The sequence below is a fragment of the Chitinophaga vietnamensis genome (genome assembly GCF_902167635.1).
GTDB classification, from domain to species: Bacteria; Bacteroidota; Bacteroidia; order Chitinophagales; family Chitinophagaceae; genus Chitinophaga; species Chitinophaga vietnamensis.
Map to the genome: position 1 here is coordinate 690,889 of NZ_CABHMS010000002.1, position 230,686 is coordinate 921,574.

The window sequence follows — 230,686 nt, forward strand, 5'->3', positions numbered from 1 at the left end:
GCCCACACTTGCGGCAACCCCGTACGGCTTGTTGCCGGCGGGGGCCCTGTGCTGGTGGGCAATACCATGATGGAGAAACGTTTGCACTTTTTACGGGAGTACGACTGGATCCGCAAGGGGCTGATGTTTGAGCCGAGAGGTCATGATATGATGAGCGGCAGCATTCTCTATCCGCCCTGCGATCCTGCAAACGATACCGGCGTGCTGTACATCGAAACCAGCGGCTGCCTGCCTATGTGCGGCCATGGTACTATTGGTACGGTTACTATCGCTATCGAACAGGGGCTGGTGATACCGAAAGTGCCCGGCCAGCTGCGGCTGGAAACGCCGGCAGGACTGGTGCTCGTGAGCTATGTACAGGAAGGGCAGAAAGTGAAATCGGTGAAGCTCACCAACGTAAAATCATTCCTCGCTGCCGAAAACCTGGAAGTGGAATGCCCAGGCCTCGGTATCCTGCATGTGGATGTGGCCTATGGGGGCAACTTCTACGCCATCGTAGATCCACAGCCCAATTTCGCAGGACTGGAGCACTTCACCGCCGATCAGCTGATCTCCTTTAGCCGCATATGCCGTCAACGGCTAAACGAAAAATATACATTCGTACATCCCGAAAATGAGCACATCAAGGGATTGAGTCATATGCTGTGGACCGGCGCCACGATTAGTCCGCATGCCACTGCACGCAATGCCGTATTTTATGGCGACAAAGCCATCGACCGCTCGCCTTGCGGTACCGGCACTTCCGCGCGCATGGCGCAATGGCATGCCAAAGGAAAGCTCCGCAAAGGCGACACCTTTATACATGAAAGTATCATCGGATCAGTATTCAACGGCACCATCGAAGAAGAGACCACTATTGCCGGCAAACCCGCCATCATCCCCGGTATTGAAGGATGGGCAAAAGTAACCGGCTATAATACCATCTTCCTGGACGATGACGATCCTTATGTGCATGGCTTCCAGGTGATCTGAGCCCTGCACATCTCACAAAAAAATAACATGAAAGCAATCATCATCGGAGGAGGTATCATAGGATTATGCACTGCCCACTACCTGCGCGACAGCGGGTGGGAGGTAACGGTCATGGATAAACGTGATTTCAGGGATAACTGTTCTTACGGCAATCTGGGCATGATCGTGCCCAGTCACTTTGTGCCGCTGGCGGCGCCGGGCATCGTATCACAGGGCATCCGCTGGATGTTCAGCAGCAAAAGCCCTTTCTATGTAAAACCGGCCCTGAACAAAGACCTGGTGTCCTGGGGCCTGCAATTTATAAAACACGCCAAAGCGAATCATGTGGCGGCATCAGCAATCCCCTTGCGGGATATCAACCTCCTGAGCCGTCAGCTCTATGATGAGCTGGCACAGCAGCCCGGCTTTGATTTCGGTTTGCAACACAAGGGTATCATCATGTACTATAAAACGGCGGCTGTGCAGGAAGAAGAAGCGCACCTGGCGGAACAGGCGCGCGCCATGGGCCTCGATGCCGCTGTGCTGGATAAAGCCGCCATACAAGCGCTGGAACCGCAATTGCAGCTTGATGTGTTAGGTGGCGTGCACTATCGCTGTGATGCCCATCTCTATCCCAATCAACTCATGCAACAACTGTTATCATCCCTCAAAAATAAAGGTGTTCATTTCCTGCCACACACAGAGGTTACGCAAGTGGAAACCACGCAGGGGAAGGTCACTGCTGTTATCAGCGGCGACCAACGCTATGATGCAGATATGTTCGTGATGGCCGGCGGCTCCTGGGCCCCGGCGCTGGCGCGGCTTGCAGGCGAACGCCTGTTGCTGATGCCGGGCAAAGGTTACTCTGTTACTTTGGATGCGCCATCTGTCAATCTCAATATCCCCGCAATCCTTTGCGAAGCCAGGGTGGCGCTTACGCCGATGCGCGATAAACTGCGTTTCGGCGGTACGATGGAAGTAGCCGCAGTGAACGACCAGGTGAACATGAACAGGGTAGCGGGTATCGTGGAATCGGTGCAGCGTTATTTCGGTAACCTGCCTGTTCACATGCCGAAAAAAGAAGACGTATGGTTCGGGTTCCGTCCCTGCTCACCAGATGGATTACCATTCATTGGATTTTCAAAACGATACCGTAATTTGCTGCTCGCCGGCGGCCACTCCATGATGGGCCTCAGCCTGGGACCCGCCACCGGCAAGCTGTTGACGCAACTGGCCAACGGAGAGGAAACAAGTATGGATATTTCGCCTTTCAGTCCGCAACGCAACGGCGCTTAATTGATCAACGCAAAATCACAGCGAATGCTAAAAGCCAACAGCTACCCGGCTACAAACAGTGACAAGGAATGTGAACAGGCGTTTGCCGGTTTCTGGCATGAAATGCAGCAGAACAATGAACAGGGCTTATACAAGATCTATCATGAGATCTATGATAATCTCTATCATTACGGTGTGGCTGTTGTGCTGGACAAGTCGATGGTAAAGGAAGCCATCAACGATATTTTTGTAGAGATATGGCAGAAGCGCCACCAGCTGGATATGCCGGGCAATATCAAAGGTTATCTCTTCATCTGCTTCAAACGCAGGCTGTACAAGATACTCAGCAAAGCGCATAAAGAAGCCCTGCGCGAAGACAGTTTGCTCTTCCGCGAACCAGAGGAAAGCCCATACGAAGAAGTGCTGATCCGCCAGGAAACCGACCATCAGGTAAAAGAAAAGCTCGAACGCATGCTAGGCCTGCTCACTGCCCGCCAGCGGGAATTTATCAAACTACGTTTTTACGACAACCTGAGCATCGAAGAAATCGCCGCCCGCACCGACGCCACGCCGCGCACCATCTACAACACCATCCACAACGCCCTGGTGCGCATCCGCGAAGTGTATACCGATGCTACACTCATCGGATTATTTTTACTCATGATTAAATGATTAGAAGGATTAGCAGGATTTTTTTTACAGGATTTTAAAGGATTCGGGGAGATCAACCCGAAATGATCTTCGCGAATCCTTTAAAATCCTGTAAAAAAAATCCTGCTAATCCTTCTAATCATTTAATCATGAGTAAAAAAATCTCCATAATCCTTGGTAAAAATCCTCCGGCTTCTCCCTCTTTATAGAAAATGCCCGGTATGGACCTACAGCAGTATAAGGCGGAAGACTTTATCCTCAACGATTCTTTTGTGCGTTATTGCCTGCGCAGTAACGATTCTGATGTGCAGTTCTGGGAAAGCTGGCTACAGCGCTACCCGCATAAGCGTGAGGAGGCGGAGAAGGCCCGTGAATGGCTGTTCCGGCTGGGTTTGAAGCTTACGCCTGAAGAGAAAGAAGCGGAATTTGGCAAGTTGCAGCTGGCTATTGCGGCTGCTAATGACACAACCGCGCCGGCGCAGGAGCGGCCATCGCCGGCGGCGCGCCGCTACTGGCGTATAGCGGCGGCTGTGTTGTTGCCGCTGGCGGCAATAGCCTGGTGGATGAAAGCCGGGCAGCATAAGCCGGTAATAGCGGACAATAACGCTAACGCCTATACGGTATATGTAGCGGGCGACAGCGCCCGCCGCCCCCTGGTGCTGGCCGATGGCAGCCGGGTGATCCTCAACCGCCACAGCACCCTCCGCGTACCGGAAAACTATAACAAAGGCAGCCGCCACCTCGAACTGCAAGGAGAAGCCCTCTTTGAAGTGGCCCCCGCTCCTGAACAACCCTTCACTGTAAGTAGTCAGGGCGCGGAAGTACGCGCCCTCGGTACCGCCTTCAAAGTGCGCGCCTATGGCTTCGATACCGCCATGGCCGTATCCCTGCTGGAAGGACGTGTACGCGTAGCCGTTAGATCATCCGCCACCGAACTGCAACCCGGCGAGCAGGTGCTGCTCAAAGCAGATGCCTCCCTGTTTGATAAACATGGTTTTGATATGGCCCGCGAAGCCGCCTGGCGCAAAGGTTTGCTCGCCTTCAACAATGCATCCATCCGGGAAATTACCGAACAACTGCAATACTGGTACGGGATCAAAGTGCAACTGATGCCCGGAAAATATAAACCGATACGCTTCAATGGCGCCTTCCGGAATAAGCCGCTCAACGAGGTACTGGCAGCCATCTGCTTTGTGAACGGACTAACATCCACCATTAAAAATGATACGTTACTGATATCTCCTGCCAGCGCGTCACACTAGCCGGAGCTTACTATACCATTACAACCAAAATACGTTATGACTAAAACTTCCATTCAACGGGCGTGCATAGGCATGCTCCTGTGGCTGATGCTGCTTAGCTGGGTGCAAGCGGCCGAAGGCCTGAAAGACAAGATCGACGTAGGTTTCAGGCAAACAAAGGTATTGCAGGTATTACAATACCTCGAAAAAAATACCCGGCTGAAATTCTCTTATAATCTCGACGATCTCGAAAAATTAAAACCGCTGACGCTCGATAAAAAAGAACGTACAGTGGAAGGCCTGCTCCATGAGATCAGCCATGTTACTGCTTTAGAGTTCAAAGTAACAGATGATATCATCCTCGTGAAAGTAGGGAACAATAACAGCGTAGTAAAGAATGACGCTGCCCCGCAGCAACAGCCGCCGGTAAAAGGAAAGATCACTTCCAATACCGGCGAGGCATTGCCCGGAGTTAGCGTCAGGCTGAAAGGCACGACCAAAGGCGTACTCACAGATGTGAAGGGCGCCTTTGAACTGCGCGATCTGCCCCCAGGCGCCGTGCTGGAAATATCCTTCATCGGTTACGAAAGCGCGGAAGTGCCGGTAAATGGCCAGCAGGAACTGACCATCACCCTCAATACCTCTACGAAAGTGCTCGACCAGGTAGTAGTAGTGGGCTATGGCACCCAAAGCAAACGTAATGTCAGCAGCGCCATCACTTCCGTAAAAGGCAGCGAGATTGCAAACGTTCCCACCAATAACCCCGTTAATGCCCTGCAAGGTAAAGTGGCCGGTTTGACCGTAGTGAATACCGGCGGCGCTCCCGGCAACATGGCCGATATCAAACTGCGCGGCATCAGCACCTATGGCTCACACCAGCCGCTGTTCATCATCGATGGCAGCCCCGGCGATCCCTATTATCTCAACAACAACGATATTGCTTCTATTGAAGTGCTCAAAGATGGCGCAGCCGCTTCTATCTATGGCTCCCTCAGCGCTAACGGCGTGATCCTCGTCACCACCAAGAAAGGAAAGAAAGGCCCGCCAAAACTGGAATTTAACGGCTACTACAGCATCGTGAATCCTACGGGTAAAATGCATCTTCTTGATGCCGACGGCTATCTCAAAGTGCATCGCATGATGTATGATAATGCCGGTATCCCCGACGATCGCAAGCCCGCCTATCTCTCCAAAGGCGTTACCGCCAATACCAACTGGCAGGACGAGATCACACAACAGGCCACTGCACAGAATTATAGCTTGAGCCTCACCGGCGGCGGCGATTACTTCAACTATGGCCTCAGCGGCAACATCACCCGCGAAACCGGTACCTTCATCGGCACCGATTTTAAAAAGAAATCCATCCGCTCCCGCAACGAATACAAGAAAGGACGTTTGACTGCTGAAGTGAACCTCGTGTACGCTGAAACAGATCGCAGTGACCTGAACTACAGCACCAAAGATGCTTACTTCCAGTCGCCATTGCTGCCGGTTTACGACAAGAACGAAAAGTACGGCTATGCTTTACAGATCAACCAGCTGCCGAAATATGAAAATGCACTGGCCATGAATCACTACATGAGCAATTCCAATCGCGCGCAGTACTTCAGCGGAAACGCCCGCCTGTCGCTGGAGTTGATCAAAGGCATGAAATTCGTGACCAACCTTGGGCTGGTAAGCACCAACTTCCTCAACTATGCTTATCACCCGCCATTCCGCGGCAATGCCAACGATCCGCTGATACCTTATGCACAACTCACCGATGGCCGCTCCAACGACCGCCAACGTTTGATGGAGAACCTGTTGTATTACGATCGCAGCTTTGGTAAGCATAGCATCAACCTGCTCGCAGGTTATACGGCACAGGAGATATCCAGTAATAACATCACTACCATTGCAGATGGCAAGACCACCGTATATACTGTGGTAGACGGACAGATATCACCCAATATCCTGCCCGGCGGATTCCTGGATCCCGGCTTCAGCACCATGAATGGCGCAGCCGGCGGCTCTTTCAGCGCTACCGGTACCCGTCCGCAATATGACCGTTTGTCTACATTAGGGCGTATCAACTACGCCTATGACGGTAAATATCTTTTGCAGGTATCCGTGCGCCGCGATGGTTCTTCCAAGTTTGGTGAAAACCGCCGCTATGGCGTGTTTCCGTCCGTATCAGTGGGTTGGAACCTGCAAAGCGAATCTTTCATGCAAAGGTATGCATGGCTGAATCTCCTGAAGCTGCGCGCCAGCTATGGCGAGCTGGGTAATGAAAATGCGCTCGGTGAATATGATCACCAGGCTTTGATGACAATCTCCAACCGCCGCGGTGGTGGCTATGTACAGGGGAGTGGCGCCGCCGCCTGGCCGGGAGCCGCTGCCTGGGAGCTGAAAAATAAAGACCTGCGATGGGAGACCAGCATCTCCAAAAATATCGGCTTCGATTTTGGCGTGCTCAATAAACTCACTGGTTCCTTTAACTTCTTCAACAATGTTACCAGAGACCTGCTGATCCGGAAAGAACTGGCTGCCAGCGCAGGTTTGAATAATCCCGTGATGAACGTAGGCCGCATCGGCAACAAAGGCTGGGAACTGGAACTGACCTGGGCAGATAAAAAGAAAGACTGGAATTATAGTATAACCGGTACCCTTAGTCAGGTGAAAAATAAAGTGCTCGCCCTTGCCAACGAAAACCAGAAACTTGCCGGCACCGGCCTGAAATACGGCACTGGCCCCGTTCCCAACATGACGGTAGTAGGCAGCGAGATCGGCGCCTTCTATCTCTATGAGGCAGATGGCATCTTCCAATCCGATGCTGAAGTAGCCGCCTATAAAAACAAGAAAGGGGACCTCCTGCAACCCGATGCCAAAGCCGGCGATATCCGCTTCCGCGATACCAATGGCGACGGCGTGATCGATGAAAACGACAAAACCTACCAGGGTAGCGGCTTTCCGAAAGTGGAGTATGGCTTCAACTTCACCCTTGGTTACAAAGGTTTCGATCTGCAATTATTCTGGCAGGGCGTAGGCGGCAACAAGATCTTCAACGGCAATAAATACGAGCTGCAAGGCATGGATGCCGGCCGTAACTTCGATGTAAGCACCCTCAACGCCTGGACGCCGCAGAACAGGAACACCGATGTGCCCCGTGCTGTGCTGGGAGATCCGAACAACAACAACCGCGAATCTACGCGCTTCCTCGAAAGAGGCGATTACCTCCGCCTGAAAACCTTACAGCTGGGTTATGCTTTCTCCACCTCGCTGCTGCAACGCGCGAAGATATCACGCTTACGCATATACGTAAGTGCGCAGAACCTGCTCACCTTTACGAAATATACTGGCCCCGACCCGGAGATCGGCCGCGCCGACGTGCTCAACACAGGCCTCGACCGCTGGATGTATCCACAGAACAAAACATTTATGACTGGCCTGCAACTGGAGTTCTAACATTTTAATCATTCGGTTATGAAAAAATATTTGCGCTATACATCTTTGCTGGGAGTGGCTGTTGGCATGCTGATGACTGCCAGCTGTAATAAAGATTTGCTGAACCAGGTGTCGCCCGACAAGCTCACTACCGACAACTACTGGACCTCGAAAGACCGCGCGCTCACCGGCCTGGCATCTGCCTACTCACAACTGGAGAGCTTCACCGGCTGGGATAACTACGTGGAAGCGCGCTCCTGTCGCGAGTTCTACCGGGAAGATTATGTAATACCCGGCAGCGATGCCTATAACTATAGCTGGTGGATGGAGATCTATAACTTCAACTACAACTCCGGCAACTATGCTATCGACTTGCTGTGGCGCGACAATTACCGTGGTATCAATTTCAGCAACCAGGTGCTCACGAATGTAGCGGCGATGACCACTGCACAGATCGACGATTCCAGCCGTAATGTGATCCTGGCGGAAGCCCACTTCCTGCGTGCTTACTACTATTTCAAGCTGCTGAATAATTTTGAGAAGGTGATCATCCGCGACAAAGTACCGGAAGGAGAAGCGGACCTGCCCAAGGCGCCGGCAACGCGCGCTGAAGTATGGGACTTTATCATCGCCGACCTCAAAGCCGCGGAGCCTATGCTGCCGCTGCGCAGCGCACGCCCCGGCGCTGAACTGGGCCGCGTTACCAAAGGCGCTGCACAAGCCTATCTCGGCAAAGTAATGATCTACCGCGCTTCAGAAGACAAGGCCAACGCCACTGCCTTGTACACCGAAGCGGCCAGTTGGCTCGACAAAGTGATCAAATCCAACCAGTACTCGCTGGTGGATAACTACCTCGGCATGTTCAACGGCACGCTCACTAATTCCAATGAATCGATCTTCGAGCTGCAACAAACCAATGATGAAAACAACGGCGCGTTCTACAAATCACAGTTGAGCGATTGGGTAGCAGCGTCTGAACTGGGCGGCTATGGCGAGATCTATGGCACGCCGCGCCTGCTCGCCGAAATGTTGAAAGAAGGCAGGACTGCCAAAGATGGGCTTTACGATCATCGTGTATACAATACCGTATTTTTCCGCGATCCTTATTTTAATGATCCTGCGAATCCGCGTGTATACGGTAACGTATACGACTCTTTGTTCACCGGCAATACCATCGCCTTCCGCAAATGGATACCTTCCAAGCTGGACCTGCTGGGCAATCCGGTAGCCATTAACGCGCCGTTGATGCGCCTCGCTGATGTGATGCTGCTTTATGCGGAAGCAGAAAACGCACTGGGCGCTAACGACCTGGCCATGGCGCAGATCAATGCAGTACGCGCCCGCGCCGCCATGCCGCCATTGAACCTCAGCGCTACCCCCGATGTATTTGCCGAAATTGTACACGAACGTACCATGGAGCTTACACTGGAATGCAGCCGCTTCTATGACCTTCGCCGCTGGGGCCTGCTGGCGCAGAACATGCAGGCGGCCGGCCGCCAGTTTTCAGCAGATAGAGGGTTCTATCCACTGCCATTGAAAGAAACACTGAACAACCCTTTAGCAAAATAAGGCCAGGAGCCCTTGAAGCGCTTCGAGCGCTTCAAGGGCTTTATCCGCTTCAAGGGCTTTATCCGCTTTAATAAAACGTGGGACGATGAAATACATTTACTGGATGATACTGCTGCTGTGCTGCTCGCATACGTTTGCACAGCTCAACGACTGGGAGAACCCGCAGAAACAGGAAGAAAACACATTGCCGCCACACGCGCATTACCGGCCATACCCTGATGCGGCGCAGGCTTTGAAGGGAGCCGCCTCGCCGCTGATGCTATCGCTCGATGGTACCTGGCAATTTCATATCGCGAAAAATCCTGCGGCAAGGCCGGAAGGCTTCTTCAAGCCGGGCTTCGACGACAGTAAATGGAAAACCATCCAGGTGCCCGCCAACTGGCAAACAGCGGGCTATGCGCCTTATATCTTTACGGATGTAGAATATCCGTTTCCACCCAACCCGCCCTTCGTTCCCAAAGATGATAACCCCGTAGGCTCCTACAGGCGCAGCTTTGAGCTGCCCGCTGCCTGGAAAGGCAAGCAGGTATGGCTGCACCTGGAAGCTGTCAACTCTTTCTTTTATGTATGGGTGAATGGAAAGTATACAGGTCTGAGTAAAGACAGTAAAACGCCCGCCGAATTTGATGTTACGCCTTATCTCCATGCCGGCCGAAACGAGATCGCAGTACAGGTGTTCCGTTTCAGCGACGGCTCCTACCTGGAAGGACAGGACATGTGGAAACTCAGCGGCATCGAACGCAGCATGTACCTCGTGGCCAGGCCACCCTTATGCCTATACGATTTTTTTGTCCGCCCGCAACTTACCCATCACTACCGCGATGGCCTGCTGGACCTGGACCTCGCACTGAACAAAATCCCCGCTACTACGGAAACGGCTAAACGTATTGCCGTGAAACTGCTGGATGGTAACCAGGAAGTATTTACGCAAACGATAGCGCTTACCCGCGACAGTATCTATCATCTCGGTAAAGCACTGCCCAACATCAAAGCATGGAGCGCTGAAAAGCCCAACCTCTATACGCTGCTGATCTCATTGCTGGACGCGAAAGGCAATACCATAGAGTGTTTTGCACAGGACATAGGTTTCCGTAATGTTGAGATCAAACACGGACTGCTGCTGGTGAATGGCATAGCTGTGAAGATAAAAGGCGTGAACCGCCACGAGCATGATATGCACACGGCCAAAGTGGTGAGCCCCGAAGGGATGCTGCACGACATCCGCACCATGAAACAATACAATATCAACGCCATGCGCACCAGCCACTATCCCAACCGGGAAGAGTGGTATGCGCTCTGTGATAAATACGGCATCTATGTGGTGGATGAAACCAACCTCGAATGCGACGGCATGAGCATGCATCCGCTGCAAACCTTGTCAGACAAGCCAGAATGGCAAAAGGCTTACCTGCACCGCACCCGCCGCATGGTAGAGCGGGATAAGAACCATTGCAGTATCATTACCTGGTCGCTCGGCAATGAGAGCAAGTTTGGCGACAATTTCATCGCCACTTATCAATTCATCAAAGGCCGCGACCATACCCGCCCGGTGCAGTATGAAGAAGCCCGCAATACGCCTTATACCGATATTATCTGCCCCATGTATAAGCCGGTATCGTACATGATGGATTATGTAAGGGATTATCACGAGCGCCCCCTCATCCAGTGCGAATACGCGCATATGATGGGCAACAGCGGTGGTAACCTGCGCGACGACTGGGCCCTCATGCACCAATATCCGCAATTACAGGGCGGTTTCATCTGGGACTTTTCAGATCAGACTTTTTTACAACACGATTCACTCGGTCGCGCTATCTGGGCCTATGGCGCAGATATGGGCGCGGTAGGCGCCACCAGCGATACCAGCTTCTGTGCGGATGGTATGCTGGCATCCGACCGCACGCCGCATCCGCAGGCATTTGAAGTGAGGAAGGTATACCAGCCCGTAGATATGCTGCCGGTGGATTTCGCCGCAGCGCTGATCCGCGTAGAGAACAGGTATGATTTCAATACATTGGAGAATATACAGATACAATGGGAGATGAAGGGAGATGGCAAGACTGTGGCTGCCGGCCGCTTGCCTGAGATGACCGTATCGCCGCATCAACATACAGACGCCCCTTTATCCCTGCCGCCGCTTCAGCCACAGCCAGGCGTGCATTACTACCTGCAACTCAAAGCCTCGCTGAAAAATGCGGACGGCTTGCTGCCCGCCGGCTTTACCATTGCCACGGCGCAATACGAATGGCCGCTATATATACCCATGGAAAAACAAATCGCTGCCGGCAAACCTTTGCGTAGCACCAAAACAAACGACGGCTGGAAAATAGACAATGGCGTCTTCACTGCGGAGATCAGCAAGGGCTGGTTGTCGCAGTTCGTATATAACGGCAACGGATATATGCAGTCGCCATTACTGCCTCATTTCTGGCGCGCCGCTACCGATAACGATATCGGCAACAGTCAGCAGATCAGGTGCGCCGTATGGGAGCATGCAGGCGACAGCACCCAACTGCTGGAAGCCACGCTCACACAGCCCGACGAGCATACTATCCAGGTACATGCACGGCACTATCTGCCGCTGGTGAAGGCCGACTACCTTACCGACTATACGATTTTTGCCAATGGCGATATCAAAGTGGCGGTGCAATTCATCGCGGGTGATACCTCGCTGCCAGAGCTGCCCCGCATGGGCATGCGCACGGAGTTAACACCTTCACTTTCACAGGTAACCTGGCTGGGCCGCGGCCCCTTTGATAATTACGTGGATCGCAAATATGCCGCTGACGTAGACGTGTACAGCATGCCGGCCGATTCACTCTTTCATCCTTACCCGCGTGCACAGGAAAGCGGCTACCGCTCCGATGTGCGCTGGATGGCCCTGCACGATGCCAATGGCAACGGCTGGATGGCCCGCACCGATTCCCTGCTCAATATGGGCGTACTGCATTTTGATATGCGCCGCCTCAATTTCAACCGCCAGCATAATGTACACGGCGGCTCCATGTACAACCAGCCATTGATCTGGTGGAATATAGATTACCAGCAATCGGGCCTCGGCGGCGACAACAGCTGGGGCGCTAAACCTCATGCGGAGTACCAGTTGCCTTATCATAATTATCAATACAGCTTTATATTGCGGCCCCTGCAAAAAGACAAAGCACCGGCAGCGCAGGCCAGAGAACGATATGAATAAATTAAAATGGACAGCAGGACTGTTGCTGGGCTATCAGCTCGCAACAGCCCAGGAAGCAAGCAGGGAGCGGTTCCCGGATATTTTGGATGCACATTATACCGTAAAGGATACCAACAATGTAACCGGTACCTTCTTCTCGGACCAGGGCGCCTGGCATGCCTATGCCTTGCCGGCCAATGATACCACCACCGGCTTTACCGGACCCTTATTGATGGACATGAAAGGGGAGTGGCTTTCCAATGCCATATCACAGCTAAGGCTATACGAAAATGGCCGGCTGTTGGAGTTGAAGCGCGTATCTTCCCGTTATTATCCCGGCAGGATGATGCAAACATTTGCAGGACCTGGCCTGGAAGTGACGATGGAACTGATCTTCAGCGGTTCGCGCGAAGCCCTGCTGCAAACGGGTGTCAGGAATAAGCTGAACAGGAAAAGGCAATTGGTGTTGTCCTGGCAGGGAGAAATGCTGCTGAAACGCGCAAACGTTACCGCACAAGGCAAAGGATTGCACATTGCCATCGCAGGCAGCACACAAACATTTGATATTAACTATCTCTCTGGAGATCAATGGCAGACGGTCACTAACGGAAATGCCTATACGTCCAGTAAAGCTATTGCACTTGATGCACAGGCCATTTACCAGGACCTCCAATCGCAGCGTTTTACATTGGAGGGAGAGAAGGTAGACGTAACCAGGGCCTTCGCGCCCGCACTGGCGGCCAATCGCCAGCGATGGGATGCTTATCTGAAACGCCTGTTCACACAGGCGCCCGTGAAAGATCATTTCCGCCGGCAGCTGGCGGTAAAGAGCATGGTTACCCTGCTCAGCAACTGGCGCAGCGCCGCCCGTGGCATCAAACACGATGGCGTATTTCCATCCATATCTTATCAGGGCTTCTATGGATGTTGGTCCTGGGACAGCTGGAAACAGGCCGCAGCACTGGCTTATATCGACCCTGCGCTGGCTGCCTCCAATATACAGGCATTGTTCGATTACCAGGAAGGTAGCGGCATGGTGCCCGATTGCATCTACACCGATACCACTGAAAACAATCGCCGCGATACCAAGCCGCCGCTGGCTGCCTGGGCCGTCTGGCAAGTGTTTCAGGCTGGTCATGATACCACTTTCCTGCGCGATATGCTCGCACCACTGATGCTGTACCATACCTGGTGGTACCACGCCAGGGATCATGACCATAACAATATCTGCGAATATGGATCCACCGATGGTACCCGCATCGCGGCCGCCTGGGAAAGCGGCATGGATAACGCCGTCCGCTTCGACAAAGCCGCTATGTTATTCAATCATACTGGCGCCTGGTCGCTCGATCAGGAGTCTGTCGATCTCAATGCTTATCTCTATAAAGAAAAAATCATCCTCGCACAGATCGCGCGGGTATTGCATCAAGGGGAGATAAGCACTATGTTTGACAGCAGCGCCATACAGCTCAAAGCGCGTATAAACGAGTTGTTCTACGATACGGCCAGCGGCTTTTATTACGACCGTATGCTGAAAGGCGACCTGGTACGCATCAAGGGCGCCGAAGGCTGGATACCGCTGTGGGCAGGCGTCGCCAGCAAAACGCAGGCAAAGGCCGTAGCCGCAGTGATGAAAGATACCACCGTTTTTAATACTTTCGTTCCGCTGCCCGTTCTGGATGCTTCAGCAAAAGCGTTCGACCCGCAAAATGGCTACTGGCGCGGCCCTGTATGGATGGATCAGTACTATTTCGGGATCATGGGATTACTGCAATATGGCGACACATCCACCGCCAGCGCGCTGACCAGTAAATTGTGGCAGCACGCAGAAGGGATGCAGGACAACAAACCCCTGTATGAAAATTATCATCCGCTGACAGGCAAGGGCCTGAATGCGCCTAATTTCAGCTGGACAGCCGCACACATCATCCTGCTGCTGGCCGCACAACAATAACATTGAATGTTTGATATATGGAGAAGCTATTTACTGTTGCAGAGATAGAATCGCTGGTAGCGCAGCATTACGGTATGACTGCTACCGCAAAGGAATTGGAAGGCTACGATGAAAGTAACTTCCTGCTGAAAGATGATCAAGGGCATGCTTACATCTGCAAGGTGGCCGGCCCCGGCCACGATCCTTATTTCCTGGATGCACAGGTAAAGATACTCGAACATCTTGCGGCCAGTAAGGTACAACAACAGGTGCAGCGCGTACTGCGTAACAAAGCCGCAGAGGCGCTTACATCCTTGCCCGGCCAGCATTACATGCGTATCCTCACCTGGCTCGAAGGCGAGCCATTGGTAACAGTAACGCATATACGCCCATTGCAGCAAAGCATCGGCGCTTTCCTCGGCAATATGGATCAGGCCCTGCAAACCTTTGCGCATCCGGCTATGCACCGTCACATCAGCTGGGATATCTCGCAGGCGCTCGAAGCCAGGCAACATTTAATGCATATCAAAGACCCGGAGAAGAAACGCCTCGCCGCCTACTTCCTGCTGCAATTTGAAACAGAAGTAGCGCCAGCGCTGCCTTTCCTCCGCAAGGCTTATATCCATAACGACGCCAATGATTACAATATACTCGTGCAGGGACAGCAGATCGCCGGCCTGATCGATTTCGGCGATATGGTGCATACCGCCCTGATTAACAACCTCGCTATCGCCTGCACTTACCTGATGCTCGATGCGGCCGATCCGCTGGAAGCCGCCACCGCCGCGGTAGCGGGCTATCATGCCAGTTATGCGCTGACCCCGCAGGAAACAGACCTGCTGTACTATCTCATCGCAGCACGTTTATGCATCAGCGTTAGTACCTCGGCCAAACATGCGGCCAACAACAGTAACAACGACTTTCACTTCATCACCGAAAAAGCCGCCTGGAAACTGTTGTTCAAGCTCATCACCATTAACCCCATCGCCGCGCAGGACGCATTCCGCCAGGCATGCGGGTTCCCGTCTCTCATCCGCCAGGAAGAAAATTACCAGCACCTGCTCACGGAACGAAAAGCCCATGTAGGCCGCAACCTCAGCATCAGCTACAAGGCGCCGCTGAAGATCGTGAAAGGCGCCCTGCAATATCTCTACGATGATAAAGGCCGTACTTTCATCGACTGTGTGAACAATCCCAGTCATGTAGGCCACTGTCATCCCGATGTGGTAAAAGCCATGCAGCAGCAGATCGCGCGGCTCAATACCAATACCCGCTACCTGCATGATAACCTTGTGGAATACGCAGCCCTGCTCACTTCCACGCTGCCGTCCTCTTTGCAGGTATGCTATTTTACCAATTCCGGCAGCGAGGCCAACGACCTCGCTATCCGCATGAGCCGCCACTATACGCGCCAGCAGGATGTGATCGTACTGGATCATGCCTATCACGGCACTTCCACTGTAGCGATGGAATTAAGTCCTTATAAATTCGATGGTAAAGGCGGCTTCGGCAAGCCGCCGCATACGCATAAAGCGCTCAATCCTGATATGTACCGCGGCCCTTACCGCTATGATGATCCGGCCGCAGGCAGCAAATACGCTGCTGATGTACAGGCCATCATCAAAGGTTTGCAGGCATCCGGCAAAGGCCTTGCTGCTTATATCTGCGAAACTTTGCTGGGCGTAGGCGGACAAATACCCTTACCTCCCGGCTACCTCAAAGAAGTGTATGCCGCCGTGCGCGCGGCCGGTGGCGTATGTATCGCCGATGAAGTGCAGGTAGGTTTCGGAAGGGTAGGCGATGCCTTCTGGGGATTTGAATTGCAGGAAGTAACGCCCGATATCGTGGTGCTCGGCAAACCTATTGGTAACGGGCATCCGCTGGCGGCGGTAGTCACTACCAATGCTATCGCCGATGCTTTCAATAATGGCATGGAATACTTCAATACTTTCGGTGGTAACCCCGTATCTATGGCCACCGGCCTCGCCGTACTGAAAGTGATCCGCGACGAAGGCATGCAGGAACACGCACGCGTTACCGGCAATTACTTCATGGAAGGGCTCGAAAAGCTCAAGGCTAAACATGCCATCATCGGCGATGTTCGCGGTCATGGCCTGTTCATCGGGGCCGAGCTGGTACGCAATCGCGAAACCCTCGAACCTGCCGTGCCTGAAATCGACCAGATCGTAGAAGCCATGAAAGCCCGCGGCTTCCTCCTCAGCACTGACGGCCCGCTGCACAACGTACTGAAAATAAAACCGCCATTGGTATTTAATAAAATCAACACCGATGATCTGCTCTTCCATCTCGATGAGGTGCTAAGCGCGATGTAATGTGGATTTTCAATAAGGCTGATTTTATTTATGCCCCCGGGCATAAATAAAATCAGCCTTATATTTGCGCTATGCAAATCAATCCAGCAAAAAAAGCCGCTGCCGAGAAAGCAGTCACTTTCATTCAGCCAGGCATGACCATCGGCCTGGGAACCGGCAGCACGGCCTATTACGCCATTCTTCGTATAGGCGAACTCGTTAGAGAAGGCATGCCGCTGCGGGCAGTCGCCACTTCTGTGCAATCGGAAGACCTCGCACGTGAACAGGGCATCCCCCTGATAGATTTCGCCGCTGTTGACAAGCTGGATATTGACATTGATGGGGCGGATGAGGCAGATGCACAACTGCAACTGATCAAAGGCGGTGGTGGCGCATTGTTAAGAGAGAAGATCATTGCGGCCGCTTCCAGTCAGATGATCGTGGTGATCGATGAAAGCAAATTGGTAAAGCAGCTGGGGCATTTCCCGTTGCCGGTAGAGATCATCCCCTTTGCCTGGGAACTGACCTTCAAAAAACTGCAAACCCTGAAAGCCGCACCTGTACTGCGTAAGAAGGATGGGCAACTGTTCGTCACCGACAATGGCAACTATATCGCTGATTGTCATTTCGGGCAAATAGCGGATGCAAGTAGTTTGCATGCGCAGCTAAACGATATCCCTGGCGTGGTAGAGAATGGCCTGTTCATCGGCTATGCGAGCCGTATCATCATTGGCTGTGATAATGGAGCGCTGAAGGAGATCAGCCGCTAGTTTCATCTTTATCGAGATAGGAACTATGTTTGGTATCTCTTGAAAAAATATATACCAGCAAAGAGATAAAGATGCACAGCGTCACATACCAGTAATACCAGGGCTCATGGCCTATTTTCTTGCAATATAGCGCGATGGGTTCGGCCGTGCCGCCGAAGAGCGCCACCGTTACTGCATAGGGGAAGCCCACACCCAGCGCCCGCACTTCAGCAGGGAACATTTCCGCTTTTACCACCGCATTGATAGACGTATAGCCGCTGACGATCACCAGCGCTGAGAGGATGAGCCAGAAGGCCGTCCATTCCGAACTTGTTTGACTGATAGCCGTAAGTACAGGCACGGTGAGCAAGGTGCCGAATATGCCGAAGCCGATCAGCAGCGGCTTGCGGCCCCAGGAGTCCGATAGCCAGCCGAACAGGGGTTGCAGGCAGGCATAGATAAGCAGGAGGAAGAAAGTGAGGGTGGTGGCGCGCTCTATGCTGAGGTGCACTGTATTCACCAGGAATTTTTGCATGTAGGTAGTGTAGGTATAAAAGGCCAATGTGCCGCCCATTGTGAGGCCTACAACGGTCATCACCGCGCGTGGGTGCTGTTGGAAGAGCGCTTTGAGCGAGCCGCGTTCGCGGGTTTTTTTCTCTTGTTCAAAGGCTTGCGATTCCTGCATATTGCGGCGCAGGTATAATACGAAGAATGCCAGCAAAGCCCCGATCACAAAGGGGATGCGCCATCCCCAGTCGTGCAGTTGCGCCGGCGTGAGAAATACTTTTTGCAGCAACATTTGTACGCCGAGGGCCACCAGCTGGCCACCGATCAGCGTTACGTACTGGAAGCTGGAATAGAAGCCGCGGAGGCCGGATGTGGCTACTTCGCTGAGGTAGGTGGCGGAGGTGCCGTATTCGCCGCCTACGCTGAGGCCTTGCAGCAGGCGCGCCAGCAGCAGGAGCGCCGGGGCCATCACACCGATGCTGGCATGCGAAGGCGTGAAAGCGATGAGCACCGAGCCGAAAGACATGAGCAGTACCGACAGCGTCATGGCGGCTTTACGCCCGCTGCGGTCCGCGATGCGGCCAAACATCCATCCGCCGATAGGCCGCATCAGGAAGCCCACCGCGAAAATAGCCGCTGTATTGAGCAATTGCGCAGTGTAATTTCCTTTGGGAAAAAATACCGGCGCAAAATATAATGAGAAAGTAGTGTAGATATACCAGTCGTACCATTCTACCAGGTTACCCGCAGAACCCGTAAGGATGGCTTTAATGCGCCAGGACTCAGGATGTTTCATATAAAATTATCTATATATTTTATCGATTGTTAAAGTTAAAGTAAAAAAATTAGGAGAATATAACATTAAAGCCTATCTTCGTCCCGCTTCTTAAGAATATTGTATTTCAATTCTGTTAGTAATTACCTCTTACATTCAGCTTTTTCTTACATTTTTTCTTCTAGTCGCCCAGGTAGCCGCCTGTCTAATAATGGCGAGAACACGTTCACAATTAAATATTAAATAAATGCAAACAGGTGTAGTAAAATTTTTTAATGAAACTAAAGGTTTTGGATTCATTAAAATCGAAGGTACCGGTCAGGAAATTTTTGTTCACGTATCCGGTATTAAAGAAAGCATCGGCGAAAATGACCGCGTTGTATTCGACGTGGAAGAAGGTAGAAAAGGTCCGAATGCTGTTAACGTAAGACTGGCATAACTTATTGGATAATAGTTTTGTTAATGGGTCGATCAAAAATAATATTTTGATCGGCCCTTTTTCTTTTTAGGAAAGAAAGCTATCTTTCCTGTCACAAAGATTTCCAGACATGAAATCACTGAACTGTGTTGTGATCGAAGATTCCAGGATAGACAGGGCTTTATTGGAGGAATATCTGGGTAACTACGACTTCATCAGGATCGCCGGAAGTTTTACCAATCCCTTGGAGAGCTTGCCCTTACTGAAAAATACACAGGTGGACCTCATCATCACAGACGTGGGTATGCCCCTGATCAACGGTGTTGATTTTATCCGCTCGCTGCAAAAAGCCCCTGACTTCATCTTCGTAACAATACACCCCGAATATGCGATCGATGCATTTGAATTGCAGGCGGTCGATTATCTCCTGAAACCTGTACGGCCGGAAAGGCTGGACCGTGCCCTGAAACGCCTGCTGGAACTGCGCGAGATCCGCGAAAAAGCCCTGCAATACGATGTGCAGTTCGAGAAAGATTATATGATGATCAAAGAAGGCAACAGTATCAACCGTGTCAACCTGCAGGATATCGTTTACCTCGAAGCCCTTACCAATTACACCCGCATCATCTCTACACAAAAAAAATATATCACCCTTACGAACCTCAAAAACTTTATGGACTACCTGCCCGGCAACAAGTTCCTGCGTATACACCGGAGCTATGCCGTGTCGCTCGACAAAGTCAAAGGACTGGACGGCAACGAAGTACTGATCAGCGAAGAAAGGTTGCCACTGGGCAAAACATACCGGCAGGAAGTCAAGAAGCGTATCAGGGAAATAGGTTGATCGCATGCTTTTTTATGAAGGCAAATCGCTGCTTGCTGAATATTATACTCCTATGTACCCTCACAGGCATCCTGATGGCGCAGGCGCCTGTGAAAGAGGCCTACATGGCCAAAGTGAACCGCCTGCGTAATGCCGGCGCATTCGATAGCGCCTTGATCGTATTACAGGAATATCTTGATACCTCGCTGGCGCATCACGATTCACTGGGCATAGGCAACGCCTATAATGGAATGGGCATCGTCAAAGACCGCCAGGGCAAACTGGAAGAGGCGCTGAAATACTATTTCAAAGGGCTGGGCATCTATGAAAAAACGCATAACGATGCTAAAACGGGCGGGGCACTGAAGAATATTGGTAATGTTTATCGCTCTCTGCATGATTATTCACAGGCGCTCGCATTTCTCAGTCATGCACTCGAATTACAAAAGCAACGTCACGATTCTGCCAGCATTGGTAACGTGCTGAATGATATCGGACTAGTATACATGGATAAGAACAGCAACGACAGCGCCCTCTGGTATTTTGATCATGTGATACATGAATACAACTCCTATATCAGGGATGAAGTAAAAGCCCTGGCGCTAAACAATGCCGCTACTGCTAATACAGCGCTGAAGCACTATGATCAGGCTATATCGCTTTATCAAGCTAGTCTTGCGCTCATGCAGAAAAGAGAGGACCAATATGGAATTGCACTTGTATATGACAATATGGGCTTGTTGTATTTTAGATCCGATCGCCCACAGGAAGCTGTCAAGCACTATGAGCTGTGTGTAAAAATAGCAAGAGAGATTGCTGCCAACCATTTGTTGCAAGATGCATATGTTAACCTGGGAAATATCTATGCATCACTGCATAACTACGGTAAGGCCTATACGTATATTGACAAGGCCTACGCGATGAAGGATACCATCTACCAGGAGCAGTTGACAAAGAGTTACGCAGAGATGGAAACCCGCTACCAGAACGAAAAGAAGCAACGCGAGATTATCCAGCTGCAACAGGATAACCGGATCAATAGCCTGCGATTGGAATCACAACGGAGAACAAGATATTTTTTACTCGGAGGAATAGCGCTGCTGGCGATTATAGCAGTTACATTGTACCGAAGTTATCGCATCAAGCGTAACGCCAACGATGAACTGAATTTGTTAAACCGTCAGCTGAAAGAAGCCAACGCTTCTAAAACGAAATTGTTCAGTATTATCAGCCATGATCTGAGAAGCCCTGTCAGCAGCCTTTTCAGCTTCCTGGCGCTGAAACGCAGACAGAAAGAACAACTGCTGCCCGCCGATCAGGATACCTTCGACAAAGAGCTGACCCAATCGGCTGAACGTTTGCTGGATGCCATGGAAGATCTGCTCATTTGGTCAAAAAGCCAGATGGATACCTTTAAACCAGCGCCCGTATTGCTGAATGCCGCGGAACTATTAGAGGAGATCGTCACGCTGCACCATCACATGGCCACTGCTCGTCATGTCCGGCTCAGCGCTGCTGCCAGCCCGGGGATGGAAGTAATGACTGATGAAAATTTTCTCAAGATCATACTCCGTAACCTGGTGTCTAATGCAATTAAATTTACGCCGGAAGAAGGCACTGTCCGGCTCAGCGCGAGACAAGAAGCAGGCAAGAATATCTTCATAGTGCAAGATAGCGGACTAGGTATAGCCGAGGAGGAGCTGGCGCATATATTTGACTGGAACAGCATCCGCAGCGACTCTTCCGGGCTTGGACTCAAACTGGCGAAGGAGTTTACAGAAAAACTGGGGGGCGTTATTGTGGTATCATCTGCCTTGCACGCAGGTACTACTTTTACCATCACATTACCGGCGTAGATTTTCTCACTATATAAACCTCAATTTTATGACAACCAGAAAAAAAACTTCGTTTATCCTTGCAGCAGGCCTGATATCCAGCTTTTGCCTTGCGATCGCCTGCCAGCCCCAACAGTCCCAACAGCCCAAAGGCGGCTATGGTGGTTCTGCCCCTGACACCACAACTGCAAGTACCACTGCCACATCCAAGGCTACTACGCATGCCACTACTGTAGTGAAAGATTCTTTGATCAAAGACTCCTTGCGTAAACACTAGGAGCGGATTGTTTCACCCAAATAATAAAGAATATGGAAAAAAGAAAACTGCATCTCGGAAAAAAGATACTTGCCGATCTGGGAAGGTCAGAAAGTGCAGGCCCCGCACGTGGCAGGACTATGCCAGGTATCCTACTGGATATTATGTTGTCAGCAGATGGTCCTGGCAATGGAGCTTCATCACCAGAAACAACGGGACCCAAACCCCGGTCTTAAATTAAGAAGAGCGTCCCCCAAGGACGCTCTTCTTATTATCATCCGAAATGAACACCATGATACTGCACATTTCTCTTTTAGCCGTTTTGCGTATATTCGCAGTTTCAATTTTCAAGCGCAATGCCCCAACCGGACAATACAAATATGATCTTTCACCTGGCGGCAGATTTCATTAACCAGACACACCGCCACATCTTCCTGACCGGTAAGGCAGGGACGGGGAAGACCACATTTCTGAAATATATCAAAGAACACACCCGCAAAAATACCGTGGTAGTAGCGCCTACGGGCGTAGCTGCGATCAATGCGGGCGGCGTTACCATGCACTCATTTTTCCAGCTGCCCTTCGGGCCTTTCATCCCCGGCACCAAGCGGGGCTTCGCAGATGATGGACTGAGCGCGGCCGATAAACACACCCTTTTCCGGAACATCCGTTTTACCAACGATAAAAAAGTGATGCTACAGGAAATGGAGCTGCTGGTGATCGATGAGGTGAGCATGGTGAGATGTGATATGCTGGACGCCATCGACACCATCCTGCGTCACTTCCGCAATAAGCCTTTGCTGCCCTTCGGAGGCGTGCAGGTGCTCTTCATCGGCGATCTGTACCAGCTGCCGCCGGTAGTGCCGGATGCAGAATGGCAACTCTTGCAGGAATACTACGAGAGCTCCTTTTTCTTCCATGCCAAAGCCGTAGAACAGGCGCCACCGCTGTATATCGAGCTGAAAAAGATCTACCGCCAGAATGAACAGGCGTTCATAGATGTACTTAACCGCGTACGCAATAATGAAGTGTTGCCGGAAGATCTTCAACTGCTCAATCAACATTATCGCCCTGATTTCAAGGGCGACGACGAAGAATATATCGTGCTCACCACGCACAACCGCAAGGCGGATGATATCAACGCAGCCCGCCTCGCGGCGATGCCGGGAAAGATACATCGCTTTGAAGGCAAGATAGAAGGGGACTTCAGCGATAAAGCCCTGCCCACCGATCTGGTCATGCAACTGAAAATAGGCGCACAGGTAATGTTCCTCAAAAATGATGTGGCACAACCCCGCCGCTACTATAATGGCAAGATCGCGACCGTGAAGGAGATTGACGAGGAGGAGATCACACTGGTGTTGTCAGGATCGCATGAAGAGATGAAGCTGGGTAAAGAAACCTGGCGCAACATCCGCTATACCTGGAACCAGGAAGAAGGGCATATTGATGAAGAAGAGATCGGCAGCTTCACACAGTTCCCGATACGGCTGGCATGGGCCATCACCATCCACAAGAGCCAGGGGCTTACCTTTGAGCGGGCTATCATCGATGCGGGTTATGCCTTCGCACCCGGACAGGTATACGTAGCGCTCAGTCGCTGTACCTCCCTGGAAGGACTGGTACTCCATTCCCGCATCGGCTATGGCAGCATCAAAACCGATCCGCAGGTGATCGCCTTTGCCGAAAAAGAAAGCGAAGCCAATGAACTGGTAGTGCTGCTGGAAATTGAACGCAAAAAATTCCAGGCCACCTCACTGCTGGCATTATTCGATTGGTACCGCATGCAGGCATTGATGCGCAGTCATGCCGTATGGATCGAAGATAAAAAGATACCCGACTTCGACGCCGCCATCAAGTTGAGCCGCGCGCTCTCCGCCAAGGTGGCCCAGCAGCAAGAAGTGGCCGCCAGGTTCGTGGTACAGCTGCACCAGCTGCTCGACACTGCCGCACAAACCGGCGAAACGGGCACGCTGGAAGAGCGTATCACCAAAGCGGTAGGCTACTTCACCCAAAGCATATACGAAGATCTCATACAGCCCCTACAGGCGCATATCGCCGACGTAAAAAAGGCGAAAGCAAAAAAATACCACTTGCAGCTGCTTGGCGTGGAATCCGACTGCTGGCATAAGCTGCAACAGGTATGGGAAGCCAGCTACGGTGAGCTCCGTTTCAACAAAGGCCTGAAAGATTACCTGGCATTACGCCACGAAGCGGATAAAGCCGCTTTGCCGCCGCCAGCCAAAGGTAAAGTAGAAAAGGGCAGCAGCCGCAGAGGCACGCTGGAACTCTATCTCGGCGGCAAAACCATCGCCGAGATCGCCACCGAAAGGCTGCTGGCCGTAGGCACCATCGAGGGCCATCTCGCACAATGCGTAGAAGCCGGAGAGCTCGACCTCGAACGCTTTGTACCCGAAGCCACCATCAAACTCATCGTATCACATATCAAAGAACTCGGCGCCACCGCCGCAGGCCCCATCAAAGAAAGAGTAGGCGATGCCGCCAGCTTCGCCGAAATCCGCGCCGTACAATGGTTCCTGAAAAAGCAACAGGAAGAACAGATTATGAAGGATTGATAGCGGATGTTGTCTTACTCAGGATTATAATGATTGAAAGGATTACCAGGATTTTTTTTACAGGATTAAAAAAGATTAAAGGAGATTGATAAGGAGATCAACGAGGTTCCAGCCCTTGAAGCGCTCAAAGCGCTTCAAGGGCTACCATCGCGAATATCTCCCCATCAATCTCCTTTAATCTTTTTTAATCCTGATAAAAAAAATCCTGTTAATCCTTTCAATCATCATAATCCTGAGTAAGACAACATCCGCGCCGGGTAAAATCTAACCGCTAATAGGTAAAAAACTGTCAGTATTCTTACTATGCCGACCGTTAAATTTGCAAGTGATCATCTTAAATTACTGACACTTGAAAATAGGTCTATTTATTCCGTGCTATATCGACCAGTTCTACCCGCAGGTAGGTATAGCCACGCTGCAGCTGTTGCAGAAACTGGGCTGCGAGGTCCACTACCCGCAAGGCCAGACCTGCTGCGGCCAACCCATGGCCAACTCCGGCTTTGAGCACCTCACATATGATTGTAATAACCTGTTCATAAAAAATTTCAGCGGATACGATTACATCGTAGCTCCTTCCGGCAGCTGTGTGCTGCATATCAAAGAACATCTTCATGATCCGGCAAAGGAGGCTGCCGCGGCTCAGATACGGGAACGGATATACGAACTCACCGAGTTCCTGACAGACGTATTGCAGGTCGCTTCCCTGCCCGGCCGCTTCCCGCACCGCGTGGGGCTGCACCAGAGCTGCCACGGCCAGCGTGGCCTGCACCTGGCGCAGATGAGCGAGCTGGTAGCCGCACCCTTCTCCAAGCCGCAGCAGCTGCTGCAGATGATGGAAGGGCTGGAATTGATACCGCTCGACCGTACCGATGAATGCTGCGGCTTCGGCGGCACCTTCTGCGTGGCAGAGGAAGCCGTATCCGTGAAGATGGGCGTAGATCGTATAGCCGATCACGTTAAGCACCAGGCGGAAGTGATCACCGGTACTGATGTGAGCTGCCTGATGCACCTGGAAGGCATCATCCGCCGCCGGCAACAGCCGCTGAAAGTGATGCATATTGCTGAAATCCTTAACTATGATGCCCATGAGTAAGCAAACCGGCGACCATGCCGCACTCGCAGCAAAGTTCAACGAAAATGAACCGCGTGTGAACTGGCACGATGAAACCCTGTGGTGGGTGCGCCAGAAGCGCGATCGCATGGCATGGAGCATCCCGGAATGGGAACAGCTCCGAGATACCGCCTCACAGATCAAGCGGCATGTGCTTGGCAACCTGCACGATTACCTCCTGCAATTCGAGCAACAGGCCACGCAAAACGGCGCTATCGTGCATTGGGCCGCGGATGCGGAAGAGCATAATCGCATTGTTACTACAATATTGCAACGCCATAAAGTTCAGCGCATGGTCAAGAGTAAGTCCATGCTCACGGAAGAATGCCATCTCAACCCGCACCTGGCGGCCCATGGCATCGAAGTGATCGATACGGACCTGGGCGAACGCATTGTACAACTTGCCAAAGAACCTCCCAGTCATATTGTATTGCCTTGTATCCACAAAAAGAAAGAGGAGATAGGAGAACTGTTTCACGAGCATCTTGGCACGCCCGCAGGCAATGCTGATCCGCAGTTCCTGACGGCGGCCGCCAGGCAGCATCTGCGTCAGGAATTCTTGCAGTCGCAGGCGGCTATTACCGGCGTTAACTTTGCCGTGGCCGAAACCGGCGAGATGGTAGTATGCACCAATGAAGGCAATGCCGATATGGGCGCGCACCTGGCGAAGGTGCACATCGCTTGTATGGGCATTGAGAAGATCATCCCGCGGCGCGCGCATCTGGGCGTGTTCCTGCGCCTGCTGGCGCGTAGTGCAACAGGGCAGCCGATCACTACTTATTCCAGCCATTTCCGCCAGCCGCGGGAAGGGCAGGAGCTGCACATCGTGTTGGTGGACAATGGCCGCTCACGGCAGCTGGGGCGTGAAGATTTTCTGAATTCACTCAAGTGTATCCGTTGTGGCGCCTGCATGAATACCTGCCCGGTGTATCGCCGCAGCGGCGGCCATAGCTATCATACAGCAGTAGCCGGGCCTATCGGCGCGATACTGGCGCCCAACCTCGATATGAAGGAGTATGCCGATCTGCCTTTTGCCTCCACGCTCTGCGGATCTTGCTCGAATGTCTGTCCGGTGAAGATCGATATACATCAACAATTATATAAATGGCGACAGGTGCTCGTGCAGGACGGACATGCAGGTGCAGGGAAGAAGATAAGTATGAAGATGATGAGCGCTACCTTATCCTCTCCCGGAAACTACCGCCGGGCGGGCAAGATGGGCCGTTGGGTGCTGCGTGCATTTCCAAAGATGGTCAATAACAAACTGAACCCATGGTACAAGCAGCGTGAGATGCCTGCTCCGCCGGCCATGTCGTTCTCGGAATGGTATGCAAAAAATAAACGATCAGATGAACAGCAGGGATAAGATATTGGCCGCATTGAAACAAAATCAGCCGGAGGCAAGCGTATTGCCTTCGCTGGAAGGGCTGCGCGGCGCTATGCCAAACGATGTGGCGGCATACAGGAAGGTGCTGGAAAGTCTTGGTGGCAGCCTGTTTGAGGTGAATAGCGCTGAGGAGATAAGGCCGCTGTTACAACAACAGTATCCCGGATTGAAAAGGGTAGTGGATGCCACCGCGCCTGAACAACGGGAATGGATAAACGAAGATCCGCATGCTTTGGAAGATGTAGATATGGCGATCGTACCCGGTCAATGGGCAGTGGCTGAGAACGGCGCCATCTGGCTTACGGAAGCGGATATGCGGGTGCGTGTATTGCCATTTATCTGCCAGCATCTCGCGATCGCGATCTCTAAAAGCCGTATCCTGTCTACGATGCATGATGCTTATGAAAAAATTGGCGCACCGCAAACGGGCTTTGGCGTATTTATTGCCGGCCCCTCTAAAACAGCAGATATTGAGCAATCATTAGTGCTGGGAGCGCATGGTGCAAAAAGCTTGAGTGTCTTTTTATTGCCATGATTTATTGCCGATCATTTTGCAGTTAATAATTATTTAAAGAGAAAGAGATGAACGTTGACTGTTCATCTCTTTTCTTTTTGATGCGATGGAATGCGCTACAGTATTGGCTTTTGAAAGATAGTTTGCTAAACTAACGAGATCGTTATCATATCATTTTCGTACTTGAAAAATTTTCAATTTTTTTTCGCTTTATTAATTACTTGACTAACTTTGCGCTCAGTTTAATGTAATTTTAATCAGGTTGGTATGGTGTTTGTTCCAGTAACGTCCTTTGAAAATCAATCTGTCCAATAAGTATAATAACCATATCGCAAGAACATCTTAGCTAACCAGAAAAAATTGAAAGACCATGTATTGTATTGAAACTTCGGAAGTACCGGTAGCATGTAAATTCTCAAGAGCGGTACGCTCGCCAAAACGAACTTGTTTTCCGGTTGAAAATTATTGTGTTGTCCTATCTGTGTGTAGTAATCGTTGCTGTTGCTGATTCCTGTACTACTTCGTTTAACCGTCCACGTTATTGTCTGTGAATAAAGCCACAGTGGCTGATCTTTGCTGATAATAACCCTTGACGGGATTGGTCATAGTCGCTCCTTTGAGCCGGCGCGGGAATGCTTTGTTCATAGTCACAAAAAAGTGGATAAATTTTTTCGCAAGTTCATGCTTTCGCAGTAGAACTTTTGAAATTAAATATTTACTTTGCAGTAACTTTGAAAACCGTAAGGATTGCAAACCTATTTCTAATAACCGGAAAATGCACTGGAGCTACTATGAAAACCGATAACAAGCGCAGTAGTCATTAGCCAGATAGAATAGAAACACATTAACCATATCTTATTATTGAACCTATGGTGCGTAAAACATCATGGATCACCCCTTCGTGGCTTATCCTGCTGCTCGATCTTGGGTGCTCTGTTATTGCCATCAATCTGGCCTTCCTGCTCAGACTGAACTTCGATTTTGCGGATATTGCGCCCTACCCCATGGAGCGCATCTCCCTGGCGGTACTGGGAATCAATCTCGTGTTGTCGTTACTGTTACGTACCTATCGCGGTATCGTCAGGTATACCGGCATGGCTGATATCGGCCGTATTGCCTGTATGAACATCTTCAGCAGTGCGTTTTTGCTAACCATGGGCCTCGCACATCTATTAAACGATGCACTCAACGTATTCCCCCTATCCGTTATCCTGATTTATTTTTTTATCAGCTCTTTTTTGTTGTTATCCTATCGTCTGCTGGTAAAATGGACTTTTAAATATTATAACAATTTCCGCGCAGTGAACAAAACGCGTGCAGCCATTTATCACACCGGCCATACCAGCCTGATGTTGCGCAAAGCCATCAGCGACGACCCCGCAGCGGATATCCGCATCGTGGCCTTCCTGGCCAATTCCAGCGCACATGCAGGTAAATCGCTCGAAGGACTGCCCATCTACTCGGGGCGCAAAGACCAGCTCTACAAACTGGTAAAACAGGAACGCGTGGAACTGCTGCTCATCCCCGAAGATCATCTGCATGTATCACAGCTTAACCAGCTCGTGGAAGAATGTATGAACCTCAACATCCGCGTACAAAAGATCATCCCCGTCAATCAATGGGTAGGCGGTTCTTTTAACAACAGTGTACAATTGAAAGATATTAATATTGAAGACCTGCTGGAACGTGCAGAGATAAAGATCCGCAACCAGCAGCTGAACAAAGAACTGAGCGGCAAAAGCGTACTGGTAACCGGCGCCGCCGGCTCCATCGGCAGCGAGATCGTAAGACAGCTTGTAAAGTACGAGCCTTCTGTGATCGTACTCTGCGACACTGCCGAATCGCCGTTGCATGAACTCGAACTCGATATCGCCGAACAAGGTACCACCGTACCCGTGATACCCTACATCGGCAATGTAGGCGACCGTGTGCGCATGCAGCAATTATTTGAAGTATATGCCCCCGCCATTGTTTATCACGCCGCGGCCTACAAGCATGTGCCGATGATGGAGAAAAACCCTTCGATTGCGGTGATGAACAATGTGCTGGGCACCAAGATAGTGGCAGAACTGGCCGCCGAATACCGCGCAGAGAAATTCGTGATGGTATCCACTGATAAAGCAGTGAACCCCACCAATGTGATGGGCGCCTCCAAACGCATCGCAGAAATTTTCTCGCAATCATTCAACAATCATCTCAACGAACAATACCTGCGAATGGGCCCTGTGTATGGCGCGCCGCCTACTCGATTTATCACCACCCGCTTCGGCAATGTGCTCGGCTCCAACGGCTCCGTGATACCGCGCTTCAAGCAGCAGCTGGAAAAAGGCGGTCCGCTTACCGTTACCCATCCCGAAATCACCCGCTATTTCATGACCATCCCCGAAGCCTGCCAGCTCGTGCTGGAAGCCGGCGCCATGGGACAAGGCGGCGAAATATTCGTGTTCGATATGGGCAAGCCGATGAAGATCGCCGAACTCGCCCGCAAGATGATACGCATGAGCGGCAAAGAACCGGGAAAAGATATACAGATCGTATATACCGGCCTTCGCCCCGGAGAAAAACTGTACGAAGAATTGCTTAATAACGCAGAAAATACCCTGCCCACCTATCACGAAAAAATTATGATCGCGAAGGTGAGGTCCTACGATTTTGTTACTGTCAATGATCAGGTAGACCAACTGATTGATTCCGCCCGCAAGCATTACCTGATGCCTACCGTGGCGCTCATGAAAGAACTGGTGCCGGAATTCATCAGCAAGAATTCCTCCTATGAAGAACTCGATAGAGGAAAAATTACGACCTAACCAGGCGGCGCCGGTATAACGGTAAGGCCTATATTAAAATTGACAAGGACAATGACGACGCTTATCAACAGGGAGCACCACACGCCAACAAGAGTTTTCAGCAGCCGGCGATGGCTGGTGAAATGCATGACAGGGATACTACTGATCATGGGATTGTTCTCCTGCTCTACGCAAAAGAACATCACCTATTTCAAAGACATCCCCGACACCCTGCGCAACGCAGCAGTAGCGCAGGCCATCTACAAAACGCCCTCCATCCAGGTGGACGACATTTTGCAGGTGACGATCCAGACGATGGATCCCAACGCCACCGCGCTGTTCAACCAGCAAGGCGTAGCCATCTCCCAGCAACAGCAAAGCATCAGCACCGCTGTGAATGGCTACCTGGTAGATAAAGACGGCAACATCGCACTGCCCATGATCGGCAAGGTGAACGTAAGCGGAAAATCTACCGACGCGGTACGCGACGAGATACAGGCCAAAGCCGCCACGCTCTATAAAGACCCTGTGGTGAACGTGCGCTTTGCCAATTTTAAAATCACCGTACTGGGCGAGGTGGCGCACCCATCCTCCTACATCATGCCCAACGAAAAAGTAACGCTGCTCGACGCACTGGGCATGGCCGGCGATCTCACCATCTACGGCAAACGTGAAAACGTACTGCTCATCAGGGAAAGCGGCGGCAAAAAAGAATTTGTACGATTCAATCTGAATAACAGCAACCTGTTCAGCTCTCCTTACTACTATCTCCGCCAGGGCGATGTAGTGTATGTAGAGCCTAACAAGAACAAGGTCGCCTCTACAGATATGCAGCAGGTGAAACGTATTTCCATTATTGCTTCAGTATTATCATTGCTGGTAGTGATTGCATCCAGAATAAACTTTTAATTTTTAAGCTTATGCAGGAGAATTTATATCAACAGATAAACGGCAAGCATATGGGAAACAATTCCCAGGAAGCTACTTTCGATCTGAGGAAACTGCTGGACCGCCTCATGCGCTCCTGGTACTGGTTCCTGCTCAGCGTAGTGCTCACCTGCACCCTGGGATGGATCTACCTCCGGTATGCCACGCCAAGCTATAAGATCAACGCGAAGATATTGGTGGAAGATAAACAGAAAGGCGTAGATATTCCCGGCGCAGAGATACTGCAACAGATGGAAGCGTTCAACAGCAAAAGCAGCGTAGATAATGAACTCGAGATCGTGAACTCCCGCTCTCTCATGGAGAAAGTAGTGAGAGATCAACAGCTCAATATCCGCTACCTGGTAGATGGCCGCCTCAAAAAAACAGAACTGTATGGCAAAGTGCCTTTCACGATGAAATGGCTCATGCAGGCCGACAGTCTCAAAATGATGAACTATGTGCTCAAGCCCGCAGGCGCCGACAGCTTCCTGCTCAGCAACCAGGACTGGAGCCGCAAAGCCGCCTGGAATGATACGCTGCAATTGCATGAAGGCCTGGTGCAGATGATCCGCAACACAGCTTACCCGATGGAAAGCAACGATTATACGATCGAAGTGAATTCCATTGATAAAACGGTAGTAGACTATCAACGCCAGCTCGATGCCGGTATTCCTAATAAACTGGTGAGCACCATCGATCTTACCTTGTCGGCAGATATTCCCCGCAAAGGTGAAACAGTGCTCAACAAGCTCATTGAAGCCTACCTGCGTGCCAGCGTGGAAGACAAGAACCGTATTGCCGACAGCACCATCGCATTCATCGACAACCGCCTCGTGATCGTGACCAGTGAGCTGTCGGGCGTGGAAAAGAATATTCAGCGCTTCAAGGAAGCCAATGAGCTGGCCGATCTTGGCGAACAGTCGAAACTATTGGTATCCGGTACCGGCGACTTCCGCAAGCAGCTGATAGACCAGCAGGTGAAGCTCAATGTGGTGCAATCGCTGGAGCAATATGTGAAAGATGAGAAGAATAACAAACGGGTGGTGCCTTCCGCTATCGTGGTGCAGGACCCGACCTTTGTGAGCATCGTAGAAAAATACAACACCTTGCAGCTGGAACGTGAGCGCCTGCTCATGTCAAGCACAGAAAACAACCCGGCGGTACGCAATATCGACGGGCAGCTGGCGGGCCTGCGCAATGACCTGATCAGTAACCTGGGCACCTTCAAAAGAGGGATCGAGGTGAGCATCCAGGAGCTGGAACGCAATGCCGGCACGCTTACGCAGAAGATCAGGCAGGTGCCTTCTACGGAACGTGTATTCCTCGATTTCTCCCGCCAGCAGGCCATCAAGCAGGAACTGTATCTCTACCTGCTGAAAAAGCGCGAGGAATCAGCGATCTCCAAATCTTCCAACCTGGCTATCGCCCGGGTAATAGATGCAGCGAAAAGTGATCCCAAACCGTTTAAACCCAAGGGTTTGTTTATCTATCTGATCGCCTTTATCTTTGGCATGGGGATACCGGCAGGTATCTTCTACCTGGGCGATGTGCTCAACAGAAGGATCAACAGGAAGGAAGATATCACCGGTCTTACGCCGGTACCCGTATTGGCAGAGATCGGGCATAAGCAGGACGACGATATCCTGGTGGTGAGAAAGGACGTACGAAGCCCCATAGTAGAGCAGTTCAGGGCCTTGCGCACCAACCTGCAATTCATTATGACCAGTCAACAGGAAAAGGTAATAGTACTTACTTCCAGCATGAGCGGTGAAGGTAAGTCCTTTGTGGCCACCAACCTGGCCGCTGTACTGGCCCTGTCGGGCAAGAAAGTGCTGCTGATGGAAATGGACCTTCGCAAACCGAAAATATCGGAGAAGCTGGGACTGAGCAACCACACGGGTTTCAGCACCTATGCGATCGGCAAATCACCGCTCGAAACAGTGATCAAACCCTCAGGCATACACGAAAACTGCTGGCTGCTCTCGTCCGGGCCTATACCACCCAATCCGGCGGAACTGCTGCTCCTCGAAAATACCGGCCTGCTCTTTGCTGAACTCCGCAAACAATTTGATTACATCATCGTGGATACCGCGCCGGTAGGACTGGTAACAGATGCGCAGTTGCTCGGCAGGTTCGCAGATGCCACCCTCTATCTCATGCGCCAGAACTACACCTTCAAGGAACAGGTGAAACTTACCAGGGAACTGTTCCTCCACAAGAAGATGCCGCGCATGAACCTCGTGATCAACGACGTGAAAATGGGCGCCAATGGCTACGGTTACGGATATGGCGGCTACGGTTACGGCTATACGGAAGATGAAGAAGTAAAAGGGATCAGGAAATTGAAAAAAGTATTCAGTAAATAATTATCTATAAAAGAAAACACTATGAACCAGGATATCAGAATCGGCGTTATCGGTCTGGGTTATGTGGGATTGCCACTGGCAGTGGAATTTGCCAAAAAGTACAAGGTGATCGGCTTTGATATTAATGCAGCAAGGGTACAGGAACTCAATGCCGGCAATGACCATACCCTTGAGGTGGCGCCGGCAGACCTGCAGGCCGTGCTCACGCCCGATTGTACCACTCCCACAGGATTGTTTTGTACCAACGAACTGGAGAAAATCGCATCCTGCACTTATTACATCGTTACAGTGCCTACGCCGGTAGACAAGAACAACCGTCCCGACCTCACGCCGCTGTTCAAGGCCAGCGAAACAGTAGGTAAAGTGCTGAAGAAAGGAGATATCGTGATCTACGAATCCACCGTATATCCCGGTGTAACAGAAGATGAGTGCGTGCCTGTACTGGAGCGCGTTTCAGGCCTGGTGTTCAATAAAGATTTTTTTGCCGGCTATTCTCCCGAACGTATCAATCCGGGCGACAAGGAGCATACGGTAGCCAAAATATTGAAAGTGACTTCCGGTTCCACACCGGCTGTAGCAGAAAAGGTGGACCAGTTGTACCGCGCTGTGATCACTGCCGGCACGCATAAAGCCACCTCTATCAAGGTAGCGGAAGCTGCAAAGGTGATCGAGAATGCACAGCGTGATATCAACATCGCATTTGTAAATGAGCTCGCAAAAATATTCAACCGCCTCGGTATCGACACCGATGAAGTGTTGCAGGCAGCAGGCACCAAATGGAACTTCCTGAAGTTCAGGCCGGGGCTCGTTGGCGGCCACTGCATCGGCGTGGACCCTTACTACCTCGCGCAAAAGGCACAGGAAGCCGGCTATCATCCCGAGATCATTCTGGCAGGAAGAAGGCTGAACGATGGCATGGGCGCTTATATCGCGCAGGAAGTGATCAAGCTGATGGTGAAGAAGGATATCCCCGTGAAAGGCGCGAAAATACTGGTGCTGGGCATCACCTTCAAAGAAAATTGCCCCGATGTGCGCAACACCAAAGTAGTAGATATCCTCAACACGCTCAAAGATTACGACACCAATATCACCGTATACGATCCATGGGCGGCGCCGGAAGAAGTAGCGCACGAATATGGCTGGAAGTCGCAGCAGGAGCTCAACACCGTTTGTGATTTTGATGCGGTGATACTGGCAGTATCCCACCGCGAGTTCGCGGAGTTGAACATCAACAAGCTGTGTAAGAACCGTGCAGTGATATACGACGTGAAAGGCTTGCTGCCCAAGGAACTGGCAGATGCGCGCCTGTAAAATTTTTTCTGATCTATCAAAAGTGTTTATGTACGAAAAACCATATCATATCGAAAACACCCTCAGCCAGTCTGCCTTCCTCATTACGGGAGGCGCTGGCTTTATCGGGTCCAATATCGTGGAGTACCTGCTGAAGTATGGTGCGCGCAAAGTGCGTGTGCTGGACAATTTCAGCACTGGCAGCCAGGAGAACCTGTTGCCTTTCGCCGAGCACCCTGCCTTTGAGCTGATGACCGGCGATATCCGCAACCTGGACGATTGCCGCAAGGCGGTGGAGGGGATGGACTACGTATCACACCAGGCCGCACTCGGCTCGGTGCCGCGCTCCATCAACGATCCTATCACCAGCAACGATGTGAATGTAAGTGGTCATCTGAATATGCTGGTAGCCGCCAGGGATGCGGGCGTGAAACGCTTCGTATATGCGGCCAGCTCCAGCACCTATGGCGATCATCCGGGACTGCCGAAAGTGGAAGACAAGATCGGCAATCCTTTGTCGCCCTACGCTATCACCAAGTTTGTGAACGAACTGTATGGCAGCGTGTTTTCACGCACCTATGGTTTCCATACGATCGGGCTGCGTTATTTCAACGTGTTCGGCCCGCGCCAGAACCCGCGCGGCCCTTATGCAGCGGTGATCCCGCTGTTCATCGAATCTGCATTGAAAGGAGAGGCGCCCTTCATCAATGGCGACGGCGAAACCAGCCGCGATTTCACCTTCGTGGAGAATGCCGTGCAGGCCAATATCCGTGCGATGCTGGCCGCAGGTATCAGCCAACATGAAGTGATCAATATCGCCTTCGGCGAACGTACCACGCTGAACCAGCTGTGGCAGCGCATTTCGGAGCTGGCCGGCATCAGCCTGCCGCCGAATTACCGCGAAGAACGCGCCGGCGATGTGCGGCACAGCCTCGCTGATATCAGCAAGGCCCACGCACTCATCGCATATACACCTGAATTTTCTGTATTGGCAGGACTCAAAGTAACAGTGGCCTGGTACGCGGCCAACCAGCCGCATAGCAAAGCAATATGACCCGGTAGCAGCAGCTATTGAAAAACCTTTTATGAGCATCACCATATCAAAGCTACGACGCAAGTGGATAGACACTGCCGTGAAATACCGGCTGCGCGCCAGAAAAGACATACAGGTCCTTCTCGGCGAAAATATCCGCTTTGTAGACCGCCCCATCATTAAACTGGTGAAGGGCACCCGGCTGCATATCGGCAAAAATGTGGTCATCAACTCCGACCGTATCGGCTACCACCTCAACATGAACGCTCCCTGCAAACTCTTGCTGGACAGGGCCGGCGGCGAAATACATATCGGCGATAATACCCGCATACACGGTTCCTGCCTGCATGCTTTTCAAAAGATCACCATCGGCAGGAACTGCCTCATCGCGGCCAACTCACAGATCATGGACGGCAACGGCCATGACCTTTCCTTCCCGGATGTGAGCCAGCGCATACATACCCGCGGTAGCGTGAAACCCGTTACCATCGCGGATAACGTATGGATCGGCACCAACGTGGTCGTGCTCCCCGGCGTCACCATCGGCGAAGGCAGCGTGATCTCCGCCAACAGTGTAGTACATAAAGACATCCCACCAATGTGCGTTGCCGGCGGCAACCCCGCAAAGGTGATCAAACAATATTGACCGTGAAGCGATTTTCGAAAGAACAAACTACATTGATCAGGAACTTCGGCGCGCTCTCCGTGCTGCAGGGGCTCAACATGGTGCTGCCACTGGTAACGCTGCCCTATGTGCTGCGCGTATTCGGCGCGGAGAAGTATGGCATCATCGTGCTGGCAAACTCCCTGCTGGCTTACTTCCAGAGCTTTACGGATTTCAGCTTCAATATCACCGCCACAAGGGATGTGGCCGTACACCGCCACAGTAACCGCGCGCTGAGCCTCATCTACAGCCGCGTGCTCTCCACCAAAGGAGTGCTGGTACTGGCGTCGCTGTTGCTGTTCCTGCCGGTAGTGATACTGGTGCCGCAGTTTGCAGATAACAAGATCGTGTTCCTGCTCACGTTTCCGGCACTGGCAGGTTATGCGTTGTTCCCGGAATGGTTTTTCCAGGGAATGGAAGAGATGAAATACATCACCATCCTCTCTGCCTGTATCAAGATCTTCTTTACCATTTGCATATTCGTTTTTATCCGCCACCAGCAAGACTTTTACTGGTACCCGCTGTTCAATGCGCTGGGCTATATCGGCGCAGGATTGTTTGCACAATACCTGCTCATCAGCCGTTACGGCCTGCGTTTTTCGTTCATCGGCTTCAAACGTATATGGCGGGTGCTGAAAGCCAATTTCAACATCTTTATCAACCAATTTCTTCCCAATCTGTACAACAACACCACTACTTTCCTGCTGGGCATTCTTACCGGCAATGCGGTAGTAGGGGTGTACGGCGCGGCCAAGAGCCTGATAGAGGCGGCCAACACTTTTATCAGTATCCTTTCCCGCGTCTTCTTTCCCTTTCTCAATAGGAATGGCGGGGCTTTCGACAAGTTCAAGAAACTGATGCTCAGCACCGGCTTCGTGCTGTTTGTGGGCATCTGTGCACTGTCGAAGCCCATCACCATCATCTTCCACCTGAAAGGGGAGCACGCGGTGTGGATGCTCTGCATCATGGCGCTGAGCGTGCCTTTCATGGCGATGTACTATTGCTATGGCACCAATTATTTTATTGTAAAACGGCAAGACAGGCTGGTGATGAAGAACACCATCTATTCGTCCATCGCGGGCTTTGTGATGGCCTTCCCGCTGATCCTGCTGTCGGCCGGCGTAGGCGCCGCGCTTAACCTCGCCACCGCAAGGGGCATGATGGGCGTAGGGCTATGGTGGAAATATAAAACACAGCAACGATGAAACTAGGCATACATCACACTCCCGGCTCTTTCAGCGAACGCTGGATCGCTTATTGCGAGGCCAACGGTGTCGCCTATACGAAAGTAGACTGCTACCGTTCGGATATTTTGCAGCAGCTGACCGACTGTGACGCGCTGCTCTGGCATTGGCATCATGCTGATCCCAAAGCCATCCTGTTTGCCCGCCAGCTCATCTATTCGCTGGAAGCGGCAGGCAAGAAGGTATTCCCCGACAGCCGCACCTGCTGGCATTTCGACGATAAGGTAGGGCAGAAGTATCTCGCCGAAGCGCTCGGCGCACCACTGGTGCCTTCCTTCGTTTTCTACGATCGTCGCGAAGCGCTGCAATGGATCGATACGGCTACTTTCCCTAAAGTATTCAAACTGCGCGGCGGCGCCGGCTCTTCCAATGTGAAGCTGGTACGCTCCGCAGCGGCGGCGCGCAAGCTGGCCAGAAAAGCCTTCGGACGCGGATTTGCGGCCCACGACCGTTTCAACCGTTTCAAAGATGCGGTTTGGCGGCTGAAACGTGATAAAAGTGCGGCCGCCGTCCTCGGCCTCTTCAAAGGCATCGGGCGTATCCTGATGCCCACGGCCTACGAAAAAATGCATGGCCGCGAAAAAGGATACCTCTATTTCCAGGAATTTATGAAGGCCAACGATTACGATACGCGTATCATCGCCATCAACGGCAAAGCCTTTGCCATCCGGCGTTACAACCGGGAAGGCGATTTCCGCGCATCCGGCAGCGGCCTTATAAAATATGAAAAAGAACTGTTCGATGAACGTTGCCTGCGCATCACCTTCGACCTCGCCGCAAAGTTGCAGTCGCAATGCCTCGCGCTCGATTTCATCTACAACGAACAACAGGAACCGCTCATCGTGGAAATGAGCTATGGCTTCGCCATCAAAGTGTATGATGCCTGTCCGGGCTACTGGGATACTGACCTGCACTGGCATGAAGGCCCCTTCGTGCCCCAGCACTTTATGCTGGAAGCCCTGCTGGAAGAAAAATCTGTGAATAAAATGATTGCTGTATGAAACCATTACCGGTAAAGATATTGGTGTCGATGTTCATCCTCAGCCTGCTCTTCCTCAACAAAGAGTGGCTGGTGATCTATGGTTGGGGTATCTCCGTGCTGATGTATTTCGCCTTCTTCCTCGACTTGCATAAACTGAAACATTTTGATTTCAGTGCAGACGTGCATGCTTACCGTCTCTTCTTCCTGGCCATGCTGGCCCTGTTGTCGGTGATATGGTCGCCGGATGGAGAGGCTACCCTGCAGCACACACTCGTGCTTTTCATTACCGTGATCAATAGTTTTGTCCTGTACTATTTCATTGTGCGTTACCAGCTCTTTAAGCTGGTGGTGGCATTGGTGCTGGTGTATTCGTTCATCAACTATTCACTGGCGGTAGGATTGCCTTTCTTCGGCTTCCTGGAAAACCACGACGAAGAGGTGACCCGCTTTATCGGCACGGAATTGAATCCGAACTATCTCGCTATCATGCTCATCTTTTCCATTTTCCTCAGCTTGCTAGAATTTCAGCACAAGCGCCTGAAAAGTGGATGGGCAAAGGGTTTGCACGTAGTCAATATCTTGCTGGCATTATATACCATCTTCCTCACCGCCTCCCGTAAAGGAATTGCTTTTGGTTTGCTGCTGATCGTGTTTTACTTCCTCTTCAATTTCAAACGGCTGATGGGCTCTTTTAAAACGGTGTTGCTGGTAGCGGCAGGCGTGCTGCTGGTATTGTTATTTGTGAAGATCGATTTCATCACCGATAACATAGCGCCGGCCTTTGAGCGCATCGGCAGGATGTTTTCGACGATTGGCGGTAAAGACAGCGAAGGCAGTACGGAAGAACGTGTGAAATTTATCCGTGAAGGATGGGAGCATTTCACCGCCAGCCCTTTGATCGGCTATGGCGCCGCGAGCTTCAAATACTACTATCATTTCTATGCGCATAATAATTATATAGAACTCTTGTTCGGCGTGGGTTTCCTCGGGCCGATCATCTATTACAGCATTCATCTTTCTATCCTCCGGAAATTGTGGAAGTACCGCACAGGTATCTTCCTCAGCGCTTTCCTTTTTATCCTCATGCTCATGGATATGGGGCTGGTGGCCTATTACGACAAACGCATCATGCTCATGCTACTGGTGATCATCATCATGGCAGAGCAGAAGATCAGGGAGAAACAACTGGCAGAAAGTTTTGAGATGTTCCCGGTAAGCATGAACTAAACACCATCAAACATGAAGAAGAAGATCGTTTTTATATTACCCAGTTTAAAAGGGGGAGGAGCGGAGAAGGTGGTGATGAACATCATCAATTCGCTGGATGAGCAGCGCTTTGAGATCATCGTGGTGGTGATCTGCCCGGCGTATGATTACCTTGAGCTGATCACCAACAAGATCAAACTGGTGAAGCTGAACAAGCCCAATACGCGCTCGGGCACGCGTGATATTTACAAAGTGCTCAAAGAGATACAACCTGATATTGTTTTCACCACCCTTAATCATATCAGCATCATTACCATCCTGGTGCGCAAGCTGAGTGGCGGCAAATACACGAGCATCGTGCGTTTGCCGACCCTGCCCAGCAACAATCTCGGAGCCGGTATGAAAGGCAGGATCGAACGTTTCCTGAACAGGCATGTGCTCAAGCATGCGCATCATGTGATCGCACAAACCTCCCGGATGAAATCGGAAGCGGAGCTATACTACAATATCCCCGCGAAGAAAGTGCGACATATCCCGAATGTGATCAACCAGCAGCAGGTGGAAACACTGAGCCGTGAGCTGATCAATGTATTCGATCATGAACATTTCAATATTGTGGCGGCAGGCACGCTGTATTCGATGAAAGGTTTCGACATCCTGATCACCGCAATGGCCCGCGTGGTCAAAGCCATGCCCCTGGCGCGTTTGCATATATTAGGCAAAGAGAATATGGAACAGGGCTATGCGGCTGTATTACGTAACCTGGTTGCGCAGCATCAGCTCGGGGATCATGTATTGTTCCATGGCTTCAAAGCTAATCCATATCCTTATTTCAGGGAGGCGGATCTTTTTGTACTGCCTTCGCGCAAGGAGGGGTTCCCGAATGTAGTGCTGGAAGCGCTGCTGCTGGGCACGCCGGTAGTGGCGACAGATTGCGTGGATTTTAAAGGCGTGATCAACGAAGGGGTGAACGGTCATGTGGTGCCGGTGGAAGATGAACATGCGCTGGCCACCGCCATCCTGAAAGCGCGGCATTTATCGCGCGAGAAATTGGCCGTAGAGAATTTCGATTATTCATCATTTTTTATGTCAGTGTGAGGTATGAACAACCGTAAGATATTATTTGTGATCAACAGTTTGGGATACGGTGGCGCAGAAAGCCAGCTGCTGGGCATCATGCCCGCTTTCCTGGAGCAGGGCTACCAGGTGTCGCTGGTAACGATTACGCGGGAGCTGAGCCTGGCGGGCCGTATCGACCCGCGGGTGAAACATTTCAACCTGGCGGCCGGCGGACTGACCTCCATCGTGAAAGTGTTTCGCCGCTTGTTGAAGATTGTGAGAACGGAAGCGCCGGATATTGTGCATAGCCACCTGTTCCAGGCCAACCTGCTGAGCCGGGTGATCAAGCTGCGCTTCCCGAAAGTGCGGGTGATCAATACCACGCATTGCAATTATAACCTGGCTACCCGCCGTTACAATCCATATCTCATCTATCGCCTCACGCAGCGCTGGGTGGATTTTCATACAGCCGTGTCCGTGCCCGCACTGGAAGCCTTGAACAAACAACACAGTATCGGCGCCGCACGTTCCGCCATTGTATACAATGCGATTGATATCAGCCAGTTTGCGCCGCCGGCCCAAAAGCCCGCCGGTGAAGTGTTCCGCTGGATAGCGGTAGGCCGCCTCATCGAGCTGAAAGACTACAAAAACCTGTTCGATGCCCTGCAATTGCTGTTGCCTCTGAACGTGAATTTTACGGTCGATATCGCCGGCGATGGAGAACTGAAGCATGAATTGAAAGCACAGGTAGAACTGGCCGGCCTGAGCCGCCATGTTAATTTCCTGGGCATCGTGAAAAATATTCCCGGCTTGCTGACTAACTATCACGCCTATGTGATTTCGTCGCGCAGCGAAGGCCTGCCGATGGCCTTGCTGGAAGCCATGTCTGCCGCATTGCCGGTAACCGGCACTGATGTTGGGGAGATCAGGTATATCGTGGAAGATGCCGGCGGCGGCAACATCGTGCCCGCCCGCGACCCGGTGGCGCTGTCTGCCGCCATGCTGCAAATGATGAAAATGGACAAAGGCCAGCTGGCCGCCCTGGGCCAGCGCAACGCGGACTTTGTACGTAATAATTTCGAGAAATCCATGATCGTAAAAACATGGGAAGCTATCTATGAAAATAACATGTCATGAGTAAACAGGAAAACATCTATAAGGCCTTGCCCAATTTCCTGCAAAACGGATTGGTCACCTTATTCGATTACCTCCAATACCGCAAGCGGCATGGTGGTAATTACAAGAAATGGTATGCCTGGTATTTTCATGCGAGGGGCCTGTCGCCCGAAGCGCTGAAAGCCCGCCAGTGGAAGCTCTTGCAGGAAACCGTGCAGGATGCGCGCGAAAAATCTCCCTATTATAAAAAAATATTGCAAGGCATCCCCGAGAAATTTTCTCTTGAAGAATTTAAACAGATACCCATACAATCTAAAGAAGATATCCGGTCAAACATAGATGATATTTATACCATTCCCGCCGCAGGCGCGATCCTTTCCAAAACAGGCGGCACCACGGGAAAGTCGCTACAGGTAAGGTATACGCATGATGATATGCAACATCGCTTCGCCCTGCTCGATTTTTTCCGTGCGGATTATGGCTATGCGCTGGGCGATAAAGTCGCCTGGTTCAGCGGTAAGTCCTTGCTCACCCCGCGCGATGAAGCAAAGCACCGCTACTGGAAATACGACTGGCTCTACAAGATCCGGTATTATTCTACCATGCACATCAGTCATCATACCATCAAGCACTATATCGATGACCTGAATCGTTTCCGGCCTTTGTTTGCCGTAGGCTTTCCTTCGTGTATGTACGAGATCGCCAAATGGGGACTGGCCAATAACTATCCGCTGAAATACCGCATGCGCGCCATTTTCCCGACGGCGGAAACTATCGTGGAAAGTGAAAAGCAAGTGATAGAAGCCTACTTCGGCGCTTTCACGGTGAATCAATATGCATCTTCCGAAGGGGCGCCCTTTATCCTCGAATGCAAAAATGGCAACCTGCACATGGAGCTGCTCAGCGGTTATTTTGAAGTGCTCGATGCCGATGGTAAAGATGCGCAGGAAGGCGAACTGGTAGTCACTTCTTTTACCACGCATGGCACGCCTTTGATACGCTATGCTATCAAAGACCGCATCCGCCTGTCGGATGCCGTATGCGGCTGCGGCAACCACAACCCGCTGGTAGCGCAGATCCAGGGCCGCATCAACGATTTCGTGTATTCGGAAGAGAGAGGAAAGATCAACCTCGGCAATCTCTCCAATTGCGTGAAGAAAGTGCAGGGCGTGGTGAAATTCCAGGTGATACAGGATACCAAAGAGGCCATCCTCGTGAAAGTGGTGAAAGACAAGATATATGCGGAGAAAGATGAACAATATTTCCGGCATGAACTGCGGGAAAGACTGGGAGAGCGGATCAGGATTGATTTTAGTTATGTAGAAGATATACCGCGCGAGAACAGCGGTAAATACAGGATCGTAAAGCAGAATATCGTTTTATAACATTTTAAAATGAATGATATGTACAGGCAATTCTGGATCAGCGCAGTGCTGACATGTGCAGTGTATATCGGCTGCGAAGCGCAGCAGGCATTCAACTACAGGAAAATACCTGCGGGCTATATCAGTAAATCCGGGCTGGACGCTTATCGCAAGGAGGCCGACGGGATCGCAGCTACGGCTTTCGACCTCACCAGCGCCTTGCCGCAAGGCTATGTGAAAGATGGCAGCGTGGACTATACCGATCAGCTGCAAACGGCATTGAGCGCGCATACCAACGTAGTGATGCCCGATTTTCCGGTGATGGTGAACGACAAAGGCCTGCAACTGAAAAGCAATAGCAACGTGGTGTTTCGGCCACACTCAGCCATCATATTACAGCCCACTGATAAAAAGAAATACGCCATCCTCAGCATCCGCGAAGCCGATAATGTGAAGGTTTATTTTCCGGTAATCACCGGCGACCGCGACCAACACAAGGGCAGCGAAGGCGAGTGGGGCATGGGCATCGATATTCGTTCAGCCAACAACGTTACCCTTGTAAACCCGGTGGTATCCAAATGTTGGGGCGATGGTATCTGCATCGGGCAGTCGGTGAAAACAAAGGTACCCAACAATATCAGCATCTATAATGCTGTAGTGGATTACAACCGCCGCAACGGTATCACCGTGGGCTGCGTGAAAGGACTGAAGATCGTGAAACCAGTAGTGGCCAACACTTCCGGCACCTTGCCCATGAGCGGCATCGACATAGAGCCGAATGGCAGTTGGGAGATGATCGATGATGTGCTGATCGATCAGCCGCTCACTTTCAACAATGCCAAATGCGGGATCGTGATTGGCCTGAGCCGCCTGCCCGGCGCGCAACCCAAGGATGTGAACATTACCATCAACAAGCATATGGATGACGGATCCAATGTAGGCTTCTGGATGGGCGGTACGGATGCTTCCTATGCGCAGGGCCTCGTGCCGCTGAAAGGCAGCATACAGGTGATCGATCCTGTCTGGAAAAATAATGCCACTCCATTCAGGGGAGCTAAAACATATGATTTTGCGCCGGTGAGCAAGTTTAAGAACATATCCATCATGAAAGCCGGTAGCAACAACGAAGTAGAAAAACTGAAACGGCAGCAATCGAACAAGAAGAATCTGGAGATCGAATAGCCGGGATAAATTTTAACCATATCTGTATGAAACTGTTTATTGTAGTGAACGTGGACTGGTTCTTCCTGTCGCACCGCCTCCCTGTGGCGTTAGCGGCGAAAGCGGCCGGCTACGATGTGACCATTGTTACCTGTGATACCGGCAGGGCCGATGATATCCGGCGGCATGGCCTGGGCTTTATTCATGTGCCCTTTGAACGCTCTGGTACCAACATGAAACACGAAATGCGCTGTTTGCGTATCTTGTACCGGCTTTACAAGCGCCATCAGCCGGATGTGCTGCATCATGTCACCATCAAGGTGGCTTTATATGGCAGCATCGCTGCGCGGCTCACCCGCATGAAAGGCATTGTGAATGCGATCAGCGGCCTGGGATATAATTTCACCGGCGGCCGGAAAGGCATCACACAGAAAGTGTTGATGTCTATGATGCGCTTCGGGTTCAAGGGAGGCAACCGTCATTTTATTTTTCAGAATGAAGATGATGTGAATGTGTTCAAATCTTTGCGTATTGTTCGGGATGAAGATGTAACGCTGATCAAAGGCTCGGGCGTGGACTTACAGGAATTTACCTTCGACGGCAAACCTGTTCCCAACGGGCGTATCAAGGTAGTGTTGCCGGCGCGTATGCTGCGCGACAAAGGCGTGATGGAATTTATCAATGCCGCCAAGCTGCTGAAGCCGGAGCTGATTGGCAAGGCGGTGTTCATTCTCGCCGGCGATGTTGATCATGAGAACCTGGCAGCGATATCTGCACAGGAGCTGGGAGAGCTTACAGACGGCGACTATATCAAGTGGATCGGCTATCAGAAAAATGTGCAAGCCCTGCTCAAAGAATGCGATCTGGTGGTATTGCCATCCTATCGTGAAGGGCTGCCCAAATCATTGATAGAAGCCGCTGCTGTGGGGCGCCCGATCGTTACCACCGATGTGCCGGGCTGCCGCGAATGCGTAGTGCCGGAATATAATGGCCTGCTGGTGCCGGCCCGCGATGAGCAAGCTCTTGCGGATGCCATGTACCGCCTCATCAGCAATGAAGGGATGCGCGTGGCCATGGGCGCCAATTCCCGCAAATTGGCGGAACGTGAGTTCGGGGTAGACCAGGTGATCGCTAAAACTTTACATATCTATAAATCACTGGCAAAAGTATCATAAATGAAAGTACTCATCAGCGGATATAGCGGCTTCGTAGGAAGCAACCTGCTGCGTTATATGCAGGACAAATGGGAAGTGCATGGCCTTTCCCGTAATGGCAATGGCACAGCGGGCCTGCATGCACAGGTAAGCTGGGAGCGGCTGTTGCCCGATGACCTGCAATCCGTAGATGCCGTAATACATCTCGCGGGCAAAGCGCATGATGTGAAAAACGCCAGCGACCCCGCGGCTTATTTTGAGACCAATACCAAACTCAGTCAGCGCCTCTTCGATCTCTTTCTCGAAAGCCCGGCGAAATGCTTCATTTACTTCAGCAGTGTGAAAGCCGCGGCAGACAGGGTAAGCGGCGAACTCACAGAAGAGGTGAAGCCGGATCCGCAAACGCCATATGGGCAATCAAAGCAACTCGCAGAAGCGTATATGCTTGGCCGTGAGTTGCCTCCCGGGAAAGCGCTGTATATCATCCGGCCCTGTATGATCCATGGGCCGGGTAATAAAGGCAACCTCAACCTGCTGTACCAGTTTGTAAACAAAGGCATCCCGTATCCCTTGGCGGCCTTCGATAACAAACGGTCTTTTCTCTCGGTAGATAACCTCTGCTTCGTGATCGCGCAATTGCTGGAAGCTAATGGCAGCGTGCCTTCCGGCATCTACAATGTTGCCGACGATGACAGCGTGGCCACCAATGAACTGATCAATATCATCGCCGGCACTACGGGGAAGGGCATACGAAAATGGAACATTCCCCGTGGCATGGTAAAAGGCCTCGCTAAAATGGGAGATGTGCTGCGCCTGCCGCTCAATAGCAGCCGCCTGCAAAAGCTTACGGAAGACTATGTGGTTTCTAACCGGAAAATCAAACAAGCGCTGAAGATCGACCGGCTGCCGCTGGCCACTGCCGCGGGGCTGGCGCAAACGATCCGCAGCTTTCAACAGAAATAATTATGCTCTATCTGATCATTACATTGATACTGTTTGCGGGCCTGCAAGTGTATTTCAGGCTGGCCGATCGTTATAACATTATTGACAAACCCAATCAACGCAGCTCGCACACGGAGATCACCATCCGTGGCGGAGGCATCGTATTCCCGCTGTCGGCGCTGCTCTACGGCATCTTCTTTCACCAGGTTTCTATCTACATTATCATCGCTATCCTCCTCATCAGTTTGATCAGTTTGATAGATGATATCCGCAGCTTATCCAACAAAGTGCGTTTGCTGGTGCACCTCAGCGCCGTATTGCTGGTGCTGTACGGCCTCGGCGCCCTGCAACACTGGCCACTGTGGATGATTGCCGCAAGTTGTGTGCTCATCATCGGCGTGATCAATGCCTATAATTTTATGGATGGTATCAATGGCATCACCGGCGTTTATAGCCTGGTAGCACTGCTTAGTTTGTGGTACACTACTGTTTTCGTATATCCGTTCACGGATGTGAATTTCCTGATCTGTCCCGCCATTGCATCGATCATCTTTCTATACTATAATTTCAGGAAGAAGGCCAGGTGTTTCGCCGGAGATGTAGGCAGCGTAAGCCTCGGCTGCTGGATCGCCACTTTGATACTGATGCTGGTATGGCAAAGCGGCGATGTCAAATACCTGTTATTCCTCGCGGTATATGGGGTGGATACGGTGCTTACCATCCTGCACCGCCTCTTGCTGGGCCAGAATATTTTTGAGGCGCACCGCCTGCATTTCTACCAGATACTTGCCAACGAGCGCAAGACGCCGCATCGCTGGATCAGCGTGGGTTACGGCCTCCTGCAACTCTTTATCAACCTGCTGGTGATCTATGCGGGCTGGAATACGGTTGTCACTTTTGTGGTGATCTGCCTGCCGCTGGCTATCATCTATGCAGGTATGAAAAACAGGCTGATGACAAAAACAGTTGCATTATGAAGCAAGTAGTGATATATGGCGCGGGTGGCCACGCCAATGTGTTGGCCACTATGATCAAGGAGCAGGAAGGAGAGGTATGTTGTTTTTTTGATGATCAGGCGGGAGAAGGGGAGACGATGAAACCCTACGACCGGAGCATTTTCCCGCAGGCGGCCATGCTGATCGGGATTGGCAACAATACTGCGCGGCAGCGGCTGGCGGGGCATGTAGGACATGCCTTCGGTACGCTGATCGATAAGGATGCCAGTGTAGCCGTTGACGTGAGTCCGGGCGAAGGCACGGTGATCCTCGCCCGGGCTGTGGTGCAGGCCAATGTGAAACTGGGCCGCCATGTGATCATCAATGCAGGCGCCGTGGTAGACCATGACGTGGTGATAGAAGATTTTGTACACATTTCGCCCAACGCTTACATCGGCGGTGGCGCGCATATAGAAAAGGGAGTTGTTATCGGCGCAGGCGCGGTGGTGTCGCGGTTTGCAAGGGTGAAGGCCAATACGGTGGTGCCGCCGCTGACAGTGGTGTGATGACGGGAATTATTCAGATGTAATCTATTACAATGCATTTAACACATTGGGTGGTGGCATTGGGCTTGAGTTTTACCATGTCTTTCCTGAAAACCTATCCCGCAGCAGCGCAAGATATTCCATTGCAGAATCCTTCTATTGAAGGCTCGCCGAGGGCTGGTAATGTGCCGCCACCGTGGATCAGGGCGTATAAATCGCCCGATACGCAGCCCGGCTACTATGGTGTTACTTTGCCTGCATCCGAGGGCAGAACCTACGCAGGAGCCATCCATGGCCCTACCTGGCAGGAGGGCATCTCCCAGCAATTGTCTGTTCCCCTGAAGGCGGGTGTCAGTTACCAGCTTTCTTTTGATCTTGCTTTTCCCGCCAGGTACGATACACTGGCGATGTGCGCCGGTTCTATGGCCATCTACGGCAGTAACAGCCCTACGGAAAGAGGGGAGTTGCTGTGGCAGTCGGGCGCCTTCACGCATGAGCAATGGCAACGTTATACCGTTACGCTTCGTCCGGCTGCTACCTGGTCGTATATCCACTTCCAGCCTTATCTCGACGGGACTTGCGGTTACAGCCGCTACACGGCTTGTTTGCTGGATCATATTTCTCCTGTGATATCCGTGGCGCCTACCGTACAATTGCAGGTGCAGCTTACCTGTCGGGGCCGCAGCACCGGCAAAGTGCTGGCGGTGGCCAGCGGCGGACAGCCGCCCTATACCTATCAATGGTCGTATAACAAGGCCACCACGGCGGGTATCGACCAGCTTCCGGAAGGAGACTACACCGTTACCGTAACGACTGCTACCGGCGCCAGCGCCACCGTCGCCACTCACGTTAACGGTTACACGCTACAGGTAAGCACTGCTAACAAACCGCCATCCTGCCATGGCGATCAGGACGGCAGCATCACGCTAACGCCGATCAACGGTGTAGCGCCCTATCTGTATAAACAGGAGAAAGACCAGGTGTTTCAGTCCAGCCCCGTATTCAGCGCACTACGGGCAGGCGCCTACGAATTTCAGGTCCGCGATGCAGCGGCCTGTGAGAACCGTACTGGCAGCACCTTACAGGAACCTGATCGGCTATTGATACAACAGGTATTCACAAAAGATATCAGCTGCTCCGAATCCATCGACGGGAAAATTGCGGTGCAATTAACCGGCGGCACGCCGCCATACGCCTATAGCCTGGAACCAGGGCCCTGGCAGCCAGATAGTATATTCCAGCATCTCGAAAGCGGCAACTACCGCTTCCGTGTGAAAGATGTTAACAGCTGCAGTACAACAGGCAGCGCTTCCATTCAGCGCATCGGGCGGCAATGCGCCGTATACGTGCCCACGGCCTTCACACCCAACAATGATGGCCGCAATGACCTCTTCCGCGCAAAAGTAAACGATGATGTTACCGGTTATCGCCTCGCGGTGTATAGCCGCTGGGGACAACTCATATTCCAGACCAACAGCCCCGAACGCGGTTGGGACGGCACTTTCAAAGGAAGTCCCGCCGCCGCCGGCGCCTACGTATGGGTGCTCACCTACACCGACAGCCGGCAGCAGGCGCGCAAGCAAACGGGGAGTGTGGTGTTGTTGCGGTAAGCGAAGGTTGTCTGGCTCAGGATTATAAGGATTGAAAGGATTACCAGGATTTTTTTATCAGGATTAATAAGGATTAACGAAGATTAATGGGAAGATCAACGAGGTTCCAGCCCTTGAAGCGCTCAAAGCGCTTCAAGGGCCTCTTCGCTTGAATCATCTTCGCGTTAAATCAGGAAAATCTTTTTTAATCCTGTAAAAAAATCCTGGTAATCCTTTCAATCCTTATAATCCTGAGCCAAACAATATTCGCTCATAATATACTATTCTTAAAAGGATACCGCTCCAGTGTATTCCTTAACTTTTTATCATTAGCAATACCTGCGATAGCCCGCAGGTGTTTTTCGTGATGGAGGTCGGTGCCGGTGAGATCGATCAGGCCTGCAGCTAGTAGCTTGTCGGCGGCTTGCTGGATATGCTTGCCATAGTAGCCGGTGGGGGATAGCAGGTTCATTTGCAGCAATACGCCGCGGTCTTTGATGGTGCGGTAGGCTTCAAAGTCTTTATGATAGTAGGCATAACGTTCAGGATGGGCCAGCACTGGCTGGTAGCCGGCGGCCTGTAATTCAAACAGCCATTGGAAAAATTGTGGAGGTGGTACCATAAAGGATATTTCCACTAACACATAGTTGCCGCTGATGGTGAGCAGCGGTGATTTCATCACCTGCTCGAAGGCTTCATCCATATAATATTCTGCGGCGTAGTGGAAGGGGAGATGTATGCCGGCAGCCACCAATGCCTGGCTAAGCGCGCGGTAGGGAGCTTCCAGGGTGTCGGTGGAGTTGGGATAGCGATCCATCATGATATGCGGCGTGGTGATGATCTTGCTGATGCCCATGGCTTGCAGTTGTGCAATATAGCCGATGGCGGTGTTGGTGTCGGGCACGCCATCATCCACGCCTGGTACCAGGTGCGAATGAATGTCTGTTGCCATAAAAGCAAGTAATGATGCTGGTATTACTGATTCACTTCTTTTCTTTCTGAAAAAAAACATAGCAGGCTTCTCAATAAAAATGAACAAATAATATCGTCCCGCTTTATATCAGAATTAGTGCCACAATTTCTTCCAGGAACTGTTGATCGGTGTGATCAAAATGATTCAGCAGCTCGCTGTCTACATCCAGTATGGCTTTCACTTCGCCGTTGCGTATCAGGGGTACTACGATTTCGGAGCGAGAGAGGCTGCTGCACGCGATGTGACCGGGAAATGCTTCAACATCCGGTACAATGAGCGTGGCGGCTTGTTGCCAGCTGGCGCCGCATACGCCGCGTCCCTTACGGATACGGGTACACGCTACGGGGCCTTGGAAAGGGCCGAGCACCAGTTCCTCGCCCTTGACGAGGTAGAAGCCTGTCCACAGCCAATTGAATTGTTCTTTCAGCGCTGCGGTGATATTGGCCAGGTTGGCCACCAGATCAGGCTCTCCCTCGATCAGTCCTTTGATCTGCGGGATGAGGGAACGGTATTGCGTTGCTTTGTCGCCTTCGATGATTTGTAAGTCTTCTGCCATTTTACAAAAATCCGAAAATTCCTACATCCGAAAATCAGAAAATGAATAATAATTTCCTGATTTTTCAGTTATTATTGTATATTTATTCAGTGACCATTAAAGCATGGAGTAACCATTCAAACGTACAGCCGGTGTGTTTTTACTAGCCCTTTTCTTTCAACTGAAATGACAAACTGCTGATCGCTAACAGTTTTTAAAAAGTATCTTTGCTTTGCTATGAAACATCCTGAAGTCATCCTGGTGAACGAATACGATGAGGAAGTGGGTACAATGGAAAAGATGGAAGCCCATTATAAGGGCATGCTCCATCGGGCATTTTCTGTTTTTATAATCAACGATGCGGGCGATTGGCTGCTGCAACAGCGTGCGCTCGACAAATACCATTCCGGCGGATTATGGACCAATGCCTGCTGCAGTCATCCGCTTCCGGGTGAAACTACTGTCGCAGGCGCTCACCGGCGCTTACACGAAGAGCTGGGTTTTGATTGTCAACTGGAAGAAATCTTTTCTTTTACTTACAAAACCGTATTCAATAATGGCCTCACCGAACACGAATATGATCACGTGTTCCTTGGTGTTTACAACGGAGCAATATTTCCCGATAAGGGAGAAGTTAATGATTACAGATATCTGTCTGCCAACCAGGTTCTGTCGTTAATAGAGCAGGAGCCGGACAGCTTTACCAGCTGGTTCCATCTGGCATTGCCAATGGTTTTGCAACATCTCAAAAGTTCCATGAGCGAAGCAAAAGTGTAACAGGTATTGTCTAATATCAGTTAGCCAGAAAGCACGCCACCGGCGTCCAGTATTGTTATGCCAACGTACTGCCTGCATAATTTTAGCTATATCGTTTTACTGTTAACCGGCTCACAACGGCCACCTTGAGGCTACAGGTCTTCCTATGCCTGTAGCAAACTATCCTAGCGGCCACGCCCAAGGGCGTGATGGGCATCCTGTGCATTTTCTGAAACCCGAATAGTAAACGTAAAACACTGACACATGAACACTATCCAAATCCCCAGGATCAAGTATCCGTTTCCTTCCCGTCTGAACCTCCATGTAAGCGCCGCACAACAACACATCACCGCATGGGTACAGGAGTATGGCCTTATCACTGATGAAAGGGCGCTCGCCCGTTTCGAGAGGGGCCGCTTCGCCTGGCTGGCTGCCCGCGCATTCCCGGATGCGGCACTCGATGAACTATGCCTGATCGCCGACTTCAACACCTGGCTCTTCATCCTCGATGATCAATGTGATGAAGCCCCCACCGGCAAACAAGCAGCCTATCTGCGCAGTATTATGGCCGGCCTGATGGACATCCTCCATCAGAACAAAATCGTGACCCTTGCCAACGGCGGCCCGTTGCCAGCGGCCCTCAGCAGCATCTGGGAACGTATGCGCGCCATCAGCACACCCGCATGGCGGCTCCGTTTCATCAGAAGCATGCAGGACTATTTCGACTCCTGCCTCTGGGAGGCCGACAACCGCGAAGCCCGCATCATCCCGTCTGTAGCCGATTACGTACGCATGCGCCCCTATACCGGCGCACTCTTCGCTGATGTGGAAGCCATCGACATCATCGAAAAGATCTACCTGCCCGACTCTCTCCTTCAACATGCCCTGCTCAAACGCCTCATGCTCGCCTGTAATAATATCGTATGCTGGGCCAATGATATCTTCTCCTGCCAGAAAGAATCTGCACAAGGCGATGTACATAACCTCGTACTTGTATTGCAACACGAGCAACAGCTGTCGCTGCAGGATGCGCTGTTTGAAGCCGCACGTATGCACAACGAAGAAGTAGCCATTTTCGCTGCGCTCGAAAAATTGCTGCCACTCACCAACACCGAACTGGACTATGAAATGCTGAGATATGTTTCCGTACTTCGTTCATGGATCACCGGTAACTACGACTGGAGCGTGCTCGACACCGGCAGATATGGTATGATGGTTAAACAGCCTGCGGCCGTTTAACGGCGAATTACGAATTACGAATTAAGAATTACGGATTTGTGGAGATCATTTGATCTCCGCACAAATCCGTAATTCTTAATTCGTAATTCGTAATTTTTCAATAAATTTAATGTGATTTGTCCCCCACATGTACCGCGCGAAGTGTGTTCCGTTTCTTGATCTTTATCCTGAAATGGTTGATCACCGTCAACAATGGGATAGAGAAGTAGCTCAGGTACTGATATGTAATGTTGTCGGGAAAAAGAAAATAGACCATTGCTATACAGGTGAAACCCGTAGCCATTGTCATGAAACCATATTTATACTTCTGATACAGTAGTTCTTTTTCTGTATGATGACCCGCAATGGTCAGCGCCGGATTTTTCTGGAAGATATAGTAAGATATCCAGAAAAGCCCTGCCAGACAGCCACCCAGGTCAGACAGATAGATGAACAACGGTAAAATGAAATGCGGCGTAACGTGTATAACGCCCGAAGCCGAAAAAGGAAAGGCAACGATAAAGAACAGAAAGAAGAGGTTGCGGTGTATCAACCCTTCATCATAGTGTTGCAGAAAACGACAAATTTGCAGATGGCGTTTCCAGAAGTTGCCAATAAAAAAGAAGCTGGCCGCAAATGTGAAAAATTCAATCATAGTAGGCCGCAGATACGTCATATAATCTTTAATAGGCGTATTGTCCGGGATGTGGGGCAGCTTGATTTCGATGATCAATAAGGTGATAGCAATAGCAAATACCGCATCACTGAAGAGGATTAACCGCTCCAGCTCAAATTCACGGTGTTCAGGTTTAGGTTCCTTGATAACAGACATTGACATAATAGGCGTAATAGCGTTTTAGCAGATAGCAATATACGAACTAATAGGAAAAGCAGAAAGCTGATCATCCACAGCCATTTACAACTTTTTCCTTGATTTGTTGTTAAGTATCTGTCAATCATCATATACTTTCAAAGTAACAAGTATGCGTTGTATCCATTTGCTGTTAAGTATGCTTTCTCTGTCAGGATTCCAGGCTGTTCACGCGCAGGCAGACACAACGCAGCAGGGGCCTTTTGCTTTCAACCTGAACGATTGTATCCAGTACGGCCTCGCCCATCATCATGATGTGGTAAACGCCCATCTCGATACCAGATTTTCGGAAGAACAAGTGAAAGAGGCCACTGGCAAGCTGTTGCCGCATGCCGTGATCACCGGCGGATTTAACGATAACCTGAAACTCGCCACCTCCCTGATCCCCGACATCGCCAGCGGCAACTATGATAAAAAGATCCCCGTGCAGTTTGGTACCCGTTTCTCTTCCAACGTATTGGGACAAGCCAATCAAACCATCTTCAACAGCGATTATTTCCTCGGCCTCAAAGCCGCCAGGGTATATACCGGCCTCGCCGAAAAATCGTATACCCGTACCGCTATCGATACCCGCGTAGCCATTACCAAGGCCTATTACGCCGTGCTCACCAGCCAGGAAAATATCCGCCTGTCGCAAGCCAATCTTGCCCAGCTCAGAAAAACACTGGAAGATACGAAGTCGCGCTACGATGCCGGCGTAGCCGAACGCGTGGATGTAGACCGCATCACCGTCTCCTATAATAATATCCTTACCCAGACAGAAAACCAGATCCGCCTTCTCGTATATACGGTACAGTTACTCAAGTTCCAGATGGGCATGCCGCAGGAAAGCCAGCTTACGCTCCGCGAAACCGTAAAGGACATCCCCCTGGAATCCTTTGTCACAGACACTTCCAACTACCGCGTGGAAGACCGTGTGGAATATGGTATCCAGTCTACCCAGATTGCGCTCAATGAGCTGAACCTCAAAAGCAAGCGCCTGGGCTTCCTGCCATCGCTGAACGGATTCATTAACTACGGCTATAACTATTTCTCCGACAAATTCGGGGACCTTTATAAAACAGGCTTCGGCGCCTCTACACTGGGACTGTCGCTGTCATGGCCCATCTTCAACGGCACCGAAAGGCTGCACCAGATAAGGGAGAACAGGATCACGCTGGAGAAATCAAAGAACGATCTGGACTACCTGGCCCAACAGATCAAGGTGGAAGTGAAGAACGCCAATGTGAACTATCAGAATAACATGGCCCTGTATGCCACCAACAAAAAGAATATGGACCTCACGCAGGGCATATACGAAAGGATCGTGCTGAAGTTCGACCAGGGCGTGGCTACCAGCCTCGATGTGATCTCCGCCGAAAGCCAGCTGTCGCAGGCGCAGAGCGATTACGTCAACGCCATGCTCAACGCCCTGATCAGCAAAACAGATCTCGACAAGGCCACGGGCCGCATCAGATAAGGTTTCTACCGTCATTCTTCATTCGTCAATCGTAATTGATACTTCATATGTATGTGAAAAATTACAAAGGAAATATTGTTCTGGTAGCAGCAGTGATGCTGAGCGCCTGTGGCGGCGGTAAAAAGGACCAGGGGCAGGCAGCGATGATGGCGCACATGAAAGCCACCGTGGTAGCGGTGCCTGTGCAGCCCGCATCCTATACAGTAGCAGAGAAATTCCCGGCCACCCTGCAAGCCAATAACATCGTACAGCTCCGCTCGGATGTTACCGGCTACCTCGAAGCTATCCGTGCGAAAGATGGCAGCAATGTGAGCAAAGGACAGGTGCTGTACGAGATCGATAAAAGCCGCTACAACGCCGCTTATGGACAGGTGGCCGCCACCCTGCAGCAGGCCGAAGCCGACCTCGCCCTGAAGAAACGCGACTATGACCGCTACAAAACCCTGCTCGATCATGACGCGATCTCCAAACAAACGGTAGACCAGGCCTCCACAGCCGTGCAAACATCGGAAGCCAATGTAGCCGCCGCCAGGGCCGCCGTAGCCCGCGCCGGCACCGATGTGAACCACGCCATGATGCGCGCGCCCGTAAGCGGAAAGATCGGCATCGTCCAGATCAGGGTGGGAGATATCGTGAACGCCGGCCAGACGGTGATCAACACCCTCGTGAATGAAAATCCTATGTATGCCGACTTCGACATCCCGCAGGGACGCTTGCAGGAATTTATGAAAACGCAGTCCGACAAAAAATTCTTTGTCCAGTTCATGACCGGCGAACGTTATCCGCAGCCCGGCAAGGTGCTCACCGTTAACAACGCAGTAGATCCGCAAACCGGCACCGTACGCGTACGCCTCGAATTTCCGAATGCCGAAGGCCTGCTCAAATCAGGCATGAGCGCCGTGGTGGTGATGCAATACGCTACGCCCGCCAACCAGCTTGCCATCCCGGCGAAAGCCATCATACAGAACCTTTCCGAAACCAGTGTATATACGCTTTCTCCCGCTAACGTGATCGTGCCGAAATCTATCGTGCCCGGCGCCGTCACCGATACCATGCTGATCGTTAACAGCGGTCTCAATGCAGGCGACAAGGTAGTGGTAGAAGGATTGCAGAAAGTAAGGCCGGGCGACACCGTGAATATTGCCGGCGCGGCACCAGGTAAACCATAAATCCTAAACAGCCTTCACAGCATGATCTCGAAAACATTTATAGAGCGCAAGAATACTACGATCGTTATTGCTATCATCATCGTGATTGTAGGGTTGATCTGTATGTTTAACCTGCCCATCGCGCAGTTGCCAGATATCGCACCGCCTGTAACAGACGTGAGGGCCAACTATGTGGGCGCTAACTCCACCACCGTGGAAGAAACCGTGACCACGCCGATCGAAAACCAGGTGAACGGTACCCCCGGGGCCATGTACATACAATCCGTGAGCGCCAACGATGGCTCCATGAGCATCACCGTTACCTTCAACCTCGGTACCGATCCGGATATCGCCACGCTGGATGTACAAAACCGCGTGAGCCTCGCATTGCCCAGTACCCCGGATGAGGTACGGCGTGTAGGCGTAACCGTTAAGAAGCGTTCCAATGATATGCTCATGGTGCTCGCGCTGAACTCGCCCAAAGGCACGCATACCCGTGAGTTTCTTGATAACTACGTCAATATCTATCTGAAGCCCGAGCTGGCCCGCTTGCCCGGCGTGGGTGATGTGAACGCCTTTTCGCAGGACTATAGTATGCGTATCTGGCTTAATCCCGACAAGATGGCCTCCCTCGGCCTCACCGCGAAAGATGTAGCCGCCGCCATCACCGAACAAAACCAGCAGGTGCCTGCCGGCATCATCGGCGCACCGCCCATGGGCAATTCACAGGCATTTGAATATACGGTAAGCGTAAAAGGCCGCCTCGCCACCTCAGAAGAATTTGGTAACGTGGTAGTGGCCAAAAGCGCCAGCGGCTCGCTTGTCCGGCTGCGGGATATCGCCCGTATCAACCTGGGCTCCTTCACATATGCGATCGAAGCCAAAGCGGATGGTAAAACCGGTAGCGGGATGGCCATCTATCTTGCCCCCGGCGCCAATGCGCTCGATGTGAACGACCGCGTGATCGCCAAGATGACCGAACTTTCCAAATCATTCCCGGAAGATGTGAAATGGCTGGTGCCTTTTGAAACCACCTCTTTCGTAAAGATATCTATCGATGAAGTGATCCAGACCTTCCTGGAAGCGCTTGCACTGGTGGTGATCGTGGTATTCGTATTCCTCCAGAACTGGCGCGCCACGCTCATCCCCATCCTGGTGATCCCCATATCGCTCATTGGTACTTTCATCTTCTTCAAACTCCTGGGCTTCTCCATCAATACCCTCACACTGTTCGGTTTTGTGCTGGCTATCGGTATTGTGGTGGATGATGCCATCGTGGTGGTGGAGGCCGTGCAGCATCATATTGATGCAGACCTGATGTCGCCGCGGGAAGCTACCTTCAAAGCCATGTCGGAAGTGCAGGCGCCGGTAATTGCCATTGCATTGATATTGGCGGCCGTATTTGTGCCGGTGGCTTTCATCCCCGGTGTGAGCGGGCGGCTATACCAGCAGTTTGCGCTCACGATTGCGTTCTCGGTATTGTTGTCGGCCTTCCTGGCCCTGTCGTTCACACCCGCGCTCACGGCCATTTTGCTGCGGCCTGCACATCTCAGCCAGAAATCGCATGGCCTCAACAAAATATTTTTCAAATTCAATGAATGGTTCGGCAGGGTGACCAACCGTTATGCCAACGGCGTGAAACATGCGATCCATCAAACGCCGATCATGCTGGTGGTGCTGGCGATCATCTTCGTGATCGCAGGATACCTGTTCAAGAAAACACCCACCACCTTTGTGCCGCAGGAAGATATGGGCGCGCTCTTCATCGCCGTGGAACTGCCCGATGCGGCTTCATCCGAGCGCACGAAAGCCGTTGTGGAAGAGATCAACCAGATATTGCTGGCCGACAGCGCCGTGAATCACTTCTTCGGTATCTCGGGTATCAACTTCGTGGCCAATGCTACCAAACCCAACTCCGGTACATTCTTCGTGAGCCTCAAACCCTGGGATGTGCGCTATCCGCATGGCGATAATATGGGCGCGGTATTAGGCCGCATACAAGGAAAAGTAAGCCGCATCATAGGCGCTACGATCATTTGTATTCCGTCGCCCACCCTGCGCGGGATGGGTACTTCCGGCGGTTTCTCTTTTATACTGGAGCAAAAGAGCAATCCCGACCTGGCCCAGTTCACACAGGTGATGGGGCAGTTCCTCATGGCCGCCAACCAGCGGCCGGAGATTGCGCGGGCATATGCTTTCTTCAGTACCAATACGCCACAATTCAATGTGGATGTAGACAGAGATAAATGTAAACAGCTGGGCGTGGCCGTGAGCGATGTGTTCAACGCATTGCAAACCTATCTGGGCGGATTGTATGTGAATGATTTCACGCGGTTCAGCCGCAGCTTCCGCGTGGTGATGCAGGCTGATTCGGCCTACCGTACCAGTATCGACAACCTCGCTACTTACTATGTACGCAATAATACCGGTACGATGGTGCCATTGAGCGCGCTGATCACTTCCAGGAAAGGCGCCGGCGCGCCGGTGATCAACCACTTCAACCTGTACCGCTCCGTGGAAATTGACGGGGACGCGAAAATGGGCTACAGTAGCGGTGATGCGATCGAGGCATTGAAAGAGGTGGCCGCTAAAACATTGCCGGCCAACTTCGGTTACGAATGGGCCAACGTATCCTTGCAGGAAATTGAAGCGGGCAACAAGAGCACCATGATCTTCATCTTGTCGATCCTCTTTGTATTCCTCCTGTTAACCGCCTTGTATGAAAGCTGGTCGGTGCCTTTGTCGGTGCTGCTGGCCGTGCCTATCGCGCTGTTCGGCTCCATTGTGGCGCTGTTCCTCAGCAAGCAGGCGAATAGCGTATATTCACAGATCGGTTTGATCACTTTGATCGGGTTGGCCGCGAAGAACGCCATCCTGATCGTAGAGTTCTGTAAAGAGCGTGTAGACAGAGGCATGCCTTTGATGGAAGCCACGCTGGAGGCGGTGAAGCTGCGTTTCAGGCCGATCCTCATGACTTCCTTCGCATTTATTCTGGGGGTGTTGCCTTTGTGCCTGGCGAAAGGCGCCGGCGCCGCCTCCCGTGTTAATATAGGCTTCACCGTAGTAGGCGGTATGCTGGCAGCCACGCTGCTGGCCATCTTCAGCGTACCGGTGCTGTATGTGCTGATCACGAAGATGTCTTATGGCAAGAAAAAGCTGGCCGAACTGGAAGCCCATGGTAATGAAGAAAAGAAACCCAAAGGGTTGGGAGAATAATTTATGAAGAATACAGAACGCTTCAGCAGCCGCGTCGATAACTATGTCAAGTATCGGCCGCATTATCCGGATGCGCTGATACCTTACCTGGAAAAAGAGGCGGGGCTGCTGAAAACAACGATAGTGGCCGATATTGGCGCAGGCACAGGCATCTCCGCATTGCCTTTCCTCCACAACGGTAACCCCGTGATGGCAGTAGAACCCAACGCAGAAATGCGCGAACGCATGATCTCCCTGCTGCAACGTTACCCGCAGTTTACCGCTATAACGGGAACGGCTGAACGAACTACGCTGCCGGATCATAGCGTAGACCTGATCGTAGCTGGTCAGGCCTTTCACTGGTTCGATGCCGCCGCCGCCAAAGCGGAATTTCGCCGCATCGCCAGGCCCGGCGCACATGTAGCGCTCATCTGGAACAAACGAAGCATGAGCACACCCTTTGAAAAAGATTACGAAAAACTGCTGCAACGCTTCGGTACCGACTACAAAGAAGTGAATCATAAAAACGTAGGGGCGTCGCAGTTAGCCAACTTCTTTGCGCCGCATCCATATATACACCATACTTTCCAGAATGCCCAGCTATTCGACTTCACCGGCCTCAAAGGCCGCCTGCTTTCCTCTTCCTATGCGCCAGACGAGCACCATCCGGCCTATACGCCCATGATCAAGGCATTGGAAGATATCTTCGAACAACACCAGGAAAACCGCATGGTGAAATTCCATTACGATACGCAGCTCTACCTCGGCCCCGTAGGCTGAGCGCCAATTTATCTACCGCTGGCTTTAACAAATTATTTCGATCAGGCGGATTATCTTCCCTGTAATAAATCCTTCGCGCTATGTACCAGAAGTTATTGATGGTATTGTGTACAGCAAGCTGTTTGCAGGCCGCTGCGCAAAATATCCCGGTTGTTACGCCCGCTTCGCTGGACAGTACCCGGCAATTGCCCGGCCATCCTGTAAAGCGGCTCAATGCGGCTTATCTCACCTTATGGTATCGTACTGATGTCAAAGACATCGAATGGCTCTACAATGAGATCGTGGTGCCACCCGGTGAAGATCCGCACCATACCTACTATTCCGCGTATTCGGGCGATGGCTTCTATGGCGGCATACAGGTGAACAGTGGTAAAGAAAGGCGCGTGATCTTTTCTGTCTGGGACGATAAATACGGGCACAACAACCGTAATGAAGCGGCAGAAGGAGATCGTGCAACTTTGCTGAAAAACGGGGAGGGAGTGGTCTATAACCGCTTTGGTGGCGAAGGTTCCGGTATGCATACCCACTGGGTGTACGCCTGGAAAGCCGGCGATACCTGCAAGTTCCTGTATCATGCGGTGCCAGACAGCGCAAAAAATCAAACGGTGATCAGTATGTTTTTTTATGTAGATCATCACTGGAAGATGATCGCGAAGATCAGCCGGCCAGGACTGCAGTACCTGCGGGGAATGGGGTCTTTCCTGGAAGATTTCAGCGGGTCAGACCAACACCGCCGTACCGGTTATTTCAATAATCAATGGCTGCGCAGCGCCGGCGGCAAATGGGAGGAGCTGCTCAAAGTCACTACCGACCTGCCTTTCGGCGATAAGAACCGCAGCGTGAAAGACTACGGTTTTGCCTATTCGCCCGACAAAGGTTTTATGATGAGCAGTGGCGGCGGCCGCAGTGATTACTACCTGCCGCCGAACACTAATATCATCCGCGAGGCTACCGGCACACCGCCGCTTAGCGTGATGCCGGTGGAAGAATAATTATTTCAAACTATTGAACAGTATCTCTACCGGATGCAGGGCCTTTACGCCGGTGCCGTCTTTCACCTGGTGGCGGCAACTGGTGCCGGGCGCCGCAATGATCGTGCCTTCGACCGCATTACGCACCGCCGGGAACAATACCAGCTCGCCGATCTGCATGCTGATATCATAATGTTCTTTTTCATAACCGAAAGAACCCGCCATGCCACAGCAGCCGGAAGGGATCAGCTCCACGGTATAATTTTGCGGGAGCGATAATATCTTCTTGCTGTGCAGGGCCGATGACAGCGCCTTTTGCTGGCAATGCCCATGCAGTTTGATATATTGCTTTTCAGTCGTGAATGCCGCCGCTGTAATAGCGCCTTTATCAATTTCGTTCGCCAGGAACTCGTCGATCAGGAACACATTTTTTGCCAGTTGCCGGGCATCGGTTCTTAATCCTTCTCTCACCAGGTCCGGGTACTCATCCCTGAAACTCAATATGGCAGAAGGTTCTACGCCGAGTAGCGGCGTTTCGTCGTTAATAACGGTGCTGAATATACGAACATTTTCCTCTGCCAATTCGCGCGCCTTGCGCAACAATCCTTTGGACATATATGCCCGCGCGCTTTCCGGATGGTCTATCATCTGCACATCGTAACCGAGGCGGTGCAGTAACTGTACCGCTTTGATACCGATGCTGGTATCATTATAATTGGTAAACTCATCGCAGAAGAGATATACTTTTTTGTTGGCCACGCCTTGTTTTTCCTGCGGCCACTTTTCCTTGAACCATTTCCGTAAGGTTGTCTTGTAAAGCCCTGGCAGTGAGCGTTTCGGCGCAAAGCCGGAAAATTTACGGATCAATCCACCGGTGAAGGAGTTATGAATAAGACCATTGTACAGGCCCGGCAGGATTGCGGCTAAGGCCGATAGTCTGGAGTAATTGCCGATCATCCTTGCGCGCATCGGTACGCCGTTGGCATCGTAATAATGTTGCAGGAACTCCATCTTTAGTTTGGCCATATCCACGTTGGACGGGCATTCCGACTTACACCCCTTGCAGGCCAGGCAAAGGTCCAGTACTTCGTAGATCTCCTGGTGGTCAAATTTATTTTCCTTCGTGGAGTTCGTGAGGAACTCGCGCAGGATATTGGCGCGTGCGCGGGTGGTATCTTTTTCGTTTCGGGTGGCCATGTAGCTGGGGCACATGGTGCCGCCGCTGAGTTGCGTTTTGCGGCAGTCGCCCGAACCATTGCATTGCTCCGCATGTTGCAGGAGGGTCTGGTCCGGGAAATGGAAGATGGTATTGAGTTTCGGCGCTGCCTTACCTGGCTCGTAACGCAGCATGCTGTTCATAGACGGCGTATCTACGATCTTGTTAGGATTGAAGATATTATCCGGGTCCCAGGTGTATTTCACCTGTCGTAGCAGTTCGTAATTGCGTTCGCCCACCATCTGTTTGATGAATTCGCCGCGAAGGCGGCCGTCGCCATGTTCGCCGCTCAGCGAGCCATGATATTTTTTTACGAGGGTCGCAATTTCTTCCGCGATGGTGCGGAAAAGTTGGTTGCCTGCTGTTGTTTTCAGGTTGATGATAGGGCGGAGGTGGATCTCGCCACTGCCCGCATGGGCGTAGTGTACGGCGTAGAGATCGTATTTTTTCAGGATATCGTTGAAGTCGCGGATGAAGGCGGGAAGGTCTTCCACGGCCACGGCGGTATCTTCAATCACCGGAACGGCCTTTTCATCACCGGGGAGGTTGCTGAGCAAGCCCAGACCTGCTTTGCGCAGGGCCCATATTTTTTTGGTGTCGTCGCCGAAGAGGAGCGGGAAATGATATCCGAGTCCGGCCGCACGCAGCGTGGCTTCCACGCGACTGGCAATTTCCGTCACTGCTTCGCGGGTGTCGCGGCAGAACTCCACTACGAGGATTGCGCCGGGATCTCCCTGTACAAAGAAACGGTTCTTGCTTTGTTCAATATTATCTTTCGTGCATTCGAGGATGTAATGGTCGATCAGCTCACTGGCGCTGGGTTTGAAGTCCATTACCAGCACATTCGCGCGCAGGGATTCATCGATGTTATTGAAATGGATGCAGAGCAGTCCTGTTTCTTTCGGCGGCAGCGGATCGATGTGTAGTTTGATCTCGGTGATGAAAGCCAGGGTGCCTTCTGATCCGGCGATGAGTTTACAGAAATTGAAATTTTCGGCGCCGGCGGTGAAAGGCGCTGTTTCTAACAAGAGGTCTACGGCGTAGCCGGTGTTGCGGCGCGGGATGCTCTTCTTCGGAAACTCACGGCGGATCTCTTCCTGGTGGCGGTAGTCGCTGAGCGCCGTCCGTATCTGTTTATAGACGCGGGTTTCGAGGGTATCAGGTCCTTCGCATTTGGCGTGGAACGCTTCGGTATCCAGCTCGCCGAAAGTAACTTCTTCACCATTGCTGAGCAGTGCTTTCACTTCCATCAGATGCTCGCGTGTGCTGCCATATACCACCGAGTTAGAGCCGCAGGAATTATTGCCCACCATCCCGCCGATCATGGCGCGGTTGGCTGTGGACGTTTCCGGGCCGAAGTAGAAGCCATGCGGCTTCAGGTACATATTCAGCTCGTCGCGGATTACGCCGGGCTGTACACGTACCCATCCTTCTTCTTTATTTAACTCCAGGATCTTTGTAAAATGACGGGACACATCGGTGATGATGCCATTGCCTACCACCTGTCCGGCGAGCGAAGTGCCGGCGGTGCGGGGGATCAGCGAAGTATGGTGAGTATTGGCAAAAGTGATCAGTGTTTTCAGGTCTTTGATGCCCGCGGGAATGGCCACCGCCAGTGGCATTTCGCGGTATGCCGATGCGTCGGTGGCATAAAGCGTCCGCATGGTATCGTCTGTATAAAGCGTGCCTTCCAGTTGTTGGGCCAATTGCTCTAGCTTGTCGCGCATGATGAATGTACCGGTTTTGAAAGGGCGAAAATAATATTTCAACCGGTCTTTTTCAACCCGGGGTTTACCCGGGTCTACCGGTCTACCGAGCTATCGCCCCTACGGGGCTGATCATAGCGTAGATCATATTTTGATACCCGGGCTTGATCAATACAATTGCTACCGCCCCTACGGGGCGGCATATTGGTAGATGCAATGCGGTCTACCAACATATCGCCCCGTAGGGGCGAAAGCCCGGTAGATAAAACGTAGGTTACGCTATGATCAGCCCCGTAGGCCCGGGCGTGAGCCCGGGTAATATGGCAATAGCATGCCCGGGTAATATATCAATAGCATATTAACAGCATAGATCAAGCCGGTATGCCGCCTGTTTCAAGCATGGATAAAGCCCTGATTAAAATACTCCAAAAAAAGATAAAATAATATTAGCAGTACCTGCTGTTGCGGGAAGAGTAATAAAGATAAATATTCTACTGCATTATTCCGCTACAAACTGCGGCTTTTTTACCGCCACGCCGCACACCTCTTCCAGCTTGTCAGCCACATAGGCCGCCAGATCGGGCGATAGCGCTTCATCATGCATGTGCATGAAAAAATATAGTTCCTGTAAACCTTTGTCCAGCCAGTATTTGATACGGTTGGCCCAATCGTCGATACGTGTATAATCCGTAGGATGCAGGCTGTTGCCAACGAAGCGGATAAACGCTTTTGGCACCGTGAGGTGCATATGCGCGCAATCCCTTCTGCCGGCGGCATCCGTGATCACGGCGCCGATATTATTTTTTTGCAGCTGATCAAAAAATTCCAGGCGGATGGCCTCATCTTCGAACCATTGCGGGTGTCGCACTTCTACAAAGAATTGCAGGTCTTTGGGCAGGGAGGCGATGTATTGATAAAGATTGTTTCTCCGCGACGGAGAGAATTTATCGCTTAACTGAAGAAAGATAGGGCCGAGATGTTTGCCGAATGCCAGCACGCCTTCCAGGAATTCTGTGGTGCGTTCGCCGGCATTGATCAAGGTGCTGTAATGGCTGATCGATTGCGGTACTTTAGGGCAGAAGCGGAAGTCAAGCCCCTTGGCCTTTTCCGCCCAACGCCGGATGGTGTCAGGGCCGTAGATCTGGTAGTGGGTGGCATTCAGTTCAATGCTGTTGAAATGTTTTACATACTCTTGCAGGAACTGCGTTTCCCTGGTGCCTTTGGGATAGATCTTGCCGATCCATTCCTTGCGGCCCCATTTGGCGCATCCGGAGTATAGCAAAGGTTTCTTTGCGCGCTTGCCTTTCAGCACTTGTTTGTTGAACTGCGGCTCTGCGGCGAGTTTGAAGTCTATTTCCGCTAATTGGGAAGAAGGAACACGACCGAAATCCATGAGCTTAGTTTTTACATGACAACCAATATTTACGCGAGGATACAAGCAATTTAAGAAAATTTTGTTTTGTTGTTTTTACACATTAACTTAATAAGCATTATCTAATTTATCAGCATGGAGATTTTACACGTCAGCGCGGAATGTTACCCGGTAGCCAAAGTAGGCGGACTAGGTGACGTGGTAGGGGCATTGCCCAAATACCAGCACCAGCTGGGCAGCATCGCCAAAGTGGTACTGCCGGCCTACAGAACAAAATTTTACGATACGCACGAATTTGATGTGGTACATCAGGCCGGCATGTGGCTGGGCCATCAATGGTATCATTTCAATGTATTGAAGGAAAGACACAATGTGCTCGACTTCGACCTTTATTTAGTAGATATCCCGGGTTTGCTCGATACGCCCGGCGTATATGGTTATCCCAACGATACCGAACGTTTCCTGGCTTTTCAGATTGCAGTACTGGACTGGATCAACGAGTGGCAGCACCAGCCGGATGTGATCCATTGCCATGATCATCATACAGGATTGATCCCTTTCCTGATGAGCTGGGGCTACAAATATTCCCGTTTGAAAGAAGTACCTTCTGTGCTCACCATCCACAATGCCCAGTACCAGGGCCAGTTTGGATGGGATAAACTCTACCTCATCCCTTCCTTCGATCTCTGGAAATCAGGATTGCTGGACTGGAACGGCGCCATCAATCCATTGGCTGCCGCTATCAAATGTGCCTGGCGTGTTACTACAGTATCGCCGGGATATATGGAAGAGCTGTATACATCGGCCAATGGCCTCGAGAGCCTGATCAGCAGCGAGCGCGCGAAAACGGTGGGCATCATCAACGGCATCGATGCAGTTGTATGGGACCCCAACACCGACCCCATGATCACTGCCAACTACAACACGAACACGATCGATAACGGCAAGCATGCCAACAAACAGGCCCTCTGCGAGCGTTTCGGGCTGGATACCTCACTGCCGCTGATATCCTTCATCGGCAGGCTGGTAGGCGATAAAGGCGCCGACCTGCTCCCCGAGATCATCAGCCGCAGCCTCCACGAATTGCCCGGCGAAGTAAACTTCCTCGTACTGGGCAGCGGAGAACCGCACATCGAATGGATGTTGCAGCAAACACGCGAGGAAACCGGCTATGGCTTTAACCTGCATATCGGGTATAACGAAGCATTGTCGCACCTGATATATGCCGGCAGCGACTTCCTGCTGATGCCCTCCCGTGTGGAACCCTGTGGCCTCAACCAGCTGTATGCGCTGCGTTATGGCACCGTGCCCATCGTGAGGAGCATTGGCGGCCTGAAAGACACCGTTACCGATTTTGGCGACCCCGGTGGATTTGGAATAAGATTTATTCAACCCTCCGTATGGGACGCGTGTTATTCAGTCAAACGGGCACTGGAACTATTCCACGATGAAAGCAAACTCCAGGAAGTCCGGCACATAGCAATGCAGTTAAACCACTCCTGGGGCAGCTCCGCGCAGCGATACCTGGACGTGTATTCCAGTATGAAATAAGCAGTGAATCAATTCTTTCATCTAAACCAATTCCATTATGTCCAACGCCGTTATGTCCATAATACTCGGGGGAGGTGCAGGCACCCGTTTATATCCCTTGACCCGCCGCCGCTCCAAACCGGCCGTACCACTGGCAGGAAAGTACAGGCTCGTGGATATCCCCATTTCCAACTGTCTTAACGCCGGTCTGAACCGCATCTTCGTGCTCACGCAATTTAACTCCGCCTCGCTGAACAAGCATATCAAAAACACTTATCACTTCAGCAATTTCGATAAGGGCTTTGTAGATATCCTCGCAGCAGAACAAACCCCCGATAACCCCACCTGGTACCAAGGCACCGCCGACGCTGTGCGGCAATGCCTGCATCATATGGAGAACTTCGAATTTGAATATGTGCTCATCCTCTCCGGTGATCAGCTTTACCAGATGGACTTCCACCACTTCATCGATCATCATATAGAAACCGGCGCGGAAATATCCATCGCCACCATACCCGTGAGCGCGAAAGAGGCGTCCGACTTCGGCATCCTGAAAACAGATGCCAGCGGCGCCATCGTATCGTTCACCGAAAAACCATCACAAGACGTACTGCCGCCATGGGCCTCAGAAGTAAGTGAAGAGATGCAGCACGAAGGCCGCATCTACCTGGCCTCTATGGGCATCTATGTTTTCAGCCGGCAGGTGCTGTTCGATATGCTCAACAACGAACCCGAGGCAGCCGACTTCGGCAAGCAACTGATCCCGCACGCCATCGAATCGCACCGCCGCGTATTCAGCTACCAGTACGAAGGCTACTGGACCGATATCGGAAACATCCCTTCGTTCTTTGAAGCCAATATCGGCCTCACAGACGATATTCCGCTGTTCAACCTCTTCGACGAATCCCAGACCATCTATTCCCGCGCACGTATGCTGCCGCCGGCAAAAATTTCCGGGGCCATGGAAAAAACAATGATCGCCGATGGTTGTATTATAATGGCAAGCCGCCTCGAACGCTGCGTAGTAGGCATCCGCACCCGCATCGGGAAAGGCAGCGTGATCACCAACGCCTACATCATGGGAAGCGATTATTACCAAACGCTGGATGAGCTCAACAAAGCCCGGGAGAAAGGATTCCCGCCAATGGGCATTGGCGAGGATTGTATCATCAACAATGCCATCATCGACAAAAACTGTAGCATCGGCAACGGCGTACATATCAACGGAGGCAAACATCTCGAAGATGGCGACTTTGAAAAATATACCGTGAAAGACGGCATTGTTGTTGTGAAAAAAGGCATGGTATTACCTGATGGATTCAACATCTGATAAATAGTATGTTTCCTGCGGCGCCGCCGCAGGAAACATACTATATAAAAATGCAACATGCGCTTAGCTATCGAACGGAAAAGCACAAAGATCTATCCTGACCTCAAAAGGGTAGTGGCCCGCTTCTTCTTCAACGGGGAGGCAAGGGCCAAATCGATCATCCAGCTGGTGGCAGCCATGACCGATGAAGAAGTAGAAGAAACCTTTACGCCCATTCTCCGCGAATTTTCCCGCCGGCACCGCAACATTACCCGCATCTTCGAACGCCACGCTGATAAAGTCAGCCATCTCTTCGCCGCTGTACAAGTGGATTACAGCAATCTCGGACTGAAAAGGAAATTGCTGATCGGCTCTTATTTTACCAACGAATACTCCATTGAGTCCGCCGCCTTCTTCAACCCATCGATGATGGAAGATATTGACCAGAGCGGCCTTGAAGAAGGAGAGAAACGTGTGATCCTCAGCTTCCGCGCCGTAGGTGAAGGGCATGTTTCCTGCATCGCCTTCCGCAGCGGCTTGATCAACAAACGCAACGAGATCAAGCTGGAGGAGGCCGGCAACTACATCGATGAAGCAGAACTGATCCGCAATTCCATCTACCATAAACAAAGCTTCTTCCAGAACGCCGTATCCATCAAGCTGCCCGATTCCGTGATGCAGGAGATACAGAACAGTTTGGGAGATCAGTTTGAATACCTCTCCCTGAAAAAAGTGATCCGCGAAATGCAGCAGCGCTACCAGGTGGATCATCTGCTCAAGAAAGAACTCGAAAGAGTGCTCTGGCTGGCCGATTCCTACTATGAGCTGAATTTCTCTCTGGACACGGACCTGTCGGACCGTATCATCTTTCCCTACTCCGACGCGGAAAGCCGCGGCATTGAAGATGCCCGCTTTGTGAAGTACGTTGGCCAGGATGGCGATATCACCTATTACGCTACCTATACGGCTTACGACGGTATCACCATTCAGCCGAAGTTGTTGCAGACAAAAGACTTTTACTATTTCAAGATCATGCCGCTCTATGGCGAAGGCGCGCAGAACAAAAACCTGGCGCTGTTCCCAAGGCAGATCAATGGCAAGTATGTGATGATCTCCCGGATCGACGGGATCAATTCATACATCATGTATTCAGACAGGATCAATATCTGGGAGAGCCCGCAGATATTGCAAACACCGAAGTATCCCTGGGAATTTGTGCAGGTAGGCAATTGCGGCTCGCCCATTGAAACGCCGGAAGGATGGCTCGTGATCACGCACGGCGTAGGCCCTATGCGCACTTATTGTATCGGGGCCAGTTTGCTCGACCTGCAAGATCCGCGCATCGAGATCGGCCGCCTGCGCGAACCGCTGCTGATGCCCAACAAAGACGAACGTGAAGGTTACGTGCCTAATGTATTATATTCCTGTGGTTCCATCATCCACAACAAAGAGCTGATCATTCCTTATGGTCTTTCCGATTACGCTTCCGGTTTCGCCACTGTCGACCTCGAAAAGCTGCTGGCCAATATCAAGGCCGATGGCGTATGATCAGCGTCTCATCTCTCCATAAATCTTTATATAGTCTTTCACCATCCGCTCCGTGCTGAAATTTGCTGCGGCATGATCATGGCATGCCTGTCGCGATAGCAATGGAATATCGGCTACCCGTGCGGCCGCTTCATGTATATCCCGCACGAGGAAGCCGGTGTGGCGGTCTTTGATCAGCTCCGGCATGGCGCCACGGTTATACGCAATTACCGGGGTGCCGCAAAGCATGGCCTCGGCCACGCTCAGGCCGAAGGCCTCGTTCATCGCGATAGGATGCAGCAGGGCAGCGGCTTTGCCGAGCAGCTCGCCGCGTTGCGGCCCGCCTACTGCGCCCAGGTATATGATCTGCTCTTTGTCGATATACGGCGCTACTGCTTCCTTGAAATAGGCCTCATGATGGATAATACCGGCTATCAGCAAGCGGCGGCCAGTCTGTTGGGCAATGCGGATCGCTTCATGTGTGCCCTTTTCCGGATGGATACGGGCATAGTACAGGAGATAATCATCTGCCAGCAATTGCAGCGGAAAATCGGCCGTGTTCACGCCATTGTACACCGTGGCTGTATAAGTGAGCGCCGGGTGACGATCTGCATTACTGATAGAAACATACTTCACATGGGCATTATACCGCTGGTATACCGGGATGATAACGGAAGAAGAAAAGCCGTGGATAGTAGTGATCATCGGCGTTTTCACCAGCTTCGAGTAGGTGAGGGGCAGAAAATCGAAATGATTGTGGATGATGTCATAATCCGCTGCCTGCTCCATGAGGTAACTGATATGCATACACTCATTTACCTTCGGATCGGCGGAGCGGTCTTCTTCCCAGCCATGGCGGCAGATGGCGGCGAGATGGCCACGGGTAAGAGAATCGGCGGTAGCGAAGAGGGTTACGTCAAAGCCTTGCTGCACGAGGCCTTCGGCCAGGTTAGAGGCCATCTGCTCCCAGGGGCCGTAATGCCGGGGCGGCGTACGCCAGGCCACCGGCGAAAGGATAGCGATCTTCATATCATCGGTTTGTTCAAAACTAAGACTAAAACACCCGTTTATCAACAAATGGATCGGGGAAACAAGAAACTGATTAACTTCGTACATTCAAAAATTTCGATGTATTCGATATTGATCATTCGTAATTAGTTAAATAGATGGAATATATTCCGTATGGAAAGACCGGTTACTTCAATCAGCTGGTCACCGATTTCTTGGCCGAAGATCCGCAGCTCAGACCTTTTTACACCTATTCTCCAATACATCCCGATTTTGCCGCCGCCATCAAAGCCAGGCAATCGTTTAACACGCCCAGGGCGGCCCTGGTAGCGGCGCTGGAGCAACAATACAGTTCGCTGTCGCCGGTAAAGGCCGTGCAGGATAATATCCGCCTGCTGGCCAATGATAATACCTTCACCGCCTGTACGGCCCACCAGCCCAATATCTTCACCGGTTATCTCTATTTTGTTTATAAGATATTACAGACCATCAAGCTGTGTACAACACTGAAAGAACAGTATCCGCAACACAACTTCGTGCCGGTATATTACATGGGCAGTGAAGATGCCGACCTCGACGAGCTGGGAAGCATCTACCTCGAAGGTCGCACGCTCACCTGGGAAACCAGCCAGCATGGCGCAGTAGGCCGCATGCAGCCGGAAGGCCTGCAAAAACTGATCGATGAGATACAACAGTCCGTTGGCTACGCGCCGCATGGCGCCGAACTGATCGAGCTGCTCCGCAAAGCCTACCTCGAACATGCCAATATCCAGGAAGCAACGCTCTTCCTCGTCCATGAACTGTTTGGCCGCTATGGCCTGGTAGTAGTGGTGCCGGACAGCCCCGCTTTAAAACGTTTATACATTCCCGTTATAAAGGACGAATTGTTCCACCAGCGTTCGCAACACCTCGTGAACGATACCCTGCAGCAGATATCCGCTCATTATAAGATACAGGCCAATCCCCGTGAGATCAACCTGTTCTACCTGATGGATGGCATGCGGGAACGTATTGTGCAGGAAGGGGAGCAGTGGAAGGTGCTCAATACCCGCATCACGTTTACCGCCAGCGCGCTGGAAGCCGAGCTGGAAGCGCATCCCGAGCGTTTCAGCCCTAATGTGATCCTGCGTGGCATGTTCCAGGAAACCATCCTGCCGGATATCGCTTTCATCGGCGGCGGCGGCGAAATCGCCTACTGGCTTGAATTAAAAAGTCTCTTCGCTTATTATAAAGTACCCTACCCGGTATTGCTCCTGCGCAACTCTTTCCTGCTGATCGACGAAACCGCGCAGCAACGCATGCACAAGCTGGAACTCGCTCCTGAAGCGCTTTTCAAAAGTACGGAAGACCTGGTGAATGATTTTGTACAAAAGCATACCAACGCTTCGCTGGTATTAAAAGAAGAATATAGCGCAATAGAAAAATTGTTCGACGAGCTGGAGGCCAAAGCCCGCAGCATCGATATCACGCTGGTGGCCACCACCGGCTCCGAGCGCAAGAAAGCGATGAAATCTATCAGCAAGCTGGAACACAAATTCCTGCGCGCCGAGAAGAAAAAGTTTGCGTGGCAGACAGACCAGATCCGTACCCTGAAGGCGAAACTGTTTCCCGCAGGGTCTTTGCAGGAGCGTAAAGAAAACTTCATTCCCTGGTATGCGCAGGAGGGGCCGGCCTTTTTCGACCGGCTGCTGGCGGCGCTGACGCCGGTATCAGATCAGTTTACGATTGTGCTGGCGTAGCGGGTTGCAGGGCCTTGCCCATATCTTTCAGCAGTGAGAAGATCGCTTGCAGCTGATCGTGTACCTGTTTCAGTTCCAGCATCTCATCGCGCACGGGGGTAGCGCCTTTACCCTCGTTGATCTCCTGTTGCCTTTCCTGTACCAGGCTTTCCAGCCGGCCATCCAGTTGCTCAAAAGCCTGTACGGGCGCGGGCAGCTGCGCATTGGCCCTGGTGGCGGGGTCCAGCAGTTGCAGGAGCTGGTCCATATAGTGCAGCAGGAACACGGTGATTTCGTTATACTCCGGCCGTGGGAACTGCACACCGTGATGCATGCTGTAAGCCGCCAGGGCAGCGGTATGCGAGGTGAGGGTATGGTTCAGTACCACAAAGTGGTACACGCGGGAGGCATTCTTTTGTTTGCTCTTCGGCTCCGACAACATACGCTGGAAAGCCGCCATCATATTGGCGGTAGCCACATAAGTATCTTTCCTGGCCAGCTTGAAATCCATAACAGTAACCGGCGTGCCGGCATATACGCCCATCACCTGCGCGAAGTAAAGGCGGTTGGCCTTTAACATTTTCTGCATGTAATCCGGTAGGAAATTATGCTCCCAGCTAGGCCACAGCACCATGTTTGCCACGAAGGCAAGGCCTCCGCCAATGAAGGTGTCGAGCACCCGTTGCGCGGCATTGTACAGGTCAGACGGATGCAGGAAATGCAGCAGGAAGATGATGAACGGCGTTACAAAAAATACGCTCAGCGTATAGCGGAAGCTCATAAAGCTGTAGGCGCCGAGGATACAGAGTAACATGGTTATAAAGATGACCGTGGGATTTTTGGTGAGATACAACAATCCTGCGGCAAACAAAGCGCCTGTAACGGTACCGATTAAACGTTGTATGCTGCGTGAGCGCGTAAGCCCGAAGCCTGGCTTCAGGATCACTACTACGGTCAGCAATATCCAGTATACACGATCGAGATGAAAGCTCATGCCCAGGATGTAACCCGCCGTGGTGGCCAGGCTCACGCGGATAGCATGCCGGAATATCTGCGACTTGAACGTGAGGTTGTCTTTGAAGGTCTCGAAATCATATTTCTGCCGCGTTGTAAATTTCGATAGTTCCAGCTTGGGATCGATGGAAGCGTCTTTCAGTCTTTCCAGGCGTGTAAGGCGGTGCAGGTTATAGATACGCTGCGCCATGTCCTGCAGGTTTTGCAGGATGTTGGTGAGCGGTATGGTCAGCGTTCTTTCCTTGAGGGTAGGGTATTGCAGTGTAATATCCGCGATAGCTTTCTTCACTTTCTCCATCTCATATTTGAGATTGGCGCGTGGCAGGGAACGTTGTCCGGCCGCTACCGCCAGACCTATCACCTTCAGCTCTTCTGCAAATTCCAGTATCAGCTGGTGGAATTTCTCCAATATATCTCTCTCCCTGAAATCCTCCTGTAAGGCATGATAATCTGTTTGCGATGCCATAATTTGTTCCTGCAAATCCACCATATCCAGGAAGATGAGCACCATACTTTTGTTGATGCTGGTAGTGCCTTGCTGGTCGGAACGGCGCTTCAGCAGCAGTTCCCGCACGTTCTCCTGTTTCTCGTTCACGATCACCTGCTGTGCCAGCACCGCTTTATAGTTGTCGGTGATATTGATACCAGGTATATAGAAATTGGCGCGCAGTTCCAGGTAGCGCGCTGTTTGCTGGATACAATCACCGAGGGCCTGCTGTACATTGAGGTAAGGCCTGATTTGCCAAAGTAGGAGCGCCAGCATGGCGTACCAGATGCTGCCCAGCAATACCATGAAAGCATGCAGCAGCGTGGTTTGCGGCGTTTGCAGCGATTCTCCCAGCATCGACACCATCACTAACAGGCATCCCGTGCCAATGTTGCCGCCACGGTTACCATATACGAGCATCATCGCAAATACAAAGCAGCAACCGAGTATCCAGCCCGTCATCAGGATGGGGAAGCGCATGAGCAAACCCGTGCCCAGCGCGGTGAGGAAGATGAGGATAGTGCTGATGACAAGGCCGTTCCGTTTATGGATGATAGTGCCCGGCACATCGCTGAGGGCGGTACACAATGCGCCCATCGACATGGCGATGCCCAGCCCTAATTGCCCCATCGCGGCGAATACCAGTGATGGTATCACTACGCTGATAGTGGTACGCAGGCCATTACTGAAATGATAACTATAAAGGAAACGCTTGATATCGTTGATCAACTGTTCTGTACGCAAACTTATCTGGGTTTAGGAGCTGCAAAGGTAGCTATTAGCGCACAGCAAAAAAAGCGAGGTCTTATTTGCATGATAGTATAAATACTTGCGGAGGCTACCGAGCTATCGCCCCTACGGGGCTGATCGTTATGTAGATTGTATTTTAATCGGTACCGCCCCTACGGGGCGGCATATTGGTAGATGCGATGCGGGCTACCAATATATCGCCCCGTAGGGGCGAAAGCCCGGTAGATAAAACGTAGGATACGCTGCATTCAGCTCCGTAGGGGCTGACGCCCGGGCCTACCGGGCGTCAGCCCGGGTATTAACGGGCGTAACCCACGCATTAATACGTGATGTACAACCTGCGTATCAAATTACGATCTACGCCATCATTTATTATCCCGCAATTTGCTAAAACGCCAGCTGAAGCCGATCGAATAAGAGTTACCGCGTATCAGTGCCGTAGCGGTCCGGTGAAAAGAGGCATCCCTCGTATCCGTGACCACGCTGCGGTTGGCCTGGAATGGTTGATTGGCGGACAGCGTCAGCGATGCCTTGTTCTTCAGCAGTTCTTTTCTCACAGAAAACCCGTAGCCGATATAACTACCGCTGGAGCCTTGCAGGTTCACGGTGCCGGAATTATAGTTGGCATTGATATCCGCGCGGAGGCCATGGCCGAAGTTATAATCTGTGCTCAGATAGGCGCTCACTGTAAAGCCGCTGTTGTCAATCGGCTGTGTGCCGTTACTTTTCATTCGGGCATAGGCGCCGCGGATATTGCCGCCCAGGTTCCAATTGCTGTTAAGCGGAATACGGCTGTTGACATTAAGCCCTGCATTCACTACGGCGCCGATGTTATCGTAGGTGGTGTAGGTAATGGTTTTGATGCTGTCGAGGCGTGTGATAGCCTGTATCTGGTCGTTGCTGAAACTACCGTCCAGGCCCAGGCTGAGGAATGTTTTCTTGAGCATGGCGTTGTAGTAGAGCCCGAAAGCATTGGTGAAAGAGGGTTTCAGGTCAGGGTTGCCATAGGTGATGTTACGCGGGTCGTTGTCATTTACGTAGGGGTTGAGGCTCCCGATATCGGGCCGCTCAACGCGACGGCTATACGAAAATGAGAGGGAGTTAAAGCCTTTCATGTTGTAATACATGCTGAGCGTGGGTATCAGGTTGGTGAACCGGGATTGAATGGAGGTTTTATTGGAGATGAAATCGCCTGTGAGGTTAGAGGACTCCATGCGCAAACCGCCTTGCACGCTGCATTTTTCGCCGATCTTGATGCGATAGGTCGTGTAAACTGCAAATACTTCCTGTCGGTATTTGAAGATATTGGCGCGGGCGGGGTTCTCTTCATAGATGCTATCCGGGTTGCGTACCAGCTGGTGGTAATCGTTATCGGCTTCATTGAAATTATACCGGATGCCGGCTTCCAGGCGTTGCCCCTTGCGCAGCGGCAGCGAATAGTCAGCCTGCGCAATGCCGCTTTTGTTGTTATAGTGACTATTATTCAGGTAGAAGCTGTCCCTCCCCGGGGTGTTATGCTGCTGATTATCGGTGCCGCTGAAACTGTTGCCATTATTGGTGCTGATGAAGGCGGACAGTTCATGTCCTTCTTTGTTAAACTTTTTGATATATGATAGCGAAAAGTCATAGCCATCGTTATGACTGTTGGTAATGCTGCTGTAGTGGCCTGTTTGGCTCAAGGCGCCGCTGCTGTCGAACAGCTGGTTGAACTGTGGCGCGATGTTGCGGTTGGCGCTCTTGTTGAAACTGCCGGTAAGCGTGACGGTGCTGGTGCTGTCGATATCATAGCTGAGTTCCAGGCTGCCGAAATAGTTTTTGTCGCGGTTGGAGGTAGAGGTTTCCTGTTGCAGGATATTTTTGTTGCCTGGTATCAGGCTTTCCTGGCTGGAGCTGTTGCCGATGCGGTTATAGGAGAAGTTGCCTGCGCCGAATGCGCCCAGTCCCCATTTGCCGGTTTTGGCATTGAAGGAGCCATTCAGGTTGGTGGAGCCGAGGGTATTGTAGGAGGCGGAGAGGCCGCCATTGTAACCGATGATCCGCTTTTGTGTGATGATATTGATAATGCCGCCAACGCCTTCCGCTTCATATTTAGCGGATGGCTCGGTGATGATCTCGATCCTTTTGATGAGATTGGCGGGAAAGGCTGCCAGGGCTTCTTTCGGGTTGCGCGTGACGATAGAGGTAGGCCGGCCATTGAGCAGCACTTTGTAATTGGTTTGTCCTTTCAGGCGGATGGTGCCGTCCGGACTTACAGTTACCATCGGCACTTTGCGCATGATCTCTGCGGCGGAGGCGTTGTCTTTGTCTACGTCATTCTCCACATTATAAACGAGGGTGCCGTCTTTCATTTCTATCAGGGGGCGCTGGCCGGTAACGGTTACGCCGCCGAGCTGGCGGTAGGCCTGGCTCAGGTAGCTCACGCCCAGGCGCTTTACGAGATGCATGGAATCAATATGGAAGGTGTCGATCAGGCGGGGCGCATAGCCCAGCATGGTGATGCCTACCTGGTAGGAGCCATAGCCGATATCGCTGAAACTGAAGCTGCCGTTATTGTCGGCCAGTACGTGTGCAATGGTTTTGCGGTCTTGTGCCTGCATCAGCACAATGGTGGCGTATTCTACGGGTTTCCGGGTAAGGCTGTCTACCACCTGGCCCACCACCATGGTCCGCTGTTGCGCTCTAGTGGCGAAGGCACTCAGGCAGAAAAGCAGGATAATAATGCTTTTATGCATGATCGATCGTTGGCATTTTTGAGGGACTTAGCTATTTAGCTATTTGTTTATTTGTTTATTTGTTCATTTACATTCGTTGGCAATGTCGCCGGGAGGCGCAATAATAAAATGCATAAATAAAAAAATAACCAAATAAAAAAATAACTAAATGATTAGCAATCTAACACTTGTTACTGCATTAAGGGAGCGGTCATGATAACAGGCGCTGGTTATTTTTAAAGGGTATTAAATTTTAATCATGCTTTTTACTATATTTATAATCAGAGTATTATAATTTCTGAAGATAAAGTCCCGATATTAAATTATTCACAATTGTGTATAAAAAAATAGGGGATATTATAGGTTCTCACTTAATTTACCTTTTCATTCGGGTAAAATTATATCTTTGACGCCTTAAAAAAACCTCGGAGTAAGTCGTGCGCTTAAAAACACTAGAAATTAAAGGCTTTAAAAGTTTTGCAGATAAGACCGTTTTGCAGTTTGACGAAGGCATTACTGGGGTGATTGGGCCAAACGGTTGCGGCAAAAGTAATATCATCGACTCAATCCGCTGGGTAATCGGAGAGCACAAAATCAGCAACCTGCGCTCGGAAAACCAGGCAGGGCTGGTGTTCAACGGCTCCAAAACCCGCTCCGCCAGCGGTATGGCAGAAGTTAGCCTCACGTTCGAAAATACCAAGAACGTACTGCCCACCGAATTTACTACGGTAACGATTACACGTAAATTTTACAAGAACGGCGACAGTGAATACCGGCTGAACGATGTTGCCTGCCGCCTTAAAGACATCCACAACCTGTTCATGGACACCGGTGTGAGCACCGACTCCTACGCCATCATCGAACTAGGCATGGTGGATGATATCATCAAAGATAAAGAGAACAGCCGCCGCCGCATGCTCGAACAAGCCGCCGGCATCTCCATCTACAAAACCCGTAAGAAGGAAGCCAAAGCCAAGCTGGACGCCACCGAAGGTGACCTCAACCGCATTGAAGACCTCCTCTTCGAAATCAATAACAACCTGAAAACCCTCGAAAGCCAGGCCCGCAAAGCCGAACGCTTCTACGAGGTGAAAAAAGAATACCGCGAGATCAGCATCGAACTGGCTAAAGCAGCACTGGAAGGGTTTAACGTTACTTTCAAAGACCTGTCCGACAAACAACAGGAAGAAAGCGACCGCAAATTGCAACTCGAAACAGAGATCACCACCGCGGAAGCCGCCGTGGAAGAGGATAAACTACACTTCGTAGCCAAGGAACGGGAACTGCAAAGCCTGCAGAAATCATTCAACGAACTCGTTGCTACCATCCGCACCAAAGAAAATGACAAGAACCTCGCTACGCAACAGCTTACCTACCTGCGCGAACGCGAGAAAAATATCAGCGACTTCCTCAACAGCGCGGAAGGCCAGCTGCAGGGCCTCAACACCTCCATCGAATTTTCAGAGAAACAGGTAGTGGAAGAAAGCGAGATATTCGAGACCATGGAAGATGAACTCGAAACCCTGCGCGAAATGGTGGATGAAAAGAAAGAGAAATTCCACCTCAAGAAACAGGCCCTCGAAACCCTGCGCAACGACCAGCAACGCTGGCAACGCCAACAGTTCGAAGCCGAAAAGAAAGTAGCCGTAGCCGATACTTCCGTGCAGAACCTGCAACGCAGCATCCAGCAATTACAGGAAGAAAAAGCCAGCCGCCAGCAACAGATCACCCAGCTCGAAACAGAAAAAGCCAATCTCCACCAAACACTGGAAACAGGCAAAAAAGAACTGGATGAAATGGTGCGCTTCCAGGAAGAAACCAAGGGCAAGATCCTCGCTACCCAATCCGATATCGAAGGCCTGCGCGATCAGCTGGTAGATGAAAACCGTAAACTCGATTCCAAAAAGAACGAATACGACCTGCTGAAATCACTGGTAGACAGCCTCGAAGGCTATCCTGAAAGTATCAAGTTCCTCAAGAAGAACGCAGAATGGAACAACGAAGCGCCCATCCTCAGCGATATCTTTTTCTGTAAGGAAGATTACCGCACCTGCGTGGAAAACCTGCTCGAGCCGTATCTCAACTACTACGTGGTAAATAACGCCGCAGAAGCCATACAGGCCATCCAGCTGCTGGACAGCAACAAAAAAGGGAAAGCCAATTTCTTCATCCTCGATCAGTTCCGGGTACAAACTGCCGGCAGCTATACGCCGCCAGGCACCATCCCCGCGCTGGACGTGGTGGAGATCGATGAAAAATACAAAGGCCTGGGCCAGTTCCTGCTCGGCAAAGTGTTCATCAGCGAAGATATCAGCCGCCTGGAATACAGCCAGCTGTCGGACCAGGACATCCTGCTCGTAGAGAAATCAGGCCGCATGCATCGCGGCAAATACAATATCAGCGGCGGTTCCGTGGGATTGTTCGAAGGTAAAAAACTGGGCCGCGCCAAAAACCTGGAAAAGCTCGAAGCCGAGATCAAAGACCTGGAAGCCGTAGTAGCAACGCTCCGCACACAGCTGCAACAGAAACACAACGAAGTGCTCGGCTACAACAGCCAGCTCAATGAAAATAATATCAATGCCGCCCGCGAGCGGATCAACCAGCTGAACAACCAGCTGTTTGGCCTCCAGAACAGGATCGAGAACTTCCACCATCTCATCGAGGCAGGCGATAAACGCCTCGCTGAAATGCAGCAGTCGCTCGACGCCAACCAGGAAAGCATCTCCGGCGTACGCGACGAACTCGAAAACCTGAACGACCGCGTGAATGAGCTGCAAGACAGCATCACCGCGGCCGACCGCGACGCGCAGGAAACAGAACAGCAGTTCAACATGGCCAACGTGCAGTTCAATAACCAGAACCTGCAACATACCCGCCAACACAGCAAGATACAGGCGCTCAAACAGGAACTGGAGTTCAAACGCAAACAACTCTCAGACCTGCACATCCAGATCACCAATAACAAATCACAGCTCGAAGATGCCGTAGCCAATATCGCCGCGGCCACTGAAAAGCTGAGCCATGCCGATGATGGCCTCGTAGAACTGTTCCGCCAGCGTGAAGAAGAAGAGAAAGCCCTGAATGAAAAAGACCAGGAATACTATAACTTCCGCAACCACCTGCAAGAGCTGGAAAGCACGCTGCGTACCAAACAGCGCGCAAAAGAACAGCTCGAACAACAGCTCAATACCATCAAAGACAAGGTGAACGAACTGAAACTGCAACTGGCCTCCATGAAAGAAAGGCTGAGCGTAGAGTTCAAAGTGAACCTGGATGAGATACTGGATGAACAACGCAGCTCCGATATGCCGGTAGATGAGTTACAGGCCAGCGCAGAACGACTGAAAAAACGCCTGGAAAATATGGGAGAGATCAACCCCACTGCCATCGAGGCTTTCCAGGAAATGAAGAAAAGATATGAGTTCATCCTCGAACAGAAAACAGACCTGGTAAACGCGAAAGACTCGCTCCTGGCCACTATCCAGGAAGTGGAATCTACCGCCAACCAGAAGTTCCTGGATACTTTCAATACCGTAAAGGAAAACTTTATCCGCGTGTTCAAAGCGCTGTTTACCGAAGAAGACCAATGTGATATGGTGCTGAGCGATCCGGAAAACCTCGCTGAAACCGGCATCGAGATCATCGCAAAACCCAAAGGCAAGCGGCCTGCGGCCATCACGCAGCTCTCCGGTGGAGAGAAAACGCTCACCGCCACGGCGCTGCTCTTCGCTATCTACCTGATCAAACCAGCGCCATTCTGTATCCTCGATGAGGTAGACGCTCCGCTGGATGACGCCAACGTAGGCAAGTTCACCAACATGATCCGCAAGTTTTCCGACAATTCCCAGTTCATCATCGTAACGCATAACAAACAGACCATGGCCGCTGTGGACGTGATCTACGGCGTTACCATGCAGGAGCCGGGCGTAAGCAAACTGGTACCCGTTGATTTCAGGAGTTTGAACTGACGGGGCCACTCGGTTGTTGTAACAAAAATGAAGTGAATTCTTTATTCAAAAAAAATAAAAAACTCTAAAGACTATGGGCGCATGGGGCACCAGGAATTTCGAAAATGATGGATCACAGGACTGGATTTTTGACATCATTGATAACAAAGATGGTGGTTCGGTGGCAGATGCGCTTGCCCGCATCATCAACAACATCGAAACACTGGAAATTTCAGACTGTGAAGAAGCACTCGCCGCAGCTGAAGTAGTGGCGGCATTGATTGGCCGTGCCAGCGAAGACTTTCCTGAAGTTCCGCTGGAGAAACTGGATATCCTGAACCTGATCGGCACGCGTGCCCTCAGAACGCAGGCAGTCAATGCAGTAAATAAAATTATTGCAGGTTCCGAAATGAAAAACTATTGGAGCGATGCGGGCCAGCTCGAAGCCTGGGAGGCAGTACAGGCGGGCCTCGTGAAGAGACTGGATATATAAAAGTAATGGATCATTCAGCAGGAAGGCCACTCAGGCCTTCCTGCTGAATGATTACATCAGGATACCTGCGATAGTAGCGGAAAGATAAGATGCTAATGTTCCGCATAGAAGGGCTTTCAGCCCCAGTTTCGCCAGATCGCTTCTTCTGTCTGGCGCCAGTTCACCAATACCACCAATCTGCATGCCTACACTGCTGAAGTTGGCGAAACCGGCAATGGCAATGGTAACAATAGCCACGCCCTTAGGCGACATCACCGGTACGGTATGGGTGGTCAGGCTTTTGAACGCCACAAATTCGTTGATGGTCAGCTTCTGACCAAGCAGGGTCGCTACATTATTTACATCGCCGGAAGGCACGCCCATGGCCCAGGCCATCGGGGTAAACAATTTACCGAAGATCCAGTCGAGGCTCAGATTGAAATCAGGATTGAAGAGATGCCCGATGTGAATGAGGCACCAGTCGATCAAGGTGATCAGCGCAATAAAACCGATCAGCATCGCAATCACGTTCATGGCTATCTTGAAACCGTCGCCAGCTCCATGAGAGATGGCATCGATCACATTGGTATAATTACTTTTCACTTCCATCTTCACACGACCCATCGTTACGCTTTCCTCCGTTTCCGGATATACGATCTTGGAGATCACCAGCGCGCCGGGAGCAGCCATCAAACTGGCTGTGATGAGGAAAGGCGCAATATCCATACCTGCCTGAAATCCCATGTTGGCATATACCACCAGGATACCGCCGGCAATACAAGCCAAACTACCGCTCATAGAGGCAATCAGCTCACTCTTGGTCATGGAGGAAAGATAAGGGCGGATCATCACCTGCGCTTCTACCTGGCCTACGAAAGCGCTGGCCACATTGCTCAGCGCTTCTGCGCCACTCACGCGCATGACATAGTTCATGGCGCGCGCGATCACCGCTACCACCCGCTGCATAATGCCGAAGTGATAAAGCACCGCCACCAGCACGCATACCAGTATGATCGTAGCCGTTACGTTAAACGCAAATACAAAACCGCCGGCGGCATAATCCGCAATTGAGCCATTACCCTGCGATACGCCAATACCGCCATACACGAAAGAGGCGCCCTGGCGCGCAAAGGCCTCCAGCTTGCCCATGGCATGACCCACCTGTTGAAAGAACCAGGTCACCGGTTTTACTTTAAATACCAGTATGCCGATCAATACCTGTAAAGCAATCCCGCTGATCACCAGCCGGTAGTTGATCTTTTTTTTGTTATTAGAAAATAAAAAGGCAATGCCCAAGATGAGAACAATGCCAGCTATGCCTTGAAAGCGTTCCATTAGATGCAAATAAATCGTAAAATGTATGCAATGAAGCGACGAAGATAAGTCTTTTTGCGGCTCAGCATCTGCTCCTGTAATTTTTCTTGCAAAAAAGGTATGGAAATGTATTTTTATCTTTTGTTGAATACATAAAGATGCGCAATCAATATCTGGTAATTTCCACGTTAGCAATGGCCCTGATGGCCTGCGGCCAACAAAGCAAGAAAGGCGGCCAACACGAAAAAGATTCCTTAGCCATGCGCGAGAAATTCGCAGCATCGCCAGTCCTTGATGCTAAAACTGCTATACAGCATATGGCGGTCGACAAAGGCCTGGAAGTGCAGCTGGTAGCCGCTGAGCCAATGGTAGTGGCGCCGGTGGCCATGAGCTTCGACGACCGCGGAAGGATGTGGGTGGTAGAGATGACAGGCTTTATGCCCGATACCAGCGGTACCGGCGAAGACAAACCCGATGGCAAGATCGTGATATTGGAAGATACTACCGGCGATGGCATAGCCGACACCCGCAAAGTGTTCCTCGATTCTCTCGTGCTCCCCCGCGCCATCTGCCTGGTAGAAAATGGCGTGCTCGTAGCCACCCCGCCACAGCTCTGGTTCTATGAGATCAAAGACGATAAACCCGGCAAACGTACGCTGGTAGACGATCAATACGCTGCCGGCGGCAACGTGGAGCACCAGCCCAATGGCTTGCTCCGCGCCATGGACAACTGGATATACAATGCAAAATCGGATAGGCGTTACCGTAAGGTGGGAGACAAGTGGCTGAAAGAACCCACTATTTTCCGCGGCCAGTGGGGCATCTCGCAGGACGACCAGGGCAGATTGTTCTACAATAACAATTCTGAAAACCTGCTGGGAGATTATTTCTCTCCCGGCCTTGGCGGCAAGAACCCGCACCAGCAGCGTACTGCTGGCTACGATGAAAAGATCGTTCCTGATAATCACGTATTTCCTGCCCGTGCCACTACCGGTGTGAACAGAGGATATATGAAAGGCGTGCTGGACGACAGTTTGCGCCTCGTGGAGTTTACCGCTGCCTGTGGCCCGCTCATCTACCGGGGCGGCCTGCTCCCCCTGGAATATGCCGGCAACGCTTTCGTGGCGGAGCCTTCAGCGAATCTCATCAAAAGGAATATATTGGAAGATAGCGATATAGTAGTGAGAGGAAAACAAGCCTACCACGGGAGAGAGTTCCTCGCCAGCACCGATGAGCGTTTCAGGCCGGTGAACCTGGTCGCCGGGCCGGAAGGCGCGCTCTATATCGTAGATATGTACCGCGGCATCCTGCAACATAAAACATATATCACCGGCTATCTCAAAAACGAGATCAAAGCCCGCAAGCTCACGCTGCCGCTGAATTGCGGCCGTATCTACCGCATCATTCCCGCTGGCCAGCATCCGGAAAAGATATTGCCGGGCATGAATACCAACAGCCTTGTGAAAACGCTGCACAACGGCAATGGCATGCTGCGCGATAAAGCCCAGCAGCTGATCATCGACCGCCGCCTGGTAGACGCCGCGCCTGCACTCCGTGAGATGTTGCCGGATTCCCTGCAACCCCTCGGGCAGCTGCATGCCCTCTGGACCCTGGAAGGCCTGCACCTCCTGAACTATAATGATCTGAATATCTGCCTCCGGCAAAATAGTGATGCCCTGAAACGTCAGGCGCTGGCAGCCTTGCCCTCGATACTGTCGCCCGCCAACCTGAAACCTGCACTGGCAGCGATCGACAGCCTCCTGCAACGCCCGTCGATGGCGCCTTCCGTAGCTTACCTCTTGCCGGCTATCGGCAAAATAAACAAAGCAGCGGCCGCCCAATTGGAGGCCACCCTGATAAAATCGTATGCGCGTGACCGTTATACTGCCGCCGCCTTGATCAACAATGCAGCAGGCCGCGAGGCAGCCATGCTCAAGCAACTCGAACACGACCAGCCTGATACCACCCTGGCCCTGCGCCGTCAGTTGTTGGCAGTGCTCAGGAATATCGATAGTGAAGCCAACGCCAAAAAGATGGAAGCGCTGCGCGCCAGCTACCCGAGAGGATACCGCATCTTCAACACCGTATGCCAGACCTGTCATGGCAAGAATGGCAATGGCATCACGTCTATGGCACCGCCGCTCAATGAGAGCGAGTGGGTGAATGGTAATAAAAATGCGCTCATCTCCATCGTGCTATACGGCCTCACCGGCCCGGTGCCCGTGCATGGTAAAACCTACCAGGCGCCGGAGATCAATGGCGATATGCCCGGTATCGGCGCCAGTGATGAATTCAGCAATGAAGACATTGCACAGCTGCTCACCTTCCTGCGCAGCGCCTGGAACAACAAAGCCGGAAAGATAACGGCAACGGATATACTGAATGTACGGCATCAATACAACGGCCGCCAAAAACCCTTTACTGTTGGGGAGCTAACAAAGCAGTAAATATTTTTGGATGTATGGATTTACGGATGGGAGAATTGGATGGGTGTTATGTTCTATGATGGAAGATATTAGAATATAGCATTCACCAATTCTCACATCATAAATCCCTAAATCCCTAAATCCCTAAATCCGAAAATATCCCCTATCTTTGTTTCACATGAACAAGGCAACAAATATATTTTCTTACAAAAACTCCTGCGCAAATGCTGGTGCATGCGGGTTTCTGTTGCCTTTCTTATCCTGTCCCAAAGACTTCAACAATTAAACCCGGGCAACTTGTAGCATCATAACAGTTGTACCCGGGAGGACAACTACCCATCCTTATTGGTATGTGTAGCCTGTTCCTGTAGCATTTTCCAAAACAATCTTATAAATCAGTTTTTATGAATCATCGGATAGCACGATGGGCGATTTACTTTTTCTGCCTGTTGCTGGATGTAAGTGTGGCTGCAAGCCTTTATCGCGGTTATTTAAGTGGATGGATATTACTACCTGTAGCGGTGGGCCTTACCCTGCTTACGTTGTACGATCGTTTACAACGCAAGCATGCCTTGCTGCGCAACTACCCGCTGTTGGGCCGTTTGCGCTATCTCCTGGAGCAGATCAGGCCGGAGATGCGCCAGTATTTCTTTGAATCAGATACCGATGGCCGGCCTTTCAACCGCCGTCAGCGCGCCGTGGTATACCAGCGTGCGAAAGATGTAAAACAGACCGTTGCCTTCGGCGCATTGGAAAATATGTATGAGCCGGGCTACGAATGGGCCTCCCATACAGCGTTTCCGGTGAAAGTGAAGCCGGAATCGCTGCGTGTGACCATCGGCAACGAACAATGCGAAAAACCATATGATGCCAGCTTGCTCAACATAAGCGCGATGAGTTATGGCGCCCTGAGTAAAACCGCGGTGCTGTCGCTCAATGGTGGCGCGCAGATGGGCGGCTTTGCGCATAACACCGGGGAGGGCGGTATCAGCCCTTATCACCTGCAACATGGCGGCGCGCTGATCTGGCAGATCGGTACCGGCTATTTCGGTTGCCGCGATGAAGCAGGTAATTTCTCCGCAGGAGAATTTGCTGCTGCGGCCGCGGCGCCTGCGGTTAAGATGATTGAGCTGAAACTGAGCCAGGGCGCGAAGCCCGGCAAGGGCGGCGTATTGCCGGCAGCTAAAAATACGCCTGAAATTGCGGCGATCCGTAAGGTGAAGCCTGGCGTGAGCGTGCTGTCGCCCGCTGCGCACACCGCCTTCCATAATGAGTATGAGATGCTCGCTTTCTTGCAACAGTTGCGAAAACTTTCCGGTGGCAAGCCCGTAGGTTTCAAGCTGTGTGTGGGCCGTGCTGATGAGTTGGAGAAGATCTGCACCGCTATGGTGAATACGGGCATCTATCCCGATTTCATCACCGTAGACGGTGCGGAAGGCGGTACTGGCGCGGCGCCGCTGGAATTTACCGATGCCGTGGGCATGCCTTTATACGATGCGTTGGCGCTGGTGGTGAACCTGCTGAAAAAGTACAACCTGAAAAAACATATCCGCATCATGGCCAGCGGCAAGATCATCACCGGCTTCGATATGATGAAGGTGCTGGCCCTGGGCGCTGATGCCTGCTACAGTGCGCGTGGTATGATGCTCGCCCTGGGATGCATACAGGCCTTGCAATGCGATAGCGGCAGTTGCCCTGTGGGCGTGGCCACACAAAACCCTTCCCTGTACCAGGGAGTGAATGTGGCCGACAAACGCGTGCGGGTGGCCAATTTCCACCGCAATACCATCTATGCCCTCGCCGAATTGATGGGCGCCTGCGGCTTTGCTACCGCAGGCGATATCGACCCTGCCGCTATGTTCCGCAGGGTAACGCGCACGGATATACGTTCTTATGCAGATATCTATGCACCGGGCCGCAGCAGCGCCACTGGCGCGGCATTGTACCCGGGGCCATCTATTCATAACTGATAAACCCGGTTATCATGAAAAAGAAACAGATCATTGTATCCCAACATGATTACGACATCCTGAAAACGCTTTGTCATCAAACAGCTGGCACAGCAAAGTTGAAAGAAGAGCTGGAAAGGGCCACCATCCGCAAAGGCAAGGTACCTGATGATGTGGTGCAGGTAAATTCACTGCTACAGTTCAGAGATGAACGAAGCGGCGCTGTCCGGAAAGTGCAGCTGGTATTGCCAGCTGCCAGTAATATCCAGCAAGGGCGATTGTCGATACTTTCGCCCATAGGCACGGCCTTGCTGGGCTACAGCACGGGTGATACCATTGATTGGGAAGTGCCGGCAGGCAAAACGCAATTGCATATTCTTCATGTGGAGCAATAGCGAAAATGAGAGAGGCGGCCTGCAGGCCGCCTCTCTCATTTTAACTTATATCTTTTTATAACTGATCTTATCGCCGTACCCGATGTGGTATTTATCGCAGAAGCCTCCGTTCACTTCCAGCACGTATTGCGCTTTCTTGAAAGAGGGCAGGCTTTGTTCAGATAAAGGGGTAGCGTATTTCTGGATAGATACGATCTCCATTTTATCATCTATGTAGATAATATCAAGAGAGATGTAAGTATTTTTCATCCAGAAGGAACGTTCTTCCATATCATTGAAGATGAAGAGCATGCCTTGATCGTCTGTCATGCTTTTGCGGTACATCAGCCCATCCTCGCGCTGCTGGTCGGTTTGCGCCAGCTGTACATCGATCTTGCGGATGGTATCGGCGCCTGATTTGGCGATGAATGCCAGGTCCGCTTCCTTCTTGAAGGCGATGCCGTTGGAGGTGCTGGCGCTTGCTTGTGTCTGTTCCGCAGGCGTAGCGCTGCTGGTATCAGTAGCGGTGTTGCTGTTGTTATTATGACAGCCGGCTACGTACAAACTGGCTATCAGCAGGTATTTGAGCGAAAGTTGCATAACAAGGTAGTTATTTGGCAAGCAGTTCCTCGTCGGAGAAAGCTACGTCAGTATAATCTTTGATCTCGTTGTAAACGGTATCTCTTTCCACGGGGCGTCTGCCGGCCTGGCGGATGAGCATCGCCAGTTGTGCGGTGCTCATGGAAGGGCGTTGTTCTTCTGCGCCGGCCATGGAGTATATTTTCGTGGTATCGTCGATCGTGCCGTCGAGGTCATTCACACCAAAGGAAAGCGTGAGCTGTGCTGTGTTTCTGCCCAGCATCGGCCAGTAAGCTTTGAGGTGCGGGAAGTTGTCCATGTACAAACGTGCTACTGCATATAGCTTCAGGTCTTCCACGATGGAAGATTCAGGAATGTCGGACATATCATTGCCTTTGTTGCGGAACTTCAGCGGGATGAAGGTATTGAAGCCATGGGTTTCATCCTGCAGCTGGCGCAGGCGCTCCATGTGATCGATGCGGTGCGCATAGGTTTCGATGTGGCCATACAGCATGGTGGCGTTGGTATGCATGCCACGCAGGTGTGCGGCGCGGTGGATGGCGAGCCAGCCATCAGCATCTACTTTATCATGGCAGATCTTGGCGCGTACATCGGGATGGAATATCTCTGCGCCGCCGCCAGGCATAGATTGCAGACCGGCTTCATTGAGGATGCGCATGCCTTCTTCTATGCTCACTTTGGCTTTGCGGAACATGTAGTCCAGCTCCACGGCGGTGAAGCCTTTGATGTGCAGGTCGGGGCGGTGCGCCTTGATCTGGCGGATCAGCTCCACGAAGAAGTCGAGCTGCATTTTAGGATGCACGCCACCTACGATATGCACTTCGGTAACGGGGTGGTTATCGTAGCCTTTTACGATGTCCATCATCTGATCGATGCTCAGTTCCCAGCCATCTTCGCGGTTTTTGTAGAGGCGCGAGTAGGAACAGAAATGGCAGGTGAACACACAAACGTTGGTGGGCTCGATATGAAAGTTGCGGTTGAAATAAGTTTTGTCGCCGTGCATGCGCTCGCGTACATGGTTAGCCAGCGCGCCGAGAAATCCAATGTCGCCTTTCTCGAATAAGGTCAGCCCATCTTCGGGCGTAATTCTTTCCTGTCGGAGGATTTTTTCTGCTATGCTTTTCAGCGACTGGTCCAGAGAGGCTTGCTGAAGGAGCGTTTGAACAGCCGGATAATCTTGTCTCATCGTCATCTTACTTTCAATAGTTTAATGGTGTTGGCCCTGTTCCTGTAAATTAATTTTACAAAATAAACACCATTTGGCTCATTTACCAAATTAAAGGTCATGCGGTTGCTACGGTTGATACCACCGGGTAACTGGCTGGTGATGAGCTGTCCGGCAGCATTGTAAATGGCGACCCTCAAAAGGTCTGTGGGCATCTCGTAAAAGGTGACCCAGACAATGCCATCTGTCGGGTTTGGATTCACCAATACCCCGGCTTTCTTCAAGTCGGGATTCACATCTTTCGTAACAATATTTATATTATCAATATAAATGTTATTCTCTGAATTTGAGACGTTTCTGAACGCTACCTGGAACTTTGATTTACGTATTGCGGCGGTCAGATCCACAGAATCGCGGCGCCATTCATTGGGTCCCGGCACGAACTCCGTAGTGATGGCAGAAGGGTGTGTGATGAGGTTCGGCCCCCATTTATTGTACACCATCGTACCGGTTTGATGGCAGTCTGTTGTCACCAGGATCTGTAATGAATCCCATACGTTGCCAACGGCACTCGGGTTGGTAGATACAGCGGCGGCTACATCAAAAAAGAGGAACACCGAATCATGACCCTGGGCATCCAGCACGGGCGAGATGAGATCGTCGATCTGGTTGTTGACATTATAACCGAGGTTACGCATGAGCGCAGAGGCATTGCTGTTGTGGCCTACATCGCGGGCGCGTTCCCAGGTGAAGCTCTTGTCGGGGTTATATATTTCCCAGCCGGGCGGCGGGAAGCTGTCGTTCTCAAAGCCTTCGCTGAAGGGCAGGGGCATCTCTGCATCATAATGGAACCGGGTAACAGCCGTATCGTTGGAAGGGTTGCCATCGGGCTGTCCGTTCGGTAACTGCGTATAGGCTTTGAGGTTATACATGCCTGCCTCCACTGTTGATGCCGGGAGTGTAACAACCGTTTCTGAAAGGCTGGCAAGGTTGCCGCTCCACTGGTAGTTGACCAGCGCGCCATTGTTCAGGCGATAGAGGATGGTAGCGGAGGTAAGTGGCTGTGAGCCTTTGTTGCGCAGCACTACCACTGGTGCGATGCGGTTGTCGCATACTTTGCCGGCAGGCGCCTCCACAGCCTTCAATGCAATATCGTTGGGCAGCAGCGTTACCGGTGTGCAGCCATTGGAGTTGAGCAACGAGGTGGTGATATTTTCCAGCACGTAGCGCATGCGGTTTACCTGTCCGTTAGTGAAGAGGTGCATGCAGGCATCGTCTGTATAGTCCATGTAGTCCATGAACAGGATGCCGGGCGGGTTAGGGGAGCAAAGGTCCAGTTTCGGAAAGGTGGGGCAGCCGAAAGTGTAATTGCTTTGTTGTGGCGTATCGGCGATACCATCGTCGCTGGTGCAGGTGCCGTTATTATCGGCCCAGGTGTGCTTGAGGCCAAAGTAGTGGCCTATTTCGTGGGTAGCGGTGCGGCCCAGGTTATAGGTGGCGCCTACGCTGCCGGTGGTGCCAAAAGCGGTGTATTGGATCACTACTCCCTCTTGTTCATGCGGATAGCCGATGCCCGGCGGGGCGGCTACACCGAGATAGCTGCCGCTCAGGCGCGTTACCCAGATGTTGAGATAACGGGAAGCATCCCAGGCGTCGGAGCCGCCGGTGGCGTTATATTTCACGTCGGGCGCCCCGTTATAGATGGGGTAGCTCTGTCCTGGCGCGGTTTTCACACGTACGATGCCGTTGGTTGGTTCGCCATCGGGCGTGCGTTGCGCCATACAGAAGTTGATATGCGTATCGCCAATGAGGGGCTGCCATACAGGCGGCACCTGGCTTACATCGGGATTGGTGGCGGTATAATCTTTATTGAGCACGGCGATCTCTGACAACACCTGCGCGTCGGTCACCAGGTCGGGATTGTCCAGTACGATATGCACGACTACCGGAACGGTCACTGTTTGTGTGGTGGCTTCTATATGTGTGCGTGATTGTCCGGCGAGAAGACGTGTTTCATATCTGTTCACCACAGTGGCCAGGGCAGGGTTTTCTTTGATCTTTTGTGCCAAAGCATCGGCGGTACCGCATTTGCGTTGTGCCAATGACGGAATGTAGAAGAATAAGGTAAGCAGGATAAGAATAGAATTGCGCAAAGGCTGAAATATTTGATGCATGTAAGATACGATGCAGATGCGAGATTTTGATGGAATAAAAAAAGCGGCTGTATCTGATGATACAGCCGCTTTTCATTTCACTCAGTTTATACTATTACAGGTTGGCCTGTATTTTCTTCTCGAGCACTGATCTTGGAACAGCACCTACTTGTTTGTCGACCACCTGGCCGCCTTTTACGAACAAGATTGCCGGGATGCTGGTGATGCCGTAGTTTACAGACAGTTGCGGGTTCTGATCCACGTTCACTTTACCGATGTTCACTTTACCGGCATAGTCTTTTGACAATTCTTCGATCACTGGTCCGATTGCGCGACAAGGACCACACCATTCTGCCCAAAAGTCAATGACAGTCAGTTTATCGGATTTGAGCACTTCTGTTTCGAAGTTGGCATCTGTGAATTCTAAAGCCATATAATATAATTTAAAATGATGTATAATGATTGTTTTGATTATTATTTCTATTTAATCAAATCTTGATCCGGGTGTAAATTACTGCATTTTTGACATCTTACTTATTGATTGTCTCTATGTACACATCGATGTCCGGCTGTTTCGCCAGGAACTGCGCCAACTCGTCATTCATCTCGATATTCCTGTTGAATGTATGCAGTTTTACCTGCAGGTTATCATCGCGGTCAATGAGCTGCATGTGCATGGCGCTATTGCCGGGGAAGCGGTTCACGTTCTCTACGAGGAAGTCCACTACGTTGCGGGTGAGGTGCTTGGGCATGGTGACCAGGAACACCTGTTTGGTATGTGTTTTCTTCACTTCCTGCAGCAGCTGGATGCTGTTTACTTTGAACTCGTATTCGTTATCGTTGAAGCGTTTGGATTTGAAGCCGCCGTTGATGAACAGGCAGAGGCCTGGTTTGAGGTAGGGGGCAAAGCGGATGAAGTCTTCGCTCCAGAGGGCAAATTCAAATTTGCCGGTATAGTCCTCGATGGTCATCACACCAAACTGGCGGTTATTGCGGGAGATCCTTTCCTGTGCATTGGTGATGTACACGGCGAGGCGGAAATTGCGCTCGCGTGCACGGCCGCCGGTGCTGCCGGGCGTAGAGATCTCTGTCTGGTATTCCAGCAGTTCCTGTACGGTATTGATGTTATAGTGTTTGATCTCGAAGCGGTAATCATCCAGCGGGTGGCCGGAGATATAGATGCCGGTGATCTCTCTTTCGTTGTTGAGTTTCATGATGAGCGGCCATGGATCGCAGGGCGGGATCTTGGGCGGTTCCACATCCGGCAGCTCTTCAGCGCCGAAGAGGCTACCCACCGTGGAAGCGCCGGCGCTTACCTGCTGACCGAACTTCACGATTTTGTCGAGGCCGGTCATGGGCTCGTTATCTGGTTTATGGAAGTATTGCGCGCGATGCAGCTCCGGGAAGCAATCGAAGGCGCCCGACATGGCGAGGGCCTCCAGTGATTTCTTGTTTACGGCGCGTTGATTCACACGTTTGATGAAGTCAAAGATATTTTTGAAGTTGCCATCTTTCCTGCGTTCTTCGAGCAAGTTCTCTACGGCGGCTTCGCCTACGCCTTTGAGGCCTCCGAGGCCAAAGCGGATCTGGCCTTGTTTGTTTACCGCAAAGCCTTTGAACGATTCATTCACATCTGGCGGCAATACGTCGATGCCCATGCGTTTACACTCTTCCATGAAGAAGGTGATCTTTTCAATGTTGCTGGCGTTGTTCAGCACTGCTGCCATGTATTCCGCAGGGTAGTGGGCTTTGAGGTAGGCCGTTTGGTAAGCAACGAAGGCGTAGCAGGTGGAGTGCGATTTGTTGAACGCATAGGAGGCAAAGGCTTCCCAGTCGGTCCATACTTTATCGCATACTTTAGCGTCATGGCCATTTTTGGCGCAGCCTTCCATGAACTGTGATTTCATTTTGTCCAGTACGGCCTTCTGTTTCTTACCCATGGCCTTACGCAGGATATCGGCATCTCCTTTGGAGAAGCCGGCCAGCTTCTGACTCAGCAACATTACCTGCTCCTGGTATACGGTGATACCATAGGTGTCGTTGAGGTATTCTTCCATCTCCGGGAGATCGTATTGCGTAGGCTCGATGCCATGTTTACGGCGGATGAAGGAAGGGATATACTCCAGTGGTCCCGGGCGGTACAAGGCGTTCATGGCGATGAGGTCATCGAAACGGTCGGGCTTGAGTTCGCGGAGATATTTCTGCATGCCGGGCGACTCAAACTGGAAGGTGGCGTTGGTTTCGCCTTTCTGATACAGTTCGTATGTTTTGACATCGTCCAGCGGGATATTGTCGATCTCTATTTTTACGCCATGGTTCTGATAGATCAGTTCCAGTGCGCCTTTGATGATGGTGAGGGTTTTGAGGCCCAGGAAGTCCATTTTGATAACGCCGGCAGATTCGATGATGCTACCTTCAAACTGGGTAACGAGCAGGTCAGAATCTTTGGCGGTAGATACGGGGATGAGGTCGTAGAGGTCTTGCGGCGCGATGATGATACCGGCGGCGTGGATACCGGTGTTACGCACGGAACCTTCGAGCACGCAGGCTTCGCGGAGCACTTCACCCTGGAGGTCTTCACCTTTGATGAGTTCACGGAGCTTTTTCACGTTCTCGATATCTTCACCGGCGAGGCCTTCTTTTTCGGCCAGGCTTTTTTCACCTTCGAGCGGTGCGTTGAAGATGCGATCCAGCTGGATGCCCGGCTTTTCCGGCACCAACTTGGCCAGGGCATTGGATTCCTGTAAGGGGAGGTCCATTACGCGGGCCACGTCTTTGATACTCATTTTCGCGGCCATGGTACCATAGGTGATGATCTGCGCCACCTGGTTACGGCCGTATTTCTGTACTACGTAGTCGATTACTTTCTGACGGCCTTCATCGTCGAAGTCCGTATCAATATCGGGCATGCTCTTACGTTCCGGGTTGAGGAAACGCTCAAACAGCAGGTTATACTTGATCGGGTCGATATTGGTGATGCCTACGCAATAGGCTACCGCAGATCCGGCGGCGGAGCCGCGGCCCGGACCGATGAATACGCCGAGATCACGACCGGCCTTGATAAAGTCGGACACGATGAGGAAGTAACCGGCAAAGCCCATGTTCTCGATCACCTGCAATTCAAAGTTGATACGTTCCTCGATCTCGGGCGTCATCTCTGTATAGCGGGTGCGCGCGCCTTCAAAAGTGAGGTGGCGCAGGTATTGGTCCTGCGTGAAAAATTCTTTTGGGATCGGGAAGTTCGGAAGCAGGATATCGCGTTTGAGATCGAGCAGCTGCACTTTATCAACGATCTCGTTGGTGTTGTCGATGGCCTGTGGAAGGTCATGGAACAAGGCACTCATCTCGTCGGTTGTCTTGAAGTAGAACTGGTCGTTATAGAACGCGAAGCGCCTGTTTTTCATGGACACTTCATCATCGGAGAACTCCTTCATGGTAGGCGTGCTTTTCTTTTCGCCGGTATTGATACAAAGGAGGATATCGTGCGCGTTGGCATCGGCCTGATCCACGTAGTGAGAATCGTTGGAGGCGATGATCTTCACGTTGTATTTGGCGGCGAAGCGCAGCAGCACTGCGTTTACCTGTTCCTGTTCAGGGATGCCATGGCGTTGCAGCTCTACATAATAATCTTCTCCGAAGATATCTAACCACCATTTAAATTCTTTCTCGCCTTCTTCTTCGCCTTTGCGGAGAATGGTTTTGGGCACAGAAGCGCCGAGGCAGCAGGTGGTAGCGATCAGTCCTTTGTGGTATTGAAGGATCAGTTCTTTGTCGATGCGCGGGTATTTGCCGTAAAGCCCTTCCATATAGCCGAGGGAGCAGAGCTTGATGAGGTTACGGTAACCTTCATCATCTTTAGCCAGCAGCACCTGGTGGTAGCGGATATCTTTCTCTTCGCGGGTGAAAGCGCGTTTGTGCCTGTTCTCCACGAGATAAAATTCGCAACCTACAATAGGTTTCACTTTCAGTCGTTTATCCTTCGGGTCGGCAGGGTTTAATTTATTATTATATGCTTCGGCCACAAACTGGAATACGCCGAACATATTACCGTGGTCTGTAATCGCGAGTGCTGGCTGGTTTGAAGCCATCGCTTTTTTGTACAGCGATTTGATATCTGCTGCACCATCCAGTAATGAATATTGCGTATGTACGTGTAAGTGGGAAAAAATCATCTGCTATATCTATTTCGTCAAGCAACAAAAATCGCAAATATTTTGGGATTTATGGATTTTGGGATGTGGGAATTTGTCAACTAAATTCTCACATCCCAAAATCCATAAATCGGAAATATTTACGGATTTATGGATTTACGAATGTGAGAATTTGTCAACTAAATTCTCACATTCGTAAATTCATAAATCCGTAAATAATCAATATTTTAGCAAAAAAAATTAACCAGTCATTTAATCATGAAGAGAGTAAAGAGGAATCTTTGGTTGAAATTATCTGTATGTGCCTTGTCGCTGAGTTCCTGTTCAACTCTTAAGAAAAACACTGCCGCCAATAACAAACCGGCGCCCGTGGAAACCCGCCACCCGCAATTCATTGATGGCATCGCTACCAGTCGCCATACGCGGAATACGCCCGCTTACAACCGGGACCTGAGCATCAGCAACAACCTCACCATGGCCAGCGCCAATCTTGAGAATGCGCAAAGCTGGCAATTCAAATATGCGCAGCTGCTGGATGTGCCGGTGGAAACGGTGCTGAACCAGCGATTGTACAGTTTTATCGAAGACTGGTGGGGCACGCCCTATCGCATGGGCGGCAAAACAAAAGATGGCATTGACTGCTCTTCTTTCGTGAATACGCTGATGAATACCGTGTTCCAGCTGAACCTGATCGGCAACTCCATGCAGCTGTTCAGCCAGGTGAAGTGCCTCAGCACGCGGGAATTGCATGAGGGCGACCTCGTGTTCTTCCGGATACATCACAAGCGTATCTCCCATGTAGGCATCTACCTGGATAATGATCATTTCGTACACGCTTCCACCAGCGGCGGCGTGATGATCAGCGACCTCAAAGAGCCTTACTGGAAAAGATATTACGCCGGCGGTGGCAGGTTATAATACCGCCCTCTAACGTAAACGGATATACGCGAACCGCATACGGTTCACTTATTACTGAATATTATAATTTTTGTACATCCGCAGATTATAGGTTTAATTTGCGGTTAATTGTTATATTATGGCTACACTGGCACCGATCATTTTGATGGCTTACAAGCGTCCGCACCTTGTACAACGTACTTTGGAAAGCCTTGCGGCCAACCCCGAGGCGGCCAACAGCGAGCTGTATGTATTTGCAGACGGCCCCAAAGCCGATGCCAACGAGGCGGATCGTGAACAGATCGACGCCACCCGCCAGGTGATCCGCAGCCGCAACTGGTGCGGTAAAGTGCATATCACCGAACGGGTGAACAATATGGGGCTGGCCAATTCCGTGATCAGTGCCGTTACCGAAGTACTGGAAAAGCATGGCCGCGCCATCATTGTAGAGGATGATCTCCTGTTATCTCCCTTCTTCCTGCGCTATATGAACGAGGCGCTGGAATTATATAAAGATGAACCGCAGGTGGCCTCCATCCACGGTTACGTATATCCGGTGAAGGAAACCTTGCCGCCTACCTTCTTCATCCGCGGGGCCGATTGCTGGGGCTGGGCCACCTGGGACCGCGCCTGGAAACAGTTTGAGCCGGATGGCCGCAAATTATATGATGCCCTGCGCCTCAAAGGAGAAGGCCGCGCCTTCAATTTTGATAATAACTACGATTACATGAAGATGCTGCGCAAGCAGGTAGAAGGCAAGAACGACTCCTGGGCCATCCGCTGGAATGCTTCCGCATTCCTCAAGAATATGGTGACCCTTTACCCGGGAAAGTCGCTCGTACAGAACATCGGCACCGATGCTACCGGCACGCACATGACGGAAGACGATGCCGTACACTTCACCGTACAACTGGCCGATGAGCCGGTGCTGCTGCATCCGATACCGGTGGCGCCCAGCGAACTGGCCACTACCGCCTTTATCGAATACTTCCGGTCTATCAAAACCAGCCTGTTCCGGAAAGTGATCAATGCAGTGAAGCGAAAATAGGCCACCACACTATTTTCCCGATTTTACGTATTTTCGGTGCCGCCTTTGACCAGCTGCCCTTATTATAGAAATTATTTGAAATGGGATTTTTCCAGCAACTATTACAAAAAGAGACCTTCAACCCGGGCCCGCTCGGGATGGTGATCAATCCGTTCTATATCGCGCGCCGCGGCCTCTATAAAGAAATGGCCCGCATGGGCCCACAGCTCTCAGGCCGCCTGCTCGATGTGGGCTGCGGCACCAAACCTTACCGGCAGCTCTTTAACGTAGACGCCTATACGGGATTGGAGATAGATACTACGTATAACCGCGAGAAAAAGGATATCGACGTATTTTACGACGGTACCGTTTTCCCGTTCGAAAATCATACTTTTGACTCCCTGCTCTGCAACCAGGTGCTGGAACATGTGTTCAACCCGGACGATTTCCTCCAACAGATCAACCGGGTGCTGAAACCTGGCGGCAAAGCCATCATCACCGTGCCTTTCGCCTGGGATGAGCATGAGCAGCCTTATGACTATGCCCGCTATTCTTCCTTCGGCCTCAAAAGCCTGCTGGAGAAAAAAGGGTTTGAAGTACTGGAACAACGCAAGTCGGTCGCGGATCTCCGCGTACTCACCGTACTGTTCAACGGATACCTGTACAAGAAAACCGTGAAATACCGCTTCCTGCGTATCTTCACCACCATCTGTATTATGTTCCCGAACAATGTGATCGGTTCCCTGATCGGACTGATCACCCCTTCCAACGAAGATCTGTACCTGGATAATATTGTATTGATCCGTAAAGTGAGGGAAGCCTAGCAACCGTGTTTGACATTATGAACGAAAGATATACTACATTATATTATTGCACACTGTTCGACAGTAATTACCTTTCCCGCGGACTGGCCATGTACGAATCGCTGGCGAAGGTGTGCCCCAATTTCCACCTGTACGTATTTGCATTTGATGATAAATGCCTGCAAGTATTGCGTGCTATGCGATTGCAGCATCTTAGCGTTATTTCGCTACAGGAATTTGAAGACCCGCAACTGCTGGCCGTGAAGCCCACCAGGAACCGCGCCGAATACTGCTGGACCTGTTCATCTTCCACTATTCTGTATTGTATCCAACAGTTCAAATTACCGCATTGTACCTATATCGATGCCGATCTCTATTTCTATAACGACCCGAATGTATTGATGCAGGAGATGGGCGATCATTCCGTGATGATCACCGAACACCGCTATACGCCGATGTACGACAAGAGTAAACTGAGCGGCAAATACTGCGTGCAATATATCACCTTCCGCAACGACCAGCACGGCATGGAAGCCCTGCAATGGTGGCGTAATGCTTGCCTGGACTGGTGTTACGACCGTCATGAAGATGGCAAGTTCGGAGATCAGAAATACCTGGACGACTGGACCACCCGCTTTAAAAATGTATGGGTATTGCAACATTTAGGCGGCGGACTGGCACTCTGGAATATCCAGCAATACGAGGTATTCATGGAAGGAGAGAAGATACGTTGCCGCGAGATCAGCACGGGTAAAGTGTTTGAGCCGGTATTCTATCATTTCCATTACCTTAAATATTTTACCGACGGCACGATAGAGCTGGGCAGAAGGCTCATTGCACCTGCGGTAAAAGAGATCTTTTACAAACCTTATATTCTGGCGCTGGAAACTGCGAAGAAGCAGATACAGGCCGTTGATAACAGCTTCGATCCGCATGGCAGCCGGCCAAGGCCGCAGGGCCTCAAAGCCGCGCTGGTGACCATCTGGCGGAAACTGAAGCATGTATATCACATTTATTCATTTCAAGAACTGGGCATTTAAAATAATTTTCCGTGGCGCATATCATCAATCTAACTACCCATAGCGATAAAAGAGGCAATCTTACCGTGATAGAAAAACAGATACCGTTTGATATCAAGCGTATCTTTTATATCTATGGCGTGGATGATTCCGTTCGTGGCGGGCACCGGCATCATCATACCATACAGGCCGCGATCTGCGTGCATGGCAGCTGCATTGTTTCCAACAACAACGGAAAAGAGAAGACTGATTTTGTAATGGACCATCCGAACAAATGCCTGATACTGGAACCGCAGGACTGGCACACCATGCACCATTTCACACCGGATGCGGTGCTGCTGGTGATGGCCTCTACCAGCTTCGATCCGGCGGATTATATTTTTGAACCTTACGATAATTGATATAGTGGCTATGATAGAATACGAAAACCTCGGGCTGCTCAACAAGCCTTTCTTCGATGAGATGAAAGCCGCCTTCAATGCCACCCTGGAAAGCGGTTGGTATATCCTGGGCAATAAGGTCAGGGAATTTGAAACGGCCTATGCTGCCTACCATGGCAGCAAACACTGTCTGGGCCTGGCAAATGGCCTGGATGCGCTTACGCTCAGTTTACGTGCATTCAATTTCGCGCCCGGCGATGAAGTCATCGTGCCTTCCAATACCTACATCGCTACCATTCTCTCCATCGTGCAATGCGGCCTCAAACCTGTGCTGGTGGAGCCTGACATACGTACTTATAATATTGATGCAGATAAGATAGAAGCCGCCATCACGCCGCGTACCCGCGCGATCATGGTGGTGCACTTGTATGGCAAGAGCTGCGAGATGGACAAGATCATGGCCATCAAACAAAAGCATCAGCTTGTGCTGATCGAAGACTGTGCACAGTCGCACGCGGCAGCCTTCAAAGGCCAGCTCACCGGCACTTTCGGAGAGTATGGCGCTTTCAGTTTTTATCCTACCAAGAACCTGGGCGCTCTTGGCGATGCCGGCGCGGTGATCTGTAACGACGATGCACTGGCCACAGCTATCCGCCGCCTTCGCAACTATGGTTCTGATGTGAAATATTACAATGAAGTGGTGGGCATCAACTCTCGCCTCGATGAAGTACAGGCCGCCTTCCTGTTGGTGAAGTTCAAATACCTGGAACAGATCACTACGCACAAACGCGCGCTGGCAGCCATTTACCACGAAGGTATCAAGAATGACTTCATCAAACCGGTGGTAGATCCCGATTATTTTGATGTGTACCACATCTATAATATCCGCCATCCGCGCCGTGATGCGCTGAAGCAATACCTGCTGGAAAAAGGCATCAAAACGGATATCCATTACCCGCTGGCGCCACATCGCCAGAAGGCCATGGAAGGCATCATCGAGCAAAAGCCTTACCCGATATCAGAAGAAATACACGCTACCACTTTGAGCCTGCCCTGTTCGTATTGCCATACACCGGCAGATATCGAAAGAGTGGTGGAAGTGATCAATCAATTCTAAAGTACTCACGGTGACGGCTACACTCTCTATTATTACAGTCTGCTATAATGCGGAAAAGTTTATCGAAAGCACCATACAAAGCGTGCTGTCGCAGACCTATCCGCATATTGAATACATCATTGTGGACGGCGCTTCGAAAGACAATACCATGGCGGTAGTAGCGCCTTACCGTGACCGCATCGCCAAAGTGGTATCAGAAAAAGACAAGGGCCTGTATGATGCCATGAATAAGGGCATGCAGCTCGCCACCGGCGATTACCTGCTGTTCCTCAATGCCGATGATACGCTGGCAGATAAGGATGTCATTTCAAAGATGATGGCTTGCTGTCCCGATGCAGACGTGTATTACGGCGAGGCCATGTTTGTAGATGAGGAGGGCGCCGATCTGGGCCTGCGTTCGCAGCAAACGCCGCACCAGGTGCCGCAGCAGCTCAGCTGGAAAAGCCTGAAATACGGCATGGTAGTGTCGCACCAGGCATTTATTGTGCGCCGCAGTATCAGTCCTTTGTACGATCTGCAATACAAGGTATGTGCGGATATCGACTGGATGATCCGTTGTTTGAAAGGTTCAAAAAGTAATTGCAATACGCACGAGGTGGTGGCGAAATTCAGGGTGGGCGGCACTTCCAAGCAGCGGCAACAGCTGGCCTGGAAGGAGCGGTACAGCATCCTGAGCAGGTATTACGGGCATCTCCCTAATGCTGCGCATCATCTGTTCATCGCGTTGCGATATATCTTCTCTAAAAAATATTGATCATAAAAAAAGCCCCCACGCTACGGCGTGGGGGCTTTTTTTATGATGCGCTTTATGCCGCTTCTTCTTGCTTCCTGCCTTTTACAGCTTCCCAGATGAATCCACCCAGGACGAATAATATGAGAAGGAAAGAAGAGATACCAGCGATCTTTTGTCCGAGATAATATGTTTTCGGTGCAAAGGTCATTTCGATCTTATGCTGTCCTGCCGGGATTTTCAGGCCGCGCAACGCATAGTTGGTGCGGATGATATCCGTTGGTTTGCCATCGATGGTGGCGCCCCATCCGGCGGGATAGTAGATATCGGAGAATACGGCGAAACCTTCCTGGTTATTGGAAGAAGCGTATTCCAGTTTGTTGAGGCCATATTTAGTGAGCTTCACAGCGGCGGCGCTATCGGCGCCTGGCTGGAAGTTGGCGCCCAGGGCAGGCTGGAAGCGTTTATCTACTACAGCGCTGTCTTTCACGTCGAGGTAGTCGAGCGTTTTCATTTCGGTGTTGGCATCCGGCGCCCACACAATACCTTTTACAAACCAGGCATTGCCATAGGCATCAGGGTTGCGTTGTGCTACCAGCTGGTTGTTCTGGCCGGGCACGATCAGGTATTTGGTGTTGAGCATATCGAGGATGCGCATATCCTGTTGGGTAGGACGGCCGGAGGCGATATCCTGGTATACGCGCATCAGCTGATGATCGATCATATCCTGGTAGATAGACAGTTTCGCCGGGCTGTAGCCACCGACATTTTTGTGGAAATAAGAAGGCGAGGCATCATCCAGCGGCGACATCAGGTTCCATACACGGTAGTAAGGATCAGGGTCTTGCTTGATCTGCAGATCGGCCTGTGAAGGCGCGAGGGTAGACATGAACACGTTGTCTTCTACAAAGCTGTCGGCATTGAGATAATTTCTATCTACCTGTAAAAGATCTATGGCAACAGCTACGGTGATGATAAGCGCTGTGGCGGGCCATTTGAGCTTGTCTTTGATGAAGGCCCAGATGGCGCCTGCGGCGATGGCTACAAACACCAGTGAGCGGATGCTATCTTTCAACAGGAGGCTGGCGCGGTCTTTCTCCAGTGCGCGGATCATCAGTTTACCATTCTCTTCGCCACCGAACATCTGTGAGTAGTTGCTGAGCATGGCGGTATCGTGATAGCTGGTGAAGTTGAAGAACATGCTGCCGCCAACGCCCACCACGAGGATCAGGCCGCCGGTGATATAGAGCGCATATTTCAGTTTCTCCATCAGTTCCTGTTTGGTGTGCTTGCCATTGGCTACCTCTTGTAATGCCCAGCAGGCGAGGACTACAAAGGTGAATGAAGGCAATACCAATGCCTGCGCAGGCGCACGGAATTTATTATACAGGGGGAGATGATAGAAGAGGAAATTGTTGATGACGCCGAAGTTCTTGCCCCAGGCGAGTATCAGGCCGATGATGGTAACGGCTACGAGCCACCATTTGTTCCAGTTCTTCACTAACAGTAACGACAGTACGAAAAGGAAGCAGATGATCGCGCCCACGTATACGGGGCCGGAGGTGCCTTTTTGTTGCGCGCCATGGTACAGCGGGAAGCGGGCCCTGTTCATATAGTCTTCTGCGGAAGCCTGTGGTACGCCAAGGCTCAGCATTTGTTCATAGACGTGAGAGCTGGTGCCCAGTTTCTGTCCGCTGGAATTACCGGAGAAGCCAGGAATAAGCATGGTAAAGGATTCCATGGTGCCGTAGCTCCAATCGTAGGCATAGTCGATATCGAGGCCGCCGGATTTTTTTTCTTTGGCGGCAGCGGAAGGCTGCTGGCCGGGGATGGGCAGCGTGAGTTCTGACTTACCGCCACGCATGGTGTATTCTGCATATTCACGGGTAACGAGCAGGTTATCCATGGAGGGCAGCGCGCCCAGCAGGGCGGCTATGGCCAGCAGGGCAGAGGCCTTCATAAAGGCAGGTATCTCTTTGCTTTTGTATGCATGAATGAAAGCGCCGATCACCAGGCAAATGATCATGATCAGCGTGTAGTAGATCATTTGCAGGTGATTGTTATAGATCAGCAGGGCGGTGGCAAGGGCGGTGAGTGCGGCGCCGGCAATGAGGCGGCCGCGGTAGGTGAGGATCACACCGGCCAGCACAGCGGGCATCAGGGCGATGTCGTACATTTTAGTGACGTGGCCTACATCAATGAGGATCACGTTATAGGAGCAGAATGTAAAGGCGATGGCGCCTGCAATACGTATCCAGAATTTGAACTCAAGTACGCAGGCCAGCACATACATGCATATCATGGCCAGGAACAACATATTGATAGGGTCTGGCAGGAAAAGGCATACAGCCCTGTTCACCAGTCCCATCTTGTTGGCGCTGGGGCCGGTATACGTCACATACGTGGGCATACCGCCAAACATGCTGTTAGACCATAAAGGGTTTTCGCCGGTTTGATTGTAAAAGTCCTTTGCCTCTTTAGCCATTCCCTGCACGTTCGCCATGTCGGACTGATTCACCACCTTGCCCTCCAATACGGGAGAACAATAGATGGTGGCCAGCAAGAGGAAAATACCAACTGCTGCCAGATGCGGAAGAATGGCTTTTAGCCAGTTTTGCTTCATCGGATATTTTTGATTTAGTTTTAAAGAAACAAAAATAACTGTAATTTATCCGAAATTTCAATATGCGCTGGATCCCTTTTCTGTTAAAATTTGTGTTTATCTGCAACCTGTGCTTTATTGCCGGCGAAATATTGCGTATCACCGCCTATGATCATTCCTGGGATACCCTCGTGAATCATGTGCTGGTATTGGGTGTGGGCATTGCCTTTCCGGTGAACCTGCTGTTAAGTATAATTGTGGCGGTATTATTATTACTGAAAAAAATAACATGGCGCGCATTGCCGCCATGGGTATATTTGTCGAACCTTGCTATCCTGGTATTTGAATTAATAGTCAGTTTTTAGATGATAAAGAATTTGCTCAACGACAAGCCCACAAAGATGTTTGTGGCTTTCACCGCTTTTTTTGTGGCCAATGCGCTGATCGCGGAATGTATAGGCGGGAAGATATTTTCGCTGGAGAAGTTATTCGGATTGCCCGTACATACGTTCACGTTATTCGGGCAGAGTGGTCTGGCCTTCAATCTCACCGCAGGTGTGCTTTTATGGCCCCTGGAATTTGTGATGACGGATATCGTGAATGAATATTACGGTCCCAAAGCCGTGCGCCGCATCTCCTATACCGCTGTAATATTGATCTCTTACGCTTTCCTGATGTTCCTCGTAGCGATTGGCGTACCGCCGGCGGATTTCTGGGTGAACAGCAGCGCCGCGCAAGGCGTGCCCGATATGCAGGTCGCCTTCAACAACATCTTCGGACAAAGCATGTGGATCATCGTAGCAAGCCTCACCGCCTTCCTCGTGAGCCAGATCGTAGATGTAACGGTGTTTCACCGCATTAAAAAGCGTACCGGTGAAAAACATGTATGGTTGCGGGCTACGGGTTCAACAGTGGTATCGCAGCTGGTAGACAGTTTCATTGTGCTGTTCATCGCCTTCAAAGTGGGCCGTGGATGGAGCTGGCAGCTGGTATTGGCGATCTGCCTTGTGAACTATACGTATAAATTCATTGTAGCGGTAGCGCTCACACCACTCATCTACCTGCTGGAACACCGGATAGAAAAATACCTTGGCCATGAAACGGCCGCCCGCATGAAAGCTGCTGCCATGGGCAAAGAACACCCGCATGTGGCGCCGATCACCACGGATTAATATTTCGCTTTCACCATATCGGCTACCACCTTGTCGATCGGTAAAGTTACTGCTGCGGAAGAGAAATCATCCCAGTCGATCCACCGCGCACGCTCCATTTCATCGGTACCTTCGGGTACAATGAAGTCGAAGGGTTTGGTGATCACCTTGGCGGTAAAGGGCGACAGTGGCGTTACGAGGTAATAGATAGAGATGATCTGTGTTTCGTTGTCGAATGCAGATATCTGGAAGAAGTCGGTGGTATAGATATGCTCCACTACCTTCACGTCTTGGCCCAGCTCTTCCTGCCATTCGCGCACCATGCATTCCAGGGTGCCTTCGCCAAATTCGAGGCCGCCGCCGGGGAACTTGGTATAGTATCCGCCACGGATATATTCATCACTTACCAGTACTTGTTTTTTCTCATTGATCATGATACCGTACACCCGTACGTTGAATCCTGTTGTTGACATACCCGGATCTTTTTAAAATAGGCCGTAAATATACACAAGCTACAGAATAAGTGTAGTAGGGCCCTTCATTAAATGTTCCTTTCCATCAATGCCAATAAAACGCAGCAGGTAGAGGTAGGTGCCCGCATCCTGCAAGATGCCGTTGCAGCGGCCATTCCAGCCTTTACCGTTTTCTTTTGTATAGAATACTTCTTCGCCCCAGCGGTTGAATATCCTGAACTCCAATACCTGCTGCCCGTGAAAGTTAACCGGCCGGAAGATGTCGTTGCGACCGTCTCCATTAGGCGTGAAAGCATTGGGCAGGAATAGTTCTGCTACGCAAGCTGTTGCGGTGGTGCTGGCGGTAGTGGTGCCGCAATCGTTGCTCACTGCTACGGTATAGGTGCCGGGTTTGGTGATGGTGTAAGCCGCGCTGGTGCTGCCGTCTTGCCAGAGATAGGCGCCCAGGCCGATGCCGGGTGTAATGATGGTGCTGCTGCCGTTGAATACGCAGGTATCCGGCGGCAATTTGGCCAGCGGCGGATATTGGACGCTGAGATGCATGATCACGATACTGTCGCAGCCGGTGAAGGATACTAACGTAGACGTATATACGCCAGCCTTGGTAGCGGTATTGCCGTCCGGCAGCTGTTGTACTTTGCCGTCGCAGATGGTAGCGTACAGGTGCGTATCGGTAGGCGGCAACGTGAGTATGGTAGTGATAATGCTGTCGCAGCCATAGCTGCTTTTGAGCTGCGAGGTATAGGCGCCGCCGGTATTGACGATGCGGCCATCGGGCAGCTGGTAACTGCGCGTGCAGGGCGTCTTGTTTTCCGTAATATGATAAGGCGGATGGACGGCGAGCTGCGTGGTGATGATACTGTCGCATCCATAAACCGATACCAGCCGCGAAGTATAGGTTCCGCTGGCATTGGCGGTCCTGCCGTCAGGAAGCGTGTATGCGTTACCGTTACAGATGTCAATATTCTCTGTGCGGTTGTAGCGTGGCGCTTCCGTGAGCTGGGTGATGATGATACTGTCGCAACCCTTCCAGGTTTTGAATGCGGAACTATAAGTGCCGGCGGCGCTTACGCTGCGGCCATCGGGCAGGAGATAGGCGCTGCCCTGGCAGAAGGCGGCATTGATATGCGCATCAGCAGGGGGCAGCATCAGCTGGGTAGTGATGATGCTGTCGCAGCCATAGATACTTTTCAATGACGAGTTATAAGTGCCGCTGGCAGTAACGGTACGGCCATCGGGCAACAGGTAACTATGCGCGCAGGGCGCCTTGCTTTCCGTGATATGATAATCCGGATGGAAGGTAAGCTGTGTAGTGATGATGCTATCGCAGCCATATACAGATAAAAGCCGTGATGTATAGGTACCGCTGGCGCTTACGACGCGTTTGTCCGGTAGCGTGTATGCGTTGCCGTTACAAGCATCCACCACTTCGGTACGGTCATATCTGGGCGCTTCGGCGAGTTGTGTGATGATGGTACTGTCGCAGCCTTTCCAGGAGGTGAACTGCGAGGTGTAGGTACCGGCGGCGCTTACCACGCGGCCATCGGGCAATTGGTAGGCCGCGCCCTGGCAGAAGCTTTTGTTTTCCGTTACTTTGGAGCCGCCGGCTGTAACGGCGTATACGATGGAGCTGTCGCAACCTGTGATGCTCTTGAGTTTCACGGTATAGGTACCGGCGGCGCTCACCACGCGGCCATCGGGCAATGTTCTGGTTTCGCCATTGCAAAGGCCGATCTGTTCCTGGGTGGTGTATACCGGCATGATGTGAATGGTCCTGCTTTGCGACTCCGAACCGCAACTACGTGTAATCGTTAACGTTACCTGGTAGCTGCCGGCATTGGTATACTTGTGTTGTGGCGCGTAATCAGTGGAGCTGCTGCCATCGCCAAAATCCCAGTTCACACTGCGGATGCCATAGGTATTGTTGATGCGGAAGCTGGTATTGCTGCCCTGGCAGGTATCTGCGATGATCAGGTCGAAAGGGTTGTAAAAGATATTGCCCATGAAGGTGGGCAATCCCAGCAAAGTGCCTTTGGGAGAGAGGTTGAAGCCATCGCCCACGAAGTTGCAACCATTGCCCTGAACGTTGGGTTTGTTAATGACGCCGAGGTATTGATAGGGCACATTGAAGCCGTTTTCAGCGGCGGCATATATCTTGCCATCCGGCGCCAGTTGCAGCGAACCGTACATCAGCGTAGGATGACTGGCGATCTGGAATTTCGAGTTATTGATATTGGAAACGGTGCCCAGATCATATTGAAAGATGCCATGGCCTTGCAGGCAGGAGATGTACAGCATGCGACCATCAGGCGAGAACTCGGCGCCATAGGGCATGATGAGGTTATCGAGCGTGGCGGCCAGCCCGCTGATGATGCCGGTCTGGTTATCGAAATACACCAGTTCCGCTACGCTGGGATCAGTGGGCTGGTTGGCGCCGCCGATGGTTTGTACGATGATGCGCCCGTCGGGAGAGGCTTTCAGCGTACCTACCGCTTCCCATCCATTGCTGCTCGTAACGCGGCCTACCGGATAAGCTTTGGCTACGCCGATACCTGCATCCGTAACAGGGAATACGCGATAGTTGTTGTCGTCGCGGGTATGTGTAATGAGCCAGTAATCGTGCCCGTTACAGTTCCTGGTCACCATCATCTTCTCTGAGCTCATGCTGCTGTTGTACAGCTGCGTGTTTTTGGTGGCGGCAACGATATCTCCTTTGCCGCCATTGAGCGACATATCCACTACCGACCAATGCATGCCATTGCCGCCGGATGTGGTCACCACAAAGTATTTGCCCGGCTGCCCGGGATAAGGCATCGCGATGGCCGATTGGGAGCTGGAATTATCTCCCAGCAAGCCATACCCATTGGGCATTACGCCATGTGTGTTATCCCATATCTGGGTACCTTCTGTATAGAATAAAAGCTGACCATTTTTATCGGAGATGGTGGCTACCCCTTCACGGGTGTTGAGTTTCCCGTCCAGCAGCAAGGTGGGCGGAGAAGTGCGGAAATCCAGGCCGGCATTGGCGCCGAAGTACCAGACATTGCCTTCTTTTTGTGCGTGTACGAGCACAGGCAGGCAACACAGTAAGAACAGGGCACAGGCGTATAGGGAATATCTCATGGCGAATCAATCGTCCAAATATAGATATTTTTATAATAAAAGGATATCCTTACTGCTGGCGGGTGTGCAGGTGGATAATTTTACGTTTATGATTTTGTCCCCACTCAGCCAGTGCAGACACAATGTGTTTAAGTGTGTGGGCGTATTCAGTCGGCACATATTCTACCACCACAGGTATGGCATCCTGCTGTACCTGTCTTTTTATCAAGCCATTCAATTCAAGCGCTTTTAGTTCACTGGAAAGTACCGTTGCAGAGATGCCTTTTACGGTGCGCTGTATTTCGTTAAAACGCGTATAACCGCTTACGAGCGCTATCATCACCCTGAGTTTCCATTTGCCTCCCAGCACATATAAAGCATCTTCAACGGCCGATAAGTTTTTAGCGCACTGTACTTCGGTATATAATTTCTTGCCTGCTTTCTGCATCGTTTTTCTTTTTAACTAAGGTAAACCTTACTACTAAGGTAAAGATAACTACTAGTAATTTATTAGTTACGGGCGATAATTTTGTAGTACAAATTTTAGCGATGAAAAAAGTATTGCACATCATGTCAAGTCCCCGCGCAGCGGAGTCTATCAGCAGGAAGCTCGGAAGTGCCATTATAGATAAGATCAGAGAGAAATACCCGGATAGTATCATCAATGAATATGACCTGGCTCGACCTGTCATTCCTCATTTGGAAGAAATGCATATCCACTCATTTTTCACGCCGGTTGAAGACCGGCAAGCGGCGCAGCAATTGGCCATCAGCACTTCTGATGAAGCTATTAACGCGCTACAGGAAGCAGATACGATCGTGATAGAAGCGCCGATGTATAACTTTACGATCACTTCCACTTTGAAGGCTTATTTTGATCAGATAGCGCGGGTGGGTATTACTTTCAGGTATACTGGCAATGGCTTGTTGCCGGTGGGATTATTGAAAAACAAGCAGGCTTACCTTGCTATTACATCCGGCGGCGTTTATTCGGAGGGTGAGTTAAAGCCTTATGATTTTATTGAGCCATATCTGCGTTTTCTGTTAACGCTGATGGGCATAACAGTAGCGGGTGTGTTCAGGGCGGAGGGGCAGGCGGTTGTTGGGGCGGAAAAAGCCTTGGAGAAAGGGGTGGCGGATATTGTGATCTTATGATCTATACTCCATGTATCAGTTATCAGGCTGATACATGGAGGTACGTCTTTTTATATCATCAGCGTTTGATATCTCCTTCAAACACCAGTGTGGCGGGGCCGCAGAGCCAGATGTTGTGGAAGCTGCGTTCACCGGTTTTGGTGAAGCGTACTTCCAGCTGGCCGCCGAGGGTTTGTACGGGTACTACATATTCGGTTTCTTCTTTGCCTGCGAAGGTGAGTGCGGCGGCGGTAACGCCGGTGCCGCAGGAGTAGGTTTCATCTTCCACGCCGCGTTCGTAGGTGCGCACGAAGATGCCGTTTTCGAAGGGCTGGACGAAATTGACGTTAGTGCCTTCCGTTGCAAAGCGGTCGTTGTAGCGGATCTGGCGGCCTTCGTTGAATACGTCGGTGGATTGTACATCGTCGACATATTTAACGAAGTGGGGAGAGCCGGTATTGAGGTAGAAGTAGACGGGGCCATGTTCCACATCATCTACATCCTGCATTTTGAGGTTTACCCAGTTGTCGCCATCGAGGGTAGCTTCGTGAGGGCCATCGATGGCGATGAAGGCTACTTTGCCTTTACCGATGCCCATTTTATTGGCGAAGGCGACAAGGCATCTGCCGCCATTGCCGCACATGCTGCCTTCGCGGCCGTCGGCATTGTAATATTTCATCGCGAAATCATAGTCTTCGCTTTTGTTGAGCAGCATTAATCCATCTGCGCCGATGCCGAAGCGGCGGTCGCAGAGTTCGTGTACCTGTTCGTCTGTCAGCCAGTTGTATTGTCCTTCCCGGTTGTCCAGGATTACGAAGTCGTTGCCGGTTCCCTGGTATTTATAAAAGTGGATCTGGTTCATGTTTCAAAGATAGAAATATCCTGTATTTTTTTGTTGGTTAATCTGTCGCCCCTACGGGGCTGAATGCGGCGTAGATCGCGTTTTGATGCGCGGATGATCAATACAATTGCTACCGCCCCTACGGGGCGGCATATTGGTAGATGCGATACGGGCTACCAATATATCGCCCCGTAGGGGCGAAAGCCCGGTAGACAAAACGCAGGCTACGCCGCATTCAGCTCCGTAGGGGCGAAAGCCCGGTAGGCCCGGGTAGATTTATGCAACGTCTATATTTTTTCTATAATTTCCAGTCCGCGTGTGATGAGTGCAGCAACGGCGGCGGCGCCGTCTTTACTGAATTCCTGGCGGATGCGGTTGGCGACGATGGCGCTGATGGAGAGGCATTGATGGCCGAGTACGCGGCCCATGCCATAGATGCCGGATGTTTCCATTTCGAAGTTGGTGATGCGGTGATGATCGTAGGAGAATCCGGTGAGGTTATCGATCAGGTCTGGATTGGAGAGCTGACCGCGGAGCACGCGTCCTTGCGGGGCGTAGAAGCCGGGGCAGGTAACGGTGATGCCTGTATGAAAACCATCGGTGAAATGTTGAAGCAGGTCGTTGGATGCTGCAAATAAAGTGGGCGATGCGCTGCCGGGGTAGAGGGCTACTTGTCCGCGGAAGGCTTCCAGCAGTTGTTTTTCGGCGGTCGTATTTTCAAATGCATAGAAGGGCAGGAGGTTGTCGAGCCCGAGGCCATGTGATGATACTACGAAGCTATCTACGGGGATGCTGTCCTGTAATGCGCCGGAAGTGCCGAGGCGTATGATCTTGAGGGAGCTGAGCTCGGGTTTCACGAGGCGTGTATTGAAATCTATATTCACCAGTGCATCCAGCTCATTAAAAACGATGTCGATATTATCTGTGCCGATACCGGTAGATACTACGGAGAGGCGTTTGTTGCCGATGTAGCCGGTATGGGTTACAAATTCGCGATGCTGGTATTGGCCTTCAATTTTATCGAAATGTTTGCTTACCGATGCTACACGGTCGGGATCCCCAACGGTGATGATGGTGTGTGCGAGTTCTTCCGGCCTCAGGTCCAGGTGGTATACGGCGCCACGGTTGTTGATGATCAGCTCTGATTCTGCAATACGTTTATCCATGATAATAATTTTTGTTTTGGCGATTTGATGATCCGTTTTTCCAGCTCAATATTCTAACGTTCTGCTTTATTATCAAAATATTTTTCAGATAATTTTTGAATAATATTTGGTAGATAAGAGATTTTTCCTACTTTTGCAATCCCGATGAACGCCGGGACATCCGCTACAGGCAAGCAATGGCGGGTGAATGAAGCAAGATGGTTCCGTGGCCGAGTGGCTAGGCAGAGGTCTGCAAAACCTCGTACAGCGGTTCGAATCCGCTCGGAACCTCTTCAAAGTTAAAAACCGCTGCTTTTTGCAGCGGTTTTTTTATTTATACCTGCTCTAAATGTTGTAAATTGCTCTTCCCGCAAAAGTTTGCGTACAACAGCATTTAAACTATCAGTGGTTATGACAGAGATTATAAAAGTAACCGCAAACGATGCCCGTCACCTGGAGCAGGTGAAAATACTTTTCCGCGAATATGCAAACTGGTTAAATGTTGACCTGAGTTTTCAGCAGTTTGAAGAAGAGATGGCCCAGTTGCCGGGCGCCTATGCAGCGCCTACCGGCGCATTGTTTCTAGCCCTGGCAGATGGCCAGGTGGCAGGTTGCGTAGCAATACGTCCGTTTGATAATACTACCGCCGAAATGAAGCGGCTTTTTGTAAGAGATGCCTTCAAAGGCCATGGTGTGGGAAAAGCGCTGGCCGGCGCTGCAGTCGCCGAAAGCAAAGCATTAGGATATAAACGCATCCTGCTGGATACCCTGGCGCATATGCGGCCCGCCATCGAACTGTACAAATCGCTTGGCTTCCAGCCTATCGCCGCATATTACGATAATCCGCTGACGAGCGCGGTGTACTTGTCGTTGAATATTGAATAGGAGGTTGTCTGGCTCAGGATTATACTGATTAAAAGGATTACCAGGATTTTTTACTGGATTATAAAAAGATTTGCGGAAAATATCTTGAAGATATCTACGAAGACAGCCCTTGAAGCGCTTTGAGTGCTTCAAGGGCTGGAAACTTGTTGATCTTCTCACCAATCTTCTTTAATCTTTATTAATCCTGTAAAAAAATCCTGGTAATCCTTTTAATCAGTATAATCCTGAGCCAGACAACCTTCGCTTATAATTCTCTGATCCAGATATTGCGATAGCTTACGGGATTGCCATGATCCTGGAGGAAGATGGATTTGGCGCCATGCTTTTCGTAGTAGGGCTTGCCGATGTAAAGGGTTTTGCCCTCGAGGGATACGTTGTTTTGTACCAGTACGCCATTTTGTAATACCGTGGCGCGTGCGGGCGATTTCAGGGAGCCGTCGTCATTGAAGCGGGGCGCTGTCCAGATCACATCGTAGGATTGCCATTCGCCGGGTTTTTTGCAGGCATTTACCAATGGTATCTTTTGTTTATAGAAGCTGCCTGCCTGGCCGTTGGAGTAGGTGCGGTTGTTGTAGTTGTCCAGCACTTGCAGTTCATAGAACTCCTGCATGAAGATGCCGCTGTTGCCGCGGCCCTGGCTTTCGCCTTTCACTTCGGCAGGTGTGCGCCATTCGATGTGCAGCTGAAAATCTTCAAAATTCTGTTTTGTTTTGATCATACCCGTGCCTTTCACAACCGTCACGGCGCCATTTTTCACTTCCCATTTTGCGGGGCCACCCTTTTCAGATTCCCACTGGTCCAGGTTTTTACCGTCGAACAAGATGATGGCATCGGAAGGTGCAGTGAGGGTTTCTTTGCCGGGTGTGATCACTTTAGGCACGGGCTCCCACACTTCGGTGTCTTCCGGTTTGCCCTGCTGGCTGTTCTGCGCCATGGCGCTGAATGAAAGCATGGTACATGCTGCTATAAGTAAAGTACGCATTGTGAAGATATATTTTCGTTTAGGCTTTGATGTTAGGTAGATGATAACCGTTGTGATAAGTGGCCGCGAGGTATTTGTTGGCGTCGGCATCGGTGAATTTTTGCTGTTGGGCATCCCAGTAGATCTTTTTGCCGGTGCGGTAGGCGATATTGCCCATCTGCGCGGTGGTGGCAATGAGGGCGCCTGCTTGTACGGGCGCGTGCAGGTCGCTGTAGCGGCGGGATTTCACCACTTCTACAAAATTCTGGGTGTGGAGGTCGAGGCCGTTGTCTACTTTGGGTCTTCTGGCTACGGCTTCCATTTTGCCTTTTTCGGGGATTACTTCCCATCCGCCGCGGTCGAGCACCAGCGTGCCGTTGTTGCCGATGAAGGCAATGCCGTGATCGCGGCCATAGGGGCCGCCATCGATGCCCAGGGCCTGTTCCCATTGTATGTTGAAGCCATCGAACTCATATACGGTGGTAAGTGTATCGGGTGTTTCGGTGGCATCGTTGGGGTAGGCGAACTTGCCGCCTGCGGCCATGATAGCGCGCGGCGATTTGGCCTTCATGCCCAGCAGGGCATAGTCGAGCAGATGCACGCCCCAGTCGGTCATAAGACCGCCGGCATAATCCCAGAACCAGCGGAAGTTAAAGTGGAAGCGGTTTTCATTGAAAGGCCTGGTGAGGGCGGGGCCGAGCCATGCCTTGTAATCTACGCCGGGCGGCGGTGTGGAGTCGGGCTTCACCGGGATGGATTTCATCCAGCCCATATAGGCCCAGGCCTTGACGAGCCTCACCTGTCCTAACTGGCCTGCATATACGAAATCGATGGCGTCCTTGAAATGTTGCTGACTGCGTTGCCACTGGCCTACCTGCACCATGCGGCCGTAGCGCTGCTGTGCAGCTACCATGGCGGCGCATTCCACGATGGAATTGCCGATGGGCTTTTCTACATATACATCTTTGCCGGCCGCGCAGGCGTCGGTCATCATGAGGCAGTGCCAGTGGTCGGGTGTGCCGATGATCACTGCATCGATGCTTTTATCTTCCAGCAGCTTGCGGTAGTCGCTGTAAGCCTTTACGCTGATGCCTTTCTGTGCCAGCTCGGCTACTCGTTTGTCGAGCACATTTTTGTCGGCATCGCAGAGCGCTACGCACTGCACATCAGGGTTTTTAAGCATGGAGGTCAGGTCAGCCCAGCCCATGCCATTGATGCCGATAGCCGCTACACGCAGCCGGTCGCTGGGGGCTACCGCCCGGAGCGGTAACGTGGATAACAGCCCGGCGCCCGCTACCAATGCGGATGCCGAACGGATGAAGTTTCTTCGGGAGTGATTCATGTAATAAAACGTTTTGTGGAATTGTGGAATGGAAACAAAATAGGAAATTAATTACGAATTACGAATTAAGAATTACGGATTTGTGGGGAGATCATGTGATCTCCCCACAAATCCGTAATTCTTAATTCGTAATTCGTAATTAATTCTCTTCTTCTTCCTCTTCGCCGCTCATGTTGAAATTCATCATGGTGCCGAGGAGGTCGCTGAAGCGGGTATCATTTTCGCCGATCTTCTTGCTGATGAGCGAATAGGCGGCGAGGCCGTGCAGTACGAACTCCATGAGCAGGAGGGCTTCGCGGGCATGGGCGCGCGGGAAGCGGTCTTTGACGAGATCGCGCAGGCCATCTACTTTATTGAGAGTGGTTTCGTATTGTTTGTCGCTGATATCTTGCAGCAACTGGATGGTATTGCCTCTGTCGAACCACTGTATCACGCTCCTGTAGGGGTTTTCAGCGGGTACCGACTGTTTCCTTTTTTTGAAGGAATCGGGATTGGGGAAGTAGTTGGCGAAGGTGGTGCGAATGGATTTCTCCAAGAGGTTGTGCGCTACCTGCAGCGGGCCTTCCTGTTCGCCTTCATATACCAGTTCAATTTTACCGGTGATGGCGGGGATGATACCTTGCAGGTCGGCGATGCGCACCTGTGTTTCCTTTTCTTTGTTGATGATGGCGCGGCGTTCGGCTGCGCTTACAGCGTTCTCGTATGCCGCAATGGTGAGGCGGGCGGATACGCCGCTTTTTTTATCAACGTATTCGCTGTTGCGCGCTTCGAAGGCCACTTGTTCAATGAGCCTTTTCACGAGGTCGGCGATATGTACTTTGCCGGCCTGGTCATCGTGTATGTCAGCTTCCTGTTCGGTGATGAGCAGGGAGTTATCGATGTTCTTGGGATAGTGGGTGATGATCTGGCTTTCGATGCGGTCTTTCAGTGGCGTAACGATGGCGCCGCGGTTCGTATAGTCTTCCGGGTTAGCGGTGAATACGAAGAGAATATCCAATGGCATCCTCACTTTGAAGCCGCGTATCTGTATATCGCCTTCCTGCAGGATGTTGAACAGGGCTACCTGTATACGTGCTTGCAGGTCGGGCAGTTCGTTGATGACGAAGATGCTGCGGTTGGAGCGCGGGATGATGCCGAAGTGGATCACGCGTTCGTCTGCATAGCTGAGTTTGAGGTTGGCGGCCTTGATGGGATCGATGTCGCCAACGAGGTCGGCTACGGAAACGTCCGGTGTGGCGAGCTTTTCGCCATAGCGTGCGCTGCGTGGTATCCAGGCGATGGGCGTGTTGTCGCCTTTTTCTTCAATGAGGTCGCGGGCGTAGCGGGAGAGCGGATGAAATGGATCGTCGTTCACTTCGGAGCCTTCCACTATGGGGATGTATTCATCGAGGAGGTCTACCATCTGGCGGGCCATGCGTGTTTTGGCCTGCCCGCGTAAACCGAGGAAGAGGATATTATGCCGGGAGAGTAGCGCCCGCTCGGTATCTGGTATTACGGTATCATCATACCCTACGATACCGGGAAAGGTGATCTCTTTGTTTTGCAGCCTGGTGATGAGGTTCTGTCTGATCTCTTCTTTTACTGTCTTGGGTTTATAGCCGCTTTTCTTCAGCTGTCCCAGTGTTTTGATTTTAGTATCCATGCCGGTTAATTACGAATATGTTTAGAATAATTTTCTTTTTCCGTTCTCAAAGTCATAGAAGAGGAATTGCCCGAGGCGATCGGTGCCGGAGAAGAAAGCCTTGCCGTTATTGGTTTCTGTGAACTCCTGCACAAATTTCTGCAACCAGGGATCGGTGGCCACCATGAAGGTGGTGATAGGTATTTTCAGTTTCTTGCATTGTGCGGCCAGGTTGAGGGTACGGTTGAGTATTTTCCTGTCGAGGCCGAAGCTGTTCTTATAATATTGTTTGCCTTGTTTGAGGCAGGTAGGTTTCCCGTCGGTGATCATGAAGATCTGCTTGTTCGGGTTGCGTCGCCGGCGCAGCAGGTCCATGGCCAGTTCCAGCCCGGCAACGGTATTGGTATGATAAGGGCCTACCTGTAAATAGGGCAGGTCTTTGATCTCTATCTGCCAGGCGTCGTTGCCGAAAACGATGATGTCGAGCGTATCTTTCGGGTAGCGGGTGGTGATCAGTTCACTGAGTGCCATCGCTACTTTTTTGGCGGGTGTGATACGGTCTTCTCCATATAATATCATGGAGTGCGAGATATCGATCATCAGGGCAGTGGATGTTTGTGTTTTGTAATCCGTTTCCTTGATCTCAAGATCATCCTGATCGATGGAGAAACTTTCTATGCCGTGATTGATCTGGGCATTGCGGATAGAGGCTGTTACATCGAGCTGGTCGATGCTGTCGCCAAATTCGAAGGGGCGTGTTTCTGCATTGAGTTCATCGCCCAGCCCTGATTTACGGATATTATGATTGCCGGTAGTTGATTTTTTCAACTTGCCGAAAATCTCTTCCAGCGCGCTTTTGCGGATGGTCTGCTCAGTCTTCGACGTGATCACGATCTCCCCGTTCTCTTCCTTCTCACGGATATATCCTTTATCTTTCAGCTCCTGGATAAAGTCGCCTATGCCGTAGTCGTTGTCGGTAAGACCATATTCTTTATCCAACTGTGTGAGCCACTGAAAGGCTTCGGATACATCGCCGCTGGTGTAGGTGAGGAGTTGGGTAAAAAGGTCCAGCAGTTTCTGGAAGGGTGGTTTGTTGTTTTCGTCCGGATTGAATCTGGAAAATATATAACCTCTCATAGCACTAGTTCTGTACTAAAATTAAGCAAAAAACGACGAGGATCATATAGATTTTAGTGATGAGTGAGATAGAAGTGGAATAAGGTTTGCATTTTATCATGAAACCTATTACTTTCAATCATCAAAAAAATAACTATATGAAAAAACTGAGAAATGCCTGGATGCTGGCAGGCGGATTGGCGATCGCATTATTTTCGCAGTCGGCCTTTGCGCAGAGCAGGGCAGATGCATTAGGCTGGAAGTTAGGCGCACAAGCATGGACCTTTAATCATTTCACGCTGGAACAAGCGCTGGACAAGATGGACAGCTGCGGCATCCAGTATGTGGAAGCCTTCCCCGGCCAAACGATCGGCGGCGGTATCGAAGGGAAAATGGACTATCATATGTCCCCCGAAAAACAGGAGCAGGTGAAGAACCTGATCAAAAAGAAACACAAAGTGCTGATGGCTTTCGGCGTAGTAGTGCCGGAATCTGCCGCTGAGTGGAGAATGCTGTTCGATTTCGCTAACCGCATGGGTATCCAGAGCATCACCACAGAGCCGCAACCCGAGTACCTGGACCTGATCTCCCAGCTCTGTGATCAGTATAATATTAAAGTGGCGATCCACGATCACCCGAAACCAAGCCACTACTGGCATCCCGACAGCGTACTGGCTGCCATCAAAGGCAGGAGCAAGCTAATGGGCGCCTGCGCTGATATCGGCCACTGGGTGCGTTCCGGCCTCGATCCGGTAGAATGCCTGAAAAAACTGGATGGCCATATCATCAGCCTGCACTTCAAAGACCTGAATGAAAAATCACACGATGCCCACGATGTGATCTGGGGTAACGGTGTATGCCAGATCGGCAAAGTGCTGGAAACATTGAAACAACAAAAATTCAAAGGCCTGTTTTCCGCAGAATACGAATACCACTGGGATTACAACGTACCTGAAGTGAAAGCCAGCGCCGCTTATTGGAGGCAGATGGTGAGTAATTTGTAAGCGAAGGTTGTCTTACTCAGGATTATAAAGATTAAAAGGATTGCCAGGATTTTTTTATCGGGATTATTAAGGATTAAAAAAAGATTCGCGAAGATCAATTCGAGATAATCTTCGCGAATCTTTTTTTAATCCTTAATAATCCCGATAAAAAAATCCTGGCAATCCTTTTAATCTTTATAATCCTGAGTAAGACAACCTCCGCTAGAATTTAAATGCGACACTCGCTGAAATGCGCCGTGGTTGCTGTCTTTCGAGGGTGGTCCAGCCGCCGAAGTATTCTTTGTTGGCGAGGTTGTCTGCTTTGAGGGCGAGGCGGTAGGCTTTAACGTTATAGAAGATGCTGGCGTTGAGGATGGCGTAGGAGGGCAGTGTGAATTGGCCTACTGTTGCGTCGTTTGCGATCACATTTTCGCTGGCGTAGTTACCGCCGATACCGAAGCCGAGGCCATGCAGTTTGCCGCTGGAAGCGGTATAGCTGAGCCAGAGGTTGGCCAGGTTGGCAGGGCCTGCGCTGGTGGGCCGGCGGCCTTCTATGCTGGCATCGGCCTTGCGCATTTTGCTGTCGTTATAGCTGTAGCCTGCGATGATATTGAAGCCTGGCAAGGGGTTGGCGGCGATATCCAGTTCCACGCCCTTGCTCTTCTGTGATCCGTCCTGGATCGTATAGTTATATTCTTTTCCGTCTTTTTCAATGGAGGCGCCGCGGGTCATGTTGGTGACGAGGATATCGTAATAGCTGGCAGTGAGGCTCAGCTTATGTTGGAAGGCATCGAGCTTTACGCCGCCTTCCCACTGGTTGGCTTGTTGCGGTTTGAAGTTGCCATTCAGCTCGGGCAGCGGCTGCGTTTGCGGCGCTACGTTCTGAAAGCCGTTCATGTAGTTGGCGAAGAGGCTTACCTGATCTTTCACTACCTGGTATACCAATCCGAATTTCGGAGATACGGCCAGCTGGTTGTAGTTACCGCTGCGGGTGTTGGTACCGTAATCTTTCGTGCCTTTGTTATCGAAGTAGTCAACGCGCAAGCTGGCCATGGCCATGAGCTGATCGGTGATGTTGAGCACATCGGATACGTAAGCGCTGTATGTATAGGACGAGGAAAGATTCTTTACCCGGTCGGAACCCTTTGCCGTGGCCAGTTTGGCGTCGGCGGCCTGACGGGTGAGGTTCAGGTAGCGCGGATCGCTATTGTTGGTAGCGTTCAGCTGATCGAATAGCATATAAGGGAGATTATCGTTAGATGTTTCCTGTGCGAGGAAGTCGAGACCCGCTACCAGCCTGTTGCGCAGCACGCCTATACGAAAATCGCCGATGAAGTTCTGCTGGATATCTGTTGTGATGGAGGTACTGTTCTGATAGCTCACGAAGCGACTGAGCAGCGTATCGTTCGGCGTAGGCTGGCTTCTATCCAGGAACATCATATAGGTGTAATAGCCATTGCTTTTGCGGGTATTACGGGAGATATTGGTTTGTGAAGTCCACTGCCCGGATATTTTGTAGGTGGCCTGCCCGAAGATGTTGGTGGACGGCGCTTTGTACGTAAGATCATTGTTGGTGAAAGAGCGGGTGAAGTCGATGCCCATCTCCGCCGGCGTCTTCGCCACAAAGGGGCGCCTGCGGTTCAGGAAGAAGAAAGTGGCATTGGTGCTTTCACCATTATAAAATTCTGCGTTTACGAGGAAAGAGAGTTTGTCATTCACCTGGTAAGACAAGCTGGGCGCGAGGAAGAAAGATTTCTTGAAGCCTGCATCCTGAAAACTGTTCTCATAGTGATAGGCGGCATTGGTGCGCAGCACTACCGAATGGTCTTTGTTGAGCGGTGTGTTTACATCGGCGGTAACGCGGCTCAGGCCATATTCTCCGCCGGTATAGCTGATCTCTCCGCCAAAATTATCATAAGGTTTTTTGGTAACGATATTGATCAAACCGCCGAAGGAAATGAGGCTGCTGCCAAACAGTGTGCCGGATGGGCCTTTGATGGTTTCGATGCGTTCGATGTTGGCAGGGTCCACGTTGCTGTTGGAGATGGCGGCAACGCCGTTGACCATAGAAGGCTGCACTACGAAGCCACGCATGGAGTAGTAACCTGCGCCATCGCCGGGGCGGCCGGTGGAAGACCAGAGCCTGTTTACGCCGGGGGTATTCTTCAGCGCATCGTCGAAAGAAGTGATCACCTGTTCTTTCATCAGCTCTTTACTCACCACGTTATATACCTGTGGATTTTCGAGATTTTTGATGGGCAGTTTGGCGATGAAATCACTCTCTTTGTTGGTGAGTTTGTTCTGTGAGCCTTTGATGGTGACTTCACTGAGCTGACTGTTGGATACCTGCAGGTGGAAATTGATATGTGTGGTTTGTGCTGCTGTTACCTGCACGGTTTCTTCTTTGGGTTCATAACCGATCAAAGATACGAGCAGCGTGTATGCGCCGGGTTCGAGCTTGCGAAGGGCGAAGTCGCCTTTGGCGTCGGTAACGGTGCCTCTGCCGGTACTTTTAATTTGTATGCTGACGAAAGCGGCGGCTTGTCCGTCGCTGGTGGTGATGGTGCCTTTGATATTACCTGTGTTACTTTGCGCTGCTACTTTACCTGCTATCAATAGCAGTATCATTATTGCCGTGGTTAAATGCTTCATAAGTTTCCGTTAAATGTGGGTGCAAAGTTCCGGCCGTGCGGCTGGCTTTGTGTCTCCAATCAGGAAAAATACTTACGCATTCGGGAAATGTTTAAAATCATAAAGCACCAAAGCCAGGCGGAGCCTGGCTTTGGTGCTTTATGATTTTAAGAAATTATTTAGTAGAGTCCGTGCTTACCTGCAGGCCGCCTTCCTTGTTGGTGTGGGCGCCGGGGCCAAAGTCTACACGCATACGTTCGAGCCATTGGATCATCTGTGCGGCGGTTTGGCCGTCGCGTTTCAGATCTTCTGTGATCTTGCTTTCCGGCAGTGATTTGTAGTAGCTCATCTGCTGGTTGCAATCTTTGATGATCTTGTTGGCGATCTCGTCTCCTTTTTTGGCGTCGCCTGCGATGTAGTAGGCATAAGCTGTTTGGAGGGAGGTGTAGTTATGCATGTTGCCCGGAGAGGTCATGGCATACGGGAAGTTGCTGTCCAGTATGTTTTTGTCCATGTGGTTGAGGGCTTTCAGGGCGCTGTCTTTTTTGCCTTCTTCGCTCATGGCTACGCCCAGTTTCGTATAGGCCTGACGGAGATACTGCAACAGTTTCCTGTTAGGCTCATCGAAATAGGTGCCGGGTGTTTGTGCACCGCCAAATTCAAATTTGGTCATGAGGTTGTTGTACATCGTGTTGATGTTGGCGTTCACGTCCATGCCGATCGGATCGGTGGATGGTTGTTTGGCCAGTGGCACGAGGTGATAGGCCAGACCATCTGCCTGGAGATAATCGTTCAGGCCGAGATCAGTAGGGCTGGTGAAATAGATCGGGCGTTTCCAGTTATTGGTAGCGATGATATCGTACACGGCCAGGTCATTTTTCAGCAGGTAGTTCTTACCGATCTTGAAGGTCACTTGCGGCACGATGCGCGCGCTGTCGGCAGCGCTTACTACGCCGTCTTTCAGCACCTGTGCTTTATCAACCGGGATGAAGAGCTGGCGGGTAGGCAGGAAGTTGATAGCGCCTTCGCCTTCTGCGCTAACTTTGGCGTTGGCTTCATCGCTGCCCATGAAGGCCACGATCTCTTTCAGGTTGAAATATTTATCCGCAGGGATATTTCCCGGATCGAAGAAACGGATGTAGTTGCGGGTTTCGCCGCGGTATTTGTCTGGTGTCCATGACATCGGCACGCCTTCGCTCTTGTTCACCATCTGGCGTTGCTGATCGATGTACCAGTCCACACCCAGGAGGCTCAGGTTGATCACCCTTACATCGGGGCGGATGCCTTCTACTTCCTGTGCGTACCACAGCGGGTAGGTATCGTTATCGCCTACGGTGAAGAGGATGGCGTTGGGCTGACAGGATTCGAGATAGTCTTTGGCTACGTCTCTGGCAACGGTTTTGGTGGAGCGGTCGTGATCGTCCCATTCCTGGAAGGCCATGAGCATGGGCACTGCTACCAAACACAGGGCGGTGGCCAGTATGGGCGATGCGGCGCTCTTTGTTTTCTGTTTCAGGAAATTGTAGATCGGCAGTACGCCCAGCCCGATCCATACGGCAAAAGCATAGAAGGAGCCTACATAAGCGTAGTCACGTTCACGCGGCTGGTTGCCGGCCTGATTGAGGTACAATACGATAGCAAGACCGGTGAAGAAGAACAGCAGGGATACTACCAGCGTATCTTTCCGGTGATGGTTATATTGATAGAAGAAGCCAACGACACCGAGTATCAAGGGGAGGAGGAACAAGGTATTGTGGCCTTTGTTATTCTTCAAACTATCTGGCACCATGCTTTGATCTCCATAAATGAAATTATCGAGGAAGGGAATGCCGGAGATCCAGTTGCCATCGCGTACGTTGCCATAGCCCTGGGTATCGTTTTGTTTACCGGCGAAGTTCCACATGAAGTAGCGGAAGTACATGAAGTTGACCTGGTATTGCAGGAAGAATTTCACGTTATCGCCGAAGCCTGGTTTTTCGCCTTGCTGTAATCCAAGCCAGGAACGGTAAAAGTCGGCATGGCCCTGATCGTTGCTGCCATCCCATACGCGCGGGAAGAGCATCATATCATCGGCGGCGTAAACGGGTTCCATCTTCTTACCGGACACTTCATATTTTTTAGCGCCGCGGGCGTAGATGTTACCGCCTTCTTTATATTCAGTAGGGCGTGCAGTGAACACCTGACCGTAGATCAGGGGGAAGTCGCCATACTGTTCACGACCGAGGTAACCTACCAGGGATATCGGGTTGTCCACGTTGTACATATCTACAGAAGGATTGGCTGTAGAGCGTATCATGGTGGTGATATAGGTAGAGTAGCCGAGCAGCATGAACAGGATGAAAGCGATGGTGAGCTGGCTGAAGTGTGCGATCTTGCCGCTGTTGAGCTTTACGCCGAGCACTTTCAGCAGATAGGGTATTGCGAGGAAAACCGCTGCCAGTAAGAACTTCATGAAGATGGTGCCACCGGAAGTATCGTTGAAAGCAGGAATGATGATGATGGTAGCGATGACGATCAGCGGGGCATACAGGCCGAATTTAGGCTTGCGGTAGCCGATGATCAGTAAGGCGGTGATGAGTATGAAGTAGAAAGTAAAACCGGAGAAGAAGCCCATTCCCAGGGAGTTTACGAAGAATACATCCATATAGCCGGATGCTTTGATCGTGTCCTGGATGAGGTATTTTTGTACGATGCCGGTGATGGCGCAACCTACTATGAAGGCCCAGAAGGTGCCCCAGCCGGTAGCTTTGTATTTTCTGAAATAGTACACCATTACCATTGCGGGGATGGTGAGGAGGTTGAGCAGGTGCACGCCGATGGAGAGGCCGAGCAGGTAGGCGATCAGCACGATCCAGCGGTCGGCATAGGGTTCATCCGCTTCATGTTCCCATTTGAGGATGGCCCAGAATACGATGGCGGTGAAGAAGGAAGACATACCATATACCTCGCCTTCTACCGCGGAGAACCAGAATGAATCAGAAAAGGTGTAGGCCAGTGCGCCAACGGCGCCGGCGCCCATAATGGCGATCATTTTCTCGCGGGAGATCTCTTCACCGGCTTTTACCATCAAGCGACGGGCAAAGTGCGTAATAGTCCAGAAGAGGAACAGGATGGTGAAGCCGCTGGCCAGGGCCGACATGGTGTTAACACCGAGTGCGGCCTGTGAGGGTTTCAGGAACATGCTGAACAATCTTCCGAGTAATACGAACAGTGGTGCTCCGGGAGGGTGAGGGATCTGTACCTTGTACGCACTTGAAATAAACTCGCCGCAGTCCCACAAACTGCCGGTAGCCTCCATAGTCTTGATGTAAACAAAGCAGGCGATCACGCAGATGATCCACCCGACGATGTTGTTGGTCCTTTTAAAATTCATAAGGTTGTTTTAAGGTCCGACAAAAATAGAAAAAGTAGCAAATTATGCTAATCTGCCGAACAGTTTTAACTTTTTGTAAATATCTTTTTAATTGGTATGCTGAAGCTCCGGCAGAAAGGCATTAGAATGGCCTTAAAAACACCGTTGCAGGATGCCTTTTCCGGGCGCGGTTATCAGGAGGCGGATACCGGTGAAACGGTCCATGCTGCTGGTTTTGCGGAGAAAAGGACTTTGGTGGCGGCCCATGTTTCCCGGAACAGTTGGGAATGGCGGTAGGTTTCCAGGGCCGCTTCAGACTCCCATTGGCTGAATGTAAAAAAAGTGTTGCCGGAGGCCTGGTGTTCCCACAGTTCGAGGTGCAGGCATCCGGGGAATTGCCGGATCTGCTGTTGCTGGCGGGCGAACAGTTCCCGGAAGGTGTTGGTTTTTTCCGGATCGAATTCCATTTTAACGAGTCGGTTGATCATTGAAAGATTATTCTGACAGTTTGGTAGTACGACAGTTGTTGGTATCCGGCGGGCTGTGTGAGCTGGTCGCGGCGGAATCCCTGGAGGCCGAAGAGGCCGGCGGCATTTCCTTTATTGATGGCAATTTCAAGATAGCCGGCGGCGTTGAACAGGGCCAGTTTGGTGCCTTCGGGTACGTCGGCGTATGTTTCGCTGATGGTGCTGATCACTTCATCGCGGCGGAAGAAGATGCGGAAGCTGCGGTTGCGGCGTTGTGCATCAAATTCGCGGCGGGTGATGTTGACCACTACGTTCTCGAAGCTGTCGATGTGGATGATCTGTCCTTCGATGAAGTCTTCTCCTACGAGTGGTTGCAGGTTGTTCTTCACTACGATCTGCTGGGTAAGCGGTGCGAGCTGGCCTAGCACGGCGCCGCGGCTCAGTTCCCGTGCGGCCGATGCCAGCAGCTGGATGATGGTGAAGGTATTTTTCGGCGCATCTGGCGGCAATGGCAGCTTGATCACCTTTTCAGGCATGCCGCCTGCGATCATGGTGAGGAGGCCGTTGTCGGCGCAGCCGATGTACTGACCGTTGTGTTCCGCTACCAGCACATGATCGGGCCGGCGGTCGAAAAGATTGATCAATACGAAGTGGAAGGTACCCAGTGGAAAATAGGCAAAAGCGCTTTTGCAGATGTAAGTCGCTTGCGGCAAATTGAATGGGCTGATATGATGCGTGATGTCCGTAACATGACATTCCGGGCAGTATTGCCAGAGCTGCCCTTTGATGGCACCTACCAGGTAATCCTGCAAACCAATGTCTGATGTTAATGTTATAATGGACATGCCAGAAAATCTAAATCCCAATCACTATGCTTGATCCTTCGCCGCTAACACCCGTCATTCACACGTTTGAACGGCATCTTAATTGAGTCGCTTTCCTTTCAAAAAAGATGCCATGGGGGTTATTTCTTCAACCTGACTGCAAAGAAAGATAAAAATAACATGCGATGTTATTTTAACAGGAACTTTTTGCAGTGATATTTATATACTAACGTTAACGGCTAAAGGTAGTTAATTGTTTATCATCGGGAGGCGCTCCATATTAAAAAAGCAGGTTCACCATTTTAGCGGTGAACCTGTTGCAGCATTCGTTTTCTATTTTTGAGTCTTTACTCCAATACTAATTCCACTACTGGTATTTCTACTTCCGGTTTTTTGTCGGGCAATATGATGGCGAGGTCTTTATCATTCGCAGTAGTGATCTTTACTTCTGAATCATCATGCAGCAGTTGCGCATACTTCACTCTACCTTTGTAACCCGGCAAAACCAGTCTGGGCGTATATTCCATAAGATGTACATATAAGCGTTTGGCGGCGGGGTTATAGGTGAGCCTTGTGTTTTCTGGTGTTTTAAAATCATCGGGCGCAAATGTGCAGCCGTAAATGGCTTCGCTGTTTCCTTTCATCCATTCGCCGATATTGGCCAATGCCTTTTGGGCGCGGTAGTCGAAGTTGCCGCGGGCAGTGGGGCCTACATTGAGGATCAGGTTACCGCCGCCGCTAACTGATCCGATGAGCAGTTCGAGCAGTTCATGTGTGCTCTTCCAGGAATTTTCATCGCGGTAGTAGCCCCATGATCCGGAGAAGGTTTGGCAGGTTTCCCATGTTTTGCCGCGGTACTGCGCCAGCTCGGCCACTTTCACCTGTTCGGGGGTGAGGAAATCGGCGCCATCTTCATATTCATCGAGGTTCAAACGATTGTCGACAATAATGCCGGGTTGTAATTTACGGATCATCTTCAGCAGGTTCACGGCATCCCAGTCATCTTTTCCTTTGCCGTATTTACCGGGATAGGAGAAGTCGAGCCAGAGGATATCGATCTTCCCGTACTGCGTCAGCAGCTCTGTGAGCTGGTTGCGCAGGTACTGGCGATATTTGTTCATATCCCTGCCTTTGTTGAGTTGCGCATAGGTATTGCCTTTGTCGGTATCTACGCGTTGCGGATGCACATCGTCGATGGTAAAATCCGGATGGTGCCAATCGATCAGAGAGTAATAGAATCCTACCTTGATGCCTTCTGCGCGGAAGGCGTCTACAAACTCTCTCACGAGATCGCGTTTGGCGGGCGTGTTGGTGGCTTTGTAGTCGGTATACCTGGAATCAAAGAGGCAAAAGCCTTCATGGTGTTTGGTAGTTAGTACGGCGTACTTCATACCGGCGGCTTTCGCCTGCTTTGCCCAGGCTTTAGGATCGAATTGATTGGGGTTAAATAAGTCGAAATAAGTTTGATACTGTTCGTTGGTAAGTCGCTCGTTATGTTTTACCCATTCATGCCGGGCGGGAAGGGCATAGAGCCCCCAATGGATAAACATGCCGAAGCGGTCGTGCGTCCACCAGGCCATGCGTTTCTCTTTCTGTGCGGCTGTTTCCTGGCCGATCTTTTTCTTCTCCTGGCCATGCAGGGATGGAAGGCTGCCAGCTATGAGCAGCGCCACGAGTAAATGTTTCAGGTGCTTTGTCATCATGCTTGTTATTTGTCTCTTATCAGTAATACTTTATTGACGCGGATGGTTTGTTCTGCGGGCGATTGAAACGTTCCGGTGAAGCCCACAGTAACGGTGGTAGCGGCGTTCAGGCTGAATGCTGCCGAGGCATATTTGTTATTGTTGTTCAGCAGTTTTACTGCGCTGAGTGCCGAGCTTACATTGCTGATATCAGGTAGCGCATTGCCTGCAGCTACGAGCAGATAGGTGTTTTCCAGGGTATTGTCGATATTGGAAATATCTGCTTCAAACCTGTAAGAGCCGGCGGGCAGTGTAAAGGTCTGGTATATTTTTCCATTGGTGATGGCGCCATTGTCCCATATCCAGAGGGTGAGGCGGCCTACGCCGCCGATATTGTCGTAAGTGCCGTTCCTGGCGGCTTCGCTGTTATAGCTCCAGCCGCTCAGTTGTCCGAACCTGCCGCCAAAGGGCTGGCTGCTGTCTCTATTGAAAGGGCTGCCGGGATTTAGTATATACGTGCGCGTTATATCCTCTTTTACATTCGTAGTTTGATACGCGGTGTAGAAAGTGTCTACAGCGCTGCGGTCCGGCAGGTAGAGCGTGCGGTAACGGAAGCTGCTCATGGAAAGATAGTTTGCGAGGATGGTAACCTGCTTGAGCGGAATGGCGGGTATTACGGTATCGTGCGCGATATGATCGCTGGTGGTATATTGCAGCTGCATGCCGATGATGCCGCCGGTGGTATCGATATTGACCCATGATATTTCAGCTTGCCCGTTTTTCATTTCGGCATTGCTGAAGGCGCGCGACAGCAAGGCGTCTTCATAGAGGCTGCCATATACGAAACCGGTGGCTTCCGATTTCACGGATATGTTGCCGTCCTTATCAAAGTTATACACTTCAAATGTATAGGCTCTTTCTTCCAGGTTCTTTATAACATACCGGATGGTATCTACGCCGGCGGATCGTTTAATATCCAGTGTGGCAGAGTCTTTCCGGTTGTTCCAATAGATCTTTGAGCGGCTCACTTTCGGATCGGCGATCAGGAGCCAGGAGAGTTGCACACGGTTGCGGCCCGGCTGTATGCGCAGGGAGTCGGCCTTGCCGGTATAGATGATCTCTCCGTTCCTGATATATTTTTTATAGTCGTCCTGTTTGCTGCAAGCGCTGATGATGGCGAGTGATAACAGGATGCCTGTTATGAGACTGGTATTACGCATAAAGATTTTTTTGGTAGATGATGGATCATTTGTCGTTACCCCAGAATTTCATTTCCTGTATGTTGGCAGCATAGCCGCCGTCGGTCCAGGTACGGAGTATTTTTATCCTGATATATCGCACTTTCGGTGCATCGAGCGGCACGTTCATTTGTTCGCCGGCGATGGCGGCATCGATATCGTCCTGGGTCTTTTGTCCTACGGGTAGCCCGGAAGGCTTGATCACCGTATGTTCCAGCAGTTTGGTCCAGCTGCTCCAGCTGCCATCTGATGCGGGATTGGTGGAGCCCCATATTTCAAATTCGCGCACATTATTTTGCAGGTATATCCATTCGTTGGGGCGTTGCCACAAGCCGATGCGGCTTAGCTGGGCTGTTACGCCAAGATCGAAGGTGATCCACATGGGCATGCCATCGAGCTTGTCTGCGGAATGCCACAGGGCGCCGTTCCAGAGATTGGGAATGGGCAGTCCCCAGCCATAGCCAACATCTCCCGGCAGGTCCACCTCTCTGAAAAGATTTTTATCCAGCAGCTTTTCAAAGATGGGTGTAATATCCATGAAGAGGGTATCCGACTGATTGCCCCAGTGGTCGCGCACATAGAAGCCGAACTTCCTTTTTTCGGCAGCGAAGCCTCTCGCGGAATAGTTGCCGGCTTCCAGTTTGGTGTAGTGAATATCGGCAGGGCCGAACACGCCCAACGAATCAGTGGTGAGCGTTACGATGGCTACATCCGCAGCGCCGGGATTTTTGAATTTGATATTGATACCGCCGAAATCCGCTTTTACCTCCAGCGATTGCCGGACAAGGAGCATGGGCGGCGACAAAGGCTTAACGGTTGTTTTTACAGGATCAGATGCCGCTTCATTGCGACTTACCACATATAAGGCAATTTCGTGGGTGGCTGTATCGCCAAAGCCATCCACCACGAGGAAATTATTGTAATAAGATGATCGTATCTCCCGGCGTGCGCCAGACTGTATGGCGTATACGGCTTTCACGTAGAGGATATCTTTGTTGTCCGGCAGGTTATAGGAAATTTTTGCAGCGCCGGCCATATTAGTGACCACCACATTTTTTACTACGTCCGGTTTTTCGCCGGAGGTATTCACGGGTTGGTGGGTTTCCTTTGAACAGGCTGTTATCAGCATGATGGCAAGGAAGAAAAGCAGATGATATGATTTCATGTTATCAGCAATTGAAAGATGGGAAGATGTTTACCAGCCAAAGTTTTGCACCAGTTTAGGATTGTTGAGCAGGTCCCAGTTGTCGAGCGGCCAAAAGTAGTTGCGTACCTGGAAGCTTTGACGGTAGAGGGTTCTGACCCGATAGTAGAAGACGGGATCAGATTGTCCTACATCCCATCCGGCAACTGGTTTGTTGAGTTCGTCCATACATTTTTTCCATCGGCGGAGATCCCAGAAGCGGGCGCCTTCCATGGCCAGTTCTATCTGTCGTTCCTGTTGGATGATCTGCCGTAATCCGTCCTGTGTCTGGCATTTCGCTGGCTGGCGGGAGTAGTTGAGCCAGGATGTTTGCACGCCTGGCAGTCCGGCCCTGGCCCTTACTTTATCGATATACTGAAATGCTTCCGGCCCTGGCCCTGCTACTTCATTCAATGTTTCGGCGTAGAGGAGATAGAGATCAGCGAGGCGCATTTCAGGCCAGGCATAGGATTCAATGTATACGCCTTGTCCTTCCAGTATTTCATTTTTCCAGTTGATCAATTTTTTGGCGAAGTAGCCGGTAACGTTGTTATCATAAATATTTTTTCTTGTTTGCCATTGTCCGGCTTTGGATTCGATGTGAAATGTTTTTTTCTGCATCATCCATACGGCGCCATCAAATGCGAGGTCGGCATAGAAGCGGGGCTCGCGGTTGAAGTGCAGGGATGCGGTGGTATAGCCTTCCTGTATCAGTTCGCCTTCGGCATGTGTAGCGGTTCTGAGTTGCAGGCGGCCGGCGTAGTCCCAGGTTTTATCTTCTGTGATGGGAACGCCTTTATCGGTATAGAACAGTTCCGCCATTTTCATCGTGGGGGCTACGCTGCCTACTACCGATTCGTTGGCTATCCTGGCGGGATCGAGGCGGGGCATGGCTTGCCGCTGCATTTCGCGGGTGTTGGTGTTGGGATTGTTCCAGATGATTTCCGGGTTCCATTGTTCACAGGTGCTGTTGCGGATAGACATCTGCCGGGTCATGGTATCGGAGAGATTAAATCCCAGCTGGTTGAATGAATACAATACCATGCCTACACTTTCACATTGCTGGATAGCGGCTTTGCAGGCGTCGGCCGCTTTCTTCCATTTGCCGGCATCATATACGGGATTGAACATGGCGGAGCCGTCGTAGTTTTTGAACCCGTTATAATCGGTGTTGCCGTTGAAGAGCGGACTGGCGGCGGTGGCAAGCACGCGGGCTTTGATGGCCAGCGCGATGGGCCGGGTGATGCGTCCCAGTTCGGTGGATCTGTCGGCGATGATCTCCGGCAGGCCGGCAGCGGCGGTATCCAGCAGGTTGCTGATATAGTTGAATACCGTATCCACATGTTGCCTTGGTATCTGTGTTTGTGCGGCGGTGCTGGATATGGGCAGATTCTTGTCAATAACGGGAATAGGGCCATACATGCGCAGCAACACAAAATGATAGTAGGCTTTCAGGAATTTCACTTCCGCCACCCAGCGGTTTATTTCCGAGGGGCGCATGTCTACTACCTTATGGATATTATCAAGAAAGATGTTGCAATCGCGGAGCGCCTTGAAGTAATACGACCATTGCGACATATACACGTTATTCGCATTCTGGAATCCCTGCGCGATCTGCCAGGGCACTTCGCTGGTGCTGTAGGGGCGTACCATCCAGAACTCGTCGCCTGCCAGCAGTGCCGGGTTTCCGCTGAGGTCTGCGGAGGAGGGCAGATAAGAATAACAGGTGAAGAGATATTTCTCTGCTTCTGCGCGCATGGTGAATGCATTATCGATCGTGGCAACATTATCCGGCACTACGTCGAGGAATTTTTTGCAGGATGCCAGGCAGAGCACAAGCGTGCATAACAGCCCCCATGGCATGATCCGCCGGAGCGGTGTATATAGATTTTTCATTGTAAGTGGAATTAAGCGGTTTATCAAAGTCCGAGGTTGATGCCCAGGTTAATCACGCGTTGTACCGGATAGCCGAGGCCATCGCCCGCCATTTCAGGGTCCCAGGTTTTGAACTTGCTGATCACAAACAGGTTGGAGGCATTGGCATAGATGCGCGCATTGCTCATGTGGATGCGGTTCAGCAGGCGTTTGGGAAACGTGTATCCCAGCTCTACATTTTTCATGCGGAGGAAGGCGCCGTTGCGCATCCACCAGGTAGAGGTCTGTATATTGTTCCATACAAAGTAATCGCTGAGGCGGGGCCAGAAAGCATAGAGGTTCCTGTTGCTTTCGCTCCAGTGGTCGTTGGCGATGGCCTGAAGTAAACCATGTTGCCCGCCGCCATTGAGCACGAAAGGGGATATCCGGTAGGGGTCTATCCAGAAGGAGGAACGGGCAGATCCCTGGAAGAAGAAACTGAGGTCCACTTGTTTGAAGCCCAGTGAAAAGCCAAAGCCATACGTGATTTCAGGAGTAGTGGGCAAACCGATCGGCACGGCATCGGAGGCATTGATGACGCCATCGCCGTTTACATCGTGGTATTTGATATCTCCGCCCATCACCGCCTGGCCCCAGTTCTGGTAGGCGGAGTTGGCCACCTCCTGTTCATCTACAAATAATCTCTCTGCTATAAATCCGTATACCTGGGAGAGGGAATGCCCTACGTGCGAACGGTATGCTTCGGGATAAGTGGGCTCTTCATTCACCAGCAGTTTGCTGGTGGCATAGGTGAAGTTGCCGCGGAATTGTACGAAGGAATTGTTATTGAAACTTTTCGTATAGTCGATCGCGATATCCACGCCTTTTCCTTCTGCTTCGCCTACATTGGCTTGTATGGGGGCGCTAAGGCCCATCGTGCCGGGGATGGTGCTCCTGGTCATGAGAATGTTGGTACGATGTTCTTTATACACGTCCAGCTGGATATTCAAAGCGTTGAAGAGGCCGAGTTCCATGCCCAGGTTGGTTTTGTAGGACTTCTCCCAGGTGATGTCGCGGTTTTCGTAGCGGTTTACGTTTACCCCTGGCCGTGAGTAGGCGTTTCTCTCTCCGAAGGTGGCGCCTTTGTCGGAGGCATTCATGTTCACGTCCGACAGATAGAAGAAGCGATCATTTTCATTACCGATCTGGTCATTACCTACCAGTCCGTAAGTAGCTCTTAATTTCAATTTATCGATGGTATGCGTAAGTGGTTTGAAGAAATTTTCATTTTGCATATTCCAGGCGATACCTGCGGAGGGGAAGAAGCCGAAGCGGTGGTTGCTGGCAAAACGTTCGGAGCCATTGTATCCGAAGTTCAGTTCAGCGAGGTAGCGGCTGTCGTAATCGTAAGTGAACCTGCCGGAAACGCCCTGATTGCGGTGTGGCAGCGATGTTTGCAGGGAGCCGGCATTAGCGGTGAGATAGCTGCGTATGAGGCCGATCAGCATCCCGGAAACATTGTGCACCTTGTTGAACTGCTGGTTGTAATTCAGGGCAGCTTCCATATAGGTGGTGGTGTTGAGTATCTTATCGCCCGGTGAATAGTTCAGGTATTCGGTACCATTGGTATTGAGCGAGCTTAAGGTAGGCGTTTTCGTGTAGGGGTCGTAGCGCAGGGTATAGAAATAGGGTTGATACCTGCGTGATACATCAAAATAAGAGTAGCGTTCCGTATATCCCATGGTACGCGCGGTGAGGCCTGGCAACAGGAATTTCAGGTCTTGCTTCAATTCTACCTGTACCAACAAAGTAGATGAATTATATTGTTGATAGCCTGATACAGAATTGGCGTAAGGGTTATTATACAAGTTACCGCCATCGCCGGGAATGCTGCTGGAGCCTGGCTTTACCGCATTGCCAAACAAGGGGTGTTTTAATTCCGGCGCATAGCTGGCAGGATATACCGCCGGAAACATAACAGGGTTGGCCCAGATCGTTTGAGAGAAGAGGCCTGCGCCGCCGCCTACGGGGCCGTTGTAATCATCGAACTGCCCGTATGTACGAACGATGGCCTGTGAAGTAGGCGTGAGGTTGATGTTGACATTCGACCGCAGCGAGTAATTTTTTAATTTGATATTACTGTTGAAGTTATTGCGTTTGTCGACATTCAATACGCCGTTATCTACGTTGTAGGTGCCGGCAATGTAGAACTGTGCCACCTTACCGCCGCCTTTCAGGTTGAAGTTGGTGCGCTGGTTGATGGTGTAGTCTTTGATCAGCTGTTTGACCCAGTTGTTATTGGGATATAGCAGTGGATCATCGCCGGCGGCAGTATGGTCTATCTTGGATTGCGAATACTGTACATCTTGCAGCGGGAACCTGGTGAGCACGGCTTCATTCGCCATTTTCATATAGGTAACGTTATCCGCGAATTTGAAGTTGCGGGTATTGCTGGAGATAGAGTTTTCGAATCGCACACCGAAAGCGGTTTTCTGTTCCACGCCGGATTTGGTGCTGACGAGCACCACGCCATTAGCGCCCCTGGCGCCGTAGAGGGAGGAGGCTGTGGCATCTTTCAGGATGGAGAAGCCGGCGATATCATCCGGTTGAAGGCGGGCGAGGTCGTTGGTGCTGGATTCCATGCCGTCGATCAATATGAGCGGATCTACCTTGCCCGTACCAAACGTGGTGATACCTCTGATAAAGAAGCTGGCATTGTCCTTGCCAGGTTCGCCGCTGCGCTGATAGGAAATAACGCCGGAGAGGCGACCGGCCAGCATCGTGGTAAGGTTGCTGGTAGGGCCTTTCAGCTCTTTGGGGTTGATGCTGGTAACGGCGCTCACCATGCTGGTTTTCTTTTGTGTGCCGTATGCTACCACTACTACTTCATTTACATCCGAAACCTTTTGCTGCATCACTATTTTAAGCAGCTTTTCATTTTTCACCTGTACGGTTTGCGACAGCATGCCCACCATGCTGAAGAGAAGGCTGTCGCCGATATTTGCTTCGATGGAGAACATGCCCATGTTGTCTGTCTGCGCGTTGGTATGCAGGTTTTTGTTCACTACCGTTACGCCTATCATGGGGGCGCCATTGCTTTCTGTTACCTGGCCTTTTATTTTGATACGCTCCGGCGACAGGGGCACCGTGGAGGCAATGAGCGGTTTCTTTTTAATAATAATTGTTTTTTTGATGATGGAATAGGTGAGGGGCTGATCTTTGAAAACCTCGTCCAGCACGTATTCCAGCGGGGCTTTGTTGGCCGAGCAGGTTACGGGCTTTGCGCCGTCTATCATCTGTACATCAAATACAAAAACATAGCTGGTTTGTTTTCGTATGGATTTGAATACTTCCGGCAAGGGCGCATCTTTTACGTGCAGGGTTACCTGCTGTGCAAATCCGCTTGCTGTGGCGTGCAGCGCCGCCAGTATCAGTAAGGGTAAAGTTAGTTTCATAAAACGCGTGAATTTTTGATGGGGAGGTACACACTGCTCCCGGTAATCTGGATGTTGAATTGGTTGCATCATTGTTTTTCCGGAGTGTTGATGAAAGTGATTGATACGGGCTGTACGGGCATAGCTACGCCATGGCGCGCCTGTCGCCCTTGTTTTTCTACAGACCCTGATCAGGAAGAAATGTTAAGCTGTTGATTTTGGTTGATGGTCTTCTTATTTCATAACATGAATTTGTAGGTGATTATGGACTTACGGTAACGACATTGTTTTTGATGTTGAAATGAATGCTGCCGGTTAATTCCAGTTGACGAAGAATATCTTCCAGGCGGTCATTCCGTGAAAAGCTGCCGGCATAGTCGTTGTTGGTTATTTTTCCTTCAAACACCACTTGCAGGTCATACCAGCGGGCCAGTTCGCGCATGATGCTGCTGATGTTGCCGTTAAATTCGAAGCGGCCTTCTTTCCATGCGATGGCGGCTTCTACATCGGCATTGCTGATGCGGATGTTATTATGTTCATAGGCTACCAGGGCCTGTTGGCCGGGGGCCATGCGTTTCACGACCGTGCCGCTGATGATATTGATAGCGCCTTCGAGGAGAGAGGTGCAGCTATTGTTTTCATCTTCATAAGACATGACATTGAATCGTGTGCCCAGTACGGCGATTTTCATCCCTTTGGTTTTTACAAAGAAAGGTTGGTTGCTGCGGGCCGCCACTTCAAAATATGCTTCGCCTTGCAGGGTCACTTCCCGGGTACTGTCGTTGAATGCCGTCGGGAAACGCAGCGATGACGCGGCATTCAGCCAAACGGCGGTGCCATCGGGCAGTATCACTCGGTAAGTGCCGCCCTTGTTCGTATATACGGTATTGATAGTAGGCGTGATGGTCTGGCTGTTGTTATAAGCCAGCTCGTTGCCATGATGGCTGGCGGCAAGGCCGGCCTGTATATTCACTGATGATCCTTTGTGTTGTTCCAGGTCAACGACTTCGCCATTGCCCAGTACGAGGCGGGCATGTTCGCTTTTATGGCCGGGAAGCGGCATACTGGCTGCCACAGGGTTGGTCTCTTTTTTATGCGGCATAAACAATTTATAAGCCGCAACGCACAATAGCGATGCTACGCAAGCGGCTATGGCCGCGCGTTTCCATGTATACAGGCGCCGCGGCCCCGGAGCGTTGGTTTGCATGATCCGCTTTAATATATTATCAGCGATATCATCCGGCATAGCGCTACTATCTGCTGCGTTCAGCAGCCGTTCGTCGAGCAGCTCCCGCAGCTCGTCATCACTGGCGGATTGTTCTACCAGCAACATAAACTCCTGTTGTTCTTCCGTTGTACAGCGGCCGTCGTAATAACGTTCAAACAAGTACCTTAACCGGGATACTGCCATGTAAATGAATTTGATGAAAGTGGCTAATAAGGAGACAATAAAAAAAAGCGGATGGGTTAGTGCTGCTCAAAAAAAATTAACTACAGATCCAGAGGAGCAGCAGGAAAGTGTTGAAATCCATTCGCGCCATGCAGAAGGCGCGGATAGAGCGCATGGCATTGGCCAGGTGGACTTTGATGGTTTCCGGGGATAGTTGCAGGCGGGCGGCGATTTCATTTCTTTTCAGTCCTTCTTCTTTGCTGAGCTTATAGATCAGTTCCTGTTGAGGAGGGAGCTGTGCGATGGCCTTTTGTAATATCTGTTCATATTCTTTATACACCAGCAGGCTGTCTTTTACAGGGGGCAAGTCGGCCTTACTCAGTTCGGACTCCATGCGTTGTTGCCGCGCTATTAATTTAAGCGAGGTGAAGATATGGTTGCGGGCAGTAGTAAAGAGATACGCTTTGAAGTGGCTGATCTCATGCAGTTCCTGTCGCTTCAGCCATATTTTCATGAAGATATCCTGTACGGCATCTTCCGCCAGGGAAGCGCTGCCCAGCAGGTGCAGTGCGATAGCGTATATGCGATGACGGTAGTGGTGAAAGAGCGGGACGAAAGCATCATCCTCGTTTTGGGCGAGCTTCAATAAAAGATTTCTTTCATTGTAAACAGTTATTTCCATAAAGTGGTTGCAGTACAACTAAGTTAGGATATTCGGCAAGACAGAGTTGGGCGTAAATTCGCCAGCTATGATATTATTTTATCCTTCCGCTATGCCTGCTCCGGATCTCTTTTTAACGGGAATGGCTATACGTGAGCGTCTTTTGAGGGTTACATTTATTTTCTGCCACGAATATTTGGAAGTTATTTTAGAATGATTACCTTTGCACACCGTAAAATAAAGACGAGAATGATTCCGTAGCTCAGTTGGTAGAGCAATACACTTTTAATGTATGGGCCCTGGGTTCGAGTCCCAGCGGGATCACAGACAACTTACAAACCTCGCGCTGGTCGCGGGGTTTTGTTTTTTAGTTGAGCGTTTAGTCGAGTTCCTATTGTATAACCCCGATTTCTTTCCCGTACTTTATACAGGTTAATCAGCTTTTACTAAGATACGAAATATCCTTATTGGGATTTACGCATTCCACTATGTTTGCTATATTTTTAGTGTTTAAGTAATGAACAGATAAATGGTTTTACATACTGCCCTAATTTTGTAAATTCATTGAAAATTCAATCTTGAAACATGCAGCAAGGAAATTGTAGACTTTGTACCAAATTTGGTCAGTTGACATATGAACATGTCCCGCCTAAAGTAACCTTTAACAAAAATACCCGATATAAAAGTGTTCCTTTTTTGGATTACATGAAGATGCCGAATCCTTTAGAAAGTAAGTTTAAAGGAAAGGTAGAACAAGGAGGTGTTGGTTATTATTCGTTGTGTGGTACTTGTAATAGTTTTTTAGGAAGTAACTATGTAAGATATTATCAGGAGTACTCAAATATGTTCATTCAGTTTGCAAAGAAAAAAGAATTTAACATGTTTGAATTCGCTATCCATAATTTCAATGCATTGAATGTACTGAAACAAATTGTGTCGATGTTCTTTTCTATAAATGATGATACGTTTTCCAAAAATAATAGGGAGCTTGCAGAATTCGTACTTGACCCCAAATCCAATAAATTCCCGAGCCAATTTAGAGTTTTTAACTACTTAAATACCGAGGGACAGCTTAGAAACGTCCCAGTGATGGCATTGGGTAATCTAAGTTCAAAAGGAGTGGTAGTAGGGACTGAATTAGCTTTTCCCCCTTTGGGACATATACTAACAATTGATTTTGACGGACAATTACCTTGCCATCAAGAGATAACTTCATTCAAGGATTATAAATTTGATGAAACTACTTCATTTGACTTCAAAGTTTACCGTCTACCGACATATCTCCCAATTTTACTGGACTATCGTGACAAAGAGACAATTAAGAAGTCAATTGATGGATCATTATAGCTGATAGCCATTGGATCTCTATTCTAAAAACTCAACTGACAATGTATTTATGGTGAAAAGTGATTTGAGAAGTATATCTGCTCCTACCTCACGGTAATTACTCCCCGTGATCTTAAAATATTCTATCGCCTTCTGACAGCTTTTGTTTGCATTGCTGAATCTATGTGCTATCATTCCTGATCGCAGATTTTGCAGGTGTCGTAAGAACTCTAGTATATCAGGATGTACTACTCCTTTACTTCTAAGAAATCTTTCAAGTTTGCTAATACCTTTCTCATTTTCAACTTTTTCTAGCTCTTTAGTCAGCATCCCTTCGTTTAAGCTATCTATAGTAAATTTTACAACATTTAGCATTTGGTCACAGAATTCACTAACACTTTCGTTTGCCGGTAGATGTAATGCTTCGAAATGCAACAAATCCGCTCCAACAGGAGTTTTGTAAAATTCCCATCCGAATTTTTTCACCCATTTTTTGTTGAATTCACTATATTCCTGTTTAAAACGGACATCAATAGCATCTGACTTTCGCGCCCAGTTCCCCATTATCATTGTATCGTAATACGAACCGCTAATTCCCATTTCTGGAGATGGCGGAATATTATAGTGCTTCCAATGAAGTTGTTCTTTTTGAGGCAGCATTCTAAGATCATTTAGAAATACAACTACATAGTCATTGTTATTGTTATCAATTTTCAGGCTTAGGGCTTTGGATGTTAGACTAAACCCATCTACTGTATACTTTTCGGGATTACTGTAGTATTTCTGAAGTACTTCTTTCTTAAAATAGACCGGTGTAAAGAATTTATGCTCTTCAGAATCGCATGGTACAGCTTTTTCTTCACCATCTTCATCATAACCTATTATAAAGGTTTCATGGTCAGTATTTTTATCATACCATGTTTTACCACTTTTTTTAGGGTCAAATGGTATTATTATTTTACCTAATATCCAACTTTGAAGATTTTTATTATCCAAATATGGAATATATCTTATCAAGTGGTTGTAATTGGCATCGTTTGATACATAGTCTTTGTCTTGATATTTAGCATCATAGTCGCTTGGGGTTCCGGTGGCCATTACCATATACTCAAAGCATATTGAGAAATGAAGTTGCCTTATGGAAATATATTCCATTAAAAATTTTTTCTTTATACGAACATTAGTTCCGGTAATTACTAATACTTCCTCAGTGTCACCAATTTCATTGAAAAAGATAAACGTCCTATCATTTTTAGAACCTTTTTCATACAATTGGAAATAGTTTACAAACTCCTCTGAAACATCAATGTATCTTTCGTCTATATGTGTGAAGTACTTATAATACAGAAAGGGCTCAAAATCTTTTTCCGAAAAGGATTGATAAATAGATTTCCACTCACCCTCTTCGTATTGTCCAATAATACAAGGTCTTCCTTCTTCGCCTTTGTGAATCCCCCATTGATGGCTTTTTAGATAATCTTTTAATGCTTCTGGTTTGACCAAGCAACAATAAAGACTATCATCTAAATCGCCCGGAGGTCTACATATATCTATCCAACCGTCTTTCGTAAATTTATTTTCAATTTCTTTATATGCTTTTATTAAATTAAAAGTGTCTTTTTCCATATATAAATTAATGATATATTATATGTACCAATGCAAAGTAGTACCCAAGTGCGCAGCATATCTGCGCATATATAAGTGAATTTAAGGCGTTTATTAGATATACTTGTTATATATGTCTATAATTGCATATGAGTCCAGAAATTTTTTATACGTCGATCAGTAGGTAAATGGCCTGTAATTAGTTGGTAATTGTTTATTGCTCCTATGATAAAGTCCTCAGCCTCAGATTGAAAATCGTGAGTAATATTATTATTCTCTCCTGAATCATTGTGTTTAAGCTCATTCTTTATCCTGTTTCGCCTCCTCTGTACTCTCCCAATGGACGGTTGCGGTCTTTTGAAATATTGAGCCAGTTGATCAAAAAAATACTTTTCATCAATTAAGGAGTTCCTGTTCGTTTGGTTTTTTGCTATTTGTCCGAGTATTTCTTCAGCTACGCCACCTAGTGTGATGGATGATATATAATCACCTTTGTTATATAGTCCGATGGATGCTCGCAATTGAACTAATGCTACACCGATTTTGGTTATGCTCTGTTTCATCTGGGAAAATTTAGGATGATATCAAAAACATGATCATTTTACCCTCTTATAAATAATGGGATTGAACTATAGCTGCTGTGTCTGTTATCCGACTAATATACGGGATATGATAATATTGTTAGGTATTCATTAACAAAAATAAGCGTTGGGATATGATCTTCAAATTTGTAAATTTATATGCAGTAGAAAAATTTTGGAATCTAAATAATAAAGGATATGAGAAGTTTGAACATGAAGCAGTTGAAATCCTTTTTCACCTTTGATCTCCCCGTTAAATACTGTAAGTACCCCATCTAGGTAACAGCGATTAATTGGAGTTTCTTGATTTTTGCAACTCCGTTTTCCATTCGCAAGGCGTCATGTTCTTCAAAGATTCGTGGGGTCTTCTCTGGTTATATTCTTCGATCCAGACATCGGTTAATTCCCTTACCTGGTACAAGTCCTCAAAGATATAAGCATCCAGGACGGCTTCTCTGTAAAGACGATTAAATCGTTCGATATAACCATTCTGCATTGGTCGGCCTGGTTGAATGTATTGTAGCCTGATATCATGCTGATGGCACCACTGTTCAAAGTACGCGGAAGTGAACTCCGGGCCATTATCAGTTCTTATCGCGGCTGGTTTCCCTCGGTATTCAATAATTTTTTCCAATACCCGCACAATTCGGCATGAGGATAGTGAAGTATCGATTTCTATACCCAATACCTCCCGGGAGCCATCATCTATCACGTTAAATGTCCTGAAGCGTTTGTTTCCGGTCAGGCTATCACTCATGAAATCCATACTCCAGATGACATTAACATTGGTTTGCCGCTGCAATGGTTGTTTGATACGAGCTGGCACTCTCCGTTTGAGCTTCTTCCTCTTATTCAGTTTAAGCAGCCTGTATACCCGATATACTCGTTTATGATTCCAGTGGTGGCCGGCACGCCTCAAATAGGCAAATAGCTTGCGAAAGCCGTAGGAAGTATGCTTAAAAGCAAGGTCCTGAAGGGCATCAATCAGTACCTGGTCATTTCTACGACTACGATAGTAAAACTTCGAACGGGGAAAGGAAACTATTCGACAGGCCCTGCTCACAGAAACACCCTGATCTGCGACCAGTTCTTCTGCTACTTGTCTTTTTGTGGAAGGGCCCAGCCTTTTTTTGTGAATAGATCCTTCAGTATCTGATTGTCAAGGGACAGGTCAGCATACATTCTTTTGAGCCTGGAATTTTCTTCCTCCAGGTCTTTGAGGCGCTTCACATCTGAAGCCTCCATGCCTCCATACTTGCTTTTCCAGTTATAGAAAGTGGCTTCAGAAATGCCGTGTTCACGACAAATGTCCTTTGTGGCAAGCCCGTTCTCCTGCTGCTTCAAAATAGACACAATCTGGGTTTCTGTGAATCTGGTCTTTTTCATGATGGTAGTTCAGTTTAAATTTAACCTTTTTTATCTAAGTTTAAACTGTTACCAGAATAGGGATACTTACACCAGGGTGCGAATATGAAATATGAGTATAGCCAGCTGTTTTGGTATTACCAAAACATAGCTGGCTATACCAATATATTGTTCTAATTGATCAAGATTTCACTTCATAAACTTCATGTAGATGATTCTCCAATCTTTCAATATGAGGGCGTAAAAATTCTTTACTATCAGAGTTGAAATCGTAAGCTAGTAATAAGAGGTCGCGTAATTGAAAGACCATCAGTACTATGCCTGTATTAATCTTGCTTATCCTGTTCTCTATGGGAATATCTTTGGATAGAGAAGTCCAATGGCTTAGATGATCATATTTCGAATAGAACGAATAAAGGTCATATACTTGGTCTTTTGTTATTAGTGAGGGGTGGGTTGATTCTTTATAAAGATCTTTAATAACGACTTTGTAGCCTCTTTTAAGTTTAGGTTTTGCAAGACTAAGGTCGAAAGCTTCAGGAAATAGGCGGGCAAATTTCTTTGCTCGTATTTCTTTGTCAACTTCCGTTAGGTTACCATTATTAAAGATCTCTGTTATAAAATTTTCTGTGCCATCACTTATAAATTTGTAACATAGATCATTTACCATACAAACTAATTCATTCCTATCTGTGCCTGAATATGAGAAAACACTGTTTTTTATTCTAATTACCATTAGTGAGTCCATCATCATTGACCTTATAAGAATACCTAATGGAAACTCCATTTCAGTGTCTGTATCAAGCTCATGATATAGTTTTTCTATAGCTATTGTAATTTTTCGCGCTTTTTCAACTCCGCAGAAAACAAACCGTAAAATGGTATCCTGATTTTTACTGGAAAAGTAATTCCGAGCAAGCAACGAGATACCTTTAATGATTGTGAGATGCTGAAGTGATGGGGTATTTACTTCCATTTATTCTTATTTAACATTAAGGAATACTGGAAGAAAACAGTGATCTATTAATAATTGTTTATTTTTATTAAAATGCTATGAGATGAATAGGTCCCTGGTTTGGCTTCTAAAGGGAATTCTAATTGTGTTGTGTACAATCTGTCTATTCAGAATGCCTTATGGATATTATGTTTTTTTTCGGTATGTTTCATTTGCCATATTTTCATTGTTTTGCATAGACACAATCAGTAGAAAACAAGTGAACCTTAGTATTGCTTGGGGGGTATCTGCTTTAATGTGTAGCCCATTTGTGAAGCTTCCACTGGGAAGAACTATCTGGAATAGTATTGATATAATATGGATTATTATTATATTTGGCTCTTTAATTTTTGACATTAGAACCCGAAAAGAGGAAAGATAATAGTATTCATTCCTTATATTTATATTGTTATTAATTTTATCACTTTTTGAAAGCACGAATATTGGTCAAATAATAAATATTAGCATTGCGGTTAGCAATAAACGCTCAGCATTATCAGACGCAGATCTTACAAGGCATTACGAAAATATAACGTGCTCCCAGCGGGATCACAGACAACTTTCAAACCTCGCGCTGGTCGCGGGGTTTTGTTTTTTAGTTGAGTTCCTTTTGTATAACCCCGATTTCTTTCCCGTACTTTATACAGGTTAATCAGCTCAACACATTAAATCTTTCCATTCTTGTGATTGTGCGCTGGATAGTATGCTGGTTGAAGTGGATGCAGTTGCTTTTATGCCACCATAATGGTTTGCGCCGGAGGATGTTGTCTTTCTGGACTAACAAATAAAAAGGGCTGCGTACATTTTTGTACGCAGCCCTTTGTTGTTGTTTCGAAACTTTATCTTAAGATAGAATATCTACTTTAATATATCCGTTGGCGATATCACTCGCTGTTACGGTATGAAATTTTGCCAATGGAGAATTTAGGGTGTTCAGGCGGATGATATCACCTTCCTGTACGGCCAGGTCGCATTCATAGATAGGGTCAAGTGAATCGGGAGTGGCTGTTGCGCCAGTGTTCATATTCGTTGCGGTATAGCTCAGAATGGGCAGTATGGTTTCAATGCCGGCAATGGTTTGTGAAACACGTATTCTTACGGTTACACGGGCAACAGAAGTTACATGTTGAGCCTGAGTGGTAGCAAATGAATTACTGCCGGTGATTGATAAGAGCATGAGCGTGGCGGCTAAAATAAGTGTTTTCATACAGATTGTTTTTAATGAGGGAATTGGGTTTGGGAGTAAAAATAGGTGGGAGTGCTGCGATGGGAAGGCTTTGGAGGTAATTTGCAGAAAAAAAGCGGCTCCGCTAGGGGGATAAGAAAATAATTGCGTAGTTATTGTGATATCCTGCTAAATAGCAATTTATAAAGACGAAGAGTAGATACGATCTTTAAATTCCGGAACAATAGTTTCTCACAGTTAACCTGTCACCCCTATTTTATTAACCATTTAATCTCTCCAAAAAATGAAAAAGAAAACCTATTGGCTCGTCACGCTTAACATAGCGCTAAGTCTCTTGTTTACTGCCTGTAACAAAAAAGATTTAACTCCACCATTACATCCTGATACATCGACGCAAAGAATAAAAGAGCAGCTGGATTCTGTTGTCAGTGTCTGGAACCCGCGCGCTACAGTAGATCTGAAGTTAAAAGGATATACGCTCCAGGGAACGGATATCACAAGCGGCAATATTGCTGACATTAAACGGCAGTTGTCAAACGGTAATAATATTGTTCCATATTTTGATGGGCAAAATGTATCTTCTTTCAAATTAAATACACTGCACCAAAGCATCGCTTTGCAACGCGCTGCCGAACCTGCCGCTTTGAACAAGCTGGATCAGGATGCAGACAGCCGGTTCTCACGGACCATCAATAGCATAGTATTGCCTGGTCAGCATATTGCTACATTACAATGGGAAGCTCAGGGGCAGACGTTTACTTCTTTATGCATTTATGATGATAAAGGGCTTGTGTATGATCATGTGCTGGCTAACATGTTTCTGGCAAGTGATAGTACAAAACCCGAAGGGGATGAATTAACCAGATTGTCTGACCAGCAAGGCCGCGCGCAGTCCCTGCAGTCTTATACGGCGCAGGTAGTGGATGTAACTATAAAATGGATATGGGGCAGCACACGGGGCAAGGTGAGGGTGTACCATAGCATTTTAGTAGATTGGAGCAACCGCAGTATTGTGAGCAATTGGGGCTCAAGTGATAACTACATGAGCATAGGCTCAGCAGATTCACGGCAGAGCGATTACGGTAACCATCGTACTTATGCGCTGCTGTCATGGGCTTATGGATGGGCAACGCCAACCGCCAGCTTCAGCTTTTCGCATGACGGAAGCAATAAATGGAGTGTATCCCTGAGTGGCGTAGGCTCCAAAGGAAGCGGACAAGGCATTCACAACTATTATCTGCAATAATTCCGGGGTTTGAAGGTCGTATCAAAGGAAAAGCCTCCATGTTTCGTCATGAAACAAGGAGGCTTTCCTTTTGATGTACTGCTAAGGAGTGATTCCTTGGATGGGCTGGTCAGAAATTTTGAAACCAATGGTTTTAGCGGGATAGCGGTCTTGTCCGCCGCGAGCCATAGGAAGGCCGCGGTGGGCAATGTACGGATCCCTGAACTTAGGAGGATTCCCATTGGTTCAGCAAGAATCTCTCACAAATCTATTTTTTTAAATGTCTTAGGAACTCCCAATAGCCGTGGGAATTTCATCTTTCCATAGCTTAACCTAATCTCCGGCGTAACCAACTTTAAATTAAAAGAACTAACGCTTCAATTCGGGCAGACTGATGAAAGAAAGTGTCTATTTAATGCTTTATCTTGTGGCAGTTGAATCGATTGCTATTTTTGATTATGTCTGTTAGATTTTTATTCCTCCTGATTGGTTTGCTTTTTTGTGCTCATACTGCGAAATGCCAGTATGGCTGGATTAAGCAGAAAGAAGAACTTTTGTTTGAGGCGCCTCCGTTTAAGGCCTGTCATGCTTCCACTATTACATCCATTGCCGGAAAACGATTGCTGGTAGCCTGTTTTGGCGGGGCGTATGAGGGTAGTAAAGATGTCGGGATCTGGGCCGGCGTGATTGGAAAAGACGGGAAAGTGATTCCAAAGGAGATAGCCACGGGGAAAGTGAATGATACCTTACAGTATCCCTGCTGGAATCCTGTGTTATTACAATTGAAAAACCGGCAACTGGTGTTGTTCTATAAAGTGGGGCCTAATCCAAGGGAATGGTGGGGGATGATGAAAACCTCTGATGACAATGGCCGGAGCTGGTCTGCAGCAAAAAAATTACCGGAACATATTGTGGGGCCGGTAAAAAATAAAGCGGTACTGCTGAAGAATGGAACCATTCTTTGTCCTTCCAGTACAGAGGCCCGGGATGGCCGATGGAGAGTGCAGGTGGAGAAAACGGATATCACTTTCCGGGATTGGAAAATCATCCCGGTAGACACAGCAGGCGCTTTTGATGTGATACAGCCGAGTATTCTTTTCTATGGAAAAGATAGTTTACAGTTGTTATGCAGAAGCAGGCAGGGGAATGTAATACAGTCCTGGTCGTATGATAATGGCGATAGTTGGTCAGCGTTATCACGCACCGGTTTACCGAATCCAAATTCAGGCACCGATGCAGTTACCTTAAAAGATGGGCGGCAGTTGATTGTGTACAATCCTGATTTACCAGGTAAAGAGTGGTTCAATGGCCGTGCCAGGCTACGCGTAGCTTCTTCTGTGGACGGTCTTCACTGGGAAGATATCATAACCCTGGAAAACGGTACCAATGAAGAGTTCAGCTATCCAGCCATTATTCAGACAGAAGATGGATTGGTACATATTACCTATACCTACGACCGTAAAAATATCAAGCATGTGATATTGCAAGAGAAGAAAAAATAGATTGACCTGTTTCATCTGCCCTTTTAAGAATTTCCGCTGATGAAGGAGTGTTCAATTGGAAACCTGCCAGGCCATTTGGGAGCTGGCTTAAAATGATCAAATGGAATTCCGGCGGAGTCATAATAAGGCTCCACCGAATAAAGTTTTAACAAGTAAGTATAGGGAAGTTGGCCATGCGCAAAAGGAAACTCCGAAGTAAAAGTCTCATGAAAAAATATGACGGCGTTCTGCCAATGGAAGCATCATGACCAGCTGCCTTTCCCTCCGCCAGTGCCGACACAGGTGGCTATTCCACCTCCTTGATAACTGCCCAGAAACTTGTGGTTCGAGTTAAAGAAATTAACATTCAGATAAACGCCGGCTCCGTTAAACTGGAACGCGTCTGTTGTTGACTGTAGCTCGTCTAGGGTTACACCGCTGGCAAGATAAATATCGCCATGTGTGGAGCCGCCGCCTGCGCCGCCAATAGCACCGGCGTTTCCGACGAACTGTTTACCATTGCAGTCTAAAGTAATTCTCCAGTAAAAAATGGCGCATACGAATGATCCCTTGGCAGGAACTGCATTGCTGCCTGATCTGATGGTGTCAAGGCAAGCATTCAGTTCAATATCACTGGTTTTCCCTTTAAGGAATGTACTTGCAGCAGCCGCGGCTGCATTTCTGTTTTCAGTTGTCATAACATTAATATTAGTTTGATTAAATTATTCCGGTGGTGCACACACCGAATGTTTTTGCTGTTAATTCTACTATTGTAAAATTCTATATTGATGATTAAACCCGGAAGGTGGAAATTGACTTTTCAGCGGGCGTCTTTTCAGGATAGGATAATGATGGTAAATAGAGTAGGGAAAAATAGATGGTGGCCTTACGTCCTTTGAAGAACAGCAGCATGAGTAAAACAACGCCATGAACCATTTGGGTGCTTTCGGGGAATACAGCCCCTGAAAATCAAAAATTTACTAAACCTTCTGCTTTTTTTATTGTTGTACTTTCTGTAAAACATACTATTGTAATGGGAGTATAGCCAGGTAAATAAAAAGGTATTTTCTTCTTCCACAGTTTTAAATGATTTTATAACCTGAAGAACACCGGAAAACGGCGCGCCAGCGTGCGTGCTGGGAACCCCTTTGCTGGATTGTCATATGTATGCTCGTTGGTCCCCCGGGTATAAACAGAATCATTGTTGCAATGACGGCAGGTCTGTTAATATTTTCTCCAAATATTAAAGCTTATGGTTAATAAGTTTACTAAGTTTTTGTGTGCTAAAATCAGTGGTTGTCAGGTCCGGAAAGGCAGGCGTAGCCTGTTGTTGGCGGGTGCTGTGCTCTTGCTCCAGTTGTTGGCCCACCCCTTGAGTGCGCAGCAGTGCACCGGTTCTCTGGGAGATCCCGTGTTCAAGGAAACTTTCGGCGCAGCGCCCACTGCTGCCAAACCTACGCTGGGTGGCCCTTTGCCCGCGGGGATCACTACTTATGCCTATTATACGCCCGTAGGCGCCAGCAGGCCTACAGGCCCTTATCCCGGACAGTATACCATCAGTAATACCACCCGCGGATATAACAATACCTACTTCGTAGACCGCCCGGATCATACCTCTACAGATGGTACCGGCTATTGTATGGTGGTAGATGCCGAAGCCAAACCAGGCAAGTTTTATGAGAGAACGATCACCGGTTTATGCGCGGGTACTACCTTCGAGTTTTCTGCCTGGATCATGAACATCAACCCGCAGCCCGGCGTGTCTCAGCCCAGTCTGCGCTTTGATATCGTGGATGCGAATAATCCCAACGGCGCGCCTATCACCTCTGTGTCTACCGGTATGGTGCCGTTTCAGAGCCCGGGCACCTGGGTAAGACAGGCAGGCGTTTTTCAAATGCCTTCTACCACGAGTTCCGTTATTTTAAGGATCTTCAGTAATACTCCCAGCAGTAATGGTAACGACCTGGCGCTGGATGATATCGCCTTTGCAGCCTGCGGGCCGCCCATCACCTTTACACAAGGCACAGGCGTGGTTTGCCGCGGCAGTAACAGCAGCCTGAATGTAAGCCTGCCTGTTGGCAGTTATTCCAATTATTATTTCCAGTTACAGAAAAGACCCTTAGGCACTACCGACTGGACCAATGAAGGAACGGTTGTCAATAATGCGGCGAATAACCAGTACACTTTCCCGATCACCAATGCGCAGGCAGGATTTGAATACCGGGTATTGGCAGCCGGCGGCAGCGCCGAGATCAATAACCTCAACTGCCGCGTTACTTCCAATCCTATTGAATTAAAAGTCATTGATTATTCCGTGGCCATTTCCGGCGCGCAAAGGATCTGTTATAATACAGCTACGCAACTCACGGCCAAGGTAACGCCCAAGGCTGGCACAGGTACGCCGGCTACCGGCTTTACCTATCAGTGGGAAAGCAGCGCTGATGGCAGCACCGGCTGGACCGTCATCGCCGGGCAAACCGGGGCTACGCTCAATACAGGAGCGCTTACTGCTTCCCGCTATTATCGTGTAACCGCCACCGTTAACGGATGTCAGGGAGATGGCGTATCCCAATCATTCCTCGTGGCTGTGAATACGGCGATCACCGCTACCGCAGGCCCTGTACCATCCATCTGCACAGGCACGGCGGTGTTTTCATTGCCTTATACAATTACGTCGGGCAGTCCGGATACCTATTCGATACAGGCCACCGGCAATGCGATGCCTGGTTTTGCACCAGTTACCGGCGCATCACTCACCGCATCGCCATTGAGCGTAACGATTCCGGCGAATGTACCTGCCGGTACTTATAATTTTACGATCGTATTCAGCAATACTTCCCTCAATTGTAGTTCGGTCGTGTATCCGTTTACGGTAACGATAGATCCGCCGCCTACTGCGGCCAGTGCAGGCCCCGACCAGGAGCTGTGCGCCGATAGCAGTACTACGCTCGCAGGTAATACCCCTGTAATCGGCACCGGTACCTGGACGCAGGTCAATGGCCCATCCACGGCTGTTTTTACAGATGCAAACAAGGGGAATACCACCGTGACAGGCCTGGTGCCTGGCACCTATATTTTCAGATGGAAGATTGTCAGCGGCGCCTGTGCGCCTTCAAGCAGCAATGTGCAGGTAGTGGTGACGCCCAAACCTACCGTAGCCAATGCAGGGCCTAATCAAACACAGTTCAATTCCGGCGTTTTCCAGATGAATGCCAATACGCCGGTAACCGGTACGGGCAGGTGGACGGTTAGCAGTGGCACGGCCACTATCGCCGATTCTACCAATCCTAAAACGTCTGTCACCATTCCGGCTAACTCCACTGCTACGCTCACGTGGACCATTAGCAACGGGGCATGTCCGCCGAGCACCAGCCAGGTAGTACTTACCTATACGAGCAGAGCGAGTATCAGTATCAGTAAAACCGTGCAGGAGTTCGGCCCTTACCTGGCCGGGCAAACGCTCACTTATCGGATCGTTGCAAGTAACCTGGGGCCCAGCAATGCCACCAATGTACGTATCACTGATGTGATACCTGCCGATTTTGTGGCGGGCAATATTTCATATACCACTTCCGGCGCTGCGCAGATACTGCAAAATAATTCTACGAATAGTAATATCGATCTTAATGCCGCTATTCCTGTAGGTGCAGCCAATGTTACCATCACGATATCCGGTCAGATCAAATCTTCTTTTGAAGGAGATCTTACCAATACCGCCAATGCTACGTCGCTGGCAGAGCCAGCGAATCCGGCCAGCAGTACTTCAGTGACTCCTGTAGTGCGCCGGCCTTATTTTTCAGCCGTGAAAACGGCGCCTTCCGTAGCAGTGGCCGGCGCAGCCATCAGGTTCTCTCTGGTGGTGGATAACACCGGTTTGGGAGATGCGCTGGGCGCAGTGATCACTGATACCATCTCTTCAAAACTGAATAACGTTAGCTGGACCGCCACGGCCACCGGCCTGGTGAAGATCACCGCGGGCGCTACCGGCACGGGCAACAATCTCAGACTCGTAGCGGATATGCCGGGCCACGATACCGGCAAGGTGTATATCACCATCAATGGTACGGTCAATGCCAGTGCTACCGGCAATTTCCAGAACACGGCCACGGTAACGCCAACAGAAACTGCGGTGGCGCCGCTGAACTCCAATACTACCAGTACGCTCATCAATAGTTCTCCCGGATTGTTGATAGATAAATCAAGGACCAGTTCCGTTATTGCGATTGCGGGAGAGGAGATAGACTATGTGCTTACACTGATGAATAATGGCCCCAGCGATGCGATCGGCACGGTGATCACAGATACCGTACCTGCGTTGATACAGAACGTCAGCTGGACCACGGTTGCACAGGGAAGCGGCGCTGTTACGGGCGGCGCCACCGGCACGGGCAACCTTATCCGTGTAACCGGTAATGTGCCTGCCGGCGCATCCAATCGTATAGTCGTGTACGTGAAAGGTACCGTGAGCGCCGACTATAGCGGCAGTATCCTGAACAGGGTAACGGCCACGCCCGCAGAACCAGGTGTACCGCCGGTTACAGACCAGGAGATAGCCACGGTGCAAAAATCTGTGAAGCTGATCATCCAGAAAAGCGGTCCGGCAAATGCTATTGCAGGAGAACAGATTTCATATACGGTAGATGTAAGGAATGACGGTCCTTCCAATACTACCGGCACGCTGATCCGCGATATTGTTCCTGTTTCGTTGTACAATGTTTCCTGGTCGGCCTCCGTGCTGAGTGGCACGGCGGTGATCAAAAGCGGCGGCACCGGCGCCGGCAATAACGTAGGCGTTACCGCAGATATAAATGCCGGCGCTACTGTGCGGGTCATCATCACTGGCACTATCCTGCCACCTACCTTTAACCCGATCAAAAACACCGCACAGGTCATCCCTGCGGAACCGGGCTTCCCGCCGGTCACTTCCAATGAAGTGGTAACGGCCATTCAGCTGAATGCAGTGCTCAGTATCAGCAAAACCGGCCCGGATACACTGAATGCCGGCGCTGATATCACTTATACCATCACGGCCACCAACAATGGCCCCAGCAATAGCAGGGGAGTGACCATCACCGATGTGGTGCCGGCTTCGATACAGGGCGTTACCTGGACTGCCCGCGCACGTGGCAATGCCACGCTTTCCAGCCCTGCTGCCGGTACCGGCAACAACATCATGGTAACCGGCGATATCGCTGTAGGCAGCACGAATATGATCATCATCACCGTAAGTGGAAAAATAAATTCTGCTTTCTCCGGACAGATAAATAACAAAGCAGTGATCACGCCGGTGCCGGAAGAAGGTAAGGGAGATTCTGCCGTCAAGATCACGACCGTTAACAGACTTCCGCAGCTGGCCATCACCAAAACGGCCGTCAGCGCGATAAAGGCCGGGGATACGCTTACCTATACCATCAATGTTACCAATACCAGCACCGCTGATGCACAAAACCTGGTGATCACAGATGTGATCCCCACGCAGCTCAGTGGCGTGCAATGGACGGCTACGGCCAGCGGCGCTGCTACCATCAGCGGCAGCAGTACCGGCACAGGTAACAATATCCGGCTCACCGGGTCCATCCCTGCCGGCGATGCCAATATGCTGACCATCGTCGTGAAAGGAAAAACTGATCCATCGCTGGATAGTACCATCTCCAACACAGCCACTGCTACGCCATCGGAAGCGGCGCCCCCAGTAAGCGCTACAGCGGTGGTAAGGGTGAGAAGGATACCCATGCTCACCATCAGCAAATCAGGTCCTGCAACCTTAGACGCAGGGGAACAGATCATGTACACCATCGCGCTGAATAATACCGGCAACTCAGATGCACAGCACCTGATAATAAATGATTTGATCCCGAATATGATCCAGCAGGTGAGCTGGACGGCTGCTGTCGTCGGCAACGCAACGATCGTCAGTGGCGGCGCCGGCACTGGTAACAACCTGAGTGTAACAGCCAATGTTCCGGGTGGTGGAAATAACGGCGTGATGATCACTGTGAAAGGTATCGTGGATCCTGCATTCAGCGGCACTTTCCAGAACGTGGCAGTATACCAGCCTTCAGAGGCGGGCGCTACACCGGGCACTTCCAACCCGGTGATCACAACGGTTACACAAAAGCCTGCCGTGCAGATCACCAAGTCAGGACCCCTTACCGCCAATGCGGGTGATCATATTACCTACACCTTGCAGGTTACTAACCTGGGACCATCCAATGCGGTGAATACGCTGATCACGGATCAGCTGCCAGCTATCTTGCAAAATGCCGTATGGACGGCCACCGCCAGTGGTGGCGCTACCATCAGCAGTGGTGCTGCCGGCGCCGGAAATAGTATATCCGTTACCGGTAGTGTGCCTGCTAAAACAGGCGTCATCCAGATTACCGTGAATGCTATGATCCCTGCTGGCGCCGCCGCCGGCGCCATACAGAACTTTGCTGTGGCCACGCCTTCGGAAGGCGGCATCCCGCCGGTAAATTCGGATACGGTGGTGACTACCATCCGGCAGAAATCCGGGCTGTTCATCAGCAAGATCGGACCTTCCACCGCCAATGCAGGCGAAGCGATCGTATATGGCATGAAGGTAGTCAATGCAGGCCCCAGCGATGCGCACGGCGCGGTGATCACGGATACGATCCCGGCCACCGTACTCAATGCCAGCTGGACAGCCGTAGCCCATGGCGATGCGCGGATCACCAACGGCATAAATGGTACCGGTAACCTGTTATATCTGGTAACAGATATCCCGGCAGGTGATGCGAACTATATTGACATTGTGGTGAATGGTACCATCAAAGATGATTTTGCCGGTCAGCTCACGAACCGGGCCACAGCCAAGCCTTCCGAGCCAGGACTGCCATCTGCAGTATCACAGGTTACTACAGTCGTAAGCAGAAAAGCGGTACTGCAGATACATAAATCAGGACCCGTAAGCCTTGTTGCGGGTAGCCGTATCCGTTATACCATTGATGTGATCAACAGCGGACCTGGCAGCGCCAGCAACGTCGCTATCCAGGATGCGATCCCGGCAGGGATACTCAACGCTACCTGGACTGCCGCCGGTTTAAACGGCGCCGTGATCACCAGCGGCAATACCGGCACGGGCAACATACAACTGAAAGCAAACATACCGGGTAATGCACTTGCAAGCGTACATATAGAGATCAACGGACAGATAGATCCGGGCTATGCACTGCCTACTATCCTGAATAAGGCAGTGGCGTTGAATGATCCGGCTATTACGCCGGCAGGCGATTCCTCTTCCGTGCTCACTTCGGTAACAAGACAAGCCAACCTGAATATTGTGAAGAGCGGCCCTGCCAATGCTGCTGCCGGTGAGCCGATACAGTATACGCTGCGCATCCGGAATGCAGGACCTTCCAACGCCATCGGGGTTGTTATCAATGACCTGTTACCGGCAGGACTTCTCGCTACCCGCTGGACTACCAGCAGTAGCGGCAATGTGCAAAACATCAACCCTGCCAGCGGTAATGGCAATGTGAATATCACCGCAGATATCCCGGCAGACAGCAGCGTGCTGACGGTAACGGTAACGGGTATAGTCAGTCCGGCCCTGATCAATGGTACCAACATCATCAACACTGCCACCGTGGGCTTCCTCCCCGGTAGCACCATCGTAGATCCGAACCCGGCGGACAATACCAGCACCGTCACTGCAACGGTAGACAATGATCCGGTGGTACGGATTACGAAGAGCGGCCCTGCCGTTACGCATGTAGGGGATTCGATTGTTTATCAGATCATCGTTACCAATGGCGGCAGCGGTAATATTACCGGCGCACAGATAGATGATATTGTGCCATCAGCTGTAACCGTAAGCGCCTGGACCGCGACCGCCGTTGGCGGCGCTGTGGTGACGGGCGCTACTTCCGGTAACAACAATACCATTCATACCACCGCTAATATCATGGTGGCGGCTAACACCAGTATTGTGATCGTTATCCATGGTGTGGTGAACAATACCGCAGGTACCAGCATCACGAATACCGCCACTGTTATTGCCGGCGCGAATAAAACAAGTTCAGTGACCACTTCTGTGGACCGCTCCGCAGATGTGAGCATTGTGAAGAGCGCGCCCCAGCAACTGGCTGCAGGAGAACCTATCACATACACTATGCAGGTGTTTAACGCAGGGCCCAGTGATGCCGACAGTATCACGATCACTGATCAGATACCGGCGGATATCACCGACGTATCCTGGTATGCCATCGCCACGGGTAATGCGTCGGTAATGGGCGCATCGCGTGTAGACAGTACCGGTAATACCATTGGCTTGCCAGCCAGGCTGGCCGCGGGTTCCGCTAATTACATCACGATTACGGTGAATGGCGTGGTCAGTGGCGCTACCATTGATACCGGCGTCACCAACATCGCCCAGGTAGCCGTATCCGGCCTGGTGGATTATAACCCCGCCAACAATACCAGCAGCGTTACTACGCATATTGGCAAGGTTACCGGGGTGCAGGTGCATAAGAGCGGGCCTGCACAAGCCGTAGGCGGCAATGCCATTACCTATAACATCATTGTTACCAATAGCGGTCCTTCCGATGCAACAGGTTTGAATATTAAAGACCTGGTGCCGGCACAGATACAAAACGTGAGCTGGGTAGCGGCTGTAAACGGCGCTGCCAGCATCACCGGGCCGTTCTCCGGCACTGGCAATAATATCAGCACTACCGCCAATATACCCGGCGGCGCGGGCAATAACGTAACTATAACGGTAACGGGTACACTGAATAATGACCTGGAAGGCACCATCGTGAATAAAGTGAATGTAAGCGGCACAGGTATTCCTGCGGTGAGCGATTCCGTAAGTACTTTGGTAAACAGGCAAACAGGATTGAACCTCTACAAAGATGGCCCGGCGCGCATTACCGCGGGCGATAAGGTAACTTATGTGATCACGCTCACCAACAGCGGACCAGGATATGCCCGCAATGTGGCCATTACCGATACTATTGATGCCCGTATCCAGCAACCTGTTTGGACTACGCAAGTAACCAACGGCGCTGCGGTGCTGTCGGGCGCCACCGGCAGCGGCAAATTTGTAATGGTACATGCAGATGTGCCACCGGCTGCAGATGCTACTGTAGTAATCACTGTCACCGGCACTCTTGCGCCGGATGCCAGCGGCTCATTGAGCAACACCGCTACGGTAACGCCGCCGGATGTGATCAATCCGCCAGTGGTAACGCCGCCAGTGATCACGCCGATCGTGCAGCACCCGATGCTGCTCATCACCAAGAATGGCCCTGCCACCGCCAGCGCCGGCCAAACTGTTCACTATCTCCTGCAAATAAATAACGCGGGTATCAGCAATGCTGTCAATGCACTGATCAAGGATATAGTGCCTGCCATGATCACGCAGGTGCAATGGAATGTGCAGAATACCAGCGGCGGCGCCGTGATCAAATCAGGCAATACCGGTACCGGCAACAACGTACAGCTTAGCGCCGATATGCCGGCAGGAGCGGCTGTGGAAGTAGCGATCACCGGAAAGATTGATTCCACATTTGCCGGCAATATCATCAACAATGCCATCGTAATACCGGCAGAAGCTGGCAATACGCCGGATACCAGCAAGGTACAAACAATGGTATCGCTGAGGCCTGGCGTGTCTATTTCCAAAACAGGGCCCGGACAGTTGCATGCAGGCGATCATATCAACTACACGATAGTGGCCACCAACAACGGCCCCAGTGCCGCTACCAATGCGGTGTTGACAGATGAAGTGCCGAATGGCATAACACACGTGGTGTGGACGGCTACCGCTGCCGGCAATGCCGTAATAAATGGCGCGGCCACCGGTACGGGTAATAGTATCCAGCTGCTGGGCAACATTCCGCCGGGCACAGGAAATACCATCACGATAACTGTCAGCGGTCAGGTAGATCCTGCCTTCCGCGATACCCTGCATAACAGGGCTATCATCACACCTGCGGAACCTGGGGCCAAGGCTGATTCTTCCGATGTGGTACAAACCATCGTAACAGCCATGCCGCAGCTGTTCATTGAAAAGTCAGGCCCTGCCACCATTGTAGCCGGTCAGCCGATCAGTTATACGATCAGCGTAAGCAATGAAGGCCGCAGCGATGCATTGAATGCCACGATCAGCGATCTGATACCATCCACCATTACCGCGGTGCAATGGGAAGCCGCTACCAAGGGGCGCGCCAGCATCATTGGCCCGGCTACTGGCACTGGCAATACCATCAGCCTGAAAGGAAATATTCCTGCTGCCGATTCCAATTTGATTGTGATCACCGTGAATGGCATTGTGGCTAACGATGCCAGAGGTACGATCCTTAACACTGCTACGGTAACGCCGGCAGAAGCAGGAGCCACACCGCAGCAATCCACTGTAAATACGGCTATCACGGTGCAATCGCTGATCAGGATCAACAAGTCAGGACCGGCCACTATGATCAGAGGAGACAAGGCCACCTACATCATCCATGTATCCAATCCAGGTCCCAGCAATGCCAATAATGTGGATGTAATAGACACCATACCAGCTGTATTAACCAATGTAACGTGGACGGCTACACCGGTAAATAGCGCCGTGATCACTGCTGGCGCTACCGGCACAGGCAATAACATAGAAGTAATCGCCAATCTGCCTGCTACAGATACCAGCGGCTTAATGATCGTTGTAACGGGAACCGTGTTGCAAAACGCGCCGTCCGGAACAGTGACCAATATTGCCCATGCGATCCTGCATGAAGCCGGCAGTGTGGATATTCCGTCCGGGCCAGTGGTGAGCACCATCACCGGACTCACCGATCTTAATATCAATAAAACAGGCCCTGTAGCAGTATACGAGGGCGGTACGGTTACTTACTTGCTTACCGTTAACAATGAAGGGCCTTCAGATGCCAATGGCGCTGTGGTAAATGACGCACTGCCGGCCGGATTATCGAAACCGGTGATAACAGTAGTGCAGAATGCCGGCGGCGCTGCCAATGTACAAACATCTATCACAGGCAATACTGCAATGGCGGTATTAGGTACGTTCCCCGTGGGCGCACAAACCATCTTGCAGATCACTGGCGTAGCCTCCTCTCCGGGCGTCCTGAGCAATGTTGCCGTAGTGAATACGCCTGCCGGCTTACCCGATGCCGACAGCAGCAATAATATCAGTCAGGCCGTGATCACCAATGTGCTGGCGAAATCCGCACTGAAGGTGGTGAAAACGGTGAGCCCCGCTGCCGGCCCGTATACGATCGGTCAGCAGCTCACTTATACGATCACTGCTATCAATAGCGGTACCACCGCTGTGAACCCGGTGGCTGTGATGGATCAGCTGCCGGCTGCTACGATAAGCAGTGATCCGGTATACAATGCGCCTGCAAAAGGAACGGTGGTCTTCAACAGCGCACAGCGACAACTGAGCTGGAACATCGGTTTGCTGAATGGCGGAGAAACAGTTGCATGGAGTTATAGCGTCACCATCAAGGCCGCAGGCAATGTGCAGAATACCGCTATCATTAGCGGCCCGCCGGATGTAAGCACGCCAGATACTTCCGTGGTGACTATTCCGGTAGCACAAATGACTAATTTATCTATCACCAAAACCGGCCCTGCAACAGTGTTCCAGGGTGGTACAGTTACCTATCTGCTCACGGTTAAAAATGCAGGACCGCTGGCGGCAGATGGCGCTACTGTAAAAGATGTGTTGCCGCCAGGTCTTACACAGCCGGCCATCAGCGTGCAGCAAAGCACTGGCGGGGCCGCAGGCGTGCAAGCCACTATTACGGGCAATACGGCCAATGCGCTCATCGGTACTTTCCCCACAGGCGCGCAAACGATCCTGCAGATCACTGGCGTAGCGCCATCGCCTGGCGCGCTGAGCAATACGGCGATCGTGAATACGCCTCCGGGATTACCAGATGCCGATAGCAGCGATAATATCAGTCAGGCCGTGATCACCAATGTGCTGGCCAAGTCTGCACTGAAAGTAGTGAAAACGGTGAGCCCGGCTACCGGCCCCTATAGCGTGGGGCAACAGCTCGCCTACACGATCACGGCTAGCAACAGCGGCGCCGCTGCGGTAAGCCCGGTAGTGGTAACAGACCAGCTACCGGCTGCAACACTGGTAGGCGATCCGGTTTATACTACACCATCAAAAGGCAGCGTGGTATTCAACAGCAACAGCAGGCAACTGCAATGGAATATCGGATCACTCAATGGCGGCGAAACGCAAACATGGAGTTACAGCGTAACCATCACTGGCGCAGGTAAGGTACAGAATACAGCCATCATCACCGGTCCGCCGGACGGAAGTACGCCGGATACTGCCGTGGTGACGATCAATACCGATAAATATGCTAACCTGAGGGTGCTGAAAAAACTCACTACGCAGCCGCCGTTGAACGTAGGACAGGTCATGCAGTTTGTGGTAACGGCCATCAACAACGGGCCGGATCATGCTACCGGCGTAGTGGTGAAAGATGTGTTGCAAAGCATGGTAGACAGGCCTATTACGCTCATTACCAGCAGGGGCGATGCCACCTTTGATCCTATCAACAGGACCATTACCTGGCAACTGCCTGACATGGCTAACGGCACACAGGAAACACTAACGTTTACGGCTAAACTGATCAGCGGAGGCAAGGTAGATAATACCGCTACCATTGCCGGTAATGAAACGGATATCGATCTCTCTGATAATACCGCTTCCATTAGCCAGGAAATCACCGGTGAAGATATCCTGATACCCAATGTGATCACGCCGAACGGCGATGGCAAGAATGATTTCCTGGTGATACCCGGATTGGACCGCTACCCGGGATCTACGCTGCTGATCTATAACCGCTGGGGCAACCAGGTGTACCAGAACAAGAATTACGACAACAAATGGGATGGTCATGGCCTGAATGAAGGCACCTACTTTTATATCCTGAAGCTGCGCACACCGCAGGGAGAAAGGAATTTAAAAGGTTGGATAGAGCTGTTGCGATAACAAAAACTTACTGACATCTTAAAGAAAATATGGTATGAGCATAAGCGTGAAATCAAAGTTATTGCTGCTGTTAATATTATCTGTACCGGGATATGTACACGCGCAGCAAAACCTGCAGTTCAGCCAATATATTTTTAATATGCTGAGTGTGAATCCTGCCTATGCAGGCTACAAGGAAGATGTATTTGCCAATGCCATCTATCGCAAGCAGTGGGTGAATTTTCCGGGTGGCCCGCAAACCGGCGGCGTTTCGGTAGATGGCGCACTGAATGCATCCAAGGATAATCGCGTGGGATTGGGCATGCAGGTGATGTATGATAAACTGGGGCCGCAGGATGCTACTTCTATTTACGGGATGTATTCCTATCGTATCCCGATGAATGAAGACGGCGACAAGCGGCTCTGCCTGGGCGTGGGAGCAGGCGTTACACAATACGCGATTGACGGCACCGCGCTCGTTTACAATGATCAGAACGATCCCAGCATCCCGCTGGGAAGGGCTTCTACCTGGATACCGGATGCGCGCTTCGGCGTGTATTACTATACACCGAAATTTTATGTAGGCGCATCTGTCATGGATCTCTTCTCTCTCTATACTGATCCTACCCGTTATTACTGGAAAGGATATCAGTATAAAACTATCCGCAAAACACAGCATTTGTATGTAAATGCGGGAACGGTATTCGATCTTTCAGAAAACCTGAAATTGAAACCGTCTATCCTGATCAAAGAAGATTTTAAAGGTCCTACCAACGTAGATCTTACCGCTTTGCTCTTCATTGCAAACCGGCTGTGGGTGGGCGGTTCCTACAGGACCGGCGTGAAGTTATGGAGCAAGCCCGCACTGGAAAGCGATCTGGAACAACTGGATGCAGCGAGTGTGCTGGTGCAATTTAACATCAATGAAAAATTCAGGATAGGATACGCCTATGATCTTACCATTAATAAAATGGCCTCTTCTCAAAGTGGATCACATGAAATATCCATCGGGTTTTTATTCCCCGGTAAAAGGGCAAGGGTAACCAGTCCCCGGTACTTTTAATGATGGTTAAATACGTACTATGAAAAAATATGCAGGAATAATTTTACTCGTTTTATCTGTACAGTTATCGCTGGCGCAGGAGCAGCTGTCGCTGGAAAAACAGGCTGCTGCTTACTATGACAGGTACGACTATGCGAGGGCTGCTTCGATGTATGAACGGATCGCTGCAAAGAGAAAAGAAAAGACTTCAACAGAAATACTCGCAAGGCTGGCCAATGCCTACCGGCAAAACAACCGCTATGGCCCGGCCGTCAACTGGTACGCCAAACTGCTGGCCCGTGCGGATGCGCCGCCCGATGCCCGCCTGTACTATGGCGATATGCTTAAAAGCCTGGGCCAGTACGCCGAAGCAAAGGCCGCCTACACGCAGTATGCGCAAACCGGCAATGCCGAAAAGGTTAAAAACCGCATCGCCGGCTGCGATGCCGCCCTGGAATGGATGCAATCGCCCACGCCTGTGCTGGTGCATAATGTAGCAAGACTGAATACCGCCAAATCCGACTGGGGCGCTACGCCTTATCCTGGCCGCATCGTGTTCATGTCGGATACCTTGTACCGCCAGCAGCTGGAGAAGGGCAGCCGCTTTAACCGCAATAAATACAGACGCAGTAACCGGGATTACTATAAATTGTATGAGACAGATACCGGCAGTTACGGTAACGTATATATCAAGGATTTCTCGCCATCAGTGAACTGGTCGCGCTATCACGTAGGGCCAGCTGTTTTCGACAAAAGCTATCAGGTTATTTATGTAACCATGACGAACCCCCGCAGGCGTATCCCGGGCGTGAAAGAACATCGCGTGAAGTATGGATACCGCCGGCTGGAATTGTATACATCAGAAAAAGACCATAATGGCAAATGGGGTAAGCTGGTGGCATTTCCTTACAATAAACCGGATGAATATTCCCTGGGGCATGCAGCCCTCAGCAATGATGGCAATACCCTTTATTTCGCTGCGGATATGCCTGGCGGACAAGGCGGCACCGATATCTGGTATTGCGATCGTCAGGCAGATGGAAAATGGAGCGCGCCGGTTAATTGCGGCCCTTCCATCAATACCAGCGAAGATGAAGAGTTTCCGACCATCGCGCCCGATGGCAGTTTGTATTTTTCCAGCAAGGGCTGGCCAGGTATGGGCGGCTTTGATCTCTTCCGCAGCAGCGGCAGCAAAGCGCAATGGAGCACGCCGGAGAATCTCCGTTATCCTACCAATTCTCCCGGTGATGATTTCTATTTTGTCAGCAGCGGCGGCGCTACCTATTTTGCCTCCAACCGCCCCGGTGGAAAAGGGGGCGATGATATTTACAGCATCACTAACCCCGACGTATACACGCTCACAAAAACGCCGGTAGCACTGGTGATCCCTTTTATCGCTACCATTTGCCCTACGCTCGAAGGCGCCTGCATCTACCTGTATAACCGGCAGCGGGGCATTGGCTGGTGCTTCCTGGGAGAGCGCGGGAGAGAGATCAATATGACGCTGGAAAAAGAAACGGACTATGTAATCCGCATGACCTATGCAGGGCAGCGCAGGGATTCCATTGAATTTAATACACGTGGTATGAAAGACGGGGAGACATTGAAAAAAGTGCTTTGCCCGGAGAAACGAGGGAAGTGAATGCTCCGGACAAATTTCCTATTTTTAGCTACGCTGCTTATCCAACAGCGGAAGCTTATGAAAACATTCCTGATCGTACTGGCCCTGTTGACAGGCATCGCCGCCCGGGCGGCGGCGCCCGAAGAGGTGGATATCTGCGTGTATGGCGGCACCTCTGCCGGCGTGATCGCCGCCTATACTGCCCGGAAGCTGAACAAGACCGTTGTACTGGTATCTCCCGACAAACATCCTGGCGGCCTCACTACGGGTGGCCTCGGTTATACAGACATTGGCAACAAATCCGCCATCACCGGCATTTCCAGAGAGTTTTACCGCAAGATAGGCGCTCATTACGGGCGCTTTGAACAATGGATATTTGAGCCGCACGTGGCCGCGCAAATCTTCGACTGGTACCTTCAATCCGCCCAGGTGCCGGTGTTGCCATCGTACCAGCTCGATCATGTGGAGAAGGTCAACAACGCTATCACTGCTATCACAGTAACGGGAAAGGATACACGCACTATCCGTGCGAAGATGTTTATTGATTGCTCCTATGAAGGCGACCTGATGGCTAAAGCCGGCGTAAGCTACATCGTAGGCCGTGAGGCCAATAGCCAGTATAATGAAACTTATAACGGCGTGCAAATGAGAGACAAGCACCAGTTCCCGGATGGCGTTGATCCCTACAAGATACCAGGTAAACCGGAGAGCGGGCTGCTCTGGGGCATCAGCCCGGAAACGCTGGCTGCTCAAGGTTCCGGCGATAAGAAGGTGCAGTCCTATAACTTCCGTATCTGTCTCTCCAATGTACCGGAAAACCGTATTGCCATCACGCTGCCGGAAGATTACCAGCCGGAGCGCTATGAATTGCTTCTCCGGGTGCTGGAAAAGATCAAGGCGAAAGATCTGAATGCCATCCTTAAAATAGACAGGATGCCTAACGGAAAAACAGATATCAATAATAACGGTGCTTTCTCTACAGATATGATAGGTATGAACTATGCTTACCCGGATGGCGATGCCGCCACCCGCAGGCGGATCATTCACGATCATGAGGTATATACCAAAGGCCTGTTGTATTTTATCGGACATGATCCGCGTGTGCCGGAACAGTTGCGTACGGAAATGTTGCAATGGGGCTATCCTAAAGATGAGTACACTGATAATGGCCATTGGTCGCCACAGCTGTACATCCGCGAGGCGCGCCGCATGGTGGGCGCCTATGTGATGACGCAAGCCAACTGCGAAGGCCGCGAACAGGTAACAGATGGCATCGGCATGGCGGCATACACGATGGATTCGCATAACTGTCAGCGTATAGTCGTGAACGGTATGGTCAGGAATGAGGGGGATGTGCAGATCGGCGGCTTTGGTCCTTACCCGGTTTCCTATCGTGCTATCATCCCGAAGAAAGAGGAATGCAGCAACCTGCTGGTACCTGTTTGTTTGTCGGCCTCACATATTGCCTATGGCTCTATCCGTATGGAGCCGGTGTTCATGGTACTTGCACAGTCTGCCGCCACGGCGGCGGCGGTAGCCATCAACGATGGCGCCACCGTGCAACAGGTTGATGTAAGCAAGGTGCAGCGCATGCTGAAAGAGAACCCGCTGGCAGATAATAGTACGCCGGAAATACTGGTAGACGATAACGACACGCAGCATGTAAGCCGGAAAGGGGAGTGGCAAACGGAACGCCATAGCGGCTATGGGCCTACACTGCTGATCAGCCGTGACGGCTTCGGCAGCGTACGATATTCACCTGAAATAAAGCAGGCTGGCAGGTACCAGGTATATGCCTATATGCCCAGGCTGGCAGGCCAGGCGCCGCATACCGCCGTAGTGGTATATGACGGCAGCCAGCATCATGATACCAGCATTGATGCCGGCGCTGTGAAGGTAGAAGGACAAACATCGGGCGAGTGGGCGCCACTGGGCGCTTATCAACTTACGCGAGGCGCCTGGGTGGAGATCCGCACCGGGCAATCATCCGGCGCAGTGGTGGCAGATGCCGTGTTGTTCAGGCCTGTGCAAAGTAAGGAGTGATTTACTACTTATACCGTTACCGCTGCGGATGTAGCAGCGGGTTATATTCATGTTAGCGTAGTTTCCTGATTGCGGAAATATTTATGGTACAGATAATCCGGGAAGAGATGCATCCCGGATTATCTATGGGGATCATATCTGAGGGCTGTCTTCCCGATCATGCGCTTCCGGTACAGGCGGCAGCTGAAAACTGGCGTAATGCAAAGACAGCCGGTATGTTTCATCTATTTTCCCGCTTTGAGCTACATCCTGCGCGCGTTGCCAGTATGTTTCTGCGGTGGCGCTATCGCCTTGCAGGTGGTAGCTCCAGCCAATATAATAAAGCGCCTGGTGCCAGCGTGCGGTGCTCACTTCTTCTACTTGTTCTACTGCTGCCAGTTTTTCCTGCGCCGTAGTATACTGCTTGTCAATGATCAGGCCAAGGCCCCATAACAGCAGCAGAAAGTCGGTGTGAAAATGATCTCTTTCTTTTTGAAAGAGCGTTTCAAAAACAGTGGTATAATGTTGATAAGGTACATAGGGGTACAAGCCGCTTTCTGCTGACAGCACTTGTAGGCACCTGTTTATATCACGCAACTGTAATGGCACAAATTTGATATTGTCCGCATCCCTGTTAAGGGCCAGGTTGCAGACGCTTTCGCTGCGCATGGCCATCGGCACATATTCCAGGGCACTGCCATAATCCTGCGAGCAGGCGATCTCACAAAGTTGTGGCGTAATAAATGTTGCCGGTACGAACGCAAAATCATAGGAGTCCCTGCTAACCGCAACATCACAGATCTTTTGTGTAAGGTATTGATGTGGCACCTGGTAGATACGTTCCGGTTCTTCTGCATTCAAGGCATTGATGATAAAATCTTCATCCCAGAAACAGGCCCACACGTTATCAAATGTATCGCTATGGAACTGCTGTATGTCTTCATCCGCTTCATTCGCTCGTTCGTCCCAGCCGAAGGCTTTGACGTTTTCCTGAAACGCCGGCAAATGGCCCAGATGCTTTTCAAAATACTGATAGCTGTGTTGATTGATCTGCGAAGCGTGCACCTGTTCGAAGATATCCATACCATATTTCCGCAGCATTTTCCCCATCCGCGCTATATCTGACGGCGAGCCATAGCGCCAGCTTTGGCGGTCGTGCCGCTCCACTATAAAAGGCCATTCTGCTTCATTCCCATATTTATTTTCCAGGTACTGATAGATGGATGTATCTATCCATCTTGCCGGAATATGTTCTATGATCTGAATACCCAGATCAATAGCCTGCCTGATATATTCATTACTATGATATTTTAAAGGCAGGTCAATACCCGATGAGCTGCTCAATGCGCCGCCGGCGATGAGCGCAATGTTCATTCGTTCATCTTTGAATGTTTCCGGGACATAGTTATAATTGTATTGATTGCCAGCCACCGCACGGAAGCAAAGCTCGTAGGTCATTTCTCCGGCAGGAACGGGGGAGAGGTCTATCCCATGCGGATGGGTGTTAAAAACGTCGGCATTGAGTTGTGCAGGCGGGATATGATCGTAGTAGCAGGGTTCTTCACGATTTATCGCCAGTAGTACAGTTTCCTGATCTATCAGTTCTGGTTTAAAGTATTGCAATACGTTCCCATTCACATCGTATTCCCCATTCGTCTGGTGCGTCATTAGTGCCTGTAGCATCCTGCTGTTGCGGTATTGTTCCGGTATGATGTTTAGTTGCCGGCTGATCCAGTGATAGGGTATCTCTCCGGTTCGCCTGTACAGATCTGGTCCGTATTGTTGCAGCGTTTTGTTAAAGAATTCATCCCAGTAGGGTTGATCTTTTATGGCAGCTTGCTGTTGCACAGTATCCCAGTCGACCGTAGTTGCTTCGCCGTAGAAATAAGTCAGATTGGTTTGTTCGGTATAAGGTTGTGCCTTGGCGTTTTTGTCGCGCGCGGATCTGTAATATTTATCTGCTTTTTTATGATCTCCCTGAAGATAGTATACGAGCCCTAACAACCAGCAGGTGGTAAATATCTCCGACAGCGCTGCTGATTTTTCCAGGCTGTTTTTAGCCTCGTTCAGCTGCTTCATATACAGATATGCTTCGCCTTGTACCCGCCATGCAAAATGTGAATTGGCATTTTTCTGTAAAGACATTTCAGCCCATTCGAGGGCTTTTGTATACTCGCCGGTACGTATGGCGCAAAGTGCGGCCTGTTCCATGCAGGCGGATTCATATGCTATCTTTTCGGGCGTAAAGGGAATGCCGGCGGCAAAGCGCGTCATCGCTTGTGCAAAGGCCTGTTGTTGCCAAAGGCATTTACCTGCATAGAAATGTGCCCAATAATAAGAAGGGGAGATGCTTACCGCTTCTTTGAAGCATTGGTAAGCTGCTGCCAGGTCTCCCTGGTTTTTCAGGCGAATGCCCTGGCGGGTGCGCTGAATGCCTGCTGCCGTTACGCCATCCAGTAGCACCGGCTGGTTGTTTTTCAGCGCTTCGCAGATCTTGTCTGTATAGACAGTTAAACTATCGTGATGACTTTCGCTGACCGGGCCATAAAATTCCGGGCGGAAAGCGCAGGCATAGTCATGCCATTCCAGCAGGGCATTAGATGTTTTATAAGCGGATAGTTCATCGCTGTTGTATAGTGCGGTGATCAAGGTATGCGGCGCAAATTCAAAACAGTGGAGATCATAGAACCAGGAGAAAAAGAAAGGCGCATCGATCTTTCTGTCGGGCATGGTGTGCACCACTTCGTCGTCCTGCCCCCATGCGAGTGCCGTATAGCGGCAGGTTTCTTTTCCGCCCGTTTTTTGGAAAAGACCGAGGTACAGGCAATCGGCGGTGGTATTGCCGCTCACATAATAGTGGGTGGCTTCGCCATAGGAGGAGTCTATCTTTCCGCGGACGTTCATATTGCCGTTTACTACCAACAGATCGAAATAGTCGTCCGGTATCTTCAGGTCGCCGTCTATTTCCATATCTCCTTCGCAATAATATATCCGGTTGTATTGTTCAAAGTATTCCCTTTCACTTTCATATTCCTCTGTATAGTAGCTATAAGATTCATGTGCATCATCGCCCGTTTGGTCCCAGTAGTCGAACAGGCTGTTAACGTGTAGCCGTTCCAGTATGTCCTGGTATGTGAGCAGCTGGAGGCGGTGTTTCTTGAGGAATGCGGCTGTAGCCGGGTTTACATCTTCCTGATCCATGTTTGTTGAACTATGTTTCATCTGTAATATATATTTTCCGGGGCATCGGCCTGGTGGAAAGGCCGGGGTTAATCAGGCCCGGAGCGCGGCAAAAATAAATGGAATATTTGATAAAAAAGATGGCATCAATAAAACGGGGGAGAGAAGGCGGTATGCCGGTTTGCTTCTTTCAGAACGCCCTGTGTTTTGATGGTCTCGCGGGTCGAACTTTTCTTGTCAAATAAAACACCCTACATATAGTTTAAAAGGATAATAAGGTTTAAATTTGTATATTCAAATTATTATCTAGCCCCCCGTTTGTAGCCATGAAAAAATTTTACACGAAACTACTTATCACAGGTTTAATATTGCTCTTCTTTCTTCCGCTGGCGGGAAGGGCTTCTATTAAGATAATTATCAACTCTCCTACAAGTGGCCAGCACCGCGGCGAAGACATGAACGTTGTTGCTGCTGCGGTATCTACTTATGCGGTGGATACTTTCCAGGTAACAATTGCCGGCATGACCAGACCATTTGTTTATAATCCTCTGTATATGTATTGGGGAGCCGGCTTTTCCTTGAGAGGGCTCCCACAGGGGCCTTACTGGGCCGTTGTATACGTGCGGGATGTGTTAGGGAATACACAAAAAGATTCCGTTATGTTCATACTGGATTATCATCCGGTGATCCATATCGAATCACCTGTGCGGGGCGGCGCCTTTCAGGGAAAGATACATATAAAGGCCTCTGTACTGGACTCCGGCGCTGTTAATTGTGCTGGTACAGTAAAGATTGGCTCCGGCGGTGACCCATTGCCTTTTGTGAATAAAATCGATACATTAATTGATGAATTTCCCAAACAGGACCACGGCGTTACAGATATCATCTTTTCCGCTACCGACAGTATCCAGCAAACCGTCACGGCCACAACGAGTGCTTACTGGGACAGAGGGGCATACCTTGTTCCGTATTTTGTTGGTGGGGGCGGCATATTAGACTTTAAAGATAATCGGGTACTAACGTGGCTGGATAGTTTTCCCGGTAACAATGCTGCGTTGGTTAGCACGCCTACTTTCAATATTACCAACATTAAAGATGGTACTGTTACCACTATTCCATATCCGCCAGGTGCGCCAGACAAAAGGGATATGTATAAGTACGGCTTCCTGTGTAATGGAGGGGCTGCATTATCAGCAACCACTCCACCAGATAATTTAAACAGATCTGAATCGCGGTTATATCTGTGGAGAAACGATTCCCTGATAAATCTTCCGCAACGGCTTGGGGCTACCTTCTCGAGTTCAGGCTATGATATACAAGCCAGTGGCAATTACCTGCTTTGGTATAGTCTTAGCAGCCTGGGTAATCCTCAAACAGCCGTCACAGATCTTACTACACTCGCTACCGTTTATCTACAAGCTGACGCTAACAAAGATTCATATTTAAGCCCTGATGGAGAAGTGCTGTATGTGTTCAACGGTCGAATTTATAAGTATACTATCAGCAGCGCCACCACGCAAGTGCTGAGCCCCGGGCCAAGAGACGCAAAACCTTTTATCGACAAAGGCGACCTCGCTTATGTGAACCCCGGCGCTTACAGCTTGTCACCTGATACTTTGCATCTGATACAAGGCACTGTTAACTATAACCTGGGGCCTACCATGAGGTTCATCATGAAAGACCATTACCTGTTTTATAATAAACCGGATACCACCCCTGTTCAACCGGGTGTAGCAACGAAGAACCATATGTGGATGAGGTATCCCGATAAAACCACCAAACAGGTAAGCTTCTTTTCTCTCACCGAAAGTCCTGTGGCAATAGGCGACAGAGGGAGAGTGCTGTATGGTACCGGCGATTCTTTTTATAACAGTTATGCCTATTACATGGATAGCTTAACCGCGCCTGTGGCGCCACTTTCCGGAGTTTGGAACAGCGTATACAGAGATGCCGACAGCGCATTTTATGCTATCATTGGTAATACACTGTTTCGCTATAATACACCTTCCGCTATGCTCCAACCTGTCATCAATGGCATTACACCTGATTCCGCAGGAAAAGGAGCAACGGTAACGATCAAAGGTAAAAATCTCCTCAAAGTAAGTGCGGTCAGCTTTGGCGGCACACCGGCCTCTTCTTTTACAATGGTCACTGATTCCGTTCTCACCGCCGTAGTGGGAGCTGGCGCCAGCGGCAGTGTAGCAGTTATCACACCGGGAGGAACAGCAACATTCTCGAGCTTTACGTTTATACCTGCCCCTACTATAACGAGCGTGAGCCCGTCTAATGCAACAGTAGGCACTACTGTCACCATCACTGGCGCCAACTTCACCGGAGCCAGCAGCGTGACTTTCGGAGATACCGCCGCCGCCTCGTTTACCGTTAATTCTCCCACCAGCATTACTGCGGTGTTGGGCGCTGGCGCCAGCGGCAATGTAGTCGTTACAGCAAAAGGTGGCGTTGCCACTTATGCCGGATTTAACTTCGTATACTCCCTGCCGCCTACCAATTTCAAGATCACTAATACCAGCGCTACCTGTAAAGGCGTAAGCGATGGTATGATCAATATACAGGCAACGCAGGCGCTGAATTATACGGTTACCATTACCGGTAATGGACAAAACGCTTCCTATCCCTTCACTACCACACAGGATATCAAAAACCTCGCTGCAGGCACTTACACCATTTGCCTGAAAGTAGCCAACCAGCCTGGCTATCAGCAATGTTTTACCGCAGTGATAACAGAACCCAAAGACCTGACAGCGTACATTGCAGTGAGTAAGGTAGATAGGGCCATCACCTTATCATTGGATGGCGGCGCCTTGTATCACCTGGTAGTGAACGATTCTGCCATCACCACAGATAAAAACCAGATCATCCTGCCACTTAAAAATGGGGAGAACAAGATCGTTGTGAGCACCGACAAATACTGTCAGGGCCAGATCACAAAGCATGTCAATCTTGGCAATGATATCCTGGTATATCCCAATCCTTTCCAACATACCATCAAGCTCGACCTGGGCGAAAACAATATCAGGAAAGCGCTGCTGAGAGTGTATGATGTAAGGGGGAAAATGGTATATATCCGTGAATATGTGAATCAATCCGGTGTAATGTCGGTAGACCTTTCCGCCTTGAACGACGGCCTTTATATGCTGCGGCTCAATACAGATAATGAAGAAACAGTATTTAAATTATTGAAAAAATAATGCGATGAAGAGATATCTTTTTTTGTCATTGATGATATTGGGCGTTGCATGTGGAAAGAAGGATGATCCGCTGCCTCCCGGAAAAGCAACACTCATATTCCCTGCGCAAAATGCTGCATGCACCAATGGCGTGGTGATATCAAACACACAAAGCGCCATTGTATTCAGCTGGAATGCATCCAGTAATACCGACAGCTATGAACTGCATATTAAAAATCTTTTGACGCGGGATTCTATCAGCCAGACAATTACCACCAATCGCGATTCGGTTGTTTTATTACGGAATACGCCTTACTCCTGGTATGTGGTTGCCAAGTCAGGTAAAACATCTGCTTTCACTGCAAGTGATACCTGGAAGTTTTATAACGCAGGCCCCGGCACTACTTCATATGCGCCTTTCCCTGCCGCTATTACGGCGCCATCGTTCGGCCAGAGCCTTACTGCTACGGGCGGACAAATTTCGCTCACCTGGACGGGCAGCGCGGTAGACAAAAACATCACCGGATATGACGTTTACTTTGATACCAATGCTACTCCCGCTTTGTATAAGAGCAATGTTACAGATATGTTTTTGAATAACGTACCTGTTACTTCCAATACAACGTACTACTGGAAGGTCGTCACGCATGATGCCAACGGCAATACATCTGATTCAGGAACTTTCCAGTTTAAAGTAAACTGATCTTAAAATAAAAGAAGCGCCGGAAGGCGCTTCTTTTATTTTATTAGAGATGATTTTCCAGGTTGGTCTCGCCCATTTATGAAAAGCCTGGCATGTGTATCAGGTGCTATCTTGAACTACTGAAAGGATTTTATAACTATACCCTGGAACAGAAAGAAACGGCCTTTGCAGGCCTGGCGCTTACTGTGAAGCAGAGCCGCTATGTAGTTTGGTCATCTACGGTAGCCATTGGAGCATTACTTTTGACGGCAGCAATACCATGGTCCCGTCCAGCAGCACTTTCGTACATCTGACTGGTGACAATTACCTGGCCATTTGTAGCTTTCAGATTAAAATAGTATTCGCCATTTTTGGCGGTTTTCTTTTCGAATCGTTCATCATGCTGGGAATTGGTTCTTACTGATGCAATCCCGTTTTCGCAATTCGCTTTTGTGGTGTAGCCTTCGCTGACGAGAATTGTTTCTCCATTGCCGGCATTGAGTTTGAAACGAAATTCTCCATTGGTGCTTTTGGTGATAACAAATTTTCCCATATTAAGATTGATTTGGTGTATCTGAAGATAAGTGAATAATTGTAAACCTCATGAGGGGCTCATAGTAATAATATGCTACTCTATGCCTTATACTGCCTTGAAACAGGGAGTATCCTGCCTTGATCCATACAATATGCATTCACAGGGTGGCTATCAATTCAGGTGATTCTGATACAATCGGTATGGAAATTTCTTTCTATAAAAATACTGGTATAAGTTTGTATTGATTGCAATCCTAACTATATCATCGCGCAGATGTGAGCCTGACGGGCTTGGCTATGAAAAAGCCCTTTTTGTTAACCTGAAATTGTATTGTTATGGCAAAACAAAGTGGAATCATTCCTCTTAAAGGCACGATGGGTAATATCACCTTCTACAAGTCCAAGGTGGGGCATATGGCACGTGAGAAAGGCGGCATTGACGCTAACCGTATTGCCACTGATCCGGCGTTTATGCGTACCCGTGAGAACGGGGCCGAGTTTGGTCGTGCTGGTAAAGCCGGTAAGGTGTTGCGTACTGCATTTCGTATGTTGCTGATGAACATCAGTGACTCGTATGTTACTGCAAGACTGACCCGCGAGATGATGCGGGTGATCAAGGCGGATGCTACCAGTCCACGCGGACAGCGTAACGTGATCGATGGTGAAGCTGAGCTGTTGAAGGGTTTCGACTTCAACGGCAACAGTCCGCTGGCCACTACGTTGTATGCTCCGTTCACTGCTTCCATTGACCGTGCGGCAGGCGTCCTGAAGGTGGATATACCTGCATTCACGCCGGCCAATAGCCTGGTGGTGCCCCCTGGTGCTACGCATTTCAAAATGCAGATTGCTGGTGCGGAGATCGACTTCGAAGCCGAGACCTCAGTGAATGGCGTTGCTGCAACCGCTGAACTGCCGATCGATGCCAAGCCTACAGCGTTGGTGAGCCTGTCCACGAATGTGACGGCTGCTACGAAAAAACCATTGTTCCTGGCTTTTGGGATTGAGTTTTATCAGCAGGTAAATGGTGCGTTGTACAGCCTGAAGAGTGGCGCCTACAATGCGGCGGCCCTGGTAGAGGTTTCCGGCGTTCCTGCGTAATCACGACCGGCCGGTCCTGTCGATTGTTTAACCCCAAAAAACGTATATGAAGCTCATAGCACGTTTTGCAACGGCTACACCGCCGTTTTTTCAGCAAGGTGCGTAACATAGGCTTGCTGCTTACCGCTATCAGCGGCGCTTTGATGGGAGTTCCGGCGGTGGCGGTCATCATAGCAAAAATCGCCGGATACCTGGCTGTTGCCGGTATGGTGATGAGTGGCGTTAGTCAGGCTGCTGTTCAGGAAGAAAGCAGTTAGGCGTTATCGTTCCCGTTGTTTGAATTGACAGGCATCCGCATGTAGCGGGTGCCTGTCAGTTTTTACTATCCGTGTAATGATTGGAGTTTGGCTTTGGTGAGGAATGCATCCAGCACGGCGAGCAGGTGTGCTTTATCTTCTGCGGGCAGCTGATCGAACTGCCGGAGCTTATTGGCTTCATCCAATGTAATTGGCTTTGCTGCGGGGTTTATGCCGTTGACGAGATAGTCGATGGATACATTGAGCACTTTTGCAATCTTGCTTGCGACATCTATGGAAGGTTTGATGAAGTCTCGTTCGTATTTACTGATCACATTGGCGCTCGTATCAATCAGTTCGCCAAGTTCTACCTGATTAAGGTTCCGTTGCTTTCGGATAGTGGATACTCTGTGTCCGAATGTCATAGTTGATCTTTTGGGTTACTTCAAGTAAATATTTAACAGATTCAAAGCTAATGAAACCTGTTGATTCTTAAATTGCCAATACTAAAATATTTGTTAAAATACTAAATATTTTAGTATTTTAAAACGCTTATAAGTATATTGTGGAATAATAAGCGTAGTTATGAAAAACCAACACCCAACCAGACAGTTAAAAGTAAAGTACTTACATCAAGAGCGCAGATTTGAACACAAAATCGTTTCCTGCATATCCCTTGCGGGAGTTTGGCTGGAGCAGGCCGGTTTTCAGATAGGCGATTATGTTGAAGTGCAGGTCAAAAACAACCGTTTAGTTATCAGTAAAACCAACGCAACACGCACCTAGATGGCAGGCTGGTGCACCTGCTCAAAAAGTATAAGCTGATATGCTTATTGTTTAACCCGGAAGTATCAGGCATCTCCGCCTGATATGTTAACCCTTTCCTCTCATTTTTTAATTCTTATGTTCATGTTGAGTGTTTACGCGGATACCTCCGTGATAGGAGGTTGCTTTGATATTGAATTCATGGAATTCAGTAATGTATTGTTTGAAGAGTTTAAGACTGGCATAAAGCGCCTGGTAATTTCTGATGTGGTAGAGCAGGAATTGGTAGGAGCTCCAATAGCTGTGCGCCTAAAGCTGTTTGATGTGCCAGATGATTTTAAAACGCGGTACAATGGCACAACGCAGACCGAGACGTTAGCTGATGCCTATATTGCGGCTGGTGCTTTGAGTAACAAGAGCTTTGATGATGCTCATCATATCGCCATCGCTACGTTAAGCGGGGCGAGGGTATTGGCCAGTTGGAATTTCAAGCATGTCGTTAATTTGGATAAGATAAAGTTGTATAATTTCATTAATTTACAAATGGGGTATCCAACCATAGAAATAAGAACACCAAGAGAAATTTTAAAACCTGTCAATTATGAAGAAAACCAAAACGTATGATGCTGTAGCCGAAGTACGTAAAATCAGGGACGAATGGGGCCTGAAGCATTACAACGACCGGGAGTTGTTACACCGCCATCTAAGAGAAGCTCGTGAGCATTTTCAACAATTGGCTGAATCCGTCCGTGCTGAAAGAAAACAAAATGATGTAAGCCGGGATGGTTCTGGTCTATGATTTCATCAATACTTTACAGATGGGTTTCCAACCATAAAAACCAGTATACCAAGAGAAATTTTAAAACCTGTCAATTATGAAGAAAGTCAAAGAGTATGATGCCGTAGCAGAAGTACGTAAAATCAGGGACGAAATGAGCCTGAAATATTGGAACAACCCCGAGCTAATGGCTCATGATTTGAAAGAAGCCAGTGAGCGTTTTGAAAAAAGGATGGCGGCTCTAAGCGAAGCAAAATTAGAAACAGCACGAACCACTACAATACCCGCTACGAAGATAATCAAAGAATATGACGCGGTAGCGGAAGTGCGCAAGATCAGAGATGAATGGGGCCTGAAGTATTACAATGACCGGGAGTTGTTACGCCGTCATCTAAAAGAAGCCCATGAACGTTTTCAGCAATGGGCTGAATCTGTCCGTGCTGAGAAAAAACAATCATGACATAAGCCGGTATAGTATCCACCTGATGTACTCATCAGGTGGATTTTTTTGTAGCACTTTTCCTGAGCATTCCAGTGTTCAGCATGAGCAAACGCCGTTTTGTACAGAGCATTCCGGGTTTCAGCTAGTTGGATGTTATCGGCGTTTGTCGGTGCTATCCGGTTCGAATGCCACCAGGTTGAACATGGCCCGCATCCGGCTGCGCAGTCGATTGCCGTAGATAGCTTCCAGTTCCTGACTGTTGAGATTGGTGGTAACATGTGTGAGCATTTTTTGTGCAACGAACAGATCGTAGCGGGAGAGGAGGATCTCCGCCATCACATTACAATTGTTTCCCCAGAAGGTAATATTGGTTTCCAGGCCGAGATCATCAAAGCAATGTACACGTGGCACATCAGAATAGGGAAAGAAAGCCCGGCTGCTGTATTTGCTGATGGCGTCAAAGCCATTGCGGCTGAATTCAAATGTTACTTCACGACAAGAAACCATATGCGGCCGGTAGATATCATTACAGAGTGCCCGCAACAGTGTGATCAGAGAGGTTTTTCCGCAACCAATGGGGCCCATCAGCAAGATGCCTTTATTGAGATTTAATGCTTCGTTGGCAGCGATGGCCTCATCACGGAGAAAGTAGGCCATTAGTTTGAGAATGAGCGGACGGTCTTTTTCCTGCACCTGGAAGTGTTTGCCATAATAAGCCTGGCCAGCTTCTTCAAAATGGCAGATCAGTTGATGATAATCATAAGGGGTCTGTATAACTTTTGTTTTGGTTGCAGTGGAGCTTTGTTGCAGCGGGAGTGTATTGTTCATGACCTTTGGGTTTAGTTGGATGAATGTTGAGTACCCATTTGTGTGCGGCGGCCTGCCAGTTGGTGATTGGCGCGCGGCCGCCCTGGCGCCAGCCGTTAGCTTCATAGTGATGAAAGAATTTACTGGCCTCTGTTTCCGGGTAGGCGTTGGCGTTAAAAAATGCTTGCACCTGGGCCAGCGGGGGAGAGAGCGCTTTTTTTTCCTCCTGTTTTATCTTGTTTATTTGTTTATAATAAATGTGTCCCTGATCCGGGACCGACAGGGTCTCTGTTCCGGGACCCTTCAGGGTCTCAAATATAGGACACATGGAAATGGTGGCTGGCGCAAAAAGTTGAGCTGCCTGCTGATAGCAGATATACCCACAGGCATGCAAATGTTTCATGCACATTGTGTAAGTGTTGCGGGAACCAATACGGCTAAGCCTCATGATTTCTTCGCGCAGGACGGGAAAGGAAGTATGAAAATGATGCCGGTTCCAGGTATAGAACAAGGCCATGTACAGGCTGATGTGCTGCGCATGTAGACGGTGATCCTTCCTCACCTGTGCGAAGAAAGCATTGAGGTGCCTGATATAATTAATGCGTACAGGAGCGGAAGCCATCATCTTATATTTTTTAAATGTTGCTTCCTGCTTTCCATCAGCTGGACAATATCGGAATAGTCATAGAGAACGAGGCCTCCCATCTTCGTAAACGGAAGCGTGCCGTTAATGCGCAGCTGCTGTAGTGTGCCGGCGGAAATGCCCAGCATATCACGCACCTGGTATGATTTAATCCACCGGCGATCTGGTGTGGGCATGTTTTTAATGAGGTGTTGCAGCTCATGCAGCAATTCCTTTTTGAATGCGATCAGGTCTTCTTGTGTAAGCATTGTTGCCATAAAGTTTGCATTGATGAATAGCAACAAAGAAAAAAATCTATATGACGCGAGAACAGTCACAGGGGTAACAGTACCCTTTGTATTATATTGATAGTCAGTTTTTTATTTTGATAAAATTTCGGGCTTGTACAGCTGGTTGGCGAGCCTGATCAGGATATCGCGTACGGATCTGGAAACAGATGCATCTTCTTTATAGAAGTTAGCCCGGAGACTGGTGGCAGAAACGTTGTCCTGTTTTACCGTAGTGAAGAAATAGGAGAAGAAATCGAGTAATTCTGATTTGTTTTTATTCTGGTACAGTTCTGTTTCCAACAATAACTTCAGGATGTTACCGAGCTGCGGGACGGAGAAGGTGGTCAATACTTTGAAGTCTTTCCAGCGAAGGAGCTCGTCCGGCGCTGTGGTATTGCCTAACAATGTCTCTTTCTTCTTCAAATACTTCATTTCAATGCTCAGCCAGTCCAGCAATGCTGTTTGCAGTGAGGGGTGCGTTTTGCTGTAAGCGGTATCAGGCTTTACGACTATTTGACGAATGTTTTTTTGTAACCATATTATTCTGTTCATTTTTTCCCGGATAGTGGGGTATCCGTCCAGTTCAGCGGAGATGCCATTGATAGCATATTGTACATAATGTACATTGTTGAAATTGATATAATGTAATAGCTGTTCCAATTCTGCTGTCAGGTCACTATGTTGCATTGTCAATAATACCGACAACTGCCTGCGGTAGGTTTGAAGATACAAGAACTGGTGGTAGCTTACCTGATCTGCATGGATAACATCCAGGAATGGCTGTAATGTTACCTGCAGGAGGTCTTCATCAATACCATTATTCCTGAAGTTATCAAACAGGTACTGGTAGTTTGCGGAAAGATCGGGGATGGCATTGCGCAGCCGGGCGGCCGGTATTCTACAATCGGGGTTCAGGTAGGCGGGGAATTCTGATTCCAGAAAAGTGAGGAATCTTTCGAGTGAGTCATAGACGACCTTTGCCAGGTTGGGCCAGCACAGGGCATCAGGTATGATTTGTAGTTCGTTAATATCAACACCAGGCAGGAAGGAGGCTATTTGATCCATGAGCGATACCAGTTGTTGTTGATGCAACTGGATGTACCAGGTCATCTGTTCCCATCCACCCTGATCGTAAAGGTGATTACCAAAACTTCGCCATATTCCCTCGTTATGGTGGTTAATATCGGAGAGCGCAGTTGTGTAAAAATTCTTGCTGGGCTGGTTTTGTTTCCCTATTCCTTCTTTTAGTTCAGTACAGATAAGTTTGTCGAAGAAAGATAATTGATAGTGCAGGGGCATACAGTATGGTTTTTCGAGTGCTTATAATACAGTACCGAGGCATGGTGTTACAAACATGCGGGTTGGTTTTTGGGTATGGTTTACCTGTCATCAACCCATAAGGGGCGGTTTTAGTTGTATGGAAAATGTTAATCGCTGGTTAAGTTATTGCAGCGCGCACCAGTCGCCGCTTCTCTTATGATGGTTTTCACAATGAATAAATTGGTTTATTCACTTTTGGTAATACGGAGATTTCTGAAAAAGCCTTCCGTGCCAGAGTTTTTACCCGGCCTTTTTGTTATTATTTCAGAAAAGTAATTAAATTGTAGCAGTTCGTTATAGCCTACTGTAGCTGGATCGGACGTAACCCAAACAATATCATCCTACTAAAACTTTTATTCACATGAGCAAGAAGTTGGTTTTGTTAACCGCATTGTTATGCGTAACCGTTTTTGTATTTTATGCCTGTAAAAAAGATGACAGGCAAGCAAACAAGTTTCAAAACCTCATAGAAGCTGCAAAAGAATACTTCATGTCCGAGGTACAGCAAAAGAAACAAAAGGGTATTGAGGCAAATCAATTTTCTTTTCAGCTGGAAACGGATTGGAAAAATGCAGATGTGGAGAAATTGCAGTCTTTTGAAGTTGTGATCGTTCCACTAAAATTTAAACAGACAATAGCTATTTCAAAAGATGGAGGGAAAACGATACGGCCGCTCCATGTTCGCCCTTTTTTGTCAATTTTCAAAGATAAGAAAGGAGAAATGCGTGCCGAAGTTGTTTATAAATTCCTTGATGAAAACACAGCTGGAAAGGCATTTTCCGGCAACATCCTAGTAACAGATTGGGCGGGAAATGTTAATAGAGGATATAGATATAAGGATGGCAAAGCCTGGAAATTAGACGTCTCTATTGGTTACAAATCTAACAAACCGAGAACTGAGGGCGTCTGTATTACAACAGAGTACTGGCAGGAAGTTTATCGTGAAGGCCAGTTAATTGGCACGGAGTATCTTGGCTCAACGACCGTTTGCACGAGAGACACAGAATTTCAGGGCGACAGCGGTGGAAACAGTGGAGGTGGCGAACCTGACTACAGTGGCGGTGGTGGAGGCGTTAGTAGCGGAGATACGCCAGGAGTTGCTGTAAGTGATGTCATCGATTTATTAGAAACGCCATGTTTCAAAGCAACGTTAAGTGATATGCAAGGGGCATCGTCGAACGATTTTGTTACGAATATTTTAAATAAAATGTTCAGCACCTCGGAAAAAATGGACCTTATTTTCCAAGAGGGAGTTCTCGATCCAAGTGAGGATGGAAAGACTACTAGTAGTAATTCAGGTAGCTTTCTCAAAGAATACATTACTTTGAACTCGGGCGTATTGAAGGAGTATATAGCAGCCACTCTTGCTCACGAAATTATTCATGGATATTTCAATGTAAGGGGTATAGACCCTACAGTTGATCAAAACTTTGTTCAACATCAGGAAATGGCTGGGTACTATGTAGATGAAATGGCTACAATGCTTGTCTAAGTATATCCAAGTATGCCTAAAGATGACGCGGTGGCACTGGCTTGGGGTGGACTACAGAAAAGTATTGCGTGGCAGACCCTTTTGGCAACTGATCCAGCGAAAGCACAGGCTATTGCGATAGTGAACCGTGACTACAGGGCAGGGAATAAAGGTATAAAATGCAATTAATCATCAATAACTAACATTATAAAACCGCTGCATATGGCAAGATTAATGATTCTAGTGTTTGCAACAATGATATGGATGAATAACAACGTTTATGCCCAGACAAAAATTGAGCATAATAGTGAAGTCGAAAGAATATATGGTAAAGTGTTTAAGGTGATAAATCCCTCCCCCAATTTTATGAAAAGTTGCAAATCTTTGTACTCAACTATTAAAATAACGGTAACTAATAATAAGATCGACTCATTGGTTTTTATCGATGAAATTCCAAAGGGACTGCTGAAATCAACGGATACTTTAAAGAAGGTTTTCTCAAAAATGGATTGGCAGAAGGTACTTCCTGCAAGGCACCTTAGTGATAGATTTGAGGTATTTATACCATTTCTCTTTTCATTTGAGATGAGAGGCTGTGATGATAGAATTGACGAGAAAAAGATAAAGTATTGGTTTAATAAAGATGTTGATGAAAGCAAAGCCACTCGGTATGTTGAACTTGAATTATTAAAGGTGACTATGGCAACGGTAGTAAATTAATGGTTTGTAGCGATTGTTGATTTGCAGAAATCGGCGAGGAGCTAACATAGCAGATTTATGGCCCGGCAAGCGCCGGGCTTATTATTTTTAAAAATTCGGGGGGATTTAGCGAAAATGTCATCCGAAAAGTGGACATTTCGCTTTTATTTTTGGGACGTTTCGTTTGCCCGATTATAGTTTGTTGAACTATTTTTCATCTGTAATATATATTTTCCGGGGCATCGGCCTGGTGGAAAGGCCGGGGTTAATCAGGCCCGGAGCGCGGCAAAAATAAATGGAATATTTGATAAAAAAGATGGTATTAATAAAACGGGGGAGAGAAGGCGCTGGCAGCAATTATAGTTTTCACAATGAATAAATTGGTTTATTCACTTTTGGTAATACGGAGATTTCTGAAAAAGCCTTCCGTTCCAAACTCCACCCATAGCCCGATACCGCCAATAACATCAGCGCCTAGCTTCAGGTCATTCACAATAAGGGAAGGTTGGTCTTGCCCGTTTATGAAAAGTTTGGCATGAGTATCATGTACTATAATTTTTAACCGGATCCATTTGTCAAGCTCCATATCAGCGTAGGATTCATATTCTTCAGGAAATTCTTTTCGCAGCCGGTCGAATTTATAATCAGGAAAAGAGAAATATTGTATGGAATGATTGCGCCTTACCTGGTTCATCACACGAGCGTTGGCTGGTCTGAGGTAAATGCTTTCAAAATGCGAGTTGTCCGGAGTTATCCGGAACGCCACGCCTATAAACCCCCGGGCTGATTCCGGAGCGTTCGGCAATATGCTGCTGCGCACATCAATTTCGATCGTGCCATTTTTAAATTCGAGATTTTTGATCTTCACAAATGTTGGCAGGTCGAAAGTTGTGATAGCGCTATCTTTCACTACTCTGATTACTCCATCTCCCATAGATTTCTCAAAAGAAAAATTGACCAGGTTGCCTTCAATATTTTCTTTAGTGAACGCAATGCGCTGTGCGAAGAGCGTTGAAGCAATGAGCAGGCATAATGCCAGGGATAATAATTTCATGATGGTATTCAATTAAGGCAATAACACAAAGTGGATTATTAAAGGAACGTTTCATCCTGGCAAAAATTGCCGGTTACGCTGGTAAGGAATGCATCCGGCACGGCAGGCGAGGCAGCTTCAAGCTGCTTTTTTGTTGGAATCTCTCGCAGATCTATGATTCTTAATTCTTAATTCGTAATTTGGCATCAGAGATGCGCGCACCCAATTTAAGTGAACATTGCCAACCAATAACCCAACATATGATGAAGAGGCACTGCTGGTGAGGATTGCAGCGGATGATGAGCATGCCTATAAATTGCTGTTCGATCACCACTGGAACCGGATCTATCAGGTGGCACTCTCTTTCCTGAAAAATCATGAAGAGGCGAAAGACGCAGTACAGCTAGTCTTTATCCGGCTATGGGAGAAAAGGAGCCATCTTCCAAAGGTGCATGATTTTAATCCATGGCTGTTCATCATGGCGCGCAACACCATCATGAATCAGCTGAACAGGCAGGTAGCTACCGCAGGTCAGGTGGAAGATGTACTTCCGGAAGATTATCTTACTCCCGAGGCGATGATGGAATATAAACAGACTGCCCAACTGATAGCGGAAGCCGTTGCCCTGCTGCCACCTCAGCAATCACTCATCTTCCGGCTCAGTCGTGAACAGGGGCTTACCCATCCCCAGATTGCGCAGCAGCTGAACATTGCGCCGGCTACAGTAAAGAGCCATATCATACGCGCGCTTAACACATTGCGGGAGTATGTACGTAAACAGGGGGGATCAGCTTTGTTGGTCATCTGGTTACTTGCTGATACCATGAGATAAAAAAATTTCTCTGCGCACTGCACCTGTTGCCTTTTTTTCGTGTCTTTAGTAATAGTGACCAATACATCATCTTCATGCAAGTGCCGGATCAATTTCAGCAATTGATGGATAAATACCTGACCAATGCTGTAACAGCAGCGGAAAGAGAGCAGCTGTTCGCATTGATCAGGCAGGGCGATCAGGAGCCCCGGCTGGCACAGATGATAGACGATGTACTGCAATTGCCCATCGAAGGCGGCGAAGACCTGGACCTGAGAGAAGAGATCTTTGCAGCCTTGCAGGCCCGCAGGAAACCGGTGAGAAGGTTGTTGCCGTGGTGGCGCATCGGCGCTGCCGCAGCGGTGTTGTTGTTGCTGGGCACTGTATATTATTATCAGACGCATAAAGCAGCTGACACCACTTCTGTTAGAACAGTGAACTTTTCCCTGATCCGGCCTGGTACGAACAAAGCTGTGCTGACCTTGGCCGACGGCTCCAGCATCGCGCTGGACAGCAACGGGCATCAGGTGATTCAGCAAGGGCAGGCCACCATATCGCAGCAGCAGGGGCAACTGGTATATAACAGCCAGGCAGCGGCAGCAGCAGGCACCAATCTGTTGCAAACACCTCGTGGTGGCCAGTTTCGCCTGGTGCTGCCGGATGGCACGAAGGTGTGGCTCAATGCCGCATCGTCCGTTACTTATCCTACCGCTTTTACCGGCACAGAAAGAAAGATCAGCGTCACCGGAGAAGTATATCTCGAAGTAGCGCCACATGATCAGCCGTTCATCGTTGTGACGGCGGATCAACAGGTACAGGTGTTAGGCACGCAATTCAATATAAATGCATACGAAGAGGAAGCAGCTACTCGTACTACGCTGCTCTCTGGAAAGATAAAAGTGATGAACAGCGTATCAGGCGTAGTCCTGAAGCCCGATCAACAGGCGTTGGTCATGCACCAGGCATCTCCCACCATTCCCGTCAGGGAAGTAGATGCCGGACAGGTCATCGCCTGGAAGAACGGCTATTTTGATTTTGAGAACGAACGGCTGGACGCCGTACTGCGTCTGCTATCGAGGTGGTATGACATCGACTTTGACACAGACCCGGCTGCTGCCGGCCTTAAATTCAGCGCAGTGATGGCACGTACCTCCACATTGGAACAGGTATTGTCCATGCTGTCGGCTACCGGTGCTGTCACATTTTCAGAAGAGGGCCGCAAAATAAAAGTTCATGTGAATAAATAGCGGACTGTCGAGAGCATTTTTATCACCTGCAAAGAACAGGCAGGAAAGAGGCTAGCCTTGCGCCACCAGCGGGCGATACGATACATTTATTAACCAAAATCTCACAGATGTGCGCATTTGTGAACAACCTGCATGCCCATAGAGCCGGGCCGGTCAGGAACCAAACCATTAATGAGTAGTATGCGATCCAGGATTTTCTTTTTGCTGATCGGCTGCCTGCAGCTGACTATGATCACCTATGCCCAGGTCACGCTATCCGGAAAAGGATTCACCTTTGTCCGGCTTTTTAAAGAGATCAGAAAACAGACCGGGTACAGGTTTATCTATAACAACAATATGCTGCCGGAAGATGCACGAATGGATATTGATGTAAAAGATGCACCTGTTACCGTGATCCTCGACAGATACCTGAAACCAGCCATGCTGGCCTATGAGATCAGAGAAGACAAACTGATCGTGATCAGCCGCTTGAAACAGCGGGAGCAACAGGAAGGACCAGCTGCGCAAGTGATGCGCGGCAAGATCACAGACAGTAATGGACAGCCATTGCCTGGCGCCACTATCGTGATAAAAGGCACGCGACAGGGCGCCACCGCCGATCAGAACGGCAATTTTGAACTGCGACTGCCCGATGAAGATGTGATCCTTGTGATCTCCTTCGTTGGCTTCAAGCCCGTAGAAATGACAGCATGTTCCTGCATCAGGACCATACCGCTGCAATCCGCAGCGGTAAACATCAGGGATGTGACCATCAGCACCGGGATGTTCAATCGTAACAAGATCACCTTTTCAGGCGCCGTGGCTTCTTTCACAGGAAAGGAGTTGCGCCGCATAGGTAATCTGAACGTGTTACAGAGCCTGAAGACACTCGACCCTTCTTTTATCATCGCCCCTGACAACATGAAAGGATCCAATCCTAACCAGTTGCCGAAGATAGAAGTAAGAGGAAAGACCAGCCTTTCATCCAACACCGTAAGAGACCAGTTTTCTACAGATCCTAACCAGCCATTATTTATTTTGAACGGGATGGAAACCACCCTGCAGCAGATCATCGACCTCGATATCAACAGGGTGGCGTCCATCACATTGCTGAAAGACGCTGCTTCCACAGCATTGTACGGCTCCCGGGCCGCCAACGGTGTAGTGATCGTAGAAACCGTACAACCCAAACCCGGAGAACTGAATGTATCCTATACCGCTGATCTGCGCTTTGAGATCCCCGACCTGCGCGACTACAATATGATGAATGCAGCCGAAGACCTTGAATTTCAGCGGCTGGCGGGCCTATACAAGCCTTCCTCTTCCATGACCTCCACCCTCGTAAATGATAACTTGTATAACAACCGGCTGGCCGCTGTACGCAGTGGCGTAAACAGCTATTGGCTGAATGTGCCGCTACAGAACAGTTTTACCAACGGACATTCCTTGCAGGTAAATGGAGGCAGCGCCGAATTTCAGTACGGCATCGGGCTCAATTACCGCGGCCTCAATGGCGTAATGATCGGCTCCGACAGGAAAACATGGGGCGGTATCATTGATCTTACCTATCGGAAAAACAAACTGAACATCTCCAACGAACTTTATGTAAATGGCGCCAATGCGAATGAATCGCCTTATGGTTCCTTCAGTGATTTTGTGAAGATCAATCCTTACTACCGCAAGAAAAAAGAAGATGGCAGTCTTAATACAGACCGGTATCTGGAAACCTATCTGCTGAATACCAATTCTTTTATTCCGGATACCGTGAAGATCGGCAATCCTATCTATAATGCCCAGCTGGGATCGAAGAACAATAACAATGCTTTCACGTTGCAGAATACGATCAACCTGATCTATGATGTCAGCAAGGAATGGCGGGTATCGGGCGGTTTGCAGGTAAGCAAGAGCAGCGCTACCGGCATCACCTTTATTCCCTCGGCTAACACCATGTTTGATACGGTGGGCGTATACAGGAAAGGCACTTATACTGAGTCCCGTCAGGACGGGTTGAACTACCAGGCCAACCTGATGCTTACCTACCGCAAGGTGATCAACAAGGTACATAGTCTTACCGGTAATGTCCGTTCAGAGATCCAGGAGCAGGGGCAAACCATTACGGGCTTTACTGCTACCGGATTTCCGGATGGCGTGAAACCCAATCCGGCCTTCGCTTACGGCTTTCAGCAGGATGCCAGGCCACTTTACCAAAAGTCGAAAGTACGCAGGGTAAATGCGTTGGGCAGCTTCAACTATGCCTATAACAACCGTTATTTCGTGGATGTGAATTTCAGGATCGATGGTTCTACTTCGTTTGGCAGCAATAATAAATATTCTCCGTTCTGGTCAGTAGGCGGGGGCTGGAACATCAGCAGTGAAAAGATGATGGAAGATATTGCCTGGCTGAATATGCTGCGGGTCAGGGCCAACGTAGGCACCACCGGCAACCAGGCGCTGGGTAGCTTTGCTTCCACTTCTGTATACGGATATGAAAACAACCTGAACATCTTCGGACAGGGATTGTATATCACACAGCTGGGCAATCCACTGTTGCAATGGCAACGTACGCGCAGCACCAGTGGGGGTATAGATGCAGTGCTTTGGGGCGGCAGGCTCGTGGCGACCATCAATGTGTATGAAAAATTATCGAACCCGCTGATCGCTACAGGCTCGCTGCCGGCATCATCAGGCGTATCTACTTATGCACTCAATGTAGGCAGCTTGCGTACACGTGGCGCAGAGGCGATCATCCGTTTCTCGCCTGTTTATCATCCTGATAGAAATGTACTATGGACACTCGGTTATACCGGCAGTTTGTATAAAAGCCGCTATGAAGGTTTTTCCAATATCCTGAAGAACCTGAACGACGAAGCACAGCGATCCAGCTCTTTGCAGCGTTACCTCGATGGCTACAGTCCGGACGAGCTGTGGGCGGTTACCTCATTGGGCATCAGTCCTGCCACCGGGCAGGAGGTGTTCCGCAAAAAGAACGGAGAAGAAACATTAGTATATGATCCGGCGGACATCATGCCCATCGGCGACGGGAAACCCTTAATAGAAGGCGTGATAAGCTCTAACCTGAATATAAAAGGATTCCTGCTGGGGATCAATCTCCGATACAGCATAGGCAAGTACCTCTTTAACACAGCGCTTTATAACAAAGTAGAGAATATCAGTTATAATGACCTGCAGAACAACCAGGACAAACGCGCGCTGGAGCAGCGCTGGAAGCAAGCCGGCGATCATGCGGAGTTCAGGGCGATCGATATCAGCGACAAGACGCCGATGTCGTCCCGCTTCATTCAGAAAGAAAATTTTCTCACCGGTGAATCTATCAACGCGGGATATGAATTTCATGCCGCGCAACACCACTGGCTACAGCGCCTCGGATGGAAGACCATCCGGCTGAATGCATACATGAATGATATTTTCCGCCTGTCCAATATCAAGTCGGAGCGGGGAATCGATTATCCTTTCAGCAATGCCGTATCCTTCAGTGTTAATGTCTTCTTCTAAAAAAATGATTATGCGATATATTTCAGCTGTCTCCCTGCTTGTCATCACGCTATCGTTCTTCTCCTGCAATAAATACCTGGATGTGCAGCCTGAAGACAAGTTCCTGGAGAATGATGTGTACGACAGCCGCACGTCTATCCGCAATGTGCTCAATGGTATTTACCTGAACCTCGCCAAGCCGGCTGCCTACGGAGAGAACTTTACCTGTACCACGCTGGATGTGATGGCGCAGTATTACGACTGCAGCAGCAGCGGACATGTTTTTAATACGCAGGCCAACTATAAATATGCAGATGCCGCTGTAATGGACCGCACAACGGCGATGTGGAACAGCAGTTACACGGCGATACTTAATCTCAATCTATTTATCAAACACCTCGGGCCGGATAACAAGGTGTTGACAGATGATGAAAAACAGCTGATGCTGGGAGAAGCTTACGGCTTGCGGGCATTTGTGGCATTTGACCTGTTGCGGCTTTTCGGCCCGGTGTATGCCACCGATTCATTGAAAGCAGCGATCCCTTATCCACATGATCCCGAGTCGAAGATCCAGGCACTCCTGCCGGCCAATACCGCGATGCAAAATGTGCTGGACGATATCGCCACCGCAACGAAGTTACTGGATAAAGATCCGGTACGCAGTAAGGGGGTGCAGGCTGTTAGTCCGGGTGGCGACAGCTACTTCAGTTTTCGTAACCGCCGCATGAACTACTATGCTGTGCAGGCATTGCAGGCGAGGGCGCTGTTGTACCGCGGAGATGTTGCCGGCGCTAAAGCTGCGGCAGACAAGGTGATCAGAGAAGCATCCGCCTGGTTCCCCTGGAGCCCTTCCGCACTTTCTGCTCCCGGCATCGTTAATCCTGACCGCATCTTTTCTTCAGAGGTGATCTTCGGGCTTGAAAATGCCGACATGTATAATACACAAACGAGACGGTTTGCCGCCAGTCTGACCGCTGATAATATCCTGATGCCGCTGGCACAACGGCTCAATGATATCTATGAGCGAAACAGCAACGATTACCGCTTCCGCATCAACTTTGATGTAGACCGTACTTCTACAAGAACCGATAAAACATTTTTCAAGTATGCCGATATCCAGAATAAGAACCTGATGTACCGCAAACTGCAACCGCTTATCCGCATTGCCGAGCTGTATTACATTTCAGCAGAGGGGGAGCCGGATGACAACAACGCTGCCCGGCTGCTGAACACGGTGCGCGTTAACAGGGGATTGCCACCACTTATCCTTAACGGCGACAAGCAAACGCAGCTCGGCAAGGAGTACCAGAAAGAGTGCTGGGGTGAAGGTCAGCTCTTCTTCTATTTTAAACGAACGCAGCAAATGGCCATCAGCAGCGGTGCTTCAGCCAATGCTGTCATTACGATGCCGCCCGGTAATTATGTGGTGCCGCTGCCACTGTCCGAAACATCTTTCAGATAAAACATGCATTCATGAATAGGAACAAGCCTCTTTTTTTTAGCCTGCTGCTCCTGCTTTTGGGTAGCGCCTGCACCAAGAGCAACCTGTTGTCATACCAGGGGAGTACTGATATCTATTTTTCCTATAGGGATAATTACCAGAATACAGATACTATTCATTACAGTTTTGCCAGAGATACCCTTACGACAGATACGTTAAAGATCTATGCGAAGGTGATAGGAGAGGTAGCCGCTGTGGACCGCAGTTTCAGCATGGTGACGGTCGATAGCGCCACCACTGCTGTTGCCGGCCAACATTACCGCCTGCCAGTGGCCGACAGCCTGATGATCCCCGCCGGAGCAGTCAGTCGCCTGATCCCTGTTGTGGTACTGCGTCCTGCAGCGCTTTACGAAAAATCGGTGACATTGACCCTGAAGCTCGTGCCCAATAATTATTTCAAAACCAATATGCAGGCATATGATTACAAGGCGCCTTATGTGGCGTCGGCAGTAGTGATGAAGATCGTGATAGATGATATCCTGCCGCAGCCAGGGTTGTGGGATGCCAATAAAGACGCGCTGGGAGCCTATTCCAGATTGAAGCTGGAGCTGATGGTGAAAGTGATGTTGCTGAAGTTGCAGCGTTTTTACAATGCGCCTGTCTATTCACCTACGCAGCTTACCAGCTTCTCCAGGCAGGTACAGCAATATCTTAACCAACAGCAACAGGCGGGCTACCCGGTGAAAGAAGCTGATGGCAGTAATATGAAAATGGGGCCTGCAGTACAATAAATTTATTTCATTATGAAAAGATATATCAGCTTTATAGCGATGCTGGGAGTGTTGATAACAGCCTGTATGAAAGATAAGGGGAATTATAGCTATACTACCGTGAAACGGGTGCAGATAAAAGGGATTGACTCTTCCTATATCATCAATTACGGCGACAGGCTCACCATCAGGCCTGCGCTGGAGCTGACGGATGGCCAACAGGAAGATACCGTTAACTATTCCTATCAATGGACCGTGGATCACTTGCTCGGCTATACGATGGAGCCTATTCAGCTGTCCACGAAGCGCGACCTCGATACCGTGCCAGGCCTTGGCTTCGGCAGTTATTACGTGTATTATCGCGTTACGGACAAGAAGACGGGCATATTCACAGACAGCTATTTTTATCTTACCGTAAGTGCTGCCAGTTATGAAGGCTGGCTGCTGCTCTGCGATACAGAAGATGGTAACAGCCGCCTCGATATGATCTCGCGCATAGGCAGCCATGATACCTTGTATACAGATATCCTGAAGAAAATGCATTCGGCCTATGTGGCCGATGGCCGGCCGGCCTATGTAGCCACCGGCTTTTCCTATATCGGTGGCCCGGCGAATGGCACGGTGGCTATCTTCGTTGCCACCAGCAAGAAGGCCGTGTTGCTGGGGCTGGATACATTGGAATATCTGCCATCGTATGATATGCAGACCGTGATGAGCGTATCGGAACCATTTACCGACTGGAGCAGCGCTAACCTATATCTGGAGCAATACAGCGGCATGCTGTACGCCAACAGGAACCTTTATCAGGTGGGAGGGCAAAGCATCACTGGTCCGGTGAATACGAGGGATGGCGGCACTGTGTTGTTTCAGCCTTCGCGCTGGATAGGAATAAACACCGGCGGTTACCAGGATAATTCGATCGTATACGACAGCGCCAGCAGCACCTTCCTGCGCTATCCGGGATTTGGCAACACCTGTCTTACGCTGCCGGCCGGCGATCTTTTCAATTTCACCACCGGCATGGAACTGTTGTATATGAACTATGTGCCTTTCAACGGCGGACAGGTATTTGCCGTGTTGCAAGACAGCAAAACCAGCAAACGTTACCTGGCCGGGTTTACCCTGACGGGTAAACAGCAATATTATGCGGAGATCATCGGAGAAGGCATTGCCGCTGCCACGCAATTTGCTGTGAGCCCCGATCTGGGCTATCTCTTCTACAACGTTGGCGGCAAGGTGTATGAATATGATCCTACGCTGAAACAAAGTTTCCTGATGCAGGATTACGGCGCCGCCACCATCTCCCTGATGAAATTCCAGCCCTTTGCCAGCACGTATGATGCTGCGCCCAATGCTGTTTACTATAAGAGCCTCGCCAGGAAACTGTTGGTGTGTACTTATACCAAAGGCGCCGGTACACTGGATCTCTATACGGTGCCAGAGATCAACGGGCAGCTGCAATTATATCGTTCTTTTCCCGGTACAGGAAAAGTAGAGAGCATTGCCTACAGAGAACGATGATCATTCATTAAATCAAAAACTATGATACGAAACCATTTTTATTTCCTGCTATTGCTGCTGCTGCCTGTTGCAGCGGATGCGTCAAAACCTTTCCGGATTACCGGCAACCTGCACCTGCCCGACCATCCTGCATGGGCACATCTTTATTATGCGCTGGATGGCCAACAGGTGCATGACTCCACACGGATTGTCAACGACAGATTTACATTTGCTGGTGAGCTGGATGAACCGGTGATGGCGTATCTCGTCTGGACTTATCCGCCTGCGGAAGAAAAGCAGGCCAGGCCTGCCGGCGGCCGGTTCTATCTCGAGCCAGGTAACATCACCATCACCAATGATGCGGATAAGCATCTTGTTGTACAGGGCTCTCTGCTCAATGAAGAGAGCGCAGCGCTGCAGCAGGAGATGAGGGCGATCGGGCAGCCATCCAGCGAGCAAGATCAGCAAGCGATGAAGGAAAAATATTTACAGGTGCAGAAAGATTTTATATCGAAACATCCTGCTTCATTCATCAGTCTTGAACTGCTGAAAGGATTTTATGACTATACCCTGGAACAGAAGAAAACGGCCTTCGCAGCCCTGGCGCCTACAGTGAGGCAGAGCCGCCCGGGTAAAGCGTTTGCAGAGAGTCTGGAAAATCAGCGGCGGGTGCAAATAGGCGCGCCTGCACCCGACTTCACAGAGAAGGATACCGCCGGCATTGCCGTTTCATTGAAAGACTTCCGCGGTAAATATGTGCTGGTAGATTTCTGGGCCAGCTGGTGCCATCCTTGCAGAGAAGAGAATCCCAACGTGCTGAAGGCATATAATAAATACAAAGACAGGAACTTCACCGTGCTGAGCGTATCACTGGACAGATCAAGGGCCGAATGGATCAAGGCTATCACGGCGGATCAGCTTCCATGGAAACATATTTCCAACCTCGACCCGCAGCAGGCCACTGCTGCGAAACTGTATGCCGTTGAATTCATCCCGCAAAATTTCCTCATCGACCCCGAAGGAAAAATTATTGCGCATAATCTGAAAGGAGCAGCATTAGATAAGCTGGATACGCTGCTGCGATAACGCTAATGCGCATGCTAATAAATACCTCATTCGTGCAGCGCGGTGAGCATGTCTTCCAGCGAGGCGCCTCGCTGGAAGACATGCTCCATACAGGAACGCATCTACGCTGTTCTGGAAACAGCGAATATGATCTTATCTGGCAGATATCACTATTTTGCAATATCTTGCACCGCCGCCGCATATGCGATTGTCAAAAACGTGAAAAAATATCTTTGTTGCTGCCTATTGGCGCTGCTCATGTTGCAAGGCAATCTCAACATTGCCCATGCACAAGCAGCGGGAAACCTGCTTTTAGAAAAGCATTATACTGATGATAACGGCCTCCCGCAGAACAGCGTGAAATGTATCATCCCGGACCAATACGGATTCCTGTGGCTGGGAACAGAAAACGGTATCGTTCGTTTCGACGGGAAAAATTTCCGCCTGTATAACAGCGTGTCCCTGGGAACTACGTCCGACCGGACCAACTACATGTTTGCAGATGATCATCACCATATCCACGCTTTCATTGAAGACGAGGTGATCGATATCGACCAGGGCGCCGTTGGCTCCCGCTACTGGAAATGGCTGCCGCCCTATAGTTTCCACGAATACGCTCTGCGGTATAACAAAAGCCTTTCTTTCCCCGCTTCCAGCCTGCCTAATCTCTACCAGGGATATCTTCATCTCAGCGAATACATCATCCCCGGTGAAGATGATCAGGCATATATCATCGGAAGGGATAGCATCACCCTGCGTAAAAATCAGCAAACGCTGAAAGCAATTGCTTTTGGTTATGGTGATTTTCTGTCTTTCTTCTTCCTGGAAAAAGAATTGTATCATCTGGATCACCAGGGCCGGCTCACCGGGTTTCACAACATGCAGGCGCAGCAACAGGCGATCTGCGGCGATATTACCGCACATCCCTCCTGGCAAACAAAACTCAACAGGTCAGCATTATACTGGAACCTGGCCGCGGATCAACTGTTCATCTATCTCGACAGTACCCTGTACCTGGTAACCCGCCTGCCCGGCGGCGATCTCAATACCCGGAAACTATTATCCCACCTGGATTTGCCAGGCATCAGCGCTGTAACGCTTTACTATAATACTGCGGACAAGCGCCTGTTTATCGGCAGTCAAACAAATGGATTGTATGTATTCGGGGAAAAGAAATTTACCACCTTCGGCGATGAGCCCGGCGTAGATGCAGTATATTATGCGCAAGCGCCATTTGGCGCGCATGGCGTAATAACTCCCACCGGCAACGCATATGACAGCGCCTACAAAGCCACTGCCATCAAAGGATTGCGGCAGGCCTATACCAGCGACAAACGCCGCGATAAATACAGCATGCTGCGCGACTACCGCCAGCATATCTGGTACAAAACGCAGGGCTACCTTAGCGAGCTGGATGCCACGGGTAATAATATATTGCATCAGTATCATCTGTCGGATGCCATCACACAGATTTATGAAGATGATCACCACCGCCTGTGGATCGGCACCTACAACCACGGTACCTGGTACCTGGATGAAGGCGAACAACAAAGCCTGAAGGTATTTCATCCCAATCTTCACCACGTGATGTATTTTCAGGAAGATAAGGATGGATACTTATGGGTAGCGCCGGAGAAGGGATTATTGCGCGTCAACATCTCCAATCGCCATACAGATACCATTCCCGGGCTCGAACACATTTGTGTGCGCAGCCTGTATGTGAAAGGGCCGCATGAAATATGGATCAGCACTGCCAACCACGGCTTTTTTCTGTACGATGGTAACAAGCTCACAGCCTTCCCGCTGGATGCCCGTCAGTATTTGTCGGTCGTGCATTGTATCATTCCCGATGAAGCGGGCTATCTATGGCTTAGCACCAACAAAGGATTGTTCCAGGCGGCCAGGAAAGACCTCCTCGAATACGCCCGCCAACCGCAGGGGAATATCTTTTACCTATATTACGCCAGGGACGCGGGTTTCAACACCAATGAATTTAATGGCGGCTGTGAGCCCTGTGCTATAAAACTGGATGATGGCCGGATATCGCTGCCTTCGATGAACGGACTGGTAGCGTTTTCTACCAGAGAGAAAATAGCAGAGCTGCCTGATAAAGCATTGTTTATTGACAAGATTACCGCAGGCGAACAGGAATACAAAGACCGCGATACGATCTGGCTGCCACATCATTTCAAGCCATTGAAACTGGAAATCAGCACGCCCTATTTTGGCAATGATTATAATCTGCAGATAGATTACGCCTGGCTGTCTGGCGGCAAAGACACGTCCTGGCTGGATATTTCCGACAATCAAACGCTCACCTTTTCTTCCCTGCCTTCCGGCGCGCATCAGCTGGTGATCAGGAAAGCGAACGGCTTTGGCAATAACAACTATACCTGTCGCAGCCTGGTGCTGATGGTGGCGCCAGCTTATTTTGAAACCACCTGGTTCCGGTTGTTGATAGTGATGATCGTGATCATTTGTGTTTACGTATACATCCGCCTGAGAGTATATTATCTGAAGAAGAGCAATGCCCAGCTGGAGGCTCACGTGCACGACCGTACGAAAGAGCTGGCCACCTCCGAAAGCCGCCTGCGCGCGCAGATGCAGATGCAGGAGAAACTGGTAGCCGCTATCTCGCATGATATCAAAACGCCTATGAAATACCTGGTGCATGGCGCCGAGCGCGTGATAGACAGGAACCTCAGCTACAACGAGATGAAAGAGGAGGTAGGCATGATCTACGATACCGCTTACCGCATGTATTTCCTGCTGGATAACCTCGTCGGCTATGTGAAAACGCACCTGCTGGCCGGAGAAATAAGAATGGAAGAGATGGACCTGTATGAACTGCTGGAAGAGAAGAAAGCCATTTTCGACCTCGTGGCGGCTGCACGGGATACTGCCATTGTGCTGCAAGAGCAGCGGCCAATGAAGATACATAGCAACCCGCTTATCCTGGGCATCATCATCCATAACCTGCTGGACAATGCCGTGAAGTACACCGAGAACGGCCAGGTGCTGCTCTCCGCGCACATGCGCGGCCAGTGGGCAGATATCACGATTACAGATAAGGGTACAGGATTTCAGCCGGAGATATTGGCGTGGGTGCAAAAAGCAGCGAAAGCGGCTACAGAGGCGGAACGGCCTGCCAGTGTGTTACACTATGGCATTGGCTTGTCGATCGTATTGGAATTACTGCCGCTGGTAAACGGGCAGCTGGATGTGCAAAGTGCCGTTGATAAAGGAACAACGATCACGATATCAATTGCTGTATAACTTCACTTTTTCTGTTAGCTCAATAATATTGGAGATCTCCAGCTTCTCAAATATCCTGTTCTTATAAGTACTGATAGTAGTGACCTGTAAATTCAATGTTTTGGCGATACTCATATTGTTATTGCCTTTGATCAGCAGGGAGAGCACTTCTTTTTCACGGCTGGAGAGGCTGTGAAGCGGGTTGGTATGGCCATTGCGCGATTTGCCGCCGATGCGCTGCACCAGCTGTTCTTTTACATTGGCGCTGAGATAAGTATCATTATTCAGTACGGTGATCAGCGCCTTCCTGATCTCTTCTTCCGGCGCATCTTTATGCAGGTAGCCATTGGCGCCGGCCTGCACGTAATTGATGCCGAACAGTTGTTCGTCGTAGCCGGAAAACACCAGTATCCGGATACCAGGCTGCCGCAAGCGGGCTGCATCAATCATCTTCAGGTTATTCCCCCCGGGTATATTGATATCCAGCACAAGCAGGTCAAATGAACGCTGGCCCAGCAACTGTATGGTTTCATTGAAATTGTCGGATTCGACGATATCCACCTGTCCCAGCAGGTGCCTGATAATGGCCATGACCCCCATTCTCACGATCACATGGTCTTCTGCTACTAAAATTGATTTCATAGGTATCAGATAACGTATATACGGCAAAGTTAGGCCTTATCTTGACAAATTTATGTAGTAAAAAAACTACAAAACAATTATAAATATTACTACAGTGCCAGCCGGAGGGTGTTGATAAATTTGTTGCGAGATGCAATGTTGTTGATTTGCAATGCATTTGACGAATCTGTGATTTAACCATAAAATGTGTTCCTATGATTAATTTTACACACCGCCATGTTACCAGCCAATTTTTGCCATGTGAGGGCGTGGTATCGTCATTATTCTGATCAATAGCATCTTTCAAGCATTTTTTTCCAGCGATTCTCAGGCAATTGGTGTTTGCTTTACGGCAAGCCCGATGTGTCCGTGTTTTACCCAAATAGCACAGGTATGTTTCAGCCGCACAAATTGTTTTGCAACCGTTATTTTCGTTTCACTACCAATATCCTGTTTCGACTAACCGGTGGCGGTCGTTGGTATTTGCGCCTAATGCTCCTGCTCTTGACAGGCCTGTTATGGCAGCAAACAACAATGGCCGCTTCATTTGTAGTAACCAATACAAATGATGCCGGTACTGGCTCACTCCGCCAGGCCATCCTCGATGCAAATGCCGCAGGGGTAGGACCGCATACCATCACGTTTTCGGTATACGGACAGATAACGATCCTCACAACAATGCCCACCATCACGGCAAAGAAACTTACTATCGACGGGGGGAACAAGATCACCATCAACTCCTCCGGGGTGAACACGGTCACCAATCCTTTTATCATTAACGCAGATAGCGTGACGGTGAAGAATTTCACGCTGACGAACGCCGGAGATATTTATTTTACCATCCAGCCCAACACCACCGGTGTAACGGTAGATCATATCACCACTTACAGCACTACTGGCAACTATCTGAATTTATTTATGTCGGTAAGCGGAAATTCTACCGGCCTTACTGTCAAAAATATTTACACCAGCGATATCGAACCTTGCAATAGCGCCAATCCTTTGCTGATCGGACGTGTATTCCATTTCATGGGCGGTACGCAAACCAACCTGGTGATGGACAATATCAACATCAGCTCGCAGGGCAATGCCAGGGGTTGTGAGGGGATCGTGTTCCGTGGCGCGTCTGTCAATGGTTTCACGCTTACCAACAGCCGCATCACCGGCGTACAGAATGCGATCTATTTTGATAATAATGGCGGCCCCGTACAAACCGGTAATAATATTTTACTGGACCATGTTACCGTGGATTCTGTTGCAAATGGTGTATCTACCGGTTTCTTTTCTGCTTTTAACAACACCAATGTTAGCATAAAAAACAGCTCCTTCACGTTCACGCGGTCTAGCACCGACAATGGCGATTATGCGATCCGTTTCCTGAACAACAGTGATGGCATTACGATCGATAACTGTACCATTAAAGATGCAGACCTGCGTGGCATTATGTTCGATGCAACGGCCAGCAATGTTACGATCAGCAATTCCAAAGTGATGATCCCCGGGGTGTTGTACTCCAATACCGCCGCCGATAACCGCATGATATTCCTGCAAGGGAACGTTAATACGCTTAATATCAGCAATACGATACTGGATGCGGATGCAAAGGGAACGACACTAGATGGGGGATGGGGTATTTACTTCGGGACAAATGCCACTGTCAATAATGTGACGCTCAATAAAGTGGCGATCAATAACGCCGTTGGGGATGGTATCGCGGTATGGGGGACCGTCAATGGTTTCCAGCTACAGCAATCGAAATTCAACAATTGTTATGATGGTATAGAGTTCTATAACAACGTGGCCAAAACAGGCGTCGTCGTTAACAATTCCAGTTTTATCAACAGTACCCGTTCAGGTATTGTTTTCTCCGTTAGTACCGGTGCGCTGGCTTCGGATGCGAGTTTCACCGGTGATACGATCGTGAATGCCGCATCGAATGGTATCTGGTGGTATAGCAGTACGGGAAGCGCCAATAACGCACAGGTAACAGGTTGCGTGATCCACGATTGCGGCGGCGCTGGCGTGTACAGCGATAACCCGACCAATATTGTGATCAGCAACAATGCCATTTATAACAATGGTACGGCGGGCATCAAATTCGCCAATGCAGGTAATTGCAGTTATACCAATGCCGGCGCTAAAGTGCCAGTGTTGCTTTCTTCCACCACATTGGGCGGCGGGCAGTACCAGCTGAAGATCAATATCCCGAATATCACCGCCGGCGCTACCTATTCGGTAGATATCTATGCTAATGATCCGGGTATCTCCAGCAGCAGCGGACAATATTATGTAACTACGCTCAACGGGCTATCCGCCGGTGTGAACACGCAAACGATCACTTACAATACCGGCCCGGGGGCCACTGCCAGCGGCTTCTGGACGGCCACGCTCCGCATACCGGCTAATACCTGCGGTACTTCAGAGTTCAGTAGTATGTTGCCCATCACGGTAAGAGGACCGGCCGGCGTCAATGCCGGCATTGCTGCGTGGTACCGTGGCGACCAGGGCTTGAGCAGCGCGCAATGGAGTGATTTCAGCGGCTACAATATCAACCTGCCGCAGGCCAGCGCCGCCGCGCAGCCAGCCGTGCAGCCCGGTGGCATGAACTTTAACCCCACCGCCGTTTTCAACGGCGCGCAATATTTTGGTAAGCTGAATGTAGTAGATCCTGCATCTTCCGTATTTGGTAACGGTAGCCTGCAGAACATTGCCGTCTTCGCCGCGTCATCTTCCGCTGCGCTCAACGCCGGCGCTATATTTGACCAGAACACAACTACCAACTACGGAGTGATCACATGTCCTTCTTATACAGATGGCAACGTGTATTTCGACGCGCCTTACAGCTTCCGCGCCAATGCGCCCTGGGGCGGCGCCATCGGCAAAACGAATGTGTGGAGCTTCACCAAAACGACTACCAACATGAGCGTGTTCCGCGACCGCGCAACGGTAGTGAGCAATAATGGCAGTTATGTTTTTGGCGGCAATGCGGGCAACTACGCGTCCAACCTCGGCATCTGGTATGGCGGAGCGCTCTTCAACGGAAATATCCCCGAAGTAATTATATATAGTGATATCACCGCGCTCAGTGCTACTGATCGTCAGAAGATAGAATCTTACCTGGCGTTTAAATACGGTGTAACGCTCGACCAGACCACGCCTACAGATTATCTCGCCAGCGATGGCGTAACGAAGATGTGGTCCGCTGATCCGGTATACAAGAAACGTGTAACCGGTATCGGCCGTGATGATGTATCTTTCCTGCAACAGAAACAATCGCTCAGCGTAGATGATGGCGTGGTAACAATCGCCGCCGGCAATGCTGTGATGGCCTCCAATGGCGCCAATAACAGCACGATCCCCAATGATAAGAGCTTCCTCTCTTTCAGCGATAACGATGGCGCTGTATTGTATAATATCCCGGTGAATGGAACGAAAGCAACGCAGCGCATGGCGCGCATCTGGAAAGTACAGCGTACCAACTGGGCAGATCAATCTATTACCCTGCGGTTCAATAGTGGCAGTAAGGCCAATTACCTGCTGATCAGCACGGATCCTGCTTTTGCTACGCTGAACCAGGAACTGGCGCTGGATTCCACCGGCGCGGTGACTATCAACTCCAGCCTGCTGAGCAATGGCATTTACTTTACTACCGGCGCATTGTTAAGAGGCCCGGCGAATGTGAACAAGGGAATAGGAGCATGGTGGAGAGCGGATGCAGGCGGCAGCAGCAGTTTGATCATTGATTATAGCGGTAATGGAAAACCTCAAAGACAGCCTGTTGCCGGTAGTCAGCCAACATTCCTGTCCAATGGCGCCAACTTCAACCCGGCCCTGTACTTCAATAGTAATACTTATTTGTCCAGCAACTCCGTATTTGGTACAGGCAGTATCCAGAACTCCAGCGTATTGGTAGTGGCAATGCCAACTACCAGCGTAGCGCATGCGGAATTTGCAGAAGCAGCCAGTAACGGGAATCTTTATCGTGGTTATACGCCATACTCCGACGGACAAGTATATTTTGATGCGCCTTATAGTTACCGCATCAATGCGCCGTGGGGCGGTACCTACAATACGCCTTCCTTGTTCACCTTCAACAGAAGGGCTAGCGGCACCACGATGGATGCGTCTGTGAATAATCATCTACTGGCCATGTGGACAGGGCCGCTGGCTAACTATAACGGTGTTAATGCGCCTTTCTATTTTGGTTCCGAGACAACGGGAGCCGGGTTTAACGGTAACGTAGCGGAGATGATTGTGTATACAGATAATTCCGCGATGACCAGCCTGGATCTTCAGAAGATACAATCTTATCTCGCGCTTAAATATGGTATCACCATTAACCCGGTAACACCGCTTGCGTCTCCGGATTATGTGGCCACTGATGGTACCGTATATTGGAGCGCATCGGCCAACAGCGCTTATGCGGCGCATATCACCGGTATTGGCCGTGATACAATCACCGCGCTGGATCAGCGGCAGTCGCGCAGCGCAGATGCCGGTTACGTAACGCTGGCACTGGGCAATAGCATCTTCAGCAATAATAAAGATGTGAATGCGACGATCACCAATGATAAGTCTTTCTTCGTGATCAGTGACAATAACGGTACGATCAAATACACGCCCATTAACGGTTTGACGGGTGTGACGCATAGGCTCGGCAATACCTGGAAAGTACAGAAAACCAATTGGGCAGATCAGAACATTACTTTGTTGGCAGACACCACTTATACTTTCTCTGCCCCCAAATACCTGCTCATCAGTAATGATCCCACCTTCGCAACAGGCACCAGCATATTGCCGGTTGTCAATAACAGGATCACGCTGAACAGCAGCCAGCTGGCCAATGCCAGCTATTTCACTTTTGCGACGCGCTTCAACGGACCTGCCGGCGTGATTAAGGGCATTGCCGCCTGGTATCGTGCAGATCAGGGTTTGAGCCCGCAGCAATGGAATGATTTCAGTGGCACGAATATCAATATCCCGCAGCCCAGTGTGGCCAACCAGCCTGGCATAGCGGCGGGCAGCATGAACTTCAATCCAACCGCCACTTTCGCCGGCGTACAATATTTCGGGAAAGCGAATGTAGTAGATCCTGCTTCTTCTGTATTCGGCAACGGCCCGGTACAGAACTTCGCGGTATTCGCGGCCTCTTCTACCAGCGCGCTGGCGGCCGGCGCTAACGGCGGTATCTTCGATCAGATGACCACCAACAACTACCCGGTGGTAACTGCTCCTTCACAAACAGATGGTAATTTCTACTTCGATGCGCCTTATGGCTGGCGCCTCAGTGGGCCATGGGGCGGTACCCTGGGTAAAACCAATGTATGGAGCTTCACCAAAACGGTGAGCAATATTAATGTATTCCGCGACCGTACCACCATGGCTACCGCTACGGGCACTTTTGATTACTCTGCCTATAATGGCGGTAACTACGCTACCAACCTCGGTGTATGGCATGGCAACGGTTACTTCAATGGTAGCATTCCGGAAGTGATCATCTATAATGATATCACCGCACTCACTGCTACCGACCGTCAGAAGATAGAATCTTATCTCGCCCTGAAATACGGTACCACGCTCGATCAAACCACGCCAACGGATTATCTCGCCAGCGATGGCGTAACGAAGATGTGGGCCGCTGATGCCACTTACAATAAGCATATCACCGGCATCGGCCGTGATGACCTGTCTTTCCTGCAACAGAAACAATCGCAGAGTGTAGATACCGGTACCGTCGCTATCGCATTGGGCACAGGTATCGCTGCATCTAACCAAACAAATACGAATACCATTACCAACGATAAATCTTTCTTCTCTTTCAGTGATAATGGTTTAACCACTGCATATGCAGCACCGGTAAGCGGTGTAAGCAGCGTGAATGTGCGCATGGGCAGGATATTTAAAGTAACAAAAACAGGATGGGCCGATCAAACGATTACCCTAAAAGTGGCCGGCGGCAACAGCAAAACTTACCTGATGGTGAGCGCAGACCCCACATTTGCTACCGGCAACACCTTGTATAAAGTCAAGGCCGATAGCACGGTAACGCTGAACAGCAGCCTGCTGGCCAATGGCGCCTATTTCACTTTTGCCAGACCGGCCGTAGGACCTAACGGCGTGAATAACGGCGTTACCTTCTGGTTACGTGCAGATGATGGCGTGTCCGGCGGCAGCGCATGGAACGACTATAGCAATTTAGGCAATACTGCCTTGCAGCCTGTAGTGGCCAGTCAGCCAACTACTGATGCAAAGGCGCTCAACTTCAACTATGGCCTGCTGTTCGATGGTGCGGCTGATTTCATGGATATTAATACCACGCGCATAGACCCCACAACAGCAACCATTTTTGCGGTGGCCAGTGGTTCAGGCTTTGCTGCCGTTAGAGAGCTGGTAGGCAGCGGCGCCGTAGGCTCCGCTCACGGTATGGAGTACCGGGTGGTTAATAGCGGACAAACACAATACCTGGAGAATGCAGCGTCAGTATTGGCTGTAACCGGTAGCGCCACCGCTTTACCTGGTAAGCCTTATATCTTCAGCGCCACGCAGGCCAGCAATACGCCCAACGGCATACGTATGTTTGAAAACTATACGTTGGACAACCAGGGTACGATCAATCTAACGCCACTCACCGCCAATCTCGTTTCCATTGGCTCCCGTACCATCGCCGCCAGAGGATTTTACTGGATGGGTAATATGGGAGAAGTGGTCGCTTATAACCGTATACTGTCAGATGCCGAACGCCAGTCGGTAGAATCTTACCTCGGTCTTAAATACGGTATCACTATCAACAATGGCGCTACTGATTACCTAGCCACCGATGGCACGAAATACTGGAATGCCGATGCTGTTTACAAGAACAGGATCACCGGTATCGGCCGCGACGATAGCACCGCTTTAAATACCAAACAGTCTTTAAGTGTAGACACTGGCTTCATCACTGTTGCATTGGGCAATAACATTGCTATCACCAATAGTGATAATACCAATACCATCACCAACGATAAATCTTTCCTTGTTTTTGCAGATAATGGCTTGTCTGCCGTTGGCTACCCGGTTGTAGCCAGCACGCCGCTGATGCCGAGCGTTACCCGCCGTATGGCCCGTGTATGGAAGATGAGGAAAACGGCATGGGCAGATCAGAATATTACCATACAAGCCAATATTAACGGCACTTCCAAATACTTGCTGGTCAGCAATACAGATCCCAACTTTGCGCCGGCTAATATTACACAGGCGATACCATTTAATGGCAACCAGCTCACATTCAACAGCAGCAATATTCCTGATGGCGCTTACTTCACCATTGGGGCTGTATTGAAAGCGCCGGGAGGCGTGACCAATAATGTTAGTATGTGGGTGAAGGCAGATGATGGCATTACGCAAAGCAGCGGCAATGTGAGCAACTGGCTGGATCAATCAGGTAACAATACCTTCACGGTGTCTGGAACCGCGCCCACTGCGCCTTTGGCGTATGTGAACTTCAACCCGCTGGTACGCTTTGGCGGCGCAGGTAAGTTGGTAGGCAACACCAGTATCGATATGGCCGAGGCATTTACTGCCAATGCATGGACCGGCGCGCCTGCTGCCAACCGCGGCGCTGTTGTATCGCCCACTACCAATGCCGGCGATGCTTCTTCCCGGTATTTCATGCATAGCTTCAGCTCACTGGTGTACACGGGCATCAGCACGGCCGGTCCTACGTCTTATATGACAGCGCCGGCGCCGCCCTCCGGAGAATTTGATGTCTGGAATAGCGGCGGAACAAATATCTATCGCAGAAATGCTACCTCTGTTATCACCGGTACCACAGGCGCCGTCATGACCGGCATACCGCAAATTGGCGACCGCTCCACTGCCGATGGTAAAATGACCGGGGATATTTCAGAGATCGTGTTATATAGCGCAGCTAATAATGCGGCAGACCGCAACAAGATTGAAACTTATCTCGCTATCAAATATGGTATTACTTTAAACAGTAGCTATACCAATACTGCCAACAATGTTATCTGGGATACTACTGCCAATACTGGCTTCAACAACAATATCGCCGGTATTGGCCGGGATGATATCGAAGATCTGCAACAGCGGCAATCGCGCAGTATCAACAGCGGCACACAGGTGGCCATTGGATTGGGCAGCCTGGCAGAAACGAATAAAGGCAATACCAATGCCTTTGCTGCCAGTGGTCATTACCTGGTGTGGGGAGATGATAACAATTCCCTCAGCTTCAGAACGGCCGTAACAGGCCACCCGGTGGTGAACTATCGCATGAGCAGGTTGTGGAAAGTAGCGCAAACAGCCGGCATGAACAGCCAGGTACAGGTAGCGATTCCGTATACCGCCTTGCCGAATCCAAAACAGTCTTACCTCATCGTGAGTGATGATAACGTGATCAACGGCGCGGACCAATTCATTCCTTTGCAGGTCATCACCCTCAATGGCGTGAAACACTATGCGGCCAATGTTACCTTTAATTCAGGACAGTACTTCAGCTTCGGCGGATATATCAAATCACCGGGTGGTATAGCCGGTACCGCGCTGTGGCTGCGTCCCGACTATGGTACTTCTTCATCCGCTGATAATACCCCTATCGATACCTGGACAGATTTCGCTTCTTATCTGAACAACGCCTTACAGCCTGTTGCAGCATCGCAGCCGAAGTATGTCAACAATACAACAGACAATATCAACTACAACCCTGCGCTGAAATTCAGCGGTTCCAATTTCATGAACCTGGATGTAAGCAAGCTGCCTACTGGTACCAGTGCCAGAACGCTTTTCGGCGTAGGTAAAACAAATACGCTCAGCGGCAATGGTTATTTCATGAGCTGGGGCGCTAACGCCGCTTCACAAGGTAGCGGTATCGCCAGCATCAGCGGCGCCGCCTATTTTGTAGGTATTTCGGATGATGTGCCTTCCGCCGGTTTCTGGCAAACTGCGCGGCCTGATGAGATGGCCGCCGTATGGGCTGGCGCAGGCGGTACTGCCACTTTGTACAGCAAAACCAAACAGCTGAATGCACTGAACAAACCAGGCTGGAACACTGGCACTGCCCTGGCGAAAGTGGGCTCCTTCCTCTCCACAGCGGAAAACTGGAATGGCGCCATGGGCGATCTGATCGTATATCCGTTCGCGTTAAACCCGGGTCAGCTCCGCAAAGTGGAATCTTATCTCGGCATCAAATATGGTTATACATTAGATCAGACCACGCCGGGTAATTATCTCGCTACCGACAGCACCGTGATCTGGGACGCTACTGCCAATGCCGGCTACAATAACAACATCGCCGGTATCGGTTATGATGAAGTGGAAGGGCTTAACCAGAAGCAGTCGCGCAGCATCAACGCCGGCGCTATCCTCAGTGTGGGCCTCAATTCCATTGAAACAGACAACATCACTAACACTGCTACTTTCGGCGCTGATAAAAGCTATATGATCTGGGGCAGTAACAGTAACCTGTTGACGGCTATCAATACCAACCTGCCATCGGGTAGCTGCGTTAGCCAGCGCCTGTCGCAACAGTGGAAAGTACAATACAGCAATTTCAACGCTGCGCAGCTGTTGGCCATGGCCTTCGATTTGAATGGCGTTACTTATGCCGGTAAAGACATCAGCGATTTCTCCCTGTTGATAGATAATGATGGCGATGGCAACTTCGCCACCGGCACTATCACAGAAATAAAAGCCAGCGCTTACGACAGTACCAATAAAAAAGTGCTCTTCAACGCCGTCAGCAATATACCTGCCGGCGCGGTGTTCACGATCACTACCAGTCACCCGGTACGCACTGCCAGCCTGGTAGCGGATGGCGCGGCCAAAACGGCTGCCAGCATCTGTAAGGAAGGTAACTGGATATACTTCATTGATCCGGCAGATGCCACTAAATACATCGCGGCCATAGACCTGAATGGCAACACCGCTAATGCTACAGACTTCGGCGCCGCCATCGTGGATGTTAGCAAAGCGCAGAGCGCCCTGGGCGCCAGCAACGGTACCAACTATGGTATACAGCTGATGCGCCGCCTCTTGCAGATCTCTTACACCGGCGCACCGCTCACCACTAACGGCGGCGTGAAACTGCGCCTGCTCTGGGATCCTGCCGGCAAAGACAGCGCCAGCACCTATCTGTCCGGCACTCGCAATGTATCCGCGCCACAACAATGGACCTGGTTCAAACATACCGGCGATATCGCCGCCACCATGGCCGATATCACGCCGGAAAACCTGAATAACATCACCGCGCTTACACCTGCGGCTTCCGGTACAGTTGACGGCGTCAACTATGTACAGTTCAACAACCTGCAGAACTTCTCCGTCTTCGGCGGCCTTGTTAGCGCCAACCAGGTGCTGAGCATACAGAAAGCACAGGATGGGGCAGAAGGTGGCGCCAACGGCGCTTTCACGATCAGCTTGCCCACAGGTATCACTGCTACGGAAGATATCACGATCAACTACAGCGTAGGCGGTTCCGCTACCAACGGCGCTGACTATAATACTTTAAATGGCACGGTAGTGCTCAAGTCAGGCGCACAAAGCGTTTCACTGCCGGTACTGGTGATTGACGACAAGATCATCGAGAATACAGAAACCGTAGCGGTGACGCTCACCGGCGCCAGCGGCCTTACTTCTGCCAATCCTTATGGTATCAGCAATACGCAAAATACCGCTACGCTTAATATTACGGATAATGATCTCTCACAGGCGGTACTGAGTATCCGGAACCTGTCAGACGCGGCGGAGCCGGCCACCAATGGCGCTTTCGTGATCAGCCTGCCTGCAGGTTATACCTCTTCAGAAGATGTACCGGTTAACTATACGGTAGCCGGTACAGCCACTAACGGCGTCGACTATACGGCATTGAAGGGTACCGTCGTACTGCCTGCCGGACAAAACGGCGTACCACTGCCCGTGAATGTGATCGACGACAAGATCATCGAAGGCAACGAAACCGTGACCGCCACCCTGGTAACGGGTAAGTCTGCCAGTTTCACTTTCACCAGCGATCCTGTCTACAACAATGCTACCGTAAATATCGCCGATGATGATAATACGGCCGCCAATGAAGTATTGAGCATCACCAAAACGGCGGATGCTGCCGAACCGTCCACCAATGGCGCTTTCAGCATCTCTTTGCCCGCCGGTATCACCTGCGCGCAGGATATTACTGTGAACTATACCCTTAGCGGCACGGCCACTAACGGTACCGACTATACTACTTTAAGCGGCAGCGTGATCCTCCCTGCCGGAAAGAGCAGTGTATCCGTTCCCGTGAATGTGATCGATGACAAGATCATCGAAGGTACCGAAACAGTGGTGCTCACACTTACGGGCGGTACCTCTGCCGTGGGCAGTTTCACGCCGGGCGCTACCAATGGCAGCGCCAGCCTGGATATTGCAGACGATGATAATATCGCTGCCAACGAAGTGCTCAGTATCACCAAAACCGGCGATGCAGCGGAGCCCAATACCAATGCAGCATTTACTGTCAGCTTACCCGCCGGCGTTACCGTATCCGAGCCGGTGACTGTTAATCTTGCGATCAGCGGCACAGCTACCAATGGCACCGACTATACGACAATTGCCAACACAGTAGTGATCCCTGCCGGAAAGAATAGTGTATCCGTTCCCGTGAATGTGATCGACGACAAGATCATAGAGGGAGATGAAACGGCGATCGCTACCATTACCGGCGGCGCCTCCACCAGCTTCACTTTCACCGCTGGCGGCGCTACTGCCACTTCCACCATGGTGATCGCAGACGATGACGATACCGCAGCCAACAAAAGCGTGAGCCTCGTTAAAACCGCCGATGCGGCCGAGCCATCTACCAATGGCGCCTTCACCGTAAGCTTGCCCACCGGCATCACGGCTGCATGGCCTGTTACCGTGCATTATCTGGTGAGCGGTACCGCTACCAAAGATGTCGACTACCAGGCCCTGAGCGGCGTGGTGGTGATCCCCGCCGGTCAGAACGGCGTGCAGATACCGGTGAATGTGATAGACGACAAGATCATCGAAAATAAAGAAAGCGTAGTGGCTGATATCTCGTCTGTAGGCGCGGCCGCCGTACCTTTCTATATCAGCAGCCAAAAAACGGACAGCGTCATAATTGCGGATGATGATAATATCGCCGCTAATGAAGCGCTGACCATCACTAAAATCGCCGATGCCGCCGAACCCGCCACCAATGGCAGTTTCAGCGTAAGTCTGCCTGCGGGCATCACCGTGAGCGAAGATGTAAGGGTGAACTATGGTATCGCCGGCACGGCTACTAACGGCGCCGACTACACGACACTGAGCGGCAGCGTGATCATTCCCGCCGGCCAGAACAGTGTAAGCATCCCCGTGAATGTGATCGACGACAAAATTATCGAAGGCAACGAAACCGTGGCGCTCACCCTGAAAGGCGGCGCCTCCACCAGCTTTACCTTCACAGGCAATAACAGCGCAACGCTCAATATTGCCGACGATGATAATATAGCAGCTAACCAGGTAGTGAGCGTAGCGAAAGCCGCCGATGCCGTGAAACCTTCCACCAATGGCGCTTTCACGATCAGTCTCCCGGCTGGTTATACCAGCAGCGTAGCGGTTACGGTAACCTATACCGTATCTGGTACGGCCACCGCAGGTACCGACTATGCTACCCTGAGTGGCACTGTGGTGATCCCTGCCGGCCAGAACAGCGTGAACGTACCGGTAACGCTGTTGCCTAATCCAACGATCAAACCGGATCAAACGGTGATCATGGCCCTTACCGGCGGTACTGCTCCAGGTTTCGGCGCGTTTACGCCCAGCACTACGGAGAGCAGCGCTACCGTAGTGATCAGAGATCCCAATAATATACCAGCTAATAAAGTACTGAGCATCACTAAAACCGCCGATGCCGCAGAACCGGCCACCAATGGCAGCTTCAGCATCAGTCTGCCCACAGGTGTTACCTACTCGCAGGATATCACCGTGAACTATACCATAGGCGGCACGGCTACTAACGGTACCGACTATACGGCATTGAGCGGCGTCATCACCATCCCTGCCGGCCAGAACAGCGTGGCATTGCCGGTGAATGTGATCGACGACAAGATCATCGAAGGCGATGAAACCGTGGTGGCAACACTCGTAGGCGGCAGCTCCGCCAACTTCGGCGCATTCAGCCCCGGCAGCAATGGAACCGCCACCCTCACCATTGCCGATGACGATAACACGCCTGCCAACCAGGTACTGAACATCACTAAAACCGCCGATGCGGCGGAACCGGCTACCAACGGCGCTTTCAGCATCAGTTTACCTGCCGGTATCACCGCTGCGCAGGATATCCAGGTGAGCTATACCCTTGCCGGTACTGCTACCCCGGGGAAAGATTATAGTACCCTGTCAGGATCAGTGATCATCCCGGCCGGTCAAAATAGTGTATCCGTTCCCGTGATAGTGATCGACGACAAGATCATTGAACCGGTGGAAACCGTGATTGCTACCATCACGGGTGGTACCGCTGGCAGCTTCAGCTTCAGCGCCGGTACGGCCACGGCTACCGTGAATATTGCCGATGACGATAATACCGCCGCCAATAAAGCGCTGAGCATTACCAAAACTGTCGATGCCGCAGAACCGGCTACCAATGGCGCTTTCAGCATCAGCCTGCCCGCTGGCATTACGGCCGCTGAAGATGTGACCGTGAGTTACACTGTAGCGGGCACCGCTACACCGGGTGCAGACTATACCACCCTCTCCGGTACTGCCGTGATCCCTGCCGGACAAAACAGTATATCCGTTCCCGTTAACGTGATCGATGACAAGATCATCGAAAATACCGAAACAGTGGTCGTTACGCTGACAGGCGGTACCACTGCCAGTCTGGGCAATTTTACTGCCGGTGCAGCGAACACCGCTACCGTAAATATTGCAGATGATGACAACACCGCCGCCAATGAAATGATCAGTATCACCAAAGTGAAAGATGCGGCAGAACCGTCCACCAATGGCGCCTTCCTGGTAAGTTTGCCCGCAGGTATCACCGTGGCGGAAGCCGTAACGGTGAACTATACCATCAGCGGCACTGCCACTAACGGTGTCGACTATACTACGCTCAGCGGTAGCGTAGTGATCCCGGCAGGACAGAACAGTGTCAATATCCCGGTGAATGTGATCGCTGATAATATTGTAGAGGGAGATGAAACCGTGGTGCTTACCGTAACCGGTGGCACTTCTGCCAGCTTTACCTTCACACCGGACGCCGTGAATAAATCCGCGACGGTGATCATTGCAGATAATTCCAATACCGCTGCCAATAAAGTGCTGAGTATCACCAAAACGGCCGATGCCGCGGAACCCGCTACCAATGGCGCCTTCCTGGTAAGCTTGCCCGCCGGCGTTACCTTCAGCGAGGCCATAACCGCTACCTATACTGTGAACGGCACGGCTACTAACGGTGTGGACTACACGACCCTCAGCGGCAGCGTGGTGATCCCCGCTGGCCAGAACAGCGCGAGCATCCCGCTGAATGTGATCGACGACAAGATCATCGAAGGCAACGAAACAGTGGTGTTAACGCTCACAGGCGGCAGCTCCGCCAGCTTCGGTGCGCTCAGCGCCAGCACTACACAAGGTAGCGCTACTGCCAATATTGCGGACGACGATAACACCGCTGCTAATAAAACTTTGTCTATTTACGAAACGGCCAATGCCGCCGAACCAGCTACCAATGGCGCATTCACCCTGCAATTGCCTGCTGGCGTCACGGCCGCCGAAAATATCACCGCTACCTATACCATCGCCGGTACCGCTACTAACGGGGTAGACTATACGACCCTGAGCGGCGCCGTGGTGATCCCTGCCGGCCAGAACAGCGTGATCATCCCGGTAAATGTGATCGACGACAAGATCATCGAAAACACAGAAACCGTGATCGCTACACTGACTGCCGGTACTTCAACTTCCTTCAGCTTCACCGCTGATGCGGCGCATCAAAATGCTACCGTTACGATAGCGGACGATGATAACGTAGCGGCCAATAAAATACTGAGCGCCACCGCGATAGCCGATGCCGCAGAACCAGCCACCAATGGTGCTTTCCGCATCGCATTGCCTGCTGGTATCACCAGCTCGGAAGATGTGAGCGTTACCTACGCGGTCAGCGGTACCGCCACTAACGGGGTGGACTATACGACCCTCAGCGGCACGGTAACCATCCCGGCCGGACAAAACAGTGTATCCGTTCCCGTAATTGTGATCGACGACAAGATCATTGAAGGCGCCGAAACCGTGATCATGACCCTAACAGGCGGCGCTTCCGCCAGCTTTGGTTTCGCCGTTAACAGCACGCCTGCCACGGTGAACATCGCTGATGACGATAACAATACCACCAACAGAACACTGCGCATCGCTAAAACGGCCGATGCCGCAGAACCGGCCACAGATGGTAATTTCCGCATTACGCTGCCAGCCGGTATCACTGCCGCCAACGATATCACCATTAATTATACCATAGACCCGGCCAGCACAGCCACCAGTGGAGCGGACTACCAGCCGATCACCAGCAATATTATCATCCCTGCCGGTCAGAATGGTGTGAACGTACCGGTGCACGTGATCGACGACAATATCATCGAACCCACCGAAACCGTGATCATGCATATCAGCGGCGGCAACGATGCCTTGTTCGCTTATACTGCCGATGCCACCAGTGCGGCCGCCACGGTAAATATCTACGACAATGACTTTGGCCCCAACAGCAATGTAGTGCTGGTTACCAAAGTATCCGATGCCGTAGAAGGCGGCGTGCATGGCCAATACAAAATATCCTTGCAGCCGGGCGTAACCGCTTCGGAAGATGTTACCATTCATTATACGATGGGAGGTAGCGCTACTAACGGTGTCGACTATCCGCTGTTGAATGGTGTGGCTACCATTCCTGCCGGCTCCAACTTTGTGCTGATCGATCTCGCCGCAATAGATGATCAGCTGGTGGAAGGCCCTGAAACAGCCATCCTCACAATGACCAGCGCCGCGTCGCCCAGCTTTGCCTTCACCATAGCGCCGGGCTTTGCATCGGCTACCGTGAACATCATTGACGTAAATGCCGCTGCCAGCACACCTATCAGCATTGTGCCTGCCGGCGATGCCGCCGAACCGGCCACCAATGGCAAGTTCACCATCAAACTCAATGGCGCTGCCTCCAGCTATGATATCACGGTAGGGTATAGCCTCGCCGGTACTGCCACCGCAGGCCTGGATTATTCCGTGCCCGCACAGGTGGTGATCCCGGCCGGACAAACCAGCGTAGATGTAACGGCTACTGTGATCGACGACAAGATCATCGAAGGCACAGAAACCATACAGATGACAATCGTTTCAGGCAGTGCCATAGATGCGTCAGGCAATACCTATATCTTCCCGGCTGATCCGGCCGCCAACCAGGCTTCGATCAATATCCTGGATGATGACAACGTGGCGGCTAACCGTACCCTGAGCGTACAGAAAGTGAAAGATGCCGCCGAACCCAATACCAACGGCGCTTATATGATCAGTCTGCCCACCGGCTACACAGCGGCTACCGATATCACGGTCAATTACGCTATGAGCGGTACCGCCACCCGGAATGCGGATTACACGATTGCCAATGCCGTTACCATCCCCGCAGGTCAGAACAGTGTACAATTGCCATTGAACGTGCTCGACGACAAGATCATCGAACTCACGGAAACGGCTATACTCACCATCACCAATGGTACTGACGTAGCCGCCAACCCTTATACGCCTGGCGCGCCTGGCAGCGCTACGGTGAATATCGCTGATGATGACGCCACAGCGGCCAATCTGCAGGTATCTGTTACTAAAACAACAGATGCGGCGGAACCAGCCGCCAATGGCCTCTTTACCTTCAGTTTGCCTGCCGGCGTAACCGTAGTGGAACCTGTTACCGTGAACTACACCGTTAGCGGCACCGCTACGCCAGGTGCAGATTACACGGCCCTCAGCGGCACAGTGGTAATCCCCGCCGGACAAAATAGTGTAGGCGTGCCCGTGAGTGTGATCGACGACAAGATCATCGAAAGCACGGAAACCATTATTGCAACCGTGACAGGCGGCACTTCTGCCAACTTCACCTTTGCACCCGGCGCGAACAAAACAGCGGTGATGACCCTGGCCGATGATGACAACACTGCCGCCAATCGCGTACTGAGCGTACAGAGAACCGCCGATGCCGCGGAACCGGCCACTAATGGCAGTTTCGAAGTGAGCCTACCCGCAGGTATTACCGCCGATGCGCCCATTACTTTCAGCTATACCCTCACCGGTACCGCTACGAGAGAGGTGGATTATACCGTGAACACCATCGTGCTGCCCGCCGGCCAAAACAGTGTGCCCGTTCCCGTGAATGTGATCGACGACAAGATCATCGAAGGCACTGAAACGGTGATCATGACGCTTGGCGGCGGTACAGATACTTACAGTAATGCCTATACGTCCAATAGTGCGGCCACCGTCAATATTGCCGACGACGACAGCACCGCTGCCAATAAGCAATTGACAATAACGAAAGTAAAAGATGCCGCAGAACCGGCTACCAATGGCGCTTTCAATATCAGTTTGCCCGCAGGTATCACCGCCGCCGATGACATTACGGTCAACTACAGCGTAAGCGGTACCGCTACTAACGGGGTAGACTACACGACCCTCAGCGGCACCGTTGTTCTACCCAGGAACCAGCAAAGCGTAAATGTTCCGGTGAATGTGATAGATGACAAGATCATTGAGGGAGATGAAACCGTGATCCTCACCTTGAACAGTGGCACATCTGCTGCCCTGGGCGCTTTCACGCCGGCAACAGGCGGTAACACGGCCACCCTCGTCATCGCCGATGATGATACCATCGCCGTGAACAGGTTACTGGGCGTAACCCGCATAGCCAATGCAGCGGAACCCGCTACCAATGGATCTTTCAGTATCAGTCTGCCAGGTGGCGTTACCAGCGCAACAGATATCACCGTGAACTACACCATGAGCGGCGTGGCGATTAACGGTACCGACTATACGATGCTGAGCGGCGCCGTAGTGCTGCCTAAAGGCCAATCGTCCGTACCGGTAGTGGTCGCAGTAATAGATGATAAATTAATAGAAGGAGATGAGAGCGTGGTGCTCACCCTGAGCGGCGGCGCCTCCGGCGCGCTGACCTATGGCGTAGACCCCGCGCTCGGCAACAGCACATTGATCATTGCCGACGACGACAATATACCTGCCAACAAGGTGCTGAGCGTAGCCAAAGCTGCCGATGCCACAGAACCTAATACCAATGGCGCTTTCACCATTTCATTGCCAACAGGCGTTGCCGCAGTGGAAAACGTGACGGTACAGTATACCATCAGTGGCACGGCCACTAACGGTGTTGACTACACGACACTCAACGGTACCGCTGTGATCCCGGCCGGACAAAACAGCGTATCGGTTCCGGTGAATGTGATCGACGACAAGATCATTGAAGGCAATGAAACCGTGATCATGACGCTCAATGGCGGAGCATCCGCCAGCTTCGGCAGCTTCACAGCCAGCGCCACTAATGGTATGGCAACGGTGAACATCGCGGACGATGATAACGTAGCGGCCAACGAGCTGCTGTCCGTTACCCGCATTGCCAATGCGGCGGAACCGGCTGCCAATGGCGCTTACCGCATCAGCCTGCCGGCGGGCGTGACCGTTACCGAAGCCGTGACCCTACACTACAATATGAGTGGTACCGCTACCAACGGTGTTGACTATACGTTGTTAAATGGCACCGCTATTATTCCGGCCGGCCAGCAGAGCGTAATAGTAAACCTGAATGTAATCGACGACAAGATCATAGAAGGAGATGAAACGGCGATCCTGACCCTCAGCGGCGGCAATTCCGCTTCCTTCACCTTTGCGCCGGACGCTACCGCGGCCAGCGCCACCATCACCATCGCCGATGACGATAATACGATGCTGAATAAGACCCTGAGCATCACCAAAGTGACCGATGCCGCCGAACCGGCTACCAACGGCGCTTTCATGGTAAGCCTGCCAGCAGGGGTGACGGCCGTGGAACCAGTAACGGTTACTTACACGGTAACAGGCAGCGCTACCAGCGGCGTGGACTACCAGGCCCTGAGCGGTACGGTTACCATCCCGGCCAATCAACAAAGTGCGCTTATCCCGGTGATCGTGATCGATGACAAGATCATTGAGCCTACCGAAACCGTGATCGCCACTATCACCAAGGCAACAGCGCCTACTCTCGGCGCCTTCAATGTAAGCAGCAACGTAAGTGCAGCTGTAGTGGATATCCTGGATGATGATAATGTAGCCGCTAATACCGTGATCAGCATCACCAAAACTGCCGATGCGGCGGAACCGGCCACCAATGGCGCCTTTACCGTTAGTTTGCCAGCTGGCGTAACAGTAGGGCAAGATGTTACCGTGAGCTACACCATCAGCGGCACGGCTACTAACGGGGTCGACTATACTAAACTTAGCGGCACCCTTACCATCCCGGCTAACCAGAACAGCATACAGCTGCCGGTGCAGGTGATCGACGACAAGATCATCGAAGGACCGGAAACCGTGGTTGTGACCCTTACCCAGGGCGTAGCAGATGGCCTGGCCACCTTCACGGTTAACAATACAGCGAATACCGCCACCGTGATCATTGCAGATGACGACGATGTAGCCGCCAACAAAGTGATCAGTATCGCGAAAGTATCCGATGCCGCGGAACCCAATACCAATGGCGCCTTCAGCGTAAGCCTGCCTGCCGGCTTCACGGCAACAGAAGACGTTACCGTGAACTATACCATCGCCGGCACTGCTACTAACGGGGTGGACTATACGACCCTCAGCGGCAGCGTAGTTATCCCGGCGGGCCAGCACAGCGCCAGCATACCGGTAACCGTGATCGACGACAAGATCATCGAAGGCACGGAGACAGTTAGTTTGACCCTAAGGGGCGGCACTACCGCTACCTTGGGCAGCTTCACCGCCAGCAGCACCCAGGCTACCGCTACGCTCAACATCGCCGACGATGATGATGTAGCTGTGAACAAAGTGATCAGCATCACCAAAACCGCCGATGCTGCGGAACCAGCCACCAATGGCGCCTTTACGGTAAGCTTGCCCGCAGGCGTTACCGCAACAGACGCCATTACCGTAAACTACACCGTCAGCGGTACGGCCACTAACGGTGTCGACTACACGACCCTCAACGGCGCCGTAGTGATCCCGGCCGGCCAGCACAGCGTGCAGGTACCGGTAACCGTGATCGACGACAAGATCATCGAAGGCACAGAAACCGTGATCCTTACCGTCACCGGCGGTACGTCCGCCAACTTCGGCAACTTCACGGCCAGCGCGGCCAATAACACGGCCACGGTGAATATCGCCGATGATGACGATGTAGCCGCTAACAAGCTGATATCCGTTACAAAAGTGAGCGATGCGGCAGAACCAGCCACCAACGGCGCTTACCGCGTCAGCTTACCGGCAGGGGTAACCGTTACTGAAGACGTGACCGTTCATTATAATATGAGTGGCACCGCTTCTAACGGCGCCGACTACACGACACTGAATGGAACCGTGCTGATCCCCGCCGGCCAGAACAGCGTCACAGTAGACCTGAAGGTAATAGATGACAAGATCATAGAAGGAGATGAAACGGCGATCCTGACCATCAGCGCCGGTAGTTCTACTTCCTTTGCCTTCACCGCGGATGCCAGCGCCGCCAGCGCTACCATCACCATCGCAGATGATGATAATATCTCCCTGAATAAAACAATCAGCGTTACAAAAACTTCCGATGCGGCAGAACCGGCCACGAATGGCGCCTTCAGTGTAAGTCTGCCTGCTGGCATCACCGCAACAGAAGCCATTACCGTGAACTATACCATCGCCGGCACTGCCACTAACGGTGTAGACTATACGACGCTCAATGGCACAGTCGTGATCCCTGCCGGACAAAACAGTGTAAGCGTGCCCGTGAACGTGATCGACGACAAGATCATCGAAGGCACCGAAACAGTGATCCTCACGGTTACCGGCGGCACAAGCGCCAGCTTCGGCAGCTTCACGGCCAGCGCTGCCAGTGCCAGCGCTACTGTCAACATCGCCGATGATGACGACCTAGCTGCGAATATGATGATCAGCATCGCCAAAACCGCCGATGCCGCGGAACCCGCCACCAATGGCAGCTTCAGGGTAAGTCTGCCGGCAGGCATCATCGTAGCGAAGGATATTACAGTGAACTACGCCATCAGCGGCAGCGCCCTTGGCGGGAAAGACTACCAGGCATTAACAGGCTCCGTGCTGATCCCCGCCGGCGCCAGCTATGCCGATATACCGGTAGTGGTGATCGATAACCTGATCGTGGATGGCACGCGCACCGTACAACTCACCATCACCGGTGGTACGGCCGGCAGCCTGGTATTCGCGCCAGCGGCGGCGAACACCGCTACGGTAAGCATCACCGACAACGATATGAAAGGTTTCGATACCTGGAAAACCGTTGCCCTGCCAGCTGCCAACACCGATGGAAAAGTGCATCAGAACGATCTGCTCACTTACACCATCTATGTACGCAACACCGGCAATGTGCCTACTTCCTTTACCATCACCGATCCGGTGCCTGCCAATACCAGCTATGTAAGCGGTGGTACGCTCAGCGGCGGCAATGTTACTTTCAATATCAGCAACCTTGCAGCAGGCGCTGTTGCCAATGTCACCTTCGTCGTGAAAACAGCGCCAGACCTCACTGGCGTAACAGAGATCATCAACACCGCGCAGGTGAATGACGGCACTAATACCAAAGCCACCGGCAGCTGCGATCCCCAAGCCGCAGGATGTAGCCTGGTACCTGGCACCAAGATAGGCGTAAGCCTTATCAACGGCGACCTGGCCATCACGAAAGCAGTGGTAGAACCTCTGACGGGCCCTTACCGCATGGGACAGGATATCACTTACAGCATCCAGGTGAAAAATACAGGCAGCACGCCTTACACCAATGTGCTTGTGAAGGACAGCCTGCCAGCCGGACTGGATATACCTAAATCGATCCTCGCGCAGCGTGGCACTACGCAGGCAGATGCCGGCAAGCTGACCTGGAACATCGGACAGCTGGGCGCAGGCGAAGCAGTAACGCTCACTTACATCTGCCGCATCATCGAAGGACATGATGTAACCAACACCGCCAGCGTGAGCGCCACAGAACCGGAGAAAGACTATACCAATAATACCGCCACCGTTACATTACAGGTAGAAGGGCAGGACCTGATGTTCCCGAACGTGATCACCCCGAACGGTGACGGCAAGAACGAAAGGTTCGTGATCGGCGGGCTGGAAAAATATCCCGGCTCCGCGCTCTACATCTATAACCGTTGGGGCAATATGGTGTATCAATCCAAAGATTATCATAACGACTGGAATGGCAGCGCTCTGAACGACGGTACCTATTACTACATACTGGAAGTGAGAACAGCGCAGGGTACCAGGAAATATAAAGGCTGGATAGAAATATTAAGATAAGGGCCGCATAAAATAACAATGAATGTTATGCACAAGAAACTAGTTACATACCTGATGATCCCGCTGCTACTGGCGGGATCTCTGGTAAAGGCACAGCAAAATGTACAGTTTAGCCAGTACGCGTTCAATGGTTTAACGGTGAACCCCGCTTATGCGGGCTATAAGGAGGAGTGGTATGCGAATGCCGTGTACAGGCACCAGTGGGCCGGGTTTCCGGGCGCGCCCCGTACCGGCGCTATTTCTATCGATGGGCTCACGCCTGCCAGCGATAAAAAAGTAGGCGTAGGCGCGCAGTTCCTCTTCGATAAACTGGGACCACAGGATGCGCTCTCGCTCTATGGATCTTATGCTTACCGTATTCCGCTGGATGATGAGGATACCAAACGACTTTGTTTGGGCATCGGACTGGGCGTAACGCAATATTCCATTGATGGTACCGCGTTTCGCTATGTGGATAATAATGATCAGTCCATCCCGGTGGGCAAAGTGAGCAAATGGACGCCGGACGCGCGTTTCGGCGTATACTACTATAGCCCCTCTTTTTATATAGGCGTTTCCGTTATGGACCTGTTTTCTTCCTATACAGATATCAGCCGTTATTCCTGGAAAGGCTATAGCTATGAGGCGATCCGTAAAACGCAGCACCTTTATCTCACGGCGGGCACGCTGGTGAACCTCTCGGACGACCTGAAACTGAAGCCTTCCCTGATGATCAAGGAAGACTTCAAAGGGCCTACCAGCGTGGACCTGAACGCCTTCCTGCTGATCAGTGAAAAGCTGTGGGTAGGCGCCTCTTACAGAACCGGTATGAAGTTATGGGGGAAGAACAACCTGCCTTCCGACTTGCAGCAATTGAATGCAGCGAGCGCGCTGGTGGAGTTCTATGCCACGGAACGCATGCGCATCGGCTATTCTTATGATCTGAACATTAATAAGATGGCGGGCTACCAGGGCGGATCACACGAGATCTCCATCGGCCTCCTGTTCCCTTCCAAAAAGTACAATGTAGTAAACCCCCGTTATTTCTAGACCATAAATGAAGAAGATGTTGAAATACGCTTTTATCAACCGACTGGTTTTGCTGATGGCCGGCATCGCTATGGCCAGTGTGTTGCAGGCACAGGAACAGCCAGGCTTGCTGGAAATGGCGGAAAAGGCATACGCCCGCCAGGAGTATGCAGTAGCGGCAAAGTTGTATGAAAAGATCGTGAATAAAAAAGGGCGCCGCATGCCGGTAGCGCAGCTGCTCAGACTGGCCACCTGTTACCGCGAAACCGGCGCCTTCGATAATGCCGCCGAATGTTATAAAGTAGTGGTAGCGATGCCCGGGAGCCCGGCTTCTGCCACCTACGCTTACGCTGAAGTATTGCGCAATCTCGAACGTTACGATGAAGCCAAAGCGCAATTTCATTTGTTCAACGCCACCAGTGCCGATAGCCTGCAACGCCGTGAAACCGGCCTGCAAGGCTGCGATAGCGCGCAAGCCTGGCAAGCCGCCAGCGACCTGGAACTGAAAGCACTGGCAGGACTGAACACCGGCAACTCCGAATTTATCAGTGGCGTAGCTGCCAAAGCCTTGCTGCTGGTAGGCAATGGCTATGATCATATGCAGCTGGCCGGCGCTGTCAGCCGGCGGGCGGACGAAGATAAACGCATGGAACAACCTTATTACAAGGCCTACATTTATCGTCAATATACCACCGGAGATTCCAAAAATTACCTGGAAGAACTGTATCCCGAGCTGCTCGGGAAATATGCATATCATGTAGGCCCGGTATGTTTGAGCAAGCATGAAGATACCCTGTATTTCACGGTGAATGAACAAGGGCATAATGGCAGCCGGAAACCTGGCGTTGTCAACAAAAGAAAGCTGGTGATTTATCAGTCGGTGAAGCAGGGCAACAGCTGGGGACCGCCCGTATTGCTGCCCGGCATTAATATCGACAGCTTTTCTGCCAGCCATCCTTTGCTGGCAGAAGGCGGCAGCGTGCTTTATTTTGTTTCCGACCGCCCCGGCGGATATGGCGAAACAGATATCTGGTACTGCGAAAAGCAATCAGACAATTCCTGGGGGCCGCCCCTCAACTGTGGCGCCAACCTCAATACGATCGGAGCGGAAGCCTTTCCCACGCTCAATGAAGAGGGCGTACTTTATTTTTCCAGCACCGGCTATCCCGGATTGGGCGGCTATGATATCTTCCGGGCAAGGGGTAACAGATCTACCTGGGAAAAGCCCGTGAACATGCGCCGCCCCTTCAATTCCGGCGGCGATGATATGGGACTTATACTGAAAGATAATGGCTATGAAGGTTATCTTTCCTCCAACCGCAAAGGCGGTATGGGCGCAGACGATATTTATACTTTTATGGACGCTCATTATTTCAGCCGCGTTAATCCGCCCGCAACGAATACCGGGAAAGATAGCGTTGCAGGGAATGATAATGATGGGAAGACGGGAACAGATCAACATCCGCAGGGTGGCAATTCCGTGGCTACCAGGGTGGTGCCTGATCGCGCCAAACTCACGCCTGAAGAGGAAAAGGACAAACAGGTGCTGGATAACCTGAAGATCTACTACGATTATAACAGCGCAGAAATTCATACAGAATACCGTGTGATGCTGGAAGAACTGATCGCAGTGATGAAGCGCCATGCCGACTGGAAGCTGCTGGTGATCTCTTATTCCGATTCAAGGGGAAGTGTAGCTTATAACAGTGATCTGTCGTCTCTCCGTTGTTATGCTGTGATCAACTATCTGGCCAGCAAAGGCATCGATCCGAAGAGATTATATTATCGCAACAAGGGCAAGCAGGATATTGTGAACGGTTGTGTGGATGGAGTGCCTTGCACAGATGCACAACATAAACTGAACCGCCGTTCTACATTCAAATTGATTTTCTAAAGTAAGGCATACGGCAAATGAGGCGGCGCCGGTCTTTTGGCCGGCGCTTTTTTTTTGTAGAATTTATACTACAACCAAAATGATGTGCCCAGCCTATATTTGCGGTTGATAAAAGTTTTTTGGTTTTTCATAGGATATGGTAAAAACAAGGGTTGCTAATCATAGCAACCCGTTTAATTTTGTGAATCAGGAAGGGAAGGCATATACTTCCGATATCCAGTTGAAACCGTCTCCGTTCCTGCTTACATGCCCTATTCCCGGCCAGGGGAGATGGTAAGCAAATATTTTCTTCTTTCCGTCGGCAAGTACGCCCAGCACGCGTTTGCGGGTAGCGGCGGCCTGGTCGAAATCGGTATCGCCGTAGAAGCCCCAGTCGGGATGCGGCGCCAGCAGCACATCGGAGTGCAGGAGGTCGGCGATATGCACTATTTCTTCTTCTCCCGAAAATACATGTACCAGCGTATGCCCCGGCGTATGGCCTGCCGCCAGTTCCAGCCGGATACAGCCAAACAGTTCCGACGGATGATCAAACAGGTGCAAGCGCTTGCCCAGCGTAGTGATGGCCTTTTGCGTAGCCAGCGTGAAGCGGTGCAGCAGCTCTTTCTCTTTAAAACGGCTTTTGGAAAAGTCTTGTTGGTTGGCCATCCAGAAATCGTGTTCTATGCGCGACATATATACGTTGGCGTTAGGAAAGGTAAGCCCGCCCTGCGTATTCAGCAGGCCGCCGATATGATCGGGGTGGCCATGCGTGATCACGATGTCGGTGATAGCTGATAGCTGAATGCCGGCATCCGCAAGGGTAGTGGTGAGCCATCCGGCCTGTGGCCCGAAAGCCGCGCCACATCCGGTATCTACAAGGATGTACTGTTTATCTTTTTTGATCACCAGCATATTCATGCCCAGGTCGATCTCTTTGCTGGAGCGGAAGCTGTGCTGCAAAAGACTATCAACGGTGGCGGCAGGGATATCCGGCGCAAAAGAAGGTTGCACCGGGGCCATTACAATGTGGCCGTCTGTCACCACGGTTAAATCGAGCGTACCCAGTTTGAACTGATGAAAAGGACGTTTGTTGGGGAGGGAATGGAGGCTCCCGGCGAGCAGGCGTTTCAAGGGCAGCGCCGCTGTAACGCCCAGCACCACCAGGTTTTTGACTAATGTTCTTCTTTCCATGGCTAAATATTTGCACAAATATATTGCATACCATGGGTAGGGCCGTACACACATTTTTGTGCGTAACCCCAATTTAACAGACCAGCCTATGCCTTTTCATAGATCAGCTGTACCACGCCTGATTTGAAAGTATTAGCTTTCACGAGTCGAAGGTTCAAACGATTTTGCAGGTTTTCGAATAATGGTTTTCCTTTTCCCAGCGCAACAGGATGTACCGACATTCTGTATACATCGATCAGGTCATGCTGGATGAACGTTTCAATGAGTTTGGCGCCGCCATACAGCCAGATGTCTTTCCCTGTTGCCTGTTTGATAGCCGCAACATGGCCGGCAATATCCGTGGAGATGAAGGTAGCGTGGCCGTCTTCACGTTGCTGGCTGGAGAAAACGATTTTTTTCTTCGAGTGCACCGCTTGCCAGATGGCCTTTTCCGTGGCGCTTACTTCTGCCGGCGGCTGAAAATTGCCCCACATATCATAACTCACTCTCCCGTAAAAGATGGTATCGATGCTGGCGATAAATCCTTCCATGTCCATGTCATCATCCATGATGCACCAGTCTATTTCGCCGTTAGGGCCTTCAATGAATCCGTCGAGTGTAGTTGCTAAGTCCAGAATTATTTTTCTCATATAGTAATATGTTGGTAAGAATTTGCAAACATACTAAACGTTTTTTTCTTTGTATATTTGTTATGCACCCCAAAATATTCCTCCTATGCGTTCTTCGGAAAAAACAACCAGATCGCTTACCAGGCCAGCTGCTGCGCGTGAGTCTTCCGGCACAGCTGCCACCTCTTCACCTGTTATGTCAATGCCTGCTGTTACGAACGGTACGGCCGCATTGCTGGATAGCACCAAAGGCGGTGGCGAGCCGCTGCCAGACCGCACCCGCAGCTGGATGGAACAGCGCTTTCAAAATAATTTCGGACAGGTCAGGATTCATACCGATGCCCCGGCGGTGCAGCTCAGCCGCGATCTGCAAGCTAATGCATTTACATACGGCCAGGATATTTATTTCAATGCAGGAAAATTTGCGCCCGATACCCGCGAAGGCCAGCACCTGCTGGCGCATGAGCTGACGCATGTAGTGCAACAAGGACAAGGTGCACAGATACAAAGACAGCCGCAACAAAAGACGCCTGTACAAAAAGAAGAACAACTTAAAACGAGGAAGGCGCTGGATGCAGAAGCTAAATTCTGGCAAGACCTTCACCAGTGGTTTCCCGACGATGGCCGGAAACTCGCCGGTACCGGCTATGACGACGCGATCGATTATCTCTCCGCAAGCTTTGATACCAATACCGGCGATCCGCAGGTGACGCGCAGCGTGCCGATAATGAATGTAGGAAAGAAATACCTGGACGAAAAAGATGACAACATACGCCAAACCGCGATCAAAGCGGAACTGGACAAAGTAGATGCCTACCGGTTCGACAATGCGCTGATCGATGATGAAGATATGAAGAACAGCACGATTACAGGCAAGATTGATGCATTGAGCGTATTCCAGAAGCGCGACTATGTGGCGAAATTAGGCATGCAGACGAATGTGGCTAATAAGAAGATGTGGGAGTTCATCCGCCGGAAGCTGCCATCCACGCCGGTTGCAGACGACGGGAAAGCCAATGCCAGCGGTGGCGTCGACTACCAGTTCCAGAATATCAAGATCGTATTGCTGCCGGATGATTATGATTCAAGCAAGGCAGATGATGATGGCGGGCTAACTTCCATTGACCGTACAGATACCAGCACTTTTATGTCGGCCCCCGGATTCCGTTCAAAGGGCGGAAAAATCACTTCTTTCGATCCTACGCCCGTACCGATGCTGGTTTACACCATACAAACACATTACGGCGTAAAGAGCGGCCCTGACGCAACTTCAGGCTATGGCGTAGGTACGCGCCCCGAAGACGCCGCCGATCGTACCTTGCGCAAACATGAAGGCACACATGGTCTTACCTTCATCAACTTTATCCGCAACAACATTGCAGCAAATGCTTTCCCGGTTTTCTCCGGTCAGGTCGGTGATGATGTGGCCGCCTTCCAGGCTAAAATAAACGCCTATACGCCAAAAGAAAAAGCATTTGAAAAATTGCTCAGCGACGCGCTGGACGCCAGTATACAGGAAGTAGACTGTGTAGGCAAGACGATTGAGCAATTCAAAGCGGAGAGGAAAGAGACCACTAAAGTAAAATGCAGGAAGAAGTAAGTCTTATTCTGCCGCCTGTATCGACAGGGCATGGTAGAAGACATTCAAAGGGTCCCATTGCGCTTTCACGCGTTGCAGGCGTGGATAGTTCTCCTTGTAATAAAGTGTATACCACGGAATGTCCGACTGGTTCCATTCTGCCGTGGCGAGGTCTGTATCCGGATGGTTGATCATGCTGCCATCGGTTTGTTCGTTAGGCAGGGGTACGCCGCCAGTGTGGGCGAACAGGTCTTTGTAAAAGTTGCGCACCCATGATAAGCTGGGCGCTTCGCCTTCCGGTGTGATCCAGCCCGTATTGCAGGCTACATCCATGATACAATCTCTTTGTGCAGATGCCGTGGCATCCGGCGCGATGGTATTCACTTTGCCGCCATAGGTAGCCATGCCCAGCATGCCGCCGATGGGGGCATTGGCGGTAAGGTAGCGGTAAGCGGTGGCAATCTGTTCGTTGCTGAGCGGGCGGCGGAAGAAGGCGTCTTTTATTTTGGCTTGTACATTATCGAAGCCCGGTTGGAATAATTCAGGAAATGGGTTGAGCGCAAAGCGCAGCCAGGGGCTTTCTTCCAGCTGTGCGCTGTAAGGCGCGCCCACAGGCGCCGCAACGGCGGCGAGGTGTGCATTGATCAGCGCTGTGGCATTGGCGGCGGTGGAGAGGCCTCTTATTTCCAGTTTGCCGATGTTGCGGTGATTCAAAAATAATATGCTGAATAAAGAATTGTAAGGAGAGTCTTCATTCTTGTGTTGCAGGCACCATTCGCCGAAACCCTGTGCCAGCCGGGAAAATGCGGCCTCGTCGATAGCAGGCCAATCCCAGGATACACGAAAAGTAGTGATGGTGGCTGGCGCCTTCGGAAGGGCGGTATAAGGATCTTTACCATCTGTTCCGGGAGAGCGCAGCCAATAGCGGGTAACGATACCGAAGTTACCGCCACCTGCGCCGGTATGCGCCCACCACAGCTCGCGGCGAGGGTCATCGGCTTCGCGGGTGGCCACCACACTGTGTGCTTTGCCGGATGCATCTACGGCCACCAGTTCTACCGCATAGAGGTAATCGGCCGCCAGTCCATATTCCTTGCAGAGGAAGCCGAAAGCGCCGCCCAGCACATGCCCGCCCATACCGATGCCCGGATGTTCGCCGGCAGGGAGCACTACGCCCCATTGCAGGAACAGTCTGCGGTACATCTCGCCCACCGTAACACCGGCTTCTACGGCGAAGGCAGCTTTGGCTGCATCATAGTAAAGACCTGTCATCAGAGAAGTATCGATCAATACCTGTGCGGCAGGATCGCTGACAAATCCTTCAAGACAATGGCCACCGCTGCGCACCACTGGCCGCAAATGATTGCTCACAGCGGATTGTACGGCTGCTATCACCTCTTGTGTAGAGGTAGGGAGATAGATGTATTCAGGCTTTCCGGCAAAGCGTTTGTTGAATCTTTTGCCGGAAAGGTCGGCATAACGTATATCCTTGGGCGTTATCTTTTCCATGTATTAAATGTAAAGAATTGTTGCCGCTTGTGATGAAAAAGTGTTATTCACTGCTTCAGATAGCCAAGCGCGGGGCCTACCACTTCGAAGCCGTGGGCTTTGCGGAATGCGGCCCTTTCTTGTTCTGTCATATTTTTGGTAAGGCCTTCGCTGATTGCCCTGAAATTTTCTTCCATCTTTCCCGCCGGCTGGAAAGTGATCATGATCCTGGCGTTCCCGTCGTTGATCTTGGCGAAGGCATGTGGCACCATTCTCGGGCCGAATACGCTATCGCCCGGTTTCGCATGAAAAACATCTTCGCCTACTTTTATCAGAAATTCACCTTCCATCACATACCACCATTCATCCTGCTCATAGTGGAAATGCAGGGGAGGGCCGCCTTTTTTGTCGCGCGTGGATTCAAATATATACAGGCTTCCGTTGGTGTCTTGCGTGGATACTTTGGTATAGAAGGTATCTCCTTCGAACAGTGAAAAAGCTTTATCGTGGCGGTCTTTCCCGGCGGCAACAAAAAATCCTTTGCCGGTGATATGCCTGGTGATCCATTTAGCAGAAGATACGAGTGGAAGCAGGCACGCGGACGAAGCGGCAATAGCGCTTTTGATAAAATGACTGCGTTTCATAGCTGGGGTTTTATAGTTAAAAATTACAGTTTTTTATTGAAAAGGACGGAAGTGAATGATTGAAGCGTAGATCATATTTGGTAGCGGGGTTTGATGAATGCGGTTGCTACCGCCCCTACGGGGCGGCATATTGGTAGATGCGATGCGGGCTACCAACATATCGCCCCTATGGGGCGGCATATTGGTAGATGCGATGCGGGCTACCAACATATCGCCCCTATGGGGCGGCATATTGGTAGATGCGATGCGGGCTACCAACATATCGCCCCTATGGGGCGGCATATTGGTAGATGCGATGCGGGCTAACAACATATCGCCCCGTAGGGGCGAAACCCAATGTAATCGTGTTGCATCGCCACAATCAGCCCCGTAGGGGCGATAGCCCGGTAGGCCCGGGCGTCAGCCCGGGTATCCCGCGTATCGGGGATATCCGGAGCATCCCGGGATACCCGGGTATCAAAAAAAATATGAGCGCTAGCAAAACATACAAAAAAGCCTCCCGCTATAACCGGGAGGCCAAAACTAATAACTACTACGGATATACGTTGTTAGCATACCCATTGGGTTTCCCCACAGCTGATGAACCGGGTGGTCACCAGGGAACGTTCTTTTTCGTTTTCGGGTACCGGTTTGCTGAGTGCGCAAACCTTGATCTTGACGAGCTTCAGCCTGGAAGTGTTTTTCTTTTTCATGATGTACAGATTAGGTTACCTGAAATTTACAGCAATCATCCAGGTCTATCAATCACGGAAAAAGGGGATTTATAGCGGGCTCAAAAAAAATATTTTTCTTCACTGTAACATTTTGAAAAGGTTGGTATCTAAAAGGCAAAATAAATTCATTGATATGAAAAACATATTCCTTGCCTTTGTACTGGCGCTGCTGTCTACCACTGCTTTTGCTGCTAAAAGCGCTACTGTTTATCCTTTCGAAGCAAAGATTTCCGGTCATGGCCGTCAAACCATCCTGTTTATTCCAGGTTTCACCTGCTCCGGTGATGAGTGGAATGAAACACGTGCCCGTTACGAAAAGGATTTCCGTTGTATCACCCTTACCATGGCGGGTTTCGCGGGAGTGCCTGCACAGCCGGGCGCCTCTTTCGCCAACTGGGAAAAAGCGATTGCTGCATATATCAAAGAACAAAAGATAGATCAACCCATCATCGTAGGACATAGTATGGGCGGCGGTTTGGCCTTGGCCCTGGCTGCAGACTACCCCGAGCTGTGCGGCAAAATAGTGGTAGTGGACGCCCTGCCTTGCCTGATGGCCATAACCAATCCCGCTTTTAAAGTGAAAGAGAACAATGATTGCAGCCCTGTCGTAAAACAATTTACCGTCATCAGCGATGAGCAGTTCTACAAAATGCAGAAAGGCGGTGTTGGCCGTCTGTGCGCGGATACCAGCAGGCAGGCCCAGATCGTGAGCTGGAGCATGAAAAGCGACCGTGCTACCTTCGCGCAAATGTTCTGCGATTTCAGCAATACGGATCTAAGAGAAAAAATTGCTAATATTAAGTGTCCGAACCTGATACTATTGGAAGCTTATTTTGTAAACCTGATGCCACAGATCGCAGCGCAATACAAAAAGCTGGATGGCGCCAACCTGAAATACGCCACCAAAGGCTTGCACTTTATCATGTACGACGATACAGACTGGTACAATCAACAACTCGACAGTTTTATTCACTGATGGATTTTAAAAAGATTTACGCCGAATACTGGCCCAAAGTATTTCGTTTATGCATGGGGTTTGTGAATGACAGCGAATGGGCGAAGGATATTGCGCAAGACAGCTTCCTGCTTATCTGGCAGGCCTTGCCGAAGTTCAGGAATGAATCTGCTATCGGCACCTGGATATTCCGGATCGCCACTAACCAATGCCTGCGGCAGATCGAAAGGGCGAAGCGCCTCCCGGGCTCGGAACTGCCGGCAGAGGTGCCCGAGCAGCCTGTTTCCAACATCGAAGAACAAACAGCATTGCTGTACAAGTATATCGCTGCGCTGCCAGAGACAGACCGTATCATTATCTCATTGGAGCTGGAAGATGTGAGGCAGGCTGAGATAGCCAATATCGTAGGTATCTCTGAGGCGAATGTGAGGGTGAAGGTCCACCGCATCAAAGAAAAGTTAACCGAGAAATTTGCAAAGCATGAAGAACGAGTTTGACCTGAAAGCGTTATGGAGCCGGCAACCCGCCACCACGCCAGATTTTGAGGCGGTGCTGCAAAAGGCCCGCTCGGTGCGGCAGCAGCTGCGGAAGAAGGCCATCCTGCTGATTCTTTTGCTGGCAGCCACCTTGGCCGCTGTAATCTGTATCTGGTGCCTGTCTACCCTGCACTTCGCCAG

The 230,686-nt window shown here is 50.4% G+C and carries 154 protein-coding genes and 2 tRNA genes (2 of these 156 running past the window's edge); 100 read left to right on the forward strand and 56 right to left on the reverse strand.

The features are described from left to right. The 10 genes from FPG75_RS07055 to rpiA all read left to right on the forward strand — a co-directional run. Positions 1–972: the 3' portion of a 4-hydroxyproline epimerase gene (locus tag FPG75_RS07055; protein WP_143306060.1), read on the forward strand. The gene continues 30 nt to the left of window position 1, outside the view; only the last 972 of its 1,002 coding nucleotides appear in the window; the start codon falls outside the window, past its left edge; the stop codon is at positions 970–972. Between the two features lie 27 nt (positions 973–999). After that, entirely contained in the window at positions 1,000–2,247 is a 1,248-nt protein-coding gene (locus tag FPG75_RS07060; protein ID WP_143306061.1) for an NAD(P)/FAD-dependent oxidoreductase, read from the forward strand. 24 nt (positions 2,248–2,271) lie between these two features. Beyond that, positions 2,272–2,898: an RNA polymerase sigma factor gene (locus FPG75_RS07065; RefSeq protein WP_143306062.1), complete on the forward strand. Its 627-nt coding sequence runs from the start codon at positions 2,272–2,274 to the stop codon at positions 2,896–2,898. Between the two features lie 200 nt (positions 2,899–3,098). Continuing rightward, positions 3,099–4,139 (forward strand): FecR family protein, encoded by a 1,041-nt coding sequence (locus FPG75_RS07070; protein WP_161596704.1) that lies wholly within the window; start codon positions 3,099–3,101, stop codon positions 4,137–4,139. A gap of 36 nt (positions 4,140–4,175) precedes the next feature. After that, positions 4,176–7,562, forward strand: a complete 3,387-nt coding sequence (locus FPG75_RS07075) for a SusC/RagA family TonB-linked outer membrane protein (protein WP_143306064.1) — start codon at positions 4,176–4,178, stop codon at positions 7,560–7,562. A gap of 18 nt (positions 7,563–7,580) precedes the next feature. Further along, complete coding sequence (locus FPG75_RS07080) at positions 7,581–9,110, forward strand: RagB/SusD family nutrient uptake outer membrane protein (protein ID WP_143306065.1); 1,530 nt, start codon at positions 7,581–7,583, stop codon at positions 9,108–9,110. Positions 9,111–9,195: 85 nt separating this feature from the next. Continuing rightward, positions 9,196–12,306 carry a glycoside hydrolase family 2 TIM barrel-domain containing protein gene (locus tag FPG75_RS07085; RefSeq protein WP_143306066.1) on the forward strand — a complete coding sequence of 1,037 codons (3,111 nt, stop codon included), beginning with the start codon at positions 9,196–9,198 and terminating at the stop codon, positions 12,304–12,306. Beyond that, a complete protein-coding gene (locus tag FPG75_RS07090; protein ID WP_161596705.1) occupies positions 12,299–14,239 on the forward strand; it encodes an MGH1-like glycoside hydrolase domain-containing protein in 1,941 nt (646 codons plus the stop codon). The genes FPG75_RS07085 and FPG75_RS07090 overlap by 8 nt, the downstream gene beginning before the upstream one ends. A gap of 17 nt (positions 14,240–14,256) precedes the next feature. Next, complete coding sequence (locus tag FPG75_RS07095; protein WP_143306068.1) at positions 14,257–16,551, forward strand: aminotransferase class III-fold pyridoxal phosphate-dependent enzyme; 2,295 nt, start codon at positions 14,257–14,259, stop codon at positions 16,549–16,551. A 71-nt stretch (positions 16,552–16,622) separates the two neighbouring features. Beyond that, entirely contained in the window at positions 16,623–17,300 is a 678-nt protein-coding gene (rpiA, locus tag FPG75_RS07100) for a ribose-5-phosphate isomerase RpiA (protein WP_143306069.1), read from the forward strand. Here the strand turns inward: rpiA and FPG75_RS07105 are convergent. After that, positions 17,290–18,582 carry an MFS transporter gene (locus FPG75_RS07105; protein ID WP_143306070.1) on the reverse strand — a complete coding sequence of 431 codons (1,293 nt, stop codon included), beginning with the start codon at positions 18,580–18,582 and terminating at the stop codon, positions 17,290–17,292. The genes rpiA and FPG75_RS07105 overlap by 11 nt on opposite strands. A 226-nt stretch (positions 18,583–18,808) precedes the next feature. Between FPG75_RS07105 and FPG75_RS07110 the strand changes: the two genes are divergently transcribed. The 26 genes from FPG75_RS07110 (at position 18,809) to FPG75_RS07235 (ending at position 49,865) form a co-directional block, all read left to right on the forward strand. After that, positions 18,809–19,000, forward strand: coding sequence for a cold-shock protein (locus tag FPG75_RS07110; RefSeq protein WP_143306071.1), 192 nt, complete (start codon positions 18,809–18,811; stop codon positions 18,998–19,000). Between the two features lie 109 nt (positions 19,001–19,109). Further along, positions 19,110–19,823, forward strand: a complete 714-nt coding sequence (locus FPG75_RS07115; RefSeq protein ID WP_143306072.1) for a LytR/AlgR family response regulator transcription factor — start codon at positions 19,110–19,112, stop codon at positions 19,821–19,823. A gap of 32 nt (positions 19,824–19,855) precedes the next feature. Then, positions 19,856–21,658: a tetratricopeptide repeat-containing sensor histidine kinase gene (locus tag FPG75_RS07120; RefSeq protein ID WP_161596706.1), complete on the forward strand. Its 1,803-nt coding sequence runs from the start codon at positions 19,856–19,858 to the stop codon at positions 21,656–21,658. Between the two features lie 28 nt (positions 21,659–21,686). Continuing rightward, on the forward strand, positions 21,687–21,914 hold the full coding sequence (locus tag FPG75_RS07125; protein ID WP_143306074.1) for a hypothetical protein: 228 nt from the start codon (positions 21,687–21,689) through the stop codon (positions 21,912–21,914). 335 nt (positions 21,915–22,249) lie between these two features. Next, positions 22,250–24,469 (forward strand): helix-turn-helix domain-containing protein, encoded by a 2,220-nt coding sequence (locus FPG75_RS26340; RefSeq protein WP_143306075.1) that lies wholly within the window; start codon positions 22,250–22,252, stop codon positions 24,467–24,469. Positions 24,470–24,818: 349 nt separating this feature from the next. Beyond that, positions 24,819–25,562 (forward strand): (Fe-S)-binding protein, encoded by a 744-nt coding sequence (locus tag FPG75_RS07135; protein WP_143306076.1) that lies wholly within the window; start codon positions 24,819–24,821, stop codon positions 25,560–25,562. After that, complete coding sequence (locus FPG75_RS07140; RefSeq protein ID WP_143306077.1) at positions 25,555–26,946, forward strand: lactate utilization protein B; 1,392 nt, start codon at positions 25,555–25,557, stop codon at positions 26,944–26,946. The genes FPG75_RS07135 and FPG75_RS07140 overlap by 8 nt, the downstream gene beginning before the upstream one ends. Further along, on the forward strand, positions 26,930–27,502 hold the full coding sequence (locus FPG75_RS07145; RefSeq protein WP_143306078.1) for a LutC/YkgG family protein: 573 nt from the start codon (positions 26,930–26,932) through the stop codon (positions 27,500–27,502). Before FPG75_RS07140 ends, FPG75_RS07145 begins: the two co-directional genes overlap by 17 nt. An 848-nt stretch (positions 27,503–28,350) precedes the next feature. Next, on the forward strand, positions 28,351–30,288 hold the full coding sequence (locus tag FPG75_RS07150; protein ID WP_236652738.1) for a polysaccharide biosynthesis protein: 1,938 nt from the start codon (positions 28,351–28,353) through the stop codon (positions 30,286–30,288). A gap of 51 nt (positions 30,289–30,339) precedes the next feature. Further along, complete coding sequence (locus FPG75_RS07155; RefSeq protein ID WP_236652739.1) at positions 30,340–31,176, forward strand: polysaccharide biosynthesis/export family protein; 837 nt, start codon at positions 30,340–30,342, stop codon at positions 31,174–31,176. A gap of 50 nt (positions 31,177–31,226) precedes the next feature. Beyond that, positions 31,227–33,560 (forward strand): GumC family protein, encoded by a 2,334-nt coding sequence (locus FPG75_RS07160; protein ID WP_161596707.1) that lies wholly within the window; start codon positions 31,227–31,229, stop codon positions 33,558–33,560. A gap of 21 nt (positions 33,561–33,581) precedes the next feature. After that, a complete protein-coding gene (locus tag FPG75_RS07165) occupies positions 33,582–34,871 on the forward strand; it encodes a nucleotide sugar dehydrogenase (protein ID WP_143306080.1) in 1,290 nt (429 codons plus the stop codon). Positions 34,872–34,899: 28 nt separating this feature from the next. Next, on the forward strand, positions 34,900–35,904 hold the full coding sequence (locus FPG75_RS07170) for an SDR family oxidoreductase (RefSeq protein ID WP_143306081.1): 1,005 nt from the start codon (positions 34,900–34,902) through the stop codon (positions 35,902–35,904). A 31-nt stretch (positions 35,905–35,935) separates the two neighbouring features. Continuing rightward, positions 35,936–36,529: an acyltransferase gene (locus tag FPG75_RS07175; RefSeq protein WP_143306082.1), complete on the forward strand. Its 594-nt coding sequence runs from the start codon at positions 35,936–35,938 to the stop codon at positions 36,527–36,529. A gap of 2 nt (positions 36,530–36,531) precedes the next feature. Continuing rightward, positions 36,532–37,752: an oligosaccharide flippase family protein gene (locus FPG75_RS07180; protein ID WP_143306083.1), complete on the forward strand. Its 1,221-nt coding sequence runs from the start codon at positions 36,532–36,534 to the stop codon at positions 37,750–37,752. Next, positions 37,749–38,792 carry an ATP-grasp domain-containing protein gene (locus FPG75_RS07185; protein ID WP_143306084.1) on the forward strand — a complete coding sequence of 348 codons (1,044 nt, stop codon included), beginning with the start codon at positions 37,749–37,751 and terminating at the stop codon, positions 38,790–38,792. Before FPG75_RS07180 ends, FPG75_RS07185 begins: the two co-directional genes overlap by 4 nt. Then, entirely contained in the window at positions 38,789–40,000 is a 1,212-nt protein-coding gene (locus FPG75_RS07190) for an O-antigen ligase family protein (protein ID WP_143306085.1), read from the forward strand. The genes FPG75_RS07185 and FPG75_RS07190 overlap by 4 nt, the downstream gene beginning before the upstream one ends. Positions 40,001–40,012: 12 nt before the next feature. Then, a complete protein-coding gene (locus tag FPG75_RS07195; protein ID WP_143306086.1) occupies positions 40,013–41,077 on the forward strand; it encodes a glycosyltransferase in 1,065 nt (354 codons plus the stop codon). 3 nt (positions 41,078–41,080) lie between these two features. Beyond that, on the forward strand, positions 41,081–42,175 hold the full coding sequence (locus FPG75_RS07200; RefSeq protein WP_143306087.1) for a glycosyltransferase: 1,095 nt from the start codon (positions 41,081–41,083) through the stop codon (positions 42,173–42,175). Next, entirely contained in the window at positions 42,172–43,539 is a 1,368-nt protein-coding gene (locus tag FPG75_RS07205; RefSeq protein WP_143306088.1) for a phenylacetate--CoA ligase family protein, read from the forward strand. The genes FPG75_RS07200 and FPG75_RS07205 overlap by 4 nt, the downstream gene beginning before the upstream one ends. A gap of 18 nt (positions 43,540–43,557) precedes the next feature. After that, positions 43,558–44,700 (forward strand): right-handed parallel beta-helix repeat-containing protein, encoded by a 1,143-nt coding sequence (locus tag FPG75_RS07210; RefSeq protein WP_161596708.1) that lies wholly within the window; start codon positions 43,558–43,560, stop codon positions 44,698–44,700. Between the two features lie 26 nt (positions 44,701–44,726). Next, positions 44,727–45,854 carry a glycosyltransferase family 4 protein gene (locus tag FPG75_RS07215; RefSeq protein ID WP_201747902.1) on the forward strand — a complete coding sequence of 376 codons (1,128 nt, stop codon included), beginning with the start codon at positions 44,727–44,729 and terminating at the stop codon, positions 45,852–45,854. Further along, positions 45,855–46,796 carry an NAD-dependent epimerase/dehydratase family protein gene (locus tag FPG75_RS07220; RefSeq protein ID WP_143306091.1) on the forward strand — a complete coding sequence of 314 codons (942 nt, stop codon included), beginning with the start codon at positions 45,855–45,857 and terminating at the stop codon, positions 46,794–46,796. A 2-nt stretch (positions 46,797–46,798) separates the two neighbouring features. After that, the gene (locus tag FPG75_RS07225) at positions 46,799–47,752 is read left to right on the forward strand and encodes an MraY family glycosyltransferase (RefSeq protein WP_143306092.1); all 954 of its coding nucleotides are present in this window, start codon (positions 46,799–46,801) and stop codon (positions 47,750–47,752) included. Next, a complete protein-coding gene (locus FPG75_RS07230) occupies positions 47,749–48,276 on the forward strand; it encodes a PglD-related sugar-binding protein (protein WP_143306093.1) in 528 nt (175 codons plus the stop codon). Before FPG75_RS07225 ends, FPG75_RS07230 begins: the two co-directional genes overlap by 4 nt. A gap of 32 nt (positions 48,277–48,308) precedes the next feature. Further along, positions 48,309–49,865, forward strand: a complete 1,557-nt coding sequence (locus tag FPG75_RS07235; protein WP_143306094.1) for a T9SS type B sorting domain-containing protein — start codon at positions 48,309–48,311, stop codon at positions 49,863–49,865. Between the two features lie 250 nt (positions 49,866–50,115). Here FPG75_RS07235 and FPG75_RS07240 read toward each other — a convergent pair whose 3' ends face one another. Both FPG75_RS07240 and FPG75_RS07245 read right to left on the reverse strand, forming a co-directional pair. Next, the gene (locus FPG75_RS07240) at positions 50,116–50,796 is read right to left on the reverse strand and encodes a tyrosine-protein phosphatase (protein ID WP_143306095.1); all 681 of its coding nucleotides are present in this window, start codon (positions 50,794–50,796) and stop codon (positions 50,116–50,118) included. A 103-nt stretch (positions 50,797–50,899) separates the two neighbouring features. After that, the gene (locus tag FPG75_RS07245; RefSeq protein ID WP_143306096.1) at positions 50,900–51,373 is read right to left on the reverse strand and encodes a GAF domain-containing protein; all 474 of its coding nucleotides are present in this window, start codon (positions 51,371–51,373) and stop codon (positions 50,900–50,902) included. 216 nt (positions 51,374–51,589) lie between these two features. On the opposite strand from FPG75_RS07245, the gene idi reads away from it, so the two are divergent. Beyond that, positions 51,590–52,129, forward strand: a complete 540-nt coding sequence (gene idi, locus FPG75_RS07250; protein WP_143306097.1) for an isopentenyl-diphosphate Delta-isomerase — start codon at positions 51,590–51,592, stop codon at positions 52,127–52,129. A gap of 243 nt (positions 52,130–52,372) precedes the next feature. Further along, positions 52,373–53,347 carry a terpene synthase family protein gene (locus FPG75_RS07255; RefSeq protein WP_143306098.1) on the forward strand — a complete coding sequence of 325 codons (975 nt, stop codon included), beginning with the start codon at positions 52,373–52,375 and terminating at the stop codon, positions 53,345–53,347. Between the two features lie 106 nt (positions 53,348–53,453). On the opposite strand, the gene FPG75_RS07260 is transcribed toward FPG75_RS07255, so the two are convergent. After that, a complete protein-coding gene (locus tag FPG75_RS07260) occupies positions 53,454–54,164 on the reverse strand; it encodes a TMEM175 family protein (protein WP_143306099.1) in 711 nt (236 codons plus the stop codon). A 145-nt stretch (positions 54,165–54,309) separates the two neighbouring features. Between FPG75_RS07260 and FPG75_RS07265 the strand changes: the two genes are divergently transcribed. From FPG75_RS07265 to FPG75_RS07285, 5 genes are all read left to right on the forward strand, one after another. Beyond that, on the forward strand, positions 54,310–55,656 hold the full coding sequence (locus FPG75_RS07265; RefSeq protein ID WP_143306100.1) for a TolC family protein: 1,347 nt from the start codon (positions 54,310–54,312) through the stop codon (positions 55,654–55,656). Between the two features lie 47 nt (positions 55,657–55,703). Beyond that, the gene (locus FPG75_RS07270; protein ID WP_143306101.1) at positions 55,704–56,825 is read left to right on the forward strand and encodes an efflux RND transporter periplasmic adaptor subunit; all 1,122 of its coding nucleotides are present in this window, start codon (positions 55,704–55,706) and stop codon (positions 56,823–56,825) included. Between the two features lie 21 nt (positions 56,826–56,846). Further along, positions 56,847–60,020, forward strand: coding sequence for an efflux RND transporter permease subunit (locus tag FPG75_RS07275; RefSeq protein ID WP_143306102.1), 3,174 nt, complete (start codon positions 56,847–56,849; stop codon positions 60,018–60,020). 3 nt (positions 60,021–60,023) lie between these two features. Further along, positions 60,024–60,779, forward strand: a complete 756-nt coding sequence (locus FPG75_RS07280) for a class I SAM-dependent methyltransferase (protein WP_143306103.1) — start codon at positions 60,024–60,026, stop codon at positions 60,777–60,779. An 80-nt stretch (positions 60,780–60,859) separates the two neighbouring features. Further along, positions 60,860–61,771, forward strand: a complete 912-nt coding sequence (locus FPG75_RS07285; protein ID WP_143306104.1) for a DUF3472 domain-containing protein — start codon at positions 60,860–60,862, stop codon at positions 61,769–61,771. On the opposite strand, the gene FPG75_RS07290 is transcribed toward FPG75_RS07285, so the two are convergent. Together FPG75_RS07290 and FPG75_RS07295 are read right to left on the reverse strand one after the other, a co-directional pair. Continuing rightward, a complete protein-coding gene (locus FPG75_RS07290) occupies positions 61,772–64,693 on the reverse strand; it encodes an FAD-binding and (Fe-S)-binding domain-containing protein (RefSeq protein WP_143306105.1) in 2,922 nt (973 codons plus the stop codon). Positions 64,694–65,171: 478 nt separating this feature from the next. Beyond that, entirely contained in the window at positions 65,172–66,065 is an 894-nt protein-coding gene (locus FPG75_RS07295) for a DUF72 domain-containing protein (protein WP_143306106.1), read from the reverse strand. 114 nt (positions 66,066–66,179) lie between these two features. On the opposite strand from FPG75_RS07295, the gene FPG75_RS07300 reads away from it, so the two are divergent. From FPG75_RS07300 to FPG75_RS07310, 3 genes are read left to right on the forward strand one after another with little or no spacing between them, the layout of a single operon-like run. Next, positions 66,180–67,595 (forward strand): glycogen synthase, encoded by a 1,416-nt coding sequence (locus FPG75_RS07300; RefSeq protein ID WP_143306107.1) that lies wholly within the window; start codon positions 66,180–66,182, stop codon positions 67,593–67,595. A gap of 37 nt (positions 67,596–67,632) precedes the next feature. Next, entirely contained in the window at positions 67,633–68,904 is a 1,272-nt protein-coding gene (locus tag FPG75_RS07305; protein WP_143306108.1) for a glucose-1-phosphate adenylyltransferase, read from the forward strand. Between the two features lie 57 nt (positions 68,905–68,961). Next, positions 68,962–70,431, forward strand: coding sequence for a glycoside hydrolase family 130 protein (locus tag FPG75_RS07310; RefSeq protein ID WP_143306109.1), 1,470 nt, complete (start codon positions 68,962–68,964; stop codon positions 70,429–70,431). Here FPG75_RS07310 and FPG75_RS07315 read toward each other — a convergent pair whose 3' ends face one another. Then, positions 70,432–71,439 carry a glycosyltransferase family 4 protein gene (locus FPG75_RS07315; RefSeq protein WP_143306110.1) on the reverse strand — a complete coding sequence of 336 codons (1,008 nt, stop codon included), beginning with the start codon at positions 71,437–71,439 and terminating at the stop codon, positions 70,432–70,434. It lies immediately after the preceding gene. Positions 71,440–71,576: 137 nt separating this feature from the next. Here FPG75_RS07315 and bshC point away from each other — a divergent pair, with 137 nt between their 5' ends. Beyond that, on the forward strand, positions 71,577–73,157 hold the full coding sequence (gene bshC / locus FPG75_RS07320) for a bacillithiol biosynthesis cysteine-adding enzyme BshC (RefSeq protein ID WP_143306111.1): 1,581 nt from the start codon (positions 71,577–71,579) through the stop codon (positions 73,155–73,157). On the opposite strand, the gene FPG75_RS07325 is transcribed toward bshC, so the two are convergent. Together FPG75_RS07325 and FPG75_RS07330 are read right to left on the reverse strand one after the other, a co-directional pair. Next, positions 73,138–75,381, reverse strand: coding sequence for an FUSC family protein (locus tag FPG75_RS07325; RefSeq protein ID WP_143306112.1), 2,244 nt, complete (start codon positions 75,379–75,381; stop codon positions 73,138–73,140). The genes bshC and FPG75_RS07325 overlap by 20 nt on opposite strands. Positions 75,382–75,752: 371 nt before the next feature. Then, a complete protein-coding gene (locus FPG75_RS07330; protein ID WP_143306113.1) occupies positions 75,753–78,119 on the reverse strand; it encodes a TonB-dependent receptor domain-containing protein in 2,367 nt (788 codons plus the stop codon). Between the two features lie 416 nt (positions 78,120–78,535). On the opposite strand from FPG75_RS07330, the gene smc reads away from it, so the two are divergent. Next, the gene (gene smc / locus FPG75_RS07335; RefSeq protein ID WP_143306114.1) at positions 78,536–82,066 is read left to right on the forward strand and encodes a chromosome segregation protein SMC; all 3,531 of its coding nucleotides are present in this window, start codon (positions 78,536–78,538) and stop codon (positions 82,064–82,066) included. A 73-nt stretch (positions 82,067–82,139) separates the two neighbouring features. Beyond that, positions 82,140–82,538 (forward strand): DUF4259 domain-containing protein, encoded by a 399-nt coding sequence (locus FPG75_RS07340; RefSeq protein ID WP_143306115.1) that lies wholly within the window; start codon positions 82,140–82,142, stop codon positions 82,536–82,538. Between the two features lie 51 nt (positions 82,539–82,589). On the opposite strand, the gene FPG75_RS07345 is transcribed toward FPG75_RS07340, so the two are convergent. Continuing rightward, positions 82,590–83,852: a NupC/NupG family nucleoside CNT transporter gene (locus FPG75_RS07345; RefSeq protein ID WP_143306116.1), complete on the reverse strand. Its 1,263-nt coding sequence runs from the start codon at positions 83,850–83,852 to the stop codon at positions 82,590–82,592. A 137-nt stretch (positions 83,853–83,989) separates the two neighbouring features. Between FPG75_RS07345 and FPG75_RS07350 the strand changes: the two genes are divergently transcribed. From FPG75_RS07350 to FPG75_RS07360, 3 genes are all read left to right on the forward strand, one after another. Then, a complete protein-coding gene (locus tag FPG75_RS07350; RefSeq protein WP_143306117.1) occupies positions 83,990–86,278 on the forward strand; it encodes a DUF7133 domain-containing protein in 2,289 nt (762 codons plus the stop codon). Positions 86,279–86,661: 383 nt separating this feature from the next. Continuing rightward, positions 86,662–88,227: an FMN-binding glutamate synthase family protein gene (locus FPG75_RS07355; RefSeq protein ID WP_143306118.1), complete on the forward strand. Its 1,566-nt coding sequence runs from the start codon at positions 86,662–86,664 to the stop codon at positions 88,225–88,227. 14 nt (positions 88,228–88,241) lie between these two features. Then, entirely contained in the window at positions 88,242–88,601 is a 360-nt protein-coding gene (locus FPG75_RS07360; RefSeq protein WP_143306119.1) for a GreA/GreB family elongation factor, read from the forward strand. 45 nt (positions 88,602–88,646) lie between these two features. Here the strand turns inward: FPG75_RS07360 and FPG75_RS07365 are convergent, their stop codons facing one another. The 5 genes from FPG75_RS07365 to dnaE all read right to left on the reverse strand — a co-directional run bounded on the left by FPG75_RS07365 (position 88,647) and on the right by dnaE (position 96,670). Next, complete coding sequence (locus FPG75_RS07365) at positions 88,647–89,180, reverse strand: DUF192 domain-containing protein (RefSeq protein ID WP_143306120.1); 534 nt, start codon at positions 89,178–89,180, stop codon at positions 88,647–88,649. Between the two features lie 10 nt (positions 89,181–89,190). Continuing rightward, the gene (gene mqnE, locus FPG75_RS07370) at positions 89,191–90,372 is read right to left on the reverse strand and encodes an aminofutalosine synthase MqnE (protein ID WP_143306121.1); all 1,182 of its coding nucleotides are present in this window, start codon (positions 90,370–90,372) and stop codon (positions 89,191–89,193) included. Next, on the reverse strand, positions 90,369–92,519 hold the full coding sequence (locus tag FPG75_RS07375) for a M43 family zinc metalloprotease (RefSeq protein WP_143306122.1): 2,151 nt from the start codon (positions 92,517–92,519) through the stop codon (positions 90,369–90,371). Before FPG75_RS07375 ends, mqnE begins: the two co-directional genes overlap by 4 nt. Before the next feature lie 94 nt (positions 92,520–92,613). Next, positions 92,614–92,931: a thioredoxin gene (gene trxA / locus FPG75_RS07380; RefSeq protein ID WP_143306123.1), complete on the reverse strand. Its 318-nt coding sequence runs from the start codon at positions 92,929–92,931 to the stop codon at positions 92,614–92,616. Between the two features lie 97 nt (positions 92,932–93,028). Next, positions 93,029–96,670, reverse strand: coding sequence for a DNA polymerase III subunit alpha (gene dnaE / locus FPG75_RS07385; protein ID WP_143306124.1), 3,642 nt, complete (start codon positions 96,668–96,670; stop codon positions 93,029–93,031). Between the two features lie 237 nt (positions 96,671–96,907). Between dnaE and FPG75_RS07390 the strand changes: the two genes are divergently transcribed. From FPG75_RS07390 to FPG75_RS07420, 7 genes are all read left to right on the forward strand, one after another. Beyond that, positions 96,908–97,567 (forward strand): C40 family peptidase, encoded by a 660-nt coding sequence (locus tag FPG75_RS07390; protein WP_143306125.1) that lies wholly within the window; start codon positions 96,908–96,910, stop codon positions 97,565–97,567. A gap of 118 nt (positions 97,568–97,685) precedes the next feature. Continuing rightward, positions 97,686–98,594, forward strand: a complete 909-nt coding sequence (locus tag FPG75_RS07395) for a glycosyltransferase family protein (RefSeq protein ID WP_143306126.1) — start codon at positions 97,686–97,688, stop codon at positions 98,592–98,594. An 80-nt stretch (positions 98,595–98,674) separates the two neighbouring features. Then, positions 98,675–99,397, forward strand: a complete 723-nt coding sequence (locus FPG75_RS07400) for a class I SAM-dependent methyltransferase (RefSeq protein WP_201747903.1) — start codon at positions 98,675–98,677, stop codon at positions 99,395–99,397. 17 nt (positions 99,398–99,414) lie between these two features. Then, positions 99,415–100,416 (forward strand): glycosyl transferase, encoded by a 1,002-nt coding sequence (locus FPG75_RS07405; protein WP_143306127.1) that lies wholly within the window; start codon positions 99,415–99,417, stop codon positions 100,414–100,416. Positions 100,417–100,427: 11 nt separating this feature from the next. Continuing rightward, positions 100,428–100,796: a sugar 3,4-ketoisomerase gene (locus FPG75_RS07410; RefSeq protein WP_143306128.1), complete on the forward strand. Its 369-nt coding sequence runs from the start codon at positions 100,428–100,430 to the stop codon at positions 100,794–100,796. A 10-nt stretch (positions 100,797–100,806) separates the two neighbouring features. Next, a complete protein-coding gene (locus FPG75_RS07415) occupies positions 100,807–101,892 on the forward strand; it encodes a DegT/DnrJ/EryC1/StrS family aminotransferase (RefSeq protein WP_143306129.1) in 1,086 nt (361 codons plus the stop codon). Between the two features lie 10 nt (positions 101,893–101,902). Beyond that, positions 101,903–102,646, forward strand: a complete 744-nt coding sequence (locus tag FPG75_RS07420) for a glycosyltransferase family 2 protein (protein ID WP_143306130.1) — start codon at positions 101,903–101,905, stop codon at positions 102,644–102,646. Between the two features lie 52 nt (positions 102,647–102,698). Here FPG75_RS07420 and FPG75_RS07425 read toward each other — a convergent pair whose 3' ends face one another. Then, a complete protein-coding gene (locus FPG75_RS07425) occupies positions 102,699–105,245 on the reverse strand; it encodes a YfhO family protein (protein WP_143306131.1) in 2,547 nt (848 codons plus the stop codon). A 92-nt stretch (positions 105,246–105,337) separates the two neighbouring features. On the opposite strand from FPG75_RS07425, the gene FPG75_RS07430 reads away from it, so the two are divergent. Continuing rightward, positions 105,338–105,589 carry a hypothetical protein gene (locus FPG75_RS07430; protein WP_144695842.1) on the forward strand — a complete coding sequence of 84 codons (252 nt, stop codon included), beginning with the start codon at positions 105,338–105,340 and terminating at the stop codon, positions 105,587–105,589. Beyond that, the gene (locus FPG75_RS07435; RefSeq protein ID WP_143306133.1) at positions 105,590–106,396 is read left to right on the forward strand and encodes a queuosine precursor transporter; all 807 of its coding nucleotides are present in this window, start codon (positions 105,590–105,592) and stop codon (positions 106,394–106,396) included. On the opposite strand, the gene FPG75_RS07440 is transcribed toward FPG75_RS07435, so the two are convergent. Genes FPG75_RS07440 through FPG75_RS07450 form a run of 3 tightly spaced genes read right to left on the reverse strand, consistent with a single transcriptional unit; the run spans position 106,393 to position 110,398 of the window. Continuing rightward, positions 106,393–106,848 carry an NUDIX domain-containing protein gene (locus tag FPG75_RS07440; RefSeq protein WP_143306134.1) on the reverse strand — a complete coding sequence of 152 codons (456 nt, stop codon included), beginning with the start codon at positions 106,846–106,848 and terminating at the stop codon, positions 106,393–106,395. The genes FPG75_RS07435 and FPG75_RS07440 overlap by 4 nt on opposite strands. Positions 106,849–106,887: 39 nt before the next feature. Continuing rightward, positions 106,888–109,971, reverse strand: coding sequence for a PKD domain-containing protein (locus FPG75_RS07445; protein ID WP_143306135.1), 3,084 nt, complete (start codon positions 109,969–109,971; stop codon positions 106,888–106,890). Positions 109,972–110,020: 49 nt separating this feature from the next. Next, positions 110,021–110,398: a winged helix-turn-helix transcriptional regulator gene (locus FPG75_RS07450; RefSeq protein ID WP_143306136.1), complete on the reverse strand. Its 378-nt coding sequence runs from the start codon at positions 110,396–110,398 to the stop codon at positions 110,021–110,023. Positions 110,399–110,499: 101 nt separating this feature from the next. On the opposite strand from FPG75_RS07450, the gene FPG75_RS07455 reads away from it, so the two are divergent. Further along, the gene (locus FPG75_RS07455) at positions 110,500–111,105 is read left to right on the forward strand and encodes an FMN-dependent NADH-azoreductase (protein WP_143306137.1); all 606 of its coding nucleotides are present in this window, start codon (positions 110,500–110,502) and stop codon (positions 111,103–111,105) included. A gap of 58 nt (positions 111,106–111,163) precedes the next feature. Here FPG75_RS07455 and dapF read toward each other — a convergent pair whose 3' ends face one another. Both dapF and FPG75_RS07465 read right to left on the reverse strand, forming a co-directional pair. Continuing rightward, positions 111,164–111,946, reverse strand: coding sequence for a diaminopimelate epimerase (gene dapF / locus FPG75_RS07460; protein ID WP_143306138.1), 783 nt, complete (start codon positions 111,944–111,946; stop codon positions 111,164–111,166). A 266-nt stretch (positions 111,947–112,212) separates the two neighbouring features. Next, positions 112,213–113,091, reverse strand: a complete 879-nt coding sequence (locus FPG75_RS07465) for a nucleoside phosphorylase (RefSeq protein WP_143306139.1) — start codon at positions 113,089–113,091, stop codon at positions 112,213–112,215. 199 nt (positions 113,092–113,290) lie between these two features. On the opposite strand from FPG75_RS07465, the gene FPG75_RS07470 reads away from it, so the two are divergent. Next, a tRNA-Cys gene (locus FPG75_RS07470) sits at positions 113,291–113,361 on the forward strand. 120 nt (positions 113,362–113,481) lie between these two features. Further along, on the forward strand, positions 113,482–113,955 hold the full coding sequence (locus FPG75_RS07475; RefSeq protein ID WP_201747904.1) for a GNAT family N-acetyltransferase: 474 nt from the start codon (positions 113,482–113,484) through the stop codon (positions 113,953–113,955). A gap of 244 nt (positions 113,956–114,199) precedes the next feature. Here FPG75_RS07475 and FPG75_RS07480 read toward each other — a convergent pair whose 3' ends face one another. The 4 genes from FPG75_RS07480 to FPG75_RS07495 all read right to left on the reverse strand — a co-directional run bounded on the left by FPG75_RS07480 (position 114,200) and on the right by FPG75_RS07495 (position 119,016). Beyond that, complete coding sequence (locus FPG75_RS07480) at positions 114,200–114,937, reverse strand: 3-keto-disaccharide hydrolase (protein WP_143306140.1); 738 nt, start codon at positions 114,935–114,937, stop codon at positions 114,200–114,202. 19 nt (positions 114,938–114,956) lie between these two features. Further along, positions 114,957–116,258: a Gfo/Idh/MocA family protein gene (locus tag FPG75_RS07485; RefSeq protein WP_143306141.1), complete on the reverse strand. Its 1,302-nt coding sequence runs from the start codon at positions 116,256–116,258 to the stop codon at positions 114,957–114,959. 139 nt (positions 116,259–116,397) lie between these two features. Further along, on the reverse strand, positions 116,398–117,900 hold the full coding sequence (locus FPG75_RS07490) for a magnesium chelatase (protein WP_143306142.1): 1,503 nt from the start codon (positions 117,898–117,900) through the stop codon (positions 116,398–116,400). 21 nt (positions 117,901–117,921) lie between these two features. Further along, positions 117,922–119,016 carry a vWA domain-containing protein gene (locus FPG75_RS07495; protein ID WP_143306143.1) on the reverse strand — a complete coding sequence of 365 codons (1,095 nt, stop codon included), beginning with the start codon at positions 119,014–119,016 and terminating at the stop codon, positions 117,922–117,924. Between the two features lie 137 nt (positions 119,017–119,153). Between FPG75_RS07495 and FPG75_RS07500 the strand changes: the two genes are divergently transcribed. Beyond that, positions 119,154–119,999, forward strand: coding sequence for a sugar phosphate isomerase/epimerase family protein (locus FPG75_RS07500; RefSeq protein WP_143306144.1), 846 nt, complete (start codon positions 119,154–119,156; stop codon positions 119,997–119,999). A gap of 201 nt (positions 120,000–120,200) precedes the next feature. Here the strand turns inward: FPG75_RS07500 and FPG75_RS07505 are convergent, their stop codons facing one another. From FPG75_RS07505 to FPG75_RS07555, 11 genes are all read right to left on the reverse strand, one after another. Beyond that, positions 120,201–122,630: a TonB-dependent receptor gene (locus FPG75_RS07505; RefSeq protein ID WP_143306145.1), complete on the reverse strand. Its 2,430-nt coding sequence runs from the start codon at positions 122,628–122,630 to the stop codon at positions 120,201–120,203. Between the two features lie 154 nt (positions 122,631–122,784). Then, complete coding sequence (locus FPG75_RS07510) at positions 122,785–125,982, reverse strand: glycosyltransferase family 117 protein (RefSeq protein WP_143306146.1); 3,198 nt, start codon at positions 125,980–125,982, stop codon at positions 122,785–122,787. A gap of 173 nt (positions 125,983–126,155) precedes the next feature. After that, positions 126,156–126,449, reverse strand: a complete 294-nt coding sequence (locus FPG75_RS07515) for a putative quinol monooxygenase (protein ID WP_143306147.1) — start codon at positions 126,447–126,449, stop codon at positions 126,156–126,158. Then, positions 126,446–127,273: an SAM hydrolase/SAM-dependent halogenase family protein gene (locus FPG75_RS07520; RefSeq protein ID WP_143306148.1), complete on the reverse strand. Its 828-nt coding sequence runs from the start codon at positions 127,271–127,273 to the stop codon at positions 126,446–126,448. Before FPG75_RS07520 ends, FPG75_RS07515 begins: the two co-directional genes overlap by 4 nt. A gap of 326 nt (positions 127,274–127,599) precedes the next feature. After that, a complete protein-coding gene (locus tag FPG75_RS07525) occupies positions 127,600–128,955 on the reverse strand; it encodes an alpha-L-fucosidase (RefSeq protein WP_236652740.1) in 1,356 nt (451 codons plus the stop codon). 5 nt (positions 128,956–128,960) lie between these two features. After that, a complete protein-coding gene (locus tag FPG75_RS07530) occupies positions 128,961–130,154 on the reverse strand; it encodes a DUF4998 domain-containing protein (RefSeq protein ID WP_143306149.1) in 1,194 nt (397 codons plus the stop codon). A gap of 25 nt (positions 130,155–130,179) precedes the next feature. Continuing rightward, positions 130,180–131,337 carry a DUF5000 domain-containing lipoprotein gene (locus tag FPG75_RS07535; RefSeq protein WP_143306150.1) on the reverse strand — a complete coding sequence of 386 codons (1,158 nt, stop codon included), beginning with the start codon at positions 131,335–131,337 and terminating at the stop codon, positions 130,180–130,182. 30 nt (positions 131,338–131,367) lie between these two features. Beyond that, positions 131,368–133,251, reverse strand: coding sequence for a RagB/SusD family nutrient uptake outer membrane protein (locus FPG75_RS07540; protein ID WP_236652741.1), 1,884 nt, complete (start codon positions 133,249–133,251; stop codon positions 131,368–131,370). A 23-nt stretch (positions 133,252–133,274) separates the two neighbouring features. Continuing rightward, the gene (locus FPG75_RS07545; RefSeq protein ID WP_143306151.1) at positions 133,275–136,664 is read right to left on the reverse strand and encodes a SusC/RagA family TonB-linked outer membrane protein; all 3,390 of its coding nucleotides are present in this window, start codon (positions 136,662–136,664) and stop codon (positions 133,275–133,277) included. Between the two features lie 241 nt (positions 136,665–136,905). Beyond that, positions 136,906–138,054 (reverse strand): FecR family protein, encoded by a 1,149-nt coding sequence (locus FPG75_RS07550; RefSeq protein ID WP_143306152.1) that lies wholly within the window; start codon positions 138,052–138,054, stop codon positions 136,906–136,908. Between the two features lie 76 nt (positions 138,055–138,130). Then, entirely contained in the window at positions 138,131–138,715 is a 585-nt protein-coding gene (locus FPG75_RS07555; protein ID WP_143306153.1) for an RNA polymerase sigma factor, read from the reverse strand. 230 nt (positions 138,716–138,945) lie between these two features. Here FPG75_RS07555 and FPG75_RS07560 point away from each other — a divergent pair. Both FPG75_RS07560 and FPG75_RS07565 read left to right on the forward strand, forming a co-directional pair. After that, a tRNA-Lys gene (locus FPG75_RS07560) sits at positions 138,946–139,018 on the forward strand. A gap of 261 nt (positions 139,019–139,279) precedes the next feature. Beyond that, positions 139,280–140,041, forward strand: a complete 762-nt coding sequence (locus tag FPG75_RS07565; RefSeq protein WP_143306154.1) for a hypothetical protein — start codon at positions 139,280–139,282, stop codon at positions 140,039–140,041. 18 nt (positions 140,042–140,059) lie between these two features. Here the strand turns inward: FPG75_RS07565 and FPG75_RS07570 are convergent, their stop codons facing one another. The 4 genes from FPG75_RS07570 to FPG75_RS07585 form a co-directional block, all read right to left on the reverse strand. Then, entirely contained in the window at positions 140,060–141,646 is a 1,587-nt protein-coding gene (locus FPG75_RS07570; RefSeq protein ID WP_143306155.1) for a hypothetical protein, read from the reverse strand. A 116-nt stretch (positions 141,647–141,762) separates the two neighbouring features. Continuing rightward, positions 141,763–142,188 carry a hypothetical protein gene (locus tag FPG75_RS07575; protein WP_143306156.1) on the reverse strand — a complete coding sequence of 142 codons (426 nt, stop codon included), beginning with the start codon at positions 142,186–142,188 and terminating at the stop codon, positions 141,763–141,765. A 307-nt stretch (positions 142,189–142,495) separates the two neighbouring features. Continuing rightward, a protein-coding gene (locus tag FPG75_RS07580; protein WP_143305938.1) for an IS3 family transposase occupies positions 142,496–143,592 on the reverse strand; the annotation gives its coding sequence in 2 pieces (ribosomal slippage) (positions 142,496–143,346 and positions 143,346–143,592; 1,098 coding nt in all). Positions 143,593–143,752: 160 nt separating this feature from the next. Further along, the gene (locus FPG75_RS07585; RefSeq protein ID WP_143306157.1) at positions 143,753–144,547 is read right to left on the reverse strand and encodes a hypothetical protein; all 795 of its coding nucleotides are present in this window, start codon (positions 144,545–144,547) and stop codon (positions 143,753–143,755) included. An 82-nt stretch (positions 144,548–144,629) separates the two neighbouring features. Between FPG75_RS07585 and FPG75_RS26350 the strand changes: the two genes are divergently transcribed. Then, positions 144,630–144,947, forward strand: a complete 318-nt coding sequence (locus FPG75_RS26350; RefSeq protein ID WP_394348563.1) for a DUF6804 family protein — start codon at positions 144,630–144,632, stop codon at positions 144,945–144,947. Positions 144,948–145,409: 462 nt separating this feature from the next. Here the strand turns inward: FPG75_RS26350 and FPG75_RS07590 are convergent, their stop codons facing one another. After that, positions 145,410–145,772, reverse strand: coding sequence for a hypothetical protein (locus FPG75_RS07590; protein ID WP_143306158.1), 363 nt, complete (start codon positions 145,770–145,772; stop codon positions 145,410–145,412). A gap of 262 nt (positions 145,773–146,034) precedes the next feature. On the opposite strand from FPG75_RS07590, the gene FPG75_RS07595 reads away from it, so the two are divergent. Together FPG75_RS07595 and FPG75_RS07600 are read left to right on the forward strand one after the other, a co-directional pair. After that, the gene (locus FPG75_RS07595) at positions 146,035–146,997 is read left to right on the forward strand and encodes a hypothetical protein (protein WP_143306159.1); all 963 of its coding nucleotides are present in this window, start codon (positions 146,035–146,037) and stop codon (positions 146,995–146,997) included. 404 nt (positions 146,998–147,401) lie between these two features. Next, a complete protein-coding gene (locus FPG75_RS07600) occupies positions 147,402–148,478 on the forward strand; it encodes a sialidase family protein (RefSeq protein WP_236652742.1) in 1,077 nt (358 codons plus the stop codon). A gap of 242 nt (positions 148,479–148,720) precedes the next feature. Here the strand turns inward: FPG75_RS07600 and FPG75_RS07605 are convergent, their stop codons facing one another. After that, positions 148,721–149,155 carry a VapA/VapB family virulence-associated protein gene (locus FPG75_RS07605; RefSeq protein ID WP_143306160.1) on the reverse strand — a complete coding sequence of 145 codons (435 nt, stop codon included), beginning with the start codon at positions 149,153–149,155 and terminating at the stop codon, positions 148,721–148,723. Positions 149,156–149,733: 578 nt separating this feature from the next. Here FPG75_RS07605 and FPG75_RS07610 point away from each other — a divergent pair. The 4 genes from FPG75_RS07610 to FPG75_RS07625 are packed head-to-tail and all read left to right on the forward strand — an operon-like array spanning position 149,734 to position 166,121. Beyond that, the gene (locus FPG75_RS07610) at positions 149,734–161,436 is read left to right on the forward strand and encodes a DUF7927 domain-containing protein (protein WP_161596709.1); all 11,703 of its coding nucleotides are present in this window, start codon (positions 149,734–149,736) and stop codon (positions 161,434–161,436) included. Between the two features lie 34 nt (positions 161,437–161,470). Next, positions 161,471–162,478 (forward strand): PorP/SprF family type IX secretion system membrane protein, encoded by a 1,008-nt coding sequence (locus tag FPG75_RS07615; protein ID WP_143306162.1) that lies wholly within the window; start codon positions 161,471–161,473, stop codon positions 162,476–162,478. 19 nt (positions 162,479–162,497) lie between these two features. After that, on the forward strand, positions 162,498–164,099 hold the full coding sequence (locus FPG75_RS07620; RefSeq protein WP_143306163.1) for a tetratricopeptide repeat protein: 1,602 nt from the start codon (positions 162,498–162,500) through the stop codon (positions 164,097–164,099). A 57-nt stretch (positions 164,100–164,156) separates the two neighbouring features. Continuing rightward, complete coding sequence (locus tag FPG75_RS07625; RefSeq protein WP_143306164.1) at positions 164,157–166,121, forward strand: FAD-dependent oxidoreductase; 1,965 nt, start codon at positions 164,157–164,159, stop codon at positions 166,119–166,121. A 132-nt stretch (positions 166,122–166,253) separates the two neighbouring features. Here the strand turns inward: FPG75_RS07625 and FPG75_RS07630 are convergent, their stop codons facing one another. Continuing rightward, positions 166,254–169,322, reverse strand: a complete 3,069-nt coding sequence (locus FPG75_RS07630; RefSeq protein WP_143306165.1) for a tetratricopeptide repeat protein — start codon at positions 169,320–169,322, stop codon at positions 166,254–166,256. A 284-nt stretch (positions 169,323–169,606) separates the two neighbouring features. On the opposite strand from FPG75_RS07630, the gene FPG75_RS07635 reads away from it, so the two are divergent. Continuing rightward, positions 169,607–172,489, forward strand: coding sequence for an IPT/TIG domain-containing protein (locus FPG75_RS07635; protein WP_143306166.1), 2,883 nt, complete (start codon positions 169,607–169,609; stop codon positions 172,487–172,489). Positions 172,490–172,493: 4 nt separating this feature from the next. Beyond that, entirely contained in the window at positions 172,494–173,171 is a 678-nt protein-coding gene (locus FPG75_RS07640; RefSeq protein WP_143306167.1) for a fibronectin type III domain-containing protein, read from the forward strand. A 199-nt stretch (positions 173,172–173,370) separates the two neighbouring features. Here the strand turns inward: FPG75_RS07640 and FPG75_RS07645 are convergent, their stop codons facing one another. Then, positions 173,371–173,703: a YegP family protein gene (locus FPG75_RS07645; protein ID WP_143306168.1), complete on the reverse strand. Its 333-nt coding sequence runs from the start codon at positions 173,701–173,703 to the stop codon at positions 173,371–173,373. Between the two features lie 356 nt (positions 173,704–174,059). Here FPG75_RS07645 and FPG75_RS07650 point away from each other — a divergent pair, with 356 nt between their 5' ends. Both FPG75_RS07650 and FPG75_RS07655 read left to right on the forward strand, forming a co-directional pair. Beyond that, positions 174,060–174,782 carry a hypothetical protein gene (locus FPG75_RS07650; protein WP_201747905.1) on the forward strand — a complete coding sequence of 241 codons (723 nt, stop codon included), beginning with the start codon at positions 174,060–174,062 and terminating at the stop codon, positions 174,780–174,782. 65 nt (positions 174,783–174,847) lie between these two features. Then, complete coding sequence (locus FPG75_RS07655) at positions 174,848–175,039, forward strand: hypothetical protein (protein ID WP_143306170.1); 192 nt, start codon at positions 174,848–174,850, stop codon at positions 175,037–175,039. A 65-nt stretch (positions 175,040–175,104) separates the two neighbouring features. Here the strand turns inward: FPG75_RS07655 and FPG75_RS07660 are convergent, their stop codons facing one another. Further along, entirely contained in the window at positions 175,105–175,443 is a 339-nt protein-coding gene (locus FPG75_RS07660; protein ID WP_143306171.1) for a helix-turn-helix domain-containing protein, read from the reverse strand. A 160-nt stretch (positions 175,444–175,603) separates the two neighbouring features. Here FPG75_RS07660 and FPG75_RS07665 point away from each other — a divergent pair, with 160 nt between their 5' ends. The 4 genes from FPG75_RS07665 (at position 175,604) to FPG75_RS07680 (ending at position 177,021) form a co-directional block, all read left to right on the forward strand. Next, positions 175,604–175,804, forward strand: coding sequence for a SymE family type I addiction module toxin (locus FPG75_RS07665; RefSeq protein WP_143306172.1), 201 nt, complete (start codon positions 175,604–175,606; stop codon positions 175,802–175,804). Positions 175,805–175,927: 123 nt separating this feature from the next. Beyond that, on the forward strand, positions 175,928–176,407 hold the full coding sequence (locus tag FPG75_RS07670; protein ID WP_143306173.1) for a PIN domain-containing protein: 480 nt from the start codon (positions 175,928–175,930) through the stop codon (positions 176,405–176,407). Further along, positions 176,385–176,582 carry a hypothetical protein gene (locus FPG75_RS07675; RefSeq protein WP_143306174.1) on the forward strand — a complete coding sequence of 66 codons (198 nt, stop codon included), beginning with the start codon at positions 176,385–176,387 and terminating at the stop codon, positions 176,580–176,582. Before FPG75_RS07670 ends, FPG75_RS07675 begins: the two co-directional genes overlap by 23 nt. Positions 176,583–176,658: 76 nt before the next feature. Continuing rightward, positions 176,659–177,021 carry a hypothetical protein gene (locus FPG75_RS07680; RefSeq protein ID WP_143306175.1) on the forward strand — a complete coding sequence of 121 codons (363 nt, stop codon included), beginning with the start codon at positions 176,659–176,661 and terminating at the stop codon, positions 177,019–177,021. Positions 177,022–177,156: 135 nt separating this feature from the next. Here FPG75_RS07680 and FPG75_RS07685 read toward each other — a convergent pair whose 3' ends face one another. From FPG75_RS07685 to FPG75_RS07700, 4 genes are all read right to left on the reverse strand, one after another. Next, positions 177,157–177,831, reverse strand: a complete 675-nt coding sequence (locus FPG75_RS07685; RefSeq protein WP_143306176.1) for a P-loop NTPase family protein — start codon at positions 177,829–177,831, stop codon at positions 177,157–177,159. Then, positions 177,761–178,432: a hypothetical protein gene (locus tag FPG75_RS07690; protein WP_161596710.1), complete on the reverse strand. Its 672-nt coding sequence runs from the start codon at positions 178,430–178,432 to the stop codon at positions 177,761–177,763. Before FPG75_RS07690 ends, FPG75_RS07685 begins: the two co-directional genes overlap by 71 nt. Further along, positions 178,432–178,710, reverse strand: coding sequence for a helix-turn-helix transcriptional regulator (locus FPG75_RS07695; RefSeq protein WP_143306178.1), 279 nt, complete (start codon positions 178,708–178,710; stop codon positions 178,432–178,434). Before FPG75_RS07695 ends, FPG75_RS07690 begins: the two co-directional genes overlap by 1 nt. Before the next feature lie 102 nt (positions 178,711–178,812). Continuing rightward, positions 178,813–180,021: a hypothetical protein gene (locus FPG75_RS07700; RefSeq protein ID WP_143306179.1), complete on the reverse strand. Its 1,209-nt coding sequence runs from the start codon at positions 180,019–180,021 to the stop codon at positions 178,813–178,815. Positions 180,022–180,403: 382 nt separating this feature from the next. Here FPG75_RS07700 and FPG75_RS07705 point away from each other — a divergent pair, with 382 nt between their 5' ends. Further along, positions 180,404–181,534, forward strand: a complete 1,131-nt coding sequence (locus FPG75_RS07705) for a hypothetical protein (protein ID WP_143306180.1) — start codon at positions 180,404–180,406, stop codon at positions 181,532–181,534. 201 nt (positions 181,535–181,735) lie between these two features. Then, positions 181,736–182,233 (forward strand): hypothetical protein, encoded by a 498-nt coding sequence (locus FPG75_RS07710; protein ID WP_143306181.1) that lies wholly within the window; start codon positions 181,736–181,738, stop codon positions 182,231–182,233. A 364-nt stretch (positions 182,234–182,597) separates the two neighbouring features. On the opposite strand, the gene FPG75_RS07715 is transcribed toward FPG75_RS07710, so the two are convergent. Further along, on the reverse strand, positions 182,598–183,266 hold the full coding sequence (locus tag FPG75_RS07715) for a hypothetical protein (RefSeq protein ID WP_143306182.1): 669 nt from the start codon (positions 183,264–183,266) through the stop codon (positions 182,598–182,600). Positions 183,267–183,483: 217 nt separating this feature from the next. On the opposite strand from FPG75_RS07715, the gene FPG75_RS07720 reads away from it, so the two are divergent. The 8 genes from FPG75_RS07720 (at position 183,484) to FPG75_RS07755 (ending at position 196,826) form a co-directional block, all read left to right on the forward strand. Beyond that, complete coding sequence (locus FPG75_RS07720) at positions 183,484–184,077, forward strand: RNA polymerase sigma factor (RefSeq protein ID WP_143306183.1); 594 nt, start codon at positions 183,484–183,486, stop codon at positions 184,075–184,077. Between the two features lie 74 nt (positions 184,078–184,151). Next, the gene (locus tag FPG75_RS07725; protein ID WP_143306184.1) at positions 184,152–185,303 is read left to right on the forward strand and encodes a FecR family protein; all 1,152 of its coding nucleotides are present in this window, start codon (positions 184,152–184,154) and stop codon (positions 185,301–185,303) included. Positions 185,304–185,483: 180 nt separating this feature from the next. Continuing rightward, positions 185,484–188,795, forward strand: coding sequence for a SusC/RagA family TonB-linked outer membrane protein (locus FPG75_RS07730; protein ID WP_161596711.1), 3,312 nt, complete (start codon positions 185,484–185,486; stop codon positions 188,793–188,795). Positions 188,796–188,805: 10 nt separating this feature from the next. Then, the gene (locus FPG75_RS07735; RefSeq protein WP_161596712.1) at positions 188,806–190,236 is read left to right on the forward strand and encodes a RagB/SusD family nutrient uptake outer membrane protein; all 1,431 of its coding nucleotides are present in this window, start codon (positions 188,806–188,808) and stop codon (positions 190,234–190,236) included. Between the two features lie 11 nt (positions 190,237–190,247). After that, complete coding sequence (locus tag FPG75_RS07740) at positions 190,248–191,006, forward strand: DUF4843 domain-containing protein (protein ID WP_143306187.1); 759 nt, start codon at positions 190,248–190,250, stop codon at positions 191,004–191,006. Positions 191,007–191,018: 12 nt separating this feature from the next. Beyond that, positions 191,019–192,506, forward strand: a complete 1,488-nt coding sequence (locus tag FPG75_RS07745; RefSeq protein WP_143306188.1) for a PKD-like family lipoprotein — start codon at positions 191,019–191,021, stop codon at positions 192,504–192,506. Between the two features lie 21 nt (positions 192,507–192,527). Continuing rightward, entirely contained in the window at positions 192,528–193,571 is a 1,044-nt protein-coding gene (locus FPG75_RS07750; protein WP_143306189.1) for a TlpA disulfide reductase family protein, read from the forward strand. 198 nt (positions 193,572–193,769) lie between these two features. Beyond that, positions 193,770–196,826: a sensor histidine kinase gene (locus FPG75_RS07755; RefSeq protein ID WP_161596713.1), complete on the forward strand. Its 3,057-nt coding sequence runs from the start codon at positions 193,770–193,772 to the stop codon at positions 196,824–196,826. Here FPG75_RS07755 and FPG75_RS07760 read toward each other — a convergent pair. Then, on the reverse strand, positions 196,812–197,447 hold the full coding sequence (locus FPG75_RS07760; RefSeq protein ID WP_143306191.1) for a response regulator transcription factor: 636 nt from the start codon (positions 197,445–197,447) through the stop codon (positions 196,812–196,814). The genes FPG75_RS07755 and FPG75_RS07760 overlap by 15 nt on opposite strands. Before the next feature lie 471 nt (positions 197,448–197,918). Between FPG75_RS07760 and FPG75_RS07765 the strand changes: the two genes are divergently transcribed. Genes FPG75_RS07765 through FPG75_RS07775 form a run of 3 tightly spaced genes read left to right on the forward strand, consistent with a single transcriptional unit; the run spans position 197,919 to position 222,852 of the window. After that, a complete protein-coding gene (locus tag FPG75_RS07765) occupies positions 197,919–219,950 on the forward strand; it encodes a Calx-beta domain-containing protein (protein ID WP_161596714.1) in 22,032 nt (7,343 codons plus the stop codon). A 27-nt stretch (positions 219,951–219,977) separates the two neighbouring features. Further along, complete coding sequence (locus FPG75_RS07770) at positions 219,978–220,979, forward strand: PorP/SprF family type IX secretion system membrane protein (protein WP_201747906.1); 1,002 nt, start codon at positions 219,978–219,980, stop codon at positions 220,977–220,979. A gap of 16 nt (positions 220,980–220,995) precedes the next feature. After that, positions 220,996–222,852 carry an OmpA family protein gene (locus FPG75_RS07775; RefSeq protein WP_161596715.1) on the forward strand — a complete coding sequence of 619 codons (1,857 nt, stop codon included), beginning with the start codon at positions 220,996–220,998 and terminating at the stop codon, positions 222,850–222,852. 186 nt (positions 222,853–223,038) lie between these two features. On the opposite strand, the gene FPG75_RS07780 is transcribed toward FPG75_RS07775, so the two are convergent. Next, the gene (locus tag FPG75_RS07780; protein WP_161596716.1) at positions 223,039–224,022 is read right to left on the reverse strand and encodes an MBL fold metallo-hydrolase; all 984 of its coding nucleotides are present in this window, start codon (positions 224,020–224,022) and stop codon (positions 223,039–223,041) included. Between the two features lie 86 nt (positions 224,023–224,108). Next, a complete protein-coding gene (locus FPG75_RS07785; protein WP_143306196.1) occupies positions 224,109–224,651 on the reverse strand; it encodes a dihydrofolate reductase family protein in 543 nt (180 codons plus the stop codon). 85 nt (positions 224,652–224,736) lie between these two features. On the opposite strand from FPG75_RS07785, the gene FPG75_RS07790 reads away from it, so the two are divergent. Beyond that, on the forward strand, positions 224,737–226,230 hold the full coding sequence (locus tag FPG75_RS07790) for an eCIS core domain-containing protein (protein WP_143306197.1): 1,494 nt from the start codon (positions 224,737–224,739) through the stop codon (positions 226,228–226,230). A gap of 3 nt (positions 226,231–226,233) precedes the next feature. Here the strand turns inward: FPG75_RS07790 and FPG75_RS07795 are convergent, their stop codons facing one another. Both FPG75_RS07795 and FPG75_RS07800 read right to left on the reverse strand, forming a co-directional pair. Beyond that, positions 226,234–227,718, reverse strand: coding sequence for an FAD-dependent oxidoreductase (locus FPG75_RS07795; RefSeq protein ID WP_143306198.1), 1,485 nt, complete (start codon positions 227,716–227,718; stop codon positions 226,234–226,236). A 47-nt stretch (positions 227,719–227,765) separates the two neighbouring features. Continuing rightward, complete coding sequence (locus tag FPG75_RS07800) at positions 227,766–228,341, reverse strand: cupin domain-containing protein (protein ID WP_143306199.1); 576 nt, start codon at positions 228,339–228,341, stop codon at positions 227,766–227,768. A 97-nt stretch (positions 228,342–228,438) separates the two neighbouring features. On the opposite strand from FPG75_RS07800, the gene FPG75_RS07805 reads away from it, so the two are divergent. Next, positions 228,439–228,714: a hypothetical protein gene (locus tag FPG75_RS07805; protein WP_236652743.1), complete on the forward strand. Its 276-nt coding sequence runs from the start codon at positions 228,439–228,441 to the stop codon at positions 228,712–228,714. Positions 228,715–228,889: 175 nt separating this feature from the next. Here the strand turns inward: FPG75_RS07805 and FPG75_RS25975 are convergent, their stop codons facing one another. Further along, positions 228,890–229,033 (reverse strand): hypothetical protein, encoded by a 144-nt coding sequence (locus FPG75_RS25975; RefSeq protein WP_161596717.1) that lies wholly within the window; start codon positions 229,031–229,033, stop codon positions 228,890–228,892. Between the two features lie 154 nt (positions 229,034–229,187). Here FPG75_RS25975 and FPG75_RS07810 point away from each other — a divergent pair, with 154 nt between their 5' ends. The 3 genes in view from FPG75_RS07810 to FPG75_RS07820 are tightly spaced (each overlapping or abutting the next) and all read left to right on the forward strand, a layout consistent with a single transcriptional unit that may run on beyond the window. Next, positions 229,188–230,030 carry an alpha/beta fold hydrolase gene (locus FPG75_RS07810; protein ID WP_143306201.1) on the forward strand — a complete coding sequence of 281 codons (843 nt, stop codon included), beginning with the start codon at positions 229,188–229,190 and terminating at the stop codon, positions 230,028–230,030. Beyond that, a complete protein-coding gene (locus tag FPG75_RS07815) occupies positions 230,030–230,506 on the forward strand; it encodes an RNA polymerase sigma factor (protein WP_143306202.1) in 477 nt (158 codons plus the stop codon). Before FPG75_RS07810 ends, FPG75_RS07815 begins: the two co-directional genes overlap by 1 nt. Further along, positions 230,490–230,686, forward strand: the beginning of a protein-coding gene (locus tag FPG75_RS07820; protein ID WP_143306203.1) for a hypothetical protein. Its footprint extends 403 nt past the window's final position; only the first 197 of its 600 coding nucleotides appear in the window; its start codon is at positions 230,490–230,492; its stop codon lies off the right edge, out of view. The genes FPG75_RS07815 and FPG75_RS07820 overlap by 17 nt, the downstream gene beginning before the upstream one ends.

What these genes read in the sequence shown, in the direction of transcription:
- FPG75_RS07060 (WP_143306061.1), top strand. Translation starts at nt 1,000, where the DNA reads ATGAAAGCAATCATCATCGGAGGAGGTATCATAGGATTATGCACTGCC.
- FPG75_RS07065 (WP_143306062.1), top strand. Translation starts at nt 2,272, where the DNA reads ATGCTAAAAGCCAACAGCTACCCGGCTACAAACAGTGACAAGGAATGT.
- FPG75_RS07070 (WP_161596704.1), top strand. Translation starts at nt 3,099, where the DNA reads ATGGACCTACAGCAGTATAAGGCGGAAGACTTTATCCTCAACGATTCT.
- FPG75_RS07075 (WP_143306064.1), top strand. Translation starts at nt 4,176, where the DNA reads ATGACTAAAACTTCCATTCAACGGGCGTGCATAGGCATGCTCCTGTGG.
- FPG75_RS07080 (WP_143306065.1), top strand. Translation starts at nt 7,581, where the DNA reads ATGAAAAAATATTTGCGCTATACATCTTTGCTGGGAGTGGCTGTTGGC.
- FPG75_RS07085 (WP_143306066.1), top strand. Translation starts at nt 9,196, where the DNA reads ATGAAATACATTTACTGGATGATACTGCTGCTGTGCTGCTCGCATACG.
- FPG75_RS07090 (WP_161596705.1), top strand. Translation starts at nt 12,299, where the DNA reads ATGAATAAATTAAAATGGACAGCAGGACTGTTGCTGGGCTATCAGCTC.
- FPG75_RS07095 (WP_143306068.1), top strand. Translation starts at nt 14,257, where the DNA reads ATGGAGAAGCTATTTACTGTTGCAGAGATAGAATCGCTGGTAGCGCAG.
- rpiA (WP_143306069.1), top strand. Translation starts at nt 16,623, where the DNA reads ATGCAAATCAATCCAGCAAAAAAAGCCGCTGCCGAGAAAGCAGTCACT.
- FPG75_RS07105 (WP_143306070.1), bottom strand. Translation starts at nt 18,582, where the DNA reads ATGAAACATCCTGAGTCCTGGCGCATTAAAGCCATCCTTACGGGTTCT.
- FPG75_RS07110 (WP_143306071.1), top strand. Translation starts at nt 18,809, where the DNA reads ATGCAAACAGGTGTAGTAAAATTTTTTAATGAAACTAAAGGTTTTGGA.
- FPG75_RS07115 (WP_143306072.1), top strand. Translation starts at nt 19,110, where the DNA reads ATGAAATCACTGAACTGTGTTGTGATCGAAGATTCCAGGATAGACAGG.
- FPG75_RS07125 (WP_143306074.1), top strand. Translation starts at nt 21,687, where the DNA reads ATGACAACCAGAAAAAAAACTTCGTTTATCCTTGCAGCAGGCCTGATA.
- FPG75_RS26340 (WP_143306075.1), top strand. Translation starts at nt 22,250, where the DNA reads ATGCCCCAACCGGACAATACAAATATGATCTTTCACCTGGCGGCAGAT.
- FPG75_RS07140 (WP_143306077.1), top strand. Translation starts at nt 25,555, where the DNA reads ATGAGTAAGCAAACCGGCGACCATGCCGCACTCGCAGCAAAGTTCAAC.
- FPG75_RS07145 (WP_143306078.1), top strand. Translation starts at nt 26,930, where the DNA reads ATGAACAGCAGGGATAAGATATTGGCCGCATTGAAACAAAATCAGCCG.
- FPG75_RS07150 (WP_236652738.1), top strand. Translation starts at nt 28,351, where the DNA reads ATGGTGCGTAAAACATCATGGATCACCCCTTCGTGGCTTATCCTGCTG.
- FPG75_RS07155 (WP_236652739.1), top strand. Translation starts at nt 30,340, where the DNA reads ATGACGACGCTTATCAACAGGGAGCACCACACGCCAACAAGAGTTTTC.
- FPG75_RS07160 (WP_161596707.1), top strand. Translation starts at nt 31,227, where the DNA reads ATGGGAAACAATTCCCAGGAAGCTACTTTCGATCTGAGGAAACTGCTG.
- FPG75_RS07165 (WP_143306080.1), top strand. Translation starts at nt 33,582, where the DNA reads ATGAACCAGGATATCAGAATCGGCGTTATCGGTCTGGGTTATGTGGGA.
- FPG75_RS07170 (WP_143306081.1), top strand. Translation starts at nt 34,900, where the DNA reads ATGTACGAAAAACCATATCATATCGAAAACACCCTCAGCCAGTCTGCC.
- FPG75_RS07175 (WP_143306082.1), top strand. Translation starts at nt 35,936, where the DNA reads ATGAGCATCACCATATCAAAGCTACGACGCAAGTGGATAGACACTGCC.
- FPG75_RS07185 (WP_143306084.1), top strand. Translation starts at nt 37,749, where the DNA reads ATGAAACTAGGCATACATCACACTCCCGGCTCTTTCAGCGAACGCTGG.
- FPG75_RS07190 (WP_143306085.1), top strand. Translation starts at nt 38,789, where the DNA reads ATGAAACCATTACCGGTAAAGATATTGGTGTCGATGTTCATCCTCAGC.
- FPG75_RS07195 (WP_143306086.1), top strand. Translation starts at nt 40,013, where the DNA reads ATGAAGAAGAAGATCGTTTTTATATTACCCAGTTTAAAAGGGGGAGGA.
- FPG75_RS07200 (WP_143306087.1), top strand. Translation starts at nt 41,081, where the DNA reads ATGAACAACCGTAAGATATTATTTGTGATCAACAGTTTGGGATACGGT.
- FPG75_RS07205 (WP_143306088.1), top strand. Translation starts at nt 42,172, where the DNA reads ATGAGTAAACAGGAAAACATCTATAAGGCCTTGCCCAATTTCCTGCAA.
- FPG75_RS07210 (WP_161596708.1), top strand. Translation starts at nt 43,558, where the DNA reads ATGTACAGGCAATTCTGGATCAGCGCAGTGCTGACATGTGCAGTGTAT.
- FPG75_RS07215 (WP_201747902.1), top strand. Translation starts at nt 44,727, where the DNA reads ATGAAACTGTTTATTGTAGTGAACGTGGACTGGTTCTTCCTGTCGCAC.
- FPG75_RS07220 (WP_143306091.1), top strand. Translation starts at nt 45,855, where the DNA reads ATGAAAGTACTCATCAGCGGATATAGCGGCTTCGTAGGAAGCAACCTG.
- FPG75_RS07225 (WP_143306092.1), top strand. Translation starts at nt 46,799, where the DNA reads ATGCTCTATCTGATCATTACATTGATACTGTTTGCGGGCCTGCAAGTG.
- FPG75_RS07230 (WP_143306093.1), top strand. Translation starts at nt 47,749, where the DNA reads ATGAAGCAAGTAGTGATATATGGCGCGGGTGGCCACGCCAATGTGTTG.
- FPG75_RS07235 (WP_143306094.1), top strand. Translation starts at nt 48,309, where the DNA reads ATGCATTTAACACATTGGGTGGTGGCATTGGGCTTGAGTTTTACCATG.
- FPG75_RS07240 (WP_143306095.1), bottom strand. Translation starts at nt 50,796, where the DNA reads ATGGCAACAGACATTCATTCGCACCTGGTACCAGGCGTGGATGATGGC.
- FPG75_RS07245 (WP_143306096.1), bottom strand. Translation starts at nt 51,373, where the DNA reads ATGGCAGAAGACTTACAAATCATCGAAGGCGACAAAGCAACGCAATAC.
- idi (WP_143306097.1), top strand. Translation starts at nt 51,590, where the DNA reads ATGAAACATCCTGAAGTCATCCTGGTGAACGAATACGATGAGGAAGTG.
- FPG75_RS07255 (WP_143306098.1), top strand. Translation starts at nt 52,373, where the DNA reads ATGAACACTATCCAAATCCCCAGGATCAAGTATCCGTTTCCTTCCCGT.
- FPG75_RS07260 (WP_143306099.1), bottom strand. Translation starts at nt 54,164, where the DNA reads ATGTCAATGTCTGTTATCAAGGAACCTAAACCTGAACACCGTGAATTT.
- FPG75_RS07265 (WP_143306100.1), top strand. Translation starts at nt 54,310, where the DNA reads ATGCGTTGTATCCATTTGCTGTTAAGTATGCTTTCTCTGTCAGGATTC.
- FPG75_RS07270 (WP_143306101.1), top strand. Translation starts at nt 55,704, where the DNA reads ATGTATGTGAAAAATTACAAAGGAAATATTGTTCTGGTAGCAGCAGTG.
- FPG75_RS07275 (WP_143306102.1), top strand. Translation starts at nt 56,847, where the DNA reads ATGATCTCGAAAACATTTATAGAGCGCAAGAATACTACGATCGTTATT.
- FPG75_RS07280 (WP_143306103.1), top strand. Translation starts at nt 60,024, where the DNA reads ATGAAGAATACAGAACGCTTCAGCAGCCGCGTCGATAACTATGTCAAG.
- FPG75_RS07285 (WP_143306104.1), top strand. Translation starts at nt 60,860, where the DNA reads ATGTACCAGAAGTTATTGATGGTATTGTGTACAGCAAGCTGTTTGCAG.
- FPG75_RS07290 (WP_143306105.1), bottom strand. Translation starts at nt 64,693, where the DNA reads ATGCGCGACAAGCTAGAGCAATTGGCCCAACAACTGGAAGGCACGCTT.
- FPG75_RS07295 (WP_143306106.1), bottom strand. Translation starts at nt 66,065, where the DNA reads ATGGATTTCGGTCGTGTTCCTTCTTCCCAATTAGCGGAAATAGACTTC.
- FPG75_RS07300 (WP_143306107.1), top strand. Translation starts at nt 66,180, where the DNA reads ATGGAGATTTTACACGTCAGCGCGGAATGTTACCCGGTAGCCAAAGTA.
- FPG75_RS07305 (WP_143306108.1), top strand. Translation starts at nt 67,633, where the DNA reads ATGTCCAACGCCGTTATGTCCATAATACTCGGGGGAGGTGCAGGCACC.
- FPG75_RS07310 (WP_143306109.1), top strand. Translation starts at nt 68,962, where the DNA reads ATGCGCTTAGCTATCGAACGGAAAAGCACAAAGATCTATCCTGACCTC.
- FPG75_RS07315 (WP_143306110.1), bottom strand. Translation starts at nt 71,439, where the DNA reads ATGAAGATCGCTATCCTTTCGCCGGTGGCCTGGCGTACGCCGCCCCGG.
- bshC (WP_143306111.1), top strand. Translation starts at nt 71,577, where the DNA reads ATGGAATATATTCCGTATGGAAAGACCGGTTACTTCAATCAGCTGGTC.
- FPG75_RS07330 (WP_143306113.1), bottom strand. Translation starts at nt 78,119, where the DNA reads ATGCATAAAAGCATTATTATCCTGCTTTTCTGCCTGAGTGCCTTCGCC.
- FPG75_RS07340 (WP_143306115.1), top strand. Translation starts at nt 82,140, where the DNA reads ATGGGCGCATGGGGCACCAGGAATTTCGAAAATGATGGATCACAGGAC.
- FPG75_RS07345 (WP_143306116.1), bottom strand. Translation starts at nt 83,852, where the DNA reads ATGGAACGCTTTCAAGGCATAGCTGGCATTGTTCTCATCTTGGGCATT.
- FPG75_RS07350 (WP_143306117.1), top strand. Translation starts at nt 83,990, where the DNA reads ATGCGCAATCAATATCTGGTAATTTCCACGTTAGCAATGGCCCTGATG.
- FPG75_RS07355 (WP_143306118.1), top strand. Translation starts at nt 86,662, where the DNA reads ATGAATCATCGGATAGCACGATGGGCGATTTACTTTTTCTGCCTGTTG.
- FPG75_RS07360 (WP_143306119.1), top strand. Translation starts at nt 88,242, where the DNA reads ATGAAAAAGAAACAGATCATTGTATCCCAACATGATTACGACATCCTG.
- FPG75_RS07365 (WP_143306120.1), bottom strand. Translation starts at nt 89,180, where the DNA reads ATGCAACTTTCGCTCAAATACCTGCTGATAGCCAGTTTGTACGTAGCC.
- mqnE (WP_143306121.1), bottom strand. Translation starts at nt 90,372, where the DNA reads ATGACGATGAGACAAGATTATCCGGCTGTTCAAACGCTCCTTCAGCAA.
- FPG75_RS07375 (WP_143306122.1), bottom strand. Translation starts at nt 92,519, where the DNA reads ATGCATCAAATATTTCAGCCTTTGCGCAATTCTATTCTTATCCTGCTT.
- trxA (WP_143306123.1), bottom strand. Translation starts at nt 92,931, where the DNA reads ATGGCTTTAGAATTCACAGATGCCAACTTCGAAACAGAAGTGCTCAAA.
- dnaE (WP_143306124.1), bottom strand. Translation starts at nt 96,670, where the DNA reads ATGATTTTTTCCCACTTACACGTACATACGCAATATTCATTACTGGAT.
- FPG75_RS07390 (WP_143306125.1), top strand. Translation starts at nt 96,908, where the DNA reads ATGAAGAGAGTAAAGAGGAATCTTTGGTTGAAATTATCTGTATGTGCC.
- FPG75_RS07395 (WP_143306126.1), top strand. Translation starts at nt 97,686, where the DNA reads ATGGCTACACTGGCACCGATCATTTTGATGGCTTACAAGCGTCCGCAC.
- FPG75_RS07400 (WP_201747903.1), top strand. Translation starts at nt 98,675, where the DNA reads ATGGGATTTTTCCAGCAACTATTACAAAAAGAGACCTTCAACCCGGGC.
- FPG75_RS07405 (WP_143306127.1), top strand. Translation starts at nt 99,415, where the DNA reads ATGAACGAAAGATATACTACATTATATTATTGCACACTGTTCGACAGT.
- FPG75_RS07415 (WP_143306129.1), top strand. Translation starts at nt 100,807, where the DNA reads ATGATAGAATACGAAAACCTCGGGCTGCTCAACAAGCCTTTCTTCGAT.
- FPG75_RS07425 (WP_143306131.1), bottom strand. Translation starts at nt 105,245, where the DNA reads ATGAAGCAAAACTGGCTAAAAGCCATTCTTCCGCATCTGGCAGCAGTT.
- FPG75_RS07435 (WP_143306133.1), top strand. Translation starts at nt 105,590, where the DNA reads ATGATAAAGAATTTGCTCAACGACAAGCCCACAAAGATGTTTGTGGCT.
- FPG75_RS07440 (WP_143306134.1), bottom strand. Translation starts at nt 106,848, where the DNA reads ATGTCAACAACAGGATTCAACGTACGGGTGTACGGTATCATGATCAAT.
- FPG75_RS07445 (WP_143306135.1), bottom strand. Translation starts at nt 109,971, where the DNA reads ATGAGATATTCCCTATACGCCTGTGCCCTGTTCTTACTGTGTTGCCTG.
- FPG75_RS07450 (WP_143306136.1), bottom strand. Translation starts at nt 110,398, where the DNA reads ATGCAGAAAGCAGGCAAGAAATTATATACCGAAGTACAGTGCGCTAAA.
- FPG75_RS07455 (WP_143306137.1), top strand. Translation starts at nt 110,500, where the DNA reads ATGAAAAAAGTATTGCACATCATGTCAAGTCCCCGCGCAGCGGAGTCT.
- dapF (WP_143306138.1), bottom strand. Translation starts at nt 111,946, where the DNA reads ATGAACCAGATCCACTTTTATAAATACCAGGGAACCGGCAACGACTTC.
- FPG75_RS07465 (WP_143306139.1), bottom strand. Translation starts at nt 113,091, where the DNA reads ATGGATAAACGTATTGCAGAATCAGAGCTGATCATCAACAACCGTGGC.
- FPG75_RS07475 (WP_201747904.1), top strand. Translation starts at nt 113,482, where the DNA reads ATGACAGAGATTATAAAAGTAACCGCAAACGATGCCCGTCACCTGGAG.
- FPG75_RS07480 (WP_143306140.1), bottom strand. Translation starts at nt 114,937, where the DNA reads ATGCGTACTTTACTTATAGCAGCATGTACCATGCTTTCATTCAGCGCC.
- FPG75_RS07485 (WP_143306141.1), bottom strand. Translation starts at nt 116,258, where the DNA reads ATGAATCACTCCCGAAGAAACTTCATCCGTTCGGCATCCGCATTGGTA.
- FPG75_RS07490 (WP_143306142.1), bottom strand. Translation starts at nt 117,900, where the DNA reads ATGGATACTAAAATCAAAACACTGGGACAGCTGAAGAAAAGCGGCTAT.
- FPG75_RS07495 (WP_143306143.1), bottom strand. Translation starts at nt 119,016, where the DNA reads ATGAGAGGTTATATATTTTCCAGATTCAATCCGGACGAAAACAACAAA.
- FPG75_RS07500 (WP_143306144.1), top strand. Translation starts at nt 119,154, where the DNA reads ATGAAAAAACTGAGAAATGCCTGGATGCTGGCAGGCGGATTGGCGATC.
- FPG75_RS07505 (WP_143306145.1), bottom strand. Translation starts at nt 122,630, where the DNA reads ATGAAGCATTTAACCACGGCAATAATGATACTGCTATTGATAGCAGGT.
- FPG75_RS07510 (WP_143306146.1), bottom strand. Translation starts at nt 125,982, where the DNA reads ATGAATTTTAAAAGGACCAACAACATCGTCGGGTGGATCATCTGCGTG.
- FPG75_RS07515 (WP_143306147.1), bottom strand. Translation starts at nt 126,449, where the DNA reads ATGATCAACCGACTCGTTAAAATGGAATTCGATCCGGAAAAAACCAAC.
- FPG75_RS07520 (WP_143306148.1), bottom strand. Translation starts at nt 127,273, where the DNA reads ATGTCCATTATAACATTAACATCAGACATTGGTTTGCAGGATTACCTG.
- FPG75_RS07525 (WP_236652740.1), bottom strand. Translation starts at nt 128,955, where the DNA reads ATGATGACAAAGCACCTGAAACATTTACTCGTGGCGCTGCTCATAGCT.
- FPG75_RS07530 (WP_143306149.1), bottom strand. Translation starts at nt 130,154, where the DNA reads ATGCGTAATACCAGTCTCATAACAGGCATCCTGTTATCACTCGCCATC.
- FPG75_RS07535 (WP_143306150.1), bottom strand. Translation starts at nt 131,337, where the DNA reads ATGAAATCATATCATCTGCTTTTCTTCCTTGCCATCATGCTGATAACA.
- FPG75_RS07540 (WP_236652741.1), bottom strand. Translation starts at nt 133,251, where the DNA reads ATGAAAAATCTATATACACCGCTCCGGCGGATCATGCCATGGGGGCTG.
- FPG75_RS07545 (WP_143306151.1), bottom strand. Translation starts at nt 136,664, where the DNA reads ATGAAACTAACTTTACCCTTACTGATACTGGCGGCGCTGCACGCCACA.
- FPG75_RS07550 (WP_143306152.1), bottom strand. Translation starts at nt 138,054, where the DNA reads ATGGCAGTATCCCGGTTAAGGTACTTGTTTGAACGTTATTACGACGGC.
- FPG75_RS07555 (WP_143306153.1), bottom strand. Translation starts at nt 138,715, where the DNA reads ATGGAAATAACTGTTTACAATGAAAGAAATCTTTTATTGAAGCTCGCC.
- FPG75_RS07565 (WP_143306154.1), top strand. Translation starts at nt 139,280, where the DNA reads ATGCAGCAAGGAAATTGTAGACTTTGTACCAAATTTGGTCAGTTGACA.
- FPG75_RS07570 (WP_143306155.1), bottom strand. Translation starts at nt 141,646, where the DNA reads ATGGAAAAAGACACTTTTAATTTAATAAAAGCATATAAAGAAATTGAA.
- FPG75_RS07575 (WP_143306156.1), bottom strand. Translation starts at nt 142,188, where the DNA reads ATGAAACAGAGCATAACCAAAATCGGTGTAGCATTAGTTCAATTGCGA.
- FPG75_RS07585 (WP_143306157.1), bottom strand. Translation starts at nt 144,547, where the DNA reads ATGGAAGTAAATACCCCATCACTTCAGCATCTCACAATCATTAAAGGT.
- FPG75_RS26350 (WP_394348563.1), top strand. Translation starts at nt 144,630, where the DNA reads ATGAATAGGTCCCTGGTTTGGCTTCTAAAGGGAATTCTAATTGTGTTG.
- FPG75_RS07590 (WP_143306158.1), bottom strand. Translation starts at nt 145,772, where the DNA reads ATGAAAACACTTATTTTAGCCGCCACGCTCATGCTCTTATCAATCACC.
- FPG75_RS07595 (WP_143306159.1), top strand. Translation starts at nt 146,035, where the DNA reads ATGAAAAAGAAAACCTATTGGCTCGTCACGCTTAACATAGCGCTAAGT.
- FPG75_RS07605 (WP_143306160.1), bottom strand. Translation starts at nt 149,155, where the DNA reads ATGACAACTGAAAACAGAAATGCAGCCGCGGCTGCTGCAAGTACATTC.
- FPG75_RS07615 (WP_143306162.1), top strand. Translation starts at nt 161,471, where the DNA reads ATGAGCATAAGCGTGAAATCAAAGTTATTGCTGCTGTTAATATTATCT.
- FPG75_RS07620 (WP_143306163.1), top strand. Translation starts at nt 162,498, where the DNA reads ATGAAAAAATATGCAGGAATAATTTTACTCGTTTTATCTGTACAGTTA.
- FPG75_RS07625 (WP_143306164.1), top strand. Translation starts at nt 164,157, where the DNA reads ATGAAAACATTCCTGATCGTACTGGCCCTGTTGACAGGCATCGCCGCC.
- FPG75_RS07630 (WP_143306165.1), bottom strand. Translation starts at nt 169,322, where the DNA reads ATGAAACATAGTTCAACAAACATGGATCAGGAAGATGTAAACCCGGCT.
- FPG75_RS07635 (WP_143306166.1), top strand. Translation starts at nt 169,607, where the DNA reads ATGAAAAAATTTTACACGAAACTACTTATCACAGGTTTAATATTGCTC.
- FPG75_RS07640 (WP_143306167.1), top strand. Translation starts at nt 172,494, where the DNA reads ATGAAGAGATATCTTTTTTTGTCATTGATGATATTGGGCGTTGCATGT.
- FPG75_RS07645 (WP_143306168.1), bottom strand. Translation starts at nt 173,703, where the DNA reads ATGGGAAAATTTGTTATCACCAAAAGCACCAATGGAGAATTTCGTTTC.
- FPG75_RS07650 (WP_201747905.1), top strand. Translation starts at nt 174,060, where the DNA reads ATGGGTAATATCACCTTCTACAAGTCCAAGGTGGGGCATATGGCACGT.
- FPG75_RS07660 (WP_143306171.1), bottom strand. Translation starts at nt 175,443, where the DNA reads ATGACATTCGGACACAGAGTATCCACTATCCGAAAGCAACGGAACCTT.
- FPG75_RS07665 (WP_143306172.1), top strand. Translation starts at nt 175,604, where the DNA reads ATGAAAAACCAACACCCAACCAGACAGTTAAAAGTAAAGTACTTACAT.
- FPG75_RS07670 (WP_143306173.1), top strand. Translation starts at nt 175,928, where the DNA reads ATGTTGAGTGTTTACGCGGATACCTCCGTGATAGGAGGTTGCTTTGAT.
- FPG75_RS07675 (WP_143306174.1), top strand. Translation starts at nt 176,385, where the DNA reads ATGAAGAAAACCAAAACGTATGATGCTGTAGCCGAAGTACGTAAAATC.
- FPG75_RS07680 (WP_143306175.1), top strand. Translation starts at nt 176,659, where the DNA reads ATGAAGAAAGTCAAAGAGTATGATGCCGTAGCAGAAGTACGTAAAATC.
- FPG75_RS07685 (WP_143306176.1), bottom strand. Translation starts at nt 177,831, where the DNA reads ATGAACAATACACTCCCGCTGCAACAAAGCTCCACTGCAACCAAAACA.
- FPG75_RS07690 (WP_161596710.1), bottom strand. Translation starts at nt 178,432, where the DNA reads ATGGCTTCCGCTCCTGTACGCATTAATTATATCAGGCACCTCAATGCT.
- FPG75_RS07695 (WP_143306178.1), bottom strand. Translation starts at nt 178,710, where the DNA reads ATGGCAACAATGCTTACACAAGAAGACCTGATCGCATTCAAAAAGGAA.
- FPG75_RS07700 (WP_143306179.1), bottom strand. Translation starts at nt 180,021, where the DNA reads ATGCCCCTGCACTATCAATTATCTTTCTTCGACAAACTTATCTGTACT.
- FPG75_RS07705 (WP_143306180.1), top strand. Translation starts at nt 180,404, where the DNA reads ATGAGCAAGAAGTTGGTTTTGTTAACCGCATTGTTATGCGTAACCGTT.
- FPG75_RS07710 (WP_143306181.1), top strand. Translation starts at nt 181,736, where the DNA reads ATGGCAAGATTAATGATTCTAGTGTTTGCAACAATGATATGGATGAAT.
- FPG75_RS07715 (WP_143306182.1), bottom strand. Translation starts at nt 183,266, where the DNA reads ATGAAATTATTATCCCTGGCATTATGCCTGCTCATTGCTTCAACGCTC.
- FPG75_RS07725 (WP_143306184.1), top strand. Translation starts at nt 184,152, where the DNA reads ATGCAAGTGCCGGATCAATTTCAGCAATTGATGGATAAATACCTGACC.
- FPG75_RS07730 (WP_161596711.1), top strand. Translation starts at nt 185,484, where the DNA reads ATGCGATCCAGGATTTTCTTTTTGCTGATCGGCTGCCTGCAGCTGACT.
- FPG75_RS07735 (WP_161596712.1), top strand. Translation starts at nt 188,806, where the DNA reads ATGCGATATATTTCAGCTGTCTCCCTGCTTGTCATCACGCTATCGTTC.
- FPG75_RS07740 (WP_143306187.1), top strand. Translation starts at nt 190,248, where the DNA reads ATGAATAGGAACAAGCCTCTTTTTTTTAGCCTGCTGCTCCTGCTTTTG.
- FPG75_RS07745 (WP_143306188.1), top strand. Translation starts at nt 191,019, where the DNA reads ATGAAAAGATATATCAGCTTTATAGCGATGCTGGGAGTGTTGATAACA.
- FPG75_RS07750 (WP_143306189.1), top strand. Translation starts at nt 192,528, where the DNA reads ATGATACGAAACCATTTTTATTTCCTGCTATTGCTGCTGCTGCCTGTT.
- FPG75_RS07760 (WP_143306191.1), bottom strand. Translation starts at nt 197,447, where the DNA reads ATGAAATCAATTTTAGTAGCAGAAGACCATGTGATCGTGAGAATGGGG.
- FPG75_RS07765 (WP_161596714.1), top strand. Translation starts at nt 197,919, where the DNA reads ATGCTCCTGCTCTTGACAGGCCTGTTATGGCAGCAAACAACAATGGCC.
- FPG75_RS07770 (WP_201747906.1), top strand. Translation starts at nt 219,978, where the DNA reads ATGCACAAGAAACTAGTTACATACCTGATGATCCCGCTGCTACTGGCG.
- FPG75_RS07775 (WP_161596715.1), top strand. Translation starts at nt 220,996, where the DNA reads ATGTTGAAATACGCTTTTATCAACCGACTGGTTTTGCTGATGGCCGGC.
- FPG75_RS07780 (WP_161596716.1), bottom strand. Translation starts at nt 224,022, where the DNA reads ATGGAAAGAAGAACATTAGTCAAAAACCTGGTGGTGCTGGGCGTTACA.
- FPG75_RS07785 (WP_143306196.1), bottom strand. Translation starts at nt 224,651, where the DNA reads ATGAGAAAAATAATTCTGGACTTAGCAACTACACTCGACGGATTCATT.
- FPG75_RS07790 (WP_143306197.1), top strand. Translation starts at nt 224,737, where the DNA reads ATGCGTTCTTCGGAAAAAACAACCAGATCGCTTACCAGGCCAGCTGCT.
- FPG75_RS07795 (WP_143306198.1), bottom strand. Translation starts at nt 227,718, where the DNA reads ATGGAAAAGATAACGCCCAAGGATATACGTTATGCCGACCTTTCCGGC.
- FPG75_RS07800 (WP_143306199.1), bottom strand. Translation starts at nt 228,341, where the DNA reads ATGAAACGCAGTCATTTTATCAAAAGCGCTATTGCCGCTTCGTCCGCG.
- FPG75_RS07805 (WP_236652743.1), top strand. Translation starts at nt 228,439, where the DNA reads ATGCGGTTGCTACCGCCCCTACGGGGCGGCATATTGGTAGATGCGATG.
- FPG75_RS25975 (WP_161596717.1), bottom strand. Translation starts at nt 229,033, where the DNA reads ATGAAAAAGAAAAACACTTCCAGGCTGAAGCTCGTCAAGATCAAGGTT.
- FPG75_RS07810 (WP_143306201.1), top strand. Translation starts at nt 229,188, where the DNA reads ATGAAAAACATATTCCTTGCCTTTGTACTGGCGCTGCTGTCTACCACT.
- FPG75_RS07815 (WP_143306202.1), top strand. Translation starts at nt 230,030, where the DNA reads ATGGATTTTAAAAAGATTTACGCCGAATACTGGCCCAAAGTATTTCGT.